Genomic DNA, 228,000 nt, shown 5'->3' with positions numbered 1-228,000 from the left:
TCTCCTCCGCCGCTTCGGCGACGTCCGGATCGGAGAGGTGCCATTCGACCGGCTTTCCCCGTGCCGCGTCCACTTGCCGAGTTGCCTGATCGGCCCAGCGGTTGGCGAGATCCGGTGTGAGTTCCCCGGTATCGGCGTTGTAGTAGTCCTTGCCCCTGTACCCGTATTTCGCTTCGAGGTACGTGCCGCGCGAGGCGTCCCAGCCGTCGAAGTCGACCGGCTTGCCCGTGAGCTTGTCCAGCGGCACCCGGTATTCCTTTCCACGGCCCACCTTGGAGATCTGCTCCTGATAGCGGGCGCCCATTTCCGTCGGATAGCTCCAGACGCCCGGCTTGATCTCCTGCCAGTTCCCCTCGCCGCCGTCCTTGGCCCCGGCCGGCGGGTCCTTCAGGTCCTTGTACCAGGCCGGTTTCGGAAGGTTCTGGGCGCGCTCCAGCTCCTGCTTCCGCTTGGCCGCGGCGGCCGCCTTCTTCGCCTCGTCGGCCAGCCTCTGGGCCTCGTCGGCCGCCGCCTTCTTCTCCGGGTCGACCTCGTCGCACTTTCCGGCGAGGAACCCGACGGGCACGGACGTGCGGGCCGCGGCCATGACTCCGGTGCCCGAGCCGGGCAGTCCCATGCCTGCGCCGCTGCCGTACGGGACTCGTACGTGGCCGCCCATGCCGACGGTGCAGCCCTTGAGGCCTGCCTCTTCGGCGGCGTCGTCGGCGTGCTGCTGCGCTTCCTTCGCGGCCTTCTCCGCGCCCGCGACATCGCCCGCCTTGGCAGCCTTCTTCGCCTTGGCCGCGGCCTCCGACGCCTTTTCGGCCACCTCGCCGAGCTTGCCGAGTTTCCCGAGCTTGCCCAGCTTTCCGAACTTGCCGACGAGCTTGGCCTCGCCGTAGCCGGGGATGAACAGGGAACCGATGTTCCAGAGGCCGGTGCCGATCGCCTGGCCCTCGTCGCCCCGGTTCCACATGTCGCGGACGTCGTCGCCGATGAACATGTCGTCCAGGACCTTCAGCCCGGTGCCGCCGGACGCCTTGGTCCAGTCCCAGACCGCACCGAGGTAGTCGCCGTCGGACCACTTGTCCCCGGCGCCCTTGGAGTCCTCGCTCCACTTGTCTCCGAGGCTCTTGCCGTAGTCCATCAGGCCGTTCCACGCCTTGATGGGGTGGATGACCGTGTCGAACGTGCCGGTGATGTCGCCCCACAGCCCGTCGCCGATCAGGCCCGTGAAGAAGCCGCCTGTCTGGTGTGCGGCGCAGGAGAAGAAGGCGCCGACGCCGGAGGTGCAGCTCTCGCCGGGCTTCTCGTCGCCGCCGTCGCCGCCGTCGTCCACGTCGTCGCCACCGTCCGGCTCGCCGGAGGTGTCCACGTCGTCACCGCCGTCGTCGACCTGGGTGACGGGGTCGCCTCCGCCGGAACCGGAACCGGAGCCCGAACCGCCCGCCGCATTGGAGCCACCGGCCGCACCCGCCCCTCCGGAATCCGTACCGCCGGAATCCGTACCGCCGGACGCGGCCGTCCCGCCCGAATCCGTACCACCGGACCCAACCGCGCCACCCGCGTCCGAGCCGCCCGCGTCCGAGCCGGACCCGCCGGATTCCGTACCACCGGACCCCGACGTCCCCGCGGACTGCCCCCCGTCCCCCGTCGCCACATCGCTCCCGGGCGCAGGGCACGCGCTGCCGGTCAGTTGGCAGATCGCGCTCCGCATCTCACCGGTCAGCTGGGCGCCGATCCCCGTGGCGACAAGTCCGCCGATGAGGGCCACGACCACCAGGATCATGCCCAGGTATTCCATCGCGGTCTGGCCGGCGTCGTCACGGCGCCACCTGATCATCCGCGCGATGCTGAACCGCCGGTGCGGCAACCGCTGTTCGATGGGAAGGTCGAACCACTCGCGCGAGCTGGGCCGAAGCAGCAGGACGACGACGGTGACGGGCATCACCAGCTGTGTCACGCCCCGCCCGCCGCCGTCCCCGCCGAGGGTCGCCAGCGCGCCGAGGATGAGCCAGACGTGGATGGCCAGGAGCCCGCGCCAGATCCAGATGCCGCCGGTCCGCAGATACAGCGAGAGCACGAACGCGGTCACGCTCGGCAGCGCCGCGTACAGCAGCAGCCCGAGCAACTGGCCGTCGACCTCATTGAGCGCCGACGCCACCGTCAGCACACCGGCACCGCCGAGGACCGCGGCCGCGAAGAGGACCCGGACGAGGATCAGCACCGCCTGCAACGGGCGCGGCAGCGGCCGCCGGCCCCGCCCGCGCCGCCACCGCCCACAACCGCAATTGCGCCTATGCCAGACACGACGAGTCCCCCAGCTTGCCGGTGTGCGGCCACAGTTCGGCCACTCCACGCATCCGACCACGACGACACCCTTCGGCGCATGGGCCTCAGGACCCAATGCAGGGCTCAAAGTCGCTGATTCCGCCGGAAGTTGCCGTGCCGGCTACCGGCTTGGGACCTCGCTCCCGAACAGCATCCACGGCGACTGGTCGTAGGAGGCGACTCCGGACAACTGCGGCTGCGTCGCGGCGATTTCATGCCGTACGGCGAGCGTGTCCGGCCAACTGTCGAAATAGGACGTGCCGTTGATGACGACACCGCTCCAGTCGGTCGCCGCGGAGGCCCCCTCCCGGTCGACCACGAAGCCGATGCAGAGCACGGAAGCCCGCCCTATGGCCTCCCGGATCGCCCGCGCGGCCACCTCCTGCTCATCCCGCGTCAGCCGCCCGAATCCGAATTCGAGCGCGACGACTCCGTCCGCCATCCGCCGGATGCGCGCGCGGACATCGGCCCCGCTGCTCAGCCACAGCAGGAAGTCGACCCTGTCGAGCCGCTGCAGACCGGCCAGGAGTACGAGTTGCTCCCTGGTCACCCACGAAGGAGTGCCCCGCGGGCCCGGCCCGGGGCCGAGGAGCGTGACCCGCCGCGTGGCGGGGTGCCTGAGCCGCAGTCCCGCCGCGTCGAGATCGCCGAAGAGCGACTCGGCGTCCGGGCGGCTCCAGCCGAGGTGGTACGAGTAGAAGAAACCGTCACTCATCGACACATCACTCCAAGAAGTGGTGGAGCGTGCAGATCCAGGTGCGTACGGGCTCACAATCGGTCGCGTACGAGCGTAATGAGCGCCGCCCGCCCGGGCTTGGGCCCACGGACCCAGGGGCGGGGCCCATTGGAACAACGCGATGGACAGGGGCCCGGCGATGGCAGATCATGTGCGTCGATGACACGCACCGATTCGCCTCCCGCATGGGACGAGCGCACCCAGTTGGCCACCTTCCTCGACTACGCCCGCGACACCGCACGCGCGAAGTGCGAGGGCATCTCGGCTCAGGACGCCCGCCGTGCCCCGCTGCCCGGATCGCCCCTGATGACGGTCTCCGGACTGATCAACCACCTCAGCTGGGTCGAGTACTTCTGGTTCGAGGTGGCCTTCCTCGGCCAGGAGGACGAGGGGCCGTGGACGGACGAGGACCCCGACCGTGAGATGCGCATCGCGGTGGACATGCCGCTCGCCGATGTGCTGTCGCAGTACGAGGAACGGACCACCCGCTATCGCGAACTGGTCGCCACGCACGACCTGGACACACCGGCCGAACGCCCGCACAAGGACGGCCGTCACCCCGATCTGCGGTGGATCGTCCTGCACCTGATCGAGGAGACCGCCCGGCACAACGGCCACCTCGACGTGATCCGGGAGCTCGTGGACGGCACCACGGGCACGTAGCGGCACCCGTCCGGACTACCCGATCGTGCCTAGGGCGGGTGTGATGCGTTCGGCGATCTGGTGGGTGAAGCTGACCGGGTGCCGGTCCGGCAGCACCTGGATCTCGCTGATGCCCAGGCCCGCGTACGCCTCCGCGTCGGCGAGGAAGGCGTCCGGCCTGGCCAGCACCGGGCCGTTGTACATCACGGTCTTCGCGATGGCGTCGTAGTCGCGGTCCTCCGCGTCGCAGTGCGCGCGCAGCACATCGAGCTTGTGGGCCACTTCGTCCTGGTCGGTGGCGAACAGATTGCAGGCGTCCGCGTACCGGGCGGCCAGGAGCAGGGTCTTCCTCTCTCCCCCGCCGCCGATCATGATCGGCGGGCGCTCACCGATCGGCTCGGGTACGCAGAGCGTCTCGGCGAGCTGGTAGTGACGGCCCCGGAACGGGCCGTTGTCGTCGCTCCACATCTGGAGGCAGATCAGGATCGTCTCCTCCAGCCGCTCGAACCGCTCGGCGACCGGAACGACCGGCACGCCGAGCCCGTACTGCTCCCGCTCGTACCAGGAGGCGCCGATGCCCAACCTGGCCCTGCCGCGCGACAGCACATCGAGGCTGGTGACGATCTTCGCCAACAGACCGGGGTGCCGATACATCACCCCCGTGACCATCAGGCCGAGCGTCATCCGCTCGCTCAGCGCCGCCACGTAGCCGAGCGTGGTGTACCCCTCCAGCATCGGCTCGTCGGCGACGGTCTGCCCGGTGTCCATCTGGAAGTAGTGGTCCATCACGGTGAACGACGAGATCCCCGCCTGTTCGGCGATCCGTACCGACTCCGCGAGCGTGGGCGCGATGAGCGCGGGGTCGGACGGTGTCGAGTAGTTCCAGTAGTGCAGGCCGAGCTTCACGACCGACCTCCGCGGGTCCAGGAACCGACAACCACTGTGCGTAGTCGATGACTACGCTACGCGGGGCCGGGGCCGTCGGCACTTCCGGTACGCCCGGCCGGGCGGTCCCCGCCCCCGCCCTCGTCCGGCAGGGCCTGCTCCACCCAGATGGTCTTGCCGGTGCGCGTGTAGCGCGTGCCCCACCGCTGCGCCATCTGGGCGACGATGAACAGGCCGCGGCCGCTCTCGTCGTCGGTGGCGGCATGGCGCAGATGGGGTGAGGTGTGCCCGGTGTCGGAGACCTCGCAGATAAGAGTCTGGTCGCGGATGAGCCGGACGTGGATCGGCCCGGCGGCGTAACGGATGGCGTTGGTGACCAGCTCGCTGACAATGAGTTCGGTGGTGAACGACAGCTCGTCCAGCCCCCATGTTCCGAGTTGCCCCAGGGCCAGGCCGCGGGCGCGGGCGACCACCTCCGGCTCCGCGGGCAGCTCCCACACGGCCACCTGGTGGACGTCGAGCATCCGTGTGCGTACGAGGAGCAGGACCGCGTCGTCGTTCGCCGGCCCCGGCACCATGGTCGCGACCGCGCGGTCACAGAGTTCTTGCAGGGGACGCCGGGACTGGACGAGGATGTCGGCGAGCACACCGAGTCCGACGTCGATGTCCTCACCGGCCGCCTGGACGAGGCCGTCGGTGAAGAAGGCGAGAAGGCTGCCCTGCGGCAGCTGGAATTCCGTGGCCTCGTAGGGCAGACCGCCCAGTCCCAGCGGGGGGCCCGACGGGAGCTCCGGATACGTGGCGACGCCGCTGTCCGGCAGGACGACCGCGGCCAGCGGATGGCCGGCCCGCACCATGCTGCACTGCCCCGACACCGGGTCGTACACCGCGTACAGGCACGTCACCCCCAGGGCTTCGTCCTCCCGGGGCCGCGCGCCGCCCGTGCCCTGAGCGGCCGCCTGCTCCGTGGCCGTCTGGCCGACCAGGTCGTCCAGGCGCGAGAGGAGCTCGTCCGGGGCGAGGTCGAGTCGGGCGAGGATGCGGACGCCGGAACGCAGGCGCCCCATGGTGGCGGCGGCGAGCAGTCCGTGGCCGATCACCTCCCCGACCACCAGGCCGACGCGCGTACCCGACAGCGGGATGACGTCGAACCAGTCACCGCCCACCCCGGACCGGCTGTCGGCGGGCACGTAGCGGCTCGCGATCTCGACGGCGGTCCGCTGCGGCAGCCGGTGGGGCAGCAGGTCGCGCTGAAGCCTGAGGGCCGCGGTGTGCTCGCGCGTGACGACCAGCATCAGTGCGACGCCGAGCAGCAGGAATCCGAGGCCGATGACGGTCACCCCACCCGTCCGTCCGATGAGCGGCAGGTCGATGAAGGTCGCGCCGTATTCGGGGTCGGCGTAGACGACGAAGGCGGCGTAGACGAAGAGGAAGAGCATCGTCAGCGCGCCCAGACCCGGCAGCAGGCCCTTGAACAGGAAGTCCCTGCGGCTGCGGGTGAGCACCCTGCGGAAGTACCAGACGCAGGCGAAGCCGGTGAGGCCGTAGTAGAAGGCGATCGCGAGGCCGACCGACCCGATGGAGTCGGCCAGGACGTCGCGGCTGATCACCGTCAGCAGGACGAAGAAGCCGATGGAGGCCAGACCCAGGCTGATGGTCGACCAGGTCGGGGTGAGGTATCTGCGGTGCACTCGGGCGAACCGGGACGGGATGGCCTTGTGCGCGGCCATGGAGAAGACGGTCCGGGCCATCGGGAGAATGGTGGTCTGGGTGGAGGCCACCGCGGAGGTCAGCACCATGAGGATCAGCAGCTTGGAAAGGGCGGGCCCGACGCCCTCGCTGCCGAAGACGGCATCGCCCAGGCCCGAGAGCACATCGGCCGCGTTCTCCTCGTTGCCCAGCCCGATTCCGGCGGATCCGACTCCGGCGAAGGCCTGTGCCGAGGTGGCGACCAGGGCGTAGAGGATCAGCAGGAGCATCACGGAGATGACGGCGGCGCGCCCGGGGATGCGCGTGCTGTCCGCGGTCTCCTCGTTGACCGTGACGGCGGTGTCCCAGCCCCAGTAGATGAAGACGGCGGCGAGGATGCCCGAGGTCAGCGCTTCGGCCGAGGGCACGCGGAAGGGGTTGAACCAGGAGACGGAGACATGGATCGACATCGCCGGATCGCTGGCGTAGACCCTGACCAGGGCGGCGACGGCGAACAGCATCAGTACGGCCACCTCGATGAACAGCAGCCAGCGCTGAACAGCGGCCGAGATCTCGATGCCGATGTAGCAGATCACGGTCATCACGGCGATCCAGACGACGCCTGCGACGGTGGTCCACACCCTGCTTTCCGTGAGTGAGTCGTAGCCCAGGAGCCGGAAGCCGTAGATGCCGGCGATCTCGGCGAGGTTCGACATCACGATGACGTCGGCGACGATGATGCCCCAGCCGCCCATCCAGCCGGTACGTGGACCGAAGGCACGGCTCGCCCAGGTGAAGGTGGTCCCGCAGTCGGCGTTGCTCGCGTTGAGTTCCTTGTAGGCGTACGCGATCAGCAGCATCGGGACGAAGGCCAGCATCGTGATGATCGGGGCCTGCGGGCCGACGGCCGCCACGATGAGGCCGAGCGTGGCCGCGAGGCTGTACGCCGGTGCGGTGGACGCCAGGCCGATGGCAACGGAGGACCACAGTCCCAGGGCACCGGACTTGAGCCCTTTCCTACCCGCGCCCGAGCCGAGCGCGAGCCGCGCGTCGGACGCAGCACGGCTACGGGAGAGCTTCACACCGGATACCAACCTCCTTGTTTGCCTTCGGATCACCATTTTCACCGCAGGCGGGGAGGCGTGCCACGGGAGACTCGGCTGGATGATCCACGCCGCTGCCCTGCAGGACCGGTGGTATGCCGGTGGCACTGGACCGCGCGGTGTCCTGCGGTGGGACACCGGCGGGGCCCGGGGGAGTATGGGGGTATCCACAGCTGCAAGGAGGCGCATGCGAAGGCCGGCGCATGCGAAGGCCGGCAGGAGGTCCCGCCTCGGTCGGCAGTTCGGAGGGAGTGCCCTGCATGGACGGTGCCGAATCCTTCCGGGCCGGCATGGCCGGCATCGGCAGGCTGTTCCCCGAGCGTTCGCTCCCGGGCGGGTTGCTGGATCTGCTGACCGTCGCCGCGGTGGTACTGGACGGCGACGGGCGGATCGTGTTCTGGAGCCCGCAGGCCGAGGAGCTGTTCGGCTACACCGCCCAGGAGGCTCTCGGCCGGTACGCGGCGCAGCTGATGGTGCACGAGGAGCACCTGGATCTGGTGGGCGGGCTGTTCGCCGAGGTGATGGAGACGGGCCAGAGCTGGGCCGGCGCCTTCCCCATCCGGCTCAAGGGCGGAGGCACCCGGCTGGTGGAGTTCCGCAACATGCGGCTGACGGACATCCTCGGAGACGTGTACGCCCTGGGCATCGCGATCGACCACGCCACCCTCCAGCAGGTCGAGACCGAGCTGGCGCTGTCCGAGCGGCTGGTGTCGCAGTCCCCGATCGGGCTCAAGGTCATGGACACCGATCTGCGGTACGTGACCGTCAACCCGGCCCTGGCCCGTATCAACGGCCTGCCCGCAGCCGACCACGTCGGCCGGACCGTCCATGACGCCCTGCCCTTCCTGGACACCAAAGCCATCGAATCCGTGATGCGCGATGTCCTGGCCACGGGAACGCCCGTCCTGGACCGGTACGTCGTCGGCCGCACCCTCGCCGACCCCCTTACGGAGCACGCCTGGTCCACCTCGTACTACCGGCTGGAGGACCGCGCCGGGCGGGTGCTCGGCGTGGCCGCCTCGATCGTGGACATCACCGAGCGGCACCGTGCGGCCACCGAGGCCGCGCGGGCCCGGCGGCGCCTCGCCCTCATCGCCAGAGCTTCCGCCTGTATCGGCACGACGCTGGAGGTGGAGCGGACCGCCCGGGAGCTGGCCGAGGCCACGGTGCCGGACCTCGCCGACGTGGTCGCGGTGGATGTGCTCGACTCCATCCTGGCCCTGCGCCGTTCGGCCGCGCCCGCGACCGGTCCGGAGCTCTTCCGCGCCCTCGCCGTCGTGGCCGCCTATCCCACCCCGGTCGCCGGTGCGGCCGACCGGCCCGGGGACCTGGCCGCTTATGGCGCCGACCGTCTGATCACGCAGTGCGTACACACGGGCCGGCCGGTGCTGGTGCCGCACGTGACCGATCAGGATCTGCCCCGTATCGCCCGTGACCCCGCTGCCGCCGCCGTTCTGGCCGAGGCCGGGGTCCACTCGTATCTCGCGGTCCCCCTGATCGCCCGCGGTGAGGTCCTCGGCGCCGTGGACCTCATCCGTGCCCGCAACCCGGTGCCCTTCGACGAGGACGACGCCACCCTGGCCGGTGAGCTCGCCGCGCGCGCCGCGGTGTGCATCGACAACGCGCGCTGGTTCCAGAGCGTGCGCAACATCGCGGTCACCCTCCAGCGCAGCCTCCTTCCGGACCACCCGCCGCGCCACGAGGGCCTGGACGTCGCCTCCCGTTACGAACCCGCGGGGGCCGCCAGCGAGGTCGGCGGGGACTGGTTCGATGTCATCGCCCTGGAAGGCGACAGGACCGCCCTGGTGGTGGGCGATGTGATGGGCAGCGGCATCGACGCCGCCGCGACCATGGGCCGCCTGCGCACGGCGACGTCCACGCTGGCCGATCTCGACCTGGACCCGGCACAGGTGCTCCAGCAGCTCGACAAGACCACCGCACGCCTGGAGCACTACATCGCGACCTGCGTCTACGCCGTCTACGACCCCCGCCGCGGGGAGTGCCGCATCGCCACGGCAGGACACATGCCTCCCGTTCTCGTACGCGTCGGCTGCCCCCCGGAACTGCTCGACCTGCCCACCTGCGTACCGCTGGGCGTGGGCGGTGTCCCCTTCGAGGCCAGCACCATCGAACTGGGGCAGGGCGATCTGCTCGTCCTCTACACCGACGGCCTGGTCGAAACCCGCGAACGCCCCATCGACGAGCGCCTGGACAAACTCCTCCAGCTGCTGGACGGCCCCCCGCGCCCCCTGGAGGAGACATGCGACCGGCTCCTGGGCGCACTGCGCGACCCGGAACACCACGACGACGTGGCACTGTTGGTCGCGCGCCCTCAGGCGGGATCCCGCTGAAGCCCGGGCGGGCCCGCGAACGTCCATGCACGGAACGCTCAACCTTGCCCCAATACACGTGATTTGCGGCTGACAAATCCTTGCCACGGCGAGGACTTGCCGTCAACATGCCTTCACGTCGGCGTCACCGGGCCGATAGACCCATGGCATGTTCTCCCCCTCTCAGACTTCCGCCTTGCGGCGCAGACGCTGGCAGCTGCTCTCGGCCGCCACCGCGGTGCCGCTGCTGGCGTCGGGGCTCGCAGTTCTGCAAGCACCCGCACAAGCCGCTCCGAGCAAACCCACCGTTCCCGCCAAGCCCTCGGCGACCCACAAGGTCACCCTGGTCACCGGCGACGTCGTCACGGTCACCACGATGGCCGACGGCAAACAGAGCGCCGACGTCGACCGGCCGGACAGCGCCGTCGGCGGCGTGAAAATCCAGGAGATCAAGGGTGACTTGTTCGTCATCCCGGACGAGGCGGTGCCACTGCTGGGCACGGACAAGCTGGACCGCCGGCTGTTCAACGTCACCGACCTGATCGAGATGGGCTACGACGACGCGAAGTCGGCCGCGGTGCCGCTGATCGCGACGTACGCCCAGTCGAAGTCCCGCTCGGCCGTCGAGCCGACGGCGCCCCGGGGCAGCAAGCTGACCCGCGAGCTCAAGGGCATCCGCGGTGCCGCGCTCAGCACCCAGAAGCAGCAGGCCCGCACCTTCTGGACCAGCGTCGCGCCGCAGGGCAGCGCGAAGTTGGGCGCGGGTGTGGCGAAGCTGTGGCTCGACGGCCGCGTGAAGGCCAACCTCAAGGAGAGCGTGCCGCTGATCGGCGCGCCCGAGGCCTGGGCGGCCGGCTACACCGGCAAGGGCGTCAAGGTCGCGGTGCTCGACACCGGTATCGACGTCAACCACCCCGACTTCGCCGGCCTGATCGACGGCACGACCAGCTTCGTGCCGGGTGAGGGCGTCACCGACGTCAACGGGCACGGCACGCATGTGGCCGGCACGATCGTCGGTTCGGGCGCCGCCTCCGGAGGCGACAACAAGGGTGTCGCCCCCGGCGCCGACCTGTTCGTCGGCAAGGTGCTCGGCGGCGCGGAGGGCTACGGCCAGGACTCCTGGGTCATGGCCGGCATGCAGTGGGCCGCCGAATCCGGTGCGGACGTCGTCAACATGAGCCTCGGCGACTCCTACCCGACGGACGGCAGCGACCCGATGTCGCAGACGGTCGACGCACTGTCCGAGCAGTACGGCACCCTGTTCGTCATAGCCGCCGGCAACGCGGGCCCGGAGAGCATCTCCGCCCCGGGTGCGGCCGCCGCGGCGCTGACCGTGGCCGCCACGGACAAGCAGGACCAGCTCGCGTCCTTCTCCAGCACCGGTCCGCTGGCCTACTCCGGCGGCATGAAGCCGGACATCGCGGCGCCCGGGGTGGACATCACCGCGGCCCGCTCGCAGGACATGACCGACGGTGGTGAGGGCCTCTACCGCACCCTCAGCGGCACCTCGATGGCCACCCCGCACGTGGTCGGCGCGGCGGCGATCCTGGCCCAGCAGCACCCGGACTGGACCGGCGCGCAGCTCAAGGAACACCTGATGAGCACCGCGAAGGGCCTGGACAACGGGTACTCGCCGTACGAGGTCGGCACCGGCCGTGTCGACGTGGCCGCCGCCGTGCGCACCACGGTCCGCGCCACCGGATCGCTCTTCTTCGGCAACTACACCTGGCCGCACGAGCCGAGCGACGTCGCCGTCAAGAAGGACCTGACCTTCACCAACACCGGTTCCACCGACGTCACGCTGAACCTGGCGCTGACCGACGACGGCGGCCCGTTCACGCTGGGAGCGGCCAAGGTGACCGTCCCGGCGGGCGGCACTGCCACCGTCCCGGTGACCGGTGACCCGCAAGCCGCATCGGCAGGCCGGCACGTCGGTTACGTGACAGCCACCGACGCGGCCACCGGGAAGCCGGTGACCCGCACGTCCGTGGCGCTGCTCAAGGAGGAGGAGCGCTACGACCTGAACATCAAGCTGGTCGGCCGGGACGGCAAGCCCGCCGCCGGCTGGGTCACGATCAACCTGGCCGGCGACTTCTGGCCGTGGAATGTCTACGTCGACGGCTCGACCACCATGCGCATGGCACCCGGCATGTACACCGTCGCGGCGTACGTCGACGTGGCGGGCGAGAAGGCGGACCGCTCGGGTCTGGCCGTGCTCGTCGACCCGGAGACCGTGCTCAAGGACCGTTCCATGGACGTGGTGCTGGACGCGAGCAAGGCACGCCTGCTGCGGACCGAGGCACCGCAGCGCACCGAGGACCGCCAGCGCAAGGTCGACTTCAACGTCCACTACAAGGGCCTCGACCCGTACACGGACTTCCGCAGCGCATACGTACTGCCGTCGACGTACGACGACGTCTACGTCGCGCCGACGGAGCAGATGAAGCAGGGCGAGTTCATGCTGGTCACCCGCTGGCGCAAGGGCGAGCCGCAGCTCGGCCTGAGCACCTCGGGCGGTCGGCTCGACTTCGAGGCGCTGGTGCAGGCGGGCAGCGCCCTGGGCACCACCACGGACAAGCTGGACGCCGTCTACGCGGGCAACGGCGCGGCGGCCGAGTACAAGAACGTCAGGGCCAAGGGCAAGGTCGTCGTCATCGAGCGCAGCGACGAGGTCTTGCCGCAGGAGCGCGCCGAGGCCGCGGCCGCGGCCGGTGCGAAGGCGCTGATCGTGGTCAACGACGGTGTCGGTGCCCTGATGGAGTACGTCGGCGAGTCGGCCATCCCGGTCGCCACCGTGCACCGCGACGCGGGCAGGACCCTCATCGCGATGGCCAAGGCCGGCAACGTGAAGCTGACCGCGAAGCAGACCGAGTACACGCCGTTCGTCTACGACCTGACCCGGGACTACCCCGGCCGGGTGCCGGACCGGGCCCTGGTCTACAAGCCGACCAAGGCCGACCTCGCCCGGATCGATGCCCGCTACTACTCGGCCACGGACGGCAAGTCGGCGGAGGGCTACCGGTCCGACTTCACCCTCAGCCCGTCGTTCAACTTCCCCGACGTCGAGTGGCACCCGGGCACCCGCACCGAATGGGTGACCCCGGGCCAGGTCTGGAGGGAGTTCCACACGCAGGGCGTCGACGAAGCCCTGCCGTGGTCGATGGTGTCGGGCGACAACACGTACGCCAGGGGCAGCGCCACCCGGCTGGACTGGTTCGCTCCGGCGACCCGGCCCGCCCAGAGCGAGTCCTTCGGTGTGTACAACTCCCGTTGGCAGAACTACATGACCTGGAACGTGCAGGCATGGGCCTCCGCCAGCGACAACATGCGGCTGGGCGGCTACCTGCCGTGGGGTGAGACGCCGTCCCATCTGCAGGTCTTCCAGGGCGACACGCTGATCCACGACAACCCGGTCAGCGGAGACATGCAGTGGGTGGAGGTGCCTGCGGGCAACCTGCCCTACCGCACCGTCCTCGACGTGGAACGGCCCGCTGACGTCTTCCGGCTGTCGACGCGCACCCACACCGAGTGGACGTTCATGTCCGACACCGTCGACTCGGACTTCTTCGAGCCGTTCTCGGTGCTGAACCTGGACTACAAGCTGGAGTCGGACCTGCACGGCGACATCAGGGCCGATGCGACCCAGAAGATCTCGCTCAAGCCGGTGTCGATGAACCTCGGCGCCGTGCCGGGCCATGTCACCAAGGTGAAGCTGGACGTCTCCTACGACGACGGCGCCACCTGGCAGAAGGTAACCCTGGGCAAGGGCGCCCACGGCTACTGGACGGGTTCGTTCAAGGCGGCCAAGAAGCGCGGCGGCTTCGTCTCGCTCCGCGCGAGCGCCGGGACGGACAGCGGCTTCAGCGTCAAGAACGAGATCATCCGGGCGTACGGCCTGCGATGAGCGGCACCGTCGGGCCCCGGGGAGGCGACTTGCCGGGGCCCTTCCCGTCACACCTGCTCCCAGCAGGAACTATTCAGGGCCTGCCACCATGGCGCATACTCTCCCCGCTGCGGCAAGCGGAAGAGAGTCGGTCGCCGATGCTGGATGTTCTGGGTCTCGAACCCGATGACGAGCGCGTCTACCGCGCGCTGCTCGGACGCCCGAACTCCACCGCGATGCTGCTGTCGGATCTGCTCGTCGCATCGCAGGCCGACGTCGACAAGGCCTTGTCCCGCCTGGTCGAGTGGGGACTGGTGACCAGGTCGGCGGACGCGCAGTTCACCGCCGCCCCGCCGGCCATGGCGCTCGGCGCTCTCATCAGCCAGCGCCGGGACGGGCTGCGCATGGCCGAGCAGGCGCTGGTGACCTTCGCCGAGGAACACCGGGCGGCGATGACCGGGAACAGCATCAACGATCTGATCGAGGTCGTCACGGGCGTCGACGCCATCCGCCATCGCTTCCTCCAGGTGCAGCAGGCAGCCCGCACGCAGGTCCGCACCTTCATCACCGCACCGTTCCTCGCCGTGCCGCCCGACGAGAACACGGCCGAACCCGCGGCCATCGGCCGCGGCGTGCACTTCCGGGCGGTACTGGACCGGGCCGTGCTGGCGGAGCCGGGCATCATCACCGATGCGATCGATTCACTGCGCAACGGCGTGCAACTGCGCGTCGCCGACCAGTTGCCGATGAAACTCGTACTGGCCGACGCCGACCTCGGCCTGGTCCCGCTCGCGGTCACACCGGCCGGAGAGCCCGGCGCCGTACTGCTGCACCGCAGCGGCCTGTTGGACGCCCTGGACGCGCTGTTCGAGACGGTATGGCGCACCGCCCACCCGCTCGAACTGTCGGGCACCGGCGGAGAAGCCGAAACCACCGTCGAGTTCGGTACGGAAGGTCCGACCGACCTCGACCGAAGGATCCTCGCGCTGCTGCTGGCCGGCCTGACCGACCAGACGGCCGCGACACAGCTCGGTCTGTCACCGCGCACGCTGCACCGCCGCCTACGCCACCTCATGGACATGGCCGGAGTCCGGACCCGGATGCAGCTCGGCGGTCACGCCGTCCGACACGGCTGGGTGGAGCCGAGGGCGTTCGGTCCGGATGTCCCGGTCCGTGGTGATCATGTGAATCCATAGAGGGCAAGGACTCGGTGCCGTCCGCGTACTCGACCTCAACGCCTGACGGCCCAATGCCTGAGGAATTTGCTACACAAATTGCTACCATCGGTTCATGGATACTCCAGTCGAATACGGCCCCGACGAGGGCCCTGCCCAGAAGGTCAGCGTCTCCATGCCCGCCGGCCGGATTGCCGCAGTGAAGGCGCGAGTCGGAGCGCGCGGTTTCTCGGCCTACATCAGCGCGGCCGTGGAACGGCAGATACAGCGCGATCTGCTGGAGGAATTGCTCCAGGCCAAGGAGGCGGAGATCGGCCCACCTGACCAGGAGACCCTGGACTGGGCTGCGGAAGTCTTCCGAGAGGCCGAAGGTCTGTCGCTGCGGGAACACGTCGCACCGACGGCGGAGGGGGAATCCAAGACGTGGGACGCACACAAGGCCGGCTGAGTCATGGCGTCCTTCTTCTCGACTCCGAGGGGCTGAACCGGTTCATCGACAACGATCCCCGGGTCGTCGGACTCGTCCGGGCTGCTCAGTCCAAGGACACCTTGGTCGCTGTCAGCAATCTGACTCTGATCGAGACCTGGCATTCAAAAGTCCGCATGGACCGTTTTCGGTGGCACGTATCCCGCCTCGAAGTACTGCCTGTGACCGAGGCGATCACATGGCAGGCCATCGATCTGCTCCGCAACGCGAACCTCCACGGACACAAGTACGCCATCGACTCCGTCGTGGCAGCGACGGCACTGAGCTACGCGGGTCCACGGATCGTCGTCACATCGGATGTGGACGACATCAACAAACTCTGCGGGGACCGGGTGCGAGCCGTGGGCGTCTGAGTGAACGCATACAGAAAAGGTCAGGGCTGCACCAAGTCCGGTCCCATCCCTGTGCGTCTTGGCTCGATCTGACGGAAGTGCCGCGCTCCGGTACGGCCCGCGCGCCGGGAATCCTTGCCGCGCTTGGACTTTGAGGGCGCCCGCCCGGTGGGGCCGGTTGCGGAAGTCGGTACGGAGGGCGGCGGAGGACTCCCCTCCGTGGACGGCCGCGCATACGCTGGCACGTATGACGACGGGGGATGAACTGCTCCTGCTCGCGCTGAGACCGGGCAGGCGGCGAATCCGGATACGGGCCGAGGACCGGCTCCGGTTCGCCCTGCGGGCCTCGGAGTTGGCGGATCTGGGCCGGGCCGGACGGATCGCCATCGGGCCCCGGCGGATCGAGGTGCGGGACTCCCGGCAGGTCGAGGACCGGCGCCTGAACAACGTCCTGCGCAGCCTGGGCGCGACCGCTCCCCCGCCGAGCCTCAAGGACTGGCTGCGCCGGACACCGCGCTCCCTCACCACCGAGTACCTGTCCCGACTTGAGGACCAGAAGGCGGTCCGGGTCCGCAGGTGGCGCGACCCCAGCGGCCGTGCCCGCCACGACATCCTCTCCGTCGACCTGCCGCGCCGCCGGGCCCTGTTGGCCCGCCTCGACAACGTGATCCGCTCCGGCCCTGCAGCGTCTACCGCCGACGGCAACCTGACCCTCGCCGTCCTCGTACAGGCCGCGGGTCTCGCCTCTGCCGCCTACCCGGGCCTGCGGGGGATCGCCGACCGCCGCCGTCTGGCCGCCCTCGCCACGGCCCACCGCCTCGACCCGACCGCCGATGAGGAACTCGCTGCGGCACTGACCACCGGAGCCGATGCCCTCACCCGACGAGTCCTCGACGAACTCAGCGACCTCTACGCCGACTTCACCACCGGCGGCCACGGCCTCGGCCACGACCTGAACTCGGGCAGCTGGTCCGAGGGCGGCACGGGCCACCACGGCGGCGGGCACGGCGGCTGGTGATGCCGGCGGCCGCGGGGCGCACGCCCCTTGTTCCCCGGCGCCGTTCCACCCCCGCAGCCGACGCCGGCACTGACGCCCGACCCGAAACCGAGTTCTCCGGGCACCCACTGCATGGCGCCGGCACACTGCATCGTTGATTCACCGTGATTCGACACTGAGGTCCGCGCTCGTCAACTACGTTGTTGCCGTGGACCAATTGATCACCGAGGATCCGATGCACATCGGCCCGTATCGCCTGATAGCCCGTCTGGGCGCGGGCGGTATGGGCCTGGTGTACCTGGGCCGCTCGGAAGCCGGACGAACAGTGGCTGTGAAGGTGGTGCAGGCCGAGCACGCCCAGCACCCGGAATTCCGCAGGCGGTTCGCACGCGAGGTGGCGGCCGCCCGGCGGGTGGGCGGGACCTGGACGGCAGCCGTGCTCGACGCCGACACCGAGGCCCGGGTGCCCTGGGTGGCGACCCAGTACATCCCCGGGCCCGATCTGACCACCGTGGTCGCCAAGGACTTCGGGCCGTTGCCCGAGCACTCGGTCCGCACCCTCGCCGGCCGCCTGGCAGTGGCTCTGCAGTCGGTCCACGGGGCGGGCCTGATCCACCGCGATCTGAAACCGTCCAACGTGCTGGTGACGGTGGACGGCCCGCGCGTGATCGACTTCGGTATCGCACGGGCCATGGACAGCCTCGCCGGGGACAGCCTGCACACCCGTACCGGGATGCTCATCGGATCCCCCGGCTTCATGTCGCCCGAGCAGGTACGCGGCCTCGAACTCACCCCGGCCAGCGATGTGTTCTGCCTCGGTGCCGTCCTCGTCTACGCCGCCACCGGCCGCCTTCTCTTCGGGGCCACGGAAACCGGCCTGAACGCACACCTCTTCCGGATCGCGGAGGAGGAAGCGGACCTGACCGGCGTACCGGAGTCGCTCGTCGATCTCGTACGCGAATGCCTGCACAAGGACCCGGCACAGCGGCCCACGCCCGCTGACGTGGCCGCCCGTACCGCCACCGACCAGGACGGCGAATGGCTACCCGGCTCGGTGCTCGCCCAACTCGGGCGCCACGCAGCCCAGTTGTTGGACTTCACCCCGGAGACACGGGCCGCGCAGCCGGCCCCGCCCATCCCCGCCCAGGCCCAGCGTCCCCCGCAGCCCCAGCCACTTTCCCCGCCTCTCGCGTACACCCCGACGACGCCGGCGGACCTCCACCCGGCGCCGCCGGGGTTCGCACCATCCGCGGGCCCGGCTCCCGGTGCCTGGCCACCGGCCCCTGCCGACATCCATGGCCCGCACCCCAGGCGGTGGTGGGGACTGGGGGTGGCCGTGCTGGCGCAACTGCTGGTGCTGATCGGCACGACGACCACGAACATGGCACTGCCGTCCATCTACGTCGATCTGCACCTCGATGCCGACGACCTGGACTCGGTGCCTCTCGCCTCTGGACTGGCGTTCGGCGCACTGCTGCTGCTCGGCGGACACATCGCTGATCTCCTCGGCCGCAAACGGACGTTGATCACCGGCCTGGTCGGCTACGCGGTGGCGTGCGCGATCGGCGGCTCGGCCCCTTCTTTCGGCGTGCTCATCGGGGCCGACGTCCTCCAGGGCGCGTCCGCCGCGCTGCTCTCGTCGGCCGCGCTGGCCCTGGTGTCGACCAGCTTCACCGATCCGAAGGAGCGAGGCAGGGCTTTCGGGATCTATGCGGCGACCGTCGGCGGCGGAACGGCGATCGGCCTGTTCGCGGGCGGATGGCTGATCGAAAGTCTGAGCTGGCGTTGGTGCCTGTACGCCGGCATCCCGCTCGCCGTGACAGCCGTGTTCGGTGCGGCCGCTCTGGTGCACGACAGCCCGGTCCGCTCCCCTGCCCGCCTCGACGTACCGGGCCTGCTGCTCGGCTCCGTCGGGCTTGCCGCCCTCGTCTACGGCTTCGGCCGGGCCGAGCCGCGCGGCTGGACCGATCTCCTGGTCGTGGTCCTCCTCGTGGGCGGGCTCGTCCTGCTCCTGGTCTTTGCCTGGTGGCAGACCAGGACGACCGACCCGCTCCTGCCGCCGTACGTCTTCAGGGACCGCAACCGTGTCGGCTCCTGCCTCGCCCTGGCCTTCATCGGCATGGGCATGCTCGTCCAGTACCTGGTACTGACCAGGTACCTCCAGGGTGCCCTCGGCTATACCCCGTCCCAGACCGGCGTGGCCCTGCTGCCCATGGCCGGTGCGGTCGTCATCGCCTCCACCCAGGTTTCCGCCCGCCTGTACCTCCGGCTGGCGCCCCGCGGCCTCATCGTGCCGGGCCTGGTTCTGGCGGCGACCGGCCTGGCGCTCCTGACCGGCCTCGACGCCGACAGTGTGTACGCCACCCGGGTGCTGCCCGGCACTCTCCTCATCGGCTTCGGTCTCGGCCTGGCCTTCGTGCCGCTCTTCGCCACCGCGACCGGCGGGATCGCCCCCCAGGACTCCGGCGGGACCTCGGCGATGGTCAACATGGCTCAACAGTCAGGTGGTTGGGCTGCCACGCCTCTGTTCGGCGGTATCCTCGCCTCGGCGGTCTCCGCCCGGCTGGATCCCATGCCAGGACCTCTTGAGGGTATGGCCAAAGCAGCCGAACATGGCGTCCTGCTCAGCCGACAGAGCCTTCCGCCGGGACTGTCCGGCGTCGTCACGGAGACCAACAGAGCGGTCCTGAGCGGCTACTCCGTCATCCTTTGGTGGGCGGTCGGCCTCACGCTGCTCGCGGGCCTGCTCGTCGGCCTGCTGGTCACTGCCCAGGCTCCGCGTGGCGGCCCCGGCTCCCGGTGACCCCGTGCACCGGTCGATCCGCCCGACAGGGTACGGGCCCTCAGGACGTACTGCGTGCACTGTTCTCGATGGCCCGGGTCGGCGCAAAAGCGGTCGGCGGAGCGGTCCGACGACTGGAACACGGACGCGCCACGGACACGCGCGGCCTGGCGCCGACCGACTCGCCGAGCCAAGCGTGCGAACGCCTCCGTGACGCACCGGGGCAGTATGCCGGGCACCTGCCCGACGACCCGGAGGACGTCCCCGCCCCCTGCAGACACCGATCCCAGCCGGGATTCAAGCGCCGCCCCGAGCATCGTGACCGCCGCCGCGAGACTCAACGGGGCAACCGCACCCAGGACTTGGTGCCCAGCCGTGGTGGAGATGCCTCACAGGCGCCCCATTCCCCGCCCCAGTCGTCGACGACGGCCGCCAGCAGCCAGAGTGCCCGCCGACGCCGTGTTTCGCAGAGCGTGGCCACGTCCGGTTCGACGTGGTGGGGGTGCTGGTCCCAGACGAGGATACGGAGCGCGTCGTCGCGGTGGCGCAGGGACACGTACAGCTCCCTGCCAGGACTCATCCTCACCGTGACGGCGATGAGTTCAGCCACCGCATGCGTGGCCGGCCAGACGTACGGGGCGAGCGCGTACGCCTCCAGAGCGGCGGCGATCGCCGTACGGCCGATGAACGCGCTGCGGACATCCCCGGGCAGCGTGAAGCTCAGCGAGAGCCCGCGCGCGGAGCGGCCCTTGGAACGCAGGTACGGCTGGGGGTACTGCTGAGGGCTGCCGGGGTGCGGATACGGAACCGGCGTACGCGCCTCGGCGGCAAGCGGGCAGAGTGCGGTGAGTGGAGATGAGTGCATGGCTGACTCCCGTGTGACGGATGGCGAGTTGGTGATGTCTCTCTTTCGCGTGGGCGCGCACGAGTGGCTCACGTTGTTGTGTCGCGGACGAGCAGTGGCCTGTCTCCCTGGCGCGGGGCTGCCCCTCCCAGGGCAGGAGGATGCGGGCAGGACCGCGCGATGCACTTCCGGCTCGTCGTCGCTGTGTGAGCGGTGCGTAACCGAATGTAGCGCAGGAGTGGCACTCGTGTCGCCAAATTGGAGGCAATTGCCTCCCATCTGTTGGACTAGGAGCCTCACGCGGCGGCAGACTGTGCCCACAGTCCGTGGAAGAGAGGGCCCATGCCGAGCAGTTCCACTCCGACAGAACGCCAGAAGCGGCTCGGTGCCGAACTGCGCAAGATGCGCGTCGCTGCCGAGGCAACCACCGCTTACGCGGCTGGCTTGCTGGGCATCGACCGAACGAAAATCTCCAACATGGAGGTCGGCGTCCGCCCGATTTCGCCATCGCGCGTCCGCACATTGGCCTGCAACTACGCTTGCGCGGACGCCCTTTACGTCGACGCACTTGCATCGATGGCCGAAGAGCACGAACGCGGCTGGTGGGAGCAGTACAGAGGCACGCTCCCGTCAGGCCTATTGGACATCGCCGAACTTGAATGGCACGCGACCCGCATCCGAACTGCGCAGACCGTTCACCTTCCCGGCCTGCTCCACACCGACGGGTACGCCCGCGCGGTGTTCGGCGCCGTTCTGCCCCAGCTGTCCCGTCTGGAGATCGAGTTGCGGGTGGCGCACCGGATGGAGAGACAACAGGTCCTCGACCGCGAATCCCCCGTCGACTACGTGGGCTACGTCCACGAAGCTGCCCTGCGCATGCAGTTCGGCGGCCGGAGCGTCACACAGGAGCAGCTGCGACATCTCTGCGAGATGTCCGAGCGCGAGCACATCGAAGTACGAGTGATTCCAGTCGATCAAGGCGCTTTCCCCGGAGCCGGGCACGCACTCCTCTACGCCCACGGCGTCGTGCCCCAACTCGACACCGTGCAGCTCGATTCGGCACACGGTCCCGAATTCATGCACGCGGGTGCCCAACTGACCAAGTACCGCGCACACCTGGACTGGATGGAGAGTGCCTCACTGTCTTCCGCCGACTCCCGGGACTTCATCCACGCTGTCTCCCGACAAATTTAAGGACGTTCCTCATGTCTGAGATCAACTGGGAAGAGCCTTACTGCGGCGAAGGAAACAACTGCTTCAGGCTCGGCACGGACGAAAAGGGCAATGGCTTCATCGCCATCAGCGGCCAGGAGGATCGATACCTCACCGACAGCCGTGAGGCGCTTCAGCAGATGATCCGAGACATCAAGGCCGGCAAGGCCGACCACCTGCTGTAACAGCAAGGGTCCGGCACCGCGAAGCGCTCGCGGTGCCGGACCCTTGTCAGGTACCTCAGGAAGAGGTGCCGCGCGGGAAGGAGACCTCCACGCGGCGGTTCTTCTTGCGGCCCTCTTCCGTGCTGTTGTCGGCGATCGGGTACTGCTCGCCGTAGCCACGGATGTCGAAGCTGACGTTCGCCCCCAACTCCTTGACCAGCACCGACTGCACGGCGTTGGCGCGCTGCTTGGACAGCACGTCGCCGTGGGCCGAGGAGCCGAGGTTGTCGGTGAAGCCGAAGACACGCACCTTGGTGGCGTTCTGCTTCTTGATCTCGGCGGCGATGGCCGCGATACGGGAATTGGCGGCGGAGCTCAGCTTGGCGCTGTCCTTGCCGAAGAGGACTTCGGCCTGGAGCGCGAACTTGATGTTCGCATTGCTGTCCTCACGGCGCTCTTCGCCGCCCTCGTCCTCGATCACCTGGACGATGTCGAGAACCTTGGCGGGGGCGAGGGTTCCGCCTTCGGGCATCTTCAGGTCGGGGTCGTTGGCGTCGACGTTGACTGGGGGTACCGACGTCACCTCTGTGCCCGGGGGAACGCTGGGGCCGTCATCAGCCAGAGCCGTCGTCGCACCGAAGACAGTAGTACCCGTCAGCAGTATCGCGACAGCAATGGCTCGCCCTGTGACATGGCTTTGCATGGGCCGTGTACGAATGTCTTTCATACCGGCCATCACCCAGAAATCTTCAGCGAGGCAGTGGCGAACGTCGGCAGCGTGAAGTCGACTTCAGTGGTGGTTTCCGGAGGTGCCGGAAACTGCATAAAGATGGAAACCGACTTGCCGGGTTGAATCGCTGTCAGTCCGGTGGTGCAGAGGCATCGACCATCCGTATCCCGGAGAATGTAGTAGCGCTTCTTGCCGACCTTGTCTACGAGCGTCGCGCCTGCTACAGAATTCGGATTCTTGGCCACGATGATAGTCTCGCTGCCCGCCCACTGGCCGCCGCTGCGAATGCCGTCACCGTCATTCTTGATCACGCCGCTGACAGTAACGAACCCGCCGCTGTCGCGCTTCACCTCATTGACGACAAGAATCAAGCCATCGCGACCATTGACCTGTGCCAGCTTTACATTCGGGTCCACGTTGTCCCCAGCAGCGGTGTCCTCCTGCTTCGCCCCCTTGTCCCCGTCGGAGGGCTTGGAGGGTGCGGAGGACGGTGACGAACCGGCGTCATCCGCCTTTCCGCCACCATCAGTACCGCAACCGGCGACGGCCAGGGCCAATGCTGCCGTCAGAGAGACGGCTGCCACTGCCCTTCGGGACTTGGTGGAGCGCCGCATGCTCATGGGTTCTCGTTCCTTTACTCGTCGTTCGCTGTCAATTGTCGACCAGATGCACGTCGTAGAGGATCTTGCTCACCTGAGACCAAGGCGGGGGGCTGCTCGGCCTGATTTCCAGCATCTCTCCGCCCTCGCACGTGAAGAAGAAGATGTCCCGGATGCTGTCCTCGTTGAGGTCGACAGCCTTCCACTTGGGGCAGCGGAACTCGATCACGGCAGTGGCCGTGGCCTTCGCGAACTTCTTCTTCGTCCCGGGAATCACCGATGAGTCCACCGGCTTGCGGCCCTCGACCTCAACCTTGATCCGATCCCGATAGCCGCCGGGTATCGGCTCGCAGTAGTTGACATCAGCCTGATTCGCTGCGGCAAGTCCCTGAGCCGCAGAGCACCCGGGAACCGCGTGGGCCCGGAGGAACAGGTCCAACAGATCCTCTGGCAGCGAGGCAAGGAACGGAGCCTCGAACTCCTCGCGGGCTTGCTGTGCCGCAGCCAGCGCGGCAGCGTCCGCCGCTCCCTGGGATCCATTGCGCAAGGCCGCGGCCTTGCCGACGGCAAAGAACGCGAACACGAGGAAGAGCAGGCCCGCCACCATCACTACGTAGATGGGGAAGGCCTGCCCTGCGTCGCGACGAAGGCGCTCGATCACGAGCCCGCGGTGATGGAGTTCACAAGGTTGGAGATCCGGGTCGAGATCGCGCCACCGATACCCGTTGCCATGATCGCACCGATGATCGCCACGACCACCAGAATGATGCCCAGGTACTCGAACGCCGTCTGGCCGCGGTCCTTGGCCTCGTAACGCTTCTGGATCGCGCTGACCGCCGTGTTGGCCCAGCCGTTGACGCGGACGGCGGTCTTCAGGGTGATGTTCGACATGGTGTTCCCCTCCGGATTCGGCCGACCGGTAGCCGGCCGACTCGCACGTTTCTTGGGTGTCGCCAGCGGTTCCGGCTTCCTCCTGGCCGGAGCCGCCGGCGACGTGAGAAACATACGGTGGGACACCCTGTTCGCCGGAGGGTCCCAGGGCCCATTCCCGGGCCCAAAGCGTCGGTTGGGCCTTAGCCACGATGACCACCCGCCGTGGGGGCCGTGCCGAGCCAGCGGGCGATGGCCTCGCTGCGGCTGGCGCTTTGCAGCTTGGTGAAGATGCGGTTGATGTGGTTCTTGACGGTCTTCTCGCTGATGAAGCAGGTGGCGGCGATCTGCTGATTGCTCATGCCGGACGCGATCAGCTCCATGACCTCCACCTCCCGCGAACTCAGCCCGTACTGCTGTCTGTTGAGAGAAGACTGTGCCACAACTGGTTGCAGTTGCGAAAGACCCTGCGGAGGATGGGCCGGTCGCGCCGCAGGTGGGGGCGTTTCCGGTCTGGGTGTGTGTGCGGGCGCACCGTATTGCCCGCCCGGCGGGCCCGGGTGGGGAACGCCCGTGGCCAGGGCCCCGCCGAGGCCCTCGGGGAGTGGTCGTGCCTGGAGGCCCGGGTCCTGGCGCATGTGGGCGAGGAGGGCGTTGGCCGCGGTGGCGGTGAAGTGGGCGCGGCCGACCTTGGTGTCGCGTACGGCCTGGACCAACTGGTCGGCCGTGAACTCGCCGTGGACCAGATAGCCGCCCGCGCCCAGGCGCAGCGCCTCGTGGACGATCTCGCTCTCGCGGCTGTAGGTCAGCATCATGACCGGCGCGATCTGCACGAGGTGGGGCAGGGCGGAGATGCCGTCGACGCCGGGCATGCGGACGTCGAGCAGGACGACGTCCGGGCGGTGCTGTACGGCCATGTCGTAGGCCTGGCGGCCGTCCGCGGCCTCGGCGACGACTTCGATGTCCGCCCGGCCGGAGAGCAGGACACCCAGGCCGGCCCGGACCACAGGGTTGTCGTCGGCGACGACGACCCGCAGTGCGCCGGGGACGGGTGCGGGCGGCGGGGCGGGGAAGGGAAGCATGGGCCGGGATGTCGCGGACTCCCGGGGGACGGACGTGGGCGCGGGGGCAGGGGCGGGGAACCCGCTGGAGCCCGGCTCCGAGTTGAGCGGGGTGACGTGCGAGGACGTGTGCTGGGAGGCGTGGTTCTGTGCTGCCCAGTTCTGGCCCGACGCACGGGAGATGTCGTCCGGCATCTGCGACCTCCTCTCAGGGTCTCATGGGGGGTGAGGGTGGGGTTGAGTTTGAAGCTGTGCCCAGAGCGGCTATCGGGAGATCCAGGCGTACTTCGGTTCCCCTGGCCGCCTGGCCCTTTCCGATGCGGATGCGGGCGCCGATGGATGCGGCGCGTTCGACCATGCCGACGAGGCCGAAGTGTCCGGCGCGCCGGAGGTCGTCGAGCGTCGTGCCTGCGGGCAGGCCTCGCCCGTCGTCGTACACGCTGACGCGCAGGACATCGCGCTTCACGCCTGCCAGTACGACGAGGTAGGTGGGTTGTGCGTGGCGGTGCGCATTCTCCATCGCCTCGGAGGCGACGGTGAGCAGCTGGCGCGCGACCGCCTGGGGGACGTGCGGGACCGGGGTCTCGTTGAGCAGGCGGAACGTGGCCGTGAGGGTGTGGCGCCGGGTGAAGTCGTCCGCGCGGGCGCGCAGTTCGCGTACGACGTCCACGTCGCCGTCGAGTCCGGACTCCCGGCGCAGGTCGGAGAGGAGTTCGCGGGATTCGGCCGCGGCGCGGCGGGCGGCGCGGGCGACCAGTTCGGCCTGGTGTTTGACGGTGCGCGGGTCCATGCGGTCGGAGGAGCCCGCCAGGCCGTCGGCGGCCAGGGCCAGGCCGTGCAGGGTCTTGGCGACCGAGTCGTGCATCTCCCTTGCCAGGCGCGTGCGTTCGCCCTCCACGGCCTCGGTGACGGCGAGGCGAGCCCTGGTCTCGGTGAGGGCCTGGCTGGCCGTGCCGAAGCGCAGGAGCAGGTTGCGCAGGGTGACTCCCACCGCGCCCGCGATGATGCAGAAGCCGGGCAGGAGAAAGGCGGTGGCGTCGGCGGGCTGGAGCTTCGGGTCGGTGCCGTAGACGCCGAGGACGATGACGATCTGGAGTGCGGCGAAGACCGCCGCTCCACGCCAGCCGTATACGAGTCCGGCCAGCAGCGGGGTGCACACGGTGACGTACGCGAGGGTGGACTCGGGGGACGCGGTGATCAGCAGCAGGGCGCCGAAGAAAGCGTCGATCCCCAGCAGCCAGGGGTGGCGCAGGAGTACGGGGCCGAAGCGTTCCCAGTCGCGGAACAAGACGTACGAGCCCATGAAGGTGACGAGAATAGCCGAGCCGATCAGCCAGGAGGCCAGCCCCTTCGCGGTGTGGCCGATCGCGAACGGTGTGGCTATGGCGATCATCGCGAGCCGGAAGCCGAAGACCTGACGGCACATCGCCTGGAGCGCGTTGACCTGGATCGTGAACGCGGGGCGCGCTCCAGGACCGGCAATCGCCTGACGCACCTCCGTGTTCAGTCCTGTGTGGATGCTGCCAAGTTGGAACGACATGAGCCTGTCACCTCCCTCCGACCGTCCTGCCCACCGTCCGCCCCGTTCACGTCATCCGCCTGTGAGGAAGCCAAAGTCGATATTGGCTCCGTAGACGAAGCCGACCGTCAGCAGCACCAGCGTTCCGGGAAGCAGGAAGGTGGTGACCGCGAAGGTCGCCTTGGGGACCGCCCTGGCCGCCTTCCTACGGGCGTTCTGGGCGTCGGTGCGCCGCATGTCGTTGGCGATCTGGATCAGTGTCTCGACGATCGGGGCGCCCAGTTCCTCGCCCTGCTGGAGTGTGGTCACGAACATGGCCACCTGTTCCGAGTCATTGCGTTTGCGCAGCTGCTCGAAGGCCTCGCGGCGGCTGACGCCCATGTCCATCTGGCGCAGGGTGATACGGAGTTCATCGGCCCAGGGGCCCTCGTACTTCTCGGCGACGCGTCCCAGCGCCTGGCGAAAGCCCAGGCCCGCCGAGACGACGACGGCCAGGACGTCGAGGAAGTCGGGCAGGGTCCGGTCGATGTGGTCGCGGCGTACGCGGACCGCAGACCAGATGCCGACCTCGACCCAGAAGAGGCCGAAGCCGATGAGCAGCAGAGCGAGGAAGATCTGGCCGCGCATGAGCATCGTGAAGGCGCCGAACGCGCCGAGACCGCCGTAGACGGCGCGGCGGGCTGCGTAACGGTCGATGGTCAGGCCGCCCGGATTGCCCGCCAGGTCGATCTGGCGGCGCTTCTTGTTGACGGCCTTGGGTCCCATCATCCGCAGGACCGCAGGGGCCCAGCGCATGCCGAGCCGGTCGATGCCGGAGCCGACCGCGCCGGTACGGGTGGAGCCGATCTCCAGGGCGATCGCGAGGTCGCGGGGGAGCTTCGCGTCGCGCCGGTACATCCGGATGCCCGCGATGATCCCGTACACCGCGAGGCCCATGACTCCGGCGAGCAACAGGCCCATGTTCGCCCCGCCCATCAGACGTCGATCCGGGACATGCGGCGGATCACGATGAATCCGATCGCGTACAGGGCGATGGAGACGACCACCGCGACCTGGCCGATGAAGGCGCCGGTCATGCGGTCGAGTGCGCCGGGCATGACCGCGTTCATCAGGAGCATGGCGCCCAGGCCGAAGATGGGCACGGCGTAGGCCGTGACGGTGACCTGGGAGAGCTGGGTCTTGACCTCGCGCCGGGTCTCCTTGCGCTCCTCCAGCGTCTCGGTGAGGTTGCGCAGCGAGCTGACGACCGTACCGCCGGCCCGGTTGGACAGGACGAGGGTGGTCACCAGGACGACGAGTTCGCGGGAGGGCAGCCGGTCGGTCAGCTCGCTCAGTGCGTCGTCGAGGGGTTCGCCGACGGCGAGGCGGCGCGAGACCCGGGCCAGTTCCTCGCCCGCCGGGTCCTCCATCTCGTCGGCCGCCATGCTGATGGACGTACGCAGCGCGAGTCCGGCCTGGGTGGCGTTGGCGAGGATGCGGGCCAGCTCGGGGAGCTGGTTGATGAAGCGTTCGGTGCGTTTGGTCCGCTGCCAGTTCAGGAAGGCGTTGGTGCCCCAGAGGCCGATCAGGGCGGCGACCGGACCGAAGAAGCTGGCGAGCATGGACGAGGCGATCATCCAGAGGCCGGCCATGGCGGCGAGCGCGTAGACGAAGAACTCGCCCGGGGTGATGTCGAGCCCGGTGGCGGCCAGTTTCAGTTCGAGCTTCCGGCCGAGGCCCGTCCTGCGCAGCCTGCTGTCCAGGCCCCGGAAGCGGCGGTGGCGTCCGGTCTCGGGGATGTGGCCGGTGTGCGAGAGACGGTCCACCAGGGCGTCCCGGTCGGCCTTCCCGCCGGAGTAGGCGTGCAGGCCCGTGACGCCCGTGACACCGCACAGCAGTGTGACGCCGATCGTGAGCAGAGGGAGATTCGTCATGGCGCGATACCTAGTTGGCCTCTCGGGTGGCGAGCTGTTCGGCGGAAGCGGCGACCCCGAAGGCCTGCGGGATGGGCTGGCTGGCCATGTAGAGACGCTCGGCGATCTTGCGCGGGATCGGGAGGTACTGGAACTCACCGTTGATCCGCCCCTCGGCGTCCATCGGCCGGGCGTTGAACCGGGCGACGGTCACGATGCGGTACGGGTCGCGGCCGTGCGAGTCGAGGACGGCGATCTCGGTGACCTTGCGGGAGCCGTCGGCGTGCCGGGTGAGCTGGACGATGACGTCGACGGCGCTGTTGATCTGGTCGTGCAGCGCCTCGAAGGGGATCTTGATCTCGGACATCGAGGCCAGGGTCTGCAGACGCATGAGCGCGTCCTCGGCGTTGTTGGCGTGGACGGTGGCGAGCGAGCCGTCGTGGCCGGTCGACATCGCCTGGAGCATGTCGAGCGACTCGCCGCCTCGGACCTCACCGACGACGATGCGGTCGGGGCGCATACGCAGGGAGTTGCGGACCAGGTCACGGATGGTGATCTGGCCCTTCCCCTCGACGTTCGGCGGGCGGGACTCCAGCCGGATCACATGGCTCTGCTGGAGCTGGAGCTCGGCGGAGTCCTCGATGGTGACGATGCGCTCGCTGTTGGGGATGAGGCCGGAGAGCGCGTTGAGGAGCGTCGTCTTCCCGGTGCCGGTGGCGCCGGAGACGATCACGTTGAGCTTGGCCTGGACGAGCCCGGCGAGCAGGATCAGCATCTGCTCGTCGAGCGAGCCGACGTTGATCATCTCCTGGAGCGTGAAGGCCCGCGGGAACCGTCGGATGGTGAGCGTCGCGCCGGTCAGTGAGAGCGGCGGGATGATCACGTTGACACGCTCGCCGCTGGGCAGCCGCGCGTCCACCATCGGGTTCGACTCGTCGACTCGGCGGTTGACGGTCGACACGATGCGCTCGATGGTCTGCATCAGCTGTTCGTGCGAACCGAAGCGCATCGGGAGCTGCTCGACCCTGCCGCTGCGCTCGACGAAGATCTGGTCCGGCCCGTTGACCATGATCTCGGTGATGGACGCGTCTTCCAGGAGCGGTTCCAGGATGCCGAGACCGAGGGCCTCGTCGACGACCCGGCGGATCAGCTGGGTGCGTTCGACGGTCGAGAGGACCGGTCCCTCGCGGCTGATGATGTGGCTGAGTACGCGCTCCAGCCGGGCCCTGCGGTCCGCGGCGGCGAGCGAGGACATCTCCGCGAGGTCGATCTCTTCGAGCAGCTTGGCGCGGTAGGTGGCCACCATGTGACCGTCCTCCCGCCCCCCGCTGTTCTTCTCGGGGGCGGTGATGCGTGCCCGCAGACTCATTGCGTAACTCCTCGTTCCGACTGGCAACTTGAACCGCTGGTGAGGCAGCGGCGCGACGCGCCGCGGGGTCAGGTGCGGGGCATCGTGGAGCTTCGTTCGGCCGTGCCCCAGATGTTGACGCCGGGAAGGATGTCGGGCACTTCGACGCGGGTGGTGCAGGTGACCTCGTCGAAGGAGAAGCCGCTGTCCTTGATGTCGGCCCGGTCGGCGGTCCAGTCGCTCATCGCGGCCTTGCCCGCCTGCTCGTCGCAGCGGCCCGACGTCGACATGCTGGCCATCCGGGCCGCCGCGCGCGCCCCGGTGCCCGCCTGGTTGGCGGCGTACACGGCGAGGCCCGCCTGGATCGCGAGGAGGCCGACCAGGAGCAGCAGGGGGATGAAGCCCAGATACTCGATGGCGACCTGGCCGCGGTCGCGGCGGGGAACGGCGGTGGCGGCGACGGCTGCGGCCGTCCGGTCGGGTGTGTGCGTGTGCCTGCTCATCCCTCAGCCCTCCACCGGGAACGCGGCGTCGCCCTCGACGCGGAACGGCCAGTTGAGTACGCCGGGCACCAGGACGGGCACCTGCAGCCTGACCTCGGCCTCGTACATGCCGCCCGAGGTGCGGCACGTCGTCCGCTTCATCGAATCCCGCCATGCCTTCGGCAGGTGCTCCTCGGCCGCGTTCCGGCATTCCTGCCCGCGCAGGCCCTGTGCGATGGCTCCCCGGTGCGCCGCCTCGTCCGCCGCGTTCCCGGCCAGGGAGAACGTGTAGCCGATCAGTGCGCACTGCCAGAGCGCGATCATCAGCAGGATGATCAGCGGTGTGACGCCCAGGAACTCGATCGCGGTCTGGCCGCGGTCGCGCTCGCGGCCCCGGACGCGAAAGCGGATGCGGGAGCCCGTCGGGGACGGGTCACCGTAACGCCTTCCCCGTATCTCCGTGTCTGTCGTCTCGGTAATCACCATCGGTCAACTTGCCCCCTTGGTCGTCGCCCGGTTGCGGGGGTCGCCGTCGCGTCTGCCGCGCGGGCGCCCGATCGAGCCCCGGTCGTTCTTGAACATTCCGCCGCTCTTCGCGCCGTTCTTCTCGGGCCTGTCCGGGATCTTCACGATGCCCAGTTCGCCCGCGAGGCCCCAGAGCGCCTGCTTGACGGTGCTCTTGGGGTCGAGTTCGTGCAGCCGGCCGGCGTCGATGACGGCCTGGAGTTCCTTGAAGTTCGCGGGAACGGCCGTGTTCGCCATCCGCGTTCCGGTGATCTTCTCGATCAGCGGCGGCTGGATCTCGGTGTTGCGTATGAAGCGGTTGACGATCGTGACCGTCTCCTCCGCCTTGCGGATCTGGAGCCGGTCCCACATCCGTACGAGGCGTTTCGCGCCGCGCACCGCGATCACATCGGGCGTGGTGACCAGCAGCGCCGTGTCGGCCATCTCGATGGCCGCGGCGCTCGCCCCCTGCAGCTGGCTGCCGCAGTCGATCACCACGACCTCGTAGCGCGAGCGCAGGGCGCTGACGATCTGCCGGGCGGACCGGTCGCTGACCTCCTCGCCGCGCTCGCCGTCGCCCGGTGCCAGGAGCAGCGCGAGCCCGGAGCTGTGGCTGAAGACGGCGTCGGACAGGACGCGCGGCGATATGTCGGTGATCGCGGACAGGTCGACGATGGAGCGCCGGAACTGCACATCGAGGTACGAGCCGATGTCACCGGCCTGGAGGTCCATGTCGACCAGGGCGGCGGAGCGCCCGGACGCCTGGGCGGCCAGAGCCAGTTGTACGGCGGTGACGGTGGCGCCGACGCCGCCCTTGGCGCCGCTGACCGTGACCACCGTGCCGCCGGGGCCGGTGAAGACGTCGGCTCCGGTGCTCAGATGGCGGCGCACGCCGACGGACCACTGGGCGGCGGACTGGACCCGGTTGACGAGCTCCTCGTAGCTCAGGGGGAGGGTGACGACGCCGCGCGCACCCGACTCCATGGCGGACGAGAACAGGCCGGGTGTGACATCGGCGGTGATCAGCACGACCCCGATGGCGGGGAAGCGCAGGGAGACCTCCCGGATCAGTTCCAGCGCCGGCACCGGGCCGATCCGCTCGTGGACCAGCACGACCTCGGGCAGCTCGTCGAGGGACTCGCCCGCGAGCCGGGCAAGGGTGTCGATGAGCTGGGTCGAGTCACCGACCGGAGCGGCGGGTTCCGCGTCGGGGAGCTGGCTGAGCAGGGTGGTGACGGATCTGGCCGCGTCGACGTCACCGACGGCCGGGAGGATCCTGGTGGTCATCCGATCCTCACTTGTCCTTGTCGAGCGTGTAGGTGCGGTCGCCGGGCCTGATGGTGCTGTCGCTGCCGGAGGCCAGGAGCGCGAGGCGTACGTGCTCCGCGAAGGACTCGGCGTAGGCGATGCGCTGGGTGTCGAGCGTGTTGAGCGCGAAGGTGATCGGGACGGCCTCGGTGCCCATGTTGGACTTGGCGTCGCGGCCCGGCTCCAGGGCGGTCAGCTTGCCGACGTCCAGCACCTTGGCGTTGGAGACGATGACCTTCGACTGGGAGGGGTCGCCGTCGCGCTCACCCGCGAAGGTGGCGTAGATGTTGACCGTCGCACCGGGGGTGATCTTGCCCGCGACGCCGGTCGCGGCGTCGATCATGATGGCGATCTCCTGCTCCCCCGGCTGGAGTTCGGGGCGCTTTTGCATCATGTCGGACTGGAGCAGCGAGCCCTTGCGCAACTGGGTGACGGCGATCTTGCCGTTGACCTCGGAGAGGTCGGTCACCGCGTTGGTGGAGAGCCAGCGTTTCGGCATCGAGATCTTCTCGAACTGCCCGGGCGACAGGGCGGTGTAGGGCGCCACATCGGACTTCAGCTGGTAGGCCGGGACCTCCGGGCCGACCTTGGAGTTGACGTCGCTGATCACCGAGAGCACGCCGGCGAAGGCGCCGAAGGCGCACAGGACCGACAGGAGCAGGAGTATCACGCCGCGGCGCTGGCGGGAGTTCATGGGCCGGACAACCTCGTTCGAATCGGATGCGTGGGGCAGCGGACAGAAGGGCGTCTACGGAGGAAAGCGGAAGCGCTAGGACTGCGGTGGTGCGGGCGCTCCCTGACTGAGGACACCGGCGGAGTGCATTCGGTTCTCGGCCGCGGGCAGCGGGGAGGAGCAGAACCCGCAGCGATCACCGATGAGCTCCATTCCGCACCAGTGGCAGTTCTCCCGGCGTACGGAGGCCACCAGTTGGTACAGGATGGAGATGTCCGGAAGATAGGCGGCGAATTCCACCAGCTTTCCGGTTCCCCACCATGCCGGGGAATCGGAGGGAAGCGCCGCCTCGTGAATGGACTGGACCTGCCACGCGGGCGCGAGAGTCTGCTTCACCCACTCGGACTGGGACTGCCCTTTGGCGATCAAGAGCTGGGTGGCGAATTCCGGGCCGGCCGGCGGTTCGGCCTTCGGACCGACCTTGACGAGCTGCGGGTTCGGCCCCGCGACCACGGCGAACTGGGAGCCCGGCACCCATGACTTGGCGTGCGTCCTCAGGTCGACCGGAACCCGGTCGAACTTGGTGACGGAGTTCAGCAGGGCGCCCGCGTGGATGTAGTGGGACAGCAGCCGGGCGGCGGAGGCGACCACTCCCGGGCTGAAGTCGCAGATGGACAACTGGCGCAGCTGCCTGACGAGTACGGCGACACCCAAGGGGGGGAGGTCCACCTTGAGCAGAGCGATGCGGTCGCTCTCCAGCACGGACCGTACGGAGTGGAGCCGGCGTTCATGGGCGGGTGCGATGCCGGTGGGGTAGACGGCGACGACGTAGCCGTGCTGTTCGAGCAGCACGTGCATGTCCCCGATCGCCATCTCCAGCGGCTGGGCGCCGGGAGCCTGCAGCAGAGCGGCGGTCGGTGTCTGCTGGTCGGTCGGAGGTAGCACCAGATCAGCACTGGTCACTGCTATTGCGGTCGGCACGCTTTTCCCCGTTTCGGCTCCGGCCAAACGACGGTCATGACGTCGGCCGCAATCGCTCCTGCTCCGCACTTCTGCCTCAGCACTTTATCCACGTCTTACCTGGCAGAGAACACTTTTCGGAGGTCAGTACGACAACGCGTGCGAGCCGCCCGGACAAGATCTCCCTGCTAAATCGGATCAAATCGAGAATGGTTAACTCCTGTACCACTGCGGAGTGTTACGAATCCGGCTTCCGATTTCCCGGGACCGGTAATTCATCTCCGCACGTCAGGCCGGATACGGAGGCCGCGGCGCGCGGCCGGGGCCGGGTCGCGACCGGGCCGGTCCGTCACTGTGCGGACACTTGGACCACCTCACCCGCACGGGGGTGGGGGAGGTCAACAAAAAGTCAATTCACGGCGGGATCCCGGCCGTTGCGGAACCTCCGCAGGGCGTGCCGGCGGGCGCGGCCCGGGCAGCTGTCGTCACCAGAGGTCTTGACAACTTGATTGGTCTGGACCAGCTTATCGACCGACGCGGCCTCTCGGCCAACATATGACCTCTTTGGCATGCACGGAGCGGGCTACGATCGCAATCGTGCGATTTGGTTAGCAAGAGGACAATTCCTGCCAGTTTTGATCTTGTCGCATGGATCATCGAGTAACGGTCGTACGGTCGTGTGTGTGCAGCTTCGTTATGCCTTTCGGATCGAACCGGGCCCAGGTCAGCGTCTTGCGCTGGGGCGGGCGTTCGGTTGTGCGCGGGTGGTGTTCAACGACTGTCTGCGGGCCCGGAAGCAGGCTCATGAGCAGGGCCTGCCGTATCCGACGTCGGCGGAGCTGTCGAAGCGGTACATCACCGAGGCGAAGAAGACACCGGAGCGGTCCTGGCTCGGAGAAGTCTCGTCGGTGGTGCTGCAACAGTCGTTGCGGGACCTGGATGCGGCATACCGGGGTTTCTTCGGGAGTATCAAGGGCATTCGGAAGGGGCCGAAGGCCGGTGAGCCGCGGTTCAAGTCGAAGCGGGGCGGTCGCCAGTCCGTGAGGTTCACCGCGAACGCGAAGTGGTCGATCACTTCGGACGGGAAGCTGAACCTTCCGAAGATCGGCCTGGTGCGGGTGCGCTGGTCCCGGACCCTGCCGTCGGTCCCGTCGACGGTGACGGTGGTCAGGGACGCAGCCGGCCGGTACTGGGCCAGCTTCGCCGTGGAGACGGACCCTGCGGCGGAGGTTCTGCCGCCGCTCGACCGTGACCAGGGCATCGACCTGGGGCTGACGCACTTCGCCGTCATGGCGGACGGCTCCCGGGTGCGGTCACCCAGGTTTCTACGCCGCGCGGAGAAGAAGCTCAAACGCGAGCAGCGGAGCCTGTCGCGGAAGGAGAAGGGGTCGAAGAACCGGAACAAGCAGCGGATCAAGGTCGCTCGCGCTCATGCGGGAGTGGCGGATGCGCGCCGGAACTTTCACCACGAGCTGTCCACGAAGCTGATCCGTGAGAACCAAACGGTCAGTGTGGAGAGCCTGGGTGTGAAGGGCCTGGCTCGTACGCGGCTGTCGAAGTCCGTGCACGACGCGGGCTGGTCGGCGTTTGTGACCATGCTGGAGTACAAAGCGTCCCGGTACGGGCGCACTCTGACCAAGGTCGACCGGGCCTTCCCGTCTTCCCAGATCTGTTCCGCCTGCGGACACCGCGACGGCCCGAAGCCGTTGCACGTCCGTGCCTGGACGTGCTCCGCGTGTGGTGCCCGGCATGACCGGGACCACAACGCGGGCCAGAACATCAGAACCGAGGGACGGCTCATCCGCGCCGCCCACCAAGCGGTACCACCCACCCCCGGGCCGGGGGCCTCGCGCTGGTAACGGCGCGAGTAAACGCCTGCGGAGCACAGGTAAGACCAGGGACCTGTCCCGGCACCGTGCACAAGCCCCACCTGCGGGTGGGAAGGAACCAGGAATCCGACTCAAGGCGATCCGTTCGCACGGACGCCAGGGAGAGAATCCCCCACACTCACGTGAGGGAGAAGGCCAATGGCAGAACTTCAACAACCGCGGCGCGACAGGCCAAAAGTTCAGCAACGTGCCCGCGAAATGCGAAACCATCACGGTTGCCTTCGCAGACGTTACGACCGCGCCGCAGGCCATCACCTTCAACCTGGACTCAGCGGAGCGCGGTGGAGCGGTGGAGCGGTGGAGGCAAGTGGATCAGCCGAGGACCGCGAGGGCGTCGATCTCGATGAGCAGGCCCTTGGGGAGACCGACGTAGACCGTCGTACGGGCGGCCGGGGCCGCCTTGAGGTTCTGCTCGCCGAAGTAGGAGTTGTAGATCTCGTTCATCTCGGCGAAGTGGTCCACGTCCGTGAGGTAGACGCGCATCATCATCACGTCGTCCCAGCTCGCGCCGCCCTCCTCCAGGATCGCCTTGACGTTGGCGAAGGTCTGCAGGGTCTGCTCGCGCAGCGTGGGGCCGGCGGGCGTCGGGGCCTGGCCCTCGACTGCGGGAAGGAAGCCGACCTGGCCGGCGACCTGGAGGATGTTCCCCTTCTTCACCCCGTGCGAGAACTTCGCGGGCGGTGTGGTGTGGGTGCTCGGGGTGAGGGCGGTCTTCTCGGTCATGGCTGTTCAGGCTTTCTTGGGTTGGTTGGTGCCGGAGTACTCCCGGCTGATGGTTTCGGCGGTACGGCGCACCAGCGGGAGCAGGGTGAGGAGTTCCTCGGCCGTGACGACGACATTGGGGGCGGAGACCGACATCGCGGCGACGACCCGCCCGTCCGCGCCCCGGATGGGGGCGCCGATGCAGTTGATGGACTCCTCGTGGCCGCCGAGGTCGGTGGCCCAGCCCTGTTCGCGGACGACGGCGAGTTCCTTGAGGAACGCACCGGCGTTCGGGATCGAACGGGACGTGTACATGGGGTAGTCGAGCTTCTCGGCGACGGCGCGGCGCTCGGGCTCGGTGAGGTCGGCGAGGAGCAGCTTCGCGACGGCGGCGACGGTGATCGCGACGGGCTTCCCGATGCGCGAGTACATCCTGACCGGGTAGCGGCTCTCGACCTTGTCGATGTAGAGGACCTCCTGCTCCTCGTACACCGCGAGATGGACCGTGTGGCCGCAGTTCTCGTTGAGTTCGACGAGGTGGGGGTGGGCGATCTCGCGCACGTCGAGGTTCTCGACGGCCTCCTGCGCGAGCGCGAAGAGCCGGGCGCCGAGGCGGTAGCGCTGGTCCTGCTGGCGGTAGACGAGTCCGTGCTCATGGAGCGTACGGAGCAGGCGCAGCGCGGTGGACTTGTGGACACCGAGCCGCTCGGCGACCTGCCCGAGGTCGGCGGGCCCCTGGGCGAGCAGCGGCAGGATGCTCAGCGCGCGGTCGACGGTCTGACTCATGTCGTACGTACCTCCTGGTCGTCCCCCGTCCACCCGGGGCCGAGACGAAGTCTCCCCCAGGCCTCGTCGTCCAGTGCGGCAAGGGCGTCGGCGTGAGCGCGGGCGGGAGGGTCGGTGAGGTCGCCGGGGACGGTGAGGACGGCGGCGGCCATGAGGTGACCGTGCCGGACGCGGTCGCGCACGGGGAGGTCGCGGAGGGTGGCGGAGAGAAACCCGGCGGCGAAGGCGTCCCCGGCACCGACGGGGGCGACGACGTCCACGCGGAGGGCGGGGACGGTGGTGACGCTCTCAGCCCGTCCGGGGACCGTTTCAGCCTCTCCCGGGGCAAATTCAGCCCCTCCGGCGATTGAGGAGCGGGGTCCGGGGCGGAGCCCCGAAAACACCGTCGCCCCCGTGGCGCCGCGCTTGACGACCAGCACTCCCGGCTCCGGCAGCACCGCACGGATCGCCTCCGCCCCCTTCACCCCCCACGCCTCCTCCGCCTCGTCCTCGCCGACGAAGACCAGGTCGCAGCGGCGGGCCAGATCGAGGAGCACATCGGGCGCCGCGCCGGCGTCGCGCCACAGGCCGGGGCGGTGGTTGACGTCGAAGGAGATCAGCGGGCGCCCGGACCGGGGCGCGGTCAGATCGTGGAGCAGGGCCAGGCAGTCCGCGGAGAGCGCCGCCGTGATGCCGGACAGGTGCAGGACGCGGCCCGCGAACAGCGCCTCGTAGGGGACGTTGTCCGGGGACATCGCGGAGGCGGCGGACCCCGAGCGGTAGTACGCGACCTCGTGGACGTCCGTGGCCCGGTCCGTCGCCGTACGGAAGTAGATCCCGGTGGGCCGCGCCGGATCGCGCCGCACGGCGCGGGTGTCGACGCCGTACCCGGCGATCGCCTCGACGAGATGGTCCCCGAACCCGTCCGCGCCGACCCTGCTGACCCAGGCCGCCCGGTGCCCGGCGGCGGCGAGCGCGCAGGCGACATTGGACTCGGCGCCGCCGATGCCACGGCTGAAGGAGGGTACGTCGGCGAGGCGTCCGGGCTGCGACGGCAGGAACGTCACCATGGACTCGCCGAGGCACACGACCTCGGCGGCCGTGGCGGTGTCGGCGGTCCTGGCCGGGGTTCCGGACACTCGGGGGCTCCTCGCGGGTTCGGCGGGTTCAGCGGGTTCAGCGGGTTGAGCGGGTTCGGCAGCATCGGCTGATTCGGACTGCTCGATGATTCGGGGCGGCGATTCTGGGAGGGTGGCGCAGGCCCTCGGCATTGACCCGGCGTCGGCTCGGATGTTAGACAGCGTTAAGCGATATGCGCAATGGGTGTTGCACATGCTGCAACGTGACTTCGATCGAGGAGGCCCCCTTGGCCGCCGACCGTCCTGTGGCCGGACTTGCCGACGAGCTGGTCGACCACCGCTTCAAGGCGCTCCCGCCCGACGCGGAGGGCCTGACCGTCGGCGCCCTCGCCGCCGAGCGGCGCAATCTCTACACGGGCGGCTTCACCACACCGGTGCTCGCCCTGTCCGCCGAGTCGGTCGAGCACAATCTCGCCCTGCTGGAGACCTACGCGGAACGCCACGGGCTGGCCTTCGCCCCGCACGGCAAGACCTCCATGTCCCCGCAGCTCTTCGCCCGCCAGCTGGAGCACGGCGCCTGGGGCATCACCGCGGCCGTGCCGCACCAGGCGCGGGTCTACCGGGCGTACGGGATCCGGCGGATCTTCCTCGCCAACGAGCTGGTCGACGCGGTGGCGCTGCGCTGGCTGGCCGGTGAGCTGGACGCCGATCCGGAGTTCCGTTTCATCTGTTACGTGGACTCGGTGCGCGGCGTGGAGCTGATGGACGAGGCGCTGCGGGCGGCGGGCGCCTCCCGCCCCGTCGACGTCGTCGTGGAGCTGGGCGCGGGCGAGGGTGCGCGTACCGGAGCCCGTACCGAGGCCGACTGCGCGGCGGTGGCCGATGCGGTGGCAGCGGCCCGGACGCTGCGGCTGGTGGGCGTGGCGGGGTACGAGGGCGAGGTGCCGGACGCGTCCGGCGAGCGGGTACGGGAGTGGCTGCGCCGCCTCGTCGCACTGGCCGCCGACTTCGACCGGGCGGGCCGGTTCGCGGGGGCGGCGGCCGGTGAGGGGATCGTGATCAGCGCGGGCGGCAGCGCGTGGTTCGACGCGGTGGCGGACGTGTTCGCCCGGATCCCGGAGCTCTCCGGTCCGGTGCTCAAGCTGCTGCGCTCGGGGGCGTACGTCTCGCACGACGACGGCCACTACCGCCACCTCACCCCGTTCAACCGCATCCCGGAGGAGGGGGCCCTGCAGCCCGCCTTCCGGCTCTGGGCCCAGGTCGTCTCCCGGCCCTCCGCTGAGCAGGCGTTCCTCAACGCGGGCAAGCGGGACGCGGCGTACGACCTCGACCTCCCGCAGGCGCAGGTCGTACGGTCCGGCCGCGACGGCACGGTCCGGCCCGCGACGGGTGTCACCGTCAGCGGCCTGTCGGACCAGCACACATGGGTGCGTACGGAGCCGGGTGCGGAGCTCGAAGTAGGGGACTGGGTGGGGATGGGGCTTTCGCATCCGTGCACGAGTTTCGACAAGTGGCAGCTGATTCCGCTGGTGCGGGCGGACGGCACGGTCACGGACTACATCCGCACGTTCTTCTGACCTCCTGAAAGGCGAGCCCATGGACCTGGTCATCCGCAACGCGCACGTCATGGACGGCACCGGCACCCCCACCTCCACCACCCCCCGCGCCGACGTGGCCATGGACGGCGGCCGGATCGTCGAGATCCACCCCGAGCACGCCCCCGGCCCCCGCCCCACCGCCCGTCGTACTCTCGACGCCGACGGGCTCGTCCTCGCCCCCGGGTTCATCGACATGCACGCGCACAGCGATCTCGCGCTGCTGCGCGACCCCGACCACAGCGCCAAGGCCGCGCAGGGCGTCACACTCGAAGTCCTCGGCCAGGACGGCCTGTCGTACGCCCCGGCCGACGACCGCACGCTCACCGAGGTGCAAAAGACGATCACCGGCTGGAACGGCGACGGTTCGGACATCGACTTCGACTGGCGCACGGTCGGCGAGTACCTGGACCGCCTGGACCGCAACTTCGGCGGCCGGGGCATCGCCGTCAACGCCGCCTACCTCGTCCCGCAGGGCACGGTCCGGATGTACGCGATGGGCTGGGAGGACCGCCCGGCCACCGACGCCGAGCTGACCCGGATGAAGGAGCTCGTGGCCCAGGGGATGGCACAGGGCGCGGTCGGCATGTCCTCCGGCCTCACGTACACCCCCGGCATGTACGCGAACGACGCCGAACTCACCGAGCTGTGCCGGGTGGTGGCCGGGTACGGCGGCTACTACTGCCCGCACCACCGCTCGTACGGGGCGGGCGCGCTCGGCGCGTACGAGGAGATGGTGCAGCTCACCAGGAACGCGGGCTGCGCGCTCCATCTCGCGCACGCCACCATGAACTTCGGTGTGAACAAGGGCAGGGCGCCGGACCTCCTCGCCCTGCTCGACGACGCCCTGGACGCGGGCGCGGACATCTCCCTCGACACCTACCCGTACACCCCCGGCTGCACGACCCTGGTCGCGATGCTGCCGAGCTGGGCGGGCGAGGGTGGACCCGAGTCGGTCCTCGCGCGCCTGGCGGACGACGCGACGGCGGAACGGATCCGGCACCACCTGGAGGTGCTGGGCTCGGACGGCTGCCACGGCGTGCCGATCGAGTGGGACACGATCGAGATCTCGGGCGTCGGCGCGCCCGGCCTCGCCGGGCATGTCGGCCGTACGGTGGCGCAGTCCGCCCGCCTGCGCGGCGAGGCGCCCTGGGTGACCGCGCGCCGGCTGCTCGTCGAGGACCGGCTCGGCTCGACGATCCTCCAGCACGTGGGCCACGAGGAGAACGTCCGGCAGATCATGCGCCACCGGGTGCACACCGGCGGCAGCGACGGCATCCTCCAGGGCGACAAGCCGCACCCGCGCGCGTACGGCACGTTCCCGCAGTATCTCGGCCGGTACGCACGGGAGTTGGGCATCCTGTCGCTGGAGGAGTGCGTCGCCCACCTGACCTCCCGCCCGGCAAAGCGACTCGGCCTGACCGACCGGGGGTACGTACGCGAGGGCTACCGCGCCGACCTGGTCCTCTTCGACCCGGCAACCGTCGCGGCGGGCTCGACGTTCGAGGAACCGCGCACACTGCCGGTCGGCATCCCGCACGTACTGATCGACGGCCGCTTCGTCATCGAGGACGGCCACCGAACCGACGTCCTGGCGGGCCGGTCCGTACGGGGCGCGGGGCGCACCCGGGGTCGCCCATGAGGCCTCCGGCCCCTGTCCGGCCCGCTCAGCGGCCGGCGGGCTGCTGCTCCCACGAGTCCGTGGCCGAGCCGGTGCGGTGCATGCGTTGCCATCCGAGCCGGTTCCCGAGCAGTGCGGTCACCACCGACTGGACCACCACCAGGTACATCAACTGCCGGTAGACGAAGATCTGCAGCGGCAGGCTCCACAGCGGCTCGAACTTCTCCCGGTCCAGCCGGAGTGCGTACACCGCACCGAAGACCTGGACGGCGGTGAAGCCGAGCCACACCAGGCCCGCCTGCCCGGCGTCCTGGAAGAGCAGACCGTACAGCGCGAAGACATCGACCAGCGGTGCGAGCAGCGGCAGAACCGTCTGGAAGAGCGCGAGATAGGTCAGTCCCCGCCGGCCCAGCTTGCCCGCGGGACCACGCTCGACCAGGGCCCTGCGGTGCTTCCACATCGCCTGGAGTGTCCCGTAGCACCAGCGGTAGCGCTGCTTCCACAGCTGCCGGACGGAGGACGGTGCCTCGGTCCAGGCGATGGCCGACTCCTCGTAGACCACCCGCCATCCGGCACGGCAGAGCGCCATCGTGAGGTCCGTGTCCTCGGCGAGGGTGTCCTCGCTGACACCGCCGACGCCCATCAGCGCCTCCCGCCGGAACGCCCCGATCGCGCCGGGCACCGTCGGCATGCACTCCATGACGTCGAACATCCGGCGGTCGAGGTTGAACCCGATGACGTACTCGAGATGCTGCCAACGCCCCAGGATCCCCCGGCGGTTGCCGACCTTGGTATTGCCGCTGACCGCGCCGACTCGCGGATCGGCGAGCGGCTGGATCAGATTGCGGACGGCCTCCGGCTCGAAGACGGTGTCGCCGTCGATCATCACGACGATGTCGAAGTGGGCCCAGGCCAGACCGGTGTTAAGGGCGCTCGCCTTGCCCCCGTTGGGCTGGCGGACGACCATCACCCTGGGATCGGGGATGGATTCGGCGATCTCGTACGTACGGTCGCTGGATCCGTCGTCCACCACGATGACCTGCACGTACTCATGGGTGGACGCGAGCAGCGAGCGCACGGTCGCCTCGATGCCCGCCTCCTCGTTGTACGCCGGGACGATCACCGAGACCGGATCGGTGAGCGGGGGCAGGCGCGTCGCGCCACGGCGTCGGCCGCGCTTCGCGCGCACCCGCTTCACATGGACGCGGGCCACGGTGAGCAGCAGGACGAGCCGCAGCAGGGTGAGCGCTCCGGCGACGGCGAGCAGCCAGGTCATCGCGTCTGCGAAGGCCCGGGAGCCGCGCTGCGCCAGGACGACGGCGGTGCCCCGCCACTCGGAGAGCGTGCTCGCTTCGTGCATCGCCGAGGGCTGGCCGAGCCCCTCGCTGATCGTGGTGTACGTCAGGCCCCCGGCCGCCGGCGCCGCCCGGAACAGCTTCCCGGTCTCCGTCACGGCCTCGGCCGATCCGGTGAACTGCCGTACGGCGCCCCGCTCCGGACTCCTTCCCGGGCCATCGGCGGCGACCAGCACATAGCCGTCGAGGATGGCGCGCCGCCCGGCCTCCCACTGCGCGCCGCAGAAGCTCTCGGTGGTGCTCGTGTGGGGCAGGCGCAGCAGCGGGGTGCCGATACCCGCGGTGCCGGCGAGGGTGTTCTGGGTGAGGGAGAGCTCAAGGCCCGCACGGACGCCGGAGACGGAGCCGAGGTCGGCGTCGGTGTAGGTGTGCGAACCGATCTCGTGGCCCTCGTCCTTGATCCGCCGTACGAGATCGGGATGAGCGGCGGCTTCGGTGCCGGTGAGGAAGAACGTCGCCTTGGCGTGGTGCTTGCGGAGCAGGTCCAGCAGGTCCGGGGTCCAGGCCGGGTCCGGGCCGCCGTCGTAGGTGAGGGCGACGCTGCCGGGCAGCACCTCCGATGCGCGGACGCCCCCCGTCTTGGGGTCCAGACGGACGACGGGGCCGCCCTGGAAGAGGTCCGGCCCGGCGGCGGCGCAGGCGGCGGGCGCGGCGGTCGGGGCTATCTCATGACGGCCGTATCCGCTGAACACCAGCGCCGTGGCGGCGGCCGTCAGCGTCAGTATCAACAGCACCCAGTGGGCACGGGGCTCACGGCGCTGCGCATGCCTGGTCAATGGCTCTTCCCCTTGCCGGTGGCGGCGGGCGCCGCCGGAGTGCCGCGGCCCGGGTTGTCGGCGGCGTTGCCGGGCGCGGGGGCGGACGTCGCGCCTGTGGTCGGCGTGGGGGCGGGCGGCGCGGAGGCGGTCGCAGAACCGGTGGCCGTGCCGTCGGAGCCGGTGGTGGGTCCGGTGCTCGCGGACGCGGCGCCGGTGCCCTTGGACGATCCTGCCGGGACGGCGGACGCCTTCGGACGGGGAGCGTCCGCCGGCGGGGGCGAGTGCTCGGCCCGCACGGGCGGCTTGTCGTCCCCGTTCCCGCCCCAGGGCAGGGAGCCACCGGCCGGCCCCGAGCCGGAGAGCCCGACCACGACGGTTCCGAGGAAGAGGACACAGACGACGCCGAGCAACGCGGCCGCGTATTTCATGAAGCGGCCGCGCCGCCCCGAGGCGTCGACGAAGACCGCGCTGTTCTGGTCACTCCGGTGGCTCATGGCGGCGCATTGTACGGAGCGCGCCCCTCCGCGGAGAAGCGCGCTCCGATACCGGGACATAATCGCGCAAGGCGGTGTCCCGCCGCCTGACGGACCCTACGGTTTGGGCAGCTCACACCCCGGGCGGTCGAGATCGAACTGGTTGCCCGTTCCGATGCAGGGCACGATGCCGTACGTCTCCTGGGCGTAGTTGATGCCCTGGCGCACCGTCACATTGCCGCTCTCGTCGACCTCGCACGGATTGTTGTCCGTGCACTGCTGGCCGTCCTCATTGCCGGTGTTGTTGACGGCGACGACTTTGCCGGTGGCGTTGTCGATCACCGGGGAGCCGGACGTGCCGCCGATGGTCTGGCAGGCGGAGGTGTAGCGGACGGAGTCCTTCCAGGTCCACTCGCCCTCCTTGAGGCGGTAGACGAAGCCGTCCACGTTGCAGGCGTACGTGCGCTTCCAGTAGCCGGACACGACGGTGATCGCGGTGCCCTGGACGGGGTGTGCGGCGTTGAGCTCCAGCGCCTTGATGCCGTAGGTGCTCTCGATCTGGGCGTAGGTGCGGGTGAGTTGGTACACCGATATGTCGGTGTCGGTCATCGTCCCGTACGCGATCTTGCTCGCCCGCAGGGTGCCGACACCGCTGCCCGCGGCGTTCAGCAGGGTGAAGCTGCGGGTGGAGCGCTGGTTGAACACGACCTCGCCCGGGCCGGGGAATCCCGACTCCAAGCAGTGCCCGTTGGAGAGCACGAGCGCGGGGTCGGAGGGCAGGGAGCCGGGCGTACGGACGACGGAGCCCGAACAGTTGCTGAGCGCGACGGTTCCGGCGAAGTTGACCGCCTTGGCAGTGATCGTCCCGGCCGTGGCCGTCTTGGCCGTGGCCGCCCGCGGTGCGGCGGCCCTGGTCGTGGGCGCGGCCGTGTCGTGGCTCGTGGCCGCGACGGCGGGGGCCGTTCCCGCTCCGAGGAGCAGAACGGCGAAGAGCGCGCCGACGAGAGGCTTCTTCATGTGGGGGTCCCCTCTGGTGACCTGTGCAGGGCCCTGGTGGCCCCTGCGACCGAAGTTCCTCCGGTTTTGACATGCGCATGTTGGCGCACGAGGGGGACCCCCACAAGGGGCTGTTTCAAGCCGCCGGTTGCCTCAAACCGTCAGGGCCCGGATCGGCCGGGGCGGCTGCGGCGGGGCGCCGAAGCGGGCGAGGCAGTGCCAGACCATCTTGAGCGACTGCGGCTCGTACCGGCCGGTGCGGGCGGCGTCCCCGATGACGCGGGGGTCGAGCACACCGTCCTGCGCGATCCCGGCGCCGAGTTCGACGAACTCGGCGCCCCGGTAGTCGGGGTGGCGGCGCAGTTCCCCGACGGTCAGCCGGAATCCGGCATGCCACTCCGTGCGGCAGGGAAGCCGGCGGGCCGCCTCCTCGACCGGTGTGGAGCGGTGACAGGGGTCCAGCACCAGGGCCTCGACATGACGGCCGAGGACGACCGGGCCGTGGATCTGCGCCTCGATGTAGTCGTTGAGCGCATCCCGGTCGTCGGCCTCGGCCAGTTCGATGAGGTGCATGCCGGACGCGACGCCGAAATCCGCCGGCTCGGCAGCGCTGTCCGGATAGCAGAAGGTGGCGCGCGGGAGGGTGTCCGGGGTCAGCCGGAAGTGTGCGGACCCGAACCTCGGCGCCGCGCCGACGGTGCGGTGGCGGAAGTTCAACGCGCCGTACACCGGCCGCTGTTCGGCGGGGGCTTCGTCGTACGCGCCGCCGAAGATCCGGCTCTCCCAGCGCCACCGGTCACCGCCCGGGTGCGCGGTCAGCCCCCCGTTGCTGGTGCCGGTGACGAACTGCGACCGGTAGACACCGTCCTCGGCCAGCCGGGCCAGGATCGGCAGACCGCCCGCCGTCCGGTCGGGGTGGAAGTTCAGCGTCAGGGGCAGGGCGGGGTCGAGCGGCCTGCCCGCGGACCTGGAGGCGACATGGCTCAGGGCTCTCATCTCTGCGCTCACCGGTGCAGTGTGCCGGAGCACGGTCCGCCGCCGCACCCGGAAAGCGGCCGGCCGGCCGGTCCGTCGCGGACCGGAGTCAGTCCCCCGCCACCGCCTGCAGCACCAGTACCGAGAGGTCGTCCTCGACCGGCCCCGTCCCGAAGTCGTGCGCCGCCCGTCGTACGTACTCCGCGAGTGCCTTCGCACCCAGACCCATGCCCTGGCGGAGCACATCGGCCAGACCGTCGTTGTCGTCCAGCTGCCAGTTGCCGCAGCGGCGTTCGGTGACGCCGTCGGTCACGCACAACAGCGTCTCGCCGGGTGCGAGGTCGAAGGTGCCGGCCCGGAATTCGGCGCCCTCGTCGATGCCGAGCAGCATCTGGGGCTCGGAGGCCGGTTCCACCCTGCCGTCGGTGAACAGATGCAGCGGCGGGGGATGCCCCGCGGTGGCGACCGTGCAGCGGGCTCCGGGCACGCCCGGCTCGACCGTCAGCTCCCCGTACAGCAGACTCAGGAAGCGGGAGCCCGTCTGCTCGCCGCCGAGCGCGAATGCCTCGGCACTCTCCTCGGCCATGGCGACGTTCAGCCGGCCGAGCACCGACTCGACGCCATGGCCCTCGCGCGCCAGCAGCCTCACCAGGTGCCGGGCCAGGCCGGTGACGGACATCGCCTCCGGGTCCTTTCCCTGTACGTCCCCGAGCAGGAAGCACCAGCGGCCCCCGCCCATCGGGAAGATGTCGTAGAAGTCGCCGCCGACGGTCTGCCCCTCGCCGTGCGGCTCGTAGACGATCGCCGTGTCGACGCCGACGATCCTGGCCAGCGCCGAGGGCAGCTGCCTGCGCTGGAGCGCGGCACTGATCCGGCGCTGCCGGGTGTACTGGCGGGCGGTGAACACGGCCTGCGCGAGCCTGCGACCCACATCCTGCACCATCCGCATCACGGCGTCGTTCATCTGCGTCTGCTCCGCCCGGCCGAGGAGCAGTACGCCCAGGTCGGCGTCGCGGGCGATCAGCGGGAAGGCGAACGCCGACCCGCCCGCACGGTCGGCACCGGCGCTCTCCGGACACGGCCAGGGCACGCCCCCGGTGCGGAGCGCGGTGGGCGGCGGAATTCTTTCCAGCTCCTCGCGCAGCGGATCGATGCGCTGCTCGTCGGCGTGCCAGACCCGGGACAGCTGCGGGGTCCTGCCCGGCGCGCCGAGCCAGATGCCGCACCAGTCCGCGAGTCTGGGTACGAGCATCTGGGCCGCGAGCGCGGTGACCATGGCCTCGTCGAGCTGGCCGGCCAGGAGCTCGCTGGTCTCGGCCAGGAACGAGGGTCCGCGGCGGTCGACCCACTCGGCGGCGTATCCACGGGCATGCGCCGGATGTACGTATGCCCCCGCGTCCCGGGACCGGGTAGCGCCATCGGGCCCGGCGGCAGCGGGCCCGGAGGAGGCCGCATCCACTTCCGCGGTTTCCTGCTCCGCGGCCTGCAGCCGGAACCAGACCCGCTTCTCCGCCCGCCGGTAGGTCACGCCCCAGGACTCCGAGAGCGCGCTCACCAGCTGGAGGCCGTAGCCGGCCTCACCGCGCCGGGCTTCCGCTCCGCACCGCACCCCCCGGGAGGGGTGGCGGTCCGCGACCTCCACGACGACGCACGGCCGGGTGGCCGGGTCACGCTCCAGGCGGCAGACCACGTCGATGTCGGTTCCGGCGTACATGACGGCGTTGGTGACCAGCTCACTCACGAGGAGCACCGCGTCGTCGACGAGCTCCTCGGGGACCGTCTCCAAAACCGGGGCCGCGCCCGCTCCGGGAGGCGCGTCGGTGGCCCCGGCCACGCCCCCGCGCCCGTCCGCGGGCACCTGCGTCCAGCCGTGGAGCGCCGCGTACACGAACTCCCGCGCTCGGGCGGCCGCCAGCCTGTTCGCCGGCAGTCCCTTCCTGGACACCGATTCGCTCGACATCGTCTTGCTCGCATGCACGGACAACGGGATCTCCGTTTCCCCCGTATGCACCAATTCAGCACGATAAAGAGTATATTCAGGCGCTTTATACTATGACATGCGTGACCAATGAACCTCTCGTGTGCACCAGACCCTGATGTGCGGCAATGGATCTTGGACGGTGGGTGTTCCATGACGCTGACCCCGACCCGGCCCGGTACGGAGCCGGACGGACAGTGGGTACGTACGGGCGATCTGCGACCGCTGCTCGTCGCGATGAAGGCCCTGTGCGACGGTGATTTCACGGCGCGCGTGGAGGAATCGGAGGAACGGGACGGGGGCGCCCTGCCGGACGGGGTACCGGCCGAGATGGCCGGGGTGTTCCAGCAGATCGTCGCGCGGAACGCACATCTCGCCTCCGAGCTCCAGCGGGTGCGCCACGAGATCATCCGGCAGGGGCGGCTGGACGAGCGGATCTCGGCGAGTCCCGGCTCGGGGACCTGGACGACGAACGTCGAGGCCGCCAATACGGTGCTCGAAGCGCTGGTGGTGCCCGTGGCCAAGGCCACCCGGGTGCTCGACGCCGTCGCGGACGGCGATCTGACCCAGCACGTCGATCTGCACGACGGCAGCCGCCAGCTCCGCGGCGACCTGCGGCGCCTGGGCATCGGCGTGAACCGCATGGTGGACCAGCTCTCCCTCTTCACCGGCGAGGTGACCCGGGTCGCCCGCGAGGTCGGCACCGAGGGCCGGCTCGGCGGCCGCGCGAAGGCGCAGGGACTGTCGGGCGACTGGCTCCATGTGACCGAGGCGGTCAACACCATGGCGTCCCGGCTGACGGCGCAGGTGCGGGACATCGCGGTCGTGACGACGGCGGTGGCGCGCGGCGACCTGACACAGCAGGTGACGGTCGAGGCCACCGGCGAGCTGCTGGAGCTGAAGCTCACGGTCAACACCATGGTCGACCAGCTCCGGGCCTTCGCCGACGAGGTCACCCGGGTCGCCCGCGAGGTCGGCACCGAGGGCCAGCTCGGCGGCCGGGCCCAGGTCAGGGGCGTATCCGGGGTCTGGAAGGACCTCACCGACAACGTCAACTTCATGGCGTCGAACCTGACGTCCCAGGTCCGCAACATCGCCCAGGTGACCACCGCCGTCGCCAACGGCGACCTCAGCCAGAAGATCACCGTGGACGCGCGGGGCGAGATCCTGCAGCTGAAGTCGACGATCAACACCATGGTCGACCAGCTCTCCGCCTTCGCCGACGAGGTCACCCGCGTCGCCCGCGAGGTCGGCACCGAGGGCCAGCTCGGCGGCCGCGCCCACGTCAGGGGCGTATCCGGGGTCTGGAAGGACCTCACCGACAACGTCAACTTCATGGCCGACAACCTCACCTCCCAGGTCCGCAACATCGCCCAGGTCGCCACCGCCGTCGCGGAGGGCGACCTCGGCAAGACGATCACCGTGGAGGCCAAGGGGGAGATCCTGGAGCTGAAGTCGACGATCAACACCATGGTCGACCAGCTCTCCGCCTTCGCCGACGAGGTCACCCGCGTCGCCCGCGAGGTCGGCACCGAGGGCAACCTGGGCGGTCAGGCACAGGTCAGGGGCGCTTCCGGGGTCTGGAAGGACCTCACCGACAACGTCAACAGCATGGCGCTGAATCTGACCTCCCAGGTCCGCAACATCGCCCAGGTGACCACCGCCGTCGCCAACGGCGACCTGTCGAAGAAGATCGACGTCGACGCGCGCGGCGAGATCCTGGAGCTCAAGGACACCGTCAACACGATGGTCCAGCAACTGCGCGCGTTCGCGGACGAGGTGACCAGGGTGGCCCGCGAGGTCGGCACCGAGGGGCGGCTCGGCGGCCAGGCCCAGGTCCACGGCGTCTCCGGGGTCTGGAAGAACCTCACCGACAACGTCAACTTCATGGCCGACAACCTCACCTCCCAGGTCCGCAACATCGCCCAGGTCGCCACCGCCGTCGCGGAGGGCGACCTGTCGAAGAAGATCGACGTCGACGCGCGCGGCGAGATCCTGGAGCTCAAGTCCACGATCAACACGATGGTCGACACGCTCTCCGCGTTCGCCTCCGAGGTGACCCGCGTGGCCCGCGAGGTGGGCAGCGAGGGGCAGCTGGGAGGCCAGGCCCGGGTGGAGGGCGTCTACGGGACGTGGAAGCAGCTGACCACCAGCGTCAATGAACTGGCCCTGAACCTGACCACCCAGGTGCGCGCGATCGCCGAGGTCGCCAGCGCCGTCACGCAGGGCGACATGTCCGGCTCCATCTCGGTGGAGGCCCAGGGCGAGGTCGCCGCCCTGAAGAACAACATCAACCTCATGGTGGCGAACCTCCGTGAGACCACCCGCGCCAAGGACTGGCTGGAATCCAACCTGACCCGTATCGCCGGACTCATGCAGGGCCACCGCGACCTGGTCGAGGTCGCCGACCTGATCCTGCGCGAGCTGACCCCCCTGGTGAACGCCCAGTACGGTGCGTTCTTCCTGGCTGAGGCGGGCGCGGCACCCGGCGAGGACCTGGAGCTCCTGGCCGGTTACGGCACCGGCCAGCCCGAGACCCGCCGCCGGCGCGCCCGGCCGAGCCTCGACACCCCCGGCTGGGGTCTGATCACCCAGGCCGCCACGGAGAAACGGCGGATCCTGATCGAATCGGTCCCCACGGAGTACATCACCATCAGCTCCGGCCTCGGCTCCGCGCCCCCGGCCAGCGTCGTGATCCTGCCGATCCTCTTCGAGGACCGGGTGCTCGGAGTCATCGAACTGGCCTCGTTCAGCCGCTTCAGCGAGGTCCACCTCGCCTTCGTCGACCAGTTCGTGAACACCATCGGTGTCTCCATCAACACCATCATCGCCAACTCCCGTACCGAGTCCCTCCTCTCGGAGTCCCAGCGCCTCACCGCCGAACTGCGCAAGCGTTCCGACGAGTTGCAGCTCACCAATGCCGAGCTGGAGGAGAAGGCGGCGCTGCTGGCCACGTCCTCCCAGTACAAGTCGGAATTCCTGGCGAACATGTCGCACGAACTGCGCACGCCTCTCAACTCGCTCCTCGTGCTGTCCCGGCTCCTCGCCGACAACCCCGACGAGCACCTCTCCGCGCAGGAGGTGGAGTTCGCCGTCACCATCCACCGGGCGGGCTCCGACCTGCTGCAGCTGATCAACGACATCCTCGACCTGTCGAAGATCGAAGCGGGCCGGATGGATGTGCATCCCAAGACGCTGCCGCTCATCAAGCTGCTCGACTACGTACGGGCGACGTTCCAGCCGCTCTCCTCGGACCGGGGCCTGTCCTTCGACATAAGGGTCGGCGAGAACGTCCCCCTCACCCTCTTCTCCGACGAGCAGCGCCTCCAGCAGATCCTCCGCAACCTCCTGTCCAACGCGGTCAAGTTCACCTCGTCCGGTGGAGTGCAGCTGATCGTCGAACGCGCGACGCCCTCGAAATTCACCGAGGAGACGCTGCGCAACGCCGACGCCGTCATCGCTCTGACCGTCAAGGACACCGGGATCGGCATCCCGCCGGAGAAGCTCGACGGGATCTTCGAGGCGTTCCAGCAGTCCGACGGCACCACCAACCGCAAATACGGCGGCACCGGCCTCGGCCTCTCCATCAGCCGGGACATGGCGGGTCTGCTCGGCGGCCGGATCACCGCCGAGAGCGAGCCGGGCGTCGGCTCCTCCTTCACGCTCTTCGTCCCCGCGCACTACACGAGTCCGCCCTCCGACGCCGTCCCCGCGTTGGAACCGCGCCCCGCGAGCGGCCCCGCTCCGGCCGTCGCCGAACTCACCGCCCCGGACGCCCGGCCCACGGCCGAGACCGGGCCCGCGTCGCAGGTCGATGTGTTCGACGCCCAGTCCGTGCCCCGCACCGCGCCCCGCACCGCGCCCCGGCCCGACGGCAGCGGCGACGACGTCAGCTGGCCCGAGACGACCCGGCTCAAGGACTGGCTGACCGGCCACGCAGCCGGGGTGCTGGCCAACCGCTGCATCCTCATCGTCGACGACGACATCCGCAACGTCTTCGCGCTGACACATGTGCTGGGCCGCGTCGGCATCAGCGTCAAGTACGCGGAGAACGGCCGCGAGGGCCTTGAGGTCCTGGACCGGACACCTGACGTATCACTGGTGCTGATGGACATCATGATGCCCGAGATGGACGGTTACGAGATGATCGCGGCGATCCGCCGCACGCCTCGTTTCGCGGACCTGCCGGTCATCGCGCTCACCGCGAAGGCCATGCCCGGTGACCGGGAGAAGGCCATCGAGAGCGGCGCCAACGACTACGTCCCCAAGCCGGTGGACGTCGACCGCCTGCTGTCCGTGATCTGCGGACTCCTCGATCCGCAGCGCGCTTCGACGGAGCCCCGGCCGGATCCCTCCGACAATGCCCGCCCCGTGGACGGGGACCAGGACGGCAACGGCACAACGGGAGGGCCCTGATGACAGCGGCACGGGAAGCAGCGCCGGAGACCTCCAGCATCCTCATCGTCGACGACATGGAGGAGAATCTGGTCGCCCTCGAAGCCGTACTCGGCTCGCTGGCCCATGTGGTCCGCGCGCAGTCGGGCGAGGAGGCCCTCAAGGCGATGCTGCGCCAGGAGTTCGCGGTCGTGCTCATCGACGTGATGATGCCGGGCATGAACGGCTTCGAGACCGCCGCCAACATCAAGGGGCTCGACCAGACGAAGGATGTCCCGATCATCCTGCTGACCGGTGCCGCGGTCGATCCGAACTACGCCTACCACGGCTATACGGTCGGCGCCGCCGACTTCCTGATCAAGCCGTTCGACCCCTGGCTGCTGCGGACCAAGGTCAACGTCTTCCTCGACCTGCACCGCAAGAACCACCAACTCGTCGAGCAGGCAGAACAGTTGAAGCGTCTCCTGACTGCCGACGGCGGACGGCCCGGGGTCGTGCCGGCCGTCCCCGACCCGGCGCGCACATCCACCGAGCCGTCGTACGACACGGACCACCCCTCGTACGACACGGACCATGCGGCACCGCAGGAAGAGCCCGACCGGCTCGCCGAGATCGTCGGCCAGCTGGCCCGGCTGGAAGTCCTGCTACGGGATGCCGACAGTTCCGGCCGGACGGGCCTCGCCGACCGCATCGTCGAACTGGAAAAGGCCGTGGAACGGCTGCGGACGGCCTGCGACACGTAGGAAGGCGAGGCAACGCGTCACGGCAGGGACGAGGGCGCGTCCTGAAGGACGTTCTCCCTCCCCCAGACGCCGAGCGGCCCCAGCGCCTCGTTGAGTTCTACACCCAGCGGGGTCAGTGAATACTCGACGCGCGGCGGCACCTCCGCATGCACCTCCCGGTGCACGATGCCGTCCTCCTCTAGCTCCCGCAGATGCGACGTGAGCACCTTCTCCGTCACCCCGGGCACCATCCTGCGCAACTCGCCGAAGCGGCACGTCTGTTCATTGAGCGCCCAGAGGATCAGCACCTTCCACTTGCCGCCGATCACATCCATCGCGGCGTCGATCCCGCAGACGTACGACCCCGGCCTCCGTACGGTCCCCATGGTCCGCCCCTCCCACCTGCTCGCTCACCCGGCGGTAACCACCCACTGCGAAGTGCGTACTTGAACACTTCCGGGCCTGCGACAAGCCTAATCGGCATGACCGACAACACCGTTGAGAAGCAGCCGCTCACCCTCCTCGGGCTCGGGGCCATGGGCACCGCGCTCGCCCGCGCCTGGCTCGCCGCCGGGCACCCGCTCACCGTCTGGAACCGCAGTCCCGAAAGGGCCCGGCCGCTCGCCGCCGAAGGGGCGTCCGTCGCCGGGACCGTTGCCGAGGCGGTGGCTGCGAGCCGGCTGACCGTGATCTGCCTGCTCGACGACGCCTCGGTCGACGAGGCCCTGACCGGCGCCGACCTGACCGGCAAGGACCTGGTCGACCTCACCACCTCCACTCCTGACCGGGCCCGCGCCCTCGCCGTCCGGGCCGACGGACGCGGGGCCCGTTTCATGGACGGCGGGATCATGGCGGTCCCGCCGATGATCGGCGCCCCGGGCTCCGGCGCCCATGTCTTCTACAGCGGCTCCCGCGCCCTCTTCGACACCCACCGCGACACCCTGGCCGTCCCGGCCGCCACCTCGTACGTCGGCGAGGACGCCGGCTTCGCCGCCCTGCACGACGTGGCGCTGCTGAGCGCGATGGACGGGATGTTCGCCGGGATCTCGCACGCGTTCGCCCTGATCCGCAAGGAGGACATCGATCCGGTGGCCTTCGCACCGCTGCTCGCCGACTGGCTCGTCGCGATGACGCCCTCCGTGCACACGGTCGCCGCCCAACTGGCCGACGGGGACTACACACGCGAAGTGGTGTCCAGCCTCGCCATGCAGGTCGCGGGCAACGCCACCCTGCTGCGCACGGCCGAGGAACAGGGCGTCAGCGCCGAACTGCTGACTCCGTACATGGCCCTCATGGAGCGGCTCCTCGCGGACGGGCGCGGCGACGAGAGCACCACGGGTGTGGTCGACCTGCTGGCACGCTGACCGCGCCCACGAGGGACCGGAACCGACGGACGGCGCCGAAGTGCAGCCATGTCACCGCCGCGCCGCTCACGTGGCGCATCTCACCCGTTCGTTTCCGTCACGCCCCGTCCCGGCCCATTCCAAGCCCGAGCCCGTCGCCGACCGGCGTTCCCACGGTCCGGCGGTGGTGGGTGCATGGCTATGGAAGCCGGGGCGGGTGACTTCGGATACCCGGGTGGGGCAACCGGAGGGGAAAGCCCGGGCAGGGCGTGAAACACAGTCGTAAGCTCCCAGACATGCAGGTCATCCAGTCCACAAAGCTCGCCAATGTCTGTTACGAGATCCGCGGCCCCGTGCTGGAGGAGGCGATGCGGCTGGAAGCAGCCGGTCACCGCATCCTCAAGCTGAACACCGGCAACCCCGCCGCGTTCGGGTTCGAGTGCCCGCCCGAGATCCTCGAGGACATACTGCGCAACCTCTCCGGGGCGCACGGTTACGGCGATGCGAAGGGGCTGCTGTCCGCGCGGCGGGCGGTGATGCAGCACTACCAGACCAAGGGGATCGAGCTCGACGTCGAGGACATCTACCTGGGCAACGGCGTCTCCGAGCTGATCCAGATGTCGATGCAGGCGCTGCTCGACGACGGCGACGAGGTCCTCGTACCGGCTCCGGACTATCCGCTGTGGACCGCGTCGGTGGCGCTGGCCGGCGGCACGGCCGTGCACTACCGGTGCGACGAGCAGGCCGACTGGATGCCGGACCTCGCCGACATCGAGCGGAAGATCACCGACCGCACCAAGGCGCTCGTGATCATCAACCCGAACAATCCGACGGGTGCGGTGTACGACGACGAGATGCTGCGCGCGCTGACGGAGATCGCCAGGCGCCACAATCTGGTCGTCTGCTCCGACGAGATCTACGACCGGATCCTGTACGACGGAGCGACCCACACCCCGACCGCCACGATCGCGCCCGATCTGATGGTGCTGACCTTCAACGGCCTCTCCAAGAACTACCGGGTGGCCGGATACCGCTCGGGATGGCTGGCCGTCTGCGGCCCGAAGGCACACGCCTCCTCGTACATCGAGGGGCTGACGATCCTCGCCAACATGCGCCTGTGCGCCAACATGCCCTCGCAGCACGCCGTGGCCACCGCGCTCGGCGGGCGGCAGTCGATCAACGACCTGGTGCTGCCGGGCGGCCGGATCCTGGAGCAGCGGGACGTCGCGTACGACCTGCTGACCCAGATCCCGGGCGTGACCTGCGTGAAGCCGAAGGGGGCGCTGTATCTCTTCCCGCGCCTCGACCCCAAGGTCTACAAGATCAAGGACGACCGGCAGATGGTCTTCGATCTGCTGCGGGCCGAGAAGATCATGGTCGTGCAGGGTACGGGCTTCAACTGGCCGGAGCCCGATCACTTCCGGATCGTGACGCTGCCCTCGACCGAGGACCTGACGGACGCGGTGACCCGGATCGCCACCTTCCTGGACGGATACGGCCAGCCGTAGCACCTGGCGGGTCACACCGGAATCGACCGAAGACGGGAATCGATCGCAGACAACTTTAGACTTAATCCAAGGTAGGATGGTCCCACAGCAACACCAGGAGGCCATCCATGTACGAACCGATCCGCACCAAATCGGTCCACACACCGGCCGACCACGCCGACGACTTCCCGCACCGTTCCCGCGATGAGGAGCTGGACATCCAGCTCGCCGGGCATCTGGCCGCTCTTCTCGCGGTCACCGACGAGCTGGACCTCGGCGCGGCGGGCGACCGCATCGCCGAGCAGGTGGCCAGGCTGCGCGGCGCGCCGCCCGCCCGGCACGCCGGTCGCACCGATGCACCCGCACTCGCCCTCCACCGCCGCGCCCACGCCCTCGCGGGCCGCGCACTGGTGGTGGCCGCGTCCCGCGCCGACACGGCGGTCGCGATCCTCTCGGCCGAGCGCATGGACGCCCACACGGCGGCGATCGCCGCCGCCACCGCCGCCCCGTCGCACCTGGTCGGCGCCCACTGACGGCCCCGGTCCACGGGCCGCCGAGGCGCGTGGACCGGGTGCCACCCATGACTAGTTGCGGACCCGCACCGTCGCCGACGCCGTCGATGCGCTGTGCAGGTCGTCGCCCGAGTAGCCGACCTCGTACGTCACCTGGCCCACGGCCCGGGGCAGGTCGTTGACCGTGAACGTGCCGTCGGGCGCGACGCCTGCCGATGTCAGCGTGCCGGTGCCCTTTCTGTCGGTGCGCTGCACGGACAGGGTGATCCCGGCGGGGAGCGCACGCCCCTGACCGGTCAGGGTTCCGGTGATGGTCAGGCCCGCGCTCTTCGTCGCCTCCGCGGGGGCCGTGAGCGTGATGGTGGTCGGGGCCTTGGCGACCGTGACGGAGAGGGTGATGTCCTCGGCCGGGCGGTGGGTGATGTCACCGGTGAAGGAGACGGTGTAGGTGGCGTCGCCGACCAGCGACGGCACGTCGAGAACGGTGAACGAACCGTCGGCGTCGACCTCGGCGGGGGCCGCCTTGCGGTCGCCGTTCGCGTCATGGCGTACCGCGGTCACCCTGACCGGCTCGGTGGGCACGGGTCCGTCCAGCTCCAACCGGCCCCGGATTCCGAGGGGTTCGCCGACCACGGGCTGTGCCGGGGTGGTGGAGAGAGTGCCGGTGAAGCGGGAGTCGTACTGGGCGGCCGGGGGCTGGATGACATGCAGCCAGTACTCGTTGCCGTACGAATTGGTGGTGACGGCGAACAGGCGCGCCCCGTCCTTCGACCAGCCGAGCCCGCGCGGCGCGATCCGGTCCCCGTCGAGCGCGCCCTCGAAGGCGAACTCCAGCGGAGCCGTACCGTCCGCCGGGTCCGCGGGCTGTACCAGCAGGTCGACCGTGGACCCGGTCGCGGCGGCGCCCCGTGCGATGTACTTCCCGTCGCCACTGAAGGCGACCGCGGAGGCCGTGGCCCCTTCGGGCAGCGGCTGGTACGCGGTCGCCGCGTCGGACAGGTCCGCGGCGTCCAGGAGCCGGGTGCCGTGGGCGGCGTCGGCGACCGCGACCCGCCGGCCGTCGGCGGACTGGGCGACGTCCTTCATGTCGAGCGCGCCACGGCCCTCGCTGTCCGCGAACCGGCGCTCCGGGCCGCGCACGAGCGTGTCGCCGCTCGCGTCGAACGTGGTGAGGAACGGGTTCGGCTCCCCCGTACTGCGGGACTGCGCCATGACCACCCTGTCGGGCGCCTCCGGGCCGCTCGTCAGCCGCAGCCGGCCCGCGGCGTTCCAGCCGGTGTTGACGGACTGCGTGCCGCTCGCGCCGTACAACCAGCTCTGGTTCGTGTCGCAGCCCGAGTAGTACGGCGTCTCGGTGTGCCACTCCTTGCCGCCGGCGAAGGCGAGATCGCGCGGGCAGCCCACGTCGTAGGCGGTGAAGACGAAGCCGGTGCGCTCCTGTGTCACGGTGTCGAACGCGAGGATCCCCGAGGACTGCGAGACGTAGAGCGTCCCACCGTCCGTGCTGAGGGCCATTCCGGACGGTGCGGTGCCGGTGGGCAGCGAACCGACCTTCTGTCCCTCGAAGTTGTAGACGTGGACCTGGTTCGCGACCCGGTCCCTGCGGTCGTCCGTGATGTAGACCCGATCGTGCACGGAGTCGACGACCATGGCCGAGTACGACGCGATCGGCAGCTTGGCCACGGTGTCGCCGGCCACGGGGCCGTCGGCCGCGTGCGCGGAGGGCGGGGCGAGAACGGTGAGTCCCGCGGTGCCGAGTGTCAGCGCGGCCAGCGTCGCCGCGATGCGTCCATGGTGCCGGATCTTGTTCAACTGAGTCCCCCACAGGCCCGGTTGGCCCCCGGTCGGCTCGACCGGGGGCTATGTGAGGAAACATCGAAGCGTTGTGGATATGTTGTGCGCAAGTACATGGCGATACTTGGACGTTCTTTGCAAAAAAGGGGAGCAAAAGGCGGCCCCCGGAATCGTGAGGGGATTCCGGGGGCCGTACCGCGGCGGGCCGATGACGCCACAGGTCAGGGCGGGATGTCAGGAGACCCGGCCACGGGGTGTGCGGGGGCGTCAGCCCAGGCGCTGGACCAGCGCGCGGTACTCGTCCCACAGCTCCTTCGGAGCGTGGTCGCCGAAGGCGTTGAGGTGCTCGGGGATCAGCCCGGCCTCCTCGCGCCAGACCTCCTTGTCGACGTTGAGCAGGAAGTCCAGGTCGGAGTCGGACAGGTCCAGGCCCTCGGTGTCCAGGGCGCCCTTCGCGGGCAGGACGCCGATCGGCGTCTCGACGCCCTCGGCCTTGCCCTCCAGGCGCTCGACGATCCACTTCAGGACGCGGCTGTTCTCGCCGAAGCCGGGCCAGACGAACTTGCCCGCGTCGTTCTTGCGGAACCAGTTCACGTAGTAGATCTTCGGGAGCTTGGACTGGTCCGGCTTGTCGGCGCCGACCTTGAGCCAGTGGGCCATGTAGTCGCCCATGTTGTAGCCGCAGAACGGCAGCATGGCGAACGGGTCGCGGCGCAGCTCACCGACCTTGCCCTCGGCGGCCGCGGTCTTCTCGGAGGCGACGTTGGCCCCGAGGAAGACGCCGTGCTGCCAGGTGAAGGACTCGGTGACCAGCGGTACGGCCGAGGCGCGGCGGCCGCCGAAGAGGATGGCCGAGATCGGCACGCCCTTCGGGTCCTCCCACTCGGGCGCGATGATCGGGCACTGGGCGGCCGGGACGGTGAAGCGCGAGTTGGGGTGGGCGGCCGGCGTGTCGGACGCGGGCGTCCAGTCGTTGCCCTTCCAGTCGGTGAGGTGGGCCGGAGCGGTCTCCGTCATGCCCTCCCACCACACGTCGCCGTCGTCGGTGAGCGCGACGTTCGTGAAGACGGAGTTGCCCCACATGGTCTTCATCGCGTTGGCGTTGGTGTGCTCACCGGTGCCGGGCGCGACGCCGAAGAAACCGGCCTCGGGGTTGATCGCGTAGAGGCGGCCGTCCTCGCCGAACCGCATCCAGGCGATGTCGTCACCGATGGTCTCCACGGTCCAGCCGGGGACCGTGGGCTCCAGCATGGCGAGGTTGGTCTTGCCGCAGGCGCTCGGGAACGCGGCCACGACGTACTTCGACTCACCCTGCGGCGGCGTGAGCTTCAGGATCAGCATGTGCTCGGCGAGCCAGCCCTCGTCGCGGGCCATCACCGAGGCGATGCGCAGCGCGTAGCACTTCTTGCCGAGCAGGGCGTTGCCGCCGTAGCCGGAGCCGTACGACCAGATCTCGCGGTCCTCGGGGAAGTGCGAGATGTACTTGGTGGAGTTGCACGGCCACGGAACGTCTTCCTGGCCCTCGGCCAGGGGCGCGCCCAGCGTGTGCACGGCCTTGACGAAGAAGCCGTCGGTGCCGAGCTCGTCGAGGACGACCTGGCCCATGCGCGTCATGGTGCGCATCGAGACGGCGACGTACGCGGAGTCGGTGATCTCGACGCCGATCGCGGAGAGCGGGGAGCCGACGGGGCCCATGCAGAACGGCACGACGTACATGGTGCGACCACGCATGGAGCCGCGGAAGACGCCCTTCTCACCGGTGGAGCCGTTTCCCTCTTCCCCGGTGAAGATGGCCCGCATCTCGGCGGGGGCCTTCCAGTGGTTCGTCGGACCGGCGTCCTCCTCCTTCTCGGAGCAGATGAACGTACGGTCCTCGACGCGCGCCACATCGCTCGGGTCGGACGCGGCGTAGTAGGAGTTCGGGCGCTTGGTCTCGTCCAGCTTCGTGAACGTGCCCTTGGCCACGAGCTCCTCGCACAGGCGCTCGTACTCGGCCTCGGAGCCGTCGCACCAGACCACCCGGTCCGGCTCTGTGAGGGCTGCTATCTCATTCACCCAGGAGACGAGCTCCTGGTGACGGGTGGGGACAGTGAGGGGAGCCGCGATGTCGCGCGCCACGATCGCTCCTTGGTGAGGGTGTCTGTTTGTAGGTGCCCCGTGGGGGCTGCGACCCGGATGCTTCGACCCCTTCGAATCCCGCTGGCGCTCATCCGGTGCCGACCGCACTCATTTGATCATCCGACCGATTCGCCCATATGTCCAGGGGACCGCACACGTGAGCATCGCCACTCGCATCCGTTACCTACGGTCGCGTAGGTACGATGCGGGAATGACTGCTGCCGCCGACGCGCCCGAGCCAGCCGGGCTGGAAACAGCCGAGTCCGACACCGTCCCGGTGAAACCACGGATGCGTGGCTGGCTGCACGCCGGGATGTTTCCCGCCGTGATCGTCGCCGGGATCGTGCTGATCGCGCTGACGGACAGCGTCCGCGGCCGGATCGCCTGCGGCATCTACATCCTGACCGCGTGCCTGCTGTTCGGCGTGAGCGCGCTGTACCACCGCGGTACGTGGGGTCCGCGCGGCGAGGCGGTGCTCCGCCGGCTCGACCACGCGAATATTTTCCTGATCATCGCGGGCACCTACACCCCGCTGACCCTGCTCCTGCTCCCCGAGTCGACCGGGACACCACTCCTGTGGGCGGTCTGGGCGGCGGCGGTCGCGGGCATCGCCTTCCGGGTGTTCTGGGTCGGCGCACCGCGCTGGCTCTACACGCCCTGCTACATAGCGATGGGCTGGGCGGCGGTCTTCTTCCTGCCGGACTTCATGCGGACCGGCGGGATCGCGGTACTGGTGCTGGTCGTCGTCGGCGGGCTGCTCTACAGCGCGGGCGGTGTCATCTACGGCATCAAGCGGCCCAACCCGTCACCGCGCTGGTTCGGCTTCCACGAGGTCTTCCACTCGCTGACCCTGGCGGCCTTCGTCGTGCACTACGTCGGCATCTCGCTGGTGGCCTACAACCACAACTGAGCACCGCCTTGCGTCCCTGATCTCCGCCCTCCGAGTGGCCGCGGCTTTCGAAGCCGCGGCCACTCGGCGTGCACGGGCCCGGCGATGCCCGACAATGACGACCATGGCCGCCACCTCCCGTACCCGTTCCGTTTCCGCCCCCGGGACGCCACCCCGGCCGGGGCTGCGCGAGCGGAAGAAGCTCAGGACCAGGATCGCGATCCGCCGGGCGACGTACCGGCTGATCGCCGAGCAGGGGTACGACGCGACGACCATCGAGCAGATCGCGGAGGCGGCCGAGGTGTCCGCGAGCACCGTCTTCCGGTACTTCGCGGCCAAGGAGGACATCGTCCTCACCGACGAGTACGACCCGCTCATGGAGGCCGAACTACGCAGCCGGCCCGCCGACGAACCGCCGCTGGAGTCGCTGCGGTTCATCCTGGCCAAGGCTCTGACGGCGTCCGTCGGGAGCGAGGAGATGCGGGAGCGCACCCGGCTGATGGTGGAGGTCCCCGCCGTCCGGGCGCGGATGACGGAGACCATGTCGGACACGGCGAAGACGCTCGCCCGGGTACTCGCCGACCGCAGCGGCCGCAGCCCGGACGACCTGGAGGTCCGGCTGTTCGTCGCGACGGTGCTGGGGGCGCTGCGCGAGGTGACGCTGTACTGGGGCGAGCACGGCCAGGAGGGCGACCTGGCGGCGCTGATCGACCAGGCCCTGGACACGCTCGAGGACGGCCTGACGCTGTAGCGCCGGACCTCTGCCGACCGCCGCGGGCGCCGCCCTGCGCCGCAAGCCCCGTCCCTGCCCCGCCCTCAGTCGGCGGACACCCCCGCGCCCAGACTCAGCGCCAGCACGTCCGCCTCCGTCGTCGGTGCGTCGCACACGAAGTGTCTGCATACGTACGCCGTCGGCGCACCGCCCACTATCGGCCGGTCCGCCAGCAGTGGGAACTCCGCACCGGCCGTCTCCCCCGCCGCCACCACCGCGCCCGGTGCCCGGCCCAGCAGGGCCGTGCGGTGCAGTTCGCCGCCGACCGGGCCGGCTACCGCGACCTCGCGCGGGCCGTCGAGGAACGCCTCCGCGACCGCGAGGCCCCAGCCGATGAACCGCGGAACCCGCGGGCCGAGCGCCCTCACCACGCCCAACGCGCCCTCCGCGGCGGTGCGATGGGCCTCGGAGCCGGTGTACGCGGCGTACGAGAGCAGCGCGCCTGCCGCCGCCGTCCAGCCGGCCGGGGTCGCACTGTCGGTGGGGTCCTGCGGGCGGCGGATCAGCTGCTCGGCGTCGTCCGCCGTGTCGTACAGCCGGCCGCCCTCGCCAGTGAAGTGCTGGAGCACGATGTCGAGCAGGAAGCCGGCGAACTCCAGCCAGACGCCCTCGCCGGTGACCGCGGCCAGGGCGAGGAAGCCCTCCGCGACATCGCCGTAGTCCTCCAGGACCCCGGCGTTCGCGCCGGTCCGCCCGTCCTTCGACGTACGGGCCAGCCGGGCGACGTCGCCCATGTGGACCCGTACCAGCAGATCCGCCGCCTCGGTGGCGCGCTCGACCAGGTCGGGCCGGTCGAAGTACGCCCCCGTCTCGGCGAGCGCGGCGATCGCCAGGCCGTTCCAGGCGGCTACCACCTTGTCGTCCCGCCCGGGGCGCGGGCGCAGTTCACGGGCGGCCAGCAGCTTGGCCCGTACGTCGGCGGCCCGGTCCGCGTCCACCGCGGCGCCCGTCCGCGCGAGCCGGAGGACCGAGGAGCCCTCCTCGAACGTACCCTCCTGCGTCACCCCGAAATACTCCGCGGCGAAGGCCGCGTCCTGATCGCCGAGGACCTCCCGCAGTTGCTCGGGCGTCCACACGTAGTACGCGCCCTCGACGTGCTTCCCGGCCCCGTCCTCGCTGTCGGCGTCGAGCGCGGAGGCGAAGCCGCCCTGTGCCGTGCGCAGCTCGCGCACCATGAAGTCGGCGGTCTCCAGGGCGACCCGGCGGGCCAGTTCCGAGCCCGTGGAGCGCCACAGGTGCGCGTACGCCCGGCAGAGCAGCGCATTGTCGTAGAGCATCTTCTCGAAGTGGGGTACCAAAGGTCCACCAGCCCTCGGCGTGAGTACGTACCGGTGGAACCCGCCTCCCACCTGGTCGTACAGGCTCGAACGAGCCATCGCGCCGCACAGCCCCTCTGCCATCTCCAGCGCCGCCACGGAACCGGCACGCACATGGTGGCGCAACAGGAACTCGACCACCATCGACGGCGGGAACTTGGTGTCTCCCTTGAACCAGCCGCTCGCGGGGTCGATGTCCCGGGTCAGTTGGAGGAGCGCCAGGGTCTGGGTCTCGTCGGTGGGCACCCCTGCGGACTCGATACTCAGCTCCCGCCCGGCAAGGTCCCTGGTGATCTTCGCGGCGACTTCGCCCACCTCGTCGCGTCGACTCGTCCACGCGCTGTGGACGCCTTCGAGTACCTGCCGGAAGGACGGCATCCCATGGCGGGGCTCCGGCGGGAAGTACGTGCCGAAGTAGAACGGCTCCCCGTCCGGCGTCATGAAGACGGACATCGGCCAGCCGCCCTGCCCCGTGGCGGCCTGCACGGCCTCCATGTAGACGGCGTCCACGTCGGGCCGCTCCTCACGGTCCACCTTGACGGACACGAAGTGCTCGTTCATGTACGCGGCGGTGTCGTCGTCCTCGAAGGACTCGTGCGCCATGACGTGACACCAGTAAACCGCTGGAAGCATAAGTGGCAGGACGCATAGCCCACACTCAAGAAAATGGGCACGTCCCGCCGCTTAGCTTCATTCATCGCCTCCTCTCCCCATGGCCACCAATCCACCGGATTGGAAGCGTGCTGGAGCAGGTAGGGCGACTGCGAGTTGGCCAGTCGATTCATACCGGCATCGTCGCACGATCCGGTCCGTCCAGCCCGCAGCTTCCGCGGGACGGACCAGAAGCAAGGGCTTGCCACTCCGACCGAGGAGACCGGGCCGAGCCGTCCTGACCTGCGCGGCAGGCCCGCCGACCTCGCTGCCCGGAGGAATTTGCCCGCTTGCACCCGGTGGACATCCACAGACGAGCCGGAGCCACGGCCCATGCCTGGCTCGTCGCCGTTACCGACGGCAAGACGTTTTGCTCGTATCATCCCGCTTCCACATCGGTCGTGGCCGATGTGGAAGCGGGGATATCAACCGGGTTCGCCGAGCGATCCCTCGGACCGGAAGAACTGGCCGCCCTCGGGGACGCCCAGCATCGATCTCGCTGCCAGTTGGAGGCCGGACTCGGCCAGGGTGAGGAGTCGGCTGAGTCGGTGTAGCTCCCACGCGTGAAGAGCCTGGGCGGGGAGTTCCTGGGAGGGTGTCCAGTCGCGCAGGGCGGCTGCCAGGCCGGCGGCGTCACCGAAGGCCTTGGACGTTCCCGAGGCGGTGTGCGGGCGGACCGTGCCGGCGGCATCGCCGATCAGCGCGGCGTGATCGGCGACCATGCGGCGAGGGGGCAGGTCGAACACCGGCTGCATGAAGACGTCGGAGAGCCGGACCAGTTCGGCGAACTGCGGCGGAAGCGAGGTATCTGCTTCAGCGATGATCTGGTCCGCTGTCTCGGGAGGCAACTCTCCCGGCGGGAGGAAGTACGTGAACTGCTTCCCGGTGCGACCCGTCAGGAGGTGCGGCAGGTCCGACTCTTCAACGTTGACGTACCAGACCCAGTTGACGCGCCGCGAGCCTTCCTCCCTCTCCCCGTTGGCTCCGGGGACCAGGTAGCACAGCATCTGCATTCCACTCGCCCCGAAGAAGGTGAACCGACCGGACAGCAGGTCCAGCAGGTGGTCCGGTAGCGCGGATTCGGGTTCCAGACCGCGCCAGGCCACATAACCGGCGTAGGTCGGTTGGGAGGTGGCGTCGAGCAGTCTGCGCGTCATCGAGCCGATGCCGTCGGCGCCGACCAGGAAGTTCCCCTGTGCTGTGTAGCCGTCGGTGAATGCGGCGGTCACCTCGGCTCCGTCCACCCGTACGGTGCGCAGCGAACTGTCCAGGCGGTAGCACACCGGGGCGAGCGGTTCTCGCAGCGCGCGGTAGAGGGTGTCCCAGGCGGTCATCAGCTGGGGAGCTCGGTACAACGCGGCCCTACCGTCGGTATGGAGTTGCTGGCGTTCGTGCAGTTCGACGCTCACGGACGACGCGGAGACGCCCAGGCGCGTCAGGAGTGCCTCGACCTCGGGCTGCATGACGATCCCCGCGCCGCGCGCCTGCGTGCGGCCCGTCGACCGCTCGTAGACCGCGACGTCGGCGTCGATGGCCCGCAGTTCGTGTGCGACTGCCAGGCCTCCGACCGATCCGCCGACGATCAGCGCCTTGAACGCTCCGTTCCCGGACATCGTGCGCCTCAGGCCCGGGACTCGATGCCCAGGAACCGGCGGCCGTTCGCTTCGAGCGTCGCGGTGTCGAGGCCGTTGTCCAGGAGGAAGCGGACGGGGTCCGGTTGTGCCATGTCGAAGGGGTAGTCGCTCCCGCACAGAATCCGGTCCCGCGCGGCATGAGCTGCCAGGAGCCCGAGTACTTCGGGGTCGTGCGTGATCGTGTCGAAGTACAGCCTGGTGAACACCTCGGCGGGCGGGCGGGCACTCCCCCGGCGTACGTCCGCCCGCGCATGCCATCCGTGTTCCCACCGGCCGACCAGCGACGGTGCGCAACCGCCGCCGTGAACGAAGCAGATCCGCAGGTCCGGCAGTTCCTCCATGGCACCGCTCAGGATCAGCGATGCCACGGCTGTCGTGGTCTCCACCAGGTTGCCGATCAGGTTGGCCAGGTAGTGGTCCTTCCATTCGGGCCTCGGCAACTGCATGGGGTGCACGAGGACAGCAAGACCTGTGTCGGCGGCGGCAGCCAGTACCTCCCGCATGACGCCTTCACCGTAGGACTGCCCTTGGACGAGGGGAGGGACGGCGACGCCGGCGACGCCGCCCATCGCCGTCAACCGGGTCATCTCGCGGTGGGCGGCATCCACGTTGTCCACGCGGGTCAGTCCGAGCCCGACCAGGATGCCGTCGGTGGAGGAGACGGCTTCGGCGAGCCGGTCGTTGTAGGCCTTGATGTAGTCGTCCGCCTCGGACGGCACGTGGACGGGGAAAGCGAAGGGAGGCGCCGAGACAGCGCGTGCCCCGAGACCCGCCTTCAGCGTGTCGGCGACGAGCACGTCGATGTCGGTCATCGCCGTGGTGGCGAGGAACAGCGGGTTGTCCCCCAGATACAACTCCCCGTCGCGGTCGCTCATGCCGCCCAGGGGGGACCCCGGTGGGAGGGAGAGCAGTTCCCGGGGCAGCCAGTGTGCGTGGACGTCGATGACTCCGGCACGGACGCTTCCCGTTACAGCCATTTCCACTCCTCAACACCGCCGGGATCGGCACGAGAACAGGATCAGGTCACGGACTCCTGCTGTTCCCGCGCTGCCCGCATGATCGCGCGACGGATGGGTTCGTAGCCGGTGCACCGGCATACGTTGGATCCGACGATGTGATCCACACGCTCGGGGTGATCCGCCAGGGCGGGCTCGGCTTCCAGTGCCCCGGCGGCCACCATCAGGAATCCGGGCGTGCAGAAGCCGCACTGCAGCGCGTGTTCGGCGGAAAAGGCCCGCTGCAGCGCGCTGGGCTCGCCGTCCGGGCCGGTCAGTCCCTCCACGGTCCGTACAGAGCTGCCGTCGCACTGCACGGCCAGCATCAGGCAGGAGCGGACCGCCTCACCGTCCACCAGCACCGTGCAGGCCCCGCAGACACCGTGCTCGCATCCCAGATGCGTGCCGGTCAGCCGACAGTCCTCCCGCAGTACGTCCGCGAGGATGCGCCGAGGCTCCACGTCGAGGGGGAACTCCTCGCCGTTCACGGTGAGGGTGATCTTCATTGGCTGTCTCCCTTGAGCTCACCGACGCGCGAACGGTGGTCGTTCGCCGCCTGGCACAGCGTTCTGGCGAGGACGACGGCGATGGCGTGCCGACGGTATTCGAGGTCGGCGTACGGCTCGGCGATCGGGGCGGCGTCGTGCTCCGCAGCGATCCGGCCGGCACGGGCGAACGGATGTTCCTCGGGCAACAGGTAACCGTCCATCGGGGGTCCGACCTCCACGCCCGCCAGGGCCTGCTCCGCCGCGTGCGCCCGCAGCGGCCGGTCGGCGCAGTTGACCAGCCCGATTCTCGCCTCGACAATCACCCCGTCGCGTACCGTGAGCGCCGCCGAGGAGGCCACCTGCGCGAAGCAGAAGTGCGTGCGCCGGTGCTCGATGAAGCCGACGCCGACGTCGTCGCCGAGCAGCGGGTACCGCACAGAGGTGATGAGCTCTCGCGGCTGGCGGGCGGTCTTGAGCGGACCGTGGAAGTAGTCGCGGGCCGCGACGGTACGAGCGCCTTCGGGTCCTCGCAGTCGGATGTCGGCGTCCAAGGCCATGGCGATGGCGCACCACTCGGACGCGGGATGTCCCCAGCCGAAGCTGCCCACCATCGTTCCCCGCGACCGGATCGGCGGGTGGGCGATGTTGACGACGGCAAGGGAGAACAACGAGCCGAGGGGGCCTGGCACGGCCCGCGCGGACTCGAAGGCCTGATGCCTGATCAGGGCGCCGACCTGCAGTGTGTTGTCGACGACCCGCATGTCGTCGAGTTCCGGGATGCGGTTGATGTCGACGACCAGGTCGGGGCGGATGCGTTCCAGGTGCATCTCCAGGAGCAGGCTCTGGCCACCGGCCAGGACCTGGGCCCTGCGCTCCCCGTCCCCCAGGGCGTCGACGGCCTCGGACACCGTGCGGGGCACCACGTAGTCGAACGCGGCGGGCTTCACCGGGTCTCCTCCAGTTTCGGGGCTCGGGCCGCGCGCCAGACCACGTCCGGTGTGAGCGGCATCTGCAGCAGGTCGGGGTCGGCCGGCCGGAGCGCGTCGACCACGGCGTTGACGATCGCCGCCGGCAGGCCGATGCAGCCCGACTCCCCGGCGCCCTTGGCGCCCAGGGGCGAACTGGGACTCGGGGTGCAGGTGTCCTTGACCTCGATGGGCGGTACCTCGGTGAACGTGGGCAGCAGATAGTCCAGGAGTCCGTTGCCCAGTAGGGGCGTGCCGGCCTCGTCGTAGGGGATCGCCTCGTAGAGCGCCTGGCCGATGCCCTGGAGGGCGGAGCCGAAGGCTTGTGCGCGCACGATCTCCGGATTGAGGACCACTCCGCAGTCGTCGACAGTGACGATCTTCAGTAGTTTCACGGTGCCCAGTTCCGGGTCGACCTCGGCAACGGCCACATGGGTACCGAACGGGAACGCCATTCCCGTCTCGAACCGGTCCTCCACCCGCAGCGGCCCGGTGTTCTTCACCAGTTCGCCCACGTCCATGACCGATCCGTTGGTGGTGGCTTGCACGGTGCCGTCTGACCATTCCACCTGATCCACTGGCAGCTCCCACAGCCCCGCGGCCCTCTTCCGGGCCTCTTCGATGAGCAGCTGGGAGGCGTGCTGGAGCAGCGCGCCGGCCACCTGGGCCGTGCGGCTGGCGAAGGACCCCAGTCCCTCGGGCTGCTCGGCAGTGTCTCCCTCGATCAGCCGAACGCGGTGCTCGTCGACACAGAGGAACTTCGCGACCAGCGCGGGGAAGACCGTCTCGTGGCTCTGGCCACTGGATGCCGCGCCCAACCGGACAGTGATGGTGCCGTCCTCGGCGACCTCGATGCTGCCGAACTCGTGCAACCCGCCCGGTTCGCCGCCGGAACGCTCCACGTAGCAGGAGATACCGATACCCAGAGGCTTGGCGGTCGGGTCCGTTCGGCGCCGGGCCTGTTCGGTACGCCACGTGTCGTACCCGATGGTCTCCAAGGCCAGGTCAAGCGCACGGGCGTATTCACCGCTGTCGTACTGCCGGCCGGTGGGCGTTTCATAGGGGAAGCTCTCGGGCGGGATGAAGTTACGCCGCCGCAGCTCCGCCGGGTCGATGCCCAGCCGCCGTGCCAGCGTGTCCATGGACCGCTCCAGGGCGATCACCGCCTCGGGGCGGCCGGCGCCCCGGTAGGGGTAGGTCAGCATGGTGTTGGTGAGGATCGAGCGGAGGGTCGCGTGGACCTGAGGAGTGACATAGGGGCCAGTTGCCATCCACGCGGTCTGCATCGGCAGGCCCACACCGAGGTGCGGATAGGCGCCGACATCGGCATCGATGTGCAACTCGTAGGCCAGTAGGCGGCCCTCGGCATCCGCGGCGAGCCGGGCGTGCTGGTCCTGGCCACGGCCTCGCGTCGCCACCATCATCGATTCCAGCCGGTCCTCGATCCACCGGACGGGCCGCTGCAGTTGGACGGCCAGGAAGGCCACGACGACGAACTCCGGGAAGGAGGCGCTCTTGGAGCCGAACGCGCCGCCCGTGTCCGGGACCACCACGCGCACCTGTTCCTGCGACCAGCCCAGCAGCGCGGCCAGTTCACGGCGTAGCCGGTGCGGCATCTGGTGCCCCGACCACACCGTCAAACGGTCCTTCTCGGGGATGGCGAGGATCGTCCTGCACTCCATCGGCATGGGCATGAGCAGGTTCTGGCGGTATCGGCCCTCCACCACGGCCGCGGCCTGCTGCCACACGCCGTCGTCGATCGGCTGCCCGGCCTCCCCTTGAAGGGCGATGTTGCTCAACCCCTCGAAAAGGCGGACGAGGTCCTTCGCCGCGGCTGCGGGCGTCACCATTGCGGGCAGCGGGTCGACCTGGAAGGTGACCTCTGCTGCTCCGTCCTCGGCCTGGTAGCGGTCCTCGCCGAGGACGACCGCGACCGCCTCGCCGGCGTACCGCACGCGGTCCTTCACCAGCGCCGGCCACTCGCGGCCGACCACCGCCTCGTCCGAGGACAGCTTGGCGAGCACGGTGTGCGGCACTGGCGGCAGGTCCTGCAAGATGGCGGCCGAGTGTGCACACGGCGGCATACCTGTGAGATCTGTGGCGGCCCAGGCCCCCACCACCCCGGGAACCTCCCGTGCCGCACCGCAGTCCACCGCTCGCAGCGTGCCGTGTCCGACTTTACTTCTCACGAACACGGCATCGAGACATCCCGGCACTTCAATATCGGCGACATACCGGCCGTTCCCCGTGAGCAGCCTCTGGTCCTCGCGCCGTGCCCACTGATCCACCATTACTCCCCTGCACTTGTGCGCTTGAGATCTCGCGGGCACCAACCGTGGACGGCTCCACTTCGCAGGCGCTCTGCAGGCACTCGCGCCACCATTGGGGGGTAAACCATATGAAATAGCACCTCACGTGATGATTAACCTTAATCACCGATGAAAGAGCGCGCGCGTTGAGCGATGAGCCGGGCGTGTCACTTGGGACGGCTCACCGTTCGTTCACCCGTAGAGTTCGCGGAACTAATGCCTCCCCTGTATGGAGGCCCTTCCGCCGGTTCAGCAGCGCCTGACCGACATCGCTCGTCGGACGCGGTGACGAACCACGCCGCCGGGGCCCCGATAGCGCAACAGACCATTCGTGTTCTCGTTGGTGCCGCGCGCTGCCAGGGACGGTGCGGGTCGGCGAAGTAGTGCGGTTCCTGACGTTGGTGAGGGTCGCTCAGGCAAGGTGCGCAAGGCCGACGTCGTAGGCAAAGATGACGGCCTGAACGCGGTCGCGGGCATGGATCTTGGTGAGGATGCGGCTGACATGCGATTTCACGGTGGATTCCGCCAGGTGGAGCTGGTTGGCGATCTCCTGGTTGCTGCGGCCCGCTGCGATGCAGCGTAGGACTTCGCGTTCTCGATCGGTGAGGCCGGCAAGCCGTTGTCGCTGCCCGTGGGTGAGTTCGAGCGGGGTTGATGGCGGCCGGTGCGGTGAGTGGTGTGCGGTGAAGGCGCTGATGAGCTTGTGGGTGAGGCTGGGGGAGATGACGGAGTCTCCGGCTGCCACGGCGCGGATGCCCACGACGAGTTCGTCGGGTCGGGCGTCTTTGAGGAAGAAGCCCGCGGCGCCGGCACACAGGGCTTCGTAGGCGTATTCGTCGAGGTCGAATGTGGTCAGGACGAGCACGCGGGAGCGTCCGCCGGATTCTGCGATGCGACGGGTGGCTTCGATGCCGTCCATGCCGGGCATCCGCACGTCCATCAGGACGACGTCGGGTCGCAGTTCGGCGGTCAGGCGGACGGCGTCCCGGCCCTGGGCGGCTTCGCCGACGACGGCCATGTCGGGTTGTGCTTCGAGCAGCATGCGAAAGCCGAGGCGTTGGAGTGTTTGGTCGTCGGCGATGAGGACGGTGGTCATGGGGACGGGTCCTTCGGGGCGGTTGTGGGCAGGGAGCGGTGCGGGGTCAGGACCGTGTGGAGCCTCCAGCCGCCGCTGTGGGTGGGGCCTGCGGTGAGGTGGCCTTGGTAGAGGGCGGCGCGTTCACGGATACCGAGCAGGCCCCGGCCTTCGCCGTTCGCCGGGCGGTGGGAGGGAGCGGTGCGCGGGGGGCCAGTGTCTTCGACCGTGACGTCGACTCTGTCTGCCCCGGCGGTCAGGGTGACGGTGACGGTGGTGTCCGGGGCGGCGTGTTTGATGGTGTTGGTGAGCGCTTCCTGGACGATGCGGTAGACCGTCAGCTGCACGCCGGAACTCAGGCTTGCCAGGCTGCCGCTCGTTTGCCGTGCCACGGTGGGTCCGGCGGCTCCGACCCGCTCCATCAGTGCATCGAGGTCGGCCAGCCCCGGTTGGGGGGCGAGCGGATGGCCTTCTGTGGGGGCGGGCTCCGGGTCGACGACGATGAGCAGGCGCCGCAGTTCGGCCAGGGCATCGCGACCGCTGTCGGCGATGATGCCCAGTGCGTTGGCTGATCGTTCGGGCCGGGTTGCTGCCAGGGCTGCGGCTCCGTCGGCGAGTCCGACGATGACAGCCAGGGTGTGGCCGAGGACGTCATGCATCTCGCGGGAGACCCGTGCGCGTTCCTGGGCGGCGGCGAGGCGGGTCTGCTGTTCGCGTTCGCTCTCCAGGGCGACGATGTACGCCTTGGCCAGGCGCCCGGTGAGGGCGAGTCCGGCGCAGGCGGTGACGGCCAGCATGGCCAGGAGCGTCATCATTTCGGGGCGCTTGGCGTGTTGGAGATGGCCGCTGCCCCAGAAGACCGTGGCCCACACGGCCAGATGGGCCGCCGTCACAGTGGAGGCGACGGCCAGCTGCCGCGGAGTGCCGTAGCGGCCGACGTTGTACAGCGCGACGACGCGGGCGGCGTCGGCTCCGTTGAGTACCCCCAGTGGCAGTGCGGCCAGGGAGACGGCGGTGGCAAGGGTGAACACGAGCACGGGCCGCTGCTCGCGCCATACCAGTGGCAGCGTGAGCGCGAGCGTGAGCGCGAGCTCGACGGGCAGGTGGGAGCGGTTGCCGGAGGCGAGGACGGCCGGAAGGCCGAGCAGGACACACATGACCGGCACGCCCCAGCGGCGCAGCCGGGGACGGGTTTCATCAGCCATGCGCCAGGCGGCCAGGCCTTTGATGATGGAGACGGTGACCCGCTGGGTCGGATCTTCTGTCAGGGCTTGGGGCAGCCGTGCGGCGACGGCTGCGGGTGCCGTTTCGGGTCGGGCCACTGGGATGCTGTGCCTTTCGGGCTCCGGTCCTTGAGGAAACCGCCCGCCGGCCCCGGGGGATGTGGGTCGGCGGGCGGGAACAGCGGGGCGCGCGATGGCGCCGCCGACAGCGGGCCGGGGTCGGCTCTACCGGCGTGCGGAGGCCACTGGCTCGGGATCGCCGGCTGCCGGGCCGGTGGCGTGGTCGCCGGTAGCCAGAGCGTGACGCAGCTTCTCGCCTTCGACGTCGACGTTGGGCAGGACCCGGTCGAGCCACTTCGGCAGGCTCCAGGCGCGGTGCCCGAGCAGGGTCATCACGGCCGGGACGATCGTCATCCGTACGACGAAGGCGTCGAACAGGACCGCAGTGGCCAGGCCCATGCCGATCGACTTGACCAGGGCGACGTCGTCGAGGAGGAACCCGGCGAAGACGGAGATCATGACGATCGCCGCTGCGGTGACCACGCGCGCCCCATGACGGAAGCCCGCGGTGATCGCCTCGGTGGGGGTGGCGCCGTGGACGTACTCCTCGCGCATGCGGGAGACGAGGAACACCTCGTAATCCATGGCGAGGCCGAAGACCACGCCGATCAGCAGGATCGGCAGCAGGCTGACGATGGGCGCGGTCTGGTCGATGCCGAAGAGATCCTTCAGCCATCCCCACTGGAACACCGCCACCAGGACCCCGAGGGTGGCGACCACGCTGAGCAGGAAGCCGAGGGCGGCCTTGAGCGGCACCAAGATCGAGCGGAAGACCAGCATGAGCAGGATGAGTGCCAGTCCGACGACGATCGCCAGGTAGGGGACCATGGCGTCGCCGAGCTTGTCGGAGACGTCGATGTTGACGGCGGTGGTTCCGGTGACCATCAGCTGTGCGCCGCTGTCCTTTTCCAGTTCGGCGCTGCGTTCGCGGATGTGGGCGACGAGGTCGACGGTGGCCTGGCTGGTGGGTGCGCTTTCCGGGACGGCGGTGACCAGAGCGACGTCGCCGGCCTTGTTGAAGACGGCCGGACGCACGATGGCGATATCGTCCAGCCTGTCCAGCAGGCCCGTGGTGTTCTCGGCCGCGGCCTGGGGATCGTGGCTCGCGCGGGCGTCCACCACCACGATGAGGGGGCCGCTGAAGCCGGGCCCGAAGCCGTTGCTGAGGGTGTCGTAGGCGACGCGCTGGGTGCTGTCCGGGGCGGCCATGCTGTCGTCGGGCAGTGTCAGCCGCAACGACGCCGCCGGGATGGCCAGGACCCCCAGGCCGATCACGGAGGCCAGAAGCATCTGCCACGGATGACGGGTGACGAACCGCCCCCAGCGCACACCCATCGTGTCGGCCTGGCCGCGCTCGGCCCGGCGCACACGACGCGAGGTGAGGCGCCCGTGGGCCACCCGTGACCCGGTGAAACCCAGCGTGGCCGGCAGCAGAGTGAGCGCGATCAGGACCGCGATGGCGATCGCGAAGGCGGCGGCCAGGCCCATAGTGGTGAGCATCTGGATACCGATGACGCTCAGTCCCGCCAGCGCGATGATCACTGTGAGCCCGGCGAAGACCACCGCCGAGCCCGCCGTGCCCAGCGCCCGCCCCACGGCCTCCTCCGGCTGATGCCCCTCCCGCAGTTCGCTGCGGTAACGGGAGACGATGAACAGGGCGTAGTCGATGGCGACCGCCAGCCCCAGCATCAGCGCCAGCGTGGAGGCGTTGGAGGCCATATCGGTGACGGAGGACGCGATGGTGATCGCGCAGAGCGCGACACCGACACCGGCGATGGCGGTCAGCAGCGGCAGACCGGCCGCGATCATCGAGCCGAATGTGATCACCAGTGCCAGGGCCGCAACCACCAGGCCGATCAACTCCGTGGCCCGACTCTCGCCGTCGTCCTGGGCCGCGTTGCCGCCCAGGCTCACCGTCAGCCCGGCCTGCTCGCCCCGCCGCGCAATCTCCTTCAGGGTGTCGGAGGCACCCGCGGTGATGTCGGCCGACGGCACGGCGTAGGTGACCTGGGCGTAAGCAATGGTGCCTGATGTGCTGACCATTCCGCCGGTGAAGGGATCGATCACCGCCGCCACCTGCGGCGCCTTCTTCAGATCGGCCACCACGGCTTCGACGCCGGCCTTGTGAGCGGCTGAGGCGAGCTTGTTCCCGTCTGTGCTCTCGAAGACGACACGGGCGGTGGCACCGGAGGCGGACGCTTGCGGGAACTCCTTCTCCAGCAGGTCCAGAGCCTGCTGGGACTGTGTCCCGGGCAGAGTGAAGTTGTCGGTCGTACTGCCGGAGACGCTGCCGGCACCGGCCACGGCGGCAACAAGCACGGCGATCCATATCAGCAGCACGAGCCGGCGCCGCCGGAAAGCCGTCCGGCCCAGCCGGTAGAGGAAGGTGGCCACGAAAAGGTACTCCCATGAGGAGAAGAAGACGTTCGGTCACGGGCCGATGCGAGCCCGGAGCCTCAACGTAGAGAACGGGGAAAGCCGTCGGCAGCTACCACCGGACGCAATGCCGGCACCGGGCGGTACCGCAGTACCGGTGATTCGGTACGGCGGTACCGGATCCGCCCGTCGCCGAAGGGGGACAGGGCCGCGCGCCCGCGGACCTGTCGTGGGCAGTGCTACGCAGCGCCCAGGCCGTCGAGCAAGGACACCGTCTCCGACCACAGTCGTCGCTGCACCTGCTCGCCACGTCCGGGCTCAGGGCACTGCAGCGGCTCGGCGTCGCGCACGGAGAGATAACCCCCACTGGTCTGTGCGAACGCCGGGTCGGTCACGAGGCGCACAATGATCCCGGCGCCCCGGCGCGGATCTCCCACCCGGAGTGTGTTCAGCACGCGCTGCAGCACGGCGGAGCCGGGCAGGTCCCGTCCCAGACCGGTGGCGTTGAAGCCGGGGTCGCAGCAGTTCACGGTGACCTTCGTGGCGTCAAGACGCCGAGCCAGCTCCTGGGTCCACATGATCGTCATCAACTTCGTGCGGCCGTACAGCGCCATCGACTCGCGCCGCGTGTACGGTGCGGTGTTCCGCAGGTCCGTAGCGGGAGTGATGCTGCCGGCCTGCCGGGCGGCCTCCGAGGCGACGTTCACGATCCGCGCCGGGGCGGATGCCAGAAGCGTGCTGGTCAGCTGCAGGGTGAGCGCGAACGGGGCGAGATAGTTCACCGCAGTCATTTCCGCCAGGCCCTCGGCTGTGACGCGCTGATGGAAGGCGTGCAGACCCGCGTTGTTGACCAGTACGTCCAGCCGACCGTACCGCGAGGCGATCTCCCGTCCCACCCGACGGGCCTCGCCGACCAGGGAGAGGTTGGCGAAGAAGACGTCGGCCCGAACGTCGTCGGCCACGTTCTTCAGTTCGTCCAACAGTGCTTGCGACTTCGTCTCGGAGCGCGCCACGATGCCCAGCCGGTAGCCGCGGCGTGCCATTTCCAGAGCCGTGATCCGGCCCAGTCCGGACGTAGCACCGGTGATCACAGCGAGGGGTCGGTTCACCATCAGTCCATTCATGAGGTACCTCATCAATTCTTTGTGCGACGATACTCGACACCATGAGTGAGCGCGAAACACCGCTGAACAGCCCCGACCCTGCCGACGTGGGCCTGCGCTTCCTGACCGTCGCCCATCAGGCCAGGAGTGCGGTCGACCAGCACATGGCCACCGCAGGACTGTCGCTGTCCCGAACCAAGCTGCTCCAGCTGCTCGCCCGGCACGGCGCCATGCACCAGTCGGAACTCGCCGAGGCACTCGGCCGGGCACCGCGCTCGGTGACCCAGACCGTCGAGGCTCTCGAACGCCTCCGCCTGATCACCCGCGCCACCGATCCCACCGACCGACGCCGCAAGACCGTCGACCTGACGGACAAGGGACGGTCAGCTCTCGCGGCCGGCGAGCAGACCGGCCGACAGGCTCTGCGGCACGTCTTCGGAGCCCTCGACGCCGGCCAGCTGACCGACTTGGAGACACTGCTCGCCCGCACGCGGGTATCCCTCGACGACTCGGTCACGCCCCGGCCGCCCGCACTCGACAGCCCGTGATCGGCCCTCCGGGTCCACTGCCCCGCCGGCCGCACCGGCTCCCACCGGAACCCGGCCAAACAGCATGGCAGGGCCGCCACAGTGATCACCTTCGGTGGTCTGTGCCACCTGGTTGCCTTCATCTACTCGGTGCCAGTGGCGGCCCGCGTACCCGACGCCGAGCAGCACCGGCACGTTGTGCCTCCACGCCTCCTCGAAGGCCTCGGGCGGCCGGGGCCGGCGGTCGACGGGATCGTCGGCATGCCGGAGGAGGTACGGGGAAGTCTCACGGTCCAGGCGATTCGGCATACCCACGTCCTCTCCCGGGCCCGGTTGATCGCATCGCTCTCTCGCGCTGACGCGCCGTACGCAGGAGACTGGGCGGCGATGACAGCAGGGGCAGTTGCAGATGTCGTATCCGGAGGGGGACGCACATGCGGGACAGCCATCGGGCGGAAGCCGAACGGCTGTTGGTACGCGCCGTCGAGGAAGAGGTACGGCGCTCGGGCGGGCGGGCCGACGCCGGTGCGCTGACGGCGCGCGGGCGGGCCGCACTCGATTCCCTCGCGGCGGGCGCGGCCGACGAGTACGCCGCGTATCTCCAGGCGCTGGACGCGGCGGAGGCCGGACGGCAGCCGCTGTCGCGGCGGTTCAGCCGCACGGCCCTGGGAACTCCCCTGCTGGTCACCGGAGTTGCCGCGGTCGCCGCCTTCGGCGCGGATGTCGCGTTCGGTACGGCGACGGGGCCGGCCCTCGGCGCGGGCGCCGTCGTGGCCCTCGCGGGGGCCACGACGACCGTCGCCAAGGTCACCGCATCGCACTGGCCCGCAGCCCACCGGCGGGCGGCCGCGCTCGGACAGCCCGGCGGCGCCGAACAGCTGCGGCTGCAGTGGCTGGCGGCGCTGGAGGTACGGGGCATACGCCCGTTCCTCGACCAGCAGCGGATGCTCAGCCCCTCGTCGCGCACCGCGGCGAAGAAGATCCCCGCGCAGTCGCGGACCTCCCCGCAGCTGCGCGGAGGGGACCGCAGCGCGGCGGCCCGGATGCGCGCCGTGCTCGACCAGTCCTTCGGCCATCTGCCCGCCGCCGACGCGCCGTTCGCCGGGCGGCGGGCCGAGCTGGCGCAGATCGCGCGGTGGGTGCGCGAGGGCCGCGCGTCGACGGAGACCAGGCCGACCGTCGTCGTCCTGCACGGCACGCCCGGCTCCGGGCGCACCACGCTCGCGGTACGGGCGGCGCACAGCCTGAAGGACCAGTTCCGGGGCGCCTGCGTGGTGGACCTGCGCGGCAATGTGGCCGGGGAGGCCCCGCTGCCGACGCGGGACGCGCTGCTGCATCTGCTGAACCGGCTCGGCGCACCCCGCGAGCAGCTGCTGTTCCGCGACGGCGGCTCCCCCGGCCGAGGGGGACCGGGCCCCCGGGGAAGGGACTCCGCCGAGCAGCAGGTGCGGCGGCTGAGCGAGCTGTACCACCGGCATCTGACCGGCACCCCGGTGACGATCGTCCTCGACGACGCGGGCGACGCGGCCCAGGTCCGCACGCTGGTCCCCGAGCGTTCCGACAGCCTCGTCCTCGTCACCGCCCGTGAGCCCCTGGAACTGCCCGCCGACATCCCGGCCCGGGTCCATCAGCTGCCGGTCGGCGCGCTGGACGCGGCGGGCGCGGAGGAGCTGCTGCGCGAGGCGGCCGAGGCACAGGAGGAGGGTCCGTACGACTCCCGGTCGACGGACACCGTCACCGAGCTGTGCGGCGGGCTGCCGCTGGCGCTGCGCATAGCGGGCTCCTCGCTCGGCTCGCGCACCCGGGACACGCTCGCCGCCGGTCTCGCCGCGTACGGGCCGGTCGCACCGGTCGAACGGGCGCTGTGGCTGCGCTACACCGACCAGTCCGAACAGGCGCGGCGGCTGCTGCGCCGGCTCGCGCTCGCCGGGCGGGCCAGCCTGGGCGCCGCGGCGGCCGCCGCGCTGCTCTCGGCCGACGAGCAGGAGGCCGAGCGGCTGCTGAAGGCCCTGGCCGGGGCGGGGCTCCTGGACCATGTGCGGGGCTCGCGCTACCGGCTGCACGATCTCGTACGGGGCTTCGCCCTGGCCCGGCTGCGGGACGAGGAGGAGGCGGCCGACCGTACCGCGGCCCAGGAGCGGCTGATCCGGAACTACGCGGATCTCGCCGGTGCCGTGATCCGCATGGTGGACGGCAAGATGTCCACCCGGGCCGGGCAGTTCGGCTCGCACGGCTTCGGTTCGCTGGACGCGGCGCTGCGCTGGCTGGACGAGGAGTCGAGCTTCATCACGTCGGCGCTGCGGCACGCGGAGGGCGTCGACCAGGGCGCCGTACTGGATCTGCTGGGCGCGCTGTGCGACTACTGCCTGCTGCGCGGCGACCTCTACCGGCTGGGCGAGATCAGCGAGTTGACGCAGGCCGTGGACAAGGGACTGCTGGAGCGGTCCGTGCAGTGGCGCACCGGCATCGCGGCCCGTCAGCTCGGCGAGCTGGACAAGGCCCGCACCACGCTGTCGTCGGTCGTCGGGCTCTACCGCGAGGCACAGAACGAGGCGGGCACGGCGCTGGCGCTCTGCTCGCTCGGCATCACCCTGCACCACCAGGGCAATCTGACCGAGGCGGGGGCACGGCTGCGCGAGGCGATCGAGCTGCAGTCCTCCGACGAGCAGGCCGAGGACCGCGCCTGGTCGCTGCACGCCCTGGCCGCCGTGGAGCGCGACCTGGCGCATCCGGCCCGGGCCCTGGCGCTCCTGGACACCGCGCTGGCCCTGCACCGGGAGGGCGAGTCGCTGCACGGCGAGGCGTGGACGCAGTTCCAGCTGGGCCAGACCCTGCTGCGGACGGGCGATGTGGAGCGGGCCGAGGACGCGCTGCGTACGGCCCTGGACCTGTACGGCCGTACGCGCGACGAGCGCGGCGAGGCGTGGGCGCTGACCCAGTTGGCCCGCGCCCGGCTGCTGGACGGCGACCCGGCCCCCGCGGTCGGGCAGCTGAACGACGCCCTGGCCCGCCACCGCGACAACGAGGACGCGCGCGGCGAGGCGTGGACGCTGTACTACCTGGGCCAGGCCCTGGAGGAGAACGGCGACACCGACGGGGCGGTGCGGCAGCTGGAGCGGGCCCGCACGATGTTCTCCCGGATGCGGGACACGTACGGGCTGGCGTGCGCCCGGCACCACTCGGGCCGGGTCACCCGCGACCAGCGGGCCGCGCAGACCGGGAACCTCCGCAACTCCGGCTTCGCCCGCCAGCTGCTGGCCGATGCCCGGGCCGACTTCCGGCGCATCGGCGTGGCCCACGGCGAGGCGTGGACGTGCCTGGAGCTGGCCCTGATCGACGCGGGCAACAACCGCGCACCGCAGGCGCTGGAGCTGTGCGGCGAGGCGGCGGAGCTGTTCGACTCCTACGGCGACACACGGGGCGCGGACTGGGCCCGTTTCCTGCGCTGCACGCTGCTGCCGTACGCGTCGCCGGGCGGCAGCGAGGTGGGCACGGCGGTGGCCCAGCAGGAACTGGCCGACCTGCTCCGGGCCGCCCACCCGACGCGCGACGGCAAGCTGGAGGACTGCGCGGAGGCGTACACCGTGGTGCTGAACCGCGGTGTGGACCTGGAGGACGGCTGGCAGGCATGGCGCCTGGGCATGACCCCCACACGCCACGCAAGGGAGGTCATGGGCGTACGGATCGGCTGACGGCCACCGGTTCATGACCGGCCCGTCCGGCGATCGAGGCCATCGCTGACCTCAGCCGGCCACAACACGCCAGGTCAACGCGTGGCGGACGTGGCAGCCACCGGCTGCCTCGTACCGCCCCGCGCCTACTTCCGCCTCGCGGACCCCGCCCCCGCCCCCGCGGGGGCGCCGTCACCCGGCGCCGCAGCCGGGTCCGGGGCCTCCTCGAAGTCGACCTTGCCCATGTGACGGTTCATGGACTTCATGAGCAGCCACACGCCCGCGGCGAGCGCCGCGAAGACGATGAAGCCGAGAACGCCGGGGGTCACCTTGTTGTCGTCGACCTCCTTGGCGAGAGGGACGAGATGGGTCAGTGCCTGGGTCGCGTACATATCAGGCATTGTCGCGGATGCCCGCGAAGAGGTCGCTCTCGGGGAGGGAGGTATCGACGAGAGACTTCGCCAGCTCGTACTCCTCGGTCGGCCAGACCTCCTTCTGGATGTCCATCGGAACGCGGAACCAGCCGCCGTCGGGGTCGATCTGCGTCGCATGCGCGATCAGCGCCTTGTCGCGGATCTCGAAGAAGTCCGCGCACGGAACATACGTGGTCAGCGTGCGCTCGACGCGCTCGAACTCCTTCCAGCGCTCAAGCCACTCGCCGTACGGGGACTCCAGGCCGCGGGCCAGCAGCGCCTCGTGCAGCGCGACCGTGCGCGGCCGGTTGAAGCCCTGGTTGTAGTACAGCTTCTGCGGCTGCCAGGCCGGGCCGAACTCCGACTCGGGGAACGTCTCGGTGTCCGCCGCGCCGTCGAAGGCGATCATCGAGATCTTGTGGGTCATGATGTGGTCGGGGTGCGGGTACCCGCCGTTCTCGTCGTACGTCGTGACGACCTGCGGCCGGAACGCGCGGATGCTGCGGACGAGACGCCCCGCGGCCTTCTCCTCGTCCTCCAGCGCGAAGCAGCCCTCGGGCAGCGGAGGAAGCGGGTCGCCCTCGGGCAGGCCGGAGTCGACGAAGCCGAGCCACTCCTGCCCGACGCCCAGGATCTCCCGGGCCTCGTCCATCTCCTTCCTGCGCACCTCGTGGATGTTCTCCTCGATGTACGCATCGCCCTGGAGCTTCGGGTTGAGGATGGAGCCGCGCTCGCCTCCGGTGCAGGTCACGACCAGCACGTCCACCCCCTCGGACACATACTTGGCCATGGTGGCCGCGCCCTTGCTCGACTCGTCGTCGGGGTGGGCGTGAACGGCCATCAGTCGCAGCTGCTCAGTCAAAGCTCGATCCTCAGTGATTGAACGCCATCGATGGGTGTCGTCCCGGAGGGACGTCGGTGTGGGGTGGCGGTCGGGCGGCGGGCGGGGGCTTCTATAGTGACCGAACCGGGGGGTGGAAAATTCCGCCGACCCCGGTACGGGAGGAACGATCATGACCGCGGTGCGCGAAGCGCTTCAGGAGAACCGCTACGGCCGCTCCGCCGACCAGCGCGCGGACCGCAAGCTCAAGATCGTCGGCGCGGTGCTGGGCGCGGTCCTCATCGGCGTGGTCGGCTGGATCGGTTACGGCTATGTCGCCGGCCAGGGCATCAGCGCCGAGGTGATCAAGTTCAAGGTCGTCTCGGACGAGCGGGTCGATGTGCACCTGGAGGTGCGCAAGGGCACCGGCACCAAGGGCTACTGCACGCTCCGCTCGCAGCACGAGGACGGCAGCGACGTCGCCCGCAAGGACTTCCGCTTCGACGAGCGCACGGACCGCATCGACCGCGTGCTGTCGCTGCGTACGACATCGAGGGCCACCAACGTCGAGCTGCTGGGCTGCACCGACGACGGCGGCGCGGCGCGCTGATCGCCGCACGCCGACGGTGAACCGGTGTTGCAGTCGCTGACCTGCACATACGTGGTCCTGACGGTTTACCTTCTCCCCCTTTTCCCGGTGAATTGTTAGGCTCGTGGTTTCGCCCACCCGTGAAGGCACATGCTTACGGGTAGGGCGATGCTTTGTATTCCCAGTACCGACGAGGAGCACCCTGTGACCCAGACCAGCGAAAACGTCACCTGGCTCACGCAGGAGGCGTACAACCAGCTCAAGGCCGAGCTGGAGTACCTGTCTGGTCCCGCGCGCACGGAAATCTCCGTAAAGATCGCGGCGGCCCGTGAGGAAGGTGACCTCCGCGAAAATGGCGGCTACCACGCGGCCAAGGAGGAGCAGGGCAAGATGGAGTTGCGGGTGCGCCAGCTCACCCAGCTCCTGGAGCACGCGAAGGTCGGCGAGGCGCCTGCCGACGACGGCGTGGTCGAGCCCGGCATGATGGTGACGATCGCCTTCGACGGCGACCCGGACGACACGATGACCTTCCTGCTCGCCTCGCGCGAGTACGCGAGCTCGGAGATCGAGACGTACTCCCCGCAGTCGCCGCTCGGCTCCGGCGTGAACGGCAAGCGCATGGGCGACGACGCCCAGTACGAACTGCCGAACGGCAGGACGGCCACCGTGAAGATCCTCGCGGCGAAGCCCTACACGGGCTGATCCCGCAGCACTGACGCGGGGAGCCTCCGGTCCGACGGGCCGGAGGCTCCCCGCGTGTGCGGCGCATCACGGCCTGCCGCGAGGCGCCGGACTCAGCTCATCACCAGATAGCCCGCGTCGCGCAGCGCCGCCGAGACCTCCTCGCAGTGGTCCGGGCCCTTCGTCTCCAGCTGCAGCTCCACCTCGACCTCGGTGAGCCCGAGCCGGGGATCGGTCCGCACATGGCCGATGTCGAGGACGTTGGCATCGACCGCCGAGAGCACGGCGAGCAGCGTGGCCAGCGCGCCGGGGCGGTCGGTCAGCCGCAGCCGCAGGCTCAGATAGCGCCCGGCCGCCACCATGCCGTGGGTCAGGATGCGCTGCATCAGCAGCGGGTCCACATTGCCGCCCGACAGCAGCGCGACCACCGGCCCGCGGAACGACTCCGGGTCGCTCAGCAGGGCCGCGACGGGGCTCGCACCGGCCGGCTCCACCACCAGCTTCGCCCGCTCCAGGCAGAGCAGCAGCGCGCTGGACAGCTCGTCCTCGGAGACCGTACGGACCTCGTCGACCAGCTCCTTGACCAGCTCGAACGGCACATCGCCGGGGCGCCCAACCTTGATGCCGTCCGCCATCGTGTTCAGCGAGCCGATCGACACCGGGTGGCCCGCGGTCAGCGACGGCGGATAGCAGGCCGCGCCCGCCGCCTGCACACCGACGATCCGCACGTCGGGCCGGACCGCCTTGACCGCCACCGCGATGCCCGCCGCGAGACCGCCGCCGCCGATCCCGACGACGATGGTGCGCACCTCGGGGCACTGTTCGAGGATCTCCAGGCCCACCGTGCCCTGTCCGGCGATGATGTCCGGGTGGTCGAAGGGGTGGATGAAGACCGCACCGGTCTCTTCCGCGTACTCCTGGGCGGCGGCCAGCGTCTCGTCGACGACATGGCCGTGCAGCCGCACCTGCGCCCCGTACTGGCGGGTGGCGGCGACCTTCGGCAGCGGCGCCCCGACCGGCATGAAGACCGTCGACCGTACGCCGAGCAGCGCAGAGGCGAGTGCGACACCCTGCGCATGGTTCCCGGCGCTCGCGGCCACGACCCCGGCGGCCCGCTCCACCGGGGACAGCCCGGCGATCCGTACGTAGGCGCCGCGCAGCTTGAACGAACCGGTCCGCTGCAGGTTCTCGCACTTGAAGTGGACCGGTGCGCCCACCAGCTCGGTCAGATGGCGGCTGCCCTCCATGGCGGTCACCCTGGCCACGCCGGAGAGCATCTTCTGCGCCCCGCGGATGTCGTCGAGGATCACTGGGGGAAAATGGCCGGGCGCACGGAAGTTCATACCGCAAGTCTTGCAGCTCGGCAGGGTGCCGGACGCCTCGTGCGGACCCGTCCTGCGCCGTTGTCCACAGGTTTGTGCAGCACTGGTACGCGTTGCCCCGTGGCCGCGTACTCTGTCCCCCACCCATCCGACACCGTACGAAGAGAGCCCACGGCCATGCCCCCTCAGGACATGACGACAGCTGCGTCTCCTTCCGGGGGCGCCGCCCCCGGTTCCACGGGTTCCGACCACGTCCTCGATGCGCTGCAGCACCAGGTCGCGGTATTCGCCCGCCGTGCCGAGCAGACCCGCCTCGGCGGCGTCGGCCAGGTGCGCAATTCCATGGACCGGGCCGCGTATCTGCTGCTCAACCGGCTGGACCGGGAAGGTCCGATGGGCGTCAAGGCCCTGGCCGCGGGGATGGGGATCGACTCCTCGACCGTGACCCGGCAGGTCGCGCCCCTCGTCGACACCGGCCTGGTCAAGCGCACCTCGCATCCGGAGGACGGCCGGGCCGTCGTGCTGCAACTGTCGCCGCGCGGCCAGGCCCGGCTGAACGAGGTCCGCGCGTCCCGCCGCGAGCTCATGACACAGGTGACGGACGACTGGACGGCCGAGGAGCGCGAGTCGTTCTGCACGCTGCTCACCCGGTTCAATCTGGCGCTCGCCGCCCGCCAGGCCTCGCACCAGACGCCCGCGGCCGGCTAGCGGGAGCGGCGGCGCCCGGCGCCGCCGCTCGGTCTGCCGGGCGCACACCTCTTGTTCACACCTCTTGTGCACGCCTCTTGACCAGGAGCCGCGCAAGGGCTCGGATGAACACTGTGCGAGAGCGCCAGGCGGGCCGGGAGCGGCGCCGCGCCCGGGAGTTCGAGACCTTCGTGGCGGGCGCGGCAGGCCGACTGCTGCACACGGCGACGCTGCTCACCGCCGAGCCCATGCAGCCGCCCGGCGCGAACCCGCGCGCCCAGCGCATGCTCATGGCCGCGCTGGCACGCACATACGCGCAGTGGGGCGAGCTGCGCGGCGAGGACCCGTACGACCGCACCCGGCGGGAGCTGGCCGTGCGGTTCGCCCATGAGGTCTGGCGGCACCACCGGCCGCGCGGCGGGCTGCTGGACCGGCTGACACCGCAGGAGCGCCTGATTCTCGTGCTGCGGCTGTACGAGGGTGTCGCGGAGGAGCAGGCCGCGGCGCTGCTCGGGCTTCCGGTGGAGCGTGTCCGGGCGATCTGCAACCGCTCGGTGTCCACGATGCGCGGCACCCGCCGGCCCACGGCGCGGTGGGGGATGCACCGACCCCTGGCGCCGGCGCCATGAGCCGGAGCAGCGGCCGGGAGGACGAGGTCCGGCGCATGCTGGACGGCCCGCATCCGCAGGTGCCCGCCGATCTGGCCCGGCGGGCGGCGGAGCGCGGCGCCCGGCTGCTGCGCCGGCGCCGTTTCGCCCGCCGGCTGATGCTGCTGGTGGCGTTCGCCGCGGTGGTGGCCTTCATGGTGTGGGTGGTGGCGGCGCATCCGTGGCAGCTGCCGCCCTCCGAGACGACACCACCGCTGGACGGCTGGTGAGCGCCGGTCCGGACCGGTGACGGGGCAGCTACGGGGCGGGCGGACCGGTGGGCTCAGCGATCGAGCCCACCGGGCGGACACCCGCCGCCCCCGCATCTGCGACTAGCCGAGCGCCTGCGTCAGATCGGCGATCAGGTCGTCGGCGGACTCGATGCCGACGGAGAGCCGGACGAGGTCGGCCGGCACCTCCAGCGGGGAACCGGCGGCCGAGGCGTGCGTCATGCGGCCCGGGTGCTCCACGAGGGACTCGACGCCGCCCAGGGACTCACCGAGGGTGAACAGCTTGGTCCGGTTGCAGACGTGGACCGCCGCGTCCTCACCGCCCACGACGCGGAAGGAGATCATGCCGCCGAAGCCCTTCATCTGCTTGGCGGCGACCTCGTGCCCCGGATGCTCGGGCAGCCCCGGGTAGAGGACCTGGGTGACCTTGGGGTGCCGGGTCAGCAGATCGGCGATCTTGGTGGCGTTCTCGGTGTGCCGGTCCATGCGGACCGCGAGGGTCTTGATGCCGCGCAGCACCAGCCAGGCGTCGAACGGTCCGGCGACCGCACCCATCGCGTTCTGGTGGTACGCCAACTCCTCGGCCAGTTCCGGGTCGTTGACGATCAGCGCGCCGCCGACGACGTCCGAGTGGCCGCCCATGTACTTCGTGGTGGAGTGCACCACGACGTCGGCGCCAAGGGCCAGGGGCTGCTGGAGGTAGGGACTGGCGAAGGTGTTGTCGACGACCAGACGCGCACCCGCAGCACGGGCCACACCGGCGACCGCGGCGATGTCGGTGATGCCGAGCAGCGGGTTGGACGGGGTCTCCACCCAGATCGCCTTGGTGCGCGGGGTGATCGCCGCCCGCACCGCCACCACGTCCGAGGTGTCGGCGACCGAGAAGTCCACGCCCCACCGCGAGACGACCTTCGCGAACAGCCGGAACGTGCCGCCGTAGGCGTCGTTCGGGATGACCACGTGATCGCCCGGGGTGAGCAGCGTACGGAGCAGGCAGTCCTCGGCGGCGAGGCCGGAGGCGAAGGCGAGTCCGCGCCGGCCGCCCTCCAGAGCCGCGAGGTTGTCCTCCAGGGCGGTACGGGTCGGGTTGGCGCTGCGGCTGTACTCGTAGCCGCCGCGCAGTCCGCCCACGCCGTCCTGCTTGTACGTGGACACCTGGTAAATGGGCGGTACGACGGCGCCGGTGAGGGGATCGGCGGGGTTTCCCGCGTGGATCGCGAGAGTCTCGAAGCTGTGCTGGTCGCTCATGGGGCCAGAGCGTAGTTCGTCACGAGGGCGCCCACCCGGCCACGGGGCCGTCCGGTGACAATGGGGGTATGGAGATTCTCTGGTTCCTGATCGCGCTGTGCATGCTCGCCGCGGTCATCGGCCCCTTCGTCCTGCGCCGCCGCGGCGGTATCCGGCAGGTCGCGCCCGGTTCGCCGGACGCCGCCGATCCGGACACGTACGGCTTCATTCGCCAGGAGGAGCTGGACGTCCGGCTGCCGGGCCCGGACCAGGATCTGCTCGATGTCCTCGATGTCGTGCAGCGCTCCCAGGACTGGCGGGCGGCGTCGCAGCTGCTGGCCGGTACGCCCAAGGAGGGCGAGGTGCGCTGGCAGCGGGTCCAGGCCTTCGCCGGTGCGGCCTCGCTGGAGCTGGCGCAGCACCCCGGTGCCGGTGGCGCGTGGCTGCGTACATGGCGGGCCGAGGCGCCGAAGGACGCGGGCGGTGCGGCGGTGCACGCCGAGTTCCTGGTGCAGCAGGCCTGGCGTTCGTCGACCGCGGGGACGGACGACTTCCGGATCATCCTGGAGGAGGCCCGTACGGTCTGCGGCGAGGCGGCACTGCTGGCGCCCGGGGATCCGGTCCCGTACCTCACCGAACTGGCCGTGGCCCGCGGACTCGGCTACTCCCACGAGGAGTTCGACCGGCTGTGGGCGAAGGTGATCGACCGGGCCCCGGGCCACATGGGCGCGCACATCGCCGCGCTGCACTACTGGTGCGAGAAGTGGCACGGCTCCCGCGAGGAGGCCGACCGCTTCGCCACCACGGCCGCGGCCCGCGCCCCGCAGGGCTCGCTGCTTGCCGCGCTGCCGCTGTTCGCGGTGTACGAGCATCTGCCCGAGGTCAATCTCGTCCAGGGCTTCTACCGCAGCGCGGTGGTGACCAAGGCGGTCGAGGGCGCCCTGTTCGCGGTGCACGCGGCCCGCGCGGACGACCCGATGCTCGCGCACGTCCGCCATCTGCTGGTGCTGTTCCTGGTCCGGATGGAGCGCTGGTCCGAGGCGATGAACCAGCTTGTCCACGTCGACGGCCATGTGGGCGCGCTGCCGTGGACGCAGGGTCCCGACCCGGCCGCCGAGTACACGGTCTACCGGGCGCTGGCGGTGGCCGGCTACGAGGCGAACGGCGGCAGCCCGGCGACGTTGCCGCGGTAGCGGCGGGGCGGCTCCGCGCCTGCTCAGCCCCTGTGCGGTGATTGTTCCGCCGCTTACGGGTCGTCGGCGGCCTGACGCACGCCGGGCCGCCGCTCGCGGTCAGCCCTCCGCGCGGGCGGGCAGCCGCCATCCCGGGCGCGGGAAGTGGCAGGTGTAACCCTCCGGGTAACGCTCCAGGTAGTCCTGGTGCTCGGGCTCGGCCTCCCAGAAGGGGCCGACCGGCTCGACCTCGGTGACGACCTTGCCCGGCCACAGTCCGGAGGCGTCCACATCCGCGATCGTGTCCTCGGCGATCCGCTTCTGCTCGTCATCCACGTAGTAGATCGCCGAGCGGTAGCTGAGACCGATGTCGTTGCCCTGCCGGTTCTTGGTGCTCGGGTCGTGAATCTGGAAGAACAGCTCCAGGATCGCGCGGAAGTCGGTCCTCTCGGGGTCGAAGAGGATCTCAATGGCCTCCGCGTGCGTGCCATGGTCACGGTACGTGGCGTTCGGCACGTCACCGCCGGTGTATCCGACCCGAGTCGCCGTCACGCCCGGCTGCCGGCGGATCAGGTCCTGCATCCCCCAGAAGCATCCGCCCGCCAGCACGGCCCTCTGCGTCTGCGCCACCATTGCGGCCCTCCAATATGTCTCAGCTCAGTCACTCGGGCTGCTCGGTTCACACACCACCGGCAACCCATGTCCACTTGCTCCAACGCGCGGGGGTTCCGAGCGATTCCGTGCCCGTCCAACCGGCCCTGCGGTCGTCGGCCGCCGCGAGCGGCGCACCGCCGTGCTGTGCCCCTCGCCGTCTTCTTCGCCGTCCTGCGACAGGGGCCTCCGGTTGACCTCCTGGGACAGTTTCAGGGCTCTGTACCGCTTCAGAAGGGCGCTGGTCTTCTCGTAGTCCGCCTCGCCGTCGAGCGCTGTCAGGAGATCGTCGGAGCAGAGCTCGTAGTGGGAACACCGTCTCGCCCGCGCCGGACACCCGGTGCGCGCCGATCGGCCAATTGTGCGTTGTCGGCATCATGAGGAAGGTGCGAGGCTCTGCGGCGACACCCGGCTCAACGGGCTGGGGTCGGCGCTCCGTTCCGGGAGCTCGTGTGGGGGGAAGTGCGCAGTGACAGGAATATTGCTGGCCGCCATCGGCCTGGCCGGAGCGGTCTGGGGATGTGTCTTTCTGTTCAATGTCCGCGGTGCTGCGGACAAGGCGGCTCAGCGGCGGAACGCGATAAGGGCCACTACGGGAGCCCGGACCATGCAGATCGAGCTCATGGAGGAGTCGCGTCTAGAAGGGCCTGGTTCTTCCGGTTTGCCGGGGGTGTGGTCGCTCCGGGCGGGTTCGTCCTCATGGTCGTCGGCCTTGCCATTGCCCTGGCGAACTGAGCCGCGCGGCCGCAGGGCGGGACATACGGCTCAGCCGGCGCCGGCCGCTCCGGGCCGGTGGGGTTTCGCCACCGGGGACGGGGTGGCTGCCCGGCCGTTGCCGGGGCTGGGGGCCCCGGCGGTGACCATCGTGCGGTGCGAACGGTCCCGTTAGTGTTTGCGGGGTGGGGATCACCGAGAGGGCTGTGCCGCGCGAGCGGGGAGGCGGGCGGGTCGGCACGGGTGTGCGCCGGGTGGTCGCGGATGCGGATGCGGCGCTGTGGTGGGTGCCGGGGCTCGCGGTGCTGGTCGTCGTGCCGTTGTATCTCGTGTGGGCGCTGGTGCTGGCCACCGGTGGCGGTGATCTGGCGGCGCAGGTCGCCTGGGCCGGGTTCGCGTCGCGGCATCCGGGGTCCGCGTACAACCTCTCCTGGTACGGGGGGATGCACACAGCCAACTACAGCCTGCTGACGCCGCCGCTCATGGCGGTGTCCGGGGTGCGGGCCGTCACCGTCGCCGCCGGGATCGGCGGGGCGTGGGCACTGGGACGGCTCTGTGTGCGGGCCGGGGTGCGGTGGCCGGTCGCGGTCTCGGTGCTGGGGTCGTCGGTGCTCTGGTGCAATGTCGCCTCCGGGCGTACGACGTTCGCGCTGGGCGTGGCGATCGGGCTGGTCGCGCTGTTGTACGTACGGCGGCGGGCGGGCCTCGCCGCGGGGTGCGCGGTGCTGGCGACGGCGGCGAGTCCGGTGGCGGGGCTGTTCCTGGTGGTGGCGGGTGCGGCGTACGGGCTCGGCCGGCAGCGGCGGCGGGCGGCCGCGCTTCTCCTGCCGCCGATCCTGGTGGTGGCGGCGACGACGGCCCTCTTCCCGTTCAGGGGCGAACAGCCGATGCCCGTGGGGAAGTTGTGGATGCCGTTGGCCGCCTGCGCGGCTCTGTGGTTCGCCGCGCCGCGCGAGGGCGGCTGGCGGGTGGTGCGGTTCGCGAGTGCGGTGTACGCGGGCGGTGTCGTGCTGACCTTTCTGATCCCCTCGCCCATCGGGACGAACGTGGAGCGGCTGGTGGGGGTGGCCGGTCCGCCCGTGCTGTGCGCGGCGGCCCTGGCCTGTCTGACGGGGTGGGCGCGGGGCGGCCGGCTGCTGCGGGTGCGGGCCGTCGTGCTCGTCGGGATGCTCGCGTTCAACACCGGCTGGGTGGTCAACAAGACCGATGACGATCTGCGGGTCTCCAACAGCGTGCCCGCCTGGGCGGCGCACACCGACGGCGTGGTCGCCGAGCTGCGCAGGCTCGGTGCGCAACGGATGCGGGTGGAGGTCGTGCCGGCCCGTGATCACCGGGAGGCGGCCGTGCTCGCCCCCCATGTGAACATGGCGCGCGGCTGGAACCGGCAGCTCGACGTGGAGCGCGGGCGGCTGTTCTACGAGGGGAGGCCGACCCCGGCGGCGTACCGCGCCTGGCTGGACCGCTGGGGCGTGGGCCTCGTCGTGCTGCACAGCGGCAGTCCGGACAGCCCGGCCGAGGCGGAGGCGGAGATCGTCCGGCGCGGGACCGACTGGCTGGAGCCGGTGTGGCAGGACGCGGGGTGGCGGATCTACCGGGTGCGGGGCGCCGTCCCGCTGGTCTCCGCACCGGGCTCCGTCGTACGCGGGGACGACGCCTCGCTGGTGGTACGGATGCCCGCCGCCGGTTCGGTGACGGTACGGATCGCGTACTCGCCCTGGCTGCGGGCCGACGGCGGCGGGTGCCTGCAACAGGACGGCGAGTGGACGCGGCTCACGGTGGAGCGGGGCGGCGAGTACCGGCTGGACTCGCGCTATCGGCTGTGGCCGTTCGGGTCCTGCTAGGGCCTACCGGTGGGTTCACTCGGTGACACCCAGGTCCTGGCGCATCAGTTCCCGCATCGTGTCGAGGCAGGGGTCGGCCGCTCTCAGCTCCTCCAGGGCCCGTTCGACGCTCTCGCCGTCCCGGGCCAGGCGCCGGTCGAGGCGTTTGATGGCGGCGTCACCTGCGGCGAGTACCCGGTTGAGGTCGCGCGATGCCTGCAGTATCCGTTCGGGGACGATCATCTGCGCCTCGGCGTAGCGGTCGCGGTGGTCCAGGCGGGCCTCTTCGAGCTGGGTGCGTTCCTGGTCCGTGTAGACGCCGTCGCGGATGCGGTGCAGGGCGTCCTTGAGGAGGGTGTGGAACTGCCGGGACGCCCGGTTCATGGCCGTGTACTGGGTGCGCCGCTCCTCGAACTTCCGCTGTTCACCGGCGAGTCGGGCCTCCTCGGCCCGCTGGCGTACGGACAGCCGCTGCGCGAGCACCGGGGCGAAGAGGGTGCCGAGCACCCCGGCTACTGCCGTGATCATGGCGGTGATGGCGACGGTCATGACTGCGAGATTAATGCGGCCCACGGTGAAGCAGGAGTGCGGTCCTGGGCACACGGTGACGGACAATCAGACATGATTTCGCCATGACCACGTCGCGGGGGCACAGACGTACCCGGAACTGTTCCTGGCCGGCTTCACCGGCCGGCCGGATGCCGCGCAAACACGGAAACCCCGGACGCGCGGGGCCGTACGCCCGTCCGGCTCTCCCGCCCGTCCCCGGGCAGCGTGCCGCGCCCCGTGTCCCGCCGCGCGTGGGTGACATGCGCCGCTATCTCGCCGTCGGCCTCGACTGCTACCTCTGTCTGGTCGGCGGCGGCTTACTGGCCCGGCCGCACGTGGACGCGGCCGGTGTTCCCGCGGCCGTCGGTCTGCTGCTCGGCCCGACACTCGCGTTCTCGTTCCTCAATCAGGTGGTCCTCACCGCCGTCGCCGGGGCCGGCGCGGGCAAACTGATCATGGGGATACGGGTGGTCAGACTGCCCGACGCCGGACGCCCGGGCCCCGGGCAGCTGATGCGGCGCTGGCTGTACGGGCTGTGCCGGCTGCCGCTGCAGCCCTGGTACGCGCTGCGCTCGTACCTCACGGGCCCCGGCGCACTCCCCCTCAGCGCCTTCTGGAGCAGCGGCAACGACGATCCGATGGGTCTGCGCCAGGTCCGCCACAGCGACCTCACCACCCACCGGAACGCCACAGCCGCCAACCACCGCTGATAAGCCGCACGCCCCCGTAGGCCTCTCTCAGGCCGCCGCGTTCTCCGTGATCGTGACCCGGCCCTTGCGGATCGTCGCCAGTCTCGGTGCACGGCGGGCGATGGCGCTGTCGTGCGTGACCATGATGAAGGTCAGGCCGTGCTCCTTCCACATGGTCTCCAGCACCTCCATGACCTCGTCGCGCATCGACTCGTCGAGGTTGCCGGTGGGCTCGTCGGCGAGCAGCACCTTCGGCTGCTTGACCAGGGCCCGGGCGATCGCCACGCGCTGCTGCTGGCCGCCGGACATCTCGCCGGGCAGATGGCCGAGCCGTTCACCGAGTCCGACGGAGTCCAGTGCCTCGGCGGCCCGCCTGCGCCGTTCGGCCGCCTTGCCGCCCAGCGGCACGAGCGCGGTCTCGACGTTCTCCTGGGCGGTGAGCGTCGGGATGAGGTTGAAGCTCTGGAAGACGAAGCCGATGTTCTGGGCGCGCACCTTGGTGAGCCTGGCCTCGCTGAGCTTCGCGAGGTCGACGCCGTCGAGTTCGACGCTGCCGCTCGTGGGGCGGTCGAGGCCGCCGAGCATCTGCAGCAGCGTGGACTTGCCGCCGCCTGTGGGGCCCTGGATGACCAGCCGCCCGCCGTCCTCGATGGTCAGATCGACACCGCCGAGCGCGTCGACGGTGGATTTGCCGCGCGTATAGCGCTTGGTCACGTCTCTGAGTGTGTACATGGGTCAACTCCTGCTGGAACGAGGTGGGATGGGGCGCCGGGAGGGTTACTCGACGCGGCGCAGGGCGTCGGCGGGGCGCAGCCGGGAGGCCCGCCAGCCGCCGAACGTACCGGCGATCAGCCCGCCAGCCACGGCCAGCGCGACGGCGATGAGGATGACGGAGAGCGAGACGGGCGCGGTCAGCGCGACGTCGAGCGTCTTGGCCGCGCCCGAACCGCCCGGTCCGGTCATGAACCGGCCGCCCATCCCGCCGCCCATCCCGCCGCCGCCCATGCCGCCGCCGGAGGAGCCCAGCTGTGCGGTGAGGGTGGGGCTGATCGCGGTCACGACGTACGCGCCGGCGAGACCGACCGCGATGCCGAGCACTCCGCCCAGCAGCCCGTTGATGAGGGCCTCGCCGACGACCTGGCGGGTGACCCGCCCGCTCTTCCAGCCGAGCGCCTTGAGCGTGCCGAACTCCCGTACGCGGCGGCTGACCGCCGAGGAGGTGAGCAGGCCGGCCACCAGGAAGGCGGCGACCAGCACCGCGATCGACAGCCACTTGCCGACGCTGGAGGCCAGGTCGGAGGCGGTGGACAGGGAGCCGGAGACGGTGTCGGCGAGGTCGGCGGAGGTGGTGACGGTCGTGCCGGAGATGTTCTTCTGGATGGTCGACTTGACCTGGTCGATCTGCTGCGAGTCGGCGGCCTTCACATAGACCGTGGTGACCTTGTTCTTCGAGTCGGCGAGGGTCTGTGCCTGCTTCAGCGGGATGTAGAGGTTGGCGGCGGCGTCACCGCTGTCCGCCGTCGAGACACCGACGATCTCGTACTTGGTCCCGGAGATGGTCACGGTCTTGCCGACGTCGAGCTTCTTCTCCTTGGCGTACGCGGCGTCGACGACCGCGACCTTCGCGTCGGTCTCGGCGGCCTTGAACGTACGGCCCTTGGTGATCTTCGAGGAGGTCAGCGGGCCGAGGTCCTGCTTGGTGACGTCGGTGCCGTACACGCTGTAGGAGTTGACGTCGAAGGAGGCACCGCCGCCCCTGACCTCGCCCTGCGGCTGTGTGGCGCCGCCCTGTCCGCCGGGACCGCTCGGGCCGCTCTGCCCGGCGCCCTGCTCCTGCCTGAACTCGCCCCGCTTGAACTGGCCGTCGACCTTCATGACGTTGAGGCTGAGCCCGCCGACTGCGTCCGCGACGCCGTCCTGCTTGCCGATCGTGTCGACGGTGGAGGAGGCCAGTGTCTGGAAGCCCTGGGCCAGGACCCGGTCGCTGCTCTGCGTCGAGTCGTCGTCGTTGCCCTTGGCGTCGAACTCGAACTTCGGGCGGGCGTTGGCGGAGCCGGGTGCGGCGGCGGCCTTGGTGACCGTCATGTCCGTACCGAGTCCGTACAGCGATTCCAGGACCTTGTCCTGGGCCTTGCTCATGCCGGAGGAGACCGAGCTGACGATGATGACCAGCGCGATGCCCAGGGCCAGTCCCGAGGCGACGACCAGCGCCGCCTTTCTGCGGCGGCGCAGCTCGCGCCGGAGGTAGGTGAAGTACATGGCGTGAGGCTATGGACGGGTTGTGATGGTGGGTTAAGGCCACGATGAGAGCCGGATGAGAACGCCGGAGGCGGCGGCTCCGCGGATCCGAGGGGATCCGGGGTGCCGCCGCCTCCGTACGGAATTCGGGACGTGCGGGCAGATGCGTGAGGAGTGGTGCGGGCGGGCGGGTCAGGCCTGCGAACCCGCCGTCCACTCCGCCCAGCTCATGTTCCAGCCGTTGAGGCCGTTGTCGGGCGTGATGGTCTTGTCCGGGGAGTTCTTGACGATGACCACGTCGCCGACGATGGAGTTGTTGTAGAACCACGCGGCGGGCTGGTTGGCGTCGTTCGCGCCCTTGACGTCGGCGAGGCCGACACAGCCGTGGCTGGTGTTGACGCTGCCGAAGATCGACCGCGCGCCCCAGTAGTTGCCGTGGATGAAGGTGCCCGAGGTGGACAGCCGCATGGCGTGCGGCACGTCCTTGATGTCGTACTCGCCCTTGCCGTCGTCGTCGGTGAAGCCGACCGTCGCACCGTTCATCCGGGTCTCCTTGAACTTCTCGGAGATCACCATCTGCCCGTTGTACGTGGGGTTGTCGGGGGAGCCGGAAGAGATCGGGATGGTCTTGATCGTCTTGCCGTCCTGGGTGACGGTCATCGTCTTCGTGCTCGCGTCGACCGTCGATACCTGGTTGCGGCCGACCTTGAAGGTGACGGTCTTCTGCTGTACACCGAACACGCCGTCCGCGCCCTCGACGCCGTCCAGCGCCAGCTTCAGCGTGACGGTGGAGCCGCCCTGCCAGTAGTTCTCCGGGCGCAGGTCGAGCCGCTGCGAGTTGAACCAGTGGCCGACGACCGGCTGGCCGCTGCTGGACGTCACGGTGATGCCGTCCTGGACGGCCTTCTTGTCCGTGATCGGCTTGTTGAAGTTGATCGAGACCGGCATGCCGACGCCGACCGTGGAGCCGTCCTCGGGCGTGAAGTTTCCTATGAAGCTGTTGGCGGGCGAGACGGTGGTGAACGAGGAGTTCTCGTGCGCCTCGCGGCCCTTGGAGTCCTTGGCCGTCGCGTTGATCTTGTACGTGGTCGAGCGCTCCAGCTGGACGTCCGGCTTCCAGCTCGTGCCGTCGGCGGCGAGCGTGCCCTTGACGGCCACACCGGCCGAGGTGGTCATGGTGACCTGGGAGAGCGTGCCCTTGGCGACGGTGACCTTGGCGTCGTTGTTGATGCTCGCGTTGGTCGCGCCGTTCTTCGGCGAGATCGTGATCTGCGCTTCCGACGCGTCCTGGGCGGCCGCCTTGTCGACCTCGGCCGCCTGCGACTTCTTGGAGCTCTCGGCACTGGTGCCGCTCGCGCCGCTGTCGTTGCAGGCAGTGAGCACAAGAACGCCGCCAAGCAGTGCGGACGCGGCCATCAGGCCTTTGCGCCGCTTGCTGTCCGTCATCACACGCTTCTCCATCGTTGCCGAATCCCCAAAAACCCCGAGCAGAGCCGCCGCCGAACGGCGAAACCCGTCAATGTCCGTAGAACCCATGGAAAGGGTTCCAGGTTCCACATCCAAAATGGATGTGGGGAACAACACTCATCGACGCACCCGTGACAGCGGTGGTTCCCGCCGCCGATCACGTATACGGGCACCACGGCCCCGGCCCGCGGGAAGCGGGCCGGGGCCGGTGGCTCACCAGCTGCTAGACCCGCCGCTCCGCACCGCCGCTCACGCCGCTGTGCTCGCCGTCGTCCTCCCCATTGTGCGGGACGCCGTCGGCGCCCTCCTCGAAGTACTCCTCGTACTCATCCCCGTCCTCGTCGAGGTCCCAGGCGTCGGGGTCCTCCGGGTCGTAGTCGACGATCTCGCTGCTCCAGGATGCCTGGGCGAGCTCGACCCCCGGCACCTCGCTGACCAGGTCGAACGGATCGACGAGGGAGGCGAGGGCCTCCGCGCCGTCATCCCGTACGGCCGCCTCGGCCTGCAGGCGTTCCTCGGCGGACTCTGCGCCGGGCTCCCCGAACTCGGCGGCGATGGACTCCAGCGCGGTGCCGCTGAGGGCCTCGGGGTCCGTGATCTCCAGCACCATTTCGACGCGTAGTCGAACAAACCGTGATGTCTCAGAAGTACTCATGTGACGGAGCGTAAGCTGCCCGCCCTCGCGACTTTCCTGCGACCCGCTGCTTTCACTAGCATCGGCGTACAGGCCTAACTCACGGCTGTGACAAGGGGGATCGATTCCGTGGTCGCTGCTCGCCGCCCGCTTCTGACCGCCACCGCCGCGGGCACGTTGCTGGCCGCTCTGTGGTTCGTCCCGTCCGCCAACGCGACGGACGAGTCGGCCGGCGGACCGGGTGCGCAGAGCCGGCCGGTCACCGCGGCCGTGGACACCGGAACCGGTCCGAGGCTCGCCGACACCGGGACCGGGGTCGACACCACCCCGTATCTGATCGGCGGCACGGCGTTCCTGGGCATCGGCGCGGCGTTCGTCACCTACTCGGCACGCCGCGCCGACGTCCTCTGACTCAGGCCAGCGGTCCCGTCACCGGCTCGACCGCCGCGACCAGCTTGCCCGCGCGTACGAACGCGTCCGCCGCGGCCAGGTCCGGTGCCAGGAAGCGGTCCGGCCCCGGCCCCTGGACGCCCGCCGCGCGCAGCGCCCGGATGGCGGCCTGCGAGGCGGGGGCGGGGGTGAGGCCCCGGGCGGCGCGGATCTCGACGGCGCGGGTCGCCGCGTACAGCTCGACGGCGACGATCCGGGCGAGGTTGTCGACGGCGGTACGGAGCTTGCGCGCCGCCGACCAGCCCATGGAGACGTGGTCCTCCTGCATGGCGGAGGACGGGATCGAGTCGGCCGAGGCGGGGACGGCGAGCCGCTTCATCTCGCTGACCAGGGCGGCCTGGGTGTACTGGGCGATCATCAGGCCCGAGTCCACACCGGCGTCGTCGGCGAGGAACGGCGGCAGCCCGTGCGAGCGGTTCTTGTCCAGCAGCCGGTCGGTGCGGCGCTCGGTGATCGAACCGAGGTCGGCGGCGACGATCGCCAGGAAGTCGAGTACGTACGCGACGGGGGCGCCGTGGAAGTTCCCGTTGGACTCGACCCGGCCCTCGGGGAGCACGACGGGGTTGTCGACGGAGGAGGCCAGCTCGCGGGCCGCGACGACGGCGGCGTAGTCGAGGGTGTCGCGGCCGGCGCCGTTGACCTGGGGGGCGCAGCGCACGGAGTAGGCGTCCTGCACGCGCGGCGCCTCGTCCTCCTGGAAGTGGCCGGTGAGGCCGGACCCGGCCAGGACCCGCAGCATGTTGTCGGCGCTGACGCCCTGGCCCGGGTGCGGGCGGATGGCGTGCAGTTCCGGGGCGAGGACCTTGTCCGTGCCGAGCAGCGCCTCCAGGGAGAGGGCGGCGGTGATGTCGGCGCAGGTGTAGAGGTTCTTCAGGTCTGCGAGGGCCATGACGAGCATGCCGAGCATGCCGTCGGTGCCGTTGAGGAGGGCGAGGCCCTCCTTCTCGCGCAGTTCGACCGGGGTGATGCCATGGGCGGCGAGCAGCTCGCCCGCGGGGCGCACGGTGCCGTCGGGGCCCTCCGCGTCGCCCTCGCCCATCAGCGTCAGGGCGCAGTGGGAGAGCGGGGCCAGGTCACCGGAGCAGCCGAGCGAGCCGTACTCGTGGACGACGGGGGTGATGCCCGCGTTGAGGACGTCGGCCATGGTCCGGGCGACCGCGGGCCGTACGCCGGTGTGCCCGGAGGCGACCGTCTTGAGCCGCAGGAACATCAGGGCGCGCACGACCTCGCGCTCGACCCGCGGGCCCATGCCGGCGGCGTGCGAGCGGACGATGTTGCGCTGTAGCTGTGCGCGCAGCTCGTGGCTGATGTGCCGGCTGGCCAGCGCTCCGAAGCCGGTGGAGACGCCGTAGACCGGTTCGGGCTTGGCGGCGAGCGCCTCCACGATCTCGCGGGAGGCGGCGAGTGCGCTCACGGCGGCCTCGGAGAGCTCGACGCGAGCGTTGCCGCGGGCCACGGCGATGACGTCCTGAGCGGTGGTACCGGACGTCCCCACCACGACTGTATGCATATCCATATTCAGAAGCGTACGGATTGAATCCCTTCATGTCACTAGTGGTTGTGCGGTTGACCCCTTACCGATCCGGTCACACGGTCAGGGGCGGCTGCCGCGCAGATGGCGGCGGTCGTGCGGGGACTTGGGCGGTGCGTCGGCGAGCCGGATCACCTCGCCGTCGCGCCCCGCCACCACCGGCTTCGTGGAGCGGGCCGCCTTCGCCCGGTACTGGGCCGCGTCCGCCAGCCGGAACAGCCGTCGCGCCGACACCACCGGGCCGATCGGATCGCCGGTCGACGCGATCCCGCACGCCACCCCGTCACCCAGCTCCAACTCGGCCGCCCGTTCGCAGAGTTCGGTGGCCACCCGGATAACCTCGTCCGCCTCGGGGCCCACCGCAAGCAGACAGAACTCATCACCGCCGAGCCGGGCCGCGAGCGCGCCCGGCAACATGGCTCCGCAGCGGGACAGCACCGAGCCGAAACGTTCCAGCAGGCGGTCGCCCACCGCATGGCCATGGGTGTCGTTGACCCGCTTGAGACCGTTGAGGTCGCAGACGACCAGGCTCACCACCGCCCCGTCCGTCCGGTGCAGTTCCACCGCCTCGTCGAGCCGCACGTCGACGGCCCGGCGGTTGGCCAGCCCGGTCAGCGGATCGGTGAAGGCGAGCTTGCGGACCTCTTCGAGCCGCTCGGTCTGCGCGATCCCGGCGGCGACGACGGCGGCCAGCACGGTCGCGAAGTCCGCGTCCTCCCGCCCGAACACGGGCGCCCCCACCGGACGGGCCACATACAGCTCGCCCCAGGCCCGCCCGCGCAGCACGATCGGCGCGACCACGCAGCAGCCGCGCCCGCGCCGGCGCAGGGCCGCCACCCGCCGGCGGCCGTACACACGCCCGTACCCCCGCACCCCCGCCTCCCCGTCCGGCGGGCGCCGCGCCGGGCCGTCGGCGGTCTCCACCCAGGCGTCCGGCTCGCCGCCCCCGGCCCACCGTTCGTGCAGGAATTCCGTGATCTCCGGGAACTGGTGCACCGGATACGTCTCCTCCTCGGGGAACTCCTCCTCCCCTTCGGCCCGTTCGCCCGCGTTCACCAGCACGCGCAGCCGTCCGCGATCGCGCTCCCACACGGACAGCGCGGCGAAACTGCCGCCGAGTGCCTCGCACGCCCCCAGCGCGGCCGCTCGCCACGACCCCCGCGGGGTGTGTGCCGCCGCCATCATCTGCGCAAGCGAAACCACGGCCCGCAGCCGCGCATCATCACCACCCATCGCTACAGCTTATGTAGCTTTGCAGTGGTTTGATCAGTTTGCGACATCGGCAACATCCGTTGCGTGTCCTGTGCGCGTCCCCCATGAACACACCACACCGCATCACTCGCCCGGCCAGTTCGGCTTCCGCTTCTCGTTGAACGCGGCCACACCCTCGGCCCGGTCGCCGGAGAAGGCCACCGACCGCCAGGCGGCGTCCTCGACTTCGAGTCCGGCCCGCAGATCGAGGCCCTGCCCGAGCCGCAGCGCCCGCTTGGCCGCCCGCAGCCCCACCGGGGAGTTGGCGGCGATCCGGCCCGCCAGGGCCAGCGCGGCCTCGCGGTCCCGCCCCGCCTCCACCAGCTCATCGACCAGCCCCGCGGCACGGGCCTCGGCCGCCTCCACCCGGCGGGCCGTGAAGACCAGCTCGGCGGCGGCTGCCGCACCGATCCGCCGCGGCAGCAGCTGCGTACCGCCACCGCCCGGAATGACACCCACCGACACCTCGGGCAGGCCCACCACGGCCGTACTGTCGGCGACGATCAGATCGCAGGACAGGGCCAGCTCGAATCCGCCGCCGAGCGCGAAGCCGTGCACGGCCGCGATCGTCGGCATCGGCAGTTCGAGCACGCCGGTGTACGCGGCGCGGGCGGTGGGGCGCTGGCGCAGCAGATCGGCGTCGGTGAAGGAATTGCGCTCCTTCAGGTCCGCGCCCACGCAGAAGGCCCGCTCATGGCTGGAGGTGAGGACGGTGACCCGTACGCCCGGGTCGGCGGCGAGCGCGGCGCAGGCGGCGGCGATCGAGCGGGCCATGTCCGTGGACACGGCGTTCATCGCCCCGGTCCGGTCCAGGACCAGCTCGGCGACGTGCTCCTGCCCCTCGTGGACCCGTACGACGACGAATTCCCCGAACCGCTGCTCGGACGTGACGGTCATGACTGCACCCCTCCGGTTAACGAGCGTTACCGGAGGGATCCTATGCATCGCCCCCGCAGGGCGGTCGGGGCGATGCCCGCACGGCGGTCCGGGGTGCCGTCAGGGCGTGCCCCGGCGCGCCAGCAGCCACGGCTCCACGACGCCGAGGCCGCGCACCGGGCGCTGCCACATCGGCTGCAGCCCGTAGCGGTACCTGGGCACGGCCACCGGCTCCACGCCCTCCTGGCGCTCCTTCTCGGCGACCGCGGCCTCCTCGGCTGCCTGCGCCTCGGAGGCCGGAGCGTCGCCGGTACGGGTCAGCTCCTGTGCGAACGCCCCGTCCACCAGCACGGCGTCCTTCGGCGCTATCGAGGTCAGCCGGCTGGCGAGGTTCACCGTCGTACCGAAGACATCGCCCATTCGGGTGGTGACCGTGCCGAAGGCGATGCCGACGCGCAGCGCGGGCATGGTCTCGTCCTGGGCCATCGCCTCTATCAGCCGCAGCGCGATCTCGGCCGCGGTGCCCGCGTCGTCGGCGGCGTAGAGGACCTCGTCACCGAGGGTCTTGATGAGCCGGCCGCCGTGGGCGGCGACCAGGTCGGCGCAGGTGGTCTCGAACGACTCGACCAGCTCGCCGAGCTCCGCCTCCTCCAGCCGCCGGGTCAGCCGGGTGAACCCGACGAGGTCGGCGAAGCCGACGGCCAGGCGCCGGTCGACCATCTCCTCGTCGTCGGCGGCCTGCACGACCCGGCCGGTGGCGGCGGCCAGCTGGCGCCGCCACACGTACACCAGGAACTCCTCCAGCTCCGGGAGGAGCAGCTCGACCAGCGGGTACGTGACCTCGGTCCGGGTCATTCCGGGCTCGGGCGGCTCGGTCAGCCCCTCCAGGAATGAGTCGATCTGCCACTCCGCCAGCCGGGCGGTGGTCTGCCCGGTGGACCGGGCCACCTGGATCGCCATCGGCTCGCTGAGCAGCCCCGCCTCGACGAGACCGGCGAGCCGGCGCAGCGCCAGCACATCGGCCTCGGTGAGCGCCCTGGCCTGCCCGATGTCGGCGAAGCCCATGGCCCGCCAGAAGCGGGAGGCCAGGTCCATCGAGACACCGGCGGTACGGGCCGCCTGGAACGGCGTGTAGCGACGGTCGGCGCCCAGGATCAGCTGTTCCAGCCGGATCGCGAGGGGGTCGTCGGTCGGTTCCGCCGTATGGTCGACTTCGTGATGCGGCGTCGGGTGGACCGAGGGTTCCGACGGGGGCTCCGCGCCCGCACCGGAGGTCGTGTCGTCGACGGTCACCAGCCGCCTCCTGCCCGTTCCCTGCGCACTGCCCTGCCGATCTGTCGGTGGATCGGCCTCAACGATACGGCAGGTGTGCCGTGGCTCACGTCCCTCGGTCGTCCCGGAACGTTCCCGGGTGGCGCCCGCCCTGCGCCGGACGTGCGCGCCGCCCCTCAGGTCAGGCCGCCCCCGGCGCCCCGCAGGTGCACGATGTCGCCCGCCGACACGGGTTCCTGGAGGCCGTCGTCGGTGGACAGGACCAGCCGGCCGTCGCCGTCGATCGCCACGGCCTCGCCGGTGAGCGTGCGCTCGCCCGGCAGCTGGGCCCGTACCGTTTGCCCGAGCGTCGCGCAGCCCGCCGCGTACGCCTCCTGCAGACCGCTCGCCGCCGCGTCGCCGCCCGCCGCGCGCCACTGCTCGTACCAGTGGTCCAGGGAGCGCAGTACGCCCCGCAGCAGCGTCTCCCGGTCGGTGGAGACCGCTCCGGCCATGGCCAGGGACCCGGCCCCCGGAGCGGGGAGTTCATCGGCGCGCAGGGAGACGTTGAGGCCGATGCCGACGACTACGCCGTTCCCGGCGCGTTCGGCCAGGATGCCGCCCGTCTTGCGTTCCTCGCCGTCCACAGCGACCAGGAGGTCGTTGGGCCACTTCAGTGCCGTGTCGACGCCCGCCGCGCGGGCCAGCCCCGTCGCCGTCGCGACACCGGCGAGCAGCGGCAGCCAGCCCCACCGCTGTACGGGGACGCCCTCGCCCGGCGTCAGGAAGACGGAGAAGAACAGGCCCGAACGGGCCGGAGCCGTCCAGGTGCGGTCGAGGCGGCCGCGGCCCGCGGTCTGCTCCTCGGCGACCAGCACGGCGCCTTCGGCGAGCCCCTCCGCCGCACGCCGGGCGAGATCGGTGTTGGTGGACCCGGTGGTCTCCACGACGTCGAGCGAGGCCCACAGCCCGCCCGGCCGCAGCAGCCCGCGCCGCAGCGCGGGGACGTTCAGGGGCGGCCGGTCCAGGTCCGACCAGCGGCTGTGAGGCGCATCCGAAGGTGTCATGCAAGCCAGACTAGGTGTGGCAAACGACGCACTGCCGAACCGTATCCGCGCCGATACGCTACGGATCAGTAGGTGTTCAGGCACCTGATCAGCAGCACAGTCGTCCCCGTGACCAGGCAGGGAGCCGCCACCCGATGTCCGAGCCGGAAGAGATCGACATCCACACCACCGCGGGCAAGATCGCGGACCTGCAGCGCCGTATCGACGAAGCAACGCACGCGGGCTCCGCGCGCGCGGTCGAGAAGCAGCACGCGAAGGGCAAGCTGACCGCCCGCGAGCGGATCGACCTGCTGCTCGACGAGGGTTCCTTCGTGGAGCTCGACGAATTCGCCCGGCACCGCTCCACCAATTTCGGCATCGAGAAGAACCGCCCGTACGGGGACGGCGTCGTCACCGGCTACGGCACGGTCGACGGCCGTCCCATCTGCGTGTACTCGCAGGACTTCACCATCTTCGGCGGCTCGCTCGGCGAGGTCTACGGTGAGAAAATCGTCAAGGTGATGGACTTCGCGCTGAAGACCGGCTGCCCGGTCATCGGCATCAACGACGGCGGCGGCGCCCGCATCCAGGAAGGCGTGGCGGCGCTCGGACTGTTCGCCGAGATCTTCCGCCGCAATGTGCACGCCTCGGGTGTCATCCCGCAGATCTCGCTGATCGTCGGACCGTGCGCGGGCGGCGCGGTCTACTCCCCCGCGATCACCGACTTCACCGTCATGGTCGACCAGACCTCGCACATGTTCATCACCGGTCCCGACGTCATCAAGACCGTCACCGGCGAGGACGTCGGCTTCGAGGAGCTGGGCGGCGCCCGTACGCACAACACCACCTCCGGTGTGGCACACCACATGGCGGGCGACGAGAAGGACGCCATCGAGTACGTCAAGTCGCTGCTGTCGTACCTGCCTTCGAACAACCTCTCCGAGGCGCCGGCCTTCCCCGAGACGGCCGGCATCGCCACCACCGACGAGGACCGCGAGCTCGACACGCTCATCCCGGACTCGGCGAACCAGCCGTACGACATGCACACCGCCATCGAGCATGTGCTGGACGACGGCGAGTTCCTGGAGACCCAGGCCCTGTTCGCGCCGAACATCATCACCGGCTTCGGACGCGTCGAGGGCTTTCCGGTCGGCATCGTCGCCAACCAGCCGATGCAGTTCGCGGGCTGCCTGGACATCAACGCGAGCGAGAAGGCCGCACGGTTCGTCCGTACGTGTGACGCCTTCAACGTACCCGTGCTGACGTTCGTCGACGTCCCCGGCTTCCTGCCCGGCGTCGACCAGGAGTACGGCGGCATCATCCGCCGCGGCGCCAAACTGATCTACGCCTACGCGGAGGCGACCGTCCCGCTGATCACCGTGATCACCCGCAAGGCCTTCGGCGGCGCGTACGACGTCATGGGTTCCAAGCACCTCGGCGCCGACATCAACGTCGCCTGGCCGACCGCGCAGATCGCGGTCATGGGCGCGCAGGGCGCGGTCAACATCCTGCACCGCCGCACGATCGCCGCCGTCACGGACCCCGCCGAGGCGGAAGCCACCCGCGCCGAACTGATCGCCGACTACGAGGACACGCTCCTCAACCCGTACGTGGCGGCCGAACGCGGCTACGTGGACGCGGTGATCATGCCGTCCGACACCCGCGCCCACATCGTGAAGGGGCTGCGCCAGCTGCGTACGAAGCGGGAGTCGCTGCCCCCGAAGAAGCACGGCAACATCCCCCTCTAGAAAGGGTCCTGGCCATGATCAAGGTCGTACGGGGCAACCCGACCCCGGAGGAGCTGGCCGCCGCACTGGCGGTGGTCCGGGCGCGCGCCGCGGCGACGGCCGACGTGTCGTCCGACGCGCCCGCGCTGCCCGGCCAGTGGTCCGACCCGGAACGCATCGCCCGGCGCGAGCGCCATCTGCCGGGCCCGCGGGCCTGGGCGCGGACGTACTGGCCCGGATAGCCGGCGGTCGCACGTTTCCGGAGGTCCGGACCACTTCGGGCCGGGCCTCCGGTGCGTACGGGCACGATCTGGTCCGTACGCACCAGGGCGGCTGAGTACCCGTACTCAGGCGCGGTATCCGCCGCCGAAGCAGGATCGGTCCCATGCTGTGGTCCGACCCCGAGAACAGGCCCCCGAAGGAACTCCGCGACGCCCAGAACATGATGCGCCGCGCGGGGCTGGTACTCGCACTCGCGATGGTGGTCGCGATGTTCGTACTCGGGACGCGGTAAAAGGCCTTCTGGCCCGTCCGGCGACTGAGGACCGGGGTCCGGGGCAGAGCCCCGCACGCCCCCTCAACTCCCCTCCGTGTTGGGCCCCTTCAGCCCCTGCAAGGTCAGCATCAGCAGCCGGCCCGCCAACTCCGGGTCATCCGGCGACTGTTCCGCGGCCAGCGCGATCGCGTTCGTCAGCTGCATCAGGTCGTCGATCGACACGTCCGCCCGCACGGCCCCGCTTCCCTGCGCCCGCGCCAGCAGCACCGCCCCCGCCTCGCGCAACGGCACATTGCACTGCGACAGCGCCGAAGTCTCGTCCCGTGACGTCGACATGAGCGCCTGGGCGAGCCCCCGGTACTCGCCCGCATGGGTGATGATCGCGCCCAGCCACTCCACCAGGCCCCCGCACGGCTGCTCCGCCCCCGCGAGTTCGTGGGAACGGGTGATCAGCGAGGTCAAAGCCTCCTGGAAGACGGCGTTCATCAGCGCGTGCCGGTTCGGGAAGTGCCGGTACAGCGTGCCGATCCCCACGCCCGCGCGGCGCGCGATGTCCTCCAAGGACGCGTCGGTGCCGTGTTCCGCGAAGGCCGTACGGGCCTCGCCCAGCAGCCGGTCGTAATTACGGCGCGCGTCGGCACGCATGGGCCGGGCCGGCGTCTGTGCCGTGCTCATCGCCATTGCGCAGTCCTCCCTTTTTCCGCCCCGGGGTCCAGGATGCCATTGCATATCCGGAGGGTGCCTCCGTATCGTTTCGGAGGCACCCTCCGAATAACGTCCCCGGATCCCCTGGAGGCAATACCGTCATGCCGGAAACAGCCACAGACACCGCGGCGGACTCCACCGCCACCGCCCTGCCGCACCGCCCCGCCTTCGCCCTCACGCTGATCCTGACCTGCCAGATGATGCTGATCCTGGACGCGACCGTCGTGAACATCGCGCTGCCCGACATCGGCGCGGAACTCGGCTTCAGCCCCGCCGGACTGTCCTGGGTGCTCAACGCGTACACCCTCGCCTTCGGCGGACTGATGCTCATCGGAGGCCGGCTCGGCGACCTCATCGGCCGCCGCCGCGCACTCACCGTCGGCGTGCTCGTCTTCACCGTCGCCTCGCTGCTCGGCGGCCTCGTCGACAGCTCGGCGCTGCTGCTCGTCGCCCGTACCACGCAGGGCGTCGGCGCGGCGCTCGCCGCACCGTCCACGCTCGCGCTGATCACCACCACCTTCGCCGCGGGGGCCGAACGCGACCGCGCGCTCGGCCTGTTCACCGGCGTGGCCGCCGCCGGTTCGGCGATCGGGATGATCCTCGGCGGCGTACTCACCGACGTGGGCTCCTGGCGCTGGACCCTGTTCATCAACGTCCCCCTGGGCCTCGCCGTCGTGGCGCTCGCCCCGCTCGCCATCCGCGAGACGGCCCGCACCCGCGGCGCCCGCTTCGACGTCGGCGGCGCCCTCACCGGTACGTCGGGGGTGACCGCGCTCGTCTACGCGTTCATCCGCGCCGCCGACCACGGCTGGGGCGACGCCCAGGTGACCTGGGCGTTCGTCGCGGCGGCGGCACTGCTCGGGGCGTTCCTCGCCGTGGAGCGCCGGGTGCGGCAGCCCGTCGTACCGCTCGATCTGTTCGCCGTACGCAACCGTGTCATCGCCTTCGCCGGGATGCTGCTGGTGCCCGCCGCGATGTTCGGGGTCTTCTACTTCGACACCCAGTACTTCCAACTCGTCCGCGGCTACAGCCCGTTGCGCACCGGGCTCGCCTTCCTGCCGCTCGCGGTCGGCATCTTCGCCTCGTCCATGCTCGCCGCCAAGGCGCTCGCCCGCTTCGGTCTGCGGCGCACCGCGGGCGGCGGTCTGGTCCTGGCCACCGCCGGGATCCTTCTGCAGAGCATGCTCTCCACGGACAGCGGCTACTGGACGGCTCTGTTCGGACCGCTCCTGATCAACGGTCTCGGGCTGGGATTCGTCTTCATGCCGCTGAGCGTCCTGATCCTCACCAGCATCGGCCCGGACCGGGCCGGTGCCGCGTCCGGACTGATGCAGACCATGCAGCAGGTCGGCGGCGCACTGGGGCTTTCCGCGCTCGTGACCGTGTACGGGGCCGCGGTGCGGGCAGCGGATCTGCCGGGGCCGGACGGCATGGTCGAGGGCTACTCGACCGGGCTGCTCGCCGGGGCCGGCTTCCTGGCGCTGACCCTGGTCCTGCTGCTCAACGCGAGGACGGCCGCCGCGCCGCCCTCGCAGGAGTGAGTGAGTGACGCACGACGGGGGCCTTCGGATTCATTCGTACGACTGAATCCGAAGGCCCCCGTCCCGTCATCGAGCGGCGGGATACCGCACGCTTCAGTCCTTGATCTCGCAGATCACGGCGCCGGAGGAGACCGAGCTGCCGACCTCGGCGGCCAGCCCCTTGACGGTGCCGGCGCGGTGCGCGTTCAGCGGCTGCTCCATCTTCATGGCCTCCAGGACCACGATGAGGTCGCCCTCGTGGACCTGCTGGCCCTCCTCGACGGCGATCTTGACGATGGTGCCCTGCATCGGGGAGGCGAGGGTGTCGCCGGAGATCGCGGAGCCGGTCTTCTTCGCCGCGCGGCGCTTGGGCCTGGCGCCCGCCGCGAGTCCGGTACGGGCAAGGCTCATGCCCAGCGACGAGGGCAGCGAGACCTCAAGGCGCTTGCCGCCGACCTCGACGACGACGGTCTCGCGGCCGGTCTCCTCCTCCGCCTCCACATCGGCGGGCGCGGTGAAGGGCTTGATCTCGTTGACGAACTCGGTCTCGATCCAGCGGGTGTGGATCGTGAACGGGTCGCTGGTGAAAGCCGGATCGGCGACGACCGCGCGGTGGAACGGAATGGCGGTGGCCATGCCCTCGACGTTGAACTCGGCCAGCGCGCGCGCCGCCCGCTGCAGCGCCTGCTCACGGCTCGCACCGGTCACGATCAGCTTGGCCAGGAGCGAGTCCCAGGCCGGGCCGATCACGGAACCGGACTCCACGCCCGCGTCGAGGCGGACACCGGGGCCGGTCGGCGGGGCGAACGTGGTCACCGTGCCCGGGGCGGGCAGGAAGCCGCGGCCCGGGTCCTCGCCGTTGATCCGGAACTCGAAGGAGTGCCCGCGCACGGCAGGGTCGTCGTAGCCGAGCGCCTCGCCGTCGGCGATGCGGAACATCTCGCGCACGAGGTCGATGCCGGTGACCTCCTCGGTGACCGGGTGCTCGACCTGGAGGCGGGTGTTGACCTCGAGGAACGAGATCGTGCCGTCGGTGCCGACGAGGAACTCCACCGTGCCCGCACCGACGTAACCGGCCTCCTTGAGGATGGCCTTCGACGCCGCGTACAGCTCCGCGTTCTGCGCCTCGGAGAGGAACGGCGCGGGGGCCTCCTCGACCAGCTTCTGGTGGCGGCGCTGGAGCGAGCAGTCACGGGTGGAGACGACGACGACGTTGCCGTGACTGTCGGCCAGGCACTGCGTCTCGACGTGGCGCGGCTTGTCGAGGTAACGCTCCACGAAGCACTCCCCGCGGCCGAACGCGGCCACGGCCTCACGGACCGCGGAGTCGTACAGCTCCGGGATCTCCTCCAGCGTGCGCGCCACCTTCAGACCGCGGCCGCCACCACCGAAGGCGGCCTTGATCGCGATCGGCAGTCCGTGCTTCTTCGCGAACGTCACGACCTCGGCGGAGCCCTCGACCGGGTCCGGCGTACCGGCCACCAGCGGGGCACCGGCGCGCTGCGCGATGTGCCTGGCCGCGACCTTGTCGCCGAGGTCCCGGATCGCCTGCGGCGGCGGACCGATCCACGTCAGGCCCGCGTCGATGACGGCCTGGGCGAACTCGGCGTTCTCCGACAGGAAGCCGTAGCCGGGGTGGATCGCGTCCGCCCCGGAGTCCTTGGCAGCCTGGAGCACCTTGGCCATGTCCAGGTAGCTGGCGGCCGGGGTGTCACCGCCCAGGGCGAATGCCTCGTCGGCCGCACGCACATGCAGAGCGTCGCGGTCCGGGTCGGCGTAGACGGCCACGCTCCCGATTCCCGCATCCCGGCATGCCCGAGCAACACGGACAGCAATTTCGCCACGGTTGGCGATGAGCACCTTGCGCACGATGGCTCCCTCCTTGAAACAAGCTGAGTTTAGGGACTACCGACACGGCCCTACGACCCGTCCCCAATGGTGAGCTTGCCCACACGGAGTGTGATTCGAGGCTTGCTCAAGTCGCGAAATCCCTTGTGGCACCACGGTACGCCGGGATCCATAACCGCACAGTAGCCACGAGGTGTGGTCCAGGTCTCTGTTCGTGCAGGCAGCCACGCCCGGTGTTTCTTTGTCGAGTCCCCACTAACGGGCGAACGATTCTTTGCCCGACGCACGAGAGCCGCGACAAGGGGGCGCGCGGAAAGCGCACGGGTATGCGCCTCAGGCGCGGGGCGGGGGCGAAGACCGTCAGGACCCTTGTCCGGAGCGTTACCGATTAGTAGGGTCCGCGCTATCGCACGTACTGCAGGTAACAGGGGGTGAGCACCGTGGTGCGCAGACCGGTGGCGATCGTGGCCGCGATCGTGCTGTTCGTGGAGGCCGTGGGGATCGTGGTCATCAACGGCATCCTCGCGACGGTCGTCAAGAACCAGGAGATGTCACTGGCCGGGCTGGACTCCGCCGCGATGTCCAACGGCACCTGGGTGATGGGCGGTGTCTTCGGCCTGTATCTGCTGCTGTGCGGGCTGGCCCTGCTGCTGACCGGCATACGCGACCGGGCCCCGGGCCGTATCGCCCGCATCGTCCTCATACTCTGCGCGGTGGTGCACGGGGTGCTGGGTGCGCTGACGGTGGGGCTGGTCGGCTGGGCCGCGTTCGCGTTCCTGATGGTGGTGCTCGGGCTGATCGTGCTGGCGCTGGTGGCGTACGGCCCCGAGCCCGAGGCCGAAGCCGAGCAGCCTGTGGACGACGCCGGGCCGAGCGCTCCGGCGACGGTCTGAGCCGGACGCGTACGGCCCGGCTCGGGCGCAGACCCGGCTCGCGCGCAGCTCCGGCTCAGACAGATCCGGCTCACGCGACTCCGGCTCAGACCCACAGTTCGGTCACGGAGATCCCCAGCTCGCCCAGCAGCCGGCGCAGCAGCGGCAGCGAGAGGCCGATGACATTGCCGTGGTCGCCCTCGATGGAGTCGATGAACGGCGCCGAGCGGCCGTCCAGCGTGAAGGCGCCCGCCACGTGGAGCGGCTCGCCCGTGGCCACGTAGGCGGCGATCTCGGCGTCCGTCGGTTCGCCGAAGCGGACGGTCGTGGAGGCGGTCGCCGAGGCGTTACGTCCGCTCGCGGTGTCGACCACGCTGTGGCCGGTCCGCAGCACACCGGCCCGGCCGCGCATGGACTTCCAGCGGGCGATGGCCTCCTCGCTGTCGGCCGGCTTGCCGAACGCCTCGCCGTCGAGTTCGAGCACCGAGTCGCACCCTATGACCAGAGCGCCCGCCGCCTCCGGCCGAGCGGCCACCGCGGCGGCCTTGGCCTCGGCGAGGACGAGCGCCAGCTCGGCCGGTGTCGGGGCGCTCAGTGCGTCCTCGTCCACCCCGCTGACGACCACCTCGGGGGCGAATCCTGCCTGCCGCAGCAGAGTGAGACGGGCGGGGGAGGCGGAGGCGAGTACGAGACGGCGCTGATCAGTCATACGCGCCATCGTAGAAGGACCGGGACGGCGCTCGTCCCGCGCGCGGGTCAGCCCCTACCGGCGCCGCAGATCCGCCACCCTCGCCCGGTCCCCCTGGCCCTGCCCCTGTTCCGCCAGCGCCGCGGCGCTCCGCAGTTGCTGCGGGCCCGGTCCCCCGGGACCACCCCCGCGCGTGCGGCGCTGGCCGGGCAGGGGCATGTCGCGGCGGGGCTGGCGCCCCGGTGGGAGGGGTTCGGCCGGGGCCGGGCCGCTCCCGGCACCCGCCACCGCGATCTGCACCCCCTGGTCGGCCAGGGCCTGCAGCTCCGTGGCGGCACGGTCGTCGTGGCCGGGCGGTTCGTCCGTCACGAGGCGGGTGATGAGGTCCGTCGGCACCGTCTGGAACATGGTGTCGGAGCCGAGCTTGGTGTGGTCCGCCAGGACCACCACCTCCGCCGCCGCCTGAACCAGGGCCCGGTCCACGCTCGCGGAGAGCATGTTGGACGTGGAGAGGCCGCGCTCCGCGGTGAGGCCGCTCCCGGAGAGGAACGCGCGAGAGACCCGCAGCCCCTGGAGGGACTGCTCGGCACCGCTGCCCACCAGGGCGTAGTTGGAGCCGCGCAAGGTGCCGCCGGTCATCACCACTTCCACCCGGTTGGCATGGGCCAACGCCTGGGCGACCAGCAGTGAGTTGGTGACGACGGTCAGGCCGGGGACCCGCGCGAGCCGGCGGGCCAGCTCCTGCGTGGTCGTACCGGCACCGACGACGATGGCCTCGCCCTCTTCGACGAGACCGGCGGCCAGGTCGGCGATGGCCGTCTTCTCGGCGGTGGCGAGATGGGATTTCTGCGGAAAGCCGGACTCCCGCGTAAGACCGCCCGGCAAGACCGCACCGCCGTGCCGGCGGTCGAGGAGTCCTTCTGCCTCCAGTGCCCGCACGTCCCGCCGTACGGTCACTTCGGAGGTCTGGACGACGCGGGCGAGCTCACGGAGCGATACCGCCCCGTTGGCGCGCACCATTTCGAGGATCAACTGACGACGTTCTGCAGCGAACACGAAACTGACAGTAACGCGGCGCACGAGTGTTTTCAGCAGTTTGCGCCGAATAACGGAAGTTGTACATACAAGGGGCCGCCAAGTGGTATAGGCGGCCCTGTTGTTGTTCCGTACTGATCGTCAGACGCTCTCCGGGCCGCCCGAGTTGCCGGGAGTTGCCCGGGATCACCGGGTTCCCGCAGGCGCTTACGCCTCGCCCGTGCGCTTGCGGGCGTGCAGCTGGCGGGCCACTTCCGCGATCGATCCCGACAAGGACGGATACACGGTGAAGGCGTTTGCGATCTGTTCGACCGTCAGATTGTTGTCGACCGCGATCGAGATGGGGTGGATCAGCTCGCTCGCCCGCGGTGCGACGACGCAGCCGCCGACCACGATGCCGGTGCCGGGCCGGGCGAATATCTTGACGAAGCCGTCGCGGATGCCCTGCATCTTGGCGCGCGGGTTGCGCAGCAGCGGCAGCTTGACCACACGGGCGTCGATCTTGCCGGCGTCGACGTCGGCCTGGGTGTAGCCGACGGTGGCGATCTCGGGGTCGGTGAAGACGTTCGAGGAGACCGTCTTCAGGTTCAGCGGGGCCACCGCGTCGCCGAGGAAGTGGTACATCGCGATACGGCCCTGCATGGCGGCGACCGAGGCGAGGGCGAAGATCCCGGTGACGTCACCGGCCGCGTACACGCCGGGGGCGCTGGTGCGGGAGACCTTGTCGGTCCAGATGTGGCCGGACTCCTTGAGCTTGACCCCGGCCTCCTCCAGGCCCATGCCCGCGCTGTTCGGGATCGCGCCGACCGCCATCAGGCAGTGCGAGCCGGAGATGACCCGGCCGTCGGCGAGGGTGACCTCGACCCGGTCGCCGACGCGCTTCGCCGCCTGGGCGCGGGAGCGGGCCATGACGTTCATGCCGCGGCGGCGGAAGACGTCCTCCAGCACGGCGGCCGCGTCCGGGTCCTCGCCCGGCAGCACCCGGTCGCGGGACGAGACGAGGGTGACGCGCGAGCCGAGCGCCTGGTAGGCGCCCGCGAACTCGGCACCCGTCACACCGGAGCCGACCACGATGAGCTCTTCGGGGAGCTCGTCGAGGTCGTAGACCTGGGTCCAGTTGAGGATGCGCTCGCCGTCGGGGAGCGCATCCGGAATCTCACGCGGGTGGCCGCCGGTGGCGATCAGGACGGCGTCGGCGGTGAGCCGCTCCTGCGTACCGTCGGCGGCGGTCACCACGACCGTGCGGGAGCCGTCGGCGGCCTGGAGGCCCTCCAGACGGCCGCGGCCGCGCATCACGCGTGCACCCGCACGGGTGACGGAGGCGGTGATGTCGTGGGACTGGGCGAGCGCCAGGCGCTTCACACGCCGGTTGACCTTGCCGAGGTCGACGCCGACCACCCGGGCCGCCTGCTCGATGTGCGGCGTGTCGTCGGCGACGATGATGCCCAGCTCCTCGTACGAGGAGTCGAAGGTGGTCATCACCTCTGCCGTCGCGATCAGGGTCTTCGAGGGCACGCAGTCGGTGAGCACGGACGCGCCGCCGAGGCCGTCGCAGTCGACGACGGTCACCTCCGCGCCGAGCTGGGCGCCCACCAGTGCCGCCTCGTACCCGCCGGGTCCGCCGCCGATGATCACGATCCGGGTCACGAAAAGTCCGCCTCGCGTGTGTCATCCCGCGGCCGTCTGCTGCCCCGGCCGGGGGTCCGGGGGCTCACCCCGGGGAATGCAGTACGTACTTCATTGTCCCGCACGCGCCAAGGTGCTTCGCCCCGGGGCCCTCCATACGTGCGCCGGGGCGTGCGCGGCGGGGTCCCAGACGGGAAGCGGAAGCCCGTACGGACCCCCGTACGGGGTCTTCCTCACAGGAATCGACGTTCCGCCCATCACCTCCCGTACCCTCGACCCCATGTCGCTCTACGCCGCGTACGCCGGCAACCTCGACGCGCGGCTGATGACCCGCCGCGCTCCGCATTCCCCGCTGCGCGGCACCGGCTGGCTCAACGGCTGGCGGCTGACCTTCGGCGGGGAGCAGATGGGCTGGGAAGGCGCGCTCGCCACGGTGGTGGAGGCGCCCCGTTCGCAGGTCTTCGTGGCGCTGTACGACCTGGCGCCGATGGACGAGGACTCCATGGACCGCTGGGAGGGTGTCGGCCTCGACATCTACCGGCGGATGCGGGTGCGTGTGCACACCCTGGACGGCGAGGAGCCGGCCTGGATGTATGTGCTGAACGGATACGAGGGCGGGCTGCCGTCCGCCCGCTATCTGGGCGAGATCGCGGACGCGGCGGAGTCCTCGGGCGCACCGCACGACTATGTGATGGAACTGCGCAAGCGCCCCTGCTGACCCGTCGGACCTGCACTTTTGTGTGAACGTACGAGTAAGCGTGTGCAGACTCCGCACATGGGCATCTACGCGCGTAGGGAATCACCGGCTACCCTCATCCGCGTGAACGCATCTGTTATTCCGGACAACATCCAGGGCGACCCGCACGCCGCCGCCGCCGACGCCGCAGCCCGCCTGCGCGAGCTGACGGGCACCGAGACCCACGACGTCGCGCTCGTGATGGGTTCCGGCTGGGCTCCCGCGGGCGACGCGCTCGGCGCTCCGGAGGCCGAGTTCCCGGTGACCGACCTGCCCGGTTTCCCGGCGCCCGCCGTGCAGGGGCACGGCGGCACGATCCGCTCGTACCGGATCGGCGAGAAGCGCGCCCTGGTCTTCCTCGGCCGCACGCACTTCTACGAGGGCCGCGGAGTCGCCGCCGTCGCGCACGGGGTCCGTACCGCCGTCGCCGCGGGCTGCAAGACCGTCATCCTGACGAACGGCTGCGGCGGTCTGCGCGAGGGCATGCGCCCCGGGCAGCCGGTCCTGATCAGCGACCACATCAACCTGACCGCGGCCTCCCCGATCGTCGGCGCCAACTTCGTCGACCTGACCGACCTGTACTCGCCGCGGCTGCGCGCGCTGTGCAAGGAGGTCGACGAGACCCTCGAAGAGGGCGTGTACGTGCAGTTCCCCGGTCCGCACTACGAGACCCCGGCCGAGATCAACATGGTCCGTGTCATGGGTGGCGACCTGGTCGGCATGTCCACCGTGCTGGAGGCGATCGCCGCACGGGAGGCGGGGGCCGAGGTGCTGGGCATCTCACTGGTCACGAACCTGGCGGCGGGGCTGAGCGGGGAGCCGCTCAACCACGAAGAGGTGCTGCAGGCGGGGCGGGACTCCGCCACCCGGATGGGCACGCTGCTGGCGCGGGTGCTCGAACGGATCTGAGCCGGACGAAATCCACGCCGCACCCGGCAGAATCAAGCCCCTCCGGCGATCGAGGAGCGGGGGGCCGGGGCAGCGACGCCGTAACCCACTTCACCGCAGAAAGGCGGACACCGTGCAGCAGGACCTCATCGCGCAGGCCAGGACGTGGCTCGCGGAGGACCCCGACCCCGAGACGCGCGACGAGCTCGCCGCGCTGATCGACGCCGAGGACCTCGACGAGCTCGCCGCGCGGTTCGCCGGCACGCTGCAGTTCGGCACGGCCGGGCTCCGCGGTGAGCTGGGGGCCGGGCCGATGCGGATGAACCGCGCGGTCGTCATCCGCGCCGCGGCCGGACTGGCCGCCTACCTCAAGGCGAAGGGGGAGACCGGCGGGCTCGTCGTCATCGGTTACGACGCCCGCTACAAGTCCGCCGACTTCGCCCGCGACACCGCGGCCGTGATGACCGGAGCGGGCCTGCGCGCGGCGGTGCTCCCCCGCCCGCTGCCCACCCCCGTGCTGGCGTACGCCGTCCGGCACCTGGGCGCCGTCGCGGGCGTCGAGGTGACCGCCAGCCACAATCCGCCGCGCGACAACGGCTACAAGGTCTACCTCGGCGACGGCTCGCAGATCGTCCCCCCGGTGGACGGCGAGATCGCCGCGGCGATCGCCGCGGTCGGCCCGCTCGACGGCGTACCGCGCCCCGACAACGGCTGGGAGACCCTCGGCGACGAGGTCCTGGCGGCCTACCTGGCCCGTACGGACACGGTGCTCGCCGCCGGATCGCCGCGTACCGCCCGGGTCGTGTACACCGCGATGCACGGCGTCGGCACCTCGGTGCTGACCGCCGCCTTCGCCCGGGCCGGATTCCCGGCGCCCGTTCTCGTCGCCGAGCAGGCGGAGCCCGACCCGGCGTTCCCCACCGTCGCCTTCCCGAACCCCGAAGAGCCCGGCGCGATGGATCTCGCCTTCGCCACCGCACGCCGTACCGGCCCCGACCTCGTCATCGCCAACGACCCGGACGCCGACCGCTGCGCCGTCGCCGTCCCTGACCCCGCCGCCGACGGCGGCTGGCGGATGCTGCGCGGCGACGAGGTCGGAGCGCTGCTCGCCGCCCATCTGGTGAACCGCGGCGTGAGCGGCGTCCTCGCCGAGTCGATCGTGTCGTCCTCGCTGCTCGGCCGGATCGCCGGTAAGGCGGGCCTCGGCTACGAGGAGACGCTCACCGGCTTCAAGTGGATCGCCCGCGTGGACGGCCTGCGGTACGGATACGAGGAGGCGCTCGGCTACTGCGTCGACCCGGAGGGCGTACGCGACAAGGACGGCATCACAGCCGCGCTGCTCGTCGCCGAACTCGCCTCCGTGCTCAAGGAGCAGGGGCGTACCCTCCTCGACCTCCTCGACGACCTCGCGGTCGACCACGGACTGCACGCCACCGACCAGCTGTCGGTCCGGGTGGAGGACCTGTCGGTCATCGCGGACGCCATGCGACGACTGCGCGAACGGCCGCCGACCGCGCTCGCCGGCCTCCCCGTCACCTCCGCCGAGGACCTGTCGCAGGGCACGGACCGACTGCCCCCCACCGACGGCCTGCGCTACCACCTGCAAGGCGCCCGGGTCGTCGTCCGCCCGAGCGGCACCGAACCGAAGCTGAAGTGCTACTTGGAGGTCGTGGTACCGGTCACCTCGGCGAACGAGCTGCCCGCGGCCCGCGCGAAGGGCGCGGAACTGCTCGCCGGGATCAAGCGGGACCTGTCGGCGGCGGCCGGGATCTGAGCGCTCGCGCGCCCGGGTGTCATCCGAAGCGGCCGTTCACGTAGTCGGCCGTGCGGTCGTCCTGTGGTGCGTTGAACATGTCGTCGGTCGGGCCGTGTTCGACGATGACGCCCGGTGTGCCCTGCTCGGCGAGGAAGAACGCGCAGTGGTCGGAGACCCGTGCCGCCTGCTGCATGTTGTGGGTGACGATCACGATGGTGACCTCCTCCTTGAGGTCGGCGATGGTCTCCTCGATGCGGCGGGTGGAGGTCGGGTCGAGCGCCGAGCAGGGTTCGTCCATCAGGAGCACGCGGGGGCGTACCGCCAGCGATCTGGCGATGCACAGGCGTTGCTGCTGGCCGCCGGAGAGTGCGCCGCCGGGCTGGCGGAGCCGGTCCTTGACCTCGCGCCACAGACCGGCCTTGGTCAGGCACTCCTCGACGAGGTCGTCCCTGCCGCCCCTGGCGGCCTTGATGCCGTTCAGCTTCAGGCCCGCGAGGACGTTGTCGTACAGGGACATGGCGGGAAACGGGTTGGGCTTCTGGAAGACCATGCCGATCTCGCGGCGGGCGCGGGTGATGCGGCGGCCGCGGTCGTAGATGTCGTCGCCGTCGAGCAGTACCCGGCCCGCCAGGGATGCGGAACCGATCAGTTCGTGCATCCGGTTGAGGATGCGCAGGAAGGTCGATTTGCCGCAGCCGGACGGGCCGATGAGGGCGGTGACCTCCAGGGCGGGCATGTGCAGCGAGACCCGGTCCAGGACCTTGTGGTCGCCGAACCAGGCGGAGACCGCTTCGGCTTCGAGGGTGGCGGGGGAAGCGGTGACGGTGCGCGGGCGGTTCGGCGCGGTGGTGGGCAGCGGGATGGTCTCGGTCATGGTGTCGGTCAACTCCTGGTTTTTCAGAGCAGGTTGGGGAGGAGGCGGGTGGCCGCCGAGGCGACCGAGAGGCCCAGTGCGGCCAGGACGGGGCCTGCGGTGATCCAGGTCTGCCAGCTCCCCCACACCCGGTGCAGCCAGACCGCGAGGAGTGCGGCGGCGAGCAGGGCCTGCGACCAGAGGAAGACCGTGAGCCAGGTGCCGCTGCCCTGCCCCTCCCCGCCGAGGGCCTCCTCCGCCGGGCCTATCCAGCCGGGGCGGACGTGGCGGGGCGGGCTGGGCTGGACGGGGGTGGTGAGTTCCGCATCGACGTACAGCACCGCCGCGGGGGTGTACGGGCTGCCGGACGCGGTGATCAGGGTGAGCCTGCCCCGGGCCCCGGCGGGTGCGGGGACCTCGTCGCCGGGGCGGCGGACGCCAAGGACCTCGTACACCGCCTTGCCCTGACCGGTCCTCACCTCGATCCTCGCCCCGGTGGGAAGTCGGGACAGGCCGTTGAACGGGCTGCCGTACGCCCATTGGCGCCCCATGATCACGCTGGTGCCGGCCTGTCCGGGCAGCGGGGTGTCGCGGCGGTGGCCGGGCCCGGACATCAAGGCGCCGGACGTGGTGCCCTCGCCGACGACCTCGCGCAGACCGAGGACGGGGATACGCAGGAGAGCGACGGGCGCGCCCATGGAGACGGGTTTGTTGTCGAAGGTGCGCTGGCCCACCGGGGCGGTGCCGAGGGCGAGTTGCCTGCGCAGCTCGTCGTAGGCGGTCTGCTGGTCGCGGGCGTGCTGGAGGTGTCCGACGACCGTGAGGCCGGCGGCGAAGCCGAGAAGCACGGCCGCGAGGACGCACAGCGCCGCTCCGGCCAGGGCGAGACCGGGGCGGGCGGCGGGGGGCCCGGATGTCGCGGCGGGGCCCGGTGCGGGCGGGGCGGGGGTCACCGCCGGGGGCGGAGTCAGCACGGTTGTCACGTCGGATGCACTCCTCGTCGTACGGGATGTCGGGACGGGGCGGGGGCCGTGGCCCCCGCCCCCGTACGTCAGAACCGGAGCAGGCCCCTGCGCCGGGCGTGCATCACGAACGCGGTGCCGAGGCCGCACAGGGAGAGCGCCGCCAGGCCGAGCGCGAGGGCGCTGGTGCCGGTCGAGGCGAGCGGGCCCGTGGCGGAGCCGCCGCTGTCGCCCGATCCGTCGCCGCCGGTGGACGAGTCGTCGGTGCCGCCGTTGTCCGTCCCTTCCGTCGTGCCGCCGTCGTCGGCGCCCGCCGAGTCGCTCGGGTCGGGGCCGGGTGCGTCACCGATGGCGAAGAGGAACTCGACGCTGTGGCCGTCGGCCCTGTCCTCGGCCAGGGTGAGGGTGTACGAGCCGTCCTCGATGTCCTCGGGAACGGTGAACGCGTAGGCCTTCACGGTCCCTTCGGCGTCCGCCGTGGCATCCGGGTAGGTGGCCCCGCTGTCGGCGAGGGCGACCTTCACCTTGGCGTCCTTGGTGTAGCCGCGCGCGGTGATGAGGACCTTCTGCCCTGCGGTCAGCGTCGGGTTGATCTCCAGGGGCGTGCCGTCCTCGTCGGTGGCGTCGAGGTCGGCGGGCGCGGTGGGCGTGGAGCTGTCGCTCGGGGTCGGCGGGGGCGTGGAAGCGGCTGCGGTGACCGTGTGGGCAACCGCGGTGGAGACGGACTCCAGGTACGCGGACGCGTCCGTCGGCACGAACTTCGCGGTGAGCGTGTGCACGCCCTCGGCCAGCGCCGTCGTCTTCAACTCGGCTGCCCCGGAGGTGACATCGGCCTTGGCCAGCTCGGTGGCCCCGTCCAGGAAGGCGACCTGTCCGGCGGCGCCCGCGGGCGTGACGGCGGCCGTCAGCTTCACCTCGGTACCGGCGGGGGTTGTGGTGGCGGGCGTGGCGGTGAGGGCCGTGGTGGTGGGCGCGGCGGCCTTGAGCGCCCAGGAGTCACCGGTGACCTGGATCTGCGCCGGGAAGTACTTGCTCCCCACGTTCGCCGCCGTGCGGCAGTAGAGCCGGATCTCGTAGGTGCCGTCGAGCGACCCGGTGAGGATCTTGAGCCGCAGCTGGGCCTCCAGCGACGTGCCGGTGGCGATGTCGGTACTGAACGGCCCCTGGTCGAAGGGCGCGCCGACTGCCGTCTTGCCCAGGGGCAGGTTGCCCGTCGGCTCGGACCGGTCCCAGCGCAGGTTCAGCGAAACCTGCGCCGCGTTCGCTGTGGGGCAGGCACCGTCCGCCGTCACCCCGGGAAAGGTGGGGCTGTCGGCGATCTTGCCCGAGGTGACGGGCAGCGTCAGCTTGCCGAGGACGTCGACGGGATCGGCATGGGCCCGGGGCCCCGTGCCGAACACGGCGGCGGCCGCGGCCACCAGCAGTGAGCAGCAGACCAGCAGGGCCGCGGCGGTTCTGGGTGGTGCGAGGTGTCTCATGGTGGTGAATCCCCCCAATGGGATGTGGTGGCCGGACGGTGGGTACCCGGCGTGATGTTCCGTGGATACGCCGGGGGCCGGGCACCCAGTGGGTGCCCGGCCGTCGCGCGGTTACTGGGTGATGTTCAGCTCTCGCCCTTGAGGCCGGTGCTGCCGCAGGCGGCGATGGCGCCGAAGCCGTAGGTGTTGATCACGCCGGTCTGCGCGCAGACCTTGGACGCGGAACCGACGAAGGCGGCGGCGAGCGTCGGGTCGGTCAGCTTGGCGGTCGGGACGACGTTGTAGACGTCACGGTTGAAGGGGAAGTCCACGTTGAGCGTGCCGTCGGCCAGCTGGGGCTCGGCCCCGTCGACCGAACCGAGCACGGCGTCACCGCGCCGGTCGATGACGTCGACGATCTCGTTGCCCTGGGCGATGTACTGCGCGACGGAGTAGGGGGCGATGTCGCCCGCGCTGTCCAGCGCCTCACCGTTGTGCTCCTGGACGGTGTCGTCGACGCAGGTGCCGAAGGTGTCCTCGGTCAGGCCCAGCTGGCCCAGGAAGAAGGACCGGGTGCCGGAGCCGGACTGCGGCAGCAGCGGGGTGAGCGCCACGCCGTTGAGGGAGGTCGTCTCGCAGGTGTAGACGGAGACGAGCTGCGCCTTCGTCAGCGCCTTGGGCAGCGCGCTGTCGCCGCGTACGGCGAAGGTCACCGCGTCCTTGCCGAACGGGATCCAGGTCAGGTCGTTGGTCGAGCTGTCCGCGACACCGCGCGAGGAACGCGCGAAGTCCAGACATCCGGTGTTGTTGTCGACGGCGTTGCGCAGCGCGTTGATGCCGGCCGAGGAGCCGTTGGGCCGGGCGATCTCGCAGCCGGTGGCACGCGTCTTGATCGGCGACGTGCCGGTGGCGTTGTACGAGGCGATGAGGGTGCCGCTGTCGATGGCGGCGCCGAGGCCGTTCACGACGTCCTGGGTGGTGTCGGAGCCGACACCGGCGAGCACCCGGTAGTCGCCGGGGGGCGTGTCCGCCGAAGCGGGGATCGCCATGGCGCCGAGAGCGAGGGCTGCGGTGCCGATGACGGCACCGATGCGTGCGCGGGACTTGACGTTCACTTCTGTTCTCCTCCGTGCATACGGGTACGAGGATCGGAAGGAATGGACGCTCAAGCAGAATTCTGAATTCTTTTTCAACCGGCCCGTCGACCGGCCACCGATAACTTTTCCGCATCCGGTCTTCGGCGGCCACCAACGGCGACGGTTGTTCAGGTTACGAAATGCTTTACGAGGTGACACCTGGGGAACTCACCCGGCCCGGACGGATTTCCGCACCGAAATGCGTAGCAGAATGGGGCCGGAAAGGCCCGCGATTCCGCCCGCGAGCAGCACGCCGATCAGCACCCAGCGGACGATTCCGAGGACGGTGGAGGGGGTCAGCCCGCCGGATTCGGCGACGTTCTGCCGCTTCGGGCCGGCCGGGTCCGCCGAGGGCGCGGCCCCGTCCGCCGCGTCGGGGTCCGCGACATCGGCGGCGGATACGCCCGCGGCCGCACCGGCGCCCCCGGTCCCGCCGCTGCCCGCTCCCGCCGGTCCGCCGCCCGAAGCGCCGGCGGAGCCGCCGGGCCCGCCCGGGCCCGCTCCCCCGTCGGAGGACTTCGGGTTCTGCAGCCGGTCCGCGGCGGCGCGCGCCTCGTCCCGGAGCGCCGCGGGCAGCGGCGCGTATCCCGGCGGGAGCTGCCCGGGCGAGACGCCGGGGCTCTGGCCCGCCCCCGCCGCGTACCGGATCAGCGAGGCGTAGTCCTTGCGCTCGGCAGCCCCGGTGCTCGTGTAGCCGCCCGCGTAGACGACCGAGGCGAGCGGGTACGCCTGCCCCTTCGCACCGCCCGGGTTCGGCGCGAGCACGCCCGGTACGGCCGAGTCCTTCATCGCTGCGACGCCCGCGAGGAGCGAGGCGGAGGTGGGCTGGACGAAGGCCCCGTCGGCATTGCGCAGGGACGCGGTCTGGAGGCCATAGCGGGCCGCGGACGCGGCGTCGGTGATCGCCAGGACCATGCGCTCGCCGGAGAGCGGCGGTGTGTTGACCAGCTTGGCGGGTGCGCCGTTGCCGCCCGCGGACGGGGTGGTCGTGGCGCCGTTGTTGCCCCGGCGGGTGCGCAGGGCACCCTCGTGCATGTCCTGGACGTACGGGGCCACCTCGATCGTGCCGTACTCCAGACTCTCCTCACCGACGGTCACGGCCGTGCGCGTCGGGTCCGCCTTGGGGAAGTCGGACCGGGTCGTGTCCTGGTCCAGGCGGAGTTCCTTGAAGTACGGGTTGATCCTGGTGCCCCAGGGGTCGGGGCCACCGGCCAGGAATTCCCGCGCCTCGGTGTCCGATCGGAGCCACTTCCACAGCATTTCGGTGGTGTCGGAATTCGCCAGCTGCACCATGAGGCTCATCGGCGGCTGGTTGAAGCTCTGCCAGTCCTTGAAAGCCGGATTGAGCCGTTTGAATTCTTCGTCGTGGAACAGGCTGAGCGGATTGTCTTTGATGTGTTCGAGGACGGTCCGGCCTCTGCGTGTCACATCCCTCTGGTACGAGGAGGTGAGGAGTTTGGCGAGGAGTCTGGGGGTGAGTTTCATCGAGGTGAGCTGTCCGGAGCCCGGGATTTCGACGAAGAAGCCGACCGCCAGGCCGCTGACCGCGACCGGCGCGTGCACGACGGTTCCGATGGCCCCGTACTCCTGTGGCTGCAGCGGGTCGACGGTGAAGGCCAGCCCGGGCGCCCCGGAGGTGGGCCGGCTGACCGTCCGCCGTGCGTTCTCCTCGCTGTTCTGACTGAACGCGAACTTCACGCCGCCCGCGCCCGAGCAGATCGTCGGCTGCCAGGAGCTGATCGCGTCGGTGACCAGTTCCGAGCCGATCACCCGGCGCTCCACCCGGTCGGCGGGGCAGGTGTTGCCCACCGGCTGGAAGTCCAGCGGCACCACCAGGCGCTGGGCCCAGTTGGAGGCGGTGAGGGGCGAGGAGTCCAGCCGTCGGCCGGTTCCGGTCGAGCCGTCGACGTCGTGCTCGCCGCGCGGTACGACGACCAGCCAGCAGGAACGTCCCTCGACCGCGCCGGACCTGTTCACCGGGTCGCCGCAGCCGAGCTGCGAGGCCTCCTGCACGGTCTGCATCTGGAAGGTGAACTCCCCCGTGCCGTCCTCGTGCGTGAGCGCGTACGGCTCCTCGTTGGTGTCCAGCGTGCTGAAGTAGGTCCAGTCACGCGATCCGGTGGTCTCGGGCTCGCCGCCGGCGGGCCGGAACGGCACATAGGACTCGCCGCTCGGCCCGTTGCCGACGTACTCCTTCTCGGCAGGGTCGGGCACACCGTCGATCTGGCGCAGCCCGGTCCAGTTGCCTCCCTGTGCCTGCGCGGTTGCGCCGCTGCCGAACTGGCACTGCTCGCGCGAGGGCCCCGCGGAGCCGTCGCCCCAGCACTGCATGATCTGGAGGTAGTTGTGGTGGAAGCCGGTCTCCGTCGGACTGCCGCCGGTCCAGGTGATCCGTACGCCCTGGGCCCGCAGCTGCTGGGTCTGGTGGACGGTGACCTTGAGCTTCGAGAAGTCGTCGTACGTGCCCTTGCGGCCGGTCACGGTGACCGCTGAGCCCGTCGCCGCCTGGGCGAGGGGGGCGGTGGCGGGCAGGGGCAGCAGGGCGACCACCAGGGCGGCCAGCAGCGCACCGATGCCGGTGACGACGCGTCGGTTCCTCATCGCAGCGACCCTCCCTTGCGGCGGCCGCGCGCGGCGAGGGCCCGCGCGGCGAGCGGCGGTCCGACGACCACGCCGAGCAGCAGCACGGCGGACAGGGCCATGAGCACGCCCCGCAGGCCCAGTGAGTCACCGGCGGCGAGCGTGACCGGGTTGCCGACGACCGAGGAGTCACCGGCCCCGCCGGAGTCGTCGCTGATCAGCTCGCCGGTGTCGGGATCGATGACGCCGCCGGCCGAACTGCCCGCCGTACCGCCCGAGGTCCCGTCCGTACCGGACGTTCCGCCGCCGGACGATCCCGCGGTCGTGGTGCCACCGGAGGCGCCGCCCGAGCCGCTTCCCGTACCACCGCTGCTCCCCGAACCGCCCCCGGAGGCGCCTGGGTTGACCCGGGTCTGCTCCCTGGCTCCCGCCGTGCCGTCCGCGCACTGCTGAGGGCCCCGCTTGTCGCAGGCCTTCGGGTACGGGGCCCTCTTGGCGAGGGTGTTGGAGCCGTCCGGGGAGAAGGTGGGGTTGCGGCACTTCTTGATGTCGATGCCGCCGGTGGGTGCGCCCGGGATCCGGCGCACCTGGGCAAATCCCGCCTCGACGAGGTTCTTGGGCAGCGGCGAGTAGCCGAGTTCCTCGGCCTGCTGCTGTCCGTCGCAGAGGAAGTAGTTGGCGAAGGTGGCGAGCGTTCTGCCCTTGGCCTGGGTGAACGGCTGCTCGGTCGTCGTGGGCACGACCATGTAGCTGTAGGAGGAGAGCGGGTAGGTGCGGCGGTCGGCGGAGCGGTAGACGCCGTCGAGGATCTGCGTGAGGTAGTTCTCGGAGTTCTCGTCCTCGTTGATCCGGGCCTTCATCAGGGCCACGGCGACGCTGGAGGCGGTCGGCTCCACGTAGTAGCCGGACGCGTTGAGCATCTTCGCCACCGGGAAGCCCGTGTTCATCGCGTACGAGTACTCGACGTAGGTGATCGCCCCCTCGGCGTGCCCCTGCTTGGTGTAGCCGGAGACGCCCAGCGAGCCGGACTTGGCGATGTGCGAGGAGCCGGGCACGACGGGGAAGTACGAGGTCATGCCGCAGGGGGTGGACCGCCCGGCCCGCCTGCAGTAGTCGTCCCACAGACCGCCGTGCTCCCTGGCCATCCAGGTGGTCAGCTGGGCCGTCGTGCCGGAGCCGTCGGAGCGTACGACGGGGATGACGCGGCGGGCGGGCAGATTGAGCCCGGGGTTGTCCGAGCGGATCTCCGCCGCGTTCCACATGGTGATCCTCCCGGTGAAGATCTTGGTGAGAACCTCGCCGGAGAGCCGCAGGTTGGTGACCTTCTTGCCGCCGATCCTGAGGTTGTACATGAAGGCCGTACCACCGGCGACGATCGGCATGTACGCATAGCCCCGCTTGGGCGGCGCGTCCCGCATCCCGCCCTCGGTCAGCCCGTACGGGATCTCGGAGACGGCGAAGTCCGCCGTGCCGTTCTTGAACTGCTCGCGGCCGACCGAGGAGCCGACGGCCTGGTAGTTGACGGTCATCCCGCTGTTGGAGGAGACGTTGCGGCGCCACTGGTCGAGCGCGTTGGAGCTCCACGTCGAGCCCGCACCGCTGATCTTGGTGTACGAGGCGGCTTCGGCGGTCGGCGGCTGAAGGGCGAGCAGCGCGCACACCAGTGCCGCCACCGCCATGGTCAGTCGGGAGACGGTTGCGGGTCTCACTGCTCACTCCTCGTTTCCATGGGTGTCTCTGACTTGGCCCGCGCGGCAAGACGTTCGGCGAACCGTTCGGCGTCGCGGCGTGATGCCAGCACCCGCCGGTGTTCCTGACGCTTCGTCAACCGCCCCGCGCCGCGCCCGCCGATGACCCGGGCGACGATGAACAGCAGCAGGACGAGCACCATCAAGGCGGCCGCCGTTCCGAAACCGCGGGCGATCATCGTGGGCTCGGGCGACTTGACGAACTCGAAGGTGGCCAGCGGCAGCGAGACCTGCGGCCCGGACAGCGGATCACTGTTGAGCTCGGCGGTGAATCCGGCGGTCAGCAGCACGGGCGAGGTCTCGCCGACGCCGCGCGCGGTGCCGAGGATGACGGAGGTGGTCAGCCCGGACCGGGCGGTGGGCAGCACCACGTGCCAGACGGTGCGCCAGCGCGATGTGCCGAGGGCGTACGAGGCCTCCCGCAGCGTCCCCGGCACCAGCCGGATCACCACGTCGGCCGCCCTGATGATGATCGGCAGCATCATCACCGCGAGGGCGAGGGAGGCGGCGAGCCCGGACCGTTCGAAGCCGAGGGCCAGGATCACCGTCGCGTAGATGAACAGGCCCGCGACGATCGACGGCAGCGCGGTCATCGCCTCGACAACGGTCCGTACGAAGCGGGCGAAGCCGCCCGGCACCTCGTTCAGGAAGACGGCGCAGACCATGCCGGACGGCACGGTCAGGGCGAGCGCGATGGCGATCTGCTCCAGCGTGCCGACGATCGCGTGCAGGATGCCACCGGCCGAGAGCGGGTCCAGCGGCCCGGCCTGCGCCATGTCCTGGGTGAAGAAGTTCAGGTGCGGCAGCGCCTTGCGGCCCTCCCACAGGGTGAAGACGACGACGAAGGCCAGCGCGACGACCATGACCAGGCCGAGGCTCTGCACGACGACGGCGGCCAGCCGGTCCCTTACCGCGGGGCCGTTCTCGTCGAACGAGACCAGCAGCCCGTACAGGGCGAGGAACAGCCCGTACGCGACGGCCAGGAAGCCGATGGTCCCGCTGAACGGCAGCAGCCGGGCGAACAGCAGCCAGGTGATCGAGAGCGCGGCGGCCACGGCGCCCAGCAGCGCGTACACATCGGTGGCACGCAGCAGCACGAGGGACCGCCGCCGCTCCCCCACGGACGGCGCCGCCTCGATGACGGCGGGTCTCTCGGGTGCGATGGTCATCTGCTTGTGTTCCCCTCATTCACTATTCACTCGCCGCGCCGGACCGGCTGCGGGCGACGATCGACGACGCGGCGAAGTTGACGACGAGCGTCATCAGGAAGAGCGCGAGGCCCGCGGCCATCAGGGCCGACATGCCGAACTCGCTGGCCTCGCCGTAGCGCAGGGCGATCAGCGCGGCGACCGAACTGGCCCCGCTCTGCAGGACGTGCCACTGGATCTCGAAGACCGGCGAGATGATCAGGTAGACCCCGATGGTCTCGCCGAGCGCCCGGCCGAGTCCGAGCATGGTGCCGCCGATCATGCCGCCCTTGCCGAACGGCAGGACGACGCTGCGGATCATGCCCCAGCGGGTGGCGCCCAGCGCGTACGCGCCCTCGCGTTCACCGACCGGCGCCTGCGAGAACACCTCGCGCATCACCGAGCAGGCGATCGGCGCGACCATCAGCGCCACGACGACGCCCGCGACCAGCGTGGAGGACGTGTAGACGCTCTCCGGCGCGAGCGGGTCGGACGGATCGGCGCCGTCGACACGGAAGAGCGGGATCCAGCCCAGATAGGTCGCGATCCAGCGGGCGGTGGGGAGGATCTTCCCTTCGAAGAAGAACAGCCCCCACAGCCCGTAGACGACGGACGGCACGGCGGCCATCAGGTCGACGACACTGATCAGTGTGCGGCGCAGCCGGGGCGGCGCGTACTCGGAGATGTACAGCGCCCCGCCGATCGCCAGCGGTACGGCGACGGCGACGGCCACCAGCGCGATGAGCACCGTCCCCACGAGCACGGCGGCGATCCCGAAACGGCCTGCGTCCGGCTCCCATGCCTCGGTCGTCAGGAACGACCAGCCGGCCCGGGACAGCGCCTGCCAGGCCCGGTAGAGCAGAAACCCGCCGACCAGCAGCATGACCGCGAGCACCAGCCCGCCGCCGCTGCGGGCCACCCCCCGAAAGACGCGGTCGGGCAGCCCCGGGTCCGCGTACAGCCTCCGGGGCAGGTCCGGTACCCCGGTCGCCTCGGTCCCACTCGTATCTCTCGTCACGCGGTCGACGCTGGCGGTGCGTCATGGACATGCGCGCTCCGCGATGTGAATGAGGTGTGCCCTATGGGCAACTTCCGCTGACGCCCCCCATCTCGCCGAGCAGCGCCCGGAACCGTTCGTAGGCGGCCCGGCAGGTCGAGTGCCGTTCGTACGCCCGCGCCGATACGGCGGTGGCCCGCCCGTCCCGGTCCCGGAGCAACCACATCCAGCCGTTGCCCTCCGGCGTGTGCTGCACCCCGCCCGCCAGACCCTGCTGCCCGGCGCACAGTTCCTCGAACGCGGCACGGCAGTCGCCGTGTTCACGGTACGAGAGCGCGGAGACCGCGACCACGCGGCCGTTCTGCGCGATCAGCCGCCAGCCGTATCCGCCGTCCGTGTCGATGTCGATCCGGCAGCGCGCGCCGCTCGTGTCCGCTCTGCCGGAACCGCCGGCATCCGTCATCTCGCCCAACCCCCCGCCGCCCGTATCGGAAGTCGGGGCAGCAAGCGCAATCTATGGAGACGGACGTGACCGGTGGGACCCGAAACCGGCGACATGGTCGGCTTTCACGCGGAAGTTGCCCGTAGGGCGCCCGGCATACACAAAGGCGTACCGGCCGGGCGCGGTTGCTGCCGCTCCACGCGCGAGGCTCTCCGGAGACAGACCCTAGGAGCGTGGAGGCACCGGCGCCAGACGCAGTTGCTGCGGCGCGGACTTCAGGTACGCCGAGAGGTCCGGCAGGGGCGCCGTGTCCCCCGTGGTGAACCACAGCACGACGTCCTCACCCGTCCGCACGGGCAGGGCGGGGAACGTGTTCTCCGCGTGCTCGGTGCGGTGCACCGCCAACGGCGGTGTTCTGTCGGCGAGTTCCGGGCGCAGATGCTGCTCGAAGTGGCCGGCGAAGGCGTCGGCGTCCACGGGATGGCAGATGGTCGCGACGACCGGCCCGGCGCCGTCCGGGGCGCTGAAGCCCGGTCCGCGCAGCAGGAGTACGTCGTCCGAGTCCAGCATGGTCGCGTTGGCCGCCTCGCGGTGCCCCTGCCAGACGGGGCCGTGGTAGAAGGCCCGCAGCGCTCGCGCCCGCCCGTCCATGTCCGGGAAGCTGCGCAGCCAGACGAAGCGGTCCGGGTCGTCCAGATCCCGGAACCGGCCGCCGACGGTGATGCCCACGGCCTCCTGCCCGGTCACGAACTCCCGCTCGAAGAGCTCGATCAGGGTGTCGCGGGCGCCCGGGCGGAGGGTGTACTGCCGGAGTTCGACGATGGTCACGAGGCGCCCTGCGACCGGTCCCGGCTGAGCTCCATGACCCTGTTGAGTTCCCAGCTCCGCCCGCCGTCCGCCGAGAAATCCCGCTCCCAGCGGGCCGAGTCGGCCGTCAGCGGCTGCCAGACGAAGTGGACCCGGACCGGGCGGCCCCGATAGGTGTCCTCGATGCTGCCGCTCCCGTCGAACAGGGGGCGGATGACGGCGTGGCCGGGAAACGCTTCCCAGCTGTCACTGCCGGCCAGAAGCTCGGTCAGCCTGCGGTTGGCCACGTTCCAGGAGCCGTGAAGGAATGCGAAGTCGTTCATGCCCCGGAGGCTAGAGCCGGTCCACTGCCACCTCCTGTCAGTGGATACTGGCGGCCATGCGCGCCGGCCGACTGATCTCGCTGCTCCTGCTCCTGCAGAGCCGGGGGCGGATGACGGCACATCAGCTCGCCGCCGAGCTGGAGGTCTCGGTCCGGACGGTCTACCGGGACGTCGAGGCGCTCGCCACGGCAGGCATTCCGCTGTACGGGGATGCCGGGCACGGCGGCGGCTACCAGCTGCTCGACGGGTACCGCACCCGGCTGACGGGGCTCACGGCCGATGAGGCGCAGGCCGCCTTCCTGGCCGGACTGCCCGGCCCGGCGGCCGAGTTGGGTCTCGGCGAGGTGCTGGCCGCCGCCCAGCTCAAACTGCGGGCCGCCCTTCCGGCGCAGCTGCGGGAGCAGGCCGGGCGGATCCAGGAGCGCTTCCACCTCGACGCACCCAGCTGGTACGGCGGAGTGGACGAGACACCGCATCTGGCGGCCGTCGCCGCCGCGGTCTGGGACCGGCACGCGGTGTGGGTCCGCTACCGCCGGTGGAAGGCGCCCACCGAGGTCGAACGGCGGCTGGAGCCATACGGGCTGGTACTCAAGGCCGGCCGCTGGTACCTGGTCGCCGCCGGGGGCGGTGGTGGCGCGCGTACGTACCGCGTCGACCAGATCCTCGAACTACGGTCCCTGGACGAGCGGTTCGAGTCACCCGCGGGCTTCGACCTGGCTGCCCACTGGCATGAGCGGCTCACCGACTTCCACGCCCGGCTGCACACGGCGCAGGCGGTGGTGCGGCTGTCGCCGCACGGTGTCGCCCGGGTCCGCGAACACCTGGGCCACGCGGCCGACCGTGCGGTCACGGACGGCGGGGCGGTGGAAGCGGACGGCTGGACCAGAGCGGCCGTGCCCATCGAGTCCCTCGACCACGCCCACGGCGAGTTCCTGGGCCTGGGCACCGACGTGGAGGTCCTCGAACCACCCGAGCTGCGAGCCCGCCTCGCGGCGACCGTCCGCGAACTCGCCGACCGGTACGGGGCTCAGCCCCTGCCCGGAGACCCGCGCGCCGCAGCGCCCGCCGCACCACCTCCCACTCCACCGGCCGACCGGTGATCCGGACAGGCTCCGGCCCACCGGCCTGCGCACCCGGGACCAGGGACTACGCCTCGCCGCTGAGCCGGTCGCGCTGGATCCGGTGAGCGAGAGCCCTGCGCACCGAGGCCGAGGCGGTCGCGGGGAGCGTGGGGGGTGTCTTCGGGGGGACGTCCAGGCCGCGGCTGATCTCGTCGTACGCGTCGCGGTAGCTGCCTGGCAGTTGTGTCCGCCGCAGCATCAGGTCCGCTTCGACGAGGCGCCGCAGCTCGTCGACGTTCTGGGGCGTGAAGCGCTTCTTTCCCCGGGCGATGGCATCGACATGGCGGGTGCAGCGGGCGGTGTCGTCCAGGGTCTCGGAGATCTCCTCGGCGAGGCCCCACAGGCGTCCTTCGAGCCATGGGGTGTCCCACTGGTCGTGGGAGAGGTCCATCGGAGGCGGCCGGTCACCGGTCCCGCCCTTCGCCATCTGCTTGGACACGGCGGGCTGACTCATGTCCGCGAGGCGGGCGATCCTGTCCTGTGTCCAGCCGAAGCCGGCGAACAGCTGGATCATTTCGGCGCGCAGCTTCCGCATCTCCTCGCCTGCGCGGATGACCTCGTTCATGCCGGCGAGCATCCGCTCGGCCTGTTCCTCGGTCAGCGCCCCGGGGATCGGGGGCTTGCTCTCCTCACCTGTCATGACTCGGTTATATACCCGGGGCCCACGCCGCTTCATAACCGGGTTGTACAACCTGGTTATGACTGACAGGATCCGCGTCATGCCCACCTTCTTGGCACCTGACGGAACCCGGCTCGCCTACCGCGTACTCGGGGACGGCGACCCGCTCGTCTGCATCCCGGGAGGCCCGACGGACTCCCGCTATCTCGGCGACCTCGGCGGCCTGTCCGCGCACCGCCGGCTGATCGTCCCGGACCTGCGCGGCACCGGGCGGTCCGCGAGGCCCGAGGACCCCTCCTCCTACCGTTGCGACCGCCTCGTGGACGACGTCGAGGCGCTCCGCGCACACCTCGGACTCCCCCGGACGGATCTGCTCGGCCACTCGGCCGGTGCGAACATCGCGGCGCAGTACGCGGCCCGGCATCCGGAGAACGTCGGCAAGCTCGCCCTGATCGGCCCCGGCACCCGAGCCGTCGGCATGGAGATCACCGGCGAGACACGGCGCGAGCTCGCGCGGCTCCGGAAGGACGAACCGTGGTTCCCGGCGGCGTTCGCCGCCCTGGAGGCGATCACCGGGGGCGCCGGCAGCGACTGGGAGGCCATCAGCCCCTTCTTCTACGGCCGCTGGGACGCCGCGGCGCAAAAGCACCATGCGGCCGGTCAGCCGGACAACGAGCAAGCCGTCGCCCTCTTCGCGGCCGAGGGCGCCTTCACCCCGGAGATCACGCGTGCGGCGCTCGCCGCCTTCGAGGCCCCCGTCCTCCTGCTCGCCGGGGAGTTCGACCTGAACAGCCCGCCCCGGTCGGCGGCCGAGTTCGCGGGACTGTTCCCCGACGCCACGCTCGTGGTGCAGCCGGGGGCGGGCCACTACCCCTGGCTCGACGACGCCGACCGGTTCACGGCGGCCACTGCGGCGTTCCTGGGCTGAGGGCCCGGCCGTGTTCGCGGTCCCGGTCGTGGGCGAACACCTGCCCGCCCTCGGCCGGACCGGGATTCGACGGGGCCGAGCGACCGCCGAATTCGCACGACACGACGCGATGACTCTGGAACGCTGGCGACGAATCAAAGGCGGAATCGGATGCGCATGGAGTGACGATCGATGAGTTTCACGCTTGCCGGGCCGGTCCTCGAAGGCGCACTCGTGCGTCTGGAGCCGCTGGACCACCGCCACGCGGCGGACCTGGCCGTGGCGGCGCAGGAGGACCGGAGCAGCTTCCGGTTCACCTGGGTACCCACGGCGGCCGAGGTCGGCCGGTACATCGACACCCAGCTCGCCCGCGCCGCCGCCGGTCAGCTCGCGCCGTACGCACAGGTGGACAGGGCGTCGGGGCGGGCGGTCGGGGCCACGTCCTACTGGGATCCACGGCCGTGGCCGACGGGGGACGACGGCCTGTGCGCGATCGAGGTCGGTTTCACCTGGCTCGCGAGGTCGGCCCAGGGCACGGGGCTGAACCCCGAGGCCAAGCTCCTGCTGTTCCGGCACGCGTTCGAGACCTGGGGCGTGGCGCGCGTCGACCTGAAGACGGACGCGCGCAACAGCCGCTCGCGGGCCGCGATCGAGGCGGTGGGCGCCCGGTTCGAGGGCGTACTGCGGAACTCGTCCCGGTCGTGGGTGCCCGGCGAGGACGGGCGGCTCCGTGACACCGCGATCTTCTCGATCATCGACACGGAGTGGCCGGACTGCCGGTCGCGGCTGGAGGAGCGGGTGGCGGCGAACCCGGATCGCCGTCGGTCACAGGTGATCGAGTCCGCGCGATGCGTTCGGGGCGATGAGTTCGGGGCCGTACGGCAGTCTTCATTGCCGTACACCCCGAGTGAGAAAGAGGGAGAGTCCCCATGCGCATCGTGATCACTGAATTCATCAGCCTGGACGGCGTCGTGCAGGCGCCGGGCGGCCCCGAAGAGGACACCGACGGCGGCTTCGCCCACGGCGGCTGGTCGCACCCGTTCTTCGACCCGGAGGTGGTCGGCGCCACCTTCGACGACGCGCTGTCCAGGGCCGAGGCGCTGCTGTTCGGCCGTCGTACGTGGCAGACGATGGCCGCAGCGTGGCCCGAGCGGGCCGGGGACCCGTTCGCCGACCGGATGAACGCCATCCCGAAGTACGTCGTCTCGGACACGCTCGGCGACTCCGAGCCGGCCTGGGCCAACACCACCCTCGTCCCCGGCGGCGACAAGGCCTTCGCCCGCATCCGCGAGCTGCGCGCGTCCGACGGCGGCGACCTGCTCGTCATGGGGAGCCCCACGCTCGCGCGCACCCTCCTGAGCGAGGGACTGGTCGACGAGCTGCGGCTGATGATCATGCCGGTGCTCCTCGGCGGCGGTAAGTCGATCTTCCCTGCGGACGGTGCCCTGCACACGCTTGAGCTGGTATCGACGGTCACCAGCGGCGCGGGCGTCAATGTGTGCACCTACCGGCCGGTCGCCGAGGGGTGACCCGAATCGCTCGGCCCCCTCGCTCAATTCGGAGGCGGACGGGGCCGACGGCTGCCTAGGCTCCCCCCATGCCGACCCTGCCGACCCCACCGACCGCGCCGCGCCCGGAACTCCGGCGGATCATCGCCTTCCTGTCGGGCTTCGCCCGCCGCCAGGCCGCGCGCACCGTCGAACTCCCGGGCGGATTCGCCGTGTACGACGACGCCTTCGCCCACTCCCGCGCGAACAACGGGCTCCTCATCGACCGGGCCGTCGACGCCGAGGCCCTGCCCGCCCTCGCGGACGAGGCACTGGGGCATCTGCCGCACCGGCTGATCCACGTCCTCGACGACGAGACCGGGACGGCGTGTGCCGGTCCGCTGATCCGGGCCGGTTACGCCCACTCCGTCGAACTGGTCATGCTGCACACGGGCCCGGTACCGGCCGGTGGCCACGGGGAGGTGGTGGACCTCGACGCGATCCGGCTTCCGCTCACCCGGCGCTGGCAGGACTTCCTTCCGGACGCCGACGGCGAGGTGATACGCCACCTGGTCGAGAGGCGCGAGGCCCGCCGCCGGGGCGCCGACATCGTGCACTTCATCGGTGCCCGTACGCAGGAGGGCGAGGTCGCCTCATGGGCCGACCTCTATCTGGAGCCCGCGACGGGCATCGCCCAGATCGAGGACCTGGTCACCTCACAGGCCCGTCTCGGGCGCGGCCACGCGGACGCCGTCCTGGCCACCGCCCTGCGCCTGGCCGCCGACGCGGACTGCGGTACGAGGTTCCTGATCGCCGATGCGGCCGACTGGCCGCGCCACTGGTACGAGCGCCGCGGCTTCTCGGTCGTCGGCCGGTCGCACTGCTTCGAACGCGGCTGACGCCGAGGCGGGGCGCCCCGCCTCAGCCGGTCGCGTACAGCACGACCAGCAGCACCGCGCCCACCACTGCCGGTGCGATCACCTCGTACGCCCAGCGCACCGAGACCGAAGAAGCCGCCGAAGCGGAAGCGGAAGCGGAAGAAGCCTGCGAGGACTTCGCGGACGCGGCCGCCGCCGTCTTCGCCCCTTCCGCCATCGTCCGCAGGTCCTCCACCGCCTGGTCTGCCGTCGCCTTCCGGGACTTGCTGTCGCGTACGTCGGCATGCACGGAGGTCCGGCCGTACGGGTCGTCCAGCGACTGCCGGGACTGCTGCCTGGCCGCCCTCTTCCGCTGCCGCAGCGACACCGGTACCGCCCACAGCTGGTACTTGGTGCCGTCCTCGGTGAACAGCTCGCTCGAATACCCGGCCCGCAGATCCGCGACCGCGGTCCACGGCATGGTGATCGTCCGGAACGGGTTACGGATCTTGATGCGCTGCTCGTTGGCGAGGACGACGGGCCGCAGCGTGAACGCGACGACCAGCGGCACCGTGGTCAGCAGCCCGGCCAGCGCCTGCCACGGCACCCGGCCGTGGCCCCGGAACAAGGCGTCCCCGCCGATCCAGCAGATGAGAAGAAGCAGCAGGACACCCCCGACGATCCCGGCGGACGACCGGAAGGTCCGGTCGGCGTAGGTCGGCTCGGCGGGTGGTGTGGGGCTCGTCATGGGCCCGATTCTGCCTGACGTGCGCAAGGGGCGCCGGGGCGGCCGCCCCGGCCGGCGTCCCGGTACTGTGCGACGCACGGATGGGCGGGCCCCCTGTACAGGTCGCTACGCGCGTAGATATGCTCCTCTGGTGACCATGCCCACCACTGCTCCGGCATTCTCCGACGCGACCGCGTCCGACAGTGCGCTGCGCCGCTTCCTGCACGGGCTGCCCGGCGTCGACGCCGTCGGCCTCGAAGCGCGCGCCGCGTCCCTCGGTACCCGTTCGATCAAGACGACGGCCAAGGCCTACGCCATCGACCTGGCCATCTCGATGATCGACCTGACGACGCTGGAAGGCGCGGACACCCCGGGCAAGGTCCGGGCTCTCGCCGCCAAGGCCGTCAATCCCGACCCGACCGACCGCACGACCCCGCGCACCGCCGCGGTCTGCGTCTATCCCGACATGGCGGCGACCGCCGTCGCCGCGCTGGCCGGTTCCGGCGTGAAGGTGGCGTCCGTGGCGACGGCCTTCCCCGCCGGCCGCGCCGCGCTCGACATCAAGCTCGCGGACGTCCGCGACGCCGTGGCCGCCGGGGCCGACGAGATCGACATGGTGATCGACCGGGGCGCCTTCCTCTCCGGCCGCTATCTCAAGGTGTACGAGGAGATCCTCGCCGTGAAGGCCGAGTGCGCCCGTGCCGATGGCACCGACGCCCGCCTCAAGGTCATCTTCGAGACCGGCGAGCTGTCCACGTACGACAACATCCGCCGCGCCTCCTGGCTCGGCATGCTGGCGGGCGCGGACTTCATCAAGACGTCGACCGGCAAGGTCGGCACGAACGCCACGCCCGCGAACACCCTGCTGATGCTGGAGGCCGTGCGCGACTTCCGGCAGCAGACCGGCGTACAGATCGGTGTGAAGCCGGCCGGTGGCATCCGCACCTCCAAGGACGCGATCAAGTTCCTCGTGCTGGTGAACGAGACCGCGGGCGAGGACTGGCTGGACAACCACTGGTTCCGCTTCGGCGCCTCCAGCCTGCTGAACGATCTGCTGATGCAGCGCCAGAAGCTCAGCACCGGCCGTTACTCCGGCCCCGATTACGTGACGGTGGACTGATCCCCATGGCATCTGCATTCGAGTACGCCCCCGCCCCCGAGTCGCGCTCGGTCGTCGACATCGCGCCCTCGTACGGGCTCTTCATCGACGGCGAGTTCACCGAGGCGGCCGACGGCAAGGTCTTCAAGACGGTCTCCCCGTCGTCCGAGGAGGTCCTCTCCGAGGTCGCCCAGGCCGGCGCCGCGGACGTCGACCGGGCCGTGAAGGCGGCCCGCAAGGCGTTCGAGAAGTGGTCGGCGCTGCCCGGCTCCGAGCGCGCCAAGTACCTCTTCCGGATCGCCCGGATCATCCAGGAGCGCAGCCGCGAGCTCGCCGTTCTCGAAACCCTCGACAACGGCAAGCCGATCAAGGAGACCCGCGACGCGGACCTCCCGCTGGTCGCGGCGCACTTCTTCTACTACGCGGGCTGGGCCGACAAGCTGGACCACGCCGGTTACGGCGCGAACCCCCGCCCCCTCGGCGTCGCGGGCCAGATCATCCCCTGGAACTTCCCGCTCCTCATGCTCGCGTGGAAGATCGCCCCGGCGCTCGCCACCGGCAACACGGTGGTCCTCAAGCCCGCCGAGACGACGCCGCTGTCCGCACTGTTCTTCGCGGACATCTGCCGCCAGGCCGGCCTGCCCAAGGGCGTCGTGAACATCCTCACCGGATACGGGGACGCGGGCGCCGCCCTCGTCGAGCACGAGGACGTCAACAAGATCGCCTTCACCGGCTCGACCGCGGTCGGCAAGGCCATCGCCCGCCGGATCGCCGGTACGGACAAGAAGGTCACCCTCGAACTGGGCGGCAAGGGCGCCAACATCGTCTTCGACGACGCCCCGCTCGACCAGGCCGTCGAGGGCATCGTCACCGGCATCTTCTTCAACCAGGGCCAGGTCTGCTGCGCGGGCTCGCGCCTCCTGGTCCAGGAGTCGATCCAGGACGAGCTGCTGGACTCCCTGAAGCGACGGCTGTCCACACTGCGCCTCGGCGACCCGCTGGACAAGAACACCGACATCGGTGCGATCAACTCCGCGGAGCAGCTCGCCCGGATCACCGCGCTCGCCGAGACGGGCGAGGCGGAGGGCGCCGAACGCTGGTCCGCCCCCTGCGAACTCCCCTCCTCCGGCTACTGGTTCGCCCCGACGCTCTTCACGAACGTCACCCAGGCGCACACCATCGCCCGCGACGAGATCTTCGGCCCGGTGCTCTCCGTGCTGTCGTTCCGTACGCCCGACGAGGCGGTCGCCAAGGCCAACAACAGCCAGTACGGCCTCTCGGCCGGGATCTGGACGGAGAAGGGCTCCCGCATCCTCGCGGTGGCGAACAAGCTCCGGGCGGGAGTCGTCTGGGCCAACACGTTCAACAAGTTCGACCCGACCTCGCCCTTCGGCGGCTACAAGGAGTCGGGCTTCGGCCGCGAAGGCGGCCGTCACGGCCTGGAGGCGTACCTCGATGTCCGATAACCGTCTGAGCGTCTTCAAGACCTACAAGCTGTACGTCGGGGGCAAGTTCCCCCGCTCCGAGAGCGGCCGGGTGTACGAGGTGTCGGACTCCAAGGGCAAGTGGCTGGCGAACGCCCCGCAGTCTTCCCGCAAGGACGCGCGCGACGCGGTCGTGGCCGCCCGCAAGGCCTTCGGCGGCTGGTCGGGCGCGACGGCGTACAACCGCGGCCAGATCCTCTACCGCGTCGCGGAGATGCTGGAGGGCCGCAAGGACCAGTTCGTACGCGAAGTGGCGGACGCGGAGGGCCTGTCGAAGTCCAAGGCGGCGGCCGTCGTGGACGCGGCGGTCGACCGCTGGGTCTGGTACGCGGGCTGGACCGACAAGATCGGCCAGATCGTGGGCGGGGCGAACCCGGTCGCGGGCCCGTTCTTCAACCTCTCCACCCCTGAGCCGACCGGTGTGGTCACGGTGCTGGCGCCCCAGGACTCCTCGTTCCTGGGCCTGGTCTCGGTGATCGCCCCGGTGATCGCGACCGGCAACACGGCGGTCGTCATCGCCTCGGCCCACTCCCCGCTGCCGGCCCTGTCCCTGGGCGAGGTGCTGGCCACCTCCGACCTGCCGGGCGGCGTGGTGAACATCCTGTCCGGGAAGACGGCGGAGATCGCGACGCCTCTCGCCTCCCACCAGGACGTGAACGCCATCGACCTCACGGGCGCGGACGCCGCGCTGGCGAAGGAGCTGGAGATCGCGGCCGCGGACAACCTGAAGCGAGTCCTTCGCCCACCCGTCTCCCGCCACCGCCCCGAGAAGGAAGCGCAAAGCGCTGCCGCCTCCTCTGCTGTGGACGAAGGCGGCGCCTTCGACTGGTCGGCCGACCCCGGCACCCACCGCCTGACGGCCTTCCTCGAAACGAAGACGGTCTGGCACCCGACGGGCGCACTGGGCACCTCGGGGTCCTCGTACTGACCCGCATGACGACGGCCCGCCGCTCCGGAAACACCCGGAGCGGCGGGCCGCGTCGGTGACGGTGAACGCGTCCGCACCTGCGGCGCACCCTGGTTGCGCGCTCTCAGCCGTGCAGCAGTCCTGCCACCTGTCCCACCACCGGCAGGTCCTTCAGCGCGCCGCCACTCGTCACCGGGTCGGTGAGGGTGGCCGTGGAGAGCGGCTTGAAGTCGGCGACCTGGGTCCCCACCGCGTTGTCCAGCGGATCGACACCCGTACCGGCCAGCGGGTCGAGCCGCAGATGCGTCACCGGTGCGACGCCGTTCTTGAGCGAGTGCCCGAGCGCCCCGGTCACCGCGCTCCCGCTCGCCTCGCCGACCCCGCCGAGGCTGCTGTCGGAGCCCGCGGCAGGTGCGAGGGGCAGCGGCGCCGCCTGGGCCGCCGCACCTCCCGCGCCGAGCGCGGCACCCACCGCGGTGACGGTCAGACCTGCCCGCAGCAGAGCGCGGCGCCGGGACCTGGAAAGTGCGTGACGTGCCATGAAGTTCCCACCTGATCGAGACCGTTGAGTAACCATCTGAGTGCGTAGAGTAGTTGAGGTGTGATGCTCGATACCAACACGACCTCCCGGGGGTCCCCTGCGCGGGTCAATGCCTCACACTCATGTCCTGTGAGTTCCCAACCCATTCCGACCCGCGTCGTGCTGCTCGCCGGCCCTTCCGGCTCCGTCAAGTCCTCCCTCGCCGCCCGCACCGACCTGCCGGTGCTGCGGCTGGACGACTTCTACAAGGAGGGCGACGACCCCACGCTGCCGGTCGTTGCCGGCAGTACGGACATCGACTGGGACTCCGCGGAGTCCTGGGACGCCGACGCGGCGGTCGCCGCGATCATGGAACTGTGCCGCACGGGGCGTACGAACGTCCCGGTGTACGACATCTCCACGAGCTCCCGGGTCGACCGCGAGGCGTTCAGCATCGAGCGCACCCCGCTGTTCGTGGCGGAGGGGATCTTCGCGGCGGACATAGTCGAACGGTGCCAGGAACTGGGCGTACTCGCGGACGCGCTGTGCCTGCGCGGCCGTCCGTCGACGACGTTCCGCCGCCGGCTGCTGCGGGATCTGAGGGAGGGACGGAAGTCCGTGCCGTTCCTGCTGCGGCGCGGATGGCGGCTGATGCGGGCGGAACGGCGCATCGTGGCGCGGCAGACGGCGCTGGGGGCGCATCCGTGCGGCAAGAAGGAGGCCCTGGGCCGACTGGCCGCCGCGGCAGCGGGCCGCTGCCGGCGCGCGCGTGTGGCGGGCGCCGTCTCCCCTACCCGCCCCTTCCCGTAACCGGGGCCCCTCCCCGTACCCCGCGCCTCAGACGCCGACGAGGCTGAAATTCACGCCGCACACGCCGACGGGGCCGGACTGGACCCCCGGCCCGTCCGACCCCGCAGCATTCCCCCGTACCCCCGTTCCCCCGTCCCCTCAGGCCACCAGCTCGCCGAAGGACTCCTCCTCGTCACGGCCGAAGCTGAGGACCTCGTCCTCGCGCAGCCGGCGGAGCGACCGCCAGATGCTGGACTTCACCGTGCCGACACTGATGTCGAGAATGGCCGCGACCTCCGGATCGGTGCGGCCCTCGTAGTAGCGCAGGACCAGCATCGTGCGCTGGAGTTCGGGCAGCCGCGCCAGCGCCTGCCAGAGCACGGCGCGCAGCTCCGTGCCGCGCATCGCGTCCGTGTCGCCCGCCGTCTCCGGCAGCTCCTCGGTCGGGTACTCGTTGAGCTTGCGCCTGCGCCAGGCGCTGATGTGCAGATTGGTCATGGTGCGGCGCAGATAGCCGCCGACCGCCGCCTTGTCGCTGATCCGGTCCCACGCCCGGTACGTCGAGAAGAGGGCGCTCTGCAGCAGATCCTCGGCCTCGAACCGGTCCCCGGTCAGGTGGTAGGCGGTTGCGTACAGGGAGGCGCGGCGCTCCCGGACGTAGGCCGTGAACGCCGTATCGGCGTCCTCGCCCTGCGCCGGGGACTTCCGCTCCCCCATGGCCTCCCCGTACGCGGCTCCCCCGGTGCTTCCCCCGCTGCCCCCCACAGATGCGTCAACCACCGTCATGTACGACGTGTGCTGACGCCCGGCGCCACGAACGCACCCCCGCCCTCCCCCGAGCTCTCGGCTCCGCTCGAGCAGGGAGGTGCCCCCTCCGGCCCCGGACTTCTCGGTGCTCCGGCCGACATCGTGCAGACGCGTGACAACTGCGCTTGCGGTGGTGCTGTGAGTTGCGTTCATCTCGCGCCCCCCATCGGTGGAGTCCGTCCGTTCCTTGTTCCAACGAGCTTGCCGGGGCAGTTTCATCACGCTGTCCGCCGACTGTCACAGCCCTGTCACAGGGCCTGCCGTCGGCGCGTCGCGGGTGCGCCGGATGTATGAGTCGGCGCCAACTGTCGAACTGGGGCTCCACCATGGGTCAGAATGACCAGCGTGCCTTTCCTGTTGCTGATCGAGGACGACGACGCCATCCGCACGGCCCTCGAACTCTCGCTGTCACGCCAGGGCCACCGTGTGGCCACCGCGGCGACGGGAGAGGACGGCCTCAAACTGCTGCGTGAGCAGCGGCCGGATCTGATCGTGCTGGATGTGATGCTGCCCGGTATCGACGGTTTCGAGGTGTGCCGCCGCATCCGGCGCACCGACCAGCTGCCGATCATTCTGCTGACCGCGCGCAGCGACGACATCGACGTGGTGGTCGGACTCGAGTCCGGTGCCGACGACTATGTGGTCAAACCCGTGCAGGGCCGGGTGCTCGACGCCCGTATCCGTGCGGTGCTGCGCCGCGGCGAGCGCGAGTCCACCGACTCCGCGTCCTTCGGGAACGTGGTGATCGACCGCTCCGCCATGACCGTGACCAAGAACGGCGAGGATCTGCAGCTCACGCCGACCGAGCTGCGACTCCTGCTGGAGCTGAGCCGCAGACCGGGCCAGGCCCTGTCGCGGCAGCAACTGCTGCGGCTGGTCTGGGAGCACGACTACCTCGGTGACTCCCGGCTCGTGGACGCCTGTGTGCAGCGCCTGCGCGCCAAGGTGGAGGACGTACCGTCCTCGCCGACGCTGATCCGTACCGTCCGGGGTGTGGGCTATCGGCTGGATTCGCCTCAGTGAGCGATGCTGTCAAACGGAGCCTGCTCACCGGGCTCCGCTGGACCAGTCTGCGGCTGCGTCTCGTCGTCGTGTTCGCGCTGGTGGCGCTGACCGCCGCGGTGTCGGCCTCGGGGATCGCGTACTGGCTGAACCGCGAGGCCGTGCTGACGCGTACCCAGGACTCGGCGCTCGGGGACTTCCGCCAGGAGATGCAGAACCGGGCGGCCTCACTGCCGTTGCGGCCCACCAAGGACGATCTGCAGAACGCCGCCGTGCAGATGGCGAGCAGCTCGCCCGGCTACAGCGTGCTGCTGGTCGCCGAGCGCGACACCGGCAAGCCGATCGTCGGCAACTCCGATCTGGACACCTTCACGCTCGACAACGTGCCGCTGTCGCTGCAGAAGGCGGTCAACAAGAAGCAGCCGGTGGAGGCGGGCAACAAGTACGAGTACCACCTGTTCTGGCAGCGGGTCAGCATCCGCGGTACGCCGTATCTGGTGGGCGGTACGAAGATCATCGGCGGTGGCCCGACCGGCTACATGCTGAAGTCGCTCGACCAGGAGCGACAGGATCTGAACTCCCTGGCCTGGTCGCTGGGGATCGCCACCGGTCTCGCACTGGTCGGCTCGGCGCTGCTCGCGCAGGCCGCCGCGACGACCGTGCTGCGGCCCGTGCAGCGGCTCGGTGACGCCGCGCGCAAGCTCGGCGAGGGCAAGTTCGACACCCGGCTGGTGGTGTCCGGCACCGATGAACTCGCCGATCTGTCCCGTACGTTCAACACGACCGCGCGTTCGCTGGAGAAGAAGGTCGCGGACATGAGCTCGCGGGACGAGGCGAGCCGACGGTTCGTCGCCGACATGTCGCACGAACTGCGCACCCCGCTCACCGCGCTGACCGCGGTCACCGAGGTCCTGGAGGACGAGGCGGACAGCCTGGACCCGATGATCGCGCCCGCGGTGCGTCTGGTGGTGAGCGAGACCCGGCGCCTCAACGACCTGGTGGAGAACCTGATGGAGGTCACCCGCTTCGACGCGGGTACGGCCCGGCTCGTCCTCGACACCGTGGATGTCGCCGACCAGGTCACCGCCTGCATCGACGCCCGTGCCTGGCTGGACGCGGTGGATCTGGACGCCGATCGCGGCATGATGGTCCGCCTCGATCCGCGCCGGCTCGATGTGATCCTGGCGAATCTGATCGGCAACGCGCTCAAGCACGGCGGTTCGCCGGTACGGGTGTCGGTACGGACCGAGGGCGAGGAACTCGTCATCGAGGTCCGCGACCACGGCCCCGGTATCCCCGAGGACGTCCTGCCGCATGTCTTCGACCGGTTCTACAAGGCCAGCGCCTCCCGCCCGCGCTCCGAGGGCAGCGGTCTCGGCCTGTCGATCGCCATGGAGAACGCGCACATCCACGGCGGTGACATCACGGCAGCGAACTCCCCGGACGGCGACGGCGCGGTGTTCGTACTGCGGCTGCCGCGCGACGCGGAGCCGCTGACCCGCTCCGCCGGGGATCACGACGCGGGGGTCCGGGACGAGGAGGGCGACGCGACGTGACGAGCAGCAGCAACCGCCGGGCGCGCCGTTCGGCCGTGGCGCTGGCCGGTGCCGTGACCGCGGCCGTGCTGGCCGCGGGCTGCGGGATCAGGACCACCTCCGTGCCGGTGGACGCCGGGGCCGCGCCGTCCCAGGTGCCGTGCTCGATGTCCGCGGAGAACGTCACCACCCAGGCACTCCAGGGCATCCCCGTACAGATCTATCTGGTCTGCTCCTCGCAGCTGGTCACTGTGGACCGCACGGTGCAGGCGGGCGAGCCGAAGTCGGACCGGGTCCGGATCGCGCAGGCGCTCCTGGCCGAGCTGGAGCAGAAGCCGCCCGCCGAGGAGCGGCAGGCCGGGTTCTCCACGTCCGTCCCGCCGGCCCTGCGGATCGGCGCGGCCCACAGCGGTGACCGGCAGGGCACACTGCGGCTGAGCCAGCAGCCGGAGGACCTGGCGCCCGAGGCGCTGGCACAGATCGTGTGTACGTACGCGGAGAGCGAGTCGCTCGCCCCGGACGGCACGGTGACGCTGGGCGGACCGGGGAACTACGCGCCGCGCGGCTATCTGTGCACCTCGGAGACGAAGGCCCGGCCGCAGGCGGTACCGACGCTGGGGGAAGGCGCGGGGGGCTGAGCGGGGCGGATGTCCGGATTCCGTCGCACGTCGGGCCCGGTTCCGGGCGAGCGGAACCGATCCTGCCGCCCGGCGCGTCTTGGGGGGCGTGCGTCAAGGTTCGGGCAGTCAGACTGCCATCCGCTTCCGCGCGGCCGGAGTTCTTCTCCTCCTCGCGCATCTGCTGCTCGTCGGGTGGCTGACTCTGCGCCCGCTCGATGTGCCGTGGATGACCGCCTCGAATCTTCAGCCCTTCGCCGGTATCAGAGCCGACCTGTCCCTCGGCCCGGTCGAGGCCGCCCGAAGGATCGGTGAGGGACTGCTGCTGCTCGCCCCGCTCGGCGTGCTGCTGCCGATGGCCGGGGGCCGGCTGTCCGTCTCCCCCTGGGCCTCGCTGGCCCGTACCGTGGCGGCGGGGGCGCTGATCTCGCTGGCCATCGAGCTGTTGCAGACCGGGGTGCCGGGGCAGGTCGTCGACGTCGACTCGCTGCTGCTGAACACCGCCGGCGTGGCGCTCGCGCATCTGCTGGTCGTACCCGTGTTCCGGGCGCGGCTGCGCCGCAGGAAGCAGCGGCGGGTCAGGACCCGGCCCCGTCTCAGGGACGAGGCGGCTCAGGGATCGACCCCGACGATTCCCAGGGTCGGTATCGCACCGTAGAGCGACGCTTTGTCCTCGTTCGCCGGGCCACCATGGAGGCATCGGGAGCACGACGGAGCTGCTCCCTCAGCAACGGTTCGCGAAGGAGCCCACCATGGCCGCACTTGCCCGCCCCCGTGACGGACGCATGATCGGCGGAGTGTGCGCAGCGCTGGCACGGCGCTTCGGCACCTCCGCGGGGACCATGCGCATCATCTTCCTGGTCTCCTGTCTGCTGCCGGGGCCGCAGTTCCTGCTCTACCTGGCGCTGTGGCTGCTGTTCCCGTCCGAGAAGACGTCGTCCGCCGCCTGGTGACCCTCGTACGCACAACACGCCCGTGGGGCGGATGACCCGGTCCGGGTGTCCGCCCCACAGGCGTGTGTACAGGGATCAGTGGATCGGGGCCGAGGGATCAGCCGCCGAGCGGGAGACCGTTGGCCGACAGGCCGCCGGTGGTCAGGCCACCCGCGGGCAGACCGCCGAGCAGGCCCTTGACGGGGTTGGTGGCCTCGCCGACCAGCTTCTGCTGGCCGGTGCCGAGGAGCTTGGTGGCCGTGTCCTGGACCGGCAGGGTCCTGGTCGCGGTCTCCAGTGCCGTGCCGGCCATCGGCAGGGCGGTTGTCGCTGCGTCGACCGGCAGGGCAGTGGCCGAGGCGGTACCCGCTGCGGCAGCGGCGAAAGCGGCACCGAGAGCGGCGACGCCGAGAGTCCTGACAGCAGACTGCTTCATGTGAAATTCATCCTTGGGGAGAGGGATGTGAGCGGCTCTGAAACGTAGTCAGCTCACCGCCCTTCCCGCAAACATGCCGACATACGGAAAAACGGCCGGGAATTCGCTTTCCCGGCCGTTCTCCGCAGTTCCGCAGAGGTGCGGATCAGCCCGCGGGGCTGGAATACACGCTGGTCGCAGCGGTCTGTTCGAAGAGCCACTCGGACTTCAGCTCGGCATATCCGGGCTTGATGACGTCGTTGATCATCGCCAGACGTTCATCGAAAGGAATGAACGCCGACTTCATCGCATTGACGGTGAACCACTGCATGTCGTCGAGCGTGTATCCGAAGGTCTCGGTCAGCTTCTCGAATTCCTGGCTCATGCTAGTACCGCTCATCAGCCGGTTGTCCGTGTTCACGGTGGCCCGGAAATGCAGCTTCCGCAGCAGCCCGATGGGGTGCTCGGCATACGAGGCGGCGGCGCCGGTCTGGAGGTTGGAGGTCGGGCACAGCTCCAGCGGGATGCGCTTGTCGCGTACGTAGGAGGCGAGGCGGCCGAGCTTCACGGTGCCGTCCTCGGCGACCTCGATGTCGTCGATGATGCGGACACCGTGGCCGAGCCGGTCGGCGCCGCACCACTGGAGGGCCTGCCAGATCGACGGCAGGCCGAAGGCCTCGCCCGCGTGGATGGTGAAGTGGTTGTTCTCGCGCTTGAGGTACTCGAACGCGTCGAGGTGCCGGGTGGGCGGGAAGCCCGCCTCCGCGCCCGCGATGTCGAAGCCGGCGACGCCCTGATCGCGGTAGCGGTTGGCGAGTTCGGCGATCTCCAGGGAGCGGGCGGCGTGCCGCATCGCGGTGAGGAGCGCGCCCACCCGGATGCGGTTCCCGTCCCGGCGGGCCCGGAGCTCGCCCTCGCGGAAGCCCTCGTTGACGGCCTCGACGACCTCTTCGAGGGTCAGCCCGGCTTCCAGGTGCTGCTCGGGGGCGTACCGCACCTCGGCGTACACGACACCGTCCGCGGCCAGGTCCTCGGCGCACTCGGCGGCCACCCGGACCAGTGCGTCGCGGGTCTGCATGACGGCGCAGGTGTGGGCGAAGGTCTCCAGGTAGCGCTCCAGCGATCCGGAGTCGGCCGCCTCGCGGAACCAGACGCCGAGCTTGTCGGGCTCGGTCTCGGGAAGTCCGTCGTAGCCGCTCGCGAGGGCGAGGTCGACGATCGTTCCGGGGCGCAGGCCGCCGTCGAGATGGTCGTGGAGGAGGACCTTGGGGGCACGCCGGATCTGGTCCTGGCCGGGCACATGGAGGGTCGGGCTCATCATCTGGGCACTCTAGCGCCTACGCGCGTAGATTGTCGCTCGCCGATACGTAACAGTGACCGCGAATACGGGTGGAGTACACCTGCCCTTCTGACACTGTTCTGTCATGGCACAGCGCGCACTCCCCCTGCCTGCTGCAAGGCTGGGACGGGCCGTCAGGACGGCCGGAGCACCATCTGCGGTCAGCGGCGTGGTTCTGCTGCTCCCGGACGGCGAGGCCGACTCGCACCGCCGCCCCTCCACTCTCTCGTACGCCCTCCAGCTGCCGTTGGCCCGCACCCTGGCCCGCGCGGCCCAGGAGGACGGGCTCGCCGCGCATGTCGTGCGCTACCGCTGCCGCGGCTGGAACGCGACCGACGCACAGCTCGCGGCGGACGCCCGATGGGCGGTGGACGAGGTCGTACGGCGCTACGGCGACGTCCCCGTCTGCCTCGCCGGCCACGGCATGGGCGGCCGGGCCGCACTCCGGGCGGGTGGTCATGCGGCGGTCAACTCCGTTCTGGCGATGGCCCCCTGGCTGCCCGACAACGCGACGGGCGAACCGGAGCCGGAGCCGGTCAAACATCTGCTGGGCCGCAAGGTCCTCCTCGTCCATGGCACGAACGATGCCCGCACCGACCCCGAACTGTCCTTCCGCCTCGCCGAGCGCGCCAAAAAGGCCAATCGCGACACCTGCCGCTTCGAGGTCCACTCGGACGGCCACGGCCTGCGCCAGCACCGTGCCGAAGTGACGGCCCTGGCAACGGACTTCGTCCGCGGATCGCTCTTCGGCCGCGCCTACGCCCGCCCCGTCGCCGACGCCCTGGCGGCGCCGCCCCCGCTGGGGTTGCGAATGCCGCTGGCGGCGGGGTTCGGGAGGTCGTTGCGGGAGTGAGGGGGCATGGCGCGTTGCCGTACACGGTGGAGACGTGGTCGCGGTGTCCCCGATTCAGTCCGGCAGCAGGTGGCCCCTGCGCGACAGCAGGAAGCGTTTGAAGGCGGCCACCGGTGGGGTGTCCGGGTGGCCGTCCAGCCAGGCGACGCCGATCTCGCGGGCCGCTCTCGGGGCCGTGACGGTGAGTTCGACGACGCCGGGGCGGGGCACCGCGGGCGGTGGCAGCAGGGCCACGCCGAGGCCCGCCGCGACCAGGCCGCGCAGGGTCTCCGTCTCCTCGCCCTCGAAGGCCACACGGGGTGCGAAGCCCGCCTGCGCGCACAGGTCGTCGGTGATCCGCCGCAGGCCGTACCCGGGTTCGAGGGTGACGAACTTTTCGTCGGCGGCCTCCGCCAGGCGGATGCGGCGGCGCGCGGCGAGGCGGTGGTCCTCGGGGACGACGAGGCGCAGCCGCTGTTCGTCGAGGCGGCGGGAGACGAGGTCGGGGGCGTCCGGGACGGGTGAGGTGAGGCAGAGGTCGAGCCCGCCGGCCCGGAGGCGTTCGATCATCGCCTCGCCGTAGTTCTGCACGAGCTGGAAGCGGACCCGGGGGTGGTCGGCGCGGAAGGCGCGGATCAGGGCGGGTACGGTCTCGGAGCCCATGGTGTGCAGAAAGCCGAAGGCGACCTTGCCGGTGGCCGGGTCGGCGTCGGCCCGTACGGAGTCGGCGGCCTTCTCGACCTCGGCGAGGGCCCGCTCGGCGGAGCCGAGGAAGGTGCGGCCCGCGGGGGTGAGGGAGACGGTGCGGCCCTTGCGGGCGAACAGGGCGACTCCCAGGTCCTGTTCCAGCCTGACCATCGCCCGCGAAAGCGTCGACTGCGGGACGCCGAGCTCGTGCGCGGCGCGGGTGACGTGCTCGTGGCGGGCCACCGCCTCGAAGTGGGCCAGCCGCGGCGCGAGGACGGCGCGAATGTCTTCTTCGTAACTGCTGGGTGACAGCCGGGGCTGTGAGCTGCGTTCATGCACCATGGGATTGATTATCGCAAGTTCGCGCATTGGACGCATGAAACCGGGAGGCCTACTTTCGAAGCATGCCTCCTGCCAGTACCGGGGCGTCCACCCTCACCGTGGCCGCCTCGACCCAGCCGTCCCCCGTCGCCACCGCTTCGTCCGTGCCGGACCGTCTCGAACCGGGCCGCCCCGGCTACCGCCGGATGAGCTTCGCGCTCTTCGCCGCGGGTGTCGCGACCTTCGCACTCCTCTACTCCACCCAGGCCCTGCTGCCCGCCGTCTCCGCCTCCTTCGGCGCCACGGCCGGACAGGCCAGCTGGACGGTCTCCGCCGCGACGGGCGCACTGGCGCTGTGTGTGCTGCCGATGAGCGCGCTCTCCGAGCGGTTCGGGCGGCGGCAGATGATGACCGCGTCGCTGACGGTCGCCGTACTGCTCGGGCTGCTCGTACCGTTCGCACCCTCGCTGGGCTGGCTGATCGCACTGCGTGCCGTCCAGGGCGCGGCACTGGCCGGACTGCCGGCCTCCGCGATGGCGTATCTGGCGGAGGAGGTACGGCCGAAGGCGCTGATCGCCGCGATCGGACTGTTCGTGGCGGGCAACAGCATCGGCGGGATGAGCGGGCGCATCCTCACCGGCTGGGTCGCCCAGCTGTGGGGCTGGCGCGCGGCGCTCGGCGCTGTCGGGCTGCTGGCCGTGGCCTGCGCGGCCGTCTTCCACTTCATGATCCCCAGGGCGCGGCACTTCACCCCCGGTTCGCTGAACCCGAAGGCCCTGGCGAAGACGGTGGGCGGGCACCTCGCCGATCCGCTGCTGCGCCGGCTGTACGCGATCGGCGCGCTGTTCATGACGGTGTTCGGCGCGGTCTACACCGTGATCGGCTACCGGCTGGTGGAGGCGCCGTTCAGCCTCCCGCAGGGGGTCGTGGGCTCGGTCTTCCTGGTCTACCTCGTCGGTACGGTCTCCTCCGCCGCGGCGGGCCGGCTGGTCGCGCGGCTCGGCCGCCGGGGCGCGCTGTACCTGGCCGTCTCGACCACGGCCGCCGGTCTGCTGCTCTCGCTCGCCGACCAGCTGGCCGCCGTACTCCTCGGCCTGGTCCTGATCACGGCGGGCTTCTTCGCCGGGCACGCGGTCGCCTCCTCGTCCGTGAGCCGTACGGCGACGACGGGCCGCGCCCAGGCGTCGGCGCTCTACCAGTCCGCGTACTACCTGGGCTCCAGCGCGGGCGGCACGCTCGGCGCGGTCGCCTTCCACGCCGGGGGCTGGGCCGGGACCGTGTGGCTGGGACTGTTCGCGGTCCTCGGCGTCGTCTCGATCACGCTGTACGGGACGCGGGCCGCACGCGCCGAGCGGCTCCGGCCGATGCCGGTGGCATCCGTACAGAACTGAGACATACGGCGCACAACCAACCACTCCCCGACGCGCGTCTAGCAGGCGGAATCACCTCACCGCGCGCGAAGGGGAGTTGGCGTACATGAGAGTCGCGGGGAACATACGCAACATCCGGGGGATACGGGCGCGGCGCGCGCTCGCACTGACCGCCGCCGGTCTGATGGCGGCGCCCGCCCTGGTCCTGGGCACCGGCGGATCCGCGCAGGCGGCGTCCTGCACGACGTCCACCGGGCCGTACCAGAAGCAGGTCGAGAAGTATCTGCACCGGACGGTCGACGGCAAGCAGTCGGCCGCCGACTGCAAGGCCATCCGGTCCTTCCAGCGCACCTACGGGATCACGCCCGACATCGGTTACGCGGGGCCGGTCACCTGGCGCACGATGAAGACGCTCACGGCCCAGAAGGCGGCCGGCAAGAACCCGAACAAGGCCAAGAAGTGCCCCACCAACAGGGGGCGCATCGCATGTGTGGACCTGACCCGGCAGCTGAGCTGGATCCAGGACGGCGCCAAGCTGAAGTACGGTCCGGTGCCGATCCGCAGCGGCCGCAACGGGTACGAGACCCGCACCGGGTCCAAGAAGATCTACCTGCGGCACCTCAATCACTGGTCGACGATCTACCACGTGCCGATGCCGTACTCCCAGTTCTTCGACGGCGGTCAGGCGTTCCACTCGGTGGACCTGAAGATGTGGAACCCGCCGGGGTCGCACGGCTGCGTCAACATGCGCCGCGCCGACGCGAAGTCGTACTGGAACCTGCTGAGGAACGGCGACGACGTGTACGTGTACGGGCGCAAGCCCGGCACCTGACGGGCTGACCGACACCTGAGCGGAGCGTGACCGGAACGTGTGCCGCTTCGGCACTTCCCACCCCTGTTGTCAGTGGCCTGCGGTAGCTTCCGAAAAGCTGAAGTGAGCGGCATCACAGCGCAACAGGGGTGGAGCGATGAGTGATCAGACAGCCACGGCGGACATCGACAGCCGTCTGGAGGAACACCGGGTCGAGCTGACCGGCTACTGCTACCGGATGCTCGGCTCGGCCTTCGAGGCGGAGGACGCGGTGCAGGACACGCTGGTGCGTGCCTGGCGCAACTTCGAGAAGTTCGAGGGGCGTTCCTCGCTGCGGTCCTGGCTGTACCGGATCGCCACCAACGTCTGTCTGGACATGCTGAACGCGGGGAAGAAGCGGGCCCGCCCGGTCGATCTGACGGGCCCGACGCCGCTGGCCCAGGCGGCACTGAACCCGCGGTCGCAGGACACCTGGCTGGAGCCGATGCCGGACGGGCGGATCCTGCCGTCGGTGACCGACCCCGCGGAGGCCGCGGTGGCGCGGGAGTCGGTGCGGCTCGCGTTCGTGGCCGCGCTGCAGCATCTGCCGCCCAAGCAGCGGGCCGTGCTGATCCTGCGCGAGGTGCTGGCCTGGAAGGCGAGCGAGGCCGCCGAGCTGCTCGACACCTCCGTCGCCTCGGTCAACAGCGCCCTCCAACGGGCGCGCGCGACCCTCGCGGAACACGCGGGGCAGATTGCCGACACCGCCGATCCGCTCGACGCCGAGCAGCGCAAGCTCCTCGATCGGTACGTCGCGGCCTTCGAGGGGTACGACATGGCGGCGCTGACCGCGCTGCTCCACGAGGACGCCGTGATGACCATGCCGCCGTTCGACCTCTGGCTCCGGGGGCACGACGACATCACGGGCTTCATGGTCTCGATCGGCGCGAGCTGCGAGGGCTCACGGCTGGTGGCGACGGAGGCGAACGGCACCCCGGCGTTCGCGCATTACAAGCCGAATCCGGACGGGCCGGGGTTCGTGCCGTGGGCGGTGCAGGTCATCGACATCTCGGAGGGTGCCATCACCGGCCTGCACTGCTTTCTGGACACGCCCCGCTGGTTCCCGCTGTTCGGCCTCCCGGATCACCTCGACGCCGGCGCCGCGTGAAGCGCGGCATACGGAACGGGCTGGTGGCGGGCTGGATGGTGCTGGCGGCCGGTGGCTGGGGGCTGACCCAATGGCTGGGCGAGCCCTCCGCGACCGAAGGGCCCGCGCCCGGAACCTCCCGGACTCCTGATCCCGCCTCCATCGGCGGACCGGGGCCGCAGCCGGAGAACGAGTGCGGCGCGCCGGATCCGTTCCTCGCGGCGTCGCCGCTCCCCACGGCGACGGCCTTCCTCACGGCCACGGCGGTCCCGCACGACCGCCAGGTGGTCTGCACACGGATCAAGGCGAGAAGGCCGGCGGGCTGGGACGGGGACTGAACGCCGGGCGGGGCAGGCGGGGCGCGCTCCCCCGGGCGCGGCCCCTTCAGGCCTCGTTCCCCGCGGCCCCGCCCCCGCCCCCGGTCCCGGTCCCGCATGCCACGTCCACCACATCGGCCAGGCCCACCAGGTCGAGCAGGTTCTTCAGCTCGGGTGGCACATTGCGCAGCCGCAGGCGTCTGCCGCCCGCGCGGCGTGCGACCAGCCCCAGCCGCGCTATCGCCTCCACCAGGGTCAGGTCCGCCTGTACGACCCCGCCCACATCGCAGTCCACCCCGGCGTCCGGGTCGCGGACGGCGCCCTCGGAGTCGTACAGCAGCGCCTCCAGCTCGGCGCAGAGACCCGGCACCGCGGCCCGCGTGACGCGGCCGGTGACGACGAGAACGATCGGGGTCATGGCTTCCACATCAGGGAGACCGGCGCGGCGGCCGAAACTCATCGCTGCCCGCTCCCGCACTTTCCCGGCGCCCCGGCCCGCCCGCCCTGCCCCGTCCATGCCCCGCGCCCTGCCCAACAGCCGTTCCGGCCGCCGGGCGCACATCCGGCATCCGCCCCTCCGGATCGCCCCGGACCGATGAACTTCCGTCAACTCCTGTCACCTGTGCGGTTTCTGTGAACCCTTGCGATCAATTCCCCCTCTAGGTACGTGAACCGGCCGGCACCGGCCTCCCATCGGTGCCGACTGACCAGCGGCCCCTCCGGGGGCCGCCTGATTCTCCAGGGGGAGAGTTGCGCAGACACGTGAGAAACGCGTGTGTATCGACCATCGCCACGGCAGCCGCCGTGGCGCTCGCCGCCGGGATGACCACCCCGGCCATGGCCCGTCCCGACACCGCCCGGCCGAAGGGTGCCGAGCCCGTGGCCCAGCACCGGCTGACGCTCATCACCGGCGACCGCGTCACGGTGGACGGCAAGGGCCGGGTCCTGAACTTCCGGCCCGCCAAGGGGCGCGAGCACATACCCGTGCAGCGGCAGATACGCGACGGGCACACGCTGCTCATCCCGGCCGACGCACACCGGCTGATCAGCTCCGGCAAGCTGGACCGCAGGCTGTTCGACGTCACCGAGCTGAACCGTGCGGAGAACCGCAGGGCGCAGAAGACGGGCCTGAAACTGATCGTCGCCTACCGGGGCGCCCGGGCGGCGGCCGCGAAGGCCGAGGTCCGTGAGGCGGGCGCCACCCGGGTCGGCCGGAACCTGAAGTCGTTGAACGCCGAGTCGGTGACCACGCCGGAGCGCGACGCCAAGGACATCTGGCAGGCACTCACCAGCAAGCCCTCGCGGGGTGCCCAGCGCACCACGGCCGCCGGTATCGACCGGGTCTGGCTGGACGGCGTACGCAGGGCGAGCCTGGACAAGAGCGTTTTGCAGATCGGCGCACCGACCGCCTGGAAGGCCGGCTACACCGGAAAGGGCGTCAAGATCGCCGTCCTGGACACCGGTGTGGACGCCACCCACCCCGACCTCCAGGGCCAGATCCTCGACACGAAGAACTTCACCGCCTCGCCCGACACCCTGGACCGGGTCGGACACGGCACACACGTCTCCTCGATCGCGGCCGGTACGGGCGCCAAGTCGGGCGGGAAGTTCAAGGGCGTGGCCCCGGACGCCAAGCTGATCGAGGGCAAGGTGCTCGACGACGACGGCTTCGGCGACGACTCCGGCATCCTGGCCGGCATGGAGTGGGCGGTCGCGCAGGGCGCCGACGTCATCAATCTGAGCCTCGGCGGCGGTGACACCCCGGAGATCGACCCGCTCGAAGCGGCGGTGAACAAGCTGTCGGCCGACAAGGGCGTCCTGTTCGCCATCGCGGCGGGCAACGAGGGCGACGGCGCCGGCACGGTCGCCTCCCCGGGCAGCGCGGACGCCGCACTGACCGTCGGCGCGGTCGACGACAACGACGAGCTGGCCGACTTCTCCAGCCGCGGCCCGCGCACCGGCGACGGCGCGATCAAGCCCGATGTCACCGCCCCCGGCGTGGACATCACGGCGGCGGCCGCACCCGGCTCCGCCATCGATCAGGAGGTCGGGCAGAACCCGCCGGGCTATCTGTCGATCTCCGGTACGTCGATGGCGACCCCGCACGTCGCGGGCGCCGCCGCGCTCCTCAAGCAGGAGCACCCGCAGTGGAAGTACGCCGAGCTCAAGGGCGCGCTCACGGGCTCGGCGAAGCCGGGCGCGTACACCCCCTTCGAGCAGGGCTCGGGCCGGATCGCCGTCGACCGGGCGATCGCCCAGACCGTCGTCGCCGAACCGGTCTCGGTGAGCTTCGGGGTGCAGCAGTGGCCGCACACCGACGACACCCCGGTCGCCAGGAAGGTGACGTATCGCAACCTCGGTACGGCGGACGTCACCCTCGACCTCGCGGTCACGGCCACCGGCCCGAAGGGCAGGCCCGCCCCGGCCGGGTTCTTCACCCTCGGCGCCGACAAGGTGACCGTCCCGGCGGGCGGCACCGCCGAGGTCCCGCTGACCGTGAACACGAAGCTCGGCGGCACGGCCGACGGCTCCTACTCGGCGTATGTCGTCGGGACCGGCGGCGGCCAGAGCGTCCGCACCGCGGCCGCGGTCGAGCGCGAGATCGAGTCGTACGACCTCACGGTCAGGACCATCGGACGTGACGGCAAGCCGTCCCGGTTCAACGAGTCCGACCTCTACGGCCTGTCCGGCACGGCGAGCGGTGTGTGGCTGTCCCCGAGGAGCACCGACGGGACGGCGAAGGTGCGCGTGCCCAAGGGCGGCTACGCACTGAACTCGGCCGTCCACGTCGACCCGGAGGACGGCACCAAGGGCATCGACTGGCTCGTCCAGCCGAACCTGAACCTCACCAGGAACCTCACCGTGACGTTCGACGCGCGCAAGGCGAAGCCGGTGGACATCGCCCTGCCCACCACCGGCGCCAAGCCCCGACTGGCCGCGCCCGACCTGCAGTTCGACGGCAAGGACAGCGGCTACAGCTACGGCTGGTACCTCGACTCGTACCGGAACCTGCGCACCGCGCACGTCGGCCCGAAGGTGACCGACGGCTCGCTCGCCCAGCACTGGCTGGGCAGCTGGACCAAGGGAGCATCGACCCGGTACGACATCGCGGTCGGCGGCACGGTGACCCAGGCGGCGACCGGCTACAGCCGGAAGTTCACCAACGGTCAGCTGGCGAAGGTCACGACGTCCCTCGGCGCGTCCGTCAAGGGCAAGACCGGCGGGTTCGCGGCATGGGGCTCGCTGCCCGGTTCCTACTCCGGCTGGACGTCCTGGTCCAGCCAGAAGATCCCCGGGACCAACACCGCCTACGTCTCCACCGCCGACAAGGTGAAGTGGAACTTCGACTTCAGCCAGGAGGGCGGACTCGACGAGGACGGCTACCCGGTCACCGAGGCGCAGTACTCCCTCGGTGACCCGCAGACCCTGAAGGCGGGCAGGACCTATACGAAGAAGGTCAACACCGCGGTGTTCGGCCCCGCGCTCGGCTCCGGCCACGGAATCATCCGCGACGCGGACACCATCACCGGGTCGCTGCCGCTGGCGGCAGACGGCCGCGGCAACATCGGCTACTCCACCTACAGTTCGGTCAAGACCGTCCTCTACCGCAACGGCGCCGTGCTCGCCAGGAACGCGGACCCGCTGGAGGGCGGCACCCCCATCGCAGTGCCGTCCGGTGCGGCCGACTACCGGCTGACGACCTCGGTGCAGCGCAGCTCCAAGGTCTCGGCCGTCTCCACCCGGATCGACGCGAGCTGGACCTTCAGGTCCAAGAAGAGCGCCGAACCGACCCTGCTGCCCGTCTCCACGGTCCGCTTCACGCCGAATGTGACGACGGACGGAAGGGTGACGGCGGGCAGGACCGCTTCCGTACCGGTGACGGTGCAGGGTGCGGCCGCCGGCAAGAACCTCAAGTCGCTGACGGTGTACGTCAGTTACGACGGCGGCAAGACCTGGAAGAAGTCCGCGGTCAAGTCGTGCAAGCTTTCCGTGAAGAACCCGGCCAGGGGCAAGTCCCTCTCGTACCGGGCGAATGTCACGGACAAGCAGGGCAACAAGTCGTCGGTGTCGATCTACAACGCGTACTTCGGCAAGTAGACGCCCCCGACCACAACCGCATGACGGCGGCCCGCCGGGACGGATTCCTCCGCCCCTGCGGGCCGCTCGCACACCGACGCGACCGGCGTGGCACCGCTTCTCAGCTGACCGGAAATATCCCGGTGTCCAGGTCCAGCGCGAACGGCTCGGGAAGCGTCAGCTTCTCCCCGTACTCCACCGCGTCCAGCACCCGGTACGTGCCCTCGACGGGTTCCCCGTACAAGGTGGCGGTGGGACGGCCGGAGTGCCAGGGGTCGAGGAGCAGGAAGAGCTCGACACCGGCCTTCGCGTATCCGTGCGCCTTGCCGATGCGGTCGTGGTTGGCGTTGGCCTGCGAGGTGATCTCGACGACGAGCCGGGCCTCCTCCGCCGGCACGCGGTTGCCCGGCCCGGTCGCCGCGGCACGCGGCACGACGACGAGGTCGGGGATGTAGAGCCCGGCCCGGCCCGGCACGGAGACGCCGAGGGTCTGGTAGATCTCCCAGTCCTCCGGGATGACGGTGTAGAGCCTGCGCTGAAGCAGAGCCGCAGTGGTGTTGTGGTCCTTGGACGGCGGTGGCGACACGGTGACGATCCCCTCGATGATCTCCACCTTGCAGCCCTCGGGTGCGTCCGTCTCCTCCCAGATCCGGACGAGGTCGTCCCATCCCTGGCCGTTGCCCGGCACGGGATCGACGGTGAGTGCGCTCATGGCGGTCTCCTCTATCGGTGCGTCACCGAGTCCAGCATGCCGAACGGGACCGGTGGCAGTCCACCGGTCCCGTTCACCCGGACGAGTAAACCGCAGGTCAGGCGATACGTTCCCGCACCACGGGGGTGGCCGTGAACTCCGTGCCCTCCGGGTCGATGTCGTACGAGGAGGGCAGGGCCTTCAGCGCGTACTCGAACTTCTCGGGGGTGTCGGTGTGCAGCGTCAGCAGCGGCTGTCCGGCCGTTACCGTGTCGCCCGGCTTGGCGTGCAGTTCGATGCCCGCACCCGCCTGCACCGGGTCCTCCTTGCGGGCCCGGCCCGCGCCCAGGCGCCAGGCGGCGACGCCGATGTCGTACGCGTCCAGGCGGGTCAGTACGCCGCTGGACGGAACCGTCACGACGTGCTGCTCGCGGGCGACCGGGAGCGTGGCGTCCGGGTCGCCGCCCTGGGCGGAGATCATCCGGCGCCAGACGTCCATCGCGGAGCCGTCGGCGAGGGCCTTCTCCGGGTCCGCGTCCCTGAGCCCGGCCGCGTCCAGCATCTCGCGGGCGAGGGCCAGGGTGAGGTCGATGACGTCCTTCGGGCCGCCGCCGGCCAGCACCTCGACCGATTCGCGCACCTCCAGGGCGTTGCCCGCGGTCAGGCCGAGCGGGGTGGCCATGTCGGTGAGGAGCGCGACCGTGCGCACCCCGCTGTCGGTGCCCAGCGCGACCATGGTGGAGGCCAGCTCACGGGCGTCCTCGATGGTCTTCATGAAGGCGCCGGAGCCGACCTTGACGTCCAGGACGAGCGCGCCGGTGCCCTCGGCGATCTTCTTGGACATGATCGAGCTGGCGATCAGCGGGATGGCCTCGACGGTGCCGGTGACATCGCGCAGCGCGTACAGCTTCTTGTCGGCCGGGGCGAGCCCGTCACCGGCGGCGCAGATCACCGCGCCGGTGGTGTCCAGGACGTTCAGCATCTCGGCGTTCGAGAGGTGGGCGCGCCAGCCGGGGATGGACTCCAGCTTGTCGAGCGTGCCGCCGGTGTGGCCGAGGCCGCGGCCGCTGAGCTGGGGGACGGCGGCGCCGCAGGCCGCGACCAGCGGGGCGAGCGGCAGGGTGATCTTGTCGCCGACGCCGCCGGTGGAGTGCTTGTCGGTGGTGGGCCGGGAGAGCGAGTGGAAGTCCATGCGCTCGCCGGATGCGATCATCGCGGCGGTCCAGCGGGCGATCTCGGTGCGGTTCATTCCGTTCAGCAGGATCGCCATGGCCAGCGCGGACATCTGCTCGTCGGCGACCTCGCCACGGGTGTACGCGTCGATGACCCAGTCGATCTGCTCGGGGGTCAGCTCGCCTCGGTCCCGCTTGGTGCGGATGACGGAGATGGCGTCCATGTCCTGGGAGTCCTTCCGGCCGGTACGTACGCAAGAGTCCTGAATGACTCTACGCGCATAGAGGGTGGATACGGGTGTGGCCCTCCCAACGGACGGGAGGGCCACAGCAGTTCTACTTCAGATGGTCGGGCCCGAACGCCTGCGGCAGCATCTCGTCGAGCGTGCGCAGGCCGTCCGGGGTCTCCAGGACGAGCTCCGGTCCGCCGAACTCGTACAGCAGCTGCCTGCACCTGCCGCACGGGACCAGGATCTCGCCCGCCCCGTCCACGCAGGTGAAGTGGGTCAGCCGTCCGCCGCCGGTGGCGTGCAGCTGGGAGACCAGTCCGCACTCGGCGCACAGCCCGATGCCGTACGAGGCGTTCTCGACGTTGCAGCCGGACACCGTGCGTCCGTCGTCGACCCGTGCCGCGGCGCCGACCGGGTAGTGCGAGTAGGGAACGTACGCACGCGTCATGACGGACCGTGCGGCGCTCCGCAGCGCCTCCCAGTCGACCTCCGCGGCGGCCGTCACTTGCCCTGGCCCTTCCGGTACGGCATGCCGTCAGCCTTGGGCATGCGGAGCCTCTGTGCAGAGAGTGCCAGCACCAGCAGCGTGGTGACATACGGCGCCGCGTCCACGAACTGGCTCGGCACCTCGTTGGTCAGCGCGTACCAGGCGAACAGGAGCGCCGAGACAGCCGCGGAGATCACCGCGGGCACGTACTTCTTCTTGTACAACTGCCAGATCATGACCAGCACCAGCAGGATTGCCAGCAGCAGCAGCATCGCGTGTACGTTCTCGGCTCCGCCTCGCAGTTTGAGGCTGTCGGTGAAACCGAAGAGTCCGGCGCCCAGCGCCATGCCTCCCGGCATCCAGTTACCGAAGATCATCGCTGCCAGACCGATGTAACCACGGCCACCGGTCTGGCCCTCCTGGTAGATACCGGTGGCGACGATGGCGAGAAACGCACCCGCGAGGCCGGCCAGCCCGCCGGAGACGACAACGGCGATGTACTTGTACTTGTAGACGTTGACGCCCAGGGACTCCGCGGCCACGGGGTTCTCGCCGCAGGACCGCAGCCGCAGTCCGAAGGACGTGCGCCACAACACCCACCAGGTCCCCGGGACCAGCAGGATCGCCACCACGGTCAGGAGCGACAGGTTCGTCACGAGACCGCCGAGGACACCGGCCAGGTCGGAGATGAAGAACCAGTGCCTGGCCTGGAGGTCCACCAGCCAGTCCGAAAGACCCGGAATGGTGATGTCGGTGATCTGGTCGATTCGTGGGGACTGCTTGGAGGAGCCGCCCTCAGCCTCCGCGAAGGTGAAGTTCGACAGATAGCGGGTGACGCCCACGGCCAGGATATTGATGGCCACACCGGAGACGATGTGATTGACGTTGAAGGTCACCGTGATGATCGCGTGCAGCAGACCACCGAGCGCGCCGCCGACGACACCCAGCAGGACACCGGTCCACGGCCCCCACTGGTAGCCCGCCCAGGCACCGAACCAGGTGCCCAGGACCATCATGCCCTCAAGGCCGATGTTGACCACACCCGCGCGCTCCGCCCACAGACCGCCGAGTCCGGCGAGACCGATCGGCACGGCCAGCTGGAGGGCACCGGAGACCTGACCGACCGAGGTGAGGTCGTTCGCCCCGCTGATCACGCGGACCAGCGAGAACAGCGCCAGTGCACCAGCGATGATCAGCATGATGACGGGCAGGGACAGTTTGCGGCGTCCGCCACCCTTCTTGGGCGCGGTGCTCGCCATCGAGACGGTGCTCGTACTCATGCCACGACTCCCTCTCGGTTCTTACGGGCCTGCGCGGCGAGCTCCTCGCCGACTTTCTGCTGCTGACGGCGGAGCCCGTACTGCCGGACGAGCTCGTAGGACACGACGACCGAGATCACGATCAGGCCCTGCATGATCGTGGCGATCTCCTTCTCGTAGCCGTGCTGGTCCAGCGAAGCCGATGTCTTCTCGATGAAGGAGATGAGCAGCGCGGCGAAGAGGATACCGACCGGGCTGTTCCGGCCGAGCAGGGCGATGGTGATGCCCGTGAAGCCGACACCGACCGGGAAGCTCAGGCTGTAGGTGTGCGTCTGGCCCAGCAGCAACGGCATACCGGACAGACCCGCAACCGCGCCGGAGATCAGCATGGCCGTGAGGACCATCTTCTTGGCGTCGACACCACTCGCCTGGGCAGCGGACTCGCTGGCGCCGGTGGCGCGCAGGTCGAAGCCGAAGCGGGTGCGGTTGAGTACGAACCAGTAGACGATGCCCAGCGCGAACGCGATGAGGGTGAAGCCGTAGATGTCCCCGCCGTCCCCCATGCTCACGCTCGGGAACCAGCCGGATTCGGAGATCTCGCCCGTCGTGAGATCGTTGGAACCCGCCGGCTGCACACCGAGGTTGGCCGGCAGAATCATCCAGGCGATCAGACTGGTGGCGATCGCGTTGAGCATGATGGTGGAGACGACTTCGCTGACCCCGCGGGTGGTCTTCAGAATGCCCGCGATGCCGGCCCAGAAGGCGCCGACGCACATCGCTACGAGCACGATCAGCAGAACGTGGAGTGGACCGGGCAGATCCACGGCGGCACCGACAACGGCAGCGAGCATGGCTGCGAGGCGGTACTGGCCGTCCACGCCGATGTTGAACAGGTTCATCCTGAAGCCGACGGCAACAGCCAGGGCGGCAAGATAGTACGTGCCTGCCTGATTGATGATCAGTACCTGAACGTCGGCGTACTCGGCGTTCTGCACCATCAGCTGGTACGGCTCGATCGGGTCACGGTCCGAGAGGAGCAACACCACCGAGGTGAGCGCGAAGGCCACGACCAGGGCGAGCACCGGGCCGCCGAGGCCCAGGATCAGCCGGTCCTTGTCGAACTTCTTCATCGGCCCTCACCGTTCTCGTCGTGCTCAAGATGGCCGGTGGCGGCACCGGTCATGGCCGAGCCCAACTCCTCCGGGGTGATCGTGGCGGGGTCCGCGTCCGCGACCAGGCGACCGCGGTACATGACCCGCAGGGTGTCGGACAGGCCGATCAGCTCGTCAAGGTCGGCGGAGATGAGCAGCACGGCCAGGCCCTCGCGGCGCGCCTCGCGGATCTGGTCCCAGATCTGCGCCTGCGCACCCACGTCCACGCCGCGGGTCGGGTGTGCGGCGATCAGCAACTTGGGCTGGTGACTCATCTCGCGGCCGACGATCAGCTTCTGCTGGTTGCCTCCGGAGAGGGATGCAGCGGTGACCTCGATTCCGGGGGTACGGACGTCGTACTCCCGCACGATCCGCTCGGTGTCGGCCCGGGCGGCCTTGAGGTCGAGCAGGCCTCTCCTGCTGTTGGGGCGCTCTGTGACATGGCCGAGGATGCGGTTCTCCCACAGCGGGGACTCCAGCAGCAGACCGTGCCGATGACGGTCCTCGGGGATGTAGCCGATGCCGTCCTCGCGTCGCTTGCGTGTCGGTGCGTGCGAGATGTCGGCCTGGTCGAGGGTGATCACACCGCCGTCGGGGTCGCGCATGCCCATGAGAGCTCCGATGAGCTCGGTCTGACCGTTCCCCTCGACACCGGCGATGCCCATGACCTCGCCCTTGTGAATGGTGAAGGTGATGCCCGCGAGGACCTCGCGGACGACGCCGTCGGGGTCGGTCTCCGTCAGCCGCAGATCGTCCACCGCAAGCATCGGTACCTCGGTCACCGTGGACTCACGGGTCTCCGGCGAGGGAAGCTCGCTGCCGACCATCAACTCGGCGAGTTGCTTGGTCGTCGTGGAGCGTGGGTCGGCGGTGCCCACGGTGGTGCCGCGGCGGATGACCGTGATCTCGTCGGCGACCGACAGCACCTCGCCCAGCTTGTGGGAGATGAAGATGACGGTCACCCCCTCGGCCTTGAGCCCGCGCAGGTTGTCGAAGAGTGCTTGGACCTCCTGCGGCACCAGGACGGCGGTCGGCTCGTCGAGGATCAGGGTGCGGGCGCCGCGATAGAGAACCTTCAGGATCTCCACTCGCTGACGGTCAGCGACACCGAGATGCTCGACCAGGAGGTCGGGGCGGATGTTCAGCCCGTAGGCGTCCGAGATCTCCTTGATCCTCCGACGGGCTCCCGCACCGATGCCGTGCAGCTTCTCCCCGCCGAGAACTACGTTCTCCAGCACAGTGAGGTTGTCGGCCAGCATGAAGTGCTGGTGGACCATGCCGATGCCCCGCGCAATGGCGTCGGCCGGGCTGGAGAAGGTGACCTGATCGCCGTCGACAGTGATGGTGCCCTCGTCCGGCTTCTGCATGCCGTAAAGGATCTTCATCAGGGTCGACTTGCCCGCACCGTTCTCGCCGACGAGGGCGTGCACGGTGCCCTTGCTGATGGTGATGTCGATGTCGTGATTGGCGACGACGCCAGGGAAGCGCTTGGTGATGCCGCGCAGTTCTACGGCGGCAGGAGGGCTGGACGCGTTGATGACGCACTCTCCTTGGGGGAAAGGAGCAGGAAGGGCAGGCGGAAGTGGCGGGCTGGGCGGGCAGGGAATGAAGGGCGAAGTTATCGCGCCCCAGCGTGATCTACGCGCGTAGCGATGCCGAATAGCAAGAAACAACGGCCAGAACCTGGTCCGGGGCCCGTGGAGGCGGCAGCTCGCCGCACTCTCTCCGGGCCCACGGACCTTCGGTCCGACCACGCGATTACGGAGTGGTCTTGACCTTGATCGTGCCGGCGATGATGTCGGCCTTGGCCTTGTCCACCGCAGCGGTCACGTCGGCCATCTTGGTGTAGGCCGGGTTGGAAGTGGCCAGACCCACGCCGCCCTTGTCCAGGCCGTAGCGCATCTCACCGCTCTGCGGCTTACCGTCCTTGACCGACTTGATCAGGTCGTAGACGGCGTCAGAGACGCCCTTGGTCACCGAGGTGAGGATGTACTGCTTGTAGGACGCGAGGCCCTTCTGGTTGTACTGGTCCGAGTCGACACCTATCGCCCACTTCTTGGCGTCGGCAGTGGCCTCGATCGAGCCGGAACCCGCGAGACCGGCGGCGGCGTAGATCACGTCGGCGCCCGCGTCGATCTGTCCCTGCGCGGCAGCCTTGCCCAGGTCGGGCTTGGAGAAACCACCGAAGTCCGGCGGCTGGGTCAGGTACTGGACCTTGACGTTGACATCCTTCTTGGTGTCCTTGACGCCCTGGACGAAGCCCGCCTCGAACTTCTTGATCAGGGGGGTCTCGACACCACCGATGAAGCCGACCGTCTTGGACTTGGTCACGTTGGCGGCGGCGACGCCGGCCAAGTAGGAACCCTGCTCTTCGTTGAAGACCAGGTTGGCGATGTTCTTGCCGGTCTTGGAGGTGTCGTCGATGAGCCCGAAGGTGGTCTTCGGGAACTTCGGCGCGACCTCCGCGATGGCGGGAGCGTATGCGAAACCGACACCGATCACCGGATTGTTTCCGGCGCGGGCCAGCTCAGTGAGGCGCTGCACCTTGTCGGGGTCGCCTTCACCTTCCGTGGGCTCGGCCTCGCTCCCCTTGACACCGAGACCCTTGACGGCCTTCTCAAGACCGGCATAAGCGGCATCATTGAACGACTGGTCGCCGCGGCCACCGATGTCGTACGCGAGGGCAACCTGCCCGTCCTTGCCCTTGTCCGACCCGGACTCGGACGACGACTTGCCACATGCGGTGACAGAGAGTGCTAGCGCTGTGGACGCAATGCCCACGGTGGCGATCCTGGTGATCCGGCGCAAAGGAGGCTCCTTCAACCTGGCCTGAGCGCCACTTGCGGCGCTGGTTTCGGGGCGATCGTAACGCGCGTAGATGTCAGTTAAAGGCCCGTTCATGAGTCGTTACCGGATCGTCGCGTAGCGGACCCGGCGGGCCTGAGTAGCCAACAGTTTCACACAGAAAAAGACATGGCGTCCCAGTTCGGCGCCCCAGCCGCGTAGTGCGACACGCAGCACCCTCCAGTCATCACAGACGGTGAAGGAGGCCCCGACCCAAGCCCCCTCCACCATCCCCAGCGGCCACGCAGCACACTCCCGCGACCGCCCCACGGCCGGACAGAAAATCGGAATTCAATGTTCCGATAATTTCGCGACCTGACGGGTAATACCCCTTGCCCCAAACGGTAAAGAGTTTCTAGAAATCAACCGACCACTGATCAACACGGGGGCTGTCGCAGCGGCCGGCCATTCTGGATATACAGAATTCAACAACAGCGGAAGAAATCGAATTTCCGAGATTCCGTCCACGCAGACGGAACGACCAACCGGAAATCCGGACGATTCCTGGCACCATGCTGCGCCGCCCTTTCACAAGGGGGAAATGTGAAAAGAGCGCTCACCACGTCCTGTCTCGCTCTCGCCTTCGCGGCAACGTCGCTCGGCTTCGCGCCGACCGCTTCCGCCAATATCGGGAATTGCAACACGTGGATCACGTACAGCTCGCCCAACTACGGAAACGCCTACTGCAGCAACCTGGCAATTTTCGACAAGTTCCGGGTGAGGCTCACGTGCATTGACCCGCACGGGAAGCAGTGGATCGTCCTCGGCCCGTGGAAGAAGAACACTCAGACTTCCAGGGAGAAGTGCTCGACCAGCACGAATGTCGGCGTACTCAAGGTGGGCGTCGTCTTCAGCGCCTGAGGCGTGCCGCCCCTGACCGGCGTGGCCCGTCCGACGGGGCGGGTCACACATGAGGGGCAAGCGCGAGGAGAACAGCCGGATCGACGTAGGGCATGTGGCCTGGACGACCATGAGGGTATTCGTCACGGATTTTCCGGACAATCATGATTCTGGCGTCTCCGGGATGACTATCGCACGCGGCACGGCGTCCATTACCGGCCCCAATCGGTGGCCCGTTCGGCACACCTGGAAGGACGGCCTTGAAAAAGGTACTCGTTTCGGCCTTCGGCACTGCAATCGCAGTCGCATCCCTGATTACCGCACCCAGCGCCTCGGCCGCTGAAGTCGGCACTCGGGACGTCACCTGCGACACGTGGTACACGAAAACCTCCCCCAACGTGGGGTACTCGAAGTGCACCGGAATGCTCCCCTGGCCCCTTGAAGGCGCCGCGGTGAAGCTCACGTGCATCGATCCGCACGGAAATCAGTGGCTCGTCTACGGTCCGAGGAAGGGCAACGGGAAGACATCCAGTGCGAAGTGCTCCAGCGACACCAACGTCGGCATCTACAAGGTCGGCGTCAGCAGGTCTCGCATCTGAGGCCGTTCAGATCGACTGAGGAAATGGAAGGCGCCCGCGGCCTCGCGGGCGCCTTCCCGCCCATCCCGGCTCAGGCGGAGCGGCCGTCCAGCAGTGCCGCCGCCGTGAAGAGCTCCACGGCGACCGTGATCGCCTCCTCGTCCGCGTCGAAATCACCCCGATGCAGGTCGAGCCGGGCGGTGTCGCCGGGGGTACGGACCCCGAGCCGGGCCATGGCCCCCGGGACGTGCTCCAGGTACCAGGAGAAGTCCTCGCCGCCGAGGCTCTGCTCGGTGTCCTCGATCGCATACGATCCGCGGCGCGCGGTCATCGCCCGGGCGAGCAGATCGATCACGGCGGCGTCGTTCACAACGGGCGGGACGCCCCGGACGTAGTCGATCACCGTCTTGGCCCGGTACATCCCGGCCACCTCGTCGATGGCCGCGTGCACCAGGTCCGGTGCCTCCCGCCAGGCCGCCAGGTCCAGGCAGCGGACCGTGCCGGAGAGCTCGGCGTGCTGCGGGATCACATTGCAGGCGTGCCCGGCCTCCAGCCGGCCCCAGGTGACGGCGAGCCCGGCCCGCGCGTCGACCCGGCGGGCCAGCAGCGCGGGCACCTCGGTGGCGACCTTGGCGGCGGCGGTGACCAGGTCGGTGGTCAGGTGCGGCCGCGCGGTGTGTCCGCCGGGACCGTCGAGCGCCACCTCCAGCCGGTCGCAGGCCGAGGTGATCGCCCCGACCCGCAGCCCGATCCGCCCCACGTCCACCTTCGGGTCGCAGTGCACCCCGATGATCCGCCCGACACCCGCCAGCGCCCCGGACGCGATCGCGTCGGGCGCCCCGCCGGGCAGTACCTCCTCGGCCGGCTGGAAGATCAGCCGCACCGGGTTCGGCAGCAGCCCCTGCCGGTCGAGCTCCGCGAGCACGAGCCCGGCGCCGAGGACGGCCGTGGTGTGGATGTCATGCCCGCACGCATGCGCCCGGTCGGGGACGGTGGACCGGTAGGGGACGCCCGCCTTGGTGTCCGGAATGGGCAGCGCGTCGATGTCCGCACGCAGAGCGAGCACGGGCCGGAAGTCGCCCTCCCGGCTCCCCACGTCGCAGATCAGCCCCGTCCCCGTATCGAGCACCCGCGGCACGAGCCCCGCCTTCTCCAGCCGGGCCTTGATGGCCGCGGTGGTACGGAACTCCTGGTTGCCGAGCTCGGGGTGCATGTGCAGGTCACGCCGGAAGGCGATCAGTTCGGCACGCAGAGCTTCGGGCAGGGTGCCGGGCAGCGCCTCGTCCCCGGGGAGCTGGGCATCAAAATCGCGGGACATCAACTGGTTCACCTGTTGAAGAGTAGGCCCCTTGACCCCTCAACTGACCACAGATCAACAAAAGTTCAGCCGCTTAGACGAATAAAATGTGGCGTCGGAGCGTGTGGCATGGGAGGGAGGTGGGTAAACTCCCCCCTTTTCACCTCCCATGCCTCATGCCGGGCACCTGGATCAGGGCGGTGTGATCCGTACCCCCTCACGCCTCCGTGATCGCCGTCGCTCGCCAGGGGGCGAGGCGCTGCACGTCGCGGGCTGTTTCTGTCACGCCCGACAGGAAGCCCTGGGCGCGCGGGGATGCCGTGTCGCGGAGCCATTCCGGGGCGATGTCGCAGACCGCGACCTTGACCTCCGTGCCGGCCAGGGCCAGGGGGAGGGTGTGGACGACCGTGGAGGGGAAGCTCAGGACCGTGCGGCCGATGGGGCCGCGGCGGGCGATGAGTTCCAGGGGGAGGTCGGGGCGGACGATCTCCAGGTGCGTGGCGGTTTCGAGGGCGTGGAGCTTGTCGGTGGACTCGCGGCGGTGGGCGAAGTAGCGGGTGGCGTTGTGGGTGCGGGCCAGGGCCGCCACGGCCTCCAGGTACTGGGCCTGGTCGACGACGCCGGTCTCGACGAGCGAGGTGCCGACCATGTCCGCGCCCTTGGTGAGCAGCGGCGGGCCGAAGCGGGCGCGGGTCCAGGCGAAGGTGTTGGGGGTGACGGTCACGCCGGGCGGAGCCTCGACCGGCATGGCCGTGAAGACCTCGACCGTACGGGTGGCGGACGGGGTGAAGCGGCTGCGGGCGCGGGCCGTGACCGGGGCCAGGACCAGCTCGCGCGGGCCCGAGCTGCCCTTGCGGTGCCAGCGCACCAGGCGTTCGCCGCGGGCCAGCTGGGCGACGAACTCCATGGTGGCCGTGCCGTCGTCGACCACCGTGAGGCGGCGGGCGCGGACCATGGTGAGCAGGAACTGGACGTAGCGGGAGAAGGGGTCTCCGACGACGATCCGCTCCGCCCTGCGCAGCAGTCCGGCCAGCGAGCGCAGGGTCTTCAGGGGCCCGCCCGCACCGCCGCGCGCCTCCTGCCAGCGGACATTGATGCCCTCGTCGCGGGCCAGCTCCGCCATCCGGCGCAGCTGGCCGCGCGACATCGGGTCGACCGGGGGGAGGACGACGACCGTGACGTCCGTGAGGACCCGGTCGTCGCCTCCCTCTGTGTAGGCCCACTCCAGGACGTTCAGGAGCTGGACCGGGCTCTCGACGAAGGCGAGGTTCACCGGTCGGCCCGTCAGACCGCGACCGGCTCGGCGGCCTGGGCCGCCTCGGCGCTCTCGGCGACGACGCCCGCGACGCGGCGGAGCTTCTTCATCGGGCCGAGCTCGGACTCGTACACCTTCTTGACGCCGTCACCGAGGGAGGCCTCGATGGTGCGGATGTCGCGGACGAGGCGGGTGAGGCCCTGCGGCTCCACGGAGGCGGCCTGGTCGGAGCCCCACATGGCGCGGTCGAGGGTGATGTGGCGCTCGACGAACACGGCGCCGAGGGCGACGGCGGCGAGGGTCGTCTGAAGGCCCGTCTCGTGGCCGCTGTAGCCGATCGGAACGTTGGGGTACTCCTGCTGGAGGGTGTTGATGACCCGCAGGTTCAGCTCCTCGGCCTTCGCGGGGTACGTCGAAGTGGCGTGGCAGAGAAGGATGTTGTCGCTGCCCAGGACCTCGACCGCGTGGCGGATCTGCTTCGGGGTCGACATGCCGGTGGAGAGGATGACCGTGCGGCCGGTGGCGCGCAGCGAGCGGAGCAGCTCGTCGTCGGTGAGGGAGGCGGAGGCCACCTTGTGCGCGGGGACGTCGAACTTCTCCAGGAAGGCGACGGCCTCGGTGTCCCACGGGGAGGCGAACCAGTCGATGCCGCGCTCGGCGCAGTGCTCGGCGATGGCCTGGTACTCGGCCTCGCCGAACTCGACGCGGTGGCGGTAGTCGATGTACGTCATCCGGCCCCAGGGGGTGTCGCGCTCGATGTCCCACTGGTCGCGCGGGGTGCAGATCTCCGGGGTGCGCTTCTGGAACTTGACCGCGTCGCAGCCGGCCTCGGCGGCCACATCGATCAGTGCGAGGGCGTTGTCGAGGTCGCCGTTGTGGTTGATGCCGATCTCGCCGGTGACGTACACGGGCTGGCCCGGGCCCGCGGTGCGGGTGCCGAAGGTGCGCAGACGGGAGGTGCTCATGAGATGTGTTTCCTTAGCTTGTGGGACTGGCGGGCTTGGGGGCCCTGGGGTGTTCGGGGTTTGGGGCCCCTGGGTCATTCGGGTTACTCGGGGGACCGAGCGGGTGTTGTGGTCGTGAGGGCGGGGCCCAGCAGCCAGGCCGCGATCTCGCGGATGGCGCCGAAGCCGCCGGGGGTGGTCGTGACGGCACGCGCCGCGGCACGTACCGAGTCATGGGCGCTGGCGACCGCGACGGGCCAGCCGGCGAGGGCGAAGCACGGCAGGTCGTTGACGTCGTTGCCGACGTAGAGGACGCGCTCGGGAGCGATGGACTGTTCGTCGCACCACTGCTTGAGTGCCAGGTCCTTGCGGTCGATGCCGTGCAGGACCGGGATCTGGAGCTTGTGGGCGCGGGCCGCGACGACCGGGTTCTGTTCCGTGGACAGGATCAGCAGCGGCATCCCGGCCTTGCGCAGCGCCGCGATGCCCAGGCCGTCGCCGCGGTGCACGGCGACGGTCTCGCGTCCATCGGAGTCGATGAGGACCCGGTCGTCGGTCTGCGTGCCGTCGAAGTCGAGGACGACCGCGTCGATGTCCTCGCGCGTGGGCAGCGGCGAGGGGTCCAGGAGCGGTGCGAGGGCGCGGGCGCGGGCCAGGTCGTGCGGGTCGTCGATCTCCAGGACCCGCGCGGCGTCGGTGCGCACCAGGGCGGTGTGGCCGAAGAAGCGGTGGCGGTGGGTGCGGAAGCCCTCGGCGTTCATGGCGTACGCGGTGCCGGTCTCCAGCAGGTCCTCGGGACGGTCCTGGCGCATCTGCCGGACGGACTTGTCGTGGTTGACCCCGTAGTTGTCCTCCTCCAGCGCACTGCCGTCGCGCCAGATGAAGCCGTGGAAGGGGGCGACCGTGACCGCCGTGTCGGCGCCGTCGTGGGCGACCGCCGCGGCGACGCCGTCGATGTCCTCGCGTACGACGAAGGGGCTGGTGCACTGGACCAGCAGCACCACGTCGGCCGTGCGGTCGTGCATCGCCTCGTACGCGTCCAGGGCGTGCAGCACCGCGTCCTCGCTGCTCGACTTGTCCCCGGCGATGGCCCCCGGGCGCTGCACGATGTGCACGCGGTCCGGCTCGCCCAGGGTGACGCCCGCGGCGCGGGCCGCGTCGGCGATGGCCGCGTCGTCGGTCGTCACGACGACGTCGGTGACCTCGCGGGAGGCCAGGCAGGCGCGCACGGCGCGGGCGACCAGCGGTACGCCGCCGACCTGGGCAAGGTTCTTGGCCGGTACGCCCTTGGATCCGCCGCGGGCGGGGATCACGGCGAGCACGGTGGGCGGCGTCATCGCTGCTCCTGGTGTCGTGGTGGTGGAAGTGGTCACAGTTCGCCCATCCGTCGGATGACCGGGGCGACCCTCTGGACGCCCTGCCGGTACGCGCCCCGCGCCGCCTCCCGGACCGCTTCGCGCACCGCTCCGCGCACCCCGCCGGTCTCGCGCGGCCGGTCGGTGCCCGGCAGCGGCCGGCCGTCGGGGGCCAGGTGGTGGCGGGCGAGGATGCCGGGGAGGTAGCCGGGGGCGGTGGCCGGTGTGTAGTACGGGGCGAGGTCGGGCAGGCGCGCGGCGGAGAGCAGGGCGGCGACGCGGGCCCGGGCGTTGTCGTAGGCCGTGGCGTACGTGCCGTCGGCGGCGACGCCCTGGCCGGCCAGCCATTCCCCGTCGGGCTCCGGGCGGAAGCCGCCGTCCAGGTGGTCCCAGGAGGTGAGCAGTCCGGAACCGACGAAGTGGTGGTTGCCGAGCGCCTCGCGGACGCCGAGGTCGCTGAGGATCGCGGTCGGGATGCGCCGGTGCAGGGACTCCAGCGCGGCGGTCGAGGAGACCGTGACCAGCAGGTCGGTACGGTCCAGGACCTCGCCCATGTGCCCGTACACCAGACGGAAGTTGGGCGGCAGCCCGCCGGGCAGCCGCTCCGCGAGCCGCTGGTAGGGGAGTTCCTCGATGTGCGTGGTGTGCTCGCCGGGCTTGGAGCGCAGCTTCAGCAGCACCTCGCGGTCCGGGTGCAGCCGGGCGTGCTCGACGAGCCTGCGCAGCAGATACGTACGGTCGGCGCGGGAGGCCGGTACGGAGGGCTGTGCGGCGAAGACGACCGTGTCGCGGCCCTCCTGCGGGCGGTGCGGCTCCCCGCCGAGGAACGGCAGGGCGGCCTCTGTGACGGCCGATGCGTCGGCGCCCACTCCCTCGTACACCGCGCGGAAACGCTCCGCGTCGTGGCGGGAGTTGGCGAGGACGACGTCCGCTCCGTGCCTCAGCAGCAGTCCGTCGGCGAGCTTCTCGTAGACGACTCCGACATAGCCGGTGACGACGACGGGCCTGGCGGGCAGCCGCAGCGCGGCGAGGCCGTGCAGCATGGCCTGGACGGCTCCCCCGACCAGGGCGAGCACGACGACGTCGTATCCCTCGTCCCGCACGGTGTGCAGGAATTCGACGGCCGTCACCTCGCGCACCCGGTCGGCGTCGATACCGACGTCGCCGACCTCGGCGAGCTGGCGCGGGGTCGGGGTGGCCCGGCCGCGCAGCAGGAGTCCGCTGATCTCGACCGGCCGGTCCGCTGCCCGGGACGCGTCCGGGGCCCCGGTGGTCAGGCGGCGCGCGGTGAGCGCGCCCCATTTCCACCGGGTGTCCGAGTCGGCGAGTACGGCTACCCGGAGAGCCGTCGTTTTGCTGGTACGTGGGGGCACGTCCTAGAAGTTAGGAAGGCATTTCGATTGGCGGCCCAACGCGACGGCAACAGATGGTTAACAGCCCGCCGACTGTTGGCTAATCAGCTCCCCAAATGCCCCGTAACCCTCCCGGATTTGGACCAGTTCATCATTCCGACATTCGTCGTTCACCTGCCGTCCCTCCTGGGGCCAGGGCAAATGACGAGCGCCCCCCTAGCGTGTGAAGGGTGGTTAAGCTCTCCGTCATCGTGCCGTTCTACAACGTGCAGACATACGCCCCCGACACCGTGAGAAGCCTGCGGGCCAACGCCCGCGAGGACTTCGAATTCATCCTCGTCGACGACTGTTCGACCGACGGGACCGCGGACATACTCCGCCGCGCCGAGGACGAGATTCCGGGGGTGGTCGTACGCAGACACAAGCAGAACGGCGGACTGGCCACCGCCCGGAACACCGGTCTGGACGCGGCCCGCGGTGAGTACCTCGCCTTCCTCGACGGCGACGACTGGCTGGCCCCCGGCTTCTACGCCGACCTGCTCGCCCGTACCGAGGCGCTGGGCTGCGACTTCGTCCGTACCGACCATGTCCAGGCCGACGGCAGGACCCGCACCGTCCACCGCGTCCCGCACGGCCGCAGGGGCGAGGTCATGGACCCGCGGGACGCGATCCTGCCCGCCGGTCGCACCACCTCGGTCGACTATCCGTACGCCTGGGCAGGCCTCTACCACCGGCGGCTCCTGGACCGCGGGCTGCTGCACTTCACGGACGGTCTGCGCACCGCCGAGGACCGGCCGTGGATCTGGCGGCTGCACCGCGAGGCGGATTCCTTTGCGGTGCTGGGGCTTCTCGGCATTTTCTACCGGCGTGGCGTCGCCTCGTCACTGACCCAGATCGGCGACGTGCGCCAGCTCGATTTCATTCGCTCATTCGACCAAGTCGTACGGGAAACAGCGACGGACCGCGACGCGCAGGCACTCCTGCCGAAAGCGGTCCGTACCTATTGCGCAATCATTTCGCATCACATGAGTTCGATGGAAAGGTTCGAACCTTCTGTGGCCCGTGCCCTGAAAACGATGAGCGCCGGAGCGCTCAAGCGGATGCCGCAGGACGTGCTGGACGACGCCCTCGACTCGATGGACCTGCAGCGCGCGACCCTGCTGCGCCGGCTGCGCCGCCGGCCCGTCACCGCGAAGGAGGTGGCGGCCGCATGAGCAGCATCCGGACCCGTACGACACAGATCTTTTTCGCCTCCACCCTGTACGGCGCGGCCACGCTCGCCGCCGCCCTGGACGCGGGCGTCTTCGCGGACGCCGATCGCCGCATCCTGCTCGTCTCGAACAACGCGGCGATCCCGGAGACGACACCCGCCGTCGACGCGATGCCCGGTTTCGACGCGTTGCGCGGCCGGTTCGACGACATCGTGTCGTGGAACGCGACCATCGCCCCCCATCACCCGAGCGGCTGGGCCCCGCGCCCCGACGACGTACCGCTGTGGGAGCGGCATCTGCGCCTCGCCTGGGGACTCGGCGACGACGACATCGAGCTCGCCATCGAGTCGATCCAGGTCAACCCGGCGATGGCGATCGCCGAGATCTTCACCGGCGTACCGATCGACGTGTACGCGGACGGGCTGATGAGCTATGGCCCGACCAGGAACAAGATCGACCCGCTGATCGGCACCCGGGTGCGGCGGCTGCTCCACCTCGACCTCGTGCCGGGGCTGAAGCCGTTGCTGCTCACGGAGTTCGGCGTGGCGTCGCAGATCGTGCCGACCGAGGCGTTCCTCAAGGTGCTCGGTGAACTGGGCGACGCGCACGATGTCGCAGCGAGCGTGCCGTCCGTGGACGCGCCCGCGCTGCTGCTCGGCCAGTACCTCTCCGCGCTCGGCCTGATCAGCGCGACGGAGGAGGAGGAGCTGCACCTGCGGATGATGCGCGGCGCGGTCGGACTCGGCCACACCCGCCTGGTGTTCAAGCCGCATCCGACGGCCCCGGCCCAGTGGTCGCAGGCGATGGAGACGGAGGCGGCGAAACTCGGTGCGGAGCTGACCGTGCTGGACTCGGGGGTGCTGACCGCGCCGGTCCTCGCCGAGGTGCTGTACCAGCGGATGCGGCCGGCGCTGGTCGTCGGCTGCTTCTCAACCGCGCTGCTCACCGCGTCCGCGTTCTACGGGCTGCCGGTGGCACGGGTCGGTACAGAGACGCTGCTGGAGCGGCTGTCCCCGTTCGAGAACAGCAACCGGGTTCCGGTCACGCTGGTGGACGCGGTGGTGCCGGGGCTCGGCGGCCGGGGAACGGCCACGGAAACGGTCGTGGTGGCGCCGGCCGAGTTGAACGAACTGATCACCGCGGTCGGCTTCACGATGCAGCCGAAGATCTATCCGAATCTGCGCTCGGCCGCTGAGCGGTATCTCTCCGCCCATCTCACAGCCACGACCTGGCGCTACTTCAAGCGCAAGCGGCTGACGTCGCTGGGGCTGCCCGGCGGGGTTCCAGCGCAGTTCGCGTTCCTGCCGCGGAATGCCGCGGTGCGCAGGGTCGCGCGGCGGGCGAAGTCGTTGCGGAGGGTTGTGCGACGGTAGGCGGCCACCGGAGGCCCGGCCCGTCGACCGGGGCCACTGCCGTCGATCGGCCGGGCGGGCTTCGAGCCCGCCCGGCGGTCGACGACACGACGAAGGGGGCGGGGTGCCCGGTCGGCACCCCGCCCCCTTCGTCGTGTCGTCAGACGCGCACGCCTCCCTGAATCACCCGGAGGTCCGCCGCGTTCGCCTCGGTGACCTTCCACAGTTCCTGCTGCCGCCCGTGCACATCGGCCACCGCCGCCGCATGGTTGTCCAGCAGCCCGGCCGCCCGCTCCACGAGCCGTGCGCCGAGGTGCCGGTCATGGACGGAGATGCCCCACTCGGGCCGCTCCATGTCGGACAGGAAGTACGCCATCTTCGGGTGCGAGATCAGGCTGATGATCGGCGTACCGCAGCCGAACGGGATCATGCCCGCGTGCCCGCGCATCCCGATGACCAGCTTGGTCCGGGCATACGTGGCCCGGATCTCGTCGTTCTCGAAGTCGTACATCGGGATCACCGGCAGCGCGATGCCGTGCTCGCGCCGCAGGTCGAAGGCGATGCGTTCGTCGTCCAGCGAGTGGGCCACGCACTGCACCTCGGCGCGCTTGCCAAGCTCCTTCACCGCAGTGGCCATCTCGGCGAGGAAGTGCGCGTAGTCGTGGCCGAAGCGGAGCCCGGAACGGTCGTACGCGGCGTTGATGAGCACGGTGTTCTCGCGCTGTACGGGGTCGGTCCAGCCGTCCACCAGCTGCCGGGTGACCGTGGTCGGGCAGGGCTGGAAGCGGACCTTGTCGTGCAGCGACGCCGGCAGCAGCTCGCGGACCTTCTCGATCGAGCCGTGGTTGCGCAGCCCGAAGAACGAGGCGCGCTCCACCAGCTTCCGCAGGGAGGAGAGGAACCGGTCCCGGCCGTGGCCGTACGCCTGGCCGTCGAAGGCGTTGAACCCGACCGCGTACACCATGACGGGTACGTCGATCCGGTCCAGCAGTTCGTCGGGGACGTTCCACTGCCAGCCGCTGTTGCCGTTCGGCGCGGTGTCCGGGATGAAGAGGCCACCGCCGCCGATGACCAGTCCGCGGCGGGCGTTGACCCGTTCCAGTGCGGCCTCGTCGAAGAGCCGGTGGGCGTGGACGGAGTGCCAGCGGGCCGGGCCGGTGTCGCGGCCGAAGGCCAACCGGACGCTCTCCGGGAGCAGCTTGTCCCCGGCGTTGCCCTGCCGGTCCATGTAGAAGGCGACGTGCGCGAGCTGCTCGGCGGCCGGTCCCTCGACGGGAATGGCAACGTCCTTGGTCCGCTGGTACATCAGCCGGTTCGCCCGGTGGGTCGGGTCGACGCCGAGCCCTTCGAGGGCGTACTGCGCGGCGGTGGCGTCGTCGCCGTGGATCCAGGCGATCTGGGCGAGGCGCGAGAAGGCGGTCGCGGCCCGGTTGGGGGCGGCGCCGGCCAGCAGGAGCTGGGCGCGGGCCTCCTCGTAGCGGGAGACGCTCATCAGCGCGTGGCCGAGCACCTCGTGCGACCAGGCCTCGTCGACGGGGATCCGGACGCCGCCGAGCAGGTCGGCCGCCTCCTGGTACTCACCGGCGCCGATGTGCGCGGCGGCGACCCGGCGGGCGCTCTCGGGGTCGGCGGTGCGCCGGACGTGCGCGGTGCCGTAGTGCACCAGCAGGTCGTGGTGCTTGGCGCCGGGCAGCGCCAGGTACGCGGCGTGGAACTCGGCGTCGGACAGTTCGAATTCGCGCCAGCGGTCCTCGGCCCGGCCGTAGCCGGCCTCGCCGCCCTGCCACGGCTTGTGCCGACCGGTGAAGTGCAGGATCGCGGTGGTGTCGGGCACCGGGAGGTCGCCGGAGAGCCGCCGCTTGACGAAGTTGTAGCGGGCGTCGAGCTGCACGAAGTCACCGTCGAGCACGGCGTTCAGGATGCCCTGGTCGTGCTTGTCGAGTTCGTACGTGCCCTTGCGGCCGACGTCGTCGATCTTCGCGCAGAACTCGTCGCTCAGATACTCGCGCTGGATGACCAGCAGCCCGCTGTTGAGCTTGTGCTGCCCGTAGAAGAACTGCGGAACGGCGGCAAGGCCGTCGCGCAGCGTCAGCAGGTCGCCCAGATCGTCGAGGACCACCATGTCGGTGTCCAGGGTGATCACGGTGTCGTAGTCGCGCACCCGGAAGACATCAAGGATGAAGTACGCCTTGCGCACCAGGTAGTTGTCCTGGTCGCCCTTGGCGTACGTGTCGTAGTGCGCGGCGTCGACCTGGCGGAAGTCGATGCGCGGGTGCAGCGCCCGGATCTGTGCGACGGAGGCGGGGCGCAGCCCGTCGTGCAGGACGATGAAGTCCTCGCAGACCGCCGGGTTGGACAGGGCGAGGCTGCGCAGCAGGGCGAGGAAGCCGGGCAGATAGTTCTCGTCCACGAAGCTCGCGAAGGCGACGCGGCGCTTGCCGGTGAGTGCGTTCGCGGGGGCGGGGGCCTGTGGTGCGGGTGCGTCGGTCGTAGTGGGCGTCGTCGTCATCGCAGTCGGATCCTCATATCGGTGACGCTCTGGGCGCGTTCCATGACCCACGCCTTTTCGCTGGTGTACTCATGCACGGAGGTGATGGGCATCTTCATCGCGGCGGGCAGCCGGTAGGCGCCGCTCTCGTAGAAGTCGAAGCCGATCAGGTCGAGCTGCGGGCTGACGTCCAGGTAGTCCAGCAGCCACAGCATGTTGAAGCCGCTGGTGGGGATGGCCGGCCAGACAGCCGCGCCGACCTTGCCGATGTCGCGCAGCGGCCAGCGCAGCGATTCGTCGCCGAGGTACTGCTGGGCGCCCGGCACCAGCCGGTTGCGCAGCGAGTACTTCCAGTCGCCGGAGACGCCACCGAAGACCAGCCGGGTGTGGACCTTCTGGTTCCAGTTGAAGCCGTGCTTGTGGATAGTGGCGTGGATGTCGGTGCGCTTGCCGGTCGCCGACGGGTCGATCTTGTACGAGTTGAAGCGGACGACCAGGTCGTACGCATCGATCTCGGCACCCATCGAACCGGTCCCGACACGCTGCGAGTTGGCGATCAGGCAGATCGACTTGCCCGCGATGCGGTTACGGAACTCGCCGAGCGTGGTCCATTCGACGCCGCCGAAGGTGGGGTCGACGATCGGGCCGCGCATCCGCGTCCGGCGCTGCTCGGCGTAGAGCGCGATGAGGTCCGTGAGGAGGGCGAGATCGCCGGTGCCCGCGTTGCCGCGGGGACTGCCGCCGCTGCCCGCCACGCCGCTGACCTCCAGCGCGAGGCCGAGGTACTGGGCCAGGGCCTCCTGGATCTCCGGTACCGGCGCACCGACCCGGTCCTGGGTCAGAAGTGCGCCGATCAGCCGGGGCCGTGCCTCGTTCCAGTCCCCCCGCCCCTGCAGCGCCAGGCCCTCGGCCCAGGACTCGGTGACGGACCGGCCGACGAAAGCCGCGGCCTCGGGGCAGTCGCGCTCCAGCTTCCGCAGCAGCTCGCTCTGGCGCTCCGCGCCCACCCGCAGCCCGGCCGTCTTCGCCGCGACCCCGAAGCCGTCCTCGTCGGTGAGGTCGAGGTAGTGCCCGTACGCCTCGACTGCGGCGGTCTCCGCGCCCATCGCCTCCAGCGTCCGGGCCCGCAGCCGCCAGCCCGCCCGGGAGCGCTTGCGCTGGGTGAGCACGGTGTCCGTGATGAGGATCGCGAGCTTCAGCTCGTCCTCGTAACCGCAGTCCAGCGCCTTGTTGCCGACCGCGAGCAGCGGGTCGAGCAGCTCGTCGCCGAGCACCAGAGCGGAACCCGAACCGCCCTTGGCGGTGCGCCGCAGCAGCGGGATCGGGGAGGCCCCGGAGGACGTCTGCTCCATCGTGGCGTGGGTGGCCAGCAGATTCCGCAGGGCCTCCGCGAGTGCCGTACGCCGCCGGTCGAGCCCGGCGACCAGCTTCCCGCTGTGCGCGGCGCAGGCGCGCAGGCAGGTCTCCAGTTCCGTCGGCCGGACCGTGGCGAGGTGGGACGTACCGCCTTCGGGCGGGAGCGAGTCCTCCGCGTCACGCTGCCGTGGCCAACGGGTGCGGGCTTTCGTCATGGCGCTCCAAGCGTCTGGTGCCCGTGGGGGGAAGGGGGCATATGGAGGGGTACAGAGGTTCGGCAACCGTTTGAGGTTCCGTAGCACGCTAAGAAACCTGAACGGCCGCAAGATGAACTCGCCCTGTCAGCACGGGAAACTGATCCCCTCTCGTCCGTTTCGGGGCATCGGAGCGCCCTAACCTGACCCTTCGCCACTGTGGGAAGGGAAGGCCGTGACCATCACTCCGGAGAATCCGGGCAGGACCCTCGAGCGGGTTCTCGCCGCCCCGGCGCCGGTGCCGGCGCCACCACGCCCGTCGTCGTCGCCGCCCCGGGACCGCCGCCCGGCGCGCGCCAGGCCCCGGCTGCGCGCTCTGGACGGGCTGCGGCTGGTCGCCGCACTGATGGTCGCCGCGTACCACTACGGCGGCCGGGGCGGCGACATCACCAAGGCGTGGGGAACCTCCGCCGCATCCCTGTCCCCCACCGCCCACACCTGGTTCGCCTACGGCTGCCTCGGGGTGCAGATCTTCTTCGTCATCAGCGGCTTCGTGATCTGCATGAGCGGCTGGGGCCGCTCACTGGCCTCGTTCTTCGCCTCCCGGGCGGCCAGGCTGCTGCCCGCGTACTGGGCGGCGGTCCTGCTGGTGACACTGGTCTTCGCGCTGCCCGCTGTGGCGTACAAGGCGGTCTCCCCCAGCGATGCGCTGGTGAACCTGACACTGCTGCAGCAGCCACTGGGCGTGGACCGGGTGCTCGGTGTGTGCTGGACGCTGTGGGCGGAGATCCGCTTCTACGCCCTGTTCGCCGTGTGCGTGGTGCTGCCGGGGGCCAGCAGACGACGGATCGTGCTGTTCTGCGCCGCGTGGACGCTGGCCGCGGCGCTCGGCAAGGCATCCGGCGAGCCTCTGGCCGAGGTGGTCCTGATGCCCGAGTACGCCCCCTTCTTCATCGGCGGCATCGGGCTCTACCTGGTCCACCGCAACCGGCGGGACGCCACGGCCTGGGGCATCGTCGGCGTCAGCTGGCTGCTCAGCCAGCACTACGCGGTGGCCGCGCTGTGGCACCCGGCGGGCCCGCACGACTTCTCGTACCGCTCGTCGCTGGTCATCATCGCGATCGTGACCGCCGGCTTCGCCGCGGTCGCCGCTGTCGCACTCGGCGCCCTCGCCCGCTTCGACCGCCCTTGGCTGACAGTCGCGGGAGCGCTGACCTACCCGTTCTATCTCGTCCATGAACATCTGGGGTGGGTGGCGGTGAGCGCGTTGCACCGGCGGCTCGGCATCCCTGCGGGGGTGACGGCGGTGCTCACGGTGGCGCTGATGCTGGCGCTGGCGTGGCTGCTGCACCGGTACGTGGAGCGGTGGTGCACCCCGCTGCTGCGCAGATCCCTGACGAGCGGGTCGGGCCGCCTGACCTGACCACCGCTCAGCGCACCCCGTACCGCGCCTCGATGCCCGCGACGATCAGCCGCAGGCCATCCTCGAAGCGTTCGTCGTACTGGGCGAAGATCTCGGCACCGGCCGCGGCGGCGAGCGGATAGCCGGCCATCCGCTGCGCGCGCTCACCGATGTCGAAGCCGTCGCGCCGCTCGTCGGCCATGGGCTGGACGCCCTGCTCCTCGGTGACGAAACCCATGGTGTACGAGTACGCGGTGATGCCCGCCCGGACGGCCTGCCACAGCTCGAACCCGGCGTCGACCATCGTCCGCAGATGGGTTTCGAGGCCGTCGGCGTGGTCGTTGCCGGTGAATCTGGCGCCGCTGTAGACCTTCGCCCCGTCGCGGTAGCGCAGCAGAGCGGTGCGCAGGGCGCTGTTGTACGCGACGAGCTGGTCCTGCCAGCGCTCCGGGGCCGGGCCGGGCAGGTCCTCGGCGAGCATCCGGCGGTACATCACCGTGGCCATCTCGTCGAGGAGCGCCTGCTTGTCCTTGAAGTGCCAGTAGAGCGCGGGTGCCTTGACGTCCAGTTCCCTGGCGATGGCGCGCAGGGTGAGCCCGTCGAGGCCCACCTCGTTCAGCAGCCGCAGCCCGGCGTCGGCCACGCGTGCCCGGTCGATCTTCGTTGTACCCACCTTGACAATTTAACAGCGTTAAGCACACACTCCGAACCATGGAACTTAACAGCGTTAAGGAAACCGAAGTCCTGATCGTCGGCGCCGGTCCCTGTGGTCTGGCCCTCGGCTGCGATCTGGCCCGCCGCGGGGTGCGCACCCTGGTCGTCGAGCAGTCGCCCGCCCTCTTTCCCGGCTCGCGCGGCAAGGGAATCCAGCCGCGCACCAGGGAGGTCCTCGACGACCTCGGGGTCGGCGACGCGGTGCGCGAGCACGGTGGCCCGGCGCCGGTGGGGCTGGTCTGGCAGAACGGGGAGCGGCTGCAGGAGCACGACATGTTCCGCCGTGCGGCCCCGACCCCGGCCGAGCCGTACGGGCAGCCGTGGGTGCTGCCGCAGTGGCGCACCCAGGAGATCCTGCTCGCCCGGCTGCGCGAGCTGGGCGGCGATGTCGCCTTCTCCACCGCGCTGACCGGGCTCGGCCAGGACGCGGACGGCGTCACGGCCCACCTGGACACGGGGGCGGTCCGGGCCTCCTTCCTCGTCGCGGCGGACGGCGGGCGCAGCACGGTCCGGCGGGTGCTGGGGATCGCGATGACGGGCGAGACGGTGGACCCGGCGCCGATGCTGGTCGCCGACGTGCGCGTGGCCGAGGCCGCGCTGGACCGGCTCAACTGGCATGTGATGAGCGGCGAGGAGGGCTTCCTCACGCTCTGCCCGCTGCCCGGGACGGCGGACTTCCAGCTGGTCGCCCAGTTCAAGAAGGGCGAGCCCGACACCTCCCCGGAAGGCGTGCGCGCGCTGGTCGCCGCCCGCACGCACCTGACGGCGCGGGACATCACCGAGGTCCGCTGGTCCTCCGACTTCCGGCCGCGCGCCGCACTGGCCGACCGGTTCCGCGACGGCCGGGTCTTCCTGGCGGGCGACGCCGCCCATGTGCACTCCCCCGCGGGCGGGCAGGGCCTGAACACCAGCGTCCAGGACGCGTACAACCTGGGCTGGAAGCTCGGCCAGGTGCTGCGGCACGGCGCACCGGCGGCCCTGCTCGACAGCTACGAGGAGGAGCGCCGCCCGGTCGCGGCCGACATGCTCGGTCTGTCCACCCGCATCCACCGGGGCGAGCAGGAACGCGGTGTGGCGACCCAGCAGCTGGGCCTCGGCTATCGCGAGGGACCGCTCTCGGTGGGCCGGGCCGGCGCCCTGCACTCCGGGGACCGCGCCCCGGACGGACCGGCGGGCGGGGGCGGGGGCGGGCGCCTCTTCGACGTGTTCCGCGGCCCGCACTTCACGCTGCTGGCGGTCGGCACGGACGTCCCGCTCCCGGCGTTCGACGACGACCTGGTCCGCGTGCATCGCGCGGATGCCTACGAGGCGTACGGAAAGGGCCTGTTCCTCGTCCGCCCCGACGGCTACATCGGCTGGGCGGGCGAGGACGCCTCGGGCCTGGCGCAGTACCTGGCCCCGCTGGGCGCGGCGCCCTCGGTCACGTACCGGCCCTCGGTCACACGCTGCTGAGCGAGAGCTTCGCGGCGAATCCCAGGAAGAGCAGACCGGCCGCCGAAGTGGCCCCCGCCGAAAGCCGCCTGCGACGGCGGAACGCGGCGGACAGGCGGGTGCCGCCGAATATCAGCATCGACAGATAGAGGAAGCTGGCGATCTGCAGCAGAGTGCCCAGCACCAGGAAGGACAGCGCCGGGTAGGCGTAGCCGGGGTCGACGAACTGCACGAAGAACGAGATCAGGAACAGGATCGCCTTCGGGTTGAAGAGGCTGACCACCAGCGCCCGGCGGTACGGCCGCTCCATCGAGGCGGCGGCCCCGGGCGCGGCGGCCTCCTCCGTCAGCTCGGCCATCCGCCGGTGCCGCTCGCGCCACATGACCAACGCGGCCCGCAGCATGCCGATCGCCAACCAGGTCAGATAGCCCGCACCCGCGAACTTGACGACGGCGAACAGCACCGGCGTCGTCTGCAACAGCGACGAGGCCCCCAGCGCGGACAGCGTCATCAGCACGGTGTCCCCGGTCCACACACCGGCCGCGGCCACATAACCGGTCCGCACACCGCGCCGGGCGGCGACGGACAGCACGTACAGCGAATTCGGCCCCGGCAGAAGAACGATCAGCACGAGGCCGGCGAGATAGGTCGGAAGGTCCGTGACACCGAGCATGAAACGGAGTGTCGCACGCGGGTACGACACTCCGTGCGGGAAGGTCCTGGCTCAGTCCTCGTCGCCGTCGAGGAGGCGGTCCACGGAGAGCTTCATCTCGACACCGACCACGTCCGGCACGGTGAACGAGGTCCCACGCTTGTGGGGCACCTTGTTCTTGTACTCGCCGCTCCGTGGGTCACTGCAGAGCAGCACCTGATCGTGCTTGCGATCGACGACGACGTAGACAGGAATGCCGGCCTGAGCGTAATCCTCGACCTTGGGTCCGAGGTCGTCCGACCAGTTGGTCGAGGTCACCTCCACCACCATGCGGAAGGCATGGGCGGCGTAGCAGTTCTTCATTACATGGGCGTCCTTGATGTCGGCCTCGACGACAGACAAGTCAGGAATCGCGTAGTCCTCCGGCCCGGAGGGCAGCCACAGCCCGACCCCCTGAACGAGCCTGAGCCCCACCGTGCGTGCCCGGGCTCCGAATTCCTCGCCAAGCCAAGACAGAGCCAGGGCATGCGATACGTCCGCCGGTGGAGTCACAGTGAGCCTCCCCTGGAGAATCTCCACGCGATGCCCAGGCAGCGAGCGTGCGAGCTGTTCGGCTGCCTCGCCAAGCGTCAGCTCGGGCTGTTCCTGCACCCGCACCTGCTCCTCGTGCTGTATTACGGCCACGGCATCCTCCTTTCGGGGACCACTGTTCACGAGCTTATCCGGGGCCACGGACATTCAGCGAGAGATCACTCCTGCGGGTGGACATCGTCTCAAAACGTGTCCGAAGGCACATACGCCCCCCACACCTCCCGCAGCGCGTTGCAGACCTCGCCCACCGTCGCCCGCGCCCTGAGGGCGTCCTTCATCGGGTACAGGACGTTGTCCGTGCCCTCGGCCGCCTTGCGCAGCCGGGCCAGCGCCGTGTCCACCGCGCCCTGGTCGCGTTCGGCGCGGAGCTTCGCCAGGCGGGCCGCCTGCTGGGCCTCGATCGCGGGGTCGACGCGCAGGGGCTCGTACGGCTCCTCCTCGTCGAGCTGGAAGCGGTTGACGCCGACGACCACGCGCTCCGCACTGTCGGTCTGCAGGGCGATCCGGTACGCGTTGCGCTCGATCTCGCTCTTCTGGAAGCCGCGCTCGATCGCGCTGACCGCGCCGCCCATGTCCTCGACCTTGAGCATGAGGTCCGCGGCTGCAGCCTCGACGGCATCCGTCATCTTCTCGACGACGTACGAACCCGCGAACGGGTCGACCGTCGCGGTGACGTCCGTCTCGTAAGCCAGGACCTGCTGGGTGCGCAGGGCGAGGCGGGCGGACTTGTCGGTCGGGAGGGCGATCGCCTCGTCGAAGGAGTTGGTGTGCAGCGACTGCGTACCGCCGAGGACCGCGGCCAGGCCCTGGACGGCGACGCGCACCAGGTTGACCTCGGGCTGCTGGGCGGTGAGCTGGACACCCGCGGTCTGGGTGTGGAAGCGCAGCATCAGCGACTTCGGGTTCTTCGCGCCGAACTCCTCCTTCATCACCCTCGCCCAGATCCGGCGCGCGGCGCGGAACTTGGCGACCTCCTCCAGGATCGTCGTACGGGCGACGAAGAAGAAGGAGAGCCGGGGGGCGAACTCGTCGACGTCCATGCCCGCGGCGACGGCGGTACGGACGTACTCGATGCCGTCGGCGAGGGTGAACGCGATCTCCTGCGCGGGCGAGGCACCGGCCTCCGCCATGTGGTAGCCGGAGATGGAGATGGTGTTCCACTTCGGGATCTCGGCCCGGCAGTACTTGAAGATGTCGGCGATCAGCCGGAGCGAGGGCCCCGGCGGGAAGATGTACGTGCCGCGCGCGATGTACTCCTTGAGTACATCGTTCTGGATGGTGCCGGTGAGCCTGTCCGCCGGGACGCCCTGCTCCTCACCGACCAGCTGGTAGAGGAGGAGCAGCAGTGCGGCCGGGGCGTTGATCGTCATGGACGTGGAGACCTTGTCCAGCGGGATTCCGCCGAACAGGACCCGCATGTCGTCGATCGAGTCGATCGCGACCCCGACCTTGCCGACCTCTCCGGACGCGATCGCCGCGTCGGAGTCGTGGCCCATCTGGGTGGGCAGGTCGAAGGCGACGGAGAGGCCCGTCGTGCCGTTGGCGATCAGCTGCTTGTAGCGGGCGTTGGATTCCGTGGCCGTACCGAAACCCGCGTACTGGCGCATCGTCCACGGCCGGCCGGTATACATCGTCGGGTAGACACCGCGCGTGAAGGGGTAGGCGCCCGGCTCGCCCAGCTTGTCGTCGGGGTTCCACCCGTCGAGTGCGTCCGGCCCGTACACCGGCTCGATGGGCAGTCCCGACTCCGACTCGCGCGTCATCTGCTGTGCCTCCCGCTGAAGCTGCTCCATAAAGCTACTTACTGGTAACCGAGGATTCCCGCGACGGACTGTAGCGGCGGGCACGAGACCGGTGGAGAGGCACGGGCTGGGACCTTGCTCACAGCCCTCCCCACGGCCCCCGCCGCCGCTTTCCCCATCATGCGCGGGCTTTGGCAACCGGGCAGAGCGGGAATCCGTCCAATGGGGCATCGGGGAGACCCGGAGCAACCCGGAGACACAGGGGGCCGAGATGATACGCAGCATCACCACAAGCACATCACGGGGCGGGATGCCGGGCAGGACACCGGGCAAGGCGCGGCACAGGACACGGGGTTGGGCGGGGAGCACGGCCACGGCGGCGCTCGCCGTTCTCGTCCTCACCGCCGCGACCACCGGCTGCGAGGCGCAGCCCGCCGACAGCGCGTCGGCCACCCCGTCGTCGCCGCCCGCCACGGCGACCGACGACGCCAAGCCCGCCGCGCAGCAGTCGCCCTCGCCGGACGCGTCGTCATCGTCCCCGTCGGCCACCGCGACGCCCACGCCGAAGCCGGACCCGCAGGGCACGACGCTGATGGCGAGCGGGTCCAAGGGCAAGCAGGTGCGGGAACTGCAGGCCCGGCTGCGGCAGATCGGCCACTTCGACCGTTCCCCCACCGGCTACTACGGCACCGTCACGGTCGCCGCCGTCCAGTCCTTCCAGGGCAAGCGCGGCCTCTCCCGTACGGGCAGGACGGACACCGTCACCTGGCAGAAGCTGCTCGGCATGACGCACGAGCCGACGGCCGCCGAGCTGAATCCGCCGACCACGATGCCCGTCTCCAAGCCGGACAAGCGCTGCATGACGGGCCGGGTGCTCTGCATCAGCAAGAACAGCCGGACGCTGTCCTGGATGATCGAAGGCCGTGTCGTCTCGTCGATGGACGTCCGCTTCGGCTCCCAGTACACGCCGACCCGCGAGGGCACCTTCTCCGTCTACTGGAAGTCACGGCACCACGTGTCGACGATCTACCACACCGCCATGCCGTACGCGATGTTCTTCAGCGGCGGCCAGGCGGTGCACTACTCGGCCGACTTCGCGGCCCGCGGCTACAGCGGAGCCTCGCACGGCTGCGTCAATGTCCGCGACGAGGGAAGGATCGCCTCGCTCTTCGCCCAGGTGAGGACGGGCGACAAGGTCGTCGTCTACGGATAGGGCGGGGTCCGGCCGGAGGGAGAGGTGGCGCGGACGGGACCGGGGGAACGTGTCCCGCCCGCGCCGATGCGCTGAGCCGCAGGTACGGGGGGAACCCCGGCTCTGTGCGCTGCCGATGACCAGTCGGCTCATTCAGTACTGCGCCGTGGCCTCGAAAAATGTCACACCCGGTCGTGGGCGGCCGGAAAAGGACTGGCGTATACGGCTTCTCAGCCGGTCGGTCCGACGGCGTCGAGGGTCGCCCGGTCCGCCGACGGCGAGGAGACCGAGGGCGAGGGCGAAGGCGTCGGCGGCGAGGTGTTGAACCGGATCGGCGGGAGCGTGCCGGTGTCCCCGTCGTCGCCGTTCCAGCCGCCGTCGTCGTTCGGTCCGCCGCCGGTCGTTCCGCCGTCGTCGCCCGGGCCGTTCTGGCCCTCGGTGCTTCCGGCGATCACGCGGTCGCAGAACCGGTCGAGATTGTGGGCGCCCTTCGCCAGCCTTTCGAGATACCGCCTGCGTCCGTCGTCCAGCCGGCCCTTGCGGTAGTCGCGACAGGCCTTGAGCGTCCGTGCGTACCAGTCGCCGTCGTTGCCGTCGCCGTAGCCGCCGGACTGCGGGCCGTAATCGGTGTCGTTCCAGGAGCCGTCGGGCTTGCGGTCCCCGCCCGCGCCGGTCCCGCCGTTGTCCCGGTCACCGGTGGGGGCGGAGGGGCCCGCCGTGGGCGCGGAGGGCTTCGCCTCCGGGGAGGTGGAGGGCGGTGCGGGCGGGCGCGGGTCGGCGACGGCCCCCGAGCCCAGTTCCTCGGGCGTCGCCGCGGCCGAGACGGAGGTCGCCGGTACGGGGGTGTGCCCGCCGAACGGTCCGGGCAGCAGCCCGGCGCTCGCGGCCACGGCCACCCCGCCGAGCGCACAGCCCGCGAAGGAGGCGACCAGGCCGAAGCGGACGGGTGCGTTCCAGCGCAGCGAACGGGTACGGCCCGAGCCCGCGGAGGAAGGGGCGAAGGAGCGGCTCGGGGCGAAGCCGCCGGAGACCGGCTGTATGTACACCGGTTCGAGCACCTCGGCCGGTGCCTGTGCCTCTTCGCCCGCCTTCCCGGCGTACCCCTTCGAACGCGCGGCGGCACGGAAGGCGGCCAGCGCCGCGGCCTCGCCGGGCAGTTCACCGGCGGCCGGGCGGGCGGCCCGTGCGACGGCGTCCAGCGCCGCCGCGAGCCTTTCCGCCTCCGTGCTCGGGTGACCGCCGACGGGATCGACCGGTTCGCGGCGGAGCATTTTCTCCGCCACGTCCTTGTCGAGCCATTCGTAGTGCTCGTCGGCCATCACATGTCCTTCTGCGTCCACAGACGCGAATGCGTCACACCGGCCGGCGCCACCAGACCGTTGCGGGAGGGGCGCTGGGCGGGCACGGCGCCCAGTTCCGCCGTCCGGCCCGCCGCGCTCCCGCGAGGGGCGGACGGATCCGCCGGAACCCGGTCCGCGGCAATGCCCGCACCGCCGTCGGCACGACCGTCGCCGCCCCCGCCGCCCCTGTCACCGGTGCGGCCTTCGGCGCTCTCCGTGCCGTCCGTGTGCAGCAGTTCGGCCAGCCGCTTCAGTCCCCGGTGCGCCGCGGTGCGTACCGCTCCCGGCCGTTTGCCCAGCGTCTGCGCCGCGCTCTTCGCGTCCAGGCCGACGACCACCCGCAGCACCACGGCCTCGGCCTGGTCCTGCGGCAGCTGGGCGATGAGCGACATCGTACGGCCGGTGGCCAGCGCCTCCATCGCCTCGTCGGCGGTGTCGGACTCGGCCGCCCTCTCCGACAGCTCCGACTCGTCGCCGCCGATCGCGGGGCGCCTGCCGCGCATCCGCAGATGGTCCAGGGCACGGTTGCGGGCTATCCGCGCCGCCCACCCGCGAAAGCGGTCGGCGTCGCCGCTGAACCGGTCGAGGTCGCGCGCTATCTGCAGCCAGGACTCGGACGCCACGTCCTCGGCGTCCGGATCACCCACCAGTGTCCGTATGTAGCCCAGCAGCCGCGGCTGCACCGCGCGGTACACAGTACGGAAGGCGTCCTCGTCCCCGTCCTGCGCCGCGAGCACCGCGGCAGTGAGCTCCGCGTCGTCCCCCAGCACTCCCTCAACCCGCCCTGCTGTCCCGAATCGCAGCTGGTCATCACTGCCGCGCCACCCTGCGCGACTCAGCACGCTACGTCCTTCGCGGGGGTCACGTCCATGACTTGTACAACCTGCAACATTCTTCCGACACGGGGCGGTGTGACAGAAAACGCAGTGACGGCGCTGAGAAGAGTACGGGGTCGTCCTACGGCCCCGCGGAAGACGACCGGGGCCTCTCCTGTGGGGGGTGGCGGCCCCGGTCGTCCTCGTTCTTCCCCAACTCCCGTCCCCGTACGGCCGATCCGGGATTCTGCCCGGTGCCGGTTCCCGGAGATGTCCTCCAGCACGGTGACGGGTCCTCAGCGATTCAGACCGACCGGCAAATGGGGGCGGTCTCAGCCGGCAGCGGCCCTGTCCTTGCCGCCGCTCACGGTCCCGCTCCCTTTCGACGGCACCGCCCCGCCCTGCTTCTCCTCGGGGACGGCCTTCTCCGCCTTCCCCTTCGTGTCCCGGTCGCCCTGGGCGCTCCTCGGCTCCCCCGGTGACGGCAGTCCGAGGAGGCCGTCGCAGTAGGCGGTCACCGCCGCCTCCGACGCACCGCCCGCGGCCGCCTCCAGACGTTCGAAGGCGGTGGCGTCCATGGCCTTCCCGTTGCCCCGGTCCCTGAAGTACACACGGCACAGCGCGACATCGTCCTGGGCCCGGTCGGGCCGGCCGGAAGGACGCACATCGCCCGGAGCATTCGTGGTCCCCGGCGCCGTACCGTCCCCGTCCGGACGCGGCGGCTGCGCACCGGAGCGAGGCCCACCGGGTGCTGCGGGAGAGGTGCGCGCGGGGCCCACGGCCACCCCGTCGGGCTCACTGTCACCGAAAGGTGCCGGAATCGCCCCGGACCCGGCGGCCACCGCGACCCCGCCGAGCGTCGCCGCGGCCACGAAGCCGCCGAGCATCACCCGGAACGAGTGCACACCGCGCCGCCGTTTCGCCGGACGCCAGTCGTCGCGTCGACGCCGCCACCGCTCCACCGCGGCGTGCGCGCCCTCGTTGCGCGCGGCCAGAAAAGCGGCGGTCGCACGCTCCTCGTCGCCGGGGTCGAGCGCCCCGGTACGCCGCGCCGCTGCGAGCAGGGCGGCGAGTTCAGGTGTCTCCGGCGCTTCAGGCGGCCGCTGCGATTCATGTCTCATGCTTCATCACTCAGCGTACGACGCGCCCCGTTCGTCACAGCGCCGGTCCCGCCGCCCCAGGACAACTGCTCCGCCAGCCTCTTGAGCCCCCGGTAGGAGGACGTGCGCACCGCCCCCACACGCTTGCCGAGCACGCGCGCCGCCGCAGGACCGTCCAGTCCGACGACCACCCGCAGAAGTACGGCCTCGGCCTGCTCGCGCGGCAGCGTGCCGATGATCTCCAGCGCCGCCCGGGTGGAGAGGGTCTCCAGCGCCGCGGCGGCCGTGTCGTGGCTGCCGGGCAGCTGAAGCACGTCCTGTTCGATCAAGGCGGTACGGGGCCGCCGTTTCAGCTTCCTCAGGTGGTCGAGCGCACGGTGACGGGCGATCATCGCGGTCCAGCCGCGAAACCCTGCTCCGTCACCGCGGAACCGTCCCAGATCACGGGCTATCTCCAGCCAGGCGTCGGAGGTCACGTCCTCGGCGTCGTCTCCGACCAGTCCGCGTACGTAGCCGAGGAGGCCGGGCTGCACCATCCGGTACGCGACGGCGAAGGCGTCCTTGTCCCCCCGCTGGGCACGCTCGACGGCATCGCCGAGCTCGGCGTCGTACATCTGCCTGCGGCGCTGCTCCCCGCCCGTGCCCAACACACTTCCCTACTCAACGCCCGATCCGGCACCGGTCACCGTGCCCGTCTGCTGCCGAGGCAGCACCCTCACTCTCCCTCTGCGCCCGGACCCACAGAGATGTCACAGGCTCCCCCACGCGCGCGGGCTACCCGCACACGGCCTTTCGCTGTGCGGTCCGCCCGTGCAGCAGGAGATACAGCCGCTGCACCGACTCCTCCGCCCCCGACTCGAAGCGCTTGACGACCTTGCCGAGCGGATTCCAGACCCGTCCGTCGGGCATCCGCACGCCCACCGCCTGTCGGAACAGCTCCCGTTGCTCGGCGTCGAGGTCCACCCAAGTCCCGCCGGCCCTGCGGACGATCACCTCGCCGGTGTACGCCCCGAGCCCCAGCAGGGTCCCGGCGACCCGGTCCCGCTGCGGCCCGTCCCGCCGCAGGCCGTCGACGACCAGATCGACGAGCCGGAGACTGGCGACCGAGTAGTCGAGGGGCAGCCGGTTGCGCGCGGTGAGCCGGGCGACGAACTCCGATGTGTAGGAGCGCATCACCGCCGCCTCGGGAAACGTTGTCCGCTCGTCCCCATCCATGATTCACCCTGCCCTTCGCCGTGCCGGCGATCACCGACACTGACCCAGCGCCCGGGGGCCCGGGAACATCACGCGAAGGGCGCTGTGTTCGTTCTCACGGCCCGGAACAGGACGAATTTCCTCCGCCGGCACAACCATCACCCCGACCCGGGCGTCGGCGCCGCCTGCACCGACGGCGACACGGGGACGGGCACCCGGGTGAGCCCCGTATCTCGGCACGACCGTCACCTCAGGGCGACTTCAACTTTGGCGGAGCCCCGCGGGTCAGCCCCGCCCGCGCGCCCGGCGTGAGGCCGCCGCGCGGAGTATGCGCTGCCCCTCCGTCGACACGTCGAGCACCTGGCGCAGTCCGGCACCCGCCCTTGCCGCGTCGGCGGTCTCCGCCAGCATCTCCAGGATCTGGATCTGCCGGCGCACCTCCCCGGCCAGCAGCGGACCGGCTCCCTCCGGACCGGCCTCGCGGCAGCGCCGTACCGCTTCGTCCCCGGCGGGCGGGGTCGCGTCCTGTCCGAGGTGGACCTCCAGGGCCAGCAGCGAGCAGGTGTCCGCCCACTCCCGCAGCTCCGGCGCGGCCAGGTCCACGGGTGCGTCGCCCAGCAGCTTGCGGATCTGCGGCGCCGCCCCCTCCGTATCGGCCGCGGCATCCAGCGCCGCGCACACCTCCGCGAGGCGCTCCGGCCATACGGAGCCGTCCGCGCACCCCGCCCAGAGCGGGCGCAGCGGTTCGGGGTCGGACCCGTCGGCGGGCTGCGGCAGGCAGCGGTCGAGGCAGGCGACCGCGCTCGCGGCGAGCCCCCGCTCATCGGCGGCGGCGATCAGTTCCAGCAGGCTCATCGGCGTCTCCCGTCGGCCCGGCCCCTTGCGTGCACGCAAGGGGCCGCAGCGCTTCCTGTTACCGCATTCAGCGCCGAATGGCTCAAAATCGTCACTGGGGGAGGCCGAATAGCATCCTTCAGCCGATGGCTTGCGCGCCCAGCGGATACACGCCGAGGGCCGCCCGCTCCCTCTGCATCCGGGTGAGGTGAGCGGTGAGCGGTGAGCTTGCGTACGAAGAGGGTGACTCCACCCACGCGTAAACGCGCGGGTTTCCTGCGTCGGTGGCTAAGCCGCCGTGCAGAGGGCCAGCCCGGCCCTACTGAGCACATTGAGTGCGCCGACGTGGTCGGCGTTCGCGAGGAAGCCGCACACGGTGCACTCAAACTTTTCTTGTGCGGGGCGGTTCTCCGCGCCCACGTGCCCGCATTCGGGGCAGGTGCGGGAGGTGTTGCGGGCATCCACTGGGATCACTTGGCGAGCGGCACTCTCAGCCTTCTGCGCCAGGATTCCCAGGAAGATGCCCCAACCCGCGTCCAGGATGCTGCGGTTGAGTCCGGCCTTCGCGGCGGCACCGTTCGGCAGGAAGCTGCCGGGCTGCTCGGGGTCAGGCCTGGCCTTGGGGGTGCGGGTCATGCCCGCAGTGTTCAGCCGCTCGTGCCCGATCACGTCGTGTTCACGGATCAGGGCGAGGGCGGTCTTGTGGTGGTGGTCGAGCCGCTGACGCCGGATCCTGGCGTGCAGCTTGGCGACCTTCCGGGCTGCCGCCCGGTGCTTCTTCGTACGGCGGCGGGTCCGCTTCGGGAACGTCGCCAGGTGACGTTGTGCTTCGGCCAGCTCGTCGGCGGAGGCCTGAAGGAAGCGCGGGTTCGCGATGTGCTCACCGTTGGACGTGGTGAGAAAGTGTGTGACGCCCATGTCGATACCGACGATGCTGCCGGTTGCGGGCAGCGGCTCGGCGGGAACGTCGTCACAGGCGAGGATCACGTACCAGTGCTTGCCCTCACGCTTGATGCCGACCGTTTTGACCCGGCCGCGCACGGGCCGGTGCTGATGGACACGGACGTGCCCGACACCTTGGAGCCGGACGCGGGTCTGCGCATCGTGCGGCGTGGAGTCCCAGCGGCAGCCGTCCCCGTCCTTGGGGAACACCACGGTGTCGAAGTGGCCCACGCCCTTGAAGCGCGGGTATCCCGGCGTCTGCCCGGCCTTCACACGCCGGAAGAACGCCTGCATCGCCTTGTCCAGACGCCTGAGCGTGGCCTGCTGAGAAGAGAACGACCAGCGCCCCTGACGCTCCGGGTCGAAGGTGCGGATGTCCTTCAGCTGGGCGGACTGGTCACCGTACTTGACACTCGTCTTCGAGACATGCCGGTAGGCGTCCCGGCGCTCTTGCAGCGCACCGTTGTAGAGGGAGCAGTGATCCCGCAGCATCTCGCCAAGCGCGATCGCCTGACCCACGGTGGGGCGAAGCCGGAACTTGTACGCACGCATCATCCGGCCCACCCCCTACGCAACATCACATCCGGTACGACCAACCTACCGTCCACGACTGACAACAGCGCAGACCCATGGAGACAACCGAGGCCAGAGCAGTCGAAGATTCGATTCCCCCACCGGCCAAAGCCGGTGATCCCCTCGAAAGGGTTCTGATGGAACCCCCCCAGGATTCTGAGCGCGGAGCGCGAGAAGCGCGCCCCTCCCCGGAGCACGCGGCATGCGAACGAAACCCCCGCCCACCGCACTGTCCACCGGGAATCCGGCCGGCCCGCTCAGCCCACCCCGTCGATCCGGGTGGCCAGCGCCCGGAACTGATCCCAGCTCAGCGCCGGTCTGCCCGGGGCCCACAGCTTCTGGGCGGTCGCCCGCAGCGGCATCCGGATCCCTGCCGCCACCTGTGCCGCGGTCTGCGCCTGCGGGAGGTCGCCCCAGACCGCGAACCGGCCGCCGAGGATCTGGCCGGAGTAGCGCGCCGGGACCGGCTGGGTGCCGCGCAGGACGAGCGGGGTCCACTGTTCGTAGATCCGCCGGCCCGTCGGGTAGATGAAGTTGTTGGGCTGGCCGAGCACGTAATAGAGGAACTCGTCGTTGAGGTTCACCACGGGCCGGCCCTCGCTCAGATACTCCTGCGGCGGCCGGGCGCCGTACTCCCTGCCCGTCCAGTACTCGACCTCGATGTCCTTGTCGGCGTGGACGACTCCGCCGCGGAAGAAGCCGTCGTTCCAGGCCTTGGGCTGCTTGCCGTGGGGCCGCACCACCGCCGCGCGGTCATTCAGCCAGCCGGTGGCGAGATCCTTGATGCCGGCCTGCGCTCCGTACTTCTGCTGGGCGGCGCGCTGCAGCTGCGGATACGAGGCGGCCGGGTCCTTCGCCATCAGCGCCCGGTACTCGTCGGCGCCCAGATGCCAGTAGCGCCCGTTGAACAGCCCGGTGAACTCTTCGAGGAGTTCGTCGATGAGCTTCGCCGCGCCCGGGTTGGAGATGTCGATCGATCCCGTCGAGCCCACCCCCGACACATTGCGCAGCTGGAGGTCGGGGTGGGCGCGCAGCACCGCGCCGAGATGACCCGGGGAGTCGATCTCGGGGACGACCTGGATGTGCAGCCGGTCCGCGAGGCCGAGGATCTGCCGCACCTCCGCCTTGGTGAGGTGCTGCGGCGCCACGATTTCGGGGTGGGTGTCGGACTGGATGCGGAACGCCTGGTCGTCGGAGAAGTGCAGACCGAACTGGTTGAGCTTGAGGTCGGCCATCTCGCGCAGCCGGTCCTCGATCCAGGCGACCGTGTAGTACTTGCGCGCGATGTCGAGGTTGAGGCCGCGCTGCGGCCGGTCGGGGCGGTCGCGCACCTCGCCCTCGGGCATGGCGCCGTCGGCGCGCACCGACTGTTTCAGGGTGCGGGTTCCGTAGAAGACACCGGCCTGGTCGGGTCCGCTGATCGTGACCCGTCCGTCGTACGTCCTGAGGGTGTACGACTCGGGGGTGCCCTTGCCCGGGGTGAGGGCCAGCTCCACGTCGCCCGCGCGGGCGGGTACGTCACCCCGGTAGTGGATCTTCAGCTCCTTGGCGATCAGCTGCCCCTCGTCCGCGAGCGTCCCGCTGCCCGGGGCGATGACGACCCCGGCGGCCGCCGTCGGCCGCCAGCCGGGACCGCGGGCGGCGATGTGCTCGCGTACGGCGGGGATGGTGCGGGGCGCGGTGGAGAGCGGGTAGCTCCGGGTCGGCGAGGGGGCGGCCGTGGCCTGCTCGGGGGACCGGGAGCCCGACTCCCCGGCCAGTCCGCTGTCGGAGCTTTCGGGCCAGACGACAACGGCGATCGTCGCGGCGGCCGCCGCGGTGAGGACCGCACCGGCCACAAGAGCGCCGCGTGAGGGCGACATCGTCAGAAACCTCCGTTATTGACGGGAAAGGATGAAGAAGGGAAGAGATGGCCGGGCATTCTCCTGGGAGAATGGTCCATCAGACGATCCGAAACTCTCCCGTCCGGGTGAAGTTCGCGCATCTGTCGGACGACCGTTGCCCGTCCTCGCTAGTTTTGAGGCACATTCGTCTCTCCCTTCACCCTGCATCCGCCTGGCCTCACCCGCCCCACCGCCCCCCACTCCAGGTCCACAGATGCCGTTGATTCGAGGAGCCCACGCTGTCCAGGTCCAGCGAGTCCCACGCCGGCCTTCCGAAGCGACTGGGGCAACCGGCCACCCGGACGGCCGTACCCGTCCAGAGTTCCGGCCCGGCACTTGCCCGGAGCGCCGCCCCGGGCCTCGACCGCTTCAACACCGCACCGCCCGCCGAGGCCGAGACCGCCCTGCTGGACTGCTTCGGCAGCCACCGCTGGGCGCACCGGGTGGCCGCCCACCGTCCGTACCCCGACCTCGGCGCGCTGCTGGCCGCCGCCGACGAGGCAGGTTACGACCTGTCACCGGCGGATCTCGCCGAGGCGCTCGCCGCCGAGGTCTCCCCCGGGCTGCACGACACCGCGCCGCACTCCGCCCACCTCGCGCTGCGGGCGGCGCACGCGGCGTACGAGTGCCGCTTCGGCCATGTCTTCGTGATCTGCCTCGACGCATTCGAGCCCGCCGAACAGCCGGACCAGGTGCTCGCCGGAATCCGCGCCAGACTGGGCCACGAGCCCGACCAGGAACGGGTCGTCACCGCGGAGGAGATGCGGCGACTCGCCCGGGGCCGCATCATCCGGCTGGTCTCGGGTTCGTAACGGAACGGGGGCGGCCGGCGCCGCCATCAGTCCGTTCTAGCCCGTCCGTGGCTGTTTGATTGCCACTTTGATCACACCAGAGGCCCCCGGGCGAACGAACCGACAAAGCGTCGCTACGATGGCCGGGGCCGGTGGACCGTACCCGGCCGGGTCAGACCGACAGTCAAGCCGGCCGGCCCCAATCCCCGCTCCCGGAGGGTTCTTCCGTGCCGGCTGGAACGCTGTACCGCGGCCGGGAAGGCATGTGGTCCTGGGTGGCTCATCGAGTCACCGGTGTCCTCATTTTCTTCTTCCTGTTCGTACACGTCCTGGACACCGCTCTCGTCCGCGTCTCCCCCGAGGCGTACGACGAGGTCGTGGCCACGTACAAGACGCCGATCGTCGCGCTCCTCGAATACGGCCTGGTGGCCGCCATTCTCTTCCACGCGCTGAACGGTCTCCGCATCGTCGCCGTGGACTTCTGGGCCAAGGGCCCGCGCTACCAGAAGCAGATGCTCTGGTCCGTCGTGGGTGTCTGGGTCGTGCTGATGGTCGGGGCCCTGTACCCGGTCCTCGGTCACGCCGTACGCGAAGTCTTCGGGAGCTGAGGCCAATGTCCACCGAGTCCTCCGCCACCATCGGCTCCGTCGAGGGCGTAAGCCTCTACGACATCGACAACCCGGCCCCCGTCATCGAGCCGCCGCGCAAGCGGACCGGCAAGACACCCAAGGGTTCGCGCACCAACTTCGAGATGTACGCCTGGCTCTTCATGCGCCTGTCGGGCATCGTCCTTGTCGTCCTGGTCATCGGCCACCTGCTGATCCAGCTCGTGCTGGACGGCGGCGTCTCCAAGATCGGCTTCGCCTTCGTGGCGGGCCGCTGGGCCTCGCCGTTCTGGCAGGTCTGGGACCTGGCGATGCTGTGGCTGGCCATGCTGCACGGCGCCAACGGCCTCCGTACGGTCATCAACGACTACGCCGAACGGGACAACACCCGCTTCTGGCTGAAGATGCTCCTGTACACCGCCACGGTGTTCACCGTCCTGCTGGGCACGCTGGTGATCTTCACCTTCGACCCGAACATCCGCTAGGCGCCGGGCCAGAGGGACCAGAGGAAATCATGCAGATCCACAAGTACGACACCGTCATCGTCGGCGCCGGCGGCGCAGGCATGCGCGCGGCCATCGAGTCGACGAAGCGCAGCCGCACCGCCGTGCTCACGAAGCTGTACCCGACCCGCTCCCACACGGGCGCCGCGCAGGGCGGCATGGCCGCCGCGCTCGCCAACGTGGAGGAGGACAACTGGGAGTGGCACACCTTCGACACGATCAAGGGCGGCGACTACCTGGTCGACCAGGACGCCGCCGAGATCCTGGCGAAGGAGGCCATCGACTCCGTTCTCGACCTGGAGAAGATGGGCCTGCCCTTCAACCGCACGCCCGAGGGCAAGATCGACCAGCGTCGCTTCGGCGGCCACAGCCGTAACCACGGCGAGGCCCCGGTCCGCCGGTCCTGCTACGCCTCGGACCGCACCGGCCACATGATCCTCCAGACGCTTTACCAGAACTGCGTCAAGGAGGGTGTGGAGTTCTTCAACGAGTTCTACGTCCTGGACCTCCTGCTCCAGGAGGACCCCGAGACCGGGCTGAAGAAGTCCGCGGGCGTCGTCGCGTACGAGCTGGCGACCGGCGAGATCCACGTCTTCCAGGCGAAGGCGATCATCTTCGCCTCCGGCGGCACCGGCAAGTTCTTCAAGGTGACGTCGAACGCGCACACCCTGACCGGTGACGGCCAGGCCGCCGCGTACCGCCGCGGTCTGCCGCTGGAGGACATGGAGTTCTTCCAGTTCCACCCGACGGGCATCTGGCGCATGGGCATCCTGCTGACGGAGGGCGCCCGCGGTGAGGGCGGCATCCTCCGCAACAAGGACGGCGAGCGCTTCATGGAGAAGTACGCGCCCGTCATGAAGGACCTCGCGTCCCGTGACGTCGTGTCCCGCTCCATCTACACGGAGATCCGTGAGGGCCGCGGCTGCGGTCCCGAGGGCGACCACGTCTACCTCGACCTCACGCACCTGCCGCCGGAGCAGCTGGACGCGAAGCTCCCGGACATCACCGAGTTCGCGCGTACGTACCTCGGCATCGAGCCCTACACGGACCCGATCCCGATCCAGCCGACCGCGCACTACGCCATGGGCGGCATCCCGACCAACGTCCAGGGCGAGGTGCTGGCCGACAACACCACCGTCGTCCCGGGCCTGTACGCCGCCGGCGAGGTCGCGTGCGTCTCCGTGCACGGCGCCAACCGTCTGGGCACCAACTCGCTGCTCGACATCAACGTCTTCGGACGCCGGTCGGGCATCGCCGCCGCCGAGTACTCCGCGAAGAACGACTACGTCGAGCTTCCCGAGAACCCGGCGCAGCTGGTCATCGACCAGGTCGAGCGGCTGCGCAACTCGACGGGCACCGAGCGGGTCGCGACGCTCCGTCTGGAGCTGCAGGAGTGCATGGACGCCAATGTGATGGTGTTCCGTACCGAGCAGACCATCAAGACGGCCGTCGACAAGATCGCCGAGCTGCGCAAGCGCTACCTCAACGTGTCCATCCAGGACAAGGGCAAGCGGTTCAACACCGACCTCCTGGAGGCCATCGAGCTGGGCAACCTGCTCGACCTGGCCGAGGTCATGGCGACCTCGGCCCTGGCCCGCAAGGAGTCCCGCGGCGGTCACTACCGCGAGGACTACCCGAACCGCGACGACGTCAACTTCATGCGCCACACCATGGCGTACCGCGAGGTCGCGGCCGACGGCACCGAGTCGATCCGGCTCGACTACAAGCCGGTCGTCCAGACCCGCTACCAGCCGATGGAGCGTAAGTACTGATGGCTACCCCGACTCTGGAAAAGGTCGAGGCGGAGTCCGCCGCGTCCCCGTACATCACGGTCACCTTCCGGATCCGCCGCTTCAACCCCGAGGTCTCCGACGAGGCCCAGTGGCAGGACTTCCAGATCGAGATCGACCCGAAGGAGCGTGTTCTCGACGCCCTTCACAAGATCAAGTGGGACGTCGACGGCACGCTGACGTTCCGTCGCTCCTGCGCGCACGGCATCTGCGGCTCCGACGCGATGCGGATCAACGGCAAGAACAGGCTCGCCTGCAAGACGCTGATCAAGGACATCAACCCGGAGAAGCCGATCACGGTCGAGGCCATAAAGGGCCTCACGGTCCTCAAGGACCTCGTGGTCGACATGGACCCGTTCTTCCAGGCCTACCGCGATGTCATGCCCTTCCTCATCACCAAGGGGAACGAGCCGACCCGCGAGCGTCTGCAGTCCGCCGAGGACCGCGAGCGCTTCGACGACACCACCAAGTGCATCCTGTGCGCCGCGTGCACGTCCTCGTGCCCGGTGTTCTGGAACGACGGCCAGTACTTCGGCCCGGCGGCGATCGTCAACGCGCACCGCTTCATCTTCGACTCGCGCGACGAGGGCGGCGAGCAGCGCCTGGAGATCCTCAACGACCGTGACGGGGTGTGGCGTTGCCGCACCACCTTCAACTGCACGGACGCCTGCCCCCGTGGCATCGAGGTCACCAAGGCGATCCAGGAGGTCAAGCGGGCGCTGATCACGCGCCGCTTCTGACCGCCACCGGCGCACCAGTTGCATCCGGGGCCCCGTTTTCCGCACGAACACTGCGGGAAGCGGGGCCTCTTGCTGCGCCGTTCGGGTCTTGACGGTACGGTCGTGCGGAACCGGACACCGGTTCGCCGCCTCCGGTGCAGCAAGGCGCGGGGCGCACAGGCTTGATCGAAAGGGGGGAACCTTGAGCGATCCGAATCCGTACGCGGACGACTCATACAAGTGGGGACCTCCCCAGCAGCCGGCCAATCCGCCGACCGTCGCGGACGGCCAGGGCTTCGGTCAGCCCGGCCCGGGCACGCCGGCCTACGGCTACCCGCAGCAACTGCCCGAGTCCGCGGCCCAGCCCGGCCCCGGCTACGGCTATCCCCCGGAGCAGGCGGCCCAGCCGACCATGCCGGGTTACGGCTATCCGCAGCAGCCGGCTCTGCCGTCGGGCGGCGGTGTGCCGATGCTGGCGTTCGGTGACATCACCGTCATGAACGACCAGATCGTGACGCCGGCCGGCACGATGCCCCTCAAGGGCGCGGTGTGGACGGCCACGGACCTGTCGCGCACCGAGGAGAAGATCCCGACCGTCGCGATCGTGCTCGCGATCATCTTCGCGCTGCTCTGCCTGATCGGGCTGCTCTTCCTCCTGATGAAGGAGAAGAAGACGACCGGCTTCATCCAGGTCTCGGTGACCAGCGGCGGCAGGCACCACTCGACGATGATCCCGGCGACCGGCCCGCAGACCTTCCAGATGGTGATGGCCCAGATCACCACGGCCCGTTCGATGAGCATCTGACGGTCCGTGCGTACGGCCGCCCGGTGGGCGGCGGCCGAGCAGTGGAACGAGGCGCTCGGCCTCAGTCCCACTCGGCGCCGCCCCGGTCCTCGGCGACCACCATGATGCGCCGCAGCATGTCGTTGAGCAGGGTGCGTTCGTCCTTGTCGAGGATGCCGAGCAGCCGGTCCTCCTCGTGGCCGAGGACGTCCATCGCGCCCAGCCAGGTCGCGCGGCCCTCGTCGGTGAGTTCCACATCGACCCTCCGGCGGTCGGTGGTGGAGGGCGTGCGGCGGACGAAGCCGCGCCGTTCGAGCGCGTCCAGCCGGCCGGTGACGGAGGCGGGCGCGAGGTCGAGGTCGGCGGCCAGTTCGGAGGGGGCCGCCTTCCCGCCACGTCCGGCCAGCTTGTGGAGCGTGTCGAACTCCTGGCGGTCCAGGTCGAAGTCGGCCAGGGACTGTTCGCGAACCCGGCGCAGATGGACGGAGAGTTTCTTCATCCGGGTCACCGCGCCCTCGACATCGGGATCGAGGCCGGGAAGAACGGGCTTCCAGCGCTCCACATGTCCGTCGGTCCAGTCGCGTCGCTCCATGGGGAAAGCGTACGCCCGGCCACTCATCATCCTTCGGAGCCAGATATTTCGTTGACGAATAATTCGACTCCGAAATACATTTCGCGCATGCCGCACCCTCTGCGCACACGCACCTTCCGCCTGCTCTTCATCGGACGCACCCTCTCCCTCCTCGGCGACTCCGCCATCCCCACCGCCCTCTCCCTGGCCGTCTATCTGGCCACCGGCTCGACCGGCGCACTCGCCCTGGTTCTGGGCTGCGCGATGGTCCCCAAGCTCCTCCTGCTGCCACTGGGCGGCGTCGTCGCCGACCGCTTCAACGCCCGTACGGTCGCGCTCACCACCGATCTCGTACGGTGCGCGACCCAGCTCTTCGTCGGCGCGGAGCTGCTCGGCGGCTCGCCCGCGCTCTGGCAGATCGCCCTCGCCGAGGCGATCGGCGGCGCCGCCGGGGCGTTCGCGATGCCGACCGTGTCACCGCTGATCCGCGGCACCGTGGCGGAGTCGGGGCTGCTTCGCGCCAACTCGCTGATGGCGGTGGCCGGCAGCGCGACCCGGCTCGGCGGCCCGGCGCTGGCCGGGGCCCTGATCCTCACCGCAGGCCCCGGCTGGGCCTTCGTGCTGGACGGCGCGAGTTTCGCGGTGAGCGCGGCACTGCTCTTCGCCATGAAGGTGCGTCACGTGCCCATCCCGCGGCGCTCCCTGCTCACCGACCTCAGGGAGGGCTGGAGCGAGGTCCGGAACCGCGACTGGTACTGGACGAGCCTGATCGCCCACGCGGCGTGGAACGGCGCGGCAGCCGTCCTGATGACCGTGGGCCCCGCACTCTTCGTCCGGGAACTGGGCGGCAAGGGGGTCTGGGTCGCCCTCCTCCAGACCGGCGCGGTCGGCCTGCTCCTCGGCTCGCTGCTGGCCGGCCGGGCCCGCCCCCGCCGCCCGGTCCCGACCGCCAACCTGGGCCTCGCCACGTACGCCCTCCCGCTCGGCCTCCTCGCCGTCCACGCGCCGGTCGCGCTGACCATCGCGGCATACGGCGTCGCCCAGGCCGGCCTGGGCTTCCTCGGCCCAGTCTGGGAGACCTCGGTCCAGTCCGCCGTACCCGCGCACGCCCTGGCCCGCGTGACCTCGTACGACTGGCTGCTCTCCCTCGCCGCGATGCCGCTCGGCTATGCCCTGGCGCCGCTCGCCGCCTCGGCCTGGGGCGCCGAAGTCCCCCTGGCCGTCGCCGCGGCGGTGGTCGGCGCGGCCTGTCTGGCGACGGCCGCGGTGCCGGGCGTACGGCGCTTCAGGGCGCCCGGCCGGACGGAGGAACGAGTCGCCGAAGTAGCGGCTTGAACATGTTCAAAGATAGGTCTACTGTCCATGACAACAGCTTTTGAACGCGTTCAAGGGAGGGTGGGGCATGGACCTCACTGTTGTCGCGTACGTCATCTACCTGCTGATCAGCGTGGCGCTCACCATCTGGGTCGCCCGCACGCTCAGCCGAAACGGCAAGGTGTTCCTCGCCGATGTGCTGCATGGGAACGAGAAGCTCGCCGATGCCGTCAACCACCTGCTGGTGGTCGGCTTCTACCTGGTCAACCTGGGCTTCGTCACGCTCTATCTGAGGAACGACGACGGGGTCACCGACGCCCGCGGCCTCTTCGAGGCGCTGTCGGTGAAGCTCGGTGTCGTCCTGCTCGTCCTCGGTGTGCTGCACCTCGGCAACGTCTATGTGCTCAACAAGATCCGCCGCCGCGGAATGATGGAGCGCGAGCAGACCCCGCCCGTACCGCCGCAGGGCTGGACGGGTCCGGGCAACGGCCCGTGGACAGCCCCGGCCGGCCGGGCCTGAGCGCGCCATGACGGCCGGAGCGGGCGGGCAGCGGCTCGCCGTCGAACGCCTCACGGTGCTCTACGACGCGCAGTGCCCCCTCTGCCTCCATCTGCGCCGGTGGCTGATGAGACAGCGTCAGCTCCTGCCGCTCGATCTCGTCCCGGCGGCCTCCGAGGAGGCACGCCGCCGCTTCCCCGGGCTCGACCACACGGGGACACTGGACGAGATAACGGTGATCGGCGACCGGGGGCAGATCTACCGCGGGACCGACGCATGGATCGTCTGCCTCTGGGCACTGGCCGAACACCGGCCCAGGTCCCACTGGCTCACCACCCCGGCGGGCCGCCCGTTCGCCCGGGCGACCGTGCTCGCCGCCGCGAAGTACCGCTCACTGACCGCGAAACGGTGCGGCGACAGGGACGGGGGCGGGAGCGGGAGCGGGGACAGTGCCTGTACAGTCCCCGGACCCGAGGGCTGACCGGGGCGGATACCCTCGGGACTGTGGTGAAGGAAGAAAAGGACGTGAAGGAAGTCAAGGCTCCCAAGAGCGAGCAGACCCGCACACTCATCCTCGAAACCGCGCTCCGGCTGTTCCAGGAACGCGGTTACGACAAGACGACGATGCGGGCCATCGCCCAGGAGGCCGGCGTCTCCGTCGGGAACGCCTACTACTACTTCACGAACAAGGAACACCTCGTCCAGGGCTTTTACGACCGGCTCGCCGCCGAGCACGAAGCGGCGGTCCAGCCGGTCCTGGACGGCGACAAGGACCTCGCGGTACGGATGCGCGGGGTCCTGCTCACATGGCTGGACGTGGCGGAGCCGTACCACCGCTTCGCCGCCCAGTTCTTCAAGAACGCCGCGGATCCGGAGAGTCCGCTCAGCCCGTTCTCGACGGAATCGGTCGCGGCCCGCGAGGCGGCGATCTCCATCCACCGGCGCTGCCTGGCCGGCTCCGACACCAAGACCGACCCCGAACTGGCGGAGCAGCTGCCGCAGTTGATGTGGCTGATACAGATGGGCCTGGTGCTCTACTGGGTGTACGACCGGACGGAGCACACCGAGCGCAGCCGCCGCCTGGTCGAGCGCTCCGCCCCGATCGGCGCCCGCGCGATCGCGCTCTCCCGGTTCCGGGTGCTGCGCCCGCTGGTACGGCAGATCCACGAGGTGCTGGAGGATTTCCTGCCCGGCGCCGCGAAGCGCGCGGCCTAGGGTCCGCGCAGACAGGCGGACAGACGAAGGGGCGGCCGTCCGGCAGCGCCGGGACGACCGCCCCTCTTTCCGTACGCGCCGGATGCGGCGCCGCGGACCGTCAGATCCGCCGCAGCTCCCACAGCCGCCAGATGCCGGTGCCGTCCGAGAGGTACTGCGAACCGGAGACATCGGTCGTGCTGACGACGTAGTCCTTCTTCTGCCACAGCGGCACGAGCGGCACGTCCTCGCCGACCAGCGCCTGGAGCTGCTTGAAGTCCGTCGCGGTACGACTGCGGTCGCTGTACTGCAGCGTGGCGCCGATCAGGGCGTCCATCTTCTTGCTGGTGTAGCCGTTGTGAAGGCTGTTCTCGCGGCCGACCAGCGGCTGGCTGAAGGTGTCGGGGTCCGGGTAGTCGGGGAGCCAGCCGACGGTGTACGCGTCGTACTTGCCGGCCGCGTACTCCTTCTGGAACTGCTGCCAGTCGACTGCCTTGACCGAGACCTTGAACAGCCCGTTCGCCTCCAGCTGGCGGCGCAGTTCCGCCGTCTCCTTCGCGTACGCCTCGTCGCCGCCGCGGTAGGCGAAGTTGATGTGCAGCGGCGTCTGCACGCCGGCCTCCTGCAGCAGCTCCTTGGCACGCTTGGAGTCGGGTGCGGGATAGGCGTCGAAGAACGGTGTGCTGTGCCCGATGTAGCCCTGCGGGATCAGCGAGTAGAGCGGTTCGACCGTGCCCTTGTAGACATCGGTCACCAGCGGCCCGCGGTCGATGATCGACGCGACGGCCTGGCGGACCTTCTTGTTCGCGAACGGCGAGCCGGCGCGGACGTTGAAGACGAGATTGCGGATCTCGGCACTGTCCGCCTCGGTGACGCGCAGATCGGGGTCGCCAGGGTTCAGCCCGGCGAGCGTGGACGGCGGCAGCTGCCGGTGCGTCACATCGACCTGTCCGGTCTTCCAGGCCGACAGGAGCGCGTCGGACTCCTTGTAGTAGTGCACGGTGACCGGGACACCGGCCTTCTTCAGCGCACCCTTGTACCGGGGGTTGGGGACCAGCTCGGCGGTGACGCCCGGCTGGTACGCCTTCAGGATGTACGGACCCGAGCCGTCGACCACGTCCCCGGAACGGAGCTTGTCCGCCGGGTACGACTCGCGGTCGACGATGGAACCGGCTCCCGTGGCGAGCTTCTGCGGGAAGGTCGCGTCACGCGAGGAGAGGTTGAAGGTGATGGTCCGGCCCTCGGACACCACGTTCTTGAGGCTCGGGAACAGCACCGACGGACCGACATCCGTCTTGATCCTGATCATCCGCTCGATGGAGTACTTGACATCGGCGGCGGTCATCTTGCGACCGTTGGAGAAGAACAGATCGTCACGCAGCTTGCACTGGTACGTCTGCAGCTTCTGCCCGATGAACCCACAGCTCTCGGCGGCGTCGGGTTCGGGGACGATCGCCCCGGACTTGAACGTCATGAGGGACTGATAGATGTTGCTGTACATCGCCCAGGAACCGGCGTCGTAGGCACCCGCCGGATCGAGCGAGGTGACTTCGTCCGTCGTTCCGACCGCGATCGGGTCCTTCTTCACCTCGTTCGAGGGAAGCAACTGCCAGGCGCCGACGCCTGCGATGACCAATACCGCGAGAATCGCGAGAATCCGTAGCCGGATCGACCGCATTGCCGTGCTCTCCCTTAACAGCCCCACCTCGGCGTTGCGTTCAGATACGCACATCACCGCATGCTCACGCTCAGCCAATCACACGATTTTCACATCTGGAAGAGCAAAACTGGGACTCATAGCCTTTTGTTCGGCACTTGAAACCTTGGCGATGCCGCAGGGTTGGTAACAAGCCATCAACAGAGAGTCAGGCCTGGTGGGAGGCGAGTTCCACGACGGTGATGTCGGAGGGCGCACCGACCCGCACGGGCGGCCCCCAGGCACCCGCGCCCCGCGAGACGTACAGCTGCGTGTCGCCGTAGCGGTCGAGCCCGGCGACCGTGGGATTGGCCAGTTCCGCGATGTAGTTGCCCGGCCAGAGCTGGCCACCGTGGGTGTGTCCGGAGAGCTGGAGGTCCACGCCGTGGGCGACGGCATCGCGGATGACGACCGGCTGGTGGGCGAGGAGGACGGCGGCGCGGGTACGGTCCCGGTCGCCGAGGGCGCGCTCGAAGTCGGGCCCCTGCCCCTCGCTCTCCCCGCCGATGTCGTTGACGCCCGCGAGATCGAACCCGCCGATCTCGACCCGGGCGTTCTCCAAGGGGTGAAGGCCGAGTTCCCGTACGTGATCGACCCATTGGGCGGCGCCGGAGTAGTACTCGTGGTTGCCGGTGACGAAGAAGCTCCCCCGGCGGGCGCTCAGCTGTGCGAGCGGCTCCGCGGCCGGGCCGAGGTCGGCGACGGTCCCGTCGACGAGGTCCCCGACGACGGCGACCAGATCCGGCTGGGTCCGGTTGATCGTGTCGACGATCCGCTGGGTGTGGGCGCGGCCGAGGACCGGGCCGAGGTGGATGTCGCTGACGACGGCGATACGGAAGCCGTGCGCGGAGCGGGGCAGCTTGGCGAGCGGCACGGTGATCCGCTTGACCCGCGGCCCGCGCAGCACGCCGTACGTGCCCTGCCCGACCGTCCCGAGCCCGGCGACGGCGGCAGCACCCCCGACGGCCCGCGCGACGAACAGACGCCGGGTGGGGGCGGCGACGGACCGCGACGACGGATCGGAAACTTCGGCTTCGGCTTCGGCCAGGAGAGTGCCGGCTGCGGAGGTGCCGGTGCCGGACGCCTTCCGCGCGAGCGGCTCCGCAGCCGAGGGGGAATCCGGCTCGTCCGCCCCACGTGTCCGGTCCGCACCGCCTGCGCCGTCCGCTGACGCCGCGTCCGTGATCTCCGCGCGAGCCGCACGGGCCGCGAGCACCCGGCGCAGGACCGGCCGTACCGCCTCGCCCACCAGCAGAGCGAGCGTCAGATAAAGCAGCGCGGCCAGCCACAGATAGCCCGGCCAGGCCAGCACCTGCTGGAGCCAGAAGGGCGCCCCCGTACGCCCGGACACCAGGGCGCCGACGCTCAGCAGCGGCAGGAGGTACGCGGCCACCGTGCCGGCCGTGCGCAGGGCGCTGCCCTCGGCCGTCGTGTCGCCGACGAAACGGCGCCACAGATAGCGGTGTACGCCGACGAGCAGCGCGAGCACCACGACCGCCATCAGTGCGAGACCGGCCACTGCCACTTGCGACTCCTCCGCCGTCGTACGGCTTGTTATGAACGCTCGCGGCGCAGGGCTCTGACTCCACGGAACCCGATCACACCAATGGCCGTCCCCAGAAGAAAGGACGTGATCGCGAGCAGCAGATGCACCCAGAAGTACGCAGTCGGATCACCCGCGTCGTCGAAGGCGAGTCCGCTGCTGTCCTTCCACAGGTTCTTGACGAAAGTGATCCAGATGAACCAGCTCCACACCCCGAAAGCGAGCAGGAACCAGGAGACGGGGCGGCTGAGCTTCATGGACCCAGTATCGCCGCCTCGTGACGGCGAAGTCGCCCGGGGTGGGCTGTCCCGGCGGTACGCACGGCGGGTCAAGCCGTCCATGTCCCCATCCATATCTTCACCCTGTACGTTTCCGACCGTGCCTGCTCTGAAAAAGATCGCATTGACGGTCACCTCTGCCGCCTTGTTGTCCACATTTGTCATCACTCCGGCATCGGCCGTCGACAAGGACACTTCCGACGACAAGCCGAAGCCGCCCTCCGGGATGTCCCGGGTCGGGGGCGAGCTGCTGAGCCGGACCGGCACGCAGGTCAAGCTGGGGGCCGGCGCCCCCGTGCTGCCCAAGGGCCTGACGGGCAGGTCCTGGATCGTCGCGGACGCCGAGAACGGCGAGATTCTCGCCGCGCACAACCCGCACTGGCGGCTGCCTCCCGCCTCCACCATGAAGATGCTCTTCGCGGACACCGTGCTGCCCGCGCTGCAGCCGCAGACCCGGACGTACACGGTGCAGAGCAAGGACCTCGCCGCAGTCGGCGAGGGCAGCAGCCTGGTCGGCGTCAAGGCGAACCTCAGCTATACGGTCCGCGATCTGTGGCTCGGGGTGTTCCTGCGTTCGGGCAACGACGCGGTGCATGTGCTGTCCTCGATGTACGGTGGCATTCCCAAGACCGTCGCCGACATGCAGGCGCACGCCGAGGAGTTGCAGGCGCTCGACACGAAGGTGGTGTCGCCCGACGGGTACGACGCGCCCGGTCAGGTCTCCAGCGCGTACGACCTGACGCTGTTCGCCCGCAGCGGGCTGCAGAAGGCGGACTTCCGGGAGTACTGCTCGACGGCCGAGGCGAAGTTCCCCGGCCCACAGAAGGACGGCAAGCGCGAGAGCCTCGCCATCCAGAACACCAACCGGCTGCTGACCGGCGCGGACGGCGTCACCCCGTACAAGGGCATCGCAGGCGTCAAGAACGGCTACACCACGCACGCGGGCAACACCTTCACGGGCGTCGCCGAGCGCGACGGCAAGGTTCTGCTCGTCACCGTCATGAACCCCTCGGCCGATGAACGGCACGCCGTCTACAAGGAATCCGCCAGCCTCCTCGACTGGGGCTTCGCCGCGAGCGGCAAGGTGACCCCGGTCGGCGAACTGGTGCCCCCGAAGTCCGCCGACACCGACAGCGGGACCGGCAGCGGGAAGGGCCCCGCCGCGGCGAACGGAAAGGACGACGAGGGCAGGAACGGTCCCTCGCACACCGCCGCCGCCACCACCGGGGGCGGCGGCGCCGGGATCGCGCTGGGGATCGTCGGAGGCGTCCTGGTGCTGCTGGCCGGCGGGGTGTTCCTGGTCAACCGGCGCTGGCCGCTGCCGGACCTGGTTCGCCGTCTTCCCCGTCGCTGACGGCCGCGGATTCCTTCCCCGTGTCCTTGCCGCTGCTCCGCGTCGCCGTCCAGGCGGCGCAGTACAGCAACAGCTTTGCCGTGAAGTTGATCCACAGCAGCAGCGCGATCGGCACTCCGAAGGCGCCGTACATGCTCTTCGACGCGACGCCCTTCATATAGCTGCCCAGCAGCAGCTTGAGCAGCTCGAAGCCGATCGCGCCGATCACACCGGCGACCAGCAGCCTGCGGCGCGGCGGCTCGACGCCGGGCAGCAGCGTCAGCAGATAGAGCAGCAGCAGGAAGTCGGCGAGGGCCGCCACGACGATGGCGGCCACCTGCAGCACCACAGCGCCCGCGCCGCGGTCCGAGATGCCCAGCAGACCGGCGGTCCGGCCGACCGCCACGGATCCGGCCGAGGAGATGGCGAGCGTCACGAGCGCCGCCCCGCCGAGACCGAGCAGCAGCCCGACGTCCTTGAGCCGGCGGACGACCGGATTGCCCAGGTCCCTGTCGTCCATGCCCCACACGGCGCGCAGACAGCCCCGCATCGCACCGACCCAGCCGACACCGGTGAAGAGCAGCACCACACCGGCGACCAGCCCGACCGTGCCCGCGTTGGCCACCAGATTGCTGATGCCGAGCTGGTCGGAGATGCCCGGCACCTGATCGGCGATCTTGTCCTCGATCTTGTGGAGCTGCTCGGTGGAGAGCAGCGCGGCACCGATCGCCGCGCCGACCGCGATCAGCGGGAAGAGCGCCAGAAAGCTGATGAAGGTGATCGCGGCGGCGAGCCTGGTCCAGTGGACCCGTTCCAGCGCCTCATACGAGCGCCAGGCGTGCGTCGCCATCAGCCGGGAGACGATCGGCCCGATGACGGGGAGGTTTCTCAGCCAGTCCATGACGTACGACTACCCTCCTGGGCACGGAAATCCGGCATCCCCTTCGTTGCCGTACGGGCTGACGCTTCTTCAATCACCCATACCGGTGAGCGTTGTAACAAATCCCTCGAAAGGGTTTTCTCGGGCGATACGGTCACCATCATGTCTGTCGACACCGTGTCCCTGACCGGCTGGGGCCGTACCGCCCCGACGACCGCCCTGCGCTTTCGCCCCCGTACGTACGAGGAGGCGGCGGCGACGGTGCGCGGGTGCGGGCCCCGCGGCTCCATCGCCCGGGGCCTCGGCCGGGCCCACGGCGACGCGGCACAGAACGCGGGCGGCTCCGTCCTCGACATGACCGCGCTGAACCGGATCCGCACCATCGACGCCGCGACCGGCCTGGTCGTCTGCGACGCCGGGGTCAGCCTGCACCGGCTGATGGAGGTCCTGCTGCCGCTCGGCTGGTTCGTCCCCGTCACACCGGCCACCCGTTATGTCACCGTGGGCGGCGCGATCGGCGCCGACATCCACGGCCGCAACCATCACTTCTCCGGCTCCTTCTCCCGGCACGTCCAGCAGCTGGAGCTGCTGACCGCCGAGGGCGAGATCCGTACGGTCCGCCCCGGCACCGATCTCTTCCACGCGACCGCGGGCGGCCTCGGCCTGACGGGGGTGATCCTCTCGGCCACGCTCCGGTGCCACCGCGTCACCAGCTCCTGGATGTCGGTCGACACCGAACGGACCATCGACCTGGACGACCTGCTGGCCAGGCTCTCCGCCGGGGACCACCGCTACCGCTACTCCGCCGCCTGGATCGATCTCCTCGCCCGCGGCCGGGCGACAGGGCGCTCCGTACTCACCCGAGGGGAGCACGTACCCCGGTACGCGCTACCGGCGCGCGCCCGGCACACTCCGCTCGCGTTCAATCCCGGACAGCTGCCCGCCACCCCCGCCCTCGTACCGGAGGGGCTGCTCAGCCGCACCTCCGTCGCCCTCTTCAACGAGCTCCGCTACCGCACGGCCCCCAAGTACCGCATCGGGGAACTGCAGCGGCTGTCCACGTTCTTCCACCCCCTGGACTGCCTGCCGCACTGGAACCGGATCCACGGCCGCGGCGGGTCCGTGCGCTACCAGTTCGTCGTCGGGCACGGACAGGAGGAGACGCTGCGCCGGATCGTGCGCCGGATCTCCCACCGGCGCTGTCCGTCGCTCCTCGCCGTGCTCAAACGGTTCGGCGCGGGCGACCCCGGCTGGCTGTCGTTCCCGATGCCCGGCTGGACGCTCGCCCTCGATCTGCCCGCCGCCCTGCCGGGGCTGGCCCGGTTCCTGGACTCGCTGGACGAGGAGGTGGCCGGGGCCGGCGGCCGGGTCTGTCTGGCGAAGGACTCCCGGCTGCGGCCCCAGATGCTGGCCGCGATGTATCCACGGCTGGCCGACTTCCGGTCGCTGCGCGCCGAGCTGGACCCGAACGGGGCGTTCCGCTCGGACCTGTCACGCCGCCTGTCGCTCTGAGAGCGCCGCGATCCCCCCTTTCCTTTCCCCTTCGTCCGATTCATCTGCAAGGAGTGTTTCCGTGAAGGACGCCTTCGGTGCCCCGCAGTCCCTGCTCGTTCTCGGCGGCACGTCGGAGATCGCCCTCGCCACCGCACGCCGGCTGATCGCCCGCCGGACCCGTACGGTCCGGCTCGCCGGCCGCCCCTCCCCCGCCCTCGACTCGGCCGCCGCCGGGCTGCGCGCACGCGGCGCCGACGTCCGTACGGTCGACTTCGACGCCCTCGACTCCGAGTCCCACGAGACCGTACTCGGCAAGATCTTCGCCGAGGGCGACATCGACATGGTGCTCCTCGCCTTCGGCATCGCGGGCGACCAGGGGCGTGACGAGGAGGAGCCGCTCTCCGCGGTCCGGGTCGCGCAGACCAACTACACGGGGGCCGTCTCCGCCGGGCTGGTGTGCGCCGGCGCGCTCCAGGCGCAGGGGCACGGCTCGCTGGTGGTGCTGTCCTCGGTGGCAGGTGAGCGCGCCCGTCGCGCCGATTTCATCTACGGGTCCAGCAAAGCAGGCCTGGACGCGTTCACGCAGGGCCTGGGGGACGCGCTGTACGGCACAGGGGTTCATGTGATGGTCGTACGCCCCGGTGTCGTACACCCGAAAACCACGGCCGGGGCAGCGGCCCCGCGGCTCACCGCGGCACGGTTCGCCGCCGCGCCTCTGGAGGCATCGCCTCTCACGACGACTCCGGACGCGGTCGCCGAGGCGATCGTGACGGGTCTGCGGCGGCGTTCGGAGACGGTGTGGGTGCCGGGGTCACTGCGTGTAGTGATGTCGGCACTGCGGCATCTGCCGCGTCCGCTGTTCCGGCGCCTGCCGGTCTGAATCCGCCCGGTCCTCGGGCGCCGCCGGGGCGGTCCGGGAGACAGTTCAGGGCTGCAGGGAGGGCTCGTCCACGGCGGAGCCGCCCTGCGCGGGCACGGCGGGCGCGCTGCCCCCGGCACCGAACGGGAACTCGTTGATCTTGCGCCAGACGCCGTCCGGGCCCTGCTCGTACAGCGCGAAGGAAGCGCAGGTCCAGGAGGCCTCGTAGTCGGAGAGCTCCTCGTACGCCCGGTCCATCGCCTGCTCGGGGATGTCGTGCGCCACGGTCACATGCGGGTGGTACGGGAACTGGAGCTCGCGCACCAGCGGCCCGGAGGCGTCCCGGACCCGCTTCTGCAGCCAGGTGCAGGCCGAGGCCCCTTCGACGACCTGGACGAAGACGACCGGCGAGAGCGGACGGAAGGTGCCCGTGCCGGACAGCCGCATCGGAAAGGGGCGGCCGCCCGTGGCGATCTGCGCGAGATACGCCTCGATCGCGGGCAGGTCGGCCGCCTGCGCCACGGTCGGTGGAAGAAGCGTGACGTGGGTGGGAATGCCGTACGCGGCAGGATCCCCGAAGCTCGCGCGCCGCTCCTGGAGCAGGCTGCCGTAGGGCTCCGGGACCGCGATCGAAACGCCGAGCGTTACGGTCCCCACGTCGCTCTCCTCAATCCTCGATGGATGATCCTCGACGGTCGATGGCCTGTTTTCGGCCATCCACCGGATCAACTTCCCGTCGCCAGTGTGACCCCTGGGGCCGTGAAACCGCCAGGGTCCTTGGACTCAGTGCTTCGCGGGCAGAAAGCCCATCCGGTCGTACGTCAGGGCCAGGGTCTCAGCCGCGACGGACCTGGCCTTCTCCGCTCCCTTGGCCAGGATCGAGTCAAGCGTCTCCGGGTCGTCCAGGTATTCCTGGGTGCGGGTGCGAAACGGTGTGACGAACTCCACCATGACCTCGGCGAGGTCGGTCTTGAGCGCACCGTAGCCCTTGCCCTCGTACTTCTGCTCCAGATCCGCGATGCCGGTGTCGGTCAGCGTGGAGTAGATGGTCAGCAGGTTGCTGACACCGGGCTTCCCGGTCCGGTCGAAGCGGATGACCGTGTCCGTGTCGGTTACCGCGCTCTTCACCTTCTTGGCGGTGGCCTTCGGCTCGTCCAGGAGGTTGATCAGGCCCTTCGGGGTGGCCGCCGACTTGCTCATCTTCGACGACGGGTCCTGGAGGTCGTAGATCTTCGCCGTCTCCTTGAGGATGTACGGGTCCGGCACGGTGAACGTCTCGCCGTAGCCGGTGTTGAACCGCTCGGCGAGGTTGCGGGTCAGCTCCAGGTGCTGGCGCTGGTCCTCGCCGACCGGGACCTGGTCGGCCTGGTACAGCAGGATGTCGGCGACCATCAGCATCGGGTACGTGAAGAGACCGACCGTGGTGCGGTCGGCGCCCTGCTTGGCCGACTTGTCCTTGAACTGCGTCATGCGGGACGCCTCGCCGAAGCCGGTGAGGCAGTTCATGATCCAGCCGAGCTGGGCGTGCTCGGGGACATGGCTCTGGACGAAGAGCGTGCAGCGCTCCGGGTCGAGACCGGCGGCGAGCAGCTGGGCGACCGCGAGCCGGGTGTTCGCGCGCAGCTCCGCGGGGTCCTGCGGAACGGTGATCGCATGCAGGTCCACGACCATGTAGAAGGCGTCGTGGGATTCCTGCAGCGCCACCCACTGGCGGACCGCACCGAGGTAGTTGCCGAGGTGGAACGAGCCTGCGGTGGGCTGGATTCCGGAGAGCACGCGGGGGCGTTCAGAGGCCATGGAACCCATTGTCTCAGGTGCGGAACGGAACTCCGGCAGCCGGTACGGAAGGGGTGCGGGCGCGGGCGGAGGGGCGCGGACGGGCGCACGCGGGCGCGCCGTGAATTGAAGGTTTCCTCGACAGGGTTCCGACCGACGATACAAAGTGGGCACCACCCCAGCCCACGCCGCACGACGAACGGAGATCCCGTGTCGACCACGGAAACCGCCATCGCCTCCGCCGAGGCGCACAGCGCGCACAACTACCATCCGCTGCCCGTCGTCGTCGCTTCGGCGGACGGGGCCTGGATGACGGATGTCGAGGGCCGTCGCTACCTCGACATGCTCGCCGGGTACTCGGCGCTCAATTTCGGCCATGGCAACCGGCGCCTGCTCGACGCGGCCAAGGCACAGCTGGAACGGGTGACCCTCACCTCGCGCGCCTTCTACCACGACCGGTTCGCCGATTTCTGTACGCAGCTCGCCGAGTTGTGCGGCATGGAGACGGTGCTGCCGATGAACACCGGCGCCGAGGCCGTGGAGACCGCGGTGAAGACCGCCCGCAAGTGGGGCTACCGGGTGAAGGGCGTCCCGGACGGCATGGCGAAGATCATCGTCGCCGCGAACAACTTCCACGGCCGGACGACGACGATCATCAGCTTCTCCACGGACCCGGAGGCGCGGGAGGACTTCGGTCCGTACACGCCGGGGTTCGAGATCGTGCCGTACGGGGATCTGACCGCGCTCGCGGAGGCGATGACCGAGAACACCGTGGCGGTGCTGCTGGAGCCGATCCAGGGCGAGGCCGGGGTGCTGGTGCCGCCGCCGGGCTATCTCCCCGGGGTGCGTGAGCTCACCCGTGAGCGGAATGTGCTGTTCATCGCGGACGAGATCCAGTCGGGCCTGGGCCGGACCGGGAAGACCTTCGCGTGTGAGCACGAGGGTGTCGTGCCGGACATGTATGTGCTCGGCAAGGCGCTGGGCGGTGGCGTGGTGCCGGTGTCGGCGGTGGTCTCGTCGAAGGACGTGCTCGGGGTCTACCGGCCCGGCGAGCACGGTTCGACGTTCGGCGGGAATCCCCTGGCCTGCGCGGTGGCGCTGGAGGTCATCGCGATGCTCCGGTCCGGCGAGTTCCAGCAGCGGGCCACCGAGCTGGGCGAGCACCTGCACCAGGAGCTGGGGCTGCTGGTGGGCGGGGGCGCGGTGGAGGCGGTACGGGGCCGGGGGCTGTGGGCGGGAGTCGACATCGCCCCGAGCCACGGCACCGGACGGGAGATCTCCGAGAAGCTGATGGACCGCGGGGTGCTGGTCAAGGACACCCATGGCTCGACGATCCGGATCGCCCCGCCGCTGGTGATCAGCAAGGAGGACCTGGACTGGGGGCTGGAGCAGCTCCGGGGCGTTCTGCGCGACTGAGTCCCGCCGCGACAGGTGCCGGAAAGGCCCTAGAGGATGACGTGGGGCAGGAAGCGGGCGTACTCGTCCGTGACCGGCCCCGCCGACTCCCGGATGCCGAGCCCGGCCGCCTCGTCCTCCACGACCCACGCCCCCAGCACCACCCGGTTGCCGTCGAAGTCCGGCAGCGGCGCCAGTTCCTGGTAGCAGCACGGCTCGTCCCGCAGCACCGCCGGGCCTCCCGGCTCATGGATCGTGACCCCGGCCCCTTCACGGCCGAGCAGCGGCTTGGCGACATAGCCGCTGCCGTTCCCCTCCCCGGCCAGTTCGCGCGGACCGTCGAGGTAGGAAGGGAGCAGATTCGGGTGCCCCGGACAGAGCTCCCAGAGGATCGCCAGCAGCGCCTTGTTGGAGAGGAGCATCTTCCAGGCGGGCTCGATCCAGCAGGTGGTGCCGGTGCCGCCGCCGTTGTCTAGGGTGTCCAGTACATGTGGCCCGAAGCGGTCGGTCGCCAGCCACTCCCACGGGTACAGCTTGAAGCAGCTGCGGATGAAGCGGAGCCGTTCGTCGACGAACCGCCCGGTCAGCCGGTCCCAGCCGATCTGTTCGACGGAGAGCGCCTCGGTGTCGATGCCGGCCTGTTCGGCGGTCTCCCGCAGATAGGCGACCGTCATCAGGTCCTCGCCGATCTCGTCCCCCTCGGAGTGGGCGAAGTGCAGCGGTCCCGGCGGCAGCAGTGCGGCCTGCCGCTTCCATGCGGCGACGAGGCGTTCATGGAGGGAGTTCCACTGGTCGGCGCCCGGGAAGCGGTCCTCCATCCAGAACCACTGGGCGCTGGCGGCCTCCACGAGTGAGGTGGGGGTGTCGGCGTTGTACTCCAGCATCTTCGCCGGACCGGTCCCGTCGTAGCAGAGGTCGAACCGGCCGTACAGGGAGGGCAGTTCGCCGCGCCGGCGCCAGGACTCGGCGATCAGGGCGGCCAGTCGGCGGTCGGTGATGCCGAGGTCGGCGAAGCGGTCCTGCTCGACGATGTGCGCGGCGGCGGCCAGGCACATCGTGTGCAGTTCCTCGACGACGTCCTCCAGCGCCTCGACCTCGGGCAGCGAGAAGACGTAGTACGCGCTCTCGTCCCAGTAGGGGCGCAGCGACCCGTCGGGGTAACGGGTCAGCGGATAGACGACTCCCTGCTCCTCCACCGTCCGCTGCCAGCCGGCACGGGGCTGTGTGGTGCGGCGTTCCATACCGGTTCAGCCGCCGCCGGTGCCCGAGCAGCCGAAGCCGCCGCTGTCGACCGCGGACTTGTTGAAGCTGCCGCCCTGCACCTTGCCGTTCTTGCTGCTGCCGCCGTAGTAGTACGAACCCTTGCCGTCGCCGTTCTTGCACTCGTAGCTCGGCAGCTTGTCCTGGGTCAGCGGGTCGACGCACCGCTTGTCCGGTTCCGAACCACAGGAGGTGATCATCGCTGCGAGCACCCCCATACCGCCGAGCACCACCGTGCTCGACCTCAGCCTGCGTATGGCCATGCCTCTGTCGCCCCCGTTACCCCGTCGTACGAATCGGACCAGTGCGGCCATCCCTCGTGGCCATCCGTCAGATTAGATGCCCGCGGAGTGCGGTCGACAGCGGGTGCACCGAACTTCCGCAAGTAGAGTCCCCCCGTGGTCCTCGGGATGATCTGCGCGCTCGGCGCCGCCGTCTGCTTCGGTACGGCCTCCGTCCTCCAGGCCGTCGCCGCGCGGGCCGCCGCGGAGCCGGGGCCGGGCGCCGGGGTCGATCCGGCGCTGCTGCTTCGCGCGCTGCGCCAGTGGCGCTACCTGGCCGGACTCGCCCTCGACGGCTTCGGCTTCGTCCTCCAGATCATCGCTCTGCGGTCGCTGCCGATCTATGCGGTGGGCGCCGCCCTGGCGGCGAGTCTCGCGGTGACGGCGGTGGTCGCCGCCCGGCTGCTGAAGGTGCGGCTGAGCGGTGTCGAGTGGACCGCGGTCGGCACCGTCTGCGCGGGCCTGGGCATGCTGGGGCTCGCCTCCGGCAGCGAGGGCGGCGAAACCGGTCCGGCGGCCCTGGGCTGGACGATGCTGGGGATCTCGCTGGGCATTCTGCTGATCGGCGCGGCGGCCGGGCGCCTGCCTCAGAGGCCGCGGGCGTTCGTGCTGGGGCTCGGCGCGGGGTGCGGTTTCGGGGTGGTGGAGGTCACGGTCCGGCTGATCGACGACGTGTCCCCGGCGGCGCTGCTCGCCAACCCTGCCGTGTACGCCCTGCTGCTGGGCGGCGGTTCGGCGTTCCTGCTGCTCACCTCGGCGCTGCAGCGCGGTTCGGTGACGACGGCGACGGCCGGCATGGTGCTCGGCGAGACGATCGGCCCGGCGCTGGTGGGCGTCGTCTGGCTCGGGGACCGTACCCGCGAAGGCCTCGGCTGGCTGGCGGTGGCCGGATTCCTGGTGGCGGTGGCGGGTGCGCTGGCCCTGGCCCGGTTCGGCGAGGCCCCGGCGGATGCCCCCGAACAGGCCGAACCCGCCGTCCCGGGGCCGTAGAGGAACCGGCTTCAGGGCAGCACCCGGCAGAGCGCGTCAAGCGCGCCCGTCCAGGCGCTGTCGGTCGGCGTCCCGTAACCGATGACCAGCGCATCGCGCGCCGGTGCCGCGTCCGGGTGCCGGAAGCGCGAGAATCCCTCCAGCGCCAGCCCCTGCCAGGCGGCCGACCGCATCACCGACGGCTCGCTGCCCTCGGGGAGTTCGAGCACGGCGTGCAGCCCGGCGGCGATTCCGCTGATCCGGACACCGGGTGCGCGTTCCGCCAGGACCGCGACGAGCTGGTCGCGGCGGCGGCGGTAGCGCAGCCGCATCGAGCGCACATGACGGTCGTACGCACCCGATGCGATGAACTCCGCGAGCGTCAGCTGTTCCAGCGCGCTCGACGACCAGTCGCTCACCCCCTTGGCCTCGGCCACCTCCCCCACCAGGTTCTCCGGCAGCACCATCCACCCGAGCCGCAGTCCCGGCGCCAGCGACTTGCTCGTCGTCCCCAGGTGGACGACGTGTTCGGGATCGAGGCCCTGGAGCGCGCCGACCGGCTGCCGGTCGTAGCGGAACTCTCCGTCGTAGTCGTCCTCCAGGATCAGCCCGCCCGTGCCGCGCGCCCAGTCGACCGCCGCGGCCCGCCGGTCGGGATGGAGCGGCACCCCCGTCGGGAACTGGTGCGCGGGTGTCATCAGGACCGCGCCCACACCGCGGAGCCCGGCCAGTTCACCGGTCCTGGCCCCCAGTCCGTCGACCGGCAGACAGGGCAGGCGCAGCCCGGCGTCGGCGAGCAGGTTCCAGTGCACGTCCAGTCCGTACGACTCGACGGCCACCTCCCGCACCCGCCGCTTGCGCAGCACCGTGCCCATCAGCTTCAGCGCCTGTACGAACCCGGCGCAGATCACGATCCGCTCCGGGTCGGCGTACACACCGCGGGCACGCGCCAGATAGTCGGCGAGTACGGTGCGCAGCTCGATGCGTCCGCGCGGATCGCCGTACCCGAAGGCGTCGTTGGGGGCGGCGGCCAGGGCGCGGCGGGCGGCCTTGAGCCAGTCCGCGCGGGGGAACGTCGAGAGGTCGGGCGATCCGGGCAGCAGGTTGTGGGCGGACCGGGACGGCACCGGCCTGGACCGCACCGTCCGGGTGGCCGCCCGGCGCGGCTCGGCCCGCTGTGCCACCCTGGTCCCCGAACCCTGGCGGGCGGTGAGCCACCCCTCGGCGACCAGCTCCGCGTACGCGTCGGCAACGGTGTTCCGGGCGATGCCGAGGTCGACGGCGAGGCTGCGGGAGGACGGCAGCCGGGTGCCGGGCGTCAGCCGCCCCGTCCGTACGGCCTCGCGCAGGGCGTCCATGAGCCCGGCCCGCAGCCCTGCCGCGCCCTTTGTCTCCAGATGCAGGTCGGCACCGAAAGTGGCCCAGTAATCTGTCATGTAAATGGACCATACCGGTGCGCCATCCGCGCCGTAACGTCGTAGCCATGACGACGAACGAGCACCACCACCCGACCTCCGCACTCAACCCCGAGCACACCCCCCGTACGAACTGGGCCGAGCTCGCCCCCGATGTCTACAAGGCCATGATCCGGCTGGACGCGGCGTCCCGCAGGGGCCTCGACCCGGTCGTGGGGGAGCTGGTGAAGATCCGCGCCTCGCAGCTCAACCACTGCGCGTTCTGCCTCGACATGCACACCAAGGACGCGCTCGCGGCGGGCGAGTCCATCGAGCGGATCGTGCAGCTCAGCGCGTGGGAGGAGTCGCAGCACTACTACACGCCGAAGGAGATCGCGGCCATCGAGCTGACCGAGGCGGTGACCGTGCTGACCGACGGCTTCGTGCCGGACAAGGTGTGGGAGAAGGCCGCCAAGCACTTCGACGAGACCGAGCTGGCCCACCTCGTCGCCGCGATCACGACGATCAACGCCTGGAACCGCTTCGCCGTGACCACCCGGCTGGTCCCCGGTCACTACAAGCCGGCCGAGACCAGGCACTGACCCCGCCCGCACGCCCCGCACGCCGCCCGCACCCTCGGACCGACCCCGGGAGCCCCCGCGTTGACCGCATCTGTTCTGCGCGCCCTGCACCACGACCGCACGCCCGGCGATCCGCTGGTCCTCCCCGGCCCGTGGGACGCGGCGAGCGCCCGTGCCTTCGCCGACGCGGGCTTCCCGGCTCTCGCTACGCCCAGCGGCGGGGTCGCGGCCTCGCTCGGTTACGAGGACGGGGCGACGCCCGCCGCCGAGATGTTCGCGGCCGTGGCCAGGATCGTGCGCGCCGTCCCGGCCGCCGTCCCCGTCTCGGCGGACATCGAGGCGGGTTACGGTCTTGCGCCCGGGGAACTCGTGGAACGCCTCCTGGAAACCGGAGTTGTCGGCTGCAATCTGGAGGACTCGGCCGACGGCACCCTCGTCGAGGCCGAGCGGCAGGCGGACCGGCTGGCGGAGATACGGGCGGTCGCCGGCGACAGCCTCTTCGTCAACACCCGCGTCGACACGTACGTCCAGGGCGGCACGGGCGAGGAGGCGGAGACGGAGACGGTCCGCCGCGCCCTGCTGTACGTGGCGGCGGGCGCGGACTGCGTCTACCCGATCATGGCGCCGCCCGAGGCCCTGCCCCGGCTGGCCGCCGCCGTACCCGTCCCGCTCAACGCCCTCGCCCGCCCGGACGGTCCGGCCCCGCGCCGGCTGGGGGAGCTGGGTGCCGCCCGGATCACCTTCGGCGCCGGACTGCAGCGCCGGGCCATGGCGGCCGTACACGAGATCGCGGACGAACTGCGCAAGGGATAGGCGCCCCACGACACCACCGCCCCCGGCAGCGACTGCTGCCGGGGGCGGTGGTGTACGCCTCGGGGGCGTGACGATCAGATCAGGCCGAGCTCGCGAACCGCGTCGCGCTCCTCGATGAGCTCCTGCACCGACGCGTCGATGCGCGAGCGGGAGAACTCGTTGATGTCCAGGCCCTGGACGATCTCGTACTTGCCGTCCTTCGTGGTGACCGGGAAGGACGAGATGATGCCCTCGGGCACACCGTAGGAGCCGTCCGACGGGATACCCATGGAGGTCCAGTCACCGGCGGCGGTGCCGTTCACCCAGGTGTGGATGTGGTCGATCGCGGCGTTGGCGGCGGAGGCGGCCGAGGACGCGCCACGGGCCTCGATGATCGCGGCGCCGCGCTTGGCGACGGTCGGGATGAAGGTGTCGGCCAGCCACGCCTCGTCGTTGACGAGCTCGGCGGCGTTCTTGCCCGCGACCTCCGCGTGGAAGATGTCCGGGTACTGGGTCGCCGAGTGGTTGCCCCAGATCGTCAGCTTCTTGATGTCGGAGACGGCGGCACCGGTCTTCGCGGCCAGCTGCGAAATCGCGCGGTTGTGGTCGAGGCGGGTCATCGCGGTGAAGCGCTCGGCCGGTACGTCCGGGGCGGCGGCCTGCGCGATGAGCGCGTTGGTGTTCGCCGGGTTGCCGACGACGAGGACCTTGATGTCGTCCGCGGCGTTGTCGTTGATGGCCTTGCCCTGCGGCTTGAAGATGCCGCCGTTGGCGGAGAGCAGGTCACCGCGCTCCATGCCCTTCGTGCGCGGGCGGGCGCCGACGAGCAGGGCGACGTTGGCACCGGCGAAGCCGACGTTGGCGTCGTCGGTGATCTCGATGTTGCGCAGCAACGGGAAGGCGCAGTCGTCGAGCTCCATCGCGGTGCCCTCGGCGGCCTTCAGCCCCTGCGGGATCTCAAGGAGGCGCAGGTTGACCGGCACGTCCGGGCCGAGCAGGTGGCCGGAGGCGATGCGGAAGAGCAGCGCGTAGCCGATCTGGCCGGCTGCGCCGGTCACGGTGACATTCACGGGAGTGCGGGTCATGGCGATCTCCGTTAGACAGCTGGCGGTGGGGGTCCCTGCCCCTGGTGCTGGACATCCCTGAATCTTGATGTGAAGAGATATCCAGCGGTCAGGCTATCCGACCCGGAACCTCCCGACCGCCCGGCCCCCTGTGGCACCGCACACAACCCGTCACACAGCGCTCACCCGGCCGTACCCGCTCACCCGGGAGGCGGCGGGCCCGGCGGTGGGGCCGGTGGTGGGCCTGGTGGCGGGGCGTGCGGTGGTGGGGCGCCCCACCACCGTCGTCACCGGCCCGCCGCCGCCAGCAGCACCGCCCCGGCCAGGACGAGCAGTGCGCCGACCGCCGCCGCGAGGAGCACAGCGGGCCGTGTGCGGCCGCCACTTGGGCGGCCCGCTCGCGGCGACTGCTGCGGCGCCGCCAACGGGAGCGCCGCACGCGCCTGGGAGACCCTGAAGGGCTCGACCGTCCTGTCCTGGCGCATCTCGGAACGGCTCCAGGCCCGCTCGGCCAGCTCCCACATGGTCGTCAGATGCACCTGGTTGGTGCCCGTCACCTCGGCGAGAGCGACGATTGCTCCTATGGGCGCGAGCAGACGCCCGCTCAGATAGCGCTCCCACGACGTCCTGCTGTAGCCCGTGCGATCGGCGACCGCGGCGATGCTCAGCCCTCCGCGGTCGACGAGTTTGCGCAGCTGTCCGGCGAACTCCCTGACCTGCGGATCGAGTTCGTCCGACAGCGCCTTCCAACGAGGCATCGCTCCCCCTTGTTTCCCCGTGCCCGGTCCGGATCCGCTTCTGCTTCCGCTTTCTGCTTCCGCTTTCTGCTTCCGTTCCGGACTACCCAGGAGTACGCGCGAGCGCGGGACAACTGTTCCTGGAAGCGGGGCGCACGGGGGCGTTCGGGGCTCGGGATACGACCCTGCGCGCCCCGGTATTGGCGTGCTCATGTTGCCCGGCGATCACACCGTGGCGGAATGGTCACTTCCGTGCCACAGGCAACAGGGATTCCTTGTACCGGTGTTCGCCGTCCACGAGGCTGAAGTCAGGACGGGGGCAAGGCCGCTCAAGTCACCACGATCCGGAGCGCCCGCGCTCCGGTGGCCGCCCGTCCTCGGGTGTCCGTCCCTTCTCGGGGGAGGGGACGGACACCGTCCTCGGCGGACCGTTCAACGGGTCGCTCAGGGGGTCGTTCAGGAGCGGATCGTTCAGGAGCGGATCGTTCAGCGGATCGTGAAGTGGACCGCGTCCTCCAGGAACGGGAGGTCCAGCCACGGCTTGGGCTGCGCCACCAGCGCGAGCATCACGATGAGGAAGCCGAGCAGCCCGTACGTCACCAGGTCGGTGAAGCGGGACCGGACCGCCAGCATGCCCACCGACGGGACGACCAGCCGCAGCACGGCACCCCCGATGAGGGCCGCGCCGATCAGCATCGTGCCGATCCGGAAGGCCTCGGCGAAGGGGTCGACGGCCACGATCAGCAGCCCGAATCCGGCCGTGCAGAGCACGGCGAGGAGCGGCCACTGCCGGGCCGGCGCGGGCGCGTCCCCGGACGCGGCCCGGCCGCCGCCCTCGGGACGCGCGGTGTCCCGGGTGAACGACGGGAACCTCCGCGACGCACGCGGCGCGCTGTGCGGGGCGTCGGCCGCAGCGGCCTCGGGGCGAGTGTCCTCCGCCCGGTCCGCGCCCCCGTCCGCGTCGCCGGACTCCGCATCGGCCCGGACGGCCGCCCCTTCACGGGCTGCGGCCTCCTCACCGGGCGCGGCCCCGTCCGCCGCATCCGCACCGGACACCTCCGCGCCCGACGGCGCCGGAGACGTCCGGTCCTCCTCGGCGGCCGGGTCGGCCGGACTCGTACCAGCACCCATGGGGCTCCTTCCGGATCGGGTCGGCCGGCTCAGACGGCGTCGGCTGCGAGGAGCTCGGCCGCCTCGACCACGTTGACGAGCAGCTGGGCGCGGGTCATCGGGCCGACACCGCCCGGGTTGGGGGAGATCCACGCGGCGACCTCGGCCACACCCGGGTGGACGTCCCCGACGATCTTGCCGTTCTCGTCCCGGCTGACGCCGACGTCGAGCACGGCCGCGCCCGGCTTCACGTCCTCGGGCTTGATGATGTGCGGCACACCGGCGGCGGCGACGATGATGTCGGCCTGCCTGAGCTGGGCGGAGAGGTCACGCGTACCGGTGTGGCACTGGGTGACGGTGGCGTTCTCGGACTTACGGGTCAGCAGCAGCGGGATCGAGCGGCCGATGGTGACACCGCGGCCGACGACCACGACGTGCGCCCCATTGATCTCCACGCCGTGGTGGCGGAGCAGCTGGACGACGCCCTGCGGGGTGCAGGGCAGCGGGCCCTTCTCGTTCAGCACGAGGCGTCCGAGGTTCATCGGGTGCAGGCCGTCGGCGTCCTTGGCCGGATCCATCAGTTCCAGGACGCGGTTGGTGTCGATTCCCTTGGGAAGGGGAAGCTGCACGATGTACCCCGTGCACTCGGGGTTGGCGTTGAGCTCCCGTACGACGTCCTCGATCTCCTCCTGGGTGGCGGTGTCGGGGAGTTCGCGCTGGATGGAGGCGATGCCGACCTGTGCGCAGTCGCGGTGCTTGCCGTTCACGTACCACCGGCTGCCCGGGTCGTCCCCGACGAGCAGGGTTCCCAGGCCAGGGGTGATGCCCTGCGCCTTGAGGGCCGCCACGCGGACGGTGAGATCGGACTTGATCGCGGCTGCGGTGGCCTTGCCATCGAGAATCTGGGCAGTCATGTCCCCATACTCGCGGATGACCCCACCCGCATACCAATTCTGGGTGCCGACGGCGGACACGAGGTTGCACTTGGGCAACATCCAGCCGCCACGACTAGACAAACTTACACTCCACTTATAACGATTATGGCCGCAGTGCCGCAGAAGTACCGGGGGGCGGACCACTGGCCTTTTCTTTCCTCCGTGCGGCCGCATCGTCCCCGCATGCACGTTGGAGGAACGCCCCAGATGAGCTTCGGCGACCCGAACCCGAACAATCCGTACGGCCAACAGCCCGGCCAGCCGCCGCAGGGCCAGCCCGGTTACGGATACCCGCAGCAGCCGCCGCAGGGCGTACCCCCGCAGCAGGGCCAGCCCGGCTATGGCTACCCGCAGCAGCCCGGTCAGGCGCCGCAAGGCCAGCCCGGTTACGGATACCCGCAGCAGGCCCCGGGCACGCTCCAGGCCAACAACGGCTACATAAACGTCCCGGTCTTGGGTACCGTCCAGGTCGCCTCAATGGGCCGCCGCCTCGGCGCTCGCGCCATCGACGGCGTCGTCATCGGCGTCATCCTCAGCATCATCATGGGGATCGGTCTGGCCGGCGCGGTGGGCATCGCCAACGACTGCGACCCCAACTCGGCGGACTACACCTCGTGCATGAATGACGCCAGCGCTGGCATCGTCACCGCGATGTTCACCTGGATCGCAGTGATCGCCGTCTTCACGCTGCTCTACGAGTGGCTGATGATCTCGCTCGTCGGCGCGACCGTGGGCAAGCTCGCCGTCGGTCTGCGTGTCGTGAAGGAGAACACCGGTCAGAACCCGGGTCTCGGCTCCGGCTTCATCCGCTACATCATTCCGATCGTCGGCGCGTTCCTCTGCTACATCGGCGCCATCCTCGTCTACCTCTCGCCGTTCTTCGACAACTCCGGGAAGCTGCAGGGCTGGCACGACCGTGCCGCCGGCACCCTGGTGATCAAGAAGTAGGGCACCCCGGCACGCCCGGCGTGCCGCACACACGAAGGGCCGGAACTCCCCGCGGAGTTCCGGCCCTTCGTGCTGGGGAACCGTCAGTGGAAGAAGTGCCGCGTACCCGTGAAGTACATCGTCACGCCCGCCTTCCGCGCGGCCTCGACCACCAGCTCGTCGCGGACCGAACCGCCCGGCTGGGCCACGGCCTTGATGCCCGCCGCGGTCAGGATCTCCAGCCCGTCCGGGAACGGGAAGAACGCGTCGGACGCGGCGTACGCGCCGCGCGCCCGCTCCTCGCCCGCCCGCTCGACGGCCAGCTTCGCGGAGTCGACCCGGTTGACCTGGCCCATGCCGACGCCGACCGAGGCGCCGCCCTTGGCGAGCAGGATCGCGTTGGACTTGACCGCGCGGCACGCCTTCCACGCGAAGGCGAGCTCCTTCAGCTCGTCCTCCGAGAGGGCCTCACCGGTGGCGAGGGTCCAGTTGGCCGGGTCGTCGCCGTCGGCCTGGAGGCGGTCGGTGACCTGGAGCAGCGCGCCGCCGTCGATCGGCTTGACCTCCACCTCGGAGGCCGGGGCGTCGGGGCAGCGCAGCACGCGGATGTTCTTCTTGCGGGCCAGCACCTCGACCGCGCCGTCCTCGTACGCCGGGGCGACGATGACCTCGGTGAAGATCTCCGCGACCTGCTCGGCCATGGCCACGGTCACCGGGCGGTTGACGGCGATGACCCCGCCGAAGGCGGAGAGCGGGTCGCAGGCGTGCGCGTTGCGGTGCGCCTCGGCGACGTCGTCGGCGATCGCGATGCCGCACGGATTGGCGTGCTTGATGATCGCGACGCACGGCTCGGCGTGGTCGTACGCGGCCCGGCGCGCGGCGTCGGTGTCCGTGTAGTTGTTGTACGACATCTCCTTGCCGTGCAGCTGCTCGGCCTCGGCCAGGCCACCGGCGCCGGAGGTGTAGAGCGCGGCGGGCTGGTGCGGGTTCTCGCCGTACCGCAGGACGTTCTTGCGCTCGTACGTCGCACCGAAGAAGTCGGGGAAGCCCGAGTCGTCCGCGGCGGCGTAATCGTCCGCGAACCAGGAAGCCACGGCCACGTCGTACGCGGCCGTGTGCTGGAAGGCCTCGGCGGCCAGCCGCTTGCGGGCGGTCAGGTCGAAGCCGCCCGCCTCGACCGCGGCGAGGACGTCGGCGTACCGCTCGGGGCTAGTGACGACGGCCACGGACGGGTGGTTCTTGGCGGCGGCACGGACCATCGACGGGCCGCCGATGTCGATCTGCTCCACGCACTCGTCGGCGGTCGCGCCGGAGGCGACGGTCTCCTTGAACGGATACAGGTTGACGACGACGAGGTCGAAGGGCTCGACACCCAGTTCGGCGAGCTGCTCGCGGTGGGCGTCCAGGCGCAGGTCCGCGAGGATGCCGGCGTGGACGCGCGGGTGCAGCGTCTTGACGCGGCCGTCGAGGCACTCGGGGAAGCCGGTGAGCTCCTCGACCTTGGTGACCGGAACCCCGGCGGCAGCGATCTTCCCGGCGGTGGAGCCGGTGGAGACCAGCTCGACACCCGCCTCGTGCAGACCGCGGGCGAGGTCTTCGAGCCCTGTCTTGTCGTAGACACTGACCAGGGCGCGGCGGATGGGCTTATTCACCGACATGACCGAGATGAACCTTTCGTCCCTCAATGCGATAGCCGTCGCGGGCGAGCCGCCCCACGGCCTCGACGAGCAGCTTGCGCTCGACTTCCTTGATGCGTTCGTGGAGAGCGGCTTCGCCCTCCGCCGTGTCCTCTTCGGCCACCTCGACCACGCCCTGCGCGATGATCGGACCGGTGTCGACGCCGTCGTCGACGAAGTGGACGGTGCACCCGGTGACCTTCACGCCGTACGCGAGTGCGTCACGCACCCCGTGGGCACCGGGAAAGCTGGGGAGCAGGGCGGGGTGGGTGTTGATGAACCGGCCGCCGAACCGGGCGAGGAACTCCTTGCCCACGATCTTCATGAACCCCGCGGACACCACGAGGTCCGGGCGGTGCTCGGCCGTCGCGGCCGCGAGTGCCGCGTCCCACTCCTCGCGGGTGGCGTGGTCCTTGACCCTGCACACGAAGGTCGGCAGCCCGGCGCGCTCCGCCCGCTCCAGACCGACGATGCCGGAACGGTCGGCGCCGACGGCGACGATCTGCGCACCGAAGCCCTCGGGGTCGTCGCCGATGGCGTCGAGCAGGGCTTGGAGGTTCGTACCGGAGCCGGAGACGAGCACGACCAGGCGGGCCGGTGCGACGGAGGGGGGCGGGGAGGCCACGGCTGGGCCCTTTCTCGCGTGGTGAACTCGCGTGGTGACGCAGAACGCTGATTTGTATGGTCGTACGAAAGAATCGAGCCCCTCGATACGGGGAACTCTACGAACGAGCCGACCGTCAGCAACGATACCGGCACCTCGGGGGACCCCCACGGGACGGGGGTGAGAGCCCGCAGCCCGGCTGCGGGGAAGCGCGGGAGCCACCCGGGTGACGGGTATCGGCCACCTGCGCCGTGCTCCCAGCTTTCGGCCCCTCCTGGCCGGGAGGTAGCGTCAGGGGACAGGGAACCGTCCGCAGGGCGGAAATGACGAGATGGGGAAGACGTTCACCATATGCCGGACCGACGCCGCCGCACCGCCTTCCGCCACCCGCTGCCCGAGCGGGCCTCACTGCTGCTGCGGGAGCGCCAGTCCCCCACGGGCTCTTCCTCCTCCTCTTCCGGCCCCTCGGACGACAACCCGTTCGCCGCACCGCCGGGGGACCGACCCGACCAGCCCTGGCAGCCCCGCCACCCCTCGAACGCCACAAACGGCAATGGAAACGGGACCGGTCAGGGGAACGGCGACGGGACGCCCGAGGGCGGCTCCTCCGACGACCGGCCGGTCTGGGGCAGCCAGTGGAGCGATCAGCAGCCCGGCCGCCAGAGCGGCGGCTTCGGCGGCCGCCCCGGAGGCCAGGGCGGTCCGAACCCCCCGGGCGGCCCCGAGGGCAGCCCCGGCGGACTGCGCTGGGACCCGACCGACCCCGCCCAGCGCCGCGCGCGCTACGCGCTGCTCTGCGGGATGTGGTCCTTCTTCTTCGCGCTCTTCGACTTCCCGGAGATCGCCCTGCTGCTCGGGGCACTCGCCGTGTACTGGTCGATCAGCGCGCTCCGGGCGAAGCCGAAGGGCGCGGCCGCGCCGGGCGGCGGCGCCGGAGCGGCCGGGCCCTCCGGTGCACCGGCGGCCGGGGCCCTTCAGGGGTCCGGTTCCGGGCACGCTCCCGCGCCG

At 70.2% G+C, this 228,000-nt stretch carries 205 protein-coding genes and 2 pseudogenes (2 of these 207 running past the window's edge); 85 read left to right on the top strand and 122 right to left on the bottom strand.

The window, feature by feature from the left end:
• A protein-coding gene (locus OG507_RS25970) for a Tox-REase-5 domain-containing protein (RefSeq protein WP_327369578.1) crosses the window boundary here: on the bottom strand, positions 1-2,206 show its 5' portion. 62 nt of this gene lie to the left of the window's left edge; only the first 2,206 of its 2,268 coding nucleotides appear in the window; it begins with the start codon at positions 2,204-2,206; the stop codon falls past the left edge of the window.
• A gap of 225 nt (positions 2,207-2,431) precedes the next feature.
• Positions 2,432-3,025, bottom strand: a complete 594-nt coding sequence (locus OG507_RS25965; protein ID WP_327369577.1) for a hypothetical protein — start codon at positions 3,023-3,025, stop codon at positions 2,432-2,434.
• Between the two features lie 180 nt (positions 3,026-3,205).
• Here OG507_RS25965 and OG507_RS25960 point away from each other — a divergent pair, with 180 nt between their 5' ends.
• Positions 3,206-3,709 (top strand): DinB family protein, encoded by a 504-nt coding sequence (locus OG507_RS25960; protein ID WP_327369576.1) that lies wholly within the window; start codon positions 3,206-3,208, stop codon positions 3,707-3,709.
• 15 nt (positions 3,710-3,724) lie between these two features.
• Here OG507_RS25960 and OG507_RS25955 read toward each other — a convergent pair whose 3' ends face one another.
• Both OG507_RS25955 and OG507_RS25950 read right to left on the bottom strand, forming a co-directional pair.
• Positions 3,725-4,594 carry an LLM class F420-dependent oxidoreductase gene (locus OG507_RS25955; protein WP_327369575.1) on the bottom strand — a complete coding sequence of 290 codons (870 nt, stop codon included), beginning with the start codon at positions 4,592-4,594 and terminating at the stop codon, positions 3,725-3,727.
• Positions 4,595-4,650: 56 nt separating this feature from the next.
• The gene (locus tag OG507_RS25950) at positions 4,651-7,344 is read right to left on the bottom strand and encodes a SpoIIE family protein phosphatase (protein ID WP_327369574.1); all 2,694 of its coding nucleotides are present in this window, start codon (positions 7,342-7,344) and stop codon (positions 4,651-4,653) included.
• A gap of 281 nt (positions 7,345-7,625) precedes the next feature.
• Here OG507_RS25950 and OG507_RS25945 point away from each other — a divergent pair, with 281 nt between their 5' ends.
• From OG507_RS25945 to OG507_RS25915, 7 genes are all read left to right on the top strand, one after another.
• Positions 7,626-9,716, top strand: a complete 2,091-nt coding sequence (locus OG507_RS25945; RefSeq protein ID WP_442811015.1) for a SpoIIE family protein phosphatase — start codon at positions 7,626-7,628, stop codon at positions 9,714-9,716.
• A 175-nt stretch (positions 9,717-9,891) separates the two neighbouring features.
• Positions 9,892-13,599: a S8 family peptidase gene (locus OG507_RS25940; protein WP_327369573.1), complete on the top strand. Its 3,708-nt coding sequence runs from the start codon at positions 9,892-9,894 to the stop codon at positions 13,597-13,599.
• Positions 13,600-13,736: 137 nt separating this feature from the next.
• Complete coding sequence (locus OG507_RS25935) at positions 13,737-14,774, top strand: helix-turn-helix domain-containing protein (RefSeq protein ID WP_327369572.1); 1,038 nt, start codon at positions 13,737-13,739, stop codon at positions 14,772-14,774.
• 94 nt (positions 14,775-14,868) lie between these two features.
• A complete protein-coding gene (locus OG507_RS25930; protein WP_327369571.1) occupies positions 14,869-15,201 on the top strand; it encodes a hypothetical protein in 333 nt (110 codons plus the stop codon).
• A complete protein-coding gene (locus OG507_RS25925; protein ID WP_327369570.1) occupies positions 15,177-15,593 on the top strand; it encodes a PIN domain-containing protein in 417 nt (138 codons plus the stop codon). Before OG507_RS25930 ends, OG507_RS25925 begins: the two co-directional genes overlap by 25 nt.
• A gap of 226 nt (positions 15,594-15,819) precedes the next feature.
• Positions 15,820-16,590, top strand: coding sequence for a GOLPH3/VPS74 family protein (locus OG507_RS25920; RefSeq protein ID WP_327369569.1), 771 nt, complete (start codon positions 15,820-15,822; stop codon positions 16,588-16,590).
• Positions 16,591-16,777: 187 nt separating this feature from the next.
• Positions 16,778-19,372, top strand: a complete 2,595-nt coding sequence (locus tag OG507_RS25915) for an MDR family MFS transporter (RefSeq protein WP_327369568.1) — start codon at positions 16,778-16,780, stop codon at positions 19,370-19,372.
• A 316-nt stretch (positions 19,373-19,688) separates the two neighbouring features.
• Here OG507_RS25915 and OG507_RS25910 read toward each other — a convergent pair whose 3' ends face one another.
• Positions 19,689-20,216, bottom strand: a complete 528-nt coding sequence (locus OG507_RS25910; protein ID WP_327369567.1) for an ATP-binding protein — start codon at positions 20,214-20,216, stop codon at positions 19,689-19,691.
• Between the two features lie 321 nt (positions 20,217-20,537).
• On the opposite strand from OG507_RS25910, the gene OG507_RS25905 reads away from it, so the two are divergent.
• Positions 20,538-21,389 (top strand): DUF5753 domain-containing protein, encoded by an 852-nt coding sequence (locus OG507_RS25905; protein ID WP_327369566.1) that lies wholly within the window; start codon positions 20,538-20,540, stop codon positions 21,387-21,389.
• Between the two features lie 11 nt (positions 21,390-21,400).
• Entirely contained in the window at positions 21,401-21,592 is a 192-nt protein-coding gene (locus OG507_RS25900; RefSeq protein WP_327369565.1) for a hypothetical protein, read from the top strand.
• A 55-nt stretch (positions 21,593-21,647) separates the two neighbouring features.
• Here the strand turns inward: OG507_RS25900 and OG507_RS25895 are convergent, their stop codons facing one another.
• The 14 genes from OG507_RS25895 to OG507_RS25830 form a co-directional block, all read right to left on the bottom strand.
• Positions 21,648-22,274, bottom strand: coding sequence for an OmpA family protein (locus OG507_RS25895; RefSeq protein ID WP_442811014.1), 627 nt, complete (start codon positions 22,272-22,274; stop codon positions 21,648-21,650).
• 32 nt (positions 22,275-22,306) lie between these two features.
• Positions 22,307-22,921, bottom strand: coding sequence for a hypothetical protein (locus OG507_RS25890; protein WP_327369563.1), 615 nt, complete (start codon positions 22,919-22,921; stop codon positions 22,307-22,309).
• 31 nt (positions 22,922-22,952) lie between these two features.
• Positions 22,953-23,561: a pilus assembly protein TadG-related protein gene (locus OG507_RS25885; RefSeq protein WP_327369562.1), complete on the bottom strand. Its 609-nt coding sequence runs from the start codon at positions 23,559-23,561 to the stop codon at positions 22,953-22,955.
• Positions 23,558-23,791, bottom strand: a complete 234-nt coding sequence (locus OG507_RS25880) for a hypothetical protein (protein WP_327369561.1) — start codon at positions 23,789-23,791, stop codon at positions 23,558-23,560. The genes OG507_RS25885 and OG507_RS25880 overlap by 4 nt, the downstream gene beginning before the upstream one ends.
• 182 nt (positions 23,792-23,973) lie before the next feature.
• Positions 23,974-25,026, bottom strand: a complete 1,053-nt coding sequence (locus tag OG507_RS25875) for a response regulator transcription factor (protein WP_327369560.1) — start codon at positions 25,024-25,026, stop codon at positions 23,974-23,976.
• 13 nt (positions 25,027-25,039) lie between these two features.
• Positions 25,040-26,371: a sensor histidine kinase gene (locus tag OG507_RS25870; protein WP_327369559.1), complete on the bottom strand. Its 1,332-nt coding sequence runs from the start codon at positions 26,369-26,371 to the stop codon at positions 25,040-25,042.
• A 51-nt stretch (positions 26,372-26,422) separates the two neighbouring features.
• Positions 26,423-27,310 carry a DUF5936 domain-containing protein gene (locus OG507_RS25865; protein ID WP_327372089.1) on the bottom strand — a complete coding sequence of 296 codons (888 nt, stop codon included), beginning with the start codon at positions 27,308-27,310 and terminating at the stop codon, positions 26,423-26,425.
• Positions 27,311-27,324: 14 nt separating this feature from the next.
• The gene (locus OG507_RS25860) at positions 27,325-28,263 is read right to left on the bottom strand and encodes a type II secretion system F family protein (protein ID WP_327369558.1); all 939 of its coding nucleotides are present in this window, start codon (positions 28,261-28,263) and stop codon (positions 27,325-27,327) included.
• 10 nt (positions 28,264-28,273) lie between these two features.
• A complete protein-coding gene (locus OG507_RS25855; RefSeq protein ID WP_327369557.1) occupies positions 28,274-29,611 on the bottom strand; it encodes a CpaF family protein in 1,338 nt (445 codons plus the stop codon).
• 68 nt (positions 29,612-29,679) lie between these two features.
• A complete protein-coding gene (locus tag OG507_RS25850; RefSeq protein ID WP_327369556.1) occupies positions 29,680-30,093 on the bottom strand; it encodes a TadE/TadG family type IV pilus assembly protein in 414 nt (137 codons plus the stop codon).
• A gap of 3 nt (positions 30,094-30,096) precedes the next feature.
• Positions 30,097-30,558, bottom strand: coding sequence for a TadE family protein (locus OG507_RS25845; protein WP_327369555.1), 462 nt, complete (start codon positions 30,556-30,558; stop codon positions 30,097-30,099).
• A 3-nt stretch (positions 30,559-30,561) separates the two neighbouring features.
• Complete coding sequence (locus OG507_RS25840) at positions 30,562-31,863, bottom strand: AAA family ATPase (RefSeq protein WP_327369554.1); 1,302 nt, start codon at positions 31,861-31,863, stop codon at positions 30,562-30,564.
• Between the two features lie 7 nt (positions 31,864-31,870).
• Positions 31,871-32,578 (bottom strand): Flp pilus assembly protein CpaB, encoded by a 708-nt coding sequence (gene cpaB, locus OG507_RS25835; RefSeq protein ID WP_327369553.1) that lies wholly within the window; start codon positions 32,576-32,578, stop codon positions 31,871-31,873.
• A 75-nt stretch (positions 32,579-32,653) separates the two neighbouring features.
• A complete protein-coding gene (locus OG507_RS25830; RefSeq protein WP_327369552.1) occupies positions 32,654-33,520 on the bottom strand; it encodes a hypothetical protein in 867 nt (288 codons plus the stop codon).
• Between the two features lie 680 nt (positions 33,521-34,200).
• On the opposite strand from OG507_RS25830, the gene OG507_RS25825 reads away from it, so the two are divergent.
• Complete coding sequence (locus OG507_RS25825) at positions 34,201-35,376, top strand: RNA-guided endonuclease InsQ/TnpB family protein (protein WP_327369551.1); 1,176 nt, start codon at positions 34,201-34,203, stop codon at positions 35,374-35,376.
• Positions 35,377-35,718: 342 nt separating this feature from the next.
• On the opposite strand, the gene OG507_RS25820 is transcribed toward OG507_RS25825, so the two are convergent.
• Genes OG507_RS25820 through OG507_RS25810 form a run of 3 tightly spaced genes read right to left on the bottom strand, consistent with a single transcriptional unit; the run spans position 35,719 to position 38,012 of the window.
• A complete protein-coding gene (locus OG507_RS25820) occupies positions 35,719-36,129 on the bottom strand; it encodes a RidA family protein (protein WP_266688935.1) in 411 nt (136 codons plus the stop codon).
• A 6-nt stretch (positions 36,130-36,135) separates the two neighbouring features.
• Positions 36,136-36,894, bottom strand: coding sequence for an IclR family transcriptional regulator (locus OG507_RS25815; RefSeq protein ID WP_327369550.1), 759 nt, complete (start codon positions 36,892-36,894; stop codon positions 36,136-36,138).
• Complete coding sequence (locus tag OG507_RS25810; protein WP_327369549.1) at positions 36,891-38,012, bottom strand: sugar kinase; 1,122 nt, start codon at positions 38,010-38,012, stop codon at positions 36,891-36,893. Before OG507_RS25810 ends, OG507_RS25815 begins: the two co-directional genes overlap by 4 nt.
• A 203-nt stretch (positions 38,013-38,215) precedes the next feature.
• Between OG507_RS25810 and OG507_RS25805 the strand changes: the two genes are divergently transcribed.
• Both OG507_RS25805 and OG507_RS25800 read left to right on the top strand, forming a co-directional pair.
• Positions 38,216-39,529, top strand: coding sequence for an alanine racemase (locus OG507_RS25805; protein ID WP_327369548.1), 1,314 nt, complete (start codon positions 38,216-38,218; stop codon positions 39,527-39,529).
• Between the two features lie 19 nt (positions 39,530-39,548).
• A complete protein-coding gene (locus OG507_RS25800; protein ID WP_327369547.1) occupies positions 39,549-41,189 on the top strand; it encodes an N-acyl-D-amino-acid deacylase family protein in 1,641 nt (546 codons plus the stop codon).
• Between the two features lie 25 nt (positions 41,190-41,214).
• On the opposite strand, the gene OG507_RS25795 is transcribed toward OG507_RS25800, so the two are convergent.
• The 5 genes from OG507_RS25795 to OG507_RS25775 all read right to left on the bottom strand — a co-directional run bounded on the left by OG507_RS25795 (position 41,215) and on the right by OG507_RS25775 (position 47,685).
• Positions 41,215-43,299, bottom strand: coding sequence for a bifunctional polysaccharide deacetylase/glycosyltransferase family 2 protein (locus OG507_RS25795; RefSeq protein ID WP_327369546.1), 2,085 nt, complete (start codon positions 43,297-43,299; stop codon positions 41,215-41,217).
• Positions 43,296-43,775, bottom strand: coding sequence for a hypothetical protein (locus OG507_RS25790; RefSeq protein WP_327369545.1), 480 nt, complete (start codon positions 43,773-43,775; stop codon positions 43,296-43,298). The genes OG507_RS25795 and OG507_RS25790 overlap by 4 nt, the downstream gene beginning before the upstream one ends.
• A gap of 96 nt (positions 43,776-43,871) precedes the next feature.
• Positions 43,872-44,771 carry a S1 family peptidase gene (locus OG507_RS25785; RefSeq protein ID WP_327369544.1) on the bottom strand — a complete coding sequence of 300 codons (900 nt, stop codon included), beginning with the start codon at positions 44,769-44,771 and terminating at the stop codon, positions 43,872-43,874.
• 132 nt (positions 44,772-44,903) lie between these two features.
• Positions 44,904-45,746 carry a DUF3626 domain-containing protein gene (locus OG507_RS25780; RefSeq protein WP_327372088.1) on the bottom strand — a complete coding sequence of 281 codons (843 nt, stop codon included), beginning with the start codon at positions 45,744-45,746 and terminating at the stop codon, positions 44,904-44,906.
• 88 nt (positions 45,747-45,834) lie between these two features.
• A complete protein-coding gene (locus tag OG507_RS25775) occupies positions 45,835-47,685 on the bottom strand; it encodes a SpoIIE family protein phosphatase (RefSeq protein ID WP_327372087.1) in 1,851 nt (616 codons plus the stop codon).
• 171 nt (positions 47,686-47,856) lie between these two features.
• Between OG507_RS25775 and OG507_RS25770 the strand changes: the two genes are divergently transcribed.
• Complete coding sequence (locus OG507_RS25770) at positions 47,857-52,119, top strand: HAMP domain-containing protein (RefSeq protein WP_327369543.1); 4,263 nt, start codon at positions 47,857-47,859, stop codon at positions 52,117-52,119.
• Positions 52,119-52,841: a response regulator gene (locus tag OG507_RS25765; protein WP_327369542.1), complete on the top strand. Its 723-nt coding sequence runs from the start codon at positions 52,119-52,121 to the stop codon at positions 52,839-52,841. The genes OG507_RS25770 and OG507_RS25765 overlap by 1 nt, the downstream gene beginning before the upstream one ends.
• A 17-nt stretch (positions 52,842-52,858) precedes the next feature.
• Here the strand turns inward: OG507_RS25765 and OG507_RS25760 are convergent, their stop codons facing one another.
• A complete protein-coding gene (locus OG507_RS25760; RefSeq protein ID WP_327369541.1) occupies positions 52,859-53,206 on the bottom strand; it encodes a winged helix-turn-helix transcriptional regulator in 348 nt (115 codons plus the stop codon).
• Between the two features lie 96 nt (positions 53,207-53,302).
• On the opposite strand from OG507_RS25760, the gene OG507_RS25755 reads away from it, so the two are divergent.
• The 3 genes from OG507_RS25755 to OG507_RS25745 all read left to right on the top strand — a co-directional run bounded on the left by OG507_RS25755 (position 53,303) and on the right by OG507_RS25745 (position 56,183).
• Positions 53,303-54,184, top strand: coding sequence for an NAD(P)-dependent oxidoreductase (locus tag OG507_RS25755; RefSeq protein ID WP_327369540.1), 882 nt, complete (start codon positions 53,303-53,305; stop codon positions 54,182-54,184).
• 275 nt (positions 54,185-54,459) lie between these two features.
• The gene (locus OG507_RS25750) at positions 54,460-55,671 is read left to right on the top strand and encodes a pyridoxal phosphate-dependent aminotransferase (protein ID WP_327369539.1); all 1,212 of its coding nucleotides are present in this window, start codon (positions 54,460-54,462) and stop codon (positions 55,669-55,671) included.
• A gap of 107 nt (positions 55,672-55,778) precedes the next feature.
• On the top strand, positions 55,779-56,183 hold the full coding sequence (locus OG507_RS25745; RefSeq protein ID WP_327369538.1) for an SCO4983 family protein: 405 nt from the start codon (positions 55,779-55,781) through the stop codon (positions 56,181-56,183).
• Between the two features lie 51 nt (positions 56,184-56,234).
• Here OG507_RS25745 and OG507_RS25740 read toward each other — a convergent pair whose 3' ends face one another.
• Positions 56,235-57,974, bottom strand: coding sequence for an Ig-like domain repeat protein (locus tag OG507_RS25740; protein WP_327369537.1), 1,740 nt, complete (start codon positions 57,972-57,974; stop codon positions 56,235-56,237).
• 249 nt (positions 57,975-58,223) lie between these two features.
• The gene (locus OG507_RS25735; RefSeq protein WP_327369536.1) at positions 58,224-60,074 is read right to left on the bottom strand and encodes a phosphoenolpyruvate carboxykinase (GTP); all 1,851 of its coding nucleotides are present in this window, start codon (positions 60,072-60,074) and stop codon (positions 58,224-58,226) included.
• Positions 60,075-60,285: 211 nt separating this feature from the next.
• Here OG507_RS25735 and trhA point away from each other — a divergent pair, with 211 nt between their 5' ends.
• Both trhA and OG507_RS25725 read left to right on the top strand, forming a co-directional pair.
• Positions 60,286-60,984, top strand: coding sequence for a PAQR family membrane homeostasis protein TrhA (trhA, locus tag OG507_RS25730; protein ID WP_327369535.1), 699 nt, complete (start codon positions 60,286-60,288; stop codon positions 60,982-60,984).
• Between the two features lie 103 nt (positions 60,985-61,087).
• Complete coding sequence (locus tag OG507_RS25725; protein ID WP_327369534.1) at positions 61,088-61,714, top strand: TetR/AcrR family transcriptional regulator; 627 nt, start codon at positions 61,088-61,090, stop codon at positions 61,712-61,714.
• Positions 61,715-61,779: 65 nt separating this feature from the next.
• Here OG507_RS25725 and OG507_RS25720 read toward each other — a convergent pair.
• The 10 genes and pseudogenes from OG507_RS25720 to OG507_RS25675 all read right to left on the bottom strand — a co-directional run bounded on the left by OG507_RS25720 (position 61,780) and on the right by OG507_RS25675 (position 75,939).
• A pseudogene (locus tag OG507_RS25720) lies at positions 61,780-63,836 on the bottom strand (thioredoxin domain-containing protein).
• Positions 63,837-64,127: 291 nt separating this feature from the next.
• Positions 64,128-65,315 carry an FAD binding domain-containing protein gene (locus OG507_RS25715; protein ID WP_327369533.1) on the bottom strand — a complete coding sequence of 396 codons (1,188 nt, stop codon included), beginning with the start codon at positions 65,313-65,315 and terminating at the stop codon, positions 64,128-64,130.
• Between the two features lie 8 nt (positions 65,316-65,323).
• Positions 65,324-66,313, bottom strand: coding sequence for an amidohydrolase family protein (locus OG507_RS25710; RefSeq protein WP_327369532.1), 990 nt, complete (start codon positions 66,311-66,313; stop codon positions 65,324-65,326).
• A 41-nt stretch (positions 66,314-66,354) separates the two neighbouring features.
• Complete coding sequence (locus OG507_RS25705) at positions 66,355-66,837, bottom strand: (2Fe-2S)-binding protein (protein WP_327369531.1); 483 nt, start codon at positions 66,835-66,837, stop codon at positions 66,355-66,357.
• On the bottom strand, positions 66,834-67,766 hold the full coding sequence (locus OG507_RS25700; protein ID WP_327369530.1) for an FAD binding domain-containing protein: 933 nt from the start codon (positions 67,764-67,766) through the stop codon (positions 66,834-66,836). The genes OG507_RS25705 and OG507_RS25700 overlap by 4 nt, the downstream gene beginning before the upstream one ends.
• Positions 67,763-70,075 (bottom strand): xanthine dehydrogenase family protein molybdopterin-binding subunit, encoded by a 2,313-nt coding sequence (locus OG507_RS25695; protein WP_327369529.1) that lies wholly within the window; start codon positions 70,073-70,075, stop codon positions 67,763-67,765. The genes OG507_RS25700 and OG507_RS25695 overlap by 4 nt, the downstream gene beginning before the upstream one ends.
• Before the next feature lie 430 nt (positions 70,076-70,505).
• The gene (locus OG507_RS25690) at positions 70,506-71,189 is read right to left on the bottom strand and encodes a response regulator transcription factor (protein WP_327369528.1); all 684 of its coding nucleotides are present in this window, start codon (positions 71,187-71,189) and stop codon (positions 70,506-70,508) included.
• Positions 71,186-72,490, bottom strand: a complete 1,305-nt coding sequence (locus OG507_RS25685; protein WP_327369527.1) for a sensor histidine kinase — start codon at positions 72,488-72,490, stop codon at positions 71,186-71,188. Before OG507_RS25685 ends, OG507_RS25690 begins: the two co-directional genes overlap by 4 nt.
• A 126-nt stretch (positions 72,491-72,616) precedes the next feature.
• Positions 72,617-74,845, bottom strand: a complete 2,229-nt coding sequence (locus OG507_RS25680) for an MMPL family transporter (RefSeq protein ID WP_327369526.1) — start codon at positions 74,843-74,845, stop codon at positions 72,617-72,619.
• 221 nt (positions 74,846-75,066) lie between these two features.
• Positions 75,067-75,939 carry an SDR family NAD(P)-dependent oxidoreductase gene (locus OG507_RS25675; protein ID WP_327369525.1) on the bottom strand — a complete coding sequence of 291 codons (873 nt, stop codon included), beginning with the start codon at positions 75,937-75,939 and terminating at the stop codon, positions 75,067-75,069.
• Positions 75,940-75,992: 53 nt separating this feature from the next.
• On the opposite strand from OG507_RS25675, the gene OG507_RS25670 reads away from it, so the two are divergent.
• Positions 75,993-76,478, top strand: a complete 486-nt coding sequence (locus tag OG507_RS25670) for a MarR family winged helix-turn-helix transcriptional regulator (protein ID WP_327369524.1) — start codon at positions 75,993-75,995, stop codon at positions 76,476-76,478.
• Between the two features lie 123 nt (positions 76,479-76,601).
• On the opposite strand, the pseudogene OG507_RS25665 reads toward OG507_RS25670, so the two are convergent.
• A pseudogene (locus OG507_RS25665) lies at positions 76,602-76,766 on the bottom strand (DUF255 domain-containing protein); the annotation flags it as partial.
• Positions 76,767-76,891: 125 nt separating this feature from the next.
• Here OG507_RS25665 and OG507_RS25660 point away from each other — a divergent pair.
• Positions 76,892-80,149 (top strand): tetratricopeptide repeat protein, encoded by a 3,258-nt coding sequence (locus tag OG507_RS25660; protein WP_327369523.1) that lies wholly within the window; start codon positions 76,892-76,894, stop codon positions 80,147-80,149.
• Positions 80,150-80,274: 125 nt separating this feature from the next.
• On the opposite strand, the gene OG507_RS25655 is transcribed toward OG507_RS25660, so the two are convergent.
• Both OG507_RS25655 and mca read right to left on the bottom strand, forming a co-directional pair.
• Positions 80,275-80,520: a hypothetical protein gene (locus OG507_RS25655; protein ID WP_327369522.1), complete on the bottom strand. Its 246-nt coding sequence runs from the start codon at positions 80,518-80,520 to the stop codon at positions 80,275-80,277.
• 1 nt (position 80,521) lies between these two features.
• Entirely contained in the window at positions 80,522-81,403 is an 882-nt protein-coding gene (gene mca, locus OG507_RS25650; protein WP_327369521.1) for a mycothiol conjugate amidase Mca, read from the bottom strand.
• A gap of 151 nt (positions 81,404-81,554) precedes the next feature.
• Between mca and OG507_RS25645 the strand changes: the two genes are divergently transcribed.
• Both OG507_RS25645 and greA read left to right on the top strand, forming a co-directional pair.
• Positions 81,555-81,971 (top strand): DUF4307 domain-containing protein, encoded by a 417-nt coding sequence (locus OG507_RS25645; protein ID WP_327369520.1) that lies wholly within the window; start codon positions 81,555-81,557, stop codon positions 81,969-81,971.
• A 183-nt stretch (positions 81,972-82,154) separates the two neighbouring features.
• Positions 82,155-82,652 (top strand): transcription elongation factor GreA, encoded by a 498-nt coding sequence (gene greA, locus OG507_RS25640; protein WP_327369519.1) that lies wholly within the window; start codon positions 82,155-82,157, stop codon positions 82,650-82,652.
• Between the two features lie 92 nt (positions 82,653-82,744).
• Here greA and ilvA read toward each other — a convergent pair whose 3' ends face one another.
• Positions 82,745-83,974 (bottom strand): threonine ammonia-lyase, encoded by a 1,230-nt coding sequence (ilvA, locus tag OG507_RS25635; RefSeq protein ID WP_327369518.1) that lies wholly within the window; start codon positions 83,972-83,974, stop codon positions 82,745-82,747.
• A 156-nt stretch (positions 83,975-84,130) separates the two neighbouring features.
• Between ilvA and OG507_RS25630 the strand changes: the two genes are divergently transcribed.
• The 3 genes from OG507_RS25630 (at position 84,131) to OG507_RS25620 (ending at position 85,517) form a co-directional block, all read left to right on the top strand.
• Positions 84,131-84,661, top strand: a complete 531-nt coding sequence (locus OG507_RS25630; protein WP_327369517.1) for a MarR family winged helix-turn-helix transcriptional regulator — start codon at positions 84,131-84,133, stop codon at positions 84,659-84,661.
• Positions 84,662-84,774: 113 nt separating this feature from the next.
• Positions 84,775-85,269, top strand: coding sequence for a sigma factor-like helix-turn-helix DNA-binding protein (locus OG507_RS25625; RefSeq protein WP_327372086.1), 495 nt, complete (start codon positions 84,775-84,777; stop codon positions 85,267-85,269).
• A complete protein-coding gene (locus tag OG507_RS25620) occupies positions 85,266-85,517 on the top strand; it encodes a hypothetical protein (RefSeq protein WP_327369516.1) in 252 nt (83 codons plus the stop codon). Before OG507_RS25625 ends, OG507_RS25620 begins: the two co-directional genes overlap by 4 nt.
• A gap of 102 nt (positions 85,518-85,619) precedes the next feature.
• Here the strand turns inward: OG507_RS25620 and OG507_RS25615 are convergent, their stop codons facing one another.
• Positions 85,620-86,765, bottom strand: coding sequence for a cystathionine gamma-synthase (locus tag OG507_RS25615; protein ID WP_327369515.1), 1,146 nt, complete (start codon positions 86,763-86,765; stop codon positions 85,620-85,622).
• Positions 86,766-86,833: 68 nt separating this feature from the next.
• Here OG507_RS25615 and OG507_RS25610 point away from each other — a divergent pair, with 68 nt between their 5' ends.
• On the top strand, positions 86,834-87,937 hold the full coding sequence (locus tag OG507_RS25610; protein WP_327369514.1) for a hypothetical protein: 1,104 nt from the start codon (positions 86,834-86,836) through the stop codon (positions 87,935-87,937).
• A gap of 99 nt (positions 87,938-88,036) precedes the next feature.
• Here the strand turns inward: OG507_RS25610 and msrA are convergent, their stop codons facing one another.
• Positions 88,037-88,549: a peptide-methionine (S)-S-oxide reductase MsrA gene (msrA, locus tag OG507_RS25605; protein ID WP_327369513.1), complete on the bottom strand. Its 513-nt coding sequence runs from the start codon at positions 88,547-88,549 to the stop codon at positions 88,037-88,039.
• Between the two features lie 1,019 nt (positions 88,550-89,568).
• Here msrA and OG507_RS25600 point away from each other — a divergent pair.
• Entirely contained in the window at positions 89,569-91,122 is a 1,554-nt protein-coding gene (locus OG507_RS25600; protein ID WP_327372085.1) for a hypothetical protein, read from the top strand.
• 15 nt (positions 91,123-91,137) lie between these two features.
• On the opposite strand, the gene OG507_RS25595 is transcribed toward OG507_RS25600, so the two are convergent.
• The gene (locus tag OG507_RS25595; protein ID WP_327369512.1) at positions 91,138-91,650 is read right to left on the bottom strand and encodes a hypothetical protein; all 513 of its coding nucleotides are present in this window, start codon (positions 91,648-91,650) and stop codon (positions 91,138-91,140) included.
• Between the two features lie 260 nt (positions 91,651-91,910).
• Here OG507_RS25595 and OG507_RS25590 point away from each other — a divergent pair, with 260 nt between their 5' ends.
• Entirely contained in the window at positions 91,911-92,360 is a 450-nt protein-coding gene (locus tag OG507_RS25590; protein ID WP_327372084.1) for an RDD family protein, read from the top strand.
• Positions 92,361-92,387: 27 nt separating this feature from the next.
• On the opposite strand, the gene OG507_RS25585 is transcribed toward OG507_RS25590, so the two are convergent.
• From OG507_RS25585 to OG507_RS25570, 4 genes are all read right to left on the bottom strand, one after another.
• Positions 92,388-93,071 carry an ABC transporter ATP-binding protein gene (locus tag OG507_RS25585; protein WP_327369511.1) on the bottom strand — a complete coding sequence of 228 codons (684 nt, stop codon included), beginning with the start codon at positions 93,069-93,071 and terminating at the stop codon, positions 92,388-92,390.
• Positions 93,072-93,116: 45 nt separating this feature from the next.
• The gene (locus OG507_RS25580; protein WP_327369510.1) at positions 93,117-94,598 is read right to left on the bottom strand and encodes an ABC transporter permease; all 1,482 of its coding nucleotides are present in this window, start codon (positions 94,596-94,598) and stop codon (positions 93,117-93,119) included.
• Positions 94,599-94,769: 171 nt separating this feature from the next.
• Positions 94,770-96,038, bottom strand: a complete 1,269-nt coding sequence (locus OG507_RS25575; RefSeq protein ID WP_327369509.1) for a L,D-transpeptidase — start codon at positions 96,036-96,038, stop codon at positions 94,770-94,772.
• A gap of 229 nt (positions 96,039-96,267) precedes the next feature.
• On the bottom strand, positions 96,268-96,699 hold the full coding sequence (locus OG507_RS25570) for a hypothetical protein (RefSeq protein WP_327369508.1): 432 nt from the start codon (positions 96,697-96,699) through the stop codon (positions 96,268-96,270).
• A 108-nt stretch (positions 96,700-96,807) separates the two neighbouring features.
• Between OG507_RS25570 and OG507_RS25565 the strand changes: the two genes are divergently transcribed.
• Positions 96,808-97,089, top strand: coding sequence for a hypothetical protein (locus OG507_RS25565; RefSeq protein ID WP_327369507.1), 282 nt, complete (start codon positions 96,808-96,810; stop codon positions 97,087-97,089).
• Between the two features lies 1 nt (position 97,090).
• On the opposite strand, the gene hutH is transcribed toward OG507_RS25565, so the two are convergent.
• The 5 genes from hutH to OG507_RS25540 all read right to left on the bottom strand — a co-directional run bounded on the left by hutH (position 97,091) and on the right by OG507_RS25540 (position 103,104).
• Positions 97,091-98,644 carry a histidine ammonia-lyase gene (gene hutH, locus OG507_RS25560; RefSeq protein ID WP_327369506.1) on the bottom strand — a complete coding sequence of 518 codons (1,554 nt, stop codon included), beginning with the start codon at positions 98,642-98,644 and terminating at the stop codon, positions 97,091-97,093.
• A gap of 78 nt (positions 98,645-98,722) precedes the next feature.
• Positions 98,723-99,892 carry a GGDEF domain-containing protein gene (locus OG507_RS25555; protein ID WP_327369505.1) on the bottom strand — a complete coding sequence of 390 codons (1,170 nt, stop codon included), beginning with the start codon at positions 99,890-99,892 and terminating at the stop codon, positions 98,723-98,725.
• Positions 99,893-99,994: 102 nt separating this feature from the next.
• On the bottom strand, positions 99,995-100,807 hold the full coding sequence (locus tag OG507_RS25550; RefSeq protein WP_327369504.1) for an enoyl-CoA hydratase/isomerase family protein: 813 nt from the start codon (positions 100,805-100,807) through the stop codon (positions 99,995-99,997).
• 99 nt (positions 100,808-100,906) lie between these two features.
• Complete coding sequence (locus OG507_RS25545; RefSeq protein ID WP_327369503.1) at positions 100,907-102,079, bottom strand: adenylate/guanylate cyclase domain-containing protein; 1,173 nt, start codon at positions 102,077-102,079, stop codon at positions 100,907-100,909.
• Between the two features lie 155 nt (positions 102,080-102,234).
• Positions 102,235-103,104: a biotin--[acetyl-CoA-carboxylase] ligase gene (locus OG507_RS25540; protein ID WP_327369502.1), complete on the bottom strand. Its 870-nt coding sequence runs from the start codon at positions 103,102-103,104 to the stop codon at positions 102,235-102,237.
• A 134-nt stretch (positions 103,105-103,238) separates the two neighbouring features.
• Here OG507_RS25540 and OG507_RS25535 point away from each other — a divergent pair, with 134 nt between their 5' ends.
• From OG507_RS25535 to mmpB, 3 genes are all read left to right on the top strand, one after another.
• On the top strand, positions 103,239-104,831 hold the full coding sequence (locus OG507_RS25535) for an acyl-CoA carboxylase subunit beta (protein ID WP_327369501.1): 1,593 nt from the start codon (positions 103,239-103,241) through the stop codon (positions 104,829-104,831).
• A gap of 14 nt (positions 104,832-104,845) precedes the next feature.
• Positions 104,846-105,052: an acyl-CoA carboxylase subunit epsilon gene (locus OG507_RS25530; protein ID WP_327369500.1), complete on the top strand. Its 207-nt coding sequence runs from the start codon at positions 104,846-104,848 to the stop codon at positions 105,050-105,052.
• A gap of 143 nt (positions 105,053-105,195) precedes the next feature.
• Positions 105,196-105,324: a morphogenic membrane protein MmpB gene (gene mmpB, locus OG507_RS25525; protein ID WP_327369499.1), complete on the top strand. Its 129-nt coding sequence runs from the start codon at positions 105,196-105,198 to the stop codon at positions 105,322-105,324.
• Positions 105,325-105,387: 63 nt separating this feature from the next.
• Here the strand turns inward: mmpB and OG507_RS25520 are convergent, their stop codons facing one another.
• Positions 105,388-105,987 (bottom strand): TetR/AcrR family transcriptional regulator, encoded by a 600-nt coding sequence (locus tag OG507_RS25520; protein ID WP_327369498.1) that lies wholly within the window; start codon positions 105,985-105,987, stop codon positions 105,388-105,390.
• 125 nt (positions 105,988-106,112) lie between these two features.
• Here OG507_RS25520 and OG507_RS25515 point away from each other — a divergent pair, with 125 nt between their 5' ends.
• Positions 106,113-107,552 carry an MFS transporter gene (locus tag OG507_RS25515; RefSeq protein WP_327369497.1) on the top strand — a complete coding sequence of 480 codons (1,440 nt, stop codon included), beginning with the start codon at positions 106,113-106,115 and terminating at the stop codon, positions 107,550-107,552.
• A 93-nt stretch (positions 107,553-107,645) separates the two neighbouring features.
• On the opposite strand, the gene OG507_RS25510 is transcribed toward OG507_RS25515, so the two are convergent.
• The gene (locus OG507_RS25510) at positions 107,646-109,400 is read right to left on the bottom strand and encodes an acetyl/propionyl/methylcrotonyl-CoA carboxylase subunit alpha (protein WP_327369496.1); all 1,755 of its coding nucleotides are present in this window, start codon (positions 109,398-109,400) and stop codon (positions 107,646-107,648) included.
• 410 nt (positions 109,401-109,810) lie between these two features.
• Between OG507_RS25510 and OG507_RS25505 the strand changes: the two genes are divergently transcribed.
• Positions 109,811-110,272: a hypothetical protein gene (locus tag OG507_RS25505; protein ID WP_327369495.1), complete on the top strand. Its 462-nt coding sequence runs from the start codon at positions 109,811-109,813 to the stop codon at positions 110,270-110,272.
• Positions 110,273-110,357: 85 nt separating this feature from the next.
• On the opposite strand, the gene OG507_RS25500 is transcribed toward OG507_RS25505, so the two are convergent.
• The 3 genes from OG507_RS25500 to OG507_RS25490 form a co-directional block, all read right to left on the bottom strand.
• Positions 110,358-110,969 carry a nucleoside triphosphate pyrophosphatase gene (locus tag OG507_RS25500; RefSeq protein WP_327369494.1) on the bottom strand — a complete coding sequence of 204 codons (612 nt, stop codon included), beginning with the start codon at positions 110,967-110,969 and terminating at the stop codon, positions 110,358-110,360.
• A gap of 45 nt (positions 110,970-111,014) precedes the next feature.
• Positions 111,015-111,995: a DeoR/GlpR family DNA-binding transcription regulator gene (locus OG507_RS25495; RefSeq protein WP_327369493.1), complete on the bottom strand. Its 981-nt coding sequence runs from the start codon at positions 111,993-111,995 to the stop codon at positions 111,015-111,017.
• 186 nt (positions 111,996-112,181) lie between these two features.
• The gene (locus OG507_RS25490; protein WP_327369492.1) at positions 112,182-113,621 is read right to left on the bottom strand and encodes an NAD(P)H-quinone dehydrogenase; all 1,440 of its coding nucleotides are present in this window, start codon (positions 113,619-113,621) and stop codon (positions 112,182-112,184) included.
• A gap of 259 nt (positions 113,622-113,880) precedes the next feature.
• Between OG507_RS25490 and OG507_RS25485 the strand changes: the two genes are divergently transcribed.
• The 3 genes from OG507_RS25485 to OG507_RS25475 all read left to right on the top strand — a co-directional run bounded on the left by OG507_RS25485 (position 113,881) and on the right by OG507_RS25475 (position 116,998).
• Positions 113,881-114,318 (top strand): gamma-glutamylcyclotransferase, encoded by a 438-nt coding sequence (locus OG507_RS25485; RefSeq protein ID WP_093549148.1) that lies wholly within the window; start codon positions 113,881-113,883, stop codon positions 114,316-114,318.
• A gap of 102 nt (positions 114,319-114,420) precedes the next feature.
• The gene (locus tag OG507_RS25480; RefSeq protein ID WP_327369491.1) at positions 114,421-115,245 is read left to right on the top strand and encodes a purine-nucleoside phosphorylase; all 825 of its coding nucleotides are present in this window, start codon (positions 114,421-114,423) and stop codon (positions 115,243-115,245) included.
• A 112-nt stretch (positions 115,246-115,357) separates the two neighbouring features.
• A complete protein-coding gene (locus tag OG507_RS25475; protein WP_327369490.1) occupies positions 115,358-116,998 on the top strand; it encodes a phospho-sugar mutase in 1,641 nt (546 codons plus the stop codon).
• Between the two features lie 19 nt (positions 116,999-117,017).
• Here the strand turns inward: OG507_RS25475 and OG507_RS25470 are convergent, their stop codons facing one another.
• The 11 genes from OG507_RS25470 to OG507_RS25420 form a co-directional block, all read right to left on the bottom strand.
• Positions 117,018-117,854, bottom strand: coding sequence for a phosphate ABC transporter ATP-binding protein (locus OG507_RS25470; protein ID WP_327369489.1), 837 nt, complete (start codon positions 117,852-117,854; stop codon positions 117,018-117,020).
• 23 nt (positions 117,855-117,877) lie between these two features.
• Positions 117,878-118,816: a sortase gene (locus OG507_RS25465; RefSeq protein ID WP_327369488.1), complete on the bottom strand. Its 939-nt coding sequence runs from the start codon at positions 118,814-118,816 to the stop codon at positions 117,878-117,880.
• 68 nt (positions 118,817-118,884) lie between these two features.
• Positions 118,885-120,273, bottom strand: a complete 1,389-nt coding sequence (locus OG507_RS25460) for an Ig-like domain-containing protein (RefSeq protein ID WP_327369487.1) — start codon at positions 120,271-120,273, stop codon at positions 118,885-118,887.
• Between the two features lie 125 nt (positions 120,274-120,398).
• Complete coding sequence (locus tag OG507_RS25455; RefSeq protein WP_327369486.1) at positions 120,399-121,367, bottom strand: hypothetical protein; 969 nt, start codon at positions 121,365-121,367, stop codon at positions 120,399-120,401.
• A 189-nt stretch (positions 121,368-121,556) separates the two neighbouring features.
• On the bottom strand, positions 121,557-123,989 hold the full coding sequence (locus OG507_RS25450) for a hypothetical protein (protein ID WP_327369485.1): 2,433 nt from the start codon (positions 123,987-123,989) through the stop codon (positions 121,557-121,559).
• A complete protein-coding gene (locus OG507_RS25445; RefSeq protein WP_327369484.1) occupies positions 123,986-125,677 on the bottom strand; it encodes a phosphate ABC transporter substrate-binding protein PstS in 1,692 nt (563 codons plus the stop codon). Before OG507_RS25445 ends, OG507_RS25450 begins: the two co-directional genes overlap by 4 nt.
• On the bottom strand, positions 125,674-126,885 hold the full coding sequence (pstA, locus tag OG507_RS25440) for a phosphate ABC transporter permease PstA (protein WP_327369483.1): 1,212 nt from the start codon (positions 126,883-126,885) through the stop codon (positions 125,674-125,676). The genes OG507_RS25445 and pstA overlap by 4 nt, the downstream gene beginning before the upstream one ends.
• A gap of 22 nt (positions 126,886-126,907) precedes the next feature.
• Positions 126,908-127,921, bottom strand: a complete 1,014-nt coding sequence (pstC, locus tag OG507_RS25435) for a phosphate ABC transporter permease subunit PstC (protein ID WP_327369482.1) — start codon at positions 127,919-127,921, stop codon at positions 126,908-126,910.
• A 61-nt stretch (positions 127,922-127,982) separates the two neighbouring features.
• Positions 127,983-128,363: a hypothetical protein gene (locus OG507_RS25430; RefSeq protein ID WP_327369481.1), complete on the bottom strand. Its 381-nt coding sequence runs from the start codon at positions 128,361-128,363 to the stop codon at positions 127,983-127,985.
• Positions 128,364-128,567: 204 nt separating this feature from the next.
• Positions 128,568-129,170: an NIPSNAP family protein gene (locus OG507_RS25425; RefSeq protein WP_327369480.1), complete on the bottom strand. Its 603-nt coding sequence runs from the start codon at positions 129,168-129,170 to the stop codon at positions 128,568-128,570.
• Positions 129,167-129,472 carry a hypothetical protein gene (locus OG507_RS25420; protein WP_327369479.1) on the bottom strand — a complete coding sequence of 102 codons (306 nt, stop codon included), beginning with the start codon at positions 129,470-129,472 and terminating at the stop codon, positions 129,167-129,169. The genes OG507_RS25425 and OG507_RS25420 overlap by 4 nt, the downstream gene beginning before the upstream one ends.
• A 56-nt stretch (positions 129,473-129,528) precedes the next feature.
• Between OG507_RS25420 and OG507_RS25415 the strand changes: the two genes are divergently transcribed.
• The gene (locus tag OG507_RS25415; RefSeq protein ID WP_327369478.1) at positions 129,529-130,572 is read left to right on the top strand and encodes a helix-turn-helix transcriptional regulator; all 1,044 of its coding nucleotides are present in this window, start codon (positions 129,529-129,531) and stop codon (positions 130,570-130,572) included.
• A gap of 46 nt (positions 130,573-130,618) precedes the next feature.
• Here OG507_RS25415 and OG507_RS25410 read toward each other — a convergent pair whose 3' ends face one another.
• The gene (locus tag OG507_RS25410) at positions 130,619-131,233 is read right to left on the bottom strand and encodes a sigma-70 family RNA polymerase sigma factor (RefSeq protein WP_327369477.1); all 615 of its coding nucleotides are present in this window, start codon (positions 131,231-131,233) and stop codon (positions 130,619-130,621) included.
• Between the two features lie 79 nt (positions 131,234-131,312).
• Between OG507_RS25410 and OG507_RS25405 the strand changes: the two genes are divergently transcribed.
• The 4 genes from OG507_RS25405 (at position 131,313) to OG507_RS25390 (ending at position 134,505) form a co-directional block, all read left to right on the top strand.
• Entirely contained in the window at positions 131,313-132,140 is an 828-nt protein-coding gene (locus OG507_RS25405; RefSeq protein WP_327369476.1) for an alpha/beta fold hydrolase, read from the top strand.
• Between the two features lie 171 nt (positions 132,141-132,311).
• Entirely contained in the window at positions 132,312-133,061 is a 750-nt protein-coding gene (locus OG507_RS25400) for a GNAT family N-acetyltransferase (protein ID WP_442811013.1), read from the top strand.
• Positions 133,049-133,648 (top strand): dihydrofolate reductase family protein, encoded by a 600-nt coding sequence (locus OG507_RS25395; protein WP_327369475.1) that lies wholly within the window; start codon positions 133,049-133,051, stop codon positions 133,646-133,648. Before OG507_RS25400 ends, OG507_RS25395 begins: the two co-directional genes overlap by 13 nt.
• 68 nt (positions 133,649-133,716) lie before the next feature.
• Positions 133,717-134,505, top strand: coding sequence for a GNAT family N-acetyltransferase (locus OG507_RS25390; RefSeq protein ID WP_327369474.1), 789 nt, complete (start codon positions 133,717-133,719; stop codon positions 134,503-134,505).
• 22 nt (positions 134,506-134,527) lie between these two features.
• On the opposite strand, the gene OG507_RS25385 is transcribed toward OG507_RS25390, so the two are convergent.
• On the bottom strand, positions 134,528-135,211 hold the full coding sequence (locus OG507_RS25385) for a PH domain-containing protein (protein WP_327369473.1): 684 nt from the start codon (positions 135,209-135,211) through the stop codon (positions 134,528-134,530).
• A 136-nt stretch (positions 135,212-135,347) separates the two neighbouring features.
• Between OG507_RS25385 and deoC the strand changes: the two genes are divergently transcribed.
• The 3 genes from deoC to OG507_RS25370 are packed head-to-tail and all read left to right on the top strand — an operon-like array spanning position 135,348 to position 138,701.
• On the top strand, positions 135,348-136,310 hold the full coding sequence (gene deoC, locus OG507_RS25380; RefSeq protein ID WP_327372083.1) for a deoxyribose-phosphate aldolase: 963 nt from the start codon (positions 135,348-135,350) through the stop codon (positions 136,308-136,310).
• A gap of 5 nt (positions 136,311-136,315) precedes the next feature.
• Positions 136,316-137,755 carry an aldehyde dehydrogenase family protein gene (locus OG507_RS25375; RefSeq protein WP_327369472.1) on the top strand — a complete coding sequence of 480 codons (1,440 nt, stop codon included), beginning with the start codon at positions 136,316-136,318 and terminating at the stop codon, positions 137,753-137,755.
• The gene (locus OG507_RS25370; protein ID WP_327369471.1) at positions 137,745-138,701 is read left to right on the top strand and encodes an aldehyde dehydrogenase family protein; all 957 of its coding nucleotides are present in this window, start codon (positions 137,745-137,747) and stop codon (positions 138,699-138,701) included. The genes OG507_RS25375 and OG507_RS25370 overlap by 11 nt, the downstream gene beginning before the upstream one ends.
• Before the next feature lie 103 nt (positions 138,702-138,804).
• On the opposite strand, the gene OG507_RS25365 is transcribed toward OG507_RS25370, so the two are convergent.
• Entirely contained in the window at positions 138,805-139,221 is a 417-nt protein-coding gene (locus tag OG507_RS25365) for a hypothetical protein (protein ID WP_327369470.1), read from the bottom strand.
• Positions 139,222-139,284: 63 nt separating this feature from the next.
• Between OG507_RS25365 and OG507_RS25360 the strand changes: the two genes are divergently transcribed.
• A complete protein-coding gene (locus OG507_RS25360; protein ID WP_327369469.1) occupies positions 139,285-140,010 on the top strand; it encodes a uridine kinase in 726 nt (241 codons plus the stop codon).
• Between the two features lie 138 nt (positions 140,011-140,148).
• Here the strand turns inward: OG507_RS25360 and OG507_RS25355 are convergent, their stop codons facing one another.
• On the bottom strand, positions 140,149-140,949 hold the full coding sequence (locus tag OG507_RS25355; protein ID WP_327369468.1) for a SigE family RNA polymerase sigma factor: 801 nt from the start codon (positions 140,947-140,949) through the stop codon (positions 140,149-140,151).
• A gap of 192 nt (positions 140,950-141,141) precedes the next feature.
• Between OG507_RS25355 and afsQ1 the strand changes: the two genes are divergently transcribed.
• The 5 genes from afsQ1 to OG507_RS25330 all read left to right on the top strand — a co-directional run bounded on the left by afsQ1 (position 141,142) and on the right by OG507_RS25330 (position 144,903).
• Positions 141,142-141,819: a two-component system response regulator AfsQ1 gene (afsQ1, locus tag OG507_RS25350; protein WP_176729344.1), complete on the top strand. Its 678-nt coding sequence runs from the start codon at positions 141,142-141,144 to the stop codon at positions 141,817-141,819.
• Complete coding sequence (locus tag OG507_RS25345; protein ID WP_327369467.1) at positions 141,816-143,354, top strand: sensor histidine kinase; 1,539 nt, start codon at positions 141,816-141,818, stop codon at positions 143,352-143,354. The genes afsQ1 and OG507_RS25345 overlap by 4 nt, the downstream gene beginning before the upstream one ends.
• Complete coding sequence (locus tag OG507_RS25340) at positions 143,351-143,971, top strand: hypothetical protein (protein WP_327369466.1); 621 nt, start codon at positions 143,351-143,353, stop codon at positions 143,969-143,971. The genes OG507_RS25345 and OG507_RS25340 overlap by 4 nt, the downstream gene beginning before the upstream one ends.
• A gap of 88 nt (positions 143,972-144,059) precedes the next feature.
• Positions 144,060-144,608: a VanZ family protein gene (locus OG507_RS25335; protein WP_327369465.1), complete on the top strand. Its 549-nt coding sequence runs from the start codon at positions 144,060-144,062 to the stop codon at positions 144,606-144,608.
• Positions 144,609-144,702: 94 nt separating this feature from the next.
• The gene (locus OG507_RS25330) at positions 144,703-144,903 is read left to right on the top strand and encodes a PspC domain-containing protein (protein ID WP_327369464.1); all 201 of its coding nucleotides are present in this window, start codon (positions 144,703-144,705) and stop codon (positions 144,901-144,903) included.
• Positions 144,904-145,000: 97 nt separating this feature from the next.
• Here the strand turns inward: OG507_RS25330 and OG507_RS25325 are convergent, their stop codons facing one another.
• Together OG507_RS25325 and OG507_RS25320 are read right to left on the bottom strand one after the other, a co-directional pair.
• Positions 145,001-145,318: a hypothetical protein gene (locus OG507_RS25325; protein WP_327369463.1), complete on the bottom strand. Its 318-nt coding sequence runs from the start codon at positions 145,316-145,318 to the stop codon at positions 145,001-145,003.
• Between the two features lie 145 nt (positions 145,319-145,463).
• Positions 145,464-146,618: an adenosine deaminase gene (locus tag OG507_RS25320; protein ID WP_327369462.1), complete on the bottom strand. Its 1,155-nt coding sequence runs from the start codon at positions 146,616-146,618 to the stop codon at positions 145,464-145,466.
• Between the two features lie 187 nt (positions 146,619-146,805).
• Between OG507_RS25320 and OG507_RS25315 the strand changes: the two genes are divergently transcribed.
• Positions 146,806-147,489 (top strand): alpha/beta hydrolase family protein, encoded by a 684-nt coding sequence (locus OG507_RS25315; protein WP_327369461.1) that lies wholly within the window; start codon positions 146,806-146,808, stop codon positions 147,487-147,489.
• Positions 147,490-147,543: 54 nt separating this feature from the next.
• On the opposite strand, the gene OG507_RS25310 is transcribed toward OG507_RS25315, so the two are convergent.
• On the bottom strand, positions 147,544-148,497 hold the full coding sequence (locus OG507_RS25310; RefSeq protein ID WP_327369460.1) for a LysR family transcriptional regulator: 954 nt from the start codon (positions 148,495-148,497) through the stop codon (positions 147,544-147,546).
• A 62-nt stretch (positions 148,498-148,559) separates the two neighbouring features.
• On the opposite strand from OG507_RS25310, the gene OG507_RS25305 reads away from it, so the two are divergent.
• The 4 genes from OG507_RS25305 (at position 148,560) to OG507_RS25290 (ending at position 152,121) form a co-directional block, all read left to right on the top strand.
• Positions 148,560-149,867, top strand: coding sequence for an MFS transporter (locus OG507_RS25305; protein ID WP_327369459.1), 1,308 nt, complete (start codon positions 148,560-148,562; stop codon positions 149,865-149,867).
• Positions 149,868-149,952: 85 nt separating this feature from the next.
• Positions 149,953-150,678: a L,D-transpeptidase family protein gene (locus OG507_RS25300; protein ID WP_327369458.1), complete on the top strand. Its 726-nt coding sequence runs from the start codon at positions 149,953-149,955 to the stop codon at positions 150,676-150,678.
• 136 nt (positions 150,679-150,814) lie between these two features.
• Entirely contained in the window at positions 150,815-151,804 is a 990-nt protein-coding gene (locus OG507_RS25295; RefSeq protein ID WP_327369457.1) for a sigma-70 family RNA polymerase sigma factor, read from the top strand.
• Entirely contained in the window at positions 151,801-152,121 is a 321-nt protein-coding gene (locus OG507_RS25290; protein ID WP_327369456.1) for a hypothetical protein, read from the top strand. The genes OG507_RS25295 and OG507_RS25290 overlap by 4 nt, the downstream gene beginning before the upstream one ends.
• Before the next feature lie 46 nt (positions 152,122-152,167).
• On the opposite strand, the gene OG507_RS25285 is transcribed toward OG507_RS25290, so the two are convergent.
• The gene (locus OG507_RS25285) at positions 152,168-152,560 is read right to left on the bottom strand and encodes an STAS domain-containing protein (protein ID WP_327369455.1); all 393 of its coding nucleotides are present in this window, start codon (positions 152,558-152,560) and stop codon (positions 152,168-152,170) included.
• Between the two features lie 302 nt (positions 152,561-152,862).
• Here OG507_RS25285 and OG507_RS25280 point away from each other — a divergent pair, with 302 nt between their 5' ends.
• Positions 152,863-156,198, top strand: a complete 3,336-nt coding sequence (locus OG507_RS25280; RefSeq protein WP_442811012.1) for a S8 family peptidase — start codon at positions 152,863-152,865, stop codon at positions 156,196-156,198.
• A 100-nt stretch (positions 156,199-156,298) separates the two neighbouring features.
• Here the strand turns inward: OG507_RS25280 and OG507_RS25275 are convergent, their stop codons facing one another.
• From OG507_RS25275 to OG507_RS25245, 7 genes are all read right to left on the bottom strand, one after another.
• On the bottom strand, positions 156,299-156,889 hold the full coding sequence (locus tag OG507_RS25275) for a Uma2 family endonuclease (protein ID WP_327369454.1): 591 nt from the start codon (positions 156,887-156,889) through the stop codon (positions 156,299-156,301).
• Between the two features lie 97 nt (positions 156,890-156,986).
• Complete coding sequence (locus tag OG507_RS25270) at positions 156,987-158,264, bottom strand: thymidine phosphorylase (RefSeq protein WP_327369453.1); 1,278 nt, start codon at positions 158,262-158,264, stop codon at positions 156,987-156,989.
• Between the two features lie 112 nt (positions 158,265-158,376).
• A complete protein-coding gene (locus tag OG507_RS25265) occupies positions 158,377-158,775 on the bottom strand; it encodes a cytidine deaminase (RefSeq protein WP_327369452.1) in 399 nt (132 codons plus the stop codon).
• Entirely contained in the window at positions 158,772-160,037 is a 1,266-nt protein-coding gene (locus OG507_RS25260) for an ABC transporter permease (protein ID WP_327369451.1), read from the bottom strand. Before OG507_RS25260 ends, OG507_RS25265 begins: the two co-directional genes overlap by 4 nt.
• Positions 160,034-161,146, bottom strand: a complete 1,113-nt coding sequence (locus OG507_RS25255; protein ID WP_327369450.1) for an ABC transporter permease — start codon at positions 161,144-161,146, stop codon at positions 160,034-160,036. Before OG507_RS25255 ends, OG507_RS25260 begins: the two co-directional genes overlap by 4 nt.
• Entirely contained in the window at positions 161,143-162,705 is a 1,563-nt protein-coding gene (locus tag OG507_RS25250) for an ABC transporter ATP-binding protein (protein WP_442811115.1), read from the bottom strand. The genes OG507_RS25255 and OG507_RS25250 overlap by 4 nt, the downstream gene beginning before the upstream one ends.
• 220 nt (positions 162,706-162,925) lie before the next feature.
• On the bottom strand, positions 162,926-163,975 hold the full coding sequence (locus OG507_RS25245) for a BMP family lipoprotein (protein ID WP_327369449.1): 1,050 nt from the start codon (positions 163,973-163,975) through the stop codon (positions 162,926-162,928).
• A gap of 579 nt (positions 163,976-164,554) precedes the next feature.
• Between OG507_RS25245 and OG507_RS25240 the strand changes: the two genes are divergently transcribed.
• Together OG507_RS25240 and OG507_RS25235 are read left to right on the top strand one after the other, a co-directional pair.
• Positions 164,555-164,872, top strand: coding sequence for a hypothetical protein (locus OG507_RS25240; RefSeq protein ID WP_327369448.1), 318 nt, complete (start codon positions 164,555-164,557; stop codon positions 164,870-164,872).
• A 239-nt stretch (positions 164,873-165,111) separates the two neighbouring features.
• Entirely contained in the window at positions 165,112-165,450 is a 339-nt protein-coding gene (locus OG507_RS25235) for a hypothetical protein (RefSeq protein WP_327369447.1), read from the top strand.
• A gap of 70 nt (positions 165,451-165,520) precedes the next feature.
• Here the strand turns inward: OG507_RS25235 and OG507_RS25230 are convergent, their stop codons facing one another.
• The 5 genes from OG507_RS25230 to OG507_RS25210 all read right to left on the bottom strand — a co-directional run bounded on the left by OG507_RS25230 (position 165,521) and on the right by OG507_RS25210 (position 171,653).
• Positions 165,521-166,747, bottom strand: coding sequence for an amidohydrolase (locus tag OG507_RS25230; protein ID WP_327372080.1), 1,227 nt, complete (start codon positions 166,745-166,747; stop codon positions 165,521-165,523).
• A 196-nt stretch (positions 166,748-166,943) separates the two neighbouring features.
• Entirely contained in the window at positions 166,944-167,999 is a 1,056-nt protein-coding gene (locus tag OG507_RS25225) for a hypothetical protein (protein ID WP_327369446.1), read from the bottom strand.
• An 11-nt stretch (positions 168,000-168,010) separates the two neighbouring features.
• Entirely contained in the window at positions 168,011-168,946 is a 936-nt protein-coding gene (locus OG507_RS25220; protein ID WP_327369445.1) for an N-acetylneuraminate synthase family protein, read from the bottom strand.
• Positions 168,947-169,029: 83 nt separating this feature from the next.
• The gene (locus tag OG507_RS25215) at positions 169,030-170,262 is read right to left on the bottom strand and encodes an acylneuraminate cytidylyltransferase (protein ID WP_327369444.1); all 1,233 of its coding nucleotides are present in this window, start codon (positions 170,260-170,262) and stop codon (positions 169,030-169,032) included.
• 32 nt (positions 170,263-170,294) lie between these two features.
• Positions 170,295-171,653, bottom strand: coding sequence for a DUF6716 putative glycosyltransferase (locus tag OG507_RS25210; RefSeq protein ID WP_327369443.1), 1,359 nt, complete (start codon positions 171,651-171,653; stop codon positions 170,295-170,297).
• 209 nt (positions 171,654-171,862) lie between these two features.
• Between OG507_RS25210 and OG507_RS25205 the strand changes: the two genes are divergently transcribed.
• Both OG507_RS25205 and OG507_RS25200 read left to right on the top strand, forming a co-directional pair.
• Positions 171,863-172,846: a glycosyltransferase family 2 protein gene (locus OG507_RS25205; RefSeq protein ID WP_327369442.1), complete on the top strand. Its 984-nt coding sequence runs from the start codon at positions 171,863-171,865 to the stop codon at positions 172,844-172,846.
• Entirely contained in the window at positions 172,843-174,216 is a 1,374-nt protein-coding gene (locus tag OG507_RS25200) for a polysialyltransferase family glycosyltransferase (protein WP_327369441.1), read from the top strand. The genes OG507_RS25205 and OG507_RS25200 overlap by 4 nt, the downstream gene beginning before the upstream one ends.
• Positions 174,217-174,355: 139 nt before the next feature.
• Here the strand turns inward: OG507_RS25200 and OG507_RS25195 are convergent, their stop codons facing one another.
• Both OG507_RS25195 and OG507_RS25190 read right to left on the bottom strand, forming a co-directional pair.
• Positions 174,356-176,704, bottom strand: coding sequence for a glycosyltransferase (locus OG507_RS25195; RefSeq protein ID WP_327369440.1), 2,349 nt, complete (start codon positions 176,702-176,704; stop codon positions 174,356-174,358).
• Positions 176,701-178,254: a hypothetical protein gene (locus tag OG507_RS25190; protein ID WP_327369439.1), complete on the bottom strand. Its 1,554-nt coding sequence runs from the start codon at positions 178,252-178,254 to the stop codon at positions 176,701-176,703. The genes OG507_RS25195 and OG507_RS25190 overlap by 4 nt, the downstream gene beginning before the upstream one ends.
• Positions 178,255-178,468: 214 nt before the next feature.
• Here OG507_RS25190 and OG507_RS25185 point away from each other — a divergent pair, with 214 nt between their 5' ends.
• A complete protein-coding gene (locus OG507_RS25185) occupies positions 178,469-179,656 on the top strand; it encodes an acyltransferase family protein (protein WP_442811011.1) in 1,188 nt (395 codons plus the stop codon).
• 7 nt (positions 179,657-179,663) lie between these two features.
• Here OG507_RS25185 and OG507_RS25180 read toward each other — a convergent pair whose 3' ends face one another.
• Positions 179,664-180,308, bottom strand: coding sequence for a TetR/AcrR family transcriptional regulator C-terminal domain-containing protein (locus OG507_RS25180; protein WP_327369438.1), 645 nt, complete (start codon positions 180,306-180,308; stop codon positions 179,664-179,666).
• A 38-nt stretch (positions 180,309-180,346) separates the two neighbouring features.
• On the opposite strand from OG507_RS25180, the gene OG507_RS25175 reads away from it, so the two are divergent.
• Positions 180,347-181,801, top strand: coding sequence for an FAD-dependent monooxygenase (locus OG507_RS25175; protein ID WP_327369437.1), 1,455 nt, complete (start codon positions 180,347-180,349; stop codon positions 181,799-181,801).
• On the opposite strand, the gene leuE is transcribed toward OG507_RS25175, so the two are convergent.
• From leuE to OG507_RS25160, 3 genes are all read right to left on the bottom strand, one after another.
• Positions 181,788-182,453: a leucine efflux protein LeuE gene (gene leuE / locus OG507_RS25170; protein WP_327369436.1), complete on the bottom strand. Its 666-nt coding sequence runs from the start codon at positions 182,451-182,453 to the stop codon at positions 181,788-181,790. The genes OG507_RS25175 and leuE overlap by 14 nt on opposite strands.
• 51 nt (positions 182,454-182,504) lie before the next feature.
• Positions 182,505-183,116 (bottom strand): Uma2 family endonuclease, encoded by a 612-nt coding sequence (locus OG507_RS25165; RefSeq protein WP_327372078.1) that lies wholly within the window; start codon positions 183,114-183,116, stop codon positions 182,505-182,507.
• Positions 183,117-183,205: 89 nt separating this feature from the next.
• Positions 183,206-184,786 (bottom strand): acyl-CoA mutase large subunit family protein, encoded by a 1,581-nt coding sequence (locus OG507_RS25160; protein WP_327372077.1) that lies wholly within the window; start codon positions 184,784-184,786, stop codon positions 183,206-183,208.
• 250 nt (positions 184,787-185,036) lie between these two features.
• Here OG507_RS25160 and OG507_RS25155 point away from each other — a divergent pair, with 250 nt between their 5' ends.
• A complete protein-coding gene (locus tag OG507_RS25155; RefSeq protein ID WP_442811010.1) occupies positions 185,037-185,978 on the top strand; it encodes a L,D-transpeptidase family protein in 942 nt (313 codons plus the stop codon).
• Positions 185,979-186,187: 209 nt separating this feature from the next.
• Here OG507_RS25155 and OG507_RS25150 read toward each other — a convergent pair whose 3' ends face one another.
• From OG507_RS25150 to OG507_RS25115, 8 genes are all read right to left on the bottom strand, one after another.
• Positions 186,188-187,276, bottom strand: coding sequence for a hypothetical protein (locus OG507_RS25150; RefSeq protein ID WP_327369435.1), 1,089 nt, complete (start codon positions 187,274-187,276; stop codon positions 186,188-186,190).
• Complete coding sequence (locus OG507_RS25145) at positions 187,276-188,067, bottom strand: RNA polymerase sigma factor (protein ID WP_327372075.1); 792 nt, start codon at positions 188,065-188,067, stop codon at positions 187,276-187,278. The genes OG507_RS25150 and OG507_RS25145 overlap by 1 nt, the downstream gene beginning before the upstream one ends.
• Before the next feature lie 377 nt (positions 188,068-188,444).
• Complete coding sequence (locus OG507_RS25140) at positions 188,445-189,233, bottom strand: hypothetical protein (protein WP_327369434.1); 789 nt, start codon at positions 189,231-189,233, stop codon at positions 188,445-188,447.
• Entirely contained in the window at positions 189,230-189,859 is a 630-nt protein-coding gene (locus OG507_RS25135) for an RNA polymerase sigma factor (RefSeq protein WP_327369433.1), read from the bottom strand. Before OG507_RS25135 ends, OG507_RS25140 begins: the two co-directional genes overlap by 4 nt.
• Positions 189,860-189,986: 127 nt before the next feature.
• Positions 189,987-190,427, bottom strand: a complete 441-nt coding sequence (locus OG507_RS25130; RefSeq protein ID WP_327369432.1) for a hypothetical protein — start codon at positions 190,425-190,427, stop codon at positions 189,987-189,989.
• A 264-nt stretch (positions 190,428-190,691) separates the two neighbouring features.
• Complete coding sequence (locus tag OG507_RS25125) at positions 190,692-191,261, bottom strand: hypothetical protein (RefSeq protein ID WP_327369431.1); 570 nt, start codon at positions 191,259-191,261, stop codon at positions 190,692-190,694.
• Between the two features lie 267 nt (positions 191,262-191,528).
• A complete protein-coding gene (locus OG507_RS25120; protein WP_327369430.1) occupies positions 191,529-192,737 on the bottom strand; it encodes an RNA-guided endonuclease InsQ/TnpB family protein in 1,209 nt (402 codons plus the stop codon).
• Positions 192,738-193,012: 275 nt separating this feature from the next.
• Positions 193,013-194,617, bottom strand: coding sequence for a beta-N-acetylhexosaminidase (locus tag OG507_RS25115; RefSeq protein ID WP_327369429.1), 1,605 nt, complete (start codon positions 194,615-194,617; stop codon positions 193,013-193,015).
• 302 nt (positions 194,618-194,919) lie between these two features.
• Here OG507_RS25115 and OG507_RS25110 point away from each other — a divergent pair, with 302 nt between their 5' ends.
• The 6 genes from OG507_RS25110 (at position 194,920) to OG507_RS25085 (ending at position 199,851) form a co-directional block, all read left to right on the top strand.
• Positions 194,920-195,450, top strand: a complete 531-nt coding sequence (locus OG507_RS25110; RefSeq protein WP_327372074.1) for a 2-oxo-4-hydroxy-4-carboxy-5-ureidoimidazoline decarboxylase — start codon at positions 194,920-194,922, stop codon at positions 195,448-195,450.
• 206 nt (positions 195,451-195,656) lie between these two features.
• Positions 195,657-196,037, top strand: a complete 381-nt coding sequence (sdhC, locus tag OG507_RS25105) for a succinate dehydrogenase, cytochrome b556 subunit (RefSeq protein WP_327369428.1) — start codon at positions 195,657-195,659, stop codon at positions 196,035-196,037.
• A gap of 5 nt (positions 196,038-196,042) precedes the next feature.
• Positions 196,043-196,519 carry a succinate dehydrogenase hydrophobic membrane anchor subunit gene (locus OG507_RS25100; protein ID WP_327369427.1) on the top strand — a complete coding sequence of 159 codons (477 nt, stop codon included), beginning with the start codon at positions 196,043-196,045 and terminating at the stop codon, positions 196,517-196,519.
• 29 nt (positions 196,520-196,548) lie between these two features.
• Positions 196,549-198,309, top strand: a complete 1,761-nt coding sequence (sdhA, locus tag OG507_RS25095) for a succinate dehydrogenase flavoprotein subunit (RefSeq protein WP_327369426.1) — start codon at positions 196,549-196,551, stop codon at positions 198,307-198,309.
• Positions 198,309-199,067 carry a succinate dehydrogenase iron-sulfur subunit gene (locus OG507_RS25090; RefSeq protein ID WP_327369425.1) on the top strand — a complete coding sequence of 253 codons (759 nt, stop codon included), beginning with the start codon at positions 198,309-198,311 and terminating at the stop codon, positions 199,065-199,067. Before sdhA ends, OG507_RS25090 begins: the two co-directional genes overlap by 1 nt.
• Positions 199,068-199,248: 181 nt before the next feature.
• Complete coding sequence (locus OG507_RS25085; RefSeq protein WP_327369424.1) at positions 199,249-199,851, top strand: hypothetical protein; 603 nt, start codon at positions 199,249-199,251, stop codon at positions 199,849-199,851.
• Between the two features lie 61 nt (positions 199,852-199,912).
• On the opposite strand, the gene OG507_RS25080 is transcribed toward OG507_RS25085, so the two are convergent.
• On the bottom strand, positions 199,913-200,422 hold the full coding sequence (locus OG507_RS25080; RefSeq protein WP_327369423.1) for a MarR family winged helix-turn-helix transcriptional regulator: 510 nt from the start codon (positions 200,420-200,422) through the stop codon (positions 199,913-199,915).
• Between the two features lie 87 nt (positions 200,423-200,509).
• On the opposite strand from OG507_RS25080, the gene OG507_RS25075 reads away from it, so the two are divergent.
• From OG507_RS25075 to OG507_RS25060, 4 genes are all read left to right on the top strand, one after another.
• A complete protein-coding gene (locus OG507_RS25075) occupies positions 200,510-201,736 on the top strand; it encodes an MFS transporter (RefSeq protein ID WP_327369422.1) in 1,227 nt (408 codons plus the stop codon).
• Between the two features lie 67 nt (positions 201,737-201,803).
• Positions 201,804-202,235 carry a hypothetical protein gene (locus OG507_RS25070; RefSeq protein ID WP_327369421.1) on the top strand — a complete coding sequence of 144 codons (432 nt, stop codon included), beginning with the start codon at positions 201,804-201,806 and terminating at the stop codon, positions 202,233-202,235.
• A 7-nt stretch (positions 202,236-202,242) separates the two neighbouring features.
• Positions 202,243-202,695: a thiol-disulfide oxidoreductase DCC family protein gene (locus tag OG507_RS25065; RefSeq protein ID WP_327369420.1), complete on the top strand. Its 453-nt coding sequence runs from the start codon at positions 202,243-202,245 to the stop codon at positions 202,693-202,695.
• Positions 202,696-202,718: 23 nt separating this feature from the next.
• Positions 202,719-203,429, top strand: coding sequence for a TetR/AcrR family transcriptional regulator (locus OG507_RS25060; protein WP_327369419.1), 711 nt, complete (start codon positions 202,719-202,721; stop codon positions 203,427-203,429).
• A gap of 100 nt (positions 203,430-203,529) precedes the next feature.
• Here OG507_RS25060 and OG507_RS25055 read toward each other — a convergent pair whose 3' ends face one another.
• The 3 genes from OG507_RS25055 to OG507_RS25045 form a co-directional block, all read right to left on the bottom strand.
• The gene (locus OG507_RS25055) at positions 203,530-205,086 is read right to left on the bottom strand and encodes an ABC transporter substrate-binding protein (protein WP_327369418.1); all 1,557 of its coding nucleotides are present in this window, start codon (positions 205,084-205,086) and stop codon (positions 203,530-203,532) included.
• Between the two features lie 187 nt (positions 205,087-205,273).
• Positions 205,274-206,605, bottom strand: a complete 1,332-nt coding sequence (locus OG507_RS25050; RefSeq protein ID WP_327372073.1) for a metallophosphoesterase — start codon at positions 206,603-206,605, stop codon at positions 205,274-205,276.
• 53 nt (positions 206,606-206,658) lie between these two features.
• Positions 206,659-206,904 carry an SCO4848 family membrane protein gene (locus OG507_RS25045; protein ID WP_327369417.1) on the bottom strand — a complete coding sequence of 82 codons (246 nt, stop codon included), beginning with the start codon at positions 206,902-206,904 and terminating at the stop codon, positions 206,659-206,661.
• 121 nt (positions 206,905-207,025) lie between these two features.
• On the opposite strand from OG507_RS25045, the gene OG507_RS25040 reads away from it, so the two are divergent.
• Positions 207,026-208,279 carry a D-alanyl-D-alanine carboxypeptidase family protein gene (locus tag OG507_RS25040; protein WP_327369416.1) on the top strand — a complete coding sequence of 418 codons (1,254 nt, stop codon included), beginning with the start codon at positions 207,026-207,028 and terminating at the stop codon, positions 208,277-208,279.
• Here OG507_RS25040 and OG507_RS25035 read toward each other — a convergent pair.
• Positions 208,227-209,159, bottom strand: a complete 933-nt coding sequence (locus OG507_RS25035; RefSeq protein ID WP_327369415.1) for a YihY/virulence factor BrkB family protein — start codon at positions 209,157-209,159, stop codon at positions 208,227-208,229. The two genes, OG507_RS25040 and OG507_RS25035, sit on opposite strands and share 53 nt — an antisense overlap.
• Positions 209,160-209,300: 141 nt before the next feature.
• Between OG507_RS25035 and OG507_RS25030 the strand changes: the two genes are divergently transcribed.
• On the top strand, positions 209,301-210,650 hold the full coding sequence (locus tag OG507_RS25030) for an FAD-binding oxidoreductase (protein WP_327369414.1): 1,350 nt from the start codon (positions 209,301-209,303) through the stop codon (positions 210,648-210,650).
• A 61-nt stretch (positions 210,651-210,711) separates the two neighbouring features.
• The gene (locus tag OG507_RS25025) at positions 210,712-211,512 is read left to right on the top strand and encodes a decaprenylphospho-beta-D-erythro-pentofuranosid-2-ulose 2-reductase (RefSeq protein WP_327369413.1); all 801 of its coding nucleotides are present in this window, start codon (positions 210,712-210,714) and stop codon (positions 211,510-211,512) included.
• Positions 211,513-211,557: 45 nt separating this feature from the next.
• Here the strand turns inward: OG507_RS25025 and OG507_RS25020 are convergent, their stop codons facing one another.
• Entirely contained in the window at positions 211,558-212,148 is a 591-nt protein-coding gene (locus OG507_RS25020; RefSeq protein WP_327369412.1) for a 2'-5' RNA ligase family protein, read from the bottom strand.
• A 126-nt stretch (positions 212,149-212,274) separates the two neighbouring features.
• On the bottom strand, positions 212,275-213,288 hold the full coding sequence (trpS, locus tag OG507_RS25015) for a tryptophan--tRNA ligase (protein ID WP_327369411.1): 1,014 nt from the start codon (positions 213,286-213,288) through the stop codon (positions 212,275-212,277).
• Between the two features lie 189 nt (positions 213,289-213,477).
• Between trpS and rocD the strand changes: the two genes are divergently transcribed.
• Positions 213,478-214,683 (top strand): ornithine--oxo-acid transaminase, encoded by a 1,206-nt coding sequence (gene rocD / locus OG507_RS25010; RefSeq protein ID WP_327369410.1) that lies wholly within the window; start codon positions 213,478-213,480, stop codon positions 214,681-214,683.
• 29 nt (positions 214,684-214,712) lie between these two features.
• On the opposite strand, the gene OG507_RS25005 is transcribed toward rocD, so the two are convergent.
• Both OG507_RS25005 and OG507_RS25000 read right to left on the bottom strand, forming a co-directional pair.
• Positions 214,713-215,903 carry a glutathionylspermidine synthase family protein gene (locus OG507_RS25005; RefSeq protein ID WP_327369409.1) on the bottom strand — a complete coding sequence of 397 codons (1,191 nt, stop codon included), beginning with the start codon at positions 215,901-215,903 and terminating at the stop codon, positions 214,713-214,715.
• A 6-nt stretch (positions 215,904-215,909) separates the two neighbouring features.
• A complete protein-coding gene (locus tag OG507_RS25000) occupies positions 215,910-216,185 on the bottom strand; it encodes a hypothetical protein (protein WP_327369408.1) in 276 nt (91 codons plus the stop codon).
• A 147-nt stretch (positions 216,186-216,332) separates the two neighbouring features.
• On the opposite strand from OG507_RS25000, the gene OG507_RS24995 reads away from it, so the two are divergent.
• Positions 216,333-217,193 (top strand): hypothetical protein, encoded by an 861-nt coding sequence (locus OG507_RS24995; protein ID WP_327372072.1) that lies wholly within the window; start codon positions 216,333-216,335, stop codon positions 217,191-217,193.
• An 11-nt stretch (positions 217,194-217,204) separates the two neighbouring features.
• Here the strand turns inward: OG507_RS24995 and pdxR are convergent, their stop codons facing one another.
• Positions 217,205-218,608 carry a MocR-like pyridoxine biosynthesis transcription factor PdxR gene (gene pdxR / locus OG507_RS24990; RefSeq protein WP_327369407.1) on the bottom strand — a complete coding sequence of 468 codons (1,404 nt, stop codon included), beginning with the start codon at positions 218,606-218,608 and terminating at the stop codon, positions 217,205-217,207.
• Positions 218,609-218,655: 47 nt separating this feature from the next.
• Between pdxR and OG507_RS24985 the strand changes: the two genes are divergently transcribed.
• Both OG507_RS24985 and OG507_RS24980 read left to right on the top strand, forming a co-directional pair.
• Complete coding sequence (locus OG507_RS24985; protein WP_327369406.1) at positions 218,656-219,168, top strand: carboxymuconolactone decarboxylase family protein; 513 nt, start codon at positions 218,656-218,658, stop codon at positions 219,166-219,168.
• A gap of 60 nt (positions 219,169-219,228) precedes the next feature.
• Entirely contained in the window at positions 219,229-219,960 is a 732-nt protein-coding gene (locus tag OG507_RS24980) for an isocitrate lyase/PEP mutase family protein (RefSeq protein ID WP_327369405.1), read from the top strand.
• A gap of 74 nt (positions 219,961-220,034) precedes the next feature.
• Here OG507_RS24980 and OG507_RS24975 read toward each other — a convergent pair whose 3' ends face one another.
• The 4 genes from OG507_RS24975 to OG507_RS24960 all read right to left on the bottom strand — a co-directional run bounded on the left by OG507_RS24975 (position 220,035) and on the right by OG507_RS24960 (position 223,764).
• Positions 220,035-221,024, bottom strand: a complete 990-nt coding sequence (locus OG507_RS24975) for a malate dehydrogenase (protein ID WP_327369404.1) — start codon at positions 221,022-221,024, stop codon at positions 220,035-220,037.
• 266 nt (positions 221,025-221,290) lie between these two features.
• Complete coding sequence (locus OG507_RS24970) at positions 221,291-221,761, bottom strand: helix-turn-helix domain-containing protein (protein WP_442811009.1); 471 nt, start codon at positions 221,759-221,761, stop codon at positions 221,291-221,293.
• 465 nt (positions 221,762-222,226) lie between these two features.
• Positions 222,227-222,871 carry a DUF3017 domain-containing protein gene (locus OG507_RS24965; protein WP_327369403.1) on the bottom strand — a complete coding sequence of 215 codons (645 nt, stop codon included), beginning with the start codon at positions 222,869-222,871 and terminating at the stop codon, positions 222,227-222,229.
• A 29-nt stretch (positions 222,872-222,900) separates the two neighbouring features.
• A complete protein-coding gene (locus OG507_RS24960) occupies positions 222,901-223,764 on the bottom strand; it encodes a bifunctional methylenetetrahydrofolate dehydrogenase/methenyltetrahydrofolate cyclohydrolase (protein WP_327369402.1) in 864 nt (287 codons plus the stop codon).
• 228 nt (positions 223,765-223,992) lie between these two features.
• Here OG507_RS24960 and OG507_RS24955 point away from each other — a divergent pair, with 228 nt between their 5' ends.
• Positions 223,993-224,733, top strand: a complete 741-nt coding sequence (locus tag OG507_RS24955; RefSeq protein ID WP_327369401.1) for an RDD family protein — start codon at positions 223,993-223,995, stop codon at positions 224,731-224,733.
• Positions 224,734-224,816: 83 nt separating this feature from the next.
• Here the strand turns inward: OG507_RS24955 and purH are convergent, their stop codons facing one another.
• Entirely contained in the window at positions 224,817-226,370 is a 1,554-nt protein-coding gene (gene purH / locus OG507_RS24950; RefSeq protein WP_327369400.1) for a bifunctional phosphoribosylaminoimidazolecarboxamide formyltransferase/IMP cyclohydrolase, read from the bottom strand.
• Positions 226,357-227,013, bottom strand: coding sequence for a phosphoribosylglycinamide formyltransferase (gene purN, locus OG507_RS24945; RefSeq protein WP_327369399.1), 657 nt, complete (start codon positions 227,011-227,013; stop codon positions 226,357-226,359). The genes purH and purN overlap by 14 nt, the downstream gene beginning before the upstream one ends.
• A gap of 330 nt (positions 227,014-227,343) precedes the next feature.
• On the opposite strand from purN, the gene OG507_RS24940 reads away from it, so the two are divergent.
• Positions 227,344-228,000 carry the 5' portion of a hypothetical protein gene (locus tag OG507_RS24940; protein WP_327369398.1) on the top strand. Its footprint extends 237 nt past the window's final position, so the window shows 657 of its 894 coding nt (coding positions 1-657); its start codon is at positions 227,344-227,346; the stop codon falls past the right edge of the window.

This window comes from Streptomyces sp. NBC_01217 (assembly GCF_035994185.1).
Classification (GTDB): domain Bacteria; phylum Actinomycetota; class Actinomycetes; order Streptomycetales; family Streptomycetaceae; genus Streptomyces.
The sequence above is the reverse complement of the archived record's forward strand: the minus strand, read 5'-3'. Positions and strand labels throughout refer to the sequence as shown.

Excerpts from the sequence above, each read along its gene's own strand:
- pstA (WP_327369483.1), bottom strand. The coding sequence starts at position 126,885 with ATGACCATCGCACCCGAGAGACCCGCCGTCATCGAGGCGGCGCCGTCC.
- OG507_RS25100 (WP_327369427.1), top strand. The coding sequence starts at position 196,043 with ATGTCCACCGAGTCCTCCGCCACCATCGGCTCCGTCGAGGGCGTAAGC.
- OG507_RS25200 (WP_327369441.1), top strand. The coding sequence starts at position 172,843 with ATGAGCAGCATCCGGACCCGTACGACACAGATCTTTTTCGCCTCCACC.
- OG507_RS25705 (WP_327369531.1), bottom strand. The coding sequence starts at position 66,837 with ATGAAGATCACCCTCACCGTGAACGGCGAGGAGTTCCCCCTCGACGTG.
- sdhA (WP_327369426.1), top strand. The coding sequence starts at position 196,549 with ATGCAGATCCACAAGTACGACACCGTCATCGTCGGCGCCGGCGGCGCA.
- OG507_RS25620 (WP_327369516.1), top strand. The coding sequence starts at position 85,266 with ATGAGCCGGAGCAGCGGCCGGGAGGACGAGGTCCGGCGCATGCTGGAC.
- OG507_RS25055 (WP_327369418.1), bottom strand. The coding sequence starts at position 205,086 with ATGCGGTCGATCCGGCTACGGATTCTCGCGATTCTCGCGGTATTGGTC.
- OG507_RS25910 (WP_327369567.1), bottom strand. The coding sequence starts at position 20,216 with ATGCACTCATCTCCACTCACCGCACTCTGCCCGCTTGCCGCCGAGGCG.
- OG507_RS25325 (WP_327369463.1), bottom strand. The coding sequence starts at position 145,318 with ATGAAGCAGTCTGCTGTCAGGACTCTCGGCGTCGCCGCTCTCGGTGCC.
- OG507_RS25275 (WP_327369454.1), bottom strand. The coding sequence starts at position 156,889 with ATGAGCGCACTCACCGTCGATCCCGTGCCGGGCAACGGCCAGGGATGG.
- OG507_RS25310 (WP_327369460.1), bottom strand. The coding sequence starts at position 148,497 with ATGGTGCATGAACGCAGCTCACAGCCCCGGCTGTCACCCAGCAGTTAC.
- OG507_RS25770 (WP_327369543.1), top strand. The coding sequence starts at position 47,857 with ATGACGCTGACCCCGACCCGGCCCGGTACGGAGCCGGACGGACAGTGG.
- OG507_RS25195 (WP_327369440.1), bottom strand. The coding sequence starts at position 176,704 with ATGACGACGACGCCCACTACGACCGACGCACCCGCACCACAGGCCCCC.
- OG507_RS25675 (WP_327369525.1), bottom strand. The coding sequence starts at position 75,939 with ATGGTGAACCGACCCCTCGCTGTGATCACCGGTGCTACGTCCGGACTG.
- OG507_RS24985 (WP_327369406.1), top strand. The coding sequence starts at position 218,656 with ATGACGACGAACGAGCACCACCACCCGACCTCCGCACTCAACCCCGAG.
- OG507_RS25760 (WP_327369541.1), bottom strand. The coding sequence starts at position 53,206 with ATGGGGACCGTACGGAGGCCGGGGTCGTACGTCTGCGGGATCGACGCC.
- OG507_RS25115 (WP_327369429.1), bottom strand. The coding sequence starts at position 194,617 with ATGTCGCCCTCACGCGGCGCTCTTGTGGCCGGTGCGGTCCTCACCGCG.
- OG507_RS25385 (WP_327369473.1), bottom strand. The coding sequence starts at position 135,211 with ATGACGAGCCCCACACCACCCGCCGAGCCGACCTACGCCGACCGGACC.
- OG507_RS25550 (WP_327369504.1), bottom strand. The coding sequence starts at position 100,807 with ATGACCGTCACGTCCGAGCAGCGGTTCGGGGAATTCGTCGTCGTACGG.
- OG507_RS25890 (WP_327369563.1), bottom strand. The coding sequence starts at position 22,921 with ATGAGCATGCGGCGCTCCACCAAGTCCCGAAGGGCAGTGGCAGCCGTC.
- OG507_RS25590 (WP_327372084.1), top strand. The coding sequence starts at position 91,911 with ATGCGCCGCTATCTCGCCGTCGGCCTCGACTGCTACCTCTGTCTGGTC.
- OG507_RS25415 (WP_327369478.1), top strand. The coding sequence starts at position 129,529 with ATGCGCGCCGGCCGACTGATCTCGCTGCTCCTGCTCCTGCAGAGCCGG.
- OG507_RS25515 (WP_327369497.1), top strand. The coding sequence starts at position 106,113 with ATGCCGGAAACAGCCACAGACACCGCGGCGGACTCCACCGCCACCGCC.
- OG507_RS25450 (WP_327369485.1), bottom strand. The coding sequence starts at position 123,989 with ATGAGGAACCGACGCGTCGTCACCGGCATCGGTGCGCTGCTGGCCGCC.
- OG507_RS25595 (WP_327369512.1), bottom strand. The coding sequence starts at position 91,650 with ATGACCGTCGCCATCACCGCCATGATCACGGCAGTAGCCGGGGTGCTC.
- OG507_RS25765 (WP_327369542.1), top strand. The coding sequence starts at position 52,119 with ATGACAGCGGCACGGGAAGCAGCGCCGGAGACCTCCAGCATCCTCATC.
- OG507_RS25815 (WP_327369550.1), bottom strand. The coding sequence starts at position 36,894 with ATGAGTCAGACCGTCGACCGCGCGCTGAGCATCCTGCCGCTGCTCGCC.
- OG507_RS25395 (WP_327369475.1), top strand. The coding sequence starts at position 133,049 with ATGCGCATCGTGATCACTGAATTCATCAGCCTGGACGGCGTCGTGCAG.
- OG507_RS25715 (WP_327369533.1), bottom strand. The coding sequence starts at position 65,315 with ATGTCCGGGAACGGAGCGTTCAAGGCGCTGATCGTCGGCGGATCGGTC.
- deoC (WP_327372083.1), top strand. The coding sequence starts at position 135,348 with ATGCCCACCACTGCTCCGGCATTCTCCGACGCGACCGCGTCCGACAGT.
- OG507_RS25035 (WP_327369415.1), bottom strand. The coding sequence starts at position 209,159 with ATGGACTGGCTGAGAAACCTCCCCGTCATCGGGCCGATCGTCTCCCGG.
- OG507_RS25375 (WP_327369472.1), top strand. The coding sequence starts at position 136,316 with ATGGCATCTGCATTCGAGTACGCCCCCGCCCCCGAGTCGCGCTCGGTC.
- OG507_RS25320 (WP_327369462.1), bottom strand. The coding sequence starts at position 146,618 with ATGATGAGCCCGACCCTCCATGTGCCCGGCCAGGACCAGATCCGGCGT.
- OG507_RS25485 (WP_093549148.1), top strand. The coding sequence starts at position 113,881 with ATGTCGCTCTACGCCGCGTACGCCGGCAACCTCGACGCGCGGCTGATG.
- OG507_RS25400 (WP_442811013.1), top strand. The coding sequence starts at position 132,312 with ATGAGTTTCACGCTTGCCGGGCCGGTCCTCGAAGGCGCACTCGTGCGT.
- OG507_RS25785 (WP_327369544.1), bottom strand. The coding sequence starts at position 44,771 with ATGAAGAAGCCTCTCGTCGGCGCGCTCTTCGCCGTTCTGCTCCTCGGA.
- cpaB (WP_327369553.1), bottom strand. The coding sequence starts at position 32,578 with ATGAACTCCCGCCAGCGCCGCGGCGTGATACTCCTGCTCCTGTCGGTC.
- OG507_RS25365 (WP_327369470.1), bottom strand. The coding sequence starts at position 139,221 with ATGGCACGTCACGCACTTTCCAGGTCCCGGCGCCGCGCTCTGCTGCGG.
- OG507_RS25895 (WP_442811014.1), bottom strand. The coding sequence starts at position 22,274 with ATGCAAAGCCATGTCACAGGGCGAGCCATTGCTGTCGCGATACTGCTG.
- OG507_RS25875 (WP_327369560.1), bottom strand. The coding sequence starts at position 25,026 with ATGCCGGACGACATCTCCCGTGCGTCGGGCCAGAACTGGGCAGCACAG.
- OG507_RS25355 (WP_327369468.1), bottom strand. The coding sequence starts at position 140,949 with ATGAACGCAACTCACAGCACCACCGCAAGCGCAGTTGTCACGCGTCTG.
- OG507_RS25965 (WP_327369577.1), bottom strand. The coding sequence starts at position 3,025 with ATGAGTGACGGTTTCTTCTACTCGTACCACCTCGGCTGGAGCCGCCCG.
- OG507_RS25045 (WP_327369417.1), bottom strand. The coding sequence starts at position 206,904 with ATGAAGCTCAGCCGCCCCGTCTCCTGGTTCCTGCTCGCTTTCGGGGTG.
- OG507_RS25190 (WP_327369439.1), bottom strand. The coding sequence starts at position 178,254 with ATGACGAAAGCCCGCACCCGTTGGCCACGGCAGCGTGACGCGGAGGAC.
- OG507_RS25460 (WP_327369487.1), bottom strand. The coding sequence starts at position 120,273 with ATGAGACACCTCGCACCACCCAGAACCGCCGCGGCCCTGCTGGTCTGC.
- OG507_RS25780 (WP_327372088.1), bottom strand. The coding sequence starts at position 45,746 with ATGAGAGCCCTGAGCCATGTCGCCTCCAGGTCCGCGGGCAGGCCGCTC.
- OG507_RS25215 (WP_327369444.1), bottom strand. The coding sequence starts at position 170,262 with ATGACGCCGCCCACCGTGCTCGCCGTGATCCCCGCCCGCGGCGGATCC.
- OG507_RS25800 (WP_327369547.1), top strand. The coding sequence starts at position 39,549 with ATGGACCTGGTCATCCGCAACGCGCACGTCATGGACGGCACCGGCACC.
- OG507_RS25710 (WP_327369532.1), bottom strand. The coding sequence starts at position 66,313 with ATGGCTGTAACGGGAAGCGTCCGTGCCGGAGTCATCGACGTCCACGCA.
- OG507_RS25850 (WP_327369556.1), bottom strand. The coding sequence starts at position 30,093 with ATGAGCAGGCACACGCACACACCCGACCGGACGGCCGCAGCCGTCGCC.
- OG507_RS25305 (WP_327369459.1), top strand. The coding sequence starts at position 148,560 with ATGCCTCCTGCCAGTACCGGGGCGTCCACCCTCACCGTGGCCGCCTCG.
- OG507_RS25255 (WP_327369450.1), bottom strand. The coding sequence starts at position 161,146 with ATGAAGAAGTTCGACAAGGACCGGCTGATCCTGGGCCTCGGCGGCCCG.
- OG507_RS25090 (WP_327369425.1), top strand. The coding sequence starts at position 198,309 with ATGGCTACCCCGACTCTGGAAAAGGTCGAGGCGGAGTCCGCCGCGTCC.
- purH (WP_327369400.1), bottom strand. The coding sequence starts at position 226,370 with ATGTCGGTGAATAAGCCCATCCGCCGCGCCCTGGTCAGTGTCTACGAC.
- OG507_RS25690 (WP_327369528.1), bottom strand. The coding sequence starts at position 71,189 with ATGACCACCGTCCTCATCGCCGACGACCAAACACTCCAACGCCTCGGC.
- OG507_RS25075 (WP_327369422.1), top strand. The coding sequence starts at position 200,510 with ATGCCGCACCCTCTGCGCACACGCACCTTCCGCCTGCTCTTCATCGGA.
- OG507_RS25645 (WP_327369520.1), top strand. The coding sequence starts at position 81,555 with ATGACCGCGGTGCGCGAAGCGCTTCAGGAGAACCGCTACGGCCGCTCC.
- OG507_RS25655 (WP_327369522.1), bottom strand. The coding sequence starts at position 80,520 with ATGTACGCGACCCAGGCACTGACCCATCTCGTCCCTCTCGCCAAGGAG.
- OG507_RS25125 (WP_327369431.1), bottom strand. The coding sequence starts at position 191,261 with ATGAGCCTGCTGGAACTGATCGCCGCCGCCGATGAGCGGGGGCTCGCC.
- OG507_RS25175 (WP_327369437.1), top strand. The coding sequence starts at position 180,347 with ATGGAACTTAACAGCGTTAAGGAAACCGAAGTCCTGATCGTCGGCGCC.
- OG507_RS25410 (WP_327369477.1), bottom strand. The coding sequence starts at position 131,233 with ATGACAGGTGAGGAGAGCAAGCCCCCGATCCCCGGGGCGCTGACCGAG.
- OG507_RS25030 (WP_327369414.1), top strand. The coding sequence starts at position 209,301 with ATGTCTGTCGACACCGTGTCCCTGACCGGCTGGGGCCGTACCGCCCCG.
- OG507_RS25070 (WP_327369421.1), top strand. The coding sequence starts at position 201,804 with ATGGACCTCACTGTTGTCGCGTACGTCATCTACCTGCTGATCAGCGTG.
- OG507_RS25000 (WP_327369408.1), bottom strand. The coding sequence starts at position 216,185 with ATGGCCATACGCAGGCTGAGGTCGAGCACGGTGGTGCTCGGCGGTATG.
- OG507_RS25580 (WP_327369510.1), bottom strand. The coding sequence starts at position 94,598 with ATGTACTTCACCTACCTCCGGCGCGAGCTGCGCCGCCGCAGAAAGGCG.
- OG507_RS25615 (WP_327369515.1), bottom strand. The coding sequence starts at position 86,765 with ATGAGCGACCAGCACAGCTTCGAGACTCTCGCGATCCACGCGGGAAAC.
- OG507_RS25540 (WP_327369502.1), bottom strand. The coding sequence starts at position 103,104 with ATGACACCTTCGGATGCGCCTCACAGCCGCTGGTCGGACCTGGACCGG.
- OG507_RS25695 (WP_327369529.1), bottom strand. The coding sequence starts at position 70,075 with ATGGTGGATCAGTGGGCACGGCGCGAGGACCAGAGGCTGCTCACGGGG.
- OG507_RS25860 (WP_327369558.1), bottom strand. The coding sequence starts at position 28,263 with ATGACGAATCTCCCTCTGCTCACGATCGGCGTCACACTGCTGTGCGGT.
- OG507_RS25725 (WP_327369534.1), top strand. The coding sequence starts at position 61,088 with ATGGCCGCCACCTCCCGTACCCGTTCCGTTTCCGCCCCCGGGACGCCA.
- OG507_RS24975 (WP_327369404.1), bottom strand. The coding sequence starts at position 221,024 with ATGACCCGCACTCCCGTGAATGTCACCGTGACCGGCGCAGCCGGCCAG.
- trhA (WP_327369535.1), top strand. The coding sequence starts at position 60,286 with ATGACTGCTGCCGCCGACGCGCCCGAGCCAGCCGGGCTGGAAACAGCC.
- OG507_RS25905 (WP_327369566.1), top strand. The coding sequence starts at position 20,538 with ATGCCGAGCAGTTCCACTCCGACAGAACGCCAGAAGCGGCTCGGTGCC.
- OG507_RS25065 (WP_327369420.1), top strand. The coding sequence starts at position 202,243 with ATGACGGCCGGAGCGGGCGGGCAGCGGCTCGCCGTCGAACGCCTCACG.
- OG507_RS25260 (WP_327369451.1), bottom strand. The coding sequence starts at position 160,037 with ATGAGTACGAGCACCGTCTCGATGGCGAGCACCGCGCCCAAGAAGGGT.
- hutH (WP_327369506.1), bottom strand. The coding sequence starts at position 98,644 with ATGGATATGCATACAGTCGTGGTGGGGACGTCCGGTACCACCGCTCAG.
- msrA (WP_327369513.1), bottom strand. The coding sequence starts at position 88,549 with ATGGTGGCGCAGACGCAGAGGGCCGTGCTGGCGGGCGGATGCTTCTGG.
- OG507_RS25880 (WP_327369561.1), bottom strand. The coding sequence starts at position 23,791 with ATGTCGAACATCACCCTGAAGACCGCCGTCCGCGTCAACGGCTGGGCC.
- pdxR (WP_327369407.1), bottom strand. The coding sequence starts at position 218,608 with ATGACAGATTACTGGGCCACTTTCGGTGCCGACCTGCATCTGGAGACA.
- OG507_RS25500 (WP_327369494.1), bottom strand. The coding sequence starts at position 110,969 with ATGGCGCGTATGACTGATCAGCGCCGTCTCGTACTCGCCTCCGCCTCC.
- OG507_RS25150 (WP_327369435.1), bottom strand. The coding sequence starts at position 187,276 with ATGGCCGACGAGCACTACGAATGGCTCGACAAGGACGTGGCGGAGAAA.
- OG507_RS25230 (WP_327372080.1), bottom strand. The coding sequence starts at position 166,747 with ATGTCCCGCGATTTTGATGCCCAGCTCCCCGGGGACGAGGCGCTGCCC.
- OG507_RS25155 (WP_442811010.1), top strand. The coding sequence starts at position 185,037 with ATGATACGCAGCATCACCACAAGCACATCACGGGGCGGGATGCCGGGC.
- trpS (WP_327369411.1), bottom strand. The coding sequence starts at position 213,288 with ATGGCCTCTGAACGCCCCCGCGTGCTCTCCGGAATCCAGCCCACCGCA.
- OG507_RS25420 (WP_327369479.1), bottom strand. The coding sequence starts at position 129,472 with ATGAACGACTTCGCATTCCTTCACGGCTCCTGGAACGTGGCCAACCGC.
- OG507_RS25865 (WP_327372089.1), bottom strand. The coding sequence starts at position 27,310 with ATGGGCCTGTTGCTCGCCGGAGTCATGGGCCTCGCGGTGTACGGGATC.
- OG507_RS25845 (WP_327369555.1), bottom strand. The coding sequence starts at position 30,558 with ATGGTGATTACCGAGACGACAGACACGGAGATACGGGGAAGGCGTTAC.
- OG507_RS25520 (WP_327369498.1), bottom strand. The coding sequence starts at position 105,987 with ATGGCGATGAGCACGGCACAGACGCCGGCCCGGCCCATGCGTGCCGAC.
- OG507_RS24965 (WP_327369403.1), bottom strand. The coding sequence starts at position 222,871 with ATGGGTGCTGGTACGAGTCCGGCCGACCCGGCCGCCGAGGAGGACCGG.
- OG507_RS25295 (WP_327369457.1), top strand. The coding sequence starts at position 150,815 with ATGAGTGATCAGACAGCCACGGCGGACATCGACAGCCGTCTGGAGGAA.
- OG507_RS25005 (WP_327369409.1), bottom strand. The coding sequence starts at position 215,903 with ATGGAACGCCGCACCACACAGCCCCGTGCCGGCTGGCAGCGGACGGTG.
- OG507_RS24960 (WP_327369402.1), bottom strand. The coding sequence starts at position 223,764 with ATGACTGCCCAGATTCTCGATGGCAAGGCCACCGCAGCCGCGATCAAG.
- OG507_RS25750 (WP_327369539.1), top strand. The coding sequence starts at position 54,460 with ATGCAGGTCATCCAGTCCACAAAGCTCGCCAATGTCTGTTACGAGATC.
- OG507_RS25390 (WP_327369474.1), top strand. The coding sequence starts at position 133,717 with ATGCCGACCCTGCCGACCCCACCGACCGCGCCGCGCCCGGAACTCCGG.
- OG507_RS25920 (WP_327369569.1), top strand. The coding sequence starts at position 15,820 with ATGACGACGGGGGATGAACTGCTCCTGCTCGCGCTGAGACCGGGCAGG.
- OG507_RS25585 (WP_327369511.1), bottom strand. The coding sequence starts at position 93,071 with ATGTACACACTCAGAGACGTGACCAAGCGCTATACGCGCGGCAAATCC.
- OG507_RS25775 (WP_327372087.1), bottom strand. The coding sequence starts at position 47,685 with ATGTCGAGCGAATCGGTGTCCAGGAAGGGACTGCCGGCGAACAGGCTG.
- OG507_RS25900 (WP_327369565.1), top strand. The coding sequence starts at position 21,401 with ATGTCTGAGATCAACTGGGAAGAGCCTTACTGCGGCGAAGGAAACAAC.
- OG507_RS25130 (WP_327369432.1), bottom strand. The coding sequence starts at position 190,427 with ATGGATGGGGACGAGCGGACAACGTTTCCCGAGGCGGCGGTGATGCGC.
- OG507_RS25610 (WP_327369514.1), top strand. The coding sequence starts at position 86,834 with ATGGAGATTCTCTGGTTCCTGATCGCGCTGTGCATGCTCGCCGCGGTC.
- OG507_RS25360 (WP_327369469.1), top strand. The coding sequence starts at position 139,285 with ATGCTCGATACCAACACGACCTCCCGGGGGTCCCCTGCGCGGGTCAAT.
- OG507_RS25570 (WP_327369508.1), bottom strand. The coding sequence starts at position 96,699 with ATGAGTACTTCTGAGACATCACGGTTTGTTCGACTACGCGTCGAAATG.
- OG507_RS25050 (WP_327372073.1), bottom strand. The coding sequence starts at position 206,605 with ATGGCGGTCGTGGTGCTCGCGCTGCTCGTCGGCGTACACCGCTATCTG.
- OG507_RS25790 (WP_327369545.1), bottom strand. The coding sequence starts at position 43,775 with ATGAGCCACCGGAGTGACCAGAACAGCGCGGTCTTCGTCGACGCCTCG.
- OG507_RS25745 (WP_327369538.1), top strand. The coding sequence starts at position 55,779 with ATGTACGAACCGATCCGCACCAAATCGGTCCACACACCGGCCGACCAC.
- OG507_RS25530 (WP_327369500.1), top strand. The coding sequence starts at position 104,846 with ATGATCAAGGTCGTACGGGGCAACCCGACCCCGGAGGAGCTGGCCGCC.
- OG507_RS25870 (WP_327369559.1), bottom strand. The coding sequence starts at position 26,371 with ATGTCGTTCCAACTTGGCAGCATCCACACAGGACTGAACACGGAGGTG.
- OG507_RS25470 (WP_327369489.1), bottom strand. The coding sequence starts at position 117,854 with ATGACCGAGACCATCCCGCTGCCCACCACCGCGCCGAACCGCCCGCGC.
- OG507_RS25270 (WP_327369453.1), bottom strand. The coding sequence starts at position 158,264 with ATGGACGCCATCTCCGTCATCCGCACCAAGCGGGACCGAGGCGAGCTG.
- OG507_RS25220 (WP_327369445.1), bottom strand. The coding sequence starts at position 168,946 with ATGAGCACCTCCCGTCTGCGCACCTTCGGCACCCGCACCGCGGGCCCG.
- OG507_RS25430 (WP_327369481.1), bottom strand. The coding sequence starts at position 128,363 with ATGACGGATGCCGGCGGTTCCGGCAGAGCGGACACGAGCGGCGCGCGC.
- OG507_RS25370 (WP_327369471.1), top strand. The coding sequence starts at position 137,745 with ATGTCCGATAACCGTCTGAGCGTCTTCAAGACCTACAAGCTGTACGTC.
- OG507_RS25575 (WP_327369509.1), bottom strand. The coding sequence starts at position 96,038 with ATGGAGAAGCGTGTGATGACGGACAGCAAGCGGCGCAAAGGCCTGATG.
- OG507_RS25755 (WP_327369540.1), top strand. The coding sequence starts at position 53,303 with ATGACCGACAACACCGTTGAGAAGCAGCCGCTCACCCTCCTCGGGCTC.
- leuE (WP_327369436.1), bottom strand. The coding sequence starts at position 182,453 with ATGCTCGGTGTCACGGACCTTCCGACCTATCTCGCCGGCCTCGTGCTG.
- OG507_RS25285 (WP_327369455.1), bottom strand. The coding sequence starts at position 152,560 with ATGAGTTTCGGCCGCCGCGCCGGTCTCCCTGATGTGGAAGCCATGACC.
- OG507_RS25300 (WP_327369458.1), top strand. The coding sequence starts at position 149,953 with ATGAGAGTCGCGGGGAACATACGCAACATCCGGGGGATACGGGCGCGG.
- OG507_RS25660 (WP_327369523.1), top strand. The coding sequence starts at position 76,892 with ATGCGGGACAGCCATCGGGCGGAAGCCGAACGGCTGTTGGTACGCGCC.
- OG507_RS24970 (WP_442811009.1), bottom strand. The coding sequence starts at position 221,761 with ATGCCTCGTTGGAAGGCGCTGTCGGACGAACTCGATCCGCAGGTCAGG.
- OG507_RS25960 (WP_327369576.1), top strand. The coding sequence starts at position 3,206 with ATGACACGCACCGATTCGCCTCCCGCATGGGACGAGCGCACCCAGTTG.
- OG507_RS25080 (WP_327369423.1), bottom strand. The coding sequence starts at position 200,422 with ATGGAGCGACGCGACTGGACCGACGGACATGTGGAGCGCTGGAAGCCC.
- OG507_RS25945 (WP_442811015.1), top strand. The coding sequence starts at position 7,626 with ATGGACGGTGCCGAATCCTTCCGGGCCGGCATGGCCGGCATCGGCAGG.
- OG507_RS25935 (WP_327369572.1), top strand. The coding sequence starts at position 13,737 with ATGCTGGATGTTCTGGGTCTCGAACCCGATGACGAGCGCGTCTACCGC.
- OG507_RS25120 (WP_327369430.1), bottom strand. The coding sequence starts at position 192,737 with ATGATGCGTGCGTACAAGTTCCGGCTTCGCCCCACCGTGGGTCAGGCG.
- OG507_RS25330 (WP_327369464.1), top strand. The coding sequence starts at position 144,703 with ATGGCCGCACTTGCCCGCCCCCGTGACGGACGCATGATCGGCGGAGTG.
- ilvA (WP_327369518.1), bottom strand. The coding sequence starts at position 83,974 with ATGAACTTCCGTGCGCCCGGCCATTTTCCCCCAGTGATCCTCGACGAC.
- OG507_RS24995 (WP_327372072.1), top strand. The coding sequence starts at position 216,333 with ATGATCTGCGCGCTCGGCGCCGCCGTCTGCTTCGGTACGGCCTCCGTC.
- mmpB (WP_327369499.1), top strand. The coding sequence starts at position 105,196 with ATGCTGTGGTCCGACCCCGAGAACAGGCCCCCGAAGGAACTCCGCGAC.
- OG507_RS25405 (WP_327369476.1), top strand. The coding sequence starts at position 131,313 with ATGCCCACCTTCTTGGCACCTGACGGAACCCGGCTCGCCTACCGCGTA.
- OG507_RS25555 (WP_327369505.1), bottom strand. The coding sequence starts at position 99,892 with ATGGGTGGTGATGATGCGCGGCTGCGGGCCGTGGTTTCGCTTGCGCAG.
- OG507_RS25930 (WP_327369571.1), top strand. The coding sequence starts at position 14,869 with ATGGATACTCCAGTCGAATACGGCCCCGACGAGGGCCCTGCCCAGAAG.
- OG507_RS25820 (WP_266688935.1), bottom strand. The coding sequence starts at position 36,129 with ATGACCGAGAAGACCGCCCTCACCCCGAGCACCCACACCACACCGCCC.
- OG507_RS25840 (WP_327369554.1), bottom strand. The coding sequence starts at position 31,863 with ATGACCACCAGGATCCTCCCGGCCGTCGGTGACGTCGACGCGGCCAGA.
- OG507_RS24955 (WP_327369401.1), top strand. The coding sequence starts at position 223,993 with ATGAGCTTCGGCGACCCGAACCCGAACAATCCGTACGGCCAACAGCCC.
- OG507_RS25535 (WP_327369501.1), top strand. The coding sequence starts at position 103,239 with ATGTCCGAGCCGGAAGAGATCGACATCCACACCACCGCGGGCAAGATC.
- OG507_RS25670 (WP_327369524.1), top strand. The coding sequence starts at position 75,993 with ATGAGTGAGCGCGAAACACCGCTGAACAGCCCCGACCCTGCCGACGTG.
- OG507_RS25140 (WP_327369434.1), bottom strand. The coding sequence starts at position 189,233 with ATGAGACATGAATCGCAGCGGCCGCCTGAAGCGCCGGAGACACCTGAA.
- OG507_RS25855 (WP_327369557.1), bottom strand. The coding sequence starts at position 29,611 with ATGAGTCTGCGGGCACGCATCACCGCCCCCGAGAAGAACAGCGGGGGG.
- OG507_RS25630 (WP_327369517.1), top strand. The coding sequence starts at position 84,131 with ATGCCCCCTCAGGACATGACGACAGCTGCGTCTCCTTCCGGGGGCGCC.
- OG507_RS25160 (WP_327372077.1), bottom strand. The coding sequence starts at position 184,786 with ATGACGCGCGAGTCGGAGTCGGGACTGCCCATCGAGCCGGTGTACGGG.